This is a genomic window from Burkholderia stagnalis, from assembly GCF_902830275.1.
In the GTDB taxonomy this organism is placed as follows: domain Bacteria; phylum Pseudomonadota; class Gammaproteobacteria; order Burkholderiales; family Burkholderiaceae; genus Burkholderia; species Burkholderia stagnalis.
In genome coordinates this window covers 1-223,941 of the sequence record NZ_CADESW010000009.1, presented here as the reverse complement: position 1 = coordinate 223,941, position 223,941 = coordinate 1, and the positions used below count along the sequence as shown (strand labels likewise).

Sequence of the window (223,941 nt, the reverse complement as noted above, 5' to 3'; positions counted from 1 at the left end):
CAGCAATCGATGATCGTGGTGCCGGCCGACACGCCGGGCATCACCGTGCTGCGCCACCTGCCGGTGTTCGGTTACGACGACGCGCCGCACGGCCACATGGAAATCGACCTGAAGGACGTGCGCGTGCCCGTGTCGAACATCCTGCTCGGCGAGGGCCGCGGCTTCGAGATCGCGCAGGGCCGCCTTGGGCCGGGCCGCATCCACCACTGCATGCGCAGCATCGGCATCGCCGAGCGCGCGCTGGAACTGATGTGCCGGCGCCTGAGCTCGCGCGTCGCATTCGGCAAGCCGCTCGCGCAGCACAGCGTGTGGCACGAGCGCATCGCCGAAGCGCGCTGCATGATCGAGCAGGCTCGCCTGCTGACGCTGAAGGCCGCGTACATGATGGACACCGTGGGCAACAAGGTCGCGAAGGCCGAGATCGCGATGATCAAGGTGGTCGCGCCGAACATCGCGTGCCAGATCATCGACTGGGCGATCCAGGCGCACGGCGGCGCCGGCGTGTCGAGCGATTTCCCGCTGGCGCAGGCGTATGCGCACCAGCGCACGCTGCGCTTTGCCGACGGCCCGGACGAAGTGCACCGCGCGGCGATCGCCAAGCTCGAGCTCGCGAAGCATCTGCACCGGCTGGCCGACGTGGCCGAGATGCCGGTCACGCGCGGCGCGTAACGCCGGTGCATGCCTGCACGCGCCGCCCCCGTCCGCCGTGGACATGCGGGCGGCGCGCGCCTTAAGATGCCGGCAAGGAGACCGGCGATGCGCTTAACGAAGATTGATCTGAATCTGTTCGTCGTATTCGAGGCGATCTACAACAAGCGCAACCTGACGCGCGCGGCAGAGCTGCTGAGCATCACGCAGCCGGCCGTCAGCAACGCGCTCGCGCGGCTGCGCAAGACGCTGAACGATCCGCTGTTCGTGAGCACGCCGGCGGGAATGGTGCCGACGCCGATGGCGGAGAACATCGTCGGCCGGGTGCGCGAGGCGTTGCAACTGCTCGATGCCAGCGCACACGAAGGGGACGTGTTCGATCCCGCGTCGTCCGAGCGCGTGTTCCGGCTGAGCATGAGCGACCTGACCGAGGCGCTGCTGATGCCGGCGCTCGGCGAACTGCTGCAGCAGCATGCGCCCCGCATGCAGGTGCGCAGCTACTACATGGACCGCCGGGAGCTGCCGACCGCGCTCGCGAACGGCTCCGTCGACATCGCGATCGATTCTGCGCTGATCGGCGATCCGAACCTGCAGCAGGCGCTGCTCGTGCGCGACCGCTATGCGTGCATGATCCGCCGCGATCATCCTTTCAAGGGCGACGTGCTGACGCTGGACGACTATCTCGCGATGGGGCATATCCACGTATCGAGCCGCCGCAAGGGCAGCGGCCACGTCGATGCGGAGCTCGCGCGCCTCGGGCAGCGCCGCAACATCCAGATGCGGGTGCAGCACTACATGGTCGCGCCGCTGATCGCGATGCGCGGCGATCTCGCGCTGACCGCGCCGCTCAGGCTGCTGCGCAGCTACCCGGCGCGCGTGCTCGAACTGCCGTTCGAATTGCCGGATCTCGAATACTGCTGCTACTGGCACCGCAGCGCGGATCGCGACCACGCCAACCAGTGGCTGCGCGAGCAGTTGATGCAGTTGATGCGCGACCTGATCGCCTGAATCGCCTGAATCGCCTGAATCGCCTGAATCGCCTGAATCGCCTGAATCGCCTGAATCGCCTGAATCGCCTGAATCGTCGGAACCGGTGCGCGGCCGTCACTACCGCATCTTCAACGTCACGTCGGCGTTCTGCGTCGCGCCGACTTTCTCGAGCGCGGCGACCGCCGCATCGTTGCCTTGCAGGATCGCGTTCTGCAGCGCGGTGCGGCCGAGCGCATCGACGTGATCCGGATTCGCGCCGTGCGCGACGAGCGCCGGCAGCATGTCGAGCCGGCCGAACAGCGCCGCGAACGCCAAGGCCGTCTGGCCTGCATTGTTGGTCTGGTCGATCGGGCAGTGCGTATCGATCAGCCGCCTCGCGATTGCGCTTTCTCCCTTGAACAACGCACCCATCAGCGCGGTATTGCCGTGCCGGTCGCCGACGCACGGGTTCGCGCCGGCGCGCAGCAGGTAGTCGAGCGCCTGAGGCTGGTCGCGATACGTGGCGAGGATCACGGCGGTATAGCCTGCCGAGGTCTGCGCGTCGATCGGATAACGCGCGTCGACGAGCGCCTGCAGGATGTCGATGCGGCCCAGGCGCGCGGCGTCGAACCACGCGTCGTCGTAGCGGCGCGGGTCGGCTTGCGCGACGTCGTGCGGGATGGCCGCGGGCGGCGCGGTGTGCGCGCATGCGGCCAGGAATGCCGCGCTCGCGAGCACGAGCAGGCGGAAGAGGGCGGTTCGGAATCGATGGTTCATCAGCGCTGTGCGCCGCGCGTTGCCGCGCGGCGCATCCATGCGGAGTGGTGTGCGAAAGCCGCTTCGCGGCCTTCGCACGGGCGTGGCGATCAGTTCTCGGCGAGCTTGTCGGCGAGCGATTTCACGCGGGCGGGGTCGGCGTGCGTCGCGCGCGCGAGGCGCGTGCCGTAGTCCGCGTCGGCCTTGTAGAAGTACGACAGCATCGCGTACTTGTTCGCGTCGTTCTTCACCTGGTTCAGGTCGCCCGACAGCGCGGTCAGCAGATCCTGCCGCTCCTGCGCGGACAGCGCGCGGTAATACTCGCCCGCCTGCCGGAAGTTCAGCGTCTTGCGGATCGCGGCCTGCTGCGTCGTGCCGGCAAGCGGCGTCTGCGCCGACTTGTAGCGCGGGTTCTGCGCGAGTTCGTTCAGCGTCGAGGGCTCGTAGTTCACTTCGCCCTTGCGCTCGCCGAAATTCATCGCGCCGTCCTGATTGTTGTTCGTGACGGGCACGCGCGGGCGGTTGACCGGCAACTGGTTGAAGTTCGCGCCGAGGCGATACATCTGCGTGTCGGCGTACGAGAACATCCGGCCCTGCAGCATGCGGTCTTCCGACGGCTCGATGCCGGGCACCATCCGCGACGGTGCGAATGCCGATTCCTCGGTCGACTCGAAGAAGTTGTCGGGCACGCGGTTCAGCGTCATCGTGCCGACCTTGCGCTCAGGCACGCCGGTCCACACCTTCGTGTCGTCGAGCGGGTTGAAGTCGAACGCGTCGAGCTCGGACGGCTTCAGCACCTGGATATACAGATCCCACTTCGGCGCGTTGCCGGCCTTCAGTGCGCCATACAGGTCGTTCGTCATCAGGTTCCAGTCCGCGCCGATCGAGCCCGGAATGTCCTTCGGACGGAGCCCCTGCATGCCTTGCTGGCTCTTCCAGTGGAACTTCACGTACGTGAACTTGCCGTCGGCGTTGACGAACTTGAACGCGTGCACGCCGAAGCCGTCCATGTGCCGGTACGAATCGGGCATGCCTTCGGTCGTGTACAGCCGGGTCAGCATGCTGGTCGCTTCGGGCGCATGCGCGAAGAAGTCGAACGCGAGGTTCGGGTCCTGCACGCCGGTGACCGCGCTCGGCTTGTTCGCGTGGACGAAGTCCGGGAACTTGATCGCGTCGCGGATGAAGAAGATCGGCAGGTTGATGCCGACCAGATCCCAGTTGCCCTGCTCGGTATAGAACTTCACCGCGAAGCCGCGCGGGTCGCGCGCCTGCTCGGGCGAGCCGCGCGAGCCCATCACGGTCGAGAAGCGCACGAACACGGGCGTCTTCGTGCCGGGCGTGAAGAGCCTGGCGGTCGTCAGGTCGCTGAGGTCGGCGCTCGGCACGAATTCGCCGAATGCGCCGGTGCCGCGCGCGTGCACGACGCGCTCGGGGATGCGCTCGCGATCGAAGCGCTGGAGTTTTTCGATGAGATGCGAGTCCTGCAGCAGCACCGGGCCGCTCGGCCCGGCCGTCTGCGAATTCTGGTTGTCGCCGACGGGCGAACCGTTGTCGCGGGTGAGTTCGGCAGCGTAGGGCGTTGCGCTCAGCGCGACGCAGGCCGCGGCGATCACGGTGTGCAGAAGTCGATTCGCGGAGTGTGACATGTCGTTGATGTTCCTTGACGTGAGGTGGGTTGCGAAGCAACGCCGCCAATGTAAAAGGATCATCAGACGATTCGCCAATTGAATCTCGTTAAGGGCGCGATAGGCAATGCACCATCTTTGCGCATCCTGTAACGAACACAGCGGATTCGCATCGAAGTCGCAATTAATCAGAACGGCGTCGCATCCGCCATGCAGCCGCGCAAGCGCGCGGCCGATAGCTACGTCACCGGCGTGCCGCGGCGCGGCCGGCTGCGAGTTTGTTCCGATCCTTCTGCAAGGGGCGCGCACGAGTACGCGGCGTGCGGGCCCGATGGGCGACCATGATCAGAAACGTCACGATACGCGGCGGGCTCGCCGCCACCATCGCCGGTTGCACGCTGCTGCTGATGCTGGTCATCGCGGCGGCCGTGTTTGCGCTCGTGAAGAGCAACGGCGCGCTCGATGCGATGTACAGCGACGACACGGCCGCCGTCGTGCATCTGAAGACGAGTTCCGAACGCCTGCTGATGTTCCGGGCGGGCATGGGCGACGTCGAACAGCTGATCAGCGCGGGCAAGCCGGCCGTGGCGGAGGTCAAGCGGCTGCATGCGCTGCTCGACGCGAGCAATCGCGAGCTCGACGCATACCGTTCGCTACACGAGGCCGACGCGGCGGAGAAGGCGTTGCGCGACACGCTGCTCGGCCAGCGCGACCGGCTGCTGTCGCAGGCGTTCGCGAAAGGCCTCAAGCAGCTCGACGACGAGAACTTCGTCGACTTCCTGAGCACGCAGCGCGAGATGCCGGCCGCGTGGTTCGACGACTACCAGCGCGCGCTGACCGCGCTCGAGGATTTCCAGGTGCAGCGCCAGCGCGCGCGCTTCGAGCAGGCCGCCGGGCGTTTTCACATGACGCTGTGGGCGTTCGGCATCGCCGGGCTGGTGGCGCTGATCGCGGGCGTGTTCGCGCAGCGGGCGCTGACGCGCGCGATCGTCACGCCGATCGACGCGGCCGTCGATTCGTTCGCGCGGATCGCGGCCGGCGACCTGACCGGGACGGTCGAGTCGGGGCGCGGCAACGAGATGGATCGCCTGCTGAACGCGCTGAACGGGATGCGCGACGGGCTCGTCGCGGTCGTGCGCCAGGTGCGGCACGGCACCGACGCGATCATGCACGATGCGCGCGCGATCGCGGGCGGCAACCGCGACCTGTCGATGCGCGCCGGCCAGCAGGCCGCGTCGCTGCAACAGGCGGCCGCGAGCATGGAGCAGCTCACGGCGACGGTGCGCCAGAACGCGGACAACGCGCAGGACGCGAGCGCGCTCGCGACGCGCGCGTCCGACATCGCGTCGCGCGGCGGCGAGGTGGTGCGCGAGGTGGTGCGCACGATGGACGCGATCTCGGACAGCTCGACGCGCATCGTCGGCATCGTCGGCGTGATCGAGAGCATCGCGTTCCAGACCAACATCCTCGCGTTGAATGCCGCGGTGGAAGCGGCCCGCGCGGGCGAGCAGGGGCGCGGCTTCGCGGTGGTCGCGAGCGAGGTGCGGCATCTCGCGCAGCGCTCGGCCGCCGCGGCGAAGGAAATCCAGGAGCTGATCGCCGCATCGAGCCGCAACGTGCGCGACGGCAGCGCGCTGGTCGCGCGCGCGGGCACGACGATGGACGAGATCCTGAAGGCGGTGGGCAGCGTGAACGCGATCATGGCCGACATCAGCCTCGCGTCGCGCGAGCAGACGGCCGGCATCGAGCTCGTGAACGCGTCCGTCACGCAGATGGAGGCAGCAACCCAACACAATGCCGCGCTCGTTGAAACGGCTTCCACGGCGGCCGCGTCGCTCGAAATGCAGAGCGAGAGCCTGTACGCGGCCGTGTCGCTGTTCCGCGTCGACGCGACCGCGCCCGCCGGCTGAGCGCATCGCGCGCCCGGCGCGGCATCACCGCTGCCCGAAGTACGCGCTCGGCGGCACGCCGAGCGCCTTGCGGAACATCGCGGCGAACGCGCCGGCGCGGTGGCGTTCGGCGTGGTGTTCCTCGTGCCGAACTATTTCGCGGCGCTGCACGGCTACAGCGCGCGCGACATCGGCCTCGCGATGATTCCGTACGGGCTCGTGCAGTTCGCGATGTCGTTCCTGACGCCGCCGCTGATGCGCCGCATCGGCCCGCGCGCCGCGATCGTCGCCGGGTTCGCGCTGGTCGCGGCCGGCTGCCTGATGAACATCCACCTGAGCGCGGATGCCGCGTCGAACGTGATCGTGCCGTCGCTCGTCGTGATCGCGCTGTCGGTGATGGCGGTCGACGGCATCGAGAAGGCGCAGCTCGGCTCCGCATCGGGCGTGTTCAACATGGTCCGCAACGTCGGCGGCGCGATCGGCATCGCGCTCGCGAGCCAGCTCGTCGTCGAGCGCAACAAGCTGCACGCGATGCGGATCGGTGAAGCGGTCACGCAGTATTCGGCCGCGTTCCAGGAACGCATGGCGCTGCTGGCGCGGCTGCTGTCGGGCCGCCATCTCGACCGGCCGGATGCGCTGCCGCGCGGCGCGTTCGGCGGCGTGCACGAGCTCGCGCTCGCGGTGGTGAACCAGCGCGTGATGCGCGAGGCGCTGCTGATGGCGTACAGCGACACGTTCCTGATCGCCGGCATCGCGATGCTCGCGTGCACGGCGAGCGCGTTCCTGCTGCGCGGCAAGCGGGCGGCCGCGCAGCCGGTCGCTCGGCCGGTCGCTCAGCCGGCGCGCGAGCGCTAGCTCGCGCAGGGTCAGTGCGCGGAATCGGGCGACACCACTTCCCATGTGCCGAACAGCGTCAGGCCGGCCGCCACGGCGAGCACCGCGGACGCGCGGTTGTCGAGCTGGCAGCGGTACTGCGGCTCGTAGTCGTGCGCATAAGCGTGGCGGCCGATCGCGCGCACCACGCCGCGCGCATGGCCCTTGCCGCGGAAAGCCGGCAGCGTGAGCACGCCGAGATCCATCAGGCGCGTGTCGTCCCACGCATACATGCTGGCGGCGGTGACGAGGCGGCCCTGCTCGAACGCGCCGAAGGCGGCCGCGTGATCGAGCGCGACGTAGGCGGCGTCGCGGTCCTGCCCCGACGCAGCGGATTCGAAGGCCGCGAACGCCGCCGCGTCGACCTCGGTCAGCCGGCGCACGGACGGATCGTCGCCGTCGCGCAGCAACGCATCCTTGCCGGCTGCCGAGAAGTAGAACAGATGGTCCGCGCCGTGCAGCGTGACGTTCGCCTCCCGCAGCCGCCGGCGAAAGCCGGGCTCCGACAGGCGCGGCTCCTGGCGCAGGCCGAGGCGCTCGGCGAGGGCCGGCGTCAGGACCGCCTCGCAGCGCCGGTCGGCGTGCTGCAGCACCATGACGCGGGCGTCCTCGTCGAGGTCCGGATTGACGGTGACGGTGAAGCGGCTGTCGCGGTGGAGGATGTCGCCGCGTGAAAACGGCGCGTGCCAGTAATCGGCGATGGTTCGCGAGAAACGGGTCATGCGGATGGGCTCTGCGCTGTCCGTGGAGCCGTCATCATAGGATTTTCGGTGAAAGCCTGTCGACAGGTTCGGGCGCGTCGAACTGCTCGACCAGCGCGCGCCGGAACACGTCCAGCACCTCGTCGTCGTCCGCGTTCTTCGACGTCGCGAGCTGGAACTCGACTGCATGCCCGAGCCGGTTCGCGAGCAGCCTGCGCATCTTCCCGGCCGCCACCCACGGCGCCGCGACATGCTCCGGCAGAAAGCCGAGATGCGCGCCCGACAGGATGAAGATCACGTCGGCGTCGACGTTCTCGGAGAACGCGGTCGGCTGCCGGCCGCGCAGCCGCGCGCCCGATGTGCCGGTCTTGTACAGGCGCGCGACGGCGTTCGACTGCGCGACGTCGTCGACGGTGACGGCCTGCTTCGCGAACAGCGGATGCGCGGCGCCGCAGTAGAGCGCCTGCTGCTCGACGAACAGCGGCGTGTAGTTCAACCCGGCCTGGCGCCCCGAGAAGTAGCCGATCGCGAGCTGGAGCCCGCCGTTGAGCAGCCTGCGTTCGAGCTCGTCGGGCGGCACCGCGAGGATCTCGATCAGCACGTCGGGCGCGCGCGTGCGGAAGCGGCCGACGGCCCGCGCGATCGACTCGGCAACCGCCGGGGCCAGCAGCTCGGACATGCCCACGCGCAGCTCGCCGAGCAGCGTGCCGGACACGTCCTGCGTGTCGCGCGTAAACGCGTCGAGCGCGTGCAGCAGTCGGCGCGTGGACTGCAGCACGCGCTCGCCCTTGGGCGTCAGCCGGAACCCGCGCTTGCCGCGTTCGCACAGCCGGAACCCCAGGCGCGTCTCGAGCTTGGCCATCTGCGTGCTGATCGTGGACTGCGCCATCCCGAGCCGGCCCTGCGCCGCGCTGAACCCGCCGCTCTCGACGATCGTCACGAACAGGCGGAGCAATTGCAGATCCATGTCCCTCAATGTGGTGAGCATGGCGATACATCGCGTCTGGTTGAAGTCAGCTTATGTTAGTTCATGTTTATCGTTGCATGGCGGCGTTGCAGAATCCGGGCAGGCGTCGCACTCGCGACCGTCCGTCCCCTCGTAAAGGAATCCGCTCGATGAGCCAGAACGACTTTGCCTTCACCCGTTCGAGCCTGTACGGCACCCAGGCCGAGCCGACGTTCGCCGGCGCGACCAGCTTCATGCGCCGGCGCTTCAGCCGCGATCTCGCCGGCGTCGACCTGGCCGTCACCGGCGTGCCGTTCGACGCGGCCGTCACGCACCGTCCCGGCACGCGCTTCGGGCCGCGCGGGCTGCGCATCGCGTCGACGGGCATCGCGTGGGAGCGGCCGTGGCCGTGGGAGTTCGATCCGTTCGACGTGCTCGCGACGGTCGATTACGGCGATTGCGCGTTCGACGCGGGGCAGCCCGACTCGGTGCCGGCGGCGATCGAGCGGCACGCGGACGAGATCCTGAAGCAGGGCTGCGCGATGCTGACGCTCGGCGGCGACCACTTCATCACCTATCCGCTGCTGAAGGCGCATGCGAAGCGCCACGGGCCGCTGTCGCTCGTGCATTTCGACGCGCACACCGATACCTGGCCCGATCACGACGCGAAGCGGATCGATCACGGCACGATGTTCTTCCACGCGGCCAACGAGGGCTCGGTGGTGCCCGGGCGGTCCGTGCAGGTCGGCATCCGCACGACCAACGACGCGCCGATGGGGTTCGACATCGTCGACGCGCGGCAGGTGCATCGCGCGACGCCCGACGCGATCGCCGCGCGCATCCGTGAACGGGTCGGCGATCATCCCGTGTACCTGACGTTCGACATCGACTGTCTCGACCCGGCCTTCGCGCCGGGCACGGGCACGCCGGTGGCGGGCGGGCTGTCGAGCTACCAGGCGCTCGAGATCCTGCGCGGCCTCAGGGGCATCAACCTGGTCGGCATGGACGTGGTCGAGGTGTCGCCGCCGTACGACCACGCGGAAATCACGTCGCTCGCGGGCGCGACGATCGCGATGGAGCTGGTGTGCCTCTACGCGTGGCGGCATCGGTGCATGCGGTAACGGCGGCGCGCGCGGCCGCCCGACCATCAGGAACGAGGACATGAACGACAGAACCTATCGCAAGGCCGTGCCGGAGGATGCGTCACGGTGCATCGAGATTCGCGGGCGCACGCGCGAGAACGCGTTTTCCGCAGCCGAGCTGCGGGCGCTGGGCATCACCGCCGACACCTGGCGCGACGGGATCGCGAACGGCGCGTTTCCCGGCTACGTGTGCTGCGTGGACGGCACGGTGATCGGCTATTGCTTCGGCGATCGCGACAGCGGCGAGATCGTCGTGCTCGCGCTGCTGCCGGCGTACGAGGGCGAGGGCATCGGCAAGGCATTGCTGCGGCGCGTCGTCGATGATTTCAGGGCGCGCGGGTTCACCAATCTGTTTCTTGGCTGCTCCGATGATCCGGCCGTGCGCTCCCACGGTTTCTACCGGCATCTCGGCTGGACGCCGACCGGCGAACGCGACGCCGCCGGCGACGAAATCCTCGCGCTTCGGCTCGGCTGAGCCCCCGGCTTCCCGTCGCGCGAAACATCGCGGCCGCCGCCGCGCGCGCGATGCCCTACGATGGAGAGATCCTTCCCTGCGAAAGGCCTCCGCCGTGTGCACCAACTATCGCGCGCCGGACGAAGATCCGGGCATCAGCGAGCTGAAGCTCGGGATCGGCGACCTGTTTCGCCGCGATCCGTGGGCGCCGGACGTGTATCCGGACTATGCGGCGCCGATCGCCCGCGCGGACGGCGACGGCCTGGCGGTCGTGAAGGCCGTGTTCGGCTTCTGGCCGAAGTTCATGCAGCCTGAGCGCGTCGACGACGCCGGCCGGAAAAAGAAAAAACTCGACACGATGAACGCGCGCGCCGAGACGGTCGGCAGCTCGCGCCTGTACGCCAAGGCGTGGCGCGACGGCCAGCGCTGCCTGATTCCGGCGCGCTGGATCTGCGAGCCGTGCTACGAGACGGGGCGCAACGTGTGGCACCGGATCGGCCTGGCCGGGTGGGGCGCGTACTGCGTGGCCGGCATCTGGCGGCGCTATGAAGGCGACGACGGCCGGCAACTGATCGGCATGGCGATGCTCACGGTCAACGCGGACGCGCACCCCGTGTTCGCGCGGATGCACCGGCCCGGCGACGAGAAGCGGGGCGTCGTGATCGTGCGCCGCGGCGACTACGACGAATGGCTGCACACGCCCCGCGTCGAGGCTGCGCGCGTGATGCTCCAGCTGCTGCCGGCCGACGAGATGGCGGCCGAACCGAACCCGAAATGACCGAAGCGGGCCCGCTGCGTCGCGCGCCGTATCGGACAAGTTAGAAACTGCGCCGAAGCCGGGTAATTACCGATTTCGTCATAGTTGTATATACAAGATTATCCGCTGGCACTGTCGGCGCGAGCCGTGCCGACTGCGCGCCGGCCTGCTGATCGTGCATGTCCGGCGCATGCCGGCGATCCACGGCGCTCCCCCTCACGAGTCACACCATGCGGCTCGGTACGCTTCCCAGCATCGGTGGATGCGTCGCGCATCCTGAGTCATTTGGAGAACCATCCGTGTCAACGAATTCCAGTGGAAATGCCGGCAGCGGGCTGATCGAAGTCCGCTCGATCGATTTCATTCCCGAGGCCGAGCGTCATGGCGGCCTGTTCAGCCAGTTCACGCTGTGGCTGTCGGCCAACCTGCAGATCACGGCCATCGTGACGGGCGCGCTCGCGGTCGTGCTCGGCGGCGACGTGTTCTGGTCGCTGGTCGCGCTGCTGCTCGGCCAGCTGGTCGGCGGCGCGGTGATGGCGCTGCATGGCGCGCAGGGCCCGCAGCTCGGCCTGCCGCAGATGATCTCGAGCCGCGTGCAGTTCGGCGTGTACGGCGCGATGATCCCGATCGTGCTCGTGTGCCTGATGTACATCGGCTTCTCCGCGAGCGGCTCGGTGCTGGCGGGGCAGGCGGTCGCGCAGCTGCTGCACGTCGACGACGCCACGGGCATCCTGCTGTTCGCCGCCGTGATCGTCGTGCTGACCGTGTTCGGCTATCGCGCGATCCACGCGGTGGGGCGCGTGGCGAGCGTGATCGGCATCGCCGCGTTCGTCTACATGTTCGCGCAGCTGTTCGCGAACCATGACATCGGCGCGCTGCTCGCGAACCGGCACTTCTCGCTCGCGAGCTTCCTGCTGTCGATGTCGCTGTCGGCGTCGTGGCAGATCGCGTTCGGGCCGTACGTGGCCGACTATTCGCGCTATCTGCCGCGCTCGACGTCGTCGGTCGGCACCTTCCTCGCGGTGGGCGCAGGCTCGGTGATCGGCGCGCAGGCCGCGATGGTGTTCGGCGTGTTCGCGGCCGCGCTGGCGGGCAGCCAGTTCGCGCATCACGAGGTCGCGTATATCGTCGGGCTCGGCTCGACGGGCGCCGTCGCCGCGCTGCTGTACTTCAGCATCGCATTCGGCAAGGTGACGGTCACGGCGCTCAACGCATACGGCAGCTTCATGTCGATGGCGACCATCATCAGCGGCTTCCGCGGCAAGGGCGCCGTGTCGTCGCGCAGCCGCCTCGCGTACATCTTCGGGATGATCTTCATCTCGACGATGGTCGCACTCGCCGGCCGGCATTCGTTCCTGAAGGAATTCACCGCGTTCATCCTGTTCCTGCTCGCGTTCTTCACGCCGTGGAGCGCGATCAACCTCGTCGACTACTACTGCTTCACGAAGTCGCGCTACGACGTGCCCGCGCTGTCCGATCCCGACGGCCGCTACGGGCGCTGGAACGTGATGGCGATCTCGATCTACGTCGTCGGCATCCTCGTGCAGCTGCCGTTCATGTCGACGCACATCTACACGGGGCCGCTGGTCGACGCGCTGGGCGGCACCGACATCTCGTGGATCCTCGGCCTCGTCGTGCCCGCCGTGCTGTACTACGTCGGCGCGCGCGCGTCGCGCCGCGAGATTCCCGAACGGCTGATCCTCCCGTTCGAGCGCGGCGAGATCCGCAACTGACCACCGGCCCGCGCCGCTTGCCGGCGCGCGCCTTCCGCTCCGGCCGCACCGTGCCGCGGTGCGCAACGCATCGGCCGGAACCTTCCCGATGACTGACCGCAGGACGGCACGCCGAACGCGTGCCGCGTCCTTGCACGTTTCTCGAAATAAATCAGTATGACTAACGTGAACAAGCGGCGCGGCGCCTTGCACCGCGCGACATCCGCACGCACCGGCCTGCACGCGGTGTGCGTGGCCGCATCGCTCGCCGGCGCCACGGCGGCGCGGGCCCAGGACGGCGTCACGCTGTACGGCGTGATCGACGAATTCGCGCAGTACGTGAATACCGGCAACGGCTACACGGCCGCGATCGGCTCGAGCGGCCAGTGGGGCAGCCGGTTCGGCGTGAAGGGGAGCGAGGACATCGGCGGCGGGCAGAAGATCGAGTTCGCGCTCGAAAACGGCTTCAAACCGAACGACGGCGCGTCCGCGAACGCCGGCAGCATGTTCAGCCGGCAGGCATGGGTCGGCATCGCGGGGGCATGGGGCAAGGTGCGCGCCGGCCGGCAGAATTCGCCGCTGTTTCTCGACCAGGGCGGGCAGGACGCGTTCGGCGGCGTCACGCAGGCGTCCGGCATGGACAACCTGACGCCGTTCGCGATCCGGACCAGCAACACGCTGTCGTACATGAGCCCCGAGTTCGCCGGGTTCCGGGCGGGCGTCTACGTCGGCTTCGGCGATGCGGGCGGCGCGCGCTCGGCGGGCTCGAGCCAGCAGTTCGACGTGACCTACACGCACGGGCCGTTCGCCGCGTTCGTCGCGGGCCAGTGGCTGAAGAACGCGGCCGCGACGACCACCGATCGCACCCTGATGGCCGGCGCGTCGTACGAGCTCGGCAAGGCGACGGTGTACGGCGGCTTTTCCGCGGTGAAATGGGACGATCTCGGCATCGATGCGCGCGTCTACGGGCTGTCGGTCAAGTACGCGTTGAGCCCGTCGAACTTTCTCGCGCTCGGCTACGCATACGCGCACGACCAGACCTCGCAGGGCAACCACGCGGACCAGGTCGGCCTGATGTACGAATACGATCTGTCGAAGCGCACCAGCTTCTACGGCGCGCTCTCGTACCTGCGCAACCGCAACCAGGCCGGCTACACGCTGGCCGGCGCGGCGAACCCGGGCCTGCCGCTCGCGTATCCGGGCGCGAATGCGCGCGGCGTGCAACTGGGCATCGTGCATCGCTTCTGACGGCGCCAAGGCGCCGGGCGCTGCGCCCGGCGCGCCCGAACGGGCTATTTGCCGAGCCGCTCCGCAAGCGAATAGCGCTGCATGCAGCGCTCCATCGCATCGAGAAACGCGTGCTCGGCCGCATTCATCTTCCTCTCGCGGTGCCACAGCAGGAACACGTCGACATCGACGAGCCCGTCGTCCGGCGGCAGGCGCCACAGCCGCTGCTGCGCGATGTCGTCGCGCACGATGTGCTCGGGCAGGCAGCCGATCCCGTAGCCGGCGAAGATCAGCCGCCGCACTTCGTCGAGGCTCGGCGACGACGCGACGATCCGTCCGGTGAAGCCTTTCTGGTCGCGAAACACGGTCAGCGGCGACAGGCTGTCGCCGATCTGGTCGCTCGTGAACGACACGAAGTTCTCCGCGAGCAGGTCGTCCATCCGCAGCTGGGTCTGCCCGAACAGCCGGTGATGGCGGCCGCAGTAGATCGCATAGCGCTGGCGCAGGAAGCAGCGCATCTCCAGCTTGTCGTGCGGCGTGCGGCACAGGCCGAGGCCGGCCGTCGCGGTCTTCTGCAGCAGCGACGACAGGATGTCGGACGAGCGCATCACCTCGATCTGCAGGTCGATGCGCGGATACGCACTATGAAAATCGGCGAGGAATTCGTCGTAGACCGGCGACTCGATGCGGCTCACCGTCAGCAGGCGGATCGAGCCGGTGAGGTCGGCGCTGCGGTCGTCGAGCTCGGTTTCGAGGCGCGAGATGCCGCCGTAGATGTCGCTCGCGATCCGGTAGACGGCCTCGCCCGCCGGGGTCGGCGCGAAGTGCGGGCCGCGGCGCTCGATCAGCCGGCGTTCGAGTGCTTCCTCGAGCCGGCGCAGCGCCTGGCTGACCGCCGGCTGCGTCACGTGCAGGCGCGCGGCCGCGCGGCTCACGCTGCGCTCCTGCATGATCACGAGGTAGGTGCGCAGCAGGTTCCAGTCGAGACGGTCGTTCAGGAACGGGGCGAGGTCGGCGCGCATCGGGTCTCCGGGCAAGGCAGCGATCGGAACATTAGCTGAATTTATACGGCGAATAATAACTTGAAATTTGACTAATGATTTGCGGTCGCCGATAAAGGAGGGGCGCCGCATCGTGCGGCGCAAGGCCGCGCGAGACGGCCGATCGTCACGACATTGCACGCCGGCGCCGGGCCGTCCGCGCCGCACCGTGCCTCAGGAGCCAGCATGACCCAGTCCCTTCCTACCGCCCGCCAGCCGGGCCGCGCCGCGACGGCCGCGTTCATCGGCACGATGATCGAGTGGTACGACTTCTACATCTACGCGACCGCCGCCGCGCTCGTGTTCGGCGAGCTGTACTTCCCGTCGCACGACCGTTTCGTCAGCACGATGGCGTCGTTCGCGACCTTCGCGGTCGGCTTCTTCGCGCGGCCGCTCGGCGGCGTGATCTTCGGCCACCTCGGCGACCGCATCGGCCGCAAGAAGGCGCTGATGACGACGCTGATGATGATGGGCGCGGCAACCGTCTGCGTCGGGCTGCTGCCCGACTACGCGCGGGTCGGCATGCTCGCGCCGGTGCTGCTCGTGCTGCTGCGCATCGTGCAGGGGATCGCGGTGGGCGGCGAGTGGGGCGGCGCGGTGCTGATGGCGGGCGAGCATGCGCCGCAGGGCCGCCGCACGTTCTTCGCGTCGTTCGCGCAGCTCGGCAGCCCGGCCGGGCTGATCCTGTCGCTGGTCGCGTTCCGCGCAGTCGCGTCGATGGACAAGGCCGACTTTCTCGCATGGGGCTGGCGCCTGCCGTTCCTCGCGAGTTCGGTGCTGCTGGTGGTCGGCATCCTGATCCGGCTCGGCGTGAACGAGTCGCCGGAATTCGCGCGCGTGAAGGAGGCGAACCGCACCGTGAAGCTGCCGGTGGCCGAGGTGCTGCGCTCCGCGTGGCCGCTCGTGCTGCTGTGCATCGGCGCGAACACGATCGGGATCGCGGGCGTGTATTTCACCAACACGTTCATGATCGCTTACACGACGCAGTACGTCGGCGTGTCGCGCACGCTGATCCTCGACAGCCTGTTCGCGGTCGCGATCATCCAGTTCGTCGCGCAGCCGATCGCCGCGTGGGTCGCGGAACGGATCGGCGGCGCGCGCTTCCTGAAGCGTGCGGCGCTGTTCGCGATGCTGTCGCCGTACCCGATGTTCGTGCTCGTGCAGGGCGGCACCGGCGTGTCGCTCGTGATCGGCATCGCGCTCGCGGTGGTGTGCATGGCGGGCTTCTATTCGGTGATCGCGGGCTTCGTCAGCGACGTGTTTCCCGCGCACGTCCGGTATTCGGCGATCTCGCTCGCGTACCAGGTGTGCGGCGCGATCGCGGGCGGCCTGACGCCGCTCGCCGGCACCTGGCTCGCGCATCGCTTCGCGGGCCAGTGGTGGCCGCTCGCGGTGTTCTACACCGGTCTCGCGGGCATCTCGCTGCTCTCCATCGTCGCGCTCGACGCACGGCGCGAAGCGCGCGGCGCGGCCGCCGAAGCGCTCGGCTCGCGTTGACGTCAATCGAACGAACTTATCCGGAGTCCAGATGAAACAGTTATTGGAAATCGATGGCGCGCGCCTGTGGCAAAGCCTTGCCGACATGGCCCGCATCGGCGCGACGCCGCGCGGCGGCGTGCGCCGTCTCGCGCTCACCGACGACGACCGCCGCGGCCGCGACCGGTTCGCGCAATGGTGCCGCGACGCGGGCCTGACGGTGAGCGTCGACGAGATCGGCAACCTGTTCGCGCGGCGCGACGGCTCGGACGCGCACGCGGCGCCCGTGCTGATCGGCAGCCATCTCGACACGCAGCCGGAGGGCGGCCGCTTCGACGGCGTGTACGGTGTGCTCGCCGCGCTCGAACTCGTGCGCACGCTGAACGACGCGGGCATCGTGACGGCGAAGCCGATCGAGATTGTGTCGTGGACCAACGAGGAAGGCGCGCGCTTTGCGCCGGCGATGCTCGGCTCGGCCGTGTTCACCGGCGCGCTGCCGCTCGCGGATGCGCTCGCGAAGCAGGATGCCGACGGCGTGACGCTCGGCGACGCGCTGGCCGCATGCGGCTATCGCGGCGCGCGCCGCATGGGCGGCGCGGTCGACGCCTATTTCGAGGCGCACATCGAACAGGGGCCCGTGCTGGAGGCGAACGGCACGACGATCGGCGTCGTCACCGGCGGGCAGGCGATCCGCTGGCTCGACGTGACGGTCGCGGGCGTGGCCGCGCATGCGGGCACGACGCCGATGCCGTACCGCAAGGACGCGTTGTTCGCGAGCGCGCAGATCGCGCTCGAACTGGAACGCATCGTCGCGGGCTACGCGCCGCGCGGGCTCGCGACGATCGGGCAGCTCGGCATCCGCAACGCGTCGCGCAACACGATCGCGGGCGACGTGACCTTCACGGTCGACCTGCGCCATCACGACGACGGCGAGGTCGATGCAATGGAGCGCGACCTGCGCGACGCGTGCGCGCGCGTGGCCGCCGCGCGCGGCGTGCGGGTCGCGGTCGACGCCTGCTGGCGCAGCCCGGCGACGCCGTTCAATGCCGATTGCGTCGACCATGTCGCGCAGGCGGCCGCCGCGTTCGGCTACACGCACGAACGGATCGTCAGCGGCGCGGGCCACGACGCGATCGTGCTCGCGCGCCATTGCCCGACGGCGATGGTGTTCATCCCGTGCGTCGACGGCCTGTCGCACAACGAAGCCGAGGACGCGCTGCCCGACGACGTGACGCGCGGCGCCAACGTGCTGCTCCACGCGGTACTCGCGCGCGCGGGCGTCGCGGCGACGGCCGATGCGGCGCCGACCGCGCACGATGCATGACGCAAAGAACGACCGAGGACGACCGATGAAAACCTACTTCCACCCCGAACAACTGCTGCATCATCCGCGCACCTACCTGTCGCGCGGCCGGATGCGCGCGCCGCAGGAAGTGCCCGAGCGCGCGGCGCGGCTCGTCGCGGCGGTGCGCGCGCTGGACTTCGACGTGCGCGAGCCGGCCGACTTCGGCACCGCGCCGCTGGCGGCCGTGCACGACATGAACTACCTGTGCTTTCTCGAGGACGCGCACCGCGACTGGAAGCAGATGCCCGACGACTGGGGCGACGAGGTGATGTCGAACATCTACGTGCGCGAGCCGAACCCGCTGCGCGGCGTGCTCGCGAAGGCCGCGCGCTATCTCGCCGACGGCAGCTGCCCGGTCGGCGCGCAGACGTGGCGGGCCGCGTACTGGTCGGCGCAGAGCGCGCTGGCGGCGGCCGCCGCCGTCAACGACGGCGAGCGCGACGCCTACGCGCTGTGCCGCCCGCCCGGCCATCACGCGCGGCGCGACGCGGCGGGCGGCTTCTGCTACCTGAACAACGCGGCGATCGCCGCGCAGGCGCTGCGCGGCCGCCATCGCCGGGTGGCGATCCTCGACACCGACATGCATCACGGCCAGGGCGTGCAGGAGATCTTCTACGGCCGCGACGACGTGCTGTACGTGTCGATCCACGGCGATCCGACCAACTTCTATCCGGTCGTCGCGGGCTACGAGGAGGAAACCGGCACGGGCGCGGGCGACGGCTTCAACCTGAACCTGCCGATGCCGCACGGCGCGCCGGAATCGGCGTTCTTCGCGCGGCTCGACGACGCGCTGCGCGCACTCGCTCGGTATCAGCCCGATGCGCTTGTGCTCGCGCTCGGCTTCGACATCTACCAGCACGATCCGCAATCGCAGGTCGCGGTGACGACCGACGGGTTCCGGCGGCTCGGCGACGCGCTCGGCGCGCTCGGGCTGCCGACGGTGATCGTGCAGGAGGGCGGCTATCACCTCGAGAGTCTCGACGCGAATGCGCGCGCGTTCTTCGGCGGCTTCGGCGGCGCGCGCGGAGCGGGGCGGTAAACGAACGACGGGCCGCCCCGTGAGGCGGCCCGCGATCGGCACGAGCGGGTTGGCGTCCTGCCGGGTCGAAGCCGGGCGCCGCATTACACGATCACACGTTCACCGCAGCCGGCGCGCGGCGGCGCTGCACGAGCTGGAACACGACCAGCGCGAGCCCGGCCGCCGCGATCAGCGCGCCGGCCACCGGCACCGCCGCGTAGCTGAAGCCGGCCGAGATCGCCGCGCCGCCGGCCGCCGCGCCGAGCGCATTGCCGAGGTTGAACGCGCCGACGTTGACCGACGACGCGAGCCCCGGCGCATCGGACGCGGCGCGCATCACGCGCATCTGCAGCGGCGGCACCACCGCGAACGTCGCGACACCCCATACGAGCAGCGCGATGGCCGCGCCCGCATGCGTCGCGGCGAGCGCCGGGAACGCGAGCATCACGGCGATCAGCAACAGCAGGAAGCCGATCAGGCTGCCGTCGAGCGAGCGGTCGGCGAGACGGCCGCCCGCGACGTTGCCGATCGAGAATCCGATGCCGATCAGCACCAGCATCGCGGTCACGAAGCCCGGCGTCGCGCCGGTCAGGTGCGCGAGGGTCGGCGCGACGTACGTATAGAGCGTGAACATCGCGCCGGCGCCGAGCACGGTCGTCGCGAGCGCGCCGAGCACGACCGGGCGCGTCAGCACCGCGAGCTCGGCCCGCAGGTTCGGCATGCGGCCCGCGTCGCCCTTCGGCAGCGCGGCGAACAGGCCCGCGATCGCGATCAGGCCGAGGCCCGCGGTCGCCGCGAACGACATCCGCCAGCCGATCGCCTGACCGAGCCAGGTCGCCGCCGGCACGCCGCCGACGTTGGCGATCGTGAGGCCCATGAACATCGTCGCGACCGCGCTCGCCTGGCGTTCGCGCGGCACGAGGCTCGCCGCGACCACCGAGCCGAGCCCGAAGAACGCGCCATGGTTGAGGCTCGTGACGAGCCGCGCGAGCAGCAGCGTCGTGTAGTTCGGCGCGATTGCCGACAGCAGGTTGCCCAGCGTGAAGATCGCCATCAGCGCGATCAGCGCCGCGCGGCGCGGCCAGCGCGCGAGCAGCAGCGTCATCAGCGGCGCGCCGGCCATCACGCCGATCGCGTACGCGCTGATCAGCATGCCGGCGGTGGGGATCGACACGCGGAGGCCGTCGGCGATCACGGGCAGCAGGCCCATCGGCGAGAACTCGGTGGTGCCGATGCCGAACGCGCCGGCGGCGAGCGCGAGCAGCGGCAGCGCGGCGCCGCCGTTCGGGCGTGAGGTGGGGGAGGTCGGAGGGTTCAAGAGTCGGGTCCTGGTGCGGCTGACGGTTGATGGCAGGACGGAGTGTGCCGGGCTTGTTGTTGCCGAAAAAGCGGCCCAGGGGCGAAATAATCTTGATTCGAAATCAACAATCGATGCCGCGCGCGACGGACGCCCGGCCCGGCGCCGCGCATAAAAAAGCCTCGATCACGGGTGGACCGTGAGCGAGGCGCGAAGGCATCCTCTCATAGGCACGAGGAATGGATGCGACCGCAGTATATTTGGAGTTGTAACAATTTTAAATAGTGTTAAACGTTTGTATTTCGAGGAAAATTTCAAATTCCTGACGATTTCGCGAGGAGTCGTCATAAAAACGCAAAATTTCGCGCGGGCGCAGCAGGGGTTTTCGTGAGCGGATTCACCGGCACGCGTTTCAATCTTGAAACATTCGGCGCCACAGGGCGAACCGGGAACAGGCGGTCTTTCTGTCAGGAAAATGTCGGAACCGGCGATCGCGCGTGCCGTTCCGCCTGCATGCATGAATGCCGCGCACATGTCCGATGGCGCGCCGTGCCGCCCCCGGTGCTTGTCGGGCCGCCTGTTTCATCCGGGAAACGGATCGCGTGCGCCGCCGGCGCCGCGCGCTGCGCGCGGCCGCGCCGTTGCGTGCGGGGCGCGGCCGCCGTGCCGATGGCATGGAACCTGCATGCCATTAAGCGAAATGAAAAAATGTAGCGCAACGCAAACACAGTGCGAGGAGGCATACGGGGATACCGGTCGACGAACCGGTAGATGCACACGAGGCGCCGTCGGGACGGCAGTCCGCCCGGAAGAAGGCGGATGCCGGTCGGCGGCAGGCGAGCAGGCATCGCGGATTTCCAGCATTCGGGGCAGATTCGGCGGCGGCGCGATCGCGGGCAATGCGCCGCCCGGCCGATGGGAGAACGGCAATGAGGGAGTTCGTGGTCGCAGCGCTGTGGATTGGCCCCCTGTCGGTGCTGCTTTACCTGTCGGATGTCGACGTCCGGCATGTCGTCTCGGAGATTCCGGACCTGCTGCGCAGTCTGGTGGCGATGTTCTTCAGCTGACGCCCGCCGCGCGCAGCGCCGCGAGGAATTGCCGCACGACCGGCGACGGCGCGTGGCCGTCGTACACGAACTCGACGTCGAAGCGGCCGGCGAGCGCGTCGAGCGCGACCAGCCGCACCGTGCGCGGGCACGACGCCGACGCGCTTTCCGGCACGAATGCGCAGCCCATACCGGCCGCGACGAGCCCGATCAACGTCGGGATGTCGCTGCCGACCTGCGCGATGCGCGGCGTGAAGCCGGCTTGCCGGCACTGGTCGATCACGAAGCGATGATGCGCGGCGGAGCGCTGCGGGTCGAACCAGACGAACGGCATGTCCGCAAGGTCGGCCAGCGCGCGCGGCGCGTCGATGGGGCTGCCCGGCTCGGCCGGCATCGCGAGCACGAACCGGTCGCTCAGCAGCCGCACCCCCGCGAGCTGCGGCGCCTCGTCCCGGCGCTACGCCATGATGCCGCCGTCGAGTTCGCCGCGCGCGATCGCGCCCGCCTGGTCGGCCGACAGCATCGGCGCGATCGACAGCTTCACCTGCGGGCAGGCGTCGCGGAACGCCTTCAGCACGTTCGACACCACCGGCAGCGGCAGATAGTTCGGCAGCACGCCGAGCCGCAGCTCGCCGAGCTCGCCGGCCGCGCTGCGCAGCGCGCGCTCGCGGCTGTCGCGCAGGTCGGCGAGCAGGCGCGTCGCATCGCGCAGGAAGCTCGCGCCGGCGGCCGTGAGCGCGACGCCGGTCGCGCGGCGGATCAGCAGCGGGGTGCCGATCGCCTCCTCGAGTTCGCGGATCTGGCGGGACAGCGCGGGCTGCACGATCCCGACCGCGCGGGCGCCCGCCATCACGCTGCCGGCTTCGGCGACCGCCACGAAGTAGCGGAGATGGCGCAATTCGACTTGTCGCATGCGATTTCCCGTCCGGTGGTTGGATATGCCTGATGAGCATAGCAAACTACATTCGATGGTATTGGGAGGCATGGCTGGCGTGACGTACGATGGGCGGCGTCGTCTCCTCTGTGCGCGCGCCGCGCGGTCTTCTTCCGCTTCATCGAGTCTCGTTCCATGCCGCTCCATATCCCGACCCCGTATCTCCGTTCGCAGGCCGCGTCCCGCCGCCTCGGCAAGGATGTCCTGCTGAAGCTCGAAGCCTTGCAGCCGTCCGGTTCGTTCAAGCTGCGCGGCGTCGGCGCCGTCTGCGAGGCGCAGCGCGCGGCCGGCGCGCGCCGCTTCGTGTCGTCGTCGGGCGGCAACGCGGGCATCGCGGTCGCGTATGCGGGCCGCGAGCTCGGCGTGCCGGTGCGCGTCGTGGTGCCGGAAAGCGCGTCCGCGCGGGCCCGCGAGCTGATCCGTCTCGAAGGCGCGGAGCTGGTCGTGCACGGTGCGTCCTGGGCAGAGGCCCATGCGTTCGCGCAGGCCGGGATCGGCCCGCACGACGCGTTCGTGCATCCGTTCGACGATCCGGTGCTGTGGCAGGGCCACGCGACGATGATCGACGAGATGGCGGCGGCCGGCCCGAAGCCCGATGCGGTGGTGGTTGCGGTGGGCGGCGGCGGGCTGCTGTGCGGGGTGCTCGAAGGGCTCGCGCGCAACGGCTGGCGCGACGTGCCGGTGGTCGCGGTGGAAACCGACGGCGCGGATTCCTATGCGCGCTCGGTCGCGCAGGGGCGGCCCGTCGAATTGGCGGAGATCACCAGTATCGCGACGTCGCTCGGCGCGAAGCGGCCGTGCGACGCGGCGCTCGAATGGGCGAAGCGGTACCGGATCGACACGGTCGTCGTGTCCGATGCGGCGGCGGTGGCCGCATCGCTGCGGTTCGTCGATGAGCAGCGGATCGTCGTGGAACCGGCTTGCGGGGCCGCACTGGCCGCGCTCGATGCGCCGGTGCTGGCGCCCGCGCTGGCCGCCGCGTCACGCATCGCGGTGATCGTCTGCGGCGGGGTGACGGCGACCGTCGACACGCTGCACGCGCTGGCCGGCCGGACGCGGTAACGCGGGCCGCCGGCCGAGCGGCGCTCAGCCTGCGCGGCGCGGGCCCGACGGTGCGGGGGCGGCAGCCTCGATGGTCGTGATGGCGGCGGGTGCCGGCGCCTTGTCGGCCGGCGTGGTCGACACCGGCGCGGCGGTCGGCGTGCGAGCGGGTGCGGAAGCGGGCGTCGGGGCGGCGGCGGGCGGCGCCGATGCGGTATGCGGTGCGGCGGCCGGTGCGGTCGCCGATGCCGGGGCCGGTGCGGAGGTCGGCGCAGTCGCTGATGTCGAGGCCGGCGCAGTAGTCGCCCGTGTCGAGGCCGGTGCGGAGGCCGGCGTAGTCACCGATGTCGAGGCCGGTGCGGAGGTCGGTGCAGTCACCGATGTCGAGGCCGATGCGGATGCCGGCGCAGTCGCCGATGTCGAGGTCGATGCGGAGGTCGGCGCAGTCGCCGATGTCGAGGCCGGCGCGGATGCGGGCGCAGCAGCCGATGCGGAGACGGCAGCGGATGCCGGTGCGGTGGCCGACACGGACGCGGCAGCGGATGCAGTAACCGGAGCCGACGCGGAGACGGCCGGCGTAGACGCCGCAACAGGCGCGGACGCCGTCACGGCCACGGAAGCCGCCGGCGCAACCGCGGCCCGCGCGGCGGGCACCGTCACCGCAGGCGCGGCCGAACCCGGCGGCACCGCCGTGCCCGAAGCCGGCGCCACGGCGGAGGCCGGCACCGGCGGCGCGGCCGGCGTCGGCACGACCGGCGTCGTCATCTTGATCGGCTCGCCCTGCGGCGTCGGCGCGGGCTCCGGCAGCGGCGCGACGGGCTCCTTCTCGGCAGCCTTGACGGTCGCGCGGTCGCGGCGGGCCGGGTCGACCTTCAGGAAATGGTCGACGAGGTTGAAATAGCGCTCGTAGAACACCCCGGCCGGAATCGTCTCGCTCGCGGTCTTCACGAGCGCGTCGTCGCTCGAGCCGATCGGCAGCGACAGCGAGCCGAACACGCTGAGGCCGACGCTTGCCGACGTGTTCGACTTCTTCAGCGTGTAGCGGTCCTGCACCGCGTTCACGTACGCGATGCTCGACGTGCCGTCCGCGTTCGCGTCCGCGCACACGACGTGGAATTCGATCACCACGTGCATGTCGTTGCTCGGCTGGAAATTCTTGCTGCCGTCGACCGAATCGGCGCGGGGCGACACCGCGACGTAGCCCTGGCTCAGCAGCGCGCGGCGCGCCGCTTCGCAGGTCGCGTCGGATTTCGCGTGGAACGCGCGGGAGTACGGGCTGGTGGTCGCGTCGAACTGCTCCTGCTGGTAGATCGGCTTCGGCGGCGACGAGCACGCCGCCAGCACGGCCGCGGCCGCGAGCGCGCACGAAACGGGGAACAGGCGAATTCGGTTGTGCATGGCTCTTTCAAAAGGCGCGGCCCAGTGCCGCGCCGGGCTGCGCGCGCATCGCGCGAAGGTCGGATGGACGCCGCCGCGCACGGGCGCGGCCGGCGGAAGGCGCGAGGCAAACTCGCAGGGCCGGGGCGCTATTATAGTTTCGTTTGCCGGCGCGCTCGTGTTACGTGCGTGACGCATCGCGCGCCACCGCCAGCAATTGCGCGGTCAGCGGATGATGTTCGCCGCGCCGCGAACGGATCGCGTGGATCTCCTCGGTCACGTCGCCGGCGCGCCCGAGCCGCCGCAACCCCCTCAGCATCGACGCATCGTTCGCCCCCAGTTCGCTCAACGGAAACACGCCGAGGCCGCGCGCCGCGAACACCGCCATCAGCGCGCTGTCCTCGAATTCGCCGACGATGCGCGGCGTGACGCGCGCCGTCTCCAGCCAGCGGTCGAGGCGCTCGCGCAGCGCGGAATGGGCAGTCGGCAGCAGCAGCGGCAGCTCGGCGAGGCACTGCGGATAGCGCTGGCGCGCGGCCGGCGTGACGAGCGCGGCGGGCCCGTACCAGTCGACCGGCGACGCGACGAGCCGCTCGCTCGTCACGCGCAGGTTCGCGTTGGGCGGCGCGGCCTGGCCCGCGAGCACCAGGTCGAGATGATGCAGCGCGAGTTCCGCGAGCAGCGCGTCGTGCTCGCCCTCGTGGCACAGCAGGCGCAGCGCGGGCGTGTCGAGCACCGGCGCGAGGATCGCGTGCGCGGCCAGCTTCGAGATGCCGTCCGACAGGCCGACCGCGAGCCGCACCGTCGGCCGGCTCGCGGCGGCGCGCACCTCGTCGGGAATTCGCCGGCCGAGCTCGAAGATCGCCTCGGCGCGCGCGAACGCGGCCTGGCCGGCGTCGGTCAGCGCGACGCCGCGCCCCGCCGGCCCGAGCAGCTGGTGGCCGAGCGCCTTCTCCAGCTCGCGCACCTGCGCGCTGATGGTCTGCACCGCCATGTCGAGCCGCTCGGCCGCGCGAGCGAAGCCGCCTTCCTTCACGACGACCCAGAAGTAATACAGATGTCGAAAATTCAGCATCGGAGCCTGACTTCGGAAAAACCGAATCAAAGATAAGATTGTCGCTGATTTTTTCGAAGCCAGCGGGCGGCGATAATCGGGCTTTCCACTTTCGTTTCCCGAACCCCATGGACTACCTGCTGACGCTTGCCGCCGATCCCGCCGTCTGGGCGGCGCTCCTGACGCTCGTCGTGATGGAAGTCGTGCTCGGCATCGACAACCTGATCTTCATCTCGATCCTCAGCAACAAGCTGCCGGAAGCGCAGCGCGCCCGCACGCAGCGGCTCGGCATCGGCCTCGCGCTCGTGATGCGGCTCGCGCTGCTCGGCACCGTCGCGTGGATCGCGCGCCTGACCGAGTCGGTGTTCACGCTGTTCGAGCACGCGTTCTCGTGGCGCGACATGATCCTGCTCGCGGGCGGCCTGTTCCTGGTCTGGAAGGCGACCACCGAAATGCATCACCACGTGTCGCACGACGGTGGCGACGCCGGCGCGTCGGGCGGCGCGGGCGGCCTGACGATGTGGGCGGCGGTCGGCCAGATCCTGATGCTCGACATCGTGTTCTCGATCGACAGCATCGTCACCGCGATCGGCATGACCGAGCACATCCCGATCATGTTCGTCGCCGTGATCGTCGCCGTGACCGTGATGATGTTCGCCGCGCAGCCGCTCGCGCGCTTCATCGACCGCAACCCGACGATCGTGATGCTCGCGCTCGCGTTCCTCGTCGTGATCGGCATGACGCTGATCGCGGAAGGCTTCGGCTCGCACGTGCCGAAGGGCTATATCTACGCGGCGATGGCGTTCTCGGCGTTCGTCGAGGGCATGAACATGCTGGCGCGGCGCGCGAAGGCGAAGCGCGCGGCGCAGGCGTCCGGCCACTGAGCGCGGCCCCGCGTCGCGATTTCCTCCGTCAATCTCAAGGAGCTTCACGATGAAATGCCCGGTCTGCAAGACACCCGACCTGTTGCTCGCCGAGCGCCAGTCGATCGAGATCGACTACTGCCCCGAATGCCGCGGGGTGTGGCTCGATCGCGGCGAGCTGGACAAGCTGATCGCGCGCGGCGCCGACGACGCATCCGGGCGCCGCCCCGACGCACCCGCGTACCGTGATGCACCGGTACAGCGCGGCCACGACGACGCGTGGGGCCGCGCGCGCGTGCCGCGCGACGACGATCGCCGCCACGAGCCGTATCGCCGCAAGAAATCGGTGTTCGACATCTTCGACTTCGATTGAGCGCGCCGGCCCCGAAGCCGTGAAATCATGAAAACGCCCCGTCGGGCTGCGTACCCGGCGGGGCGCGTCGCATTGGCGCGCCCGGCGCGCGCGCCGCTGATTCGATGCGACAATCGCCGCGACATCAACGGAGACCCAACCGGTATGGACACGGACATCAGACGCATCGCCATCGTCGGCGCCGGCGTGATCGGCGCGAGCTGGGCGGCTTTCTATCTGTCGAAAGGCTTCGACGTGGTCGCGACCGACCCGGCGCCGGACGCCGAAACGCGGCTGCGCGACGCGCTCGGCGCCTTCCTCGGCGGCGAGGCCGACGCGCTGACGCAGCGGCTCGCGTTCGACGCCGATCTCGCCCGCGCGCTCGACGGCGTCGATTTCGTGCAGGAGAACGGCCCCGAGCGGCTCGACCTGAAGCGCGCGCTGTATCGCCGGATGGACGACGTGCTGCCGGCGCGCGTGCCGATCGCGTCGAGCTCGTCGGGCCTCAAGATGTCCGAGATCCAGACGGCCTGCGCGCATCACCCGGAGCGCTGCCTGATCGCGCATCCGTTCAACCCGCCGCACCTGATCCCGCTCGTCGAGCTGGTCGGCGGCGCGGCCACCGGCCAGGACGTGATCGCCCGCGTGAAGGCCTTCTACGACGCGCTCGGCAAGGAGACGATCGTTCTCAACAAGGAGATGGCCGGCCACGTCGCGAACCGGCTCGCGGCGGCGCTGTTCCGCGAGGTGTACCACCTCGTCGGCGAGGGCGTCGTCAGCGTTGCCGACGCGGACAAGGCGGTCGCGTGGGGCCCCGGGCTGCGCTGGGCGCTGATGGGACAGTGCCTGACCTATCACCTCGGCGGCGGCGCGGGCGGGATCGCGCACTTCCTCGAACATCTGTCCGGCCCGATGACGAGCTGGTGGGACGACCTCGGCACGCCGTCGTTCGACGCAGACGTCGACCGCAAGCTGATCGACGAACTCCGCGCGATCCAGGGCGAGCGCTCGATGCAGGAACTCGCCGCCGAGCGCGACCGGCTGCTCGTCGAGTTGATCGACGCGCGGCGGCGCAGCTTCCTGCCCTGAGCGGCGGCAGCGCGCGCGGCGCCTATTGCTGCGACGCCGGCTGCTGCGCCTGCATCGCCCACGCGGGCCGCACCGCGTCGAGCAGCTCGCGGTTGCGCGCGCGGGTGGCGTCGCTCGGCGGGTAGTCGGCGTCGCTGGTCGGCAGGTCGCCTTCCAGGTAGGCCTGCTTCAGTTCGGCGAGGACTTCCGCGCGGGTCTTGCCCGGCGCGGGCGGCGTCGCATCGGTCTGCGCGAAGGCGGGGGACAGCAGCACGGCGGCGGCGGCCGCGACGGCGAATCGCATGACGTTCATGGTGGGCTCCGAAAGCGTGAACAGGGGAACGGCAGCGCGGCGTCGTGCCGTGCCAGCCGATGGGGCCCATTGTCGCGATCGGGTGCTGCGCGGACGCTGACGCGATCCGGGCAGGATTGTCAGACGCAGCCGACGGGGCCGGAGCGGGCGGCCCGAATGCGGGCTACAGCTCGGCCGCCGCGGTGATCAGCGTCGCCTCGAGCGCGAGCGTCGAACGCGACGCGGCGGCGGGGCGGTCGATCACGTATTCGAGCTCGCCGAGCTCCGGCAGCCCCGCGTCGAGCCGCGCGAGCCCGGCCGGGATCACATAGCCCGCGAACGCGCTGATGCCGAGCCCTGCGCTCGCGGCCGCGCGCAGCACGGCGACGCTGCTGCTCACCACCGCGATCCGGTACGGCCGCCCGGCGGCCTCGAGCGCTTCGAGCACGCGGCGGCGCGACACGCTCGGCTCCGGATGCAGCGCGAGCGGCAGCACGGACTCATGGCCGGTGATGCGGGAATCGGGGCCGGTGCACCAGTACAGCGGCTCGCTGCGGATCACGCGGCCGCGCCGGCTGCCGGCGATCCGCTTCGCGAACACGAGGTCGTGCCGGCCTTCGTCGAGCGCGTCGAACAGGTCGCCGGACAGCCCGGTCGCGATCGCGAGCTCGACGTCGGGGTTGCGCTGCACGAAGCTCGCGAGCGCGGCGGTCAGGTGCGCCGACGCGAAATCCTCCGACATCGCGAGCCGCACCTTGCCCGACAGCGGCGGCCCGCATACCGACGTGACGGCCTCGTCCATCAGCTCGAGGATGCGCACCGCGTAGCGGAACAGCGCGTCGCCGTGCGGCGACAGGCGCACGTTGCGGGTGTCGCGCTCGAACAGCGGCCGGTCGAGCAGCTCTTCGAGGCGGCGGATGTGCTGGCTGACGGTGGACTGCGACAGGTTCACGCGCTCCGACGCGGCGGTGAAGCTGCCGGACTGGGCGACGGCGACGAAGCTGCGCAGCAGCTCGGGCGGTAACGGACGCATTGCTAAACCCACTGAATCGGTTTCGACAACTTCATAAATGGCCGGATATTGCGGCGCTAGTATCGGATCACGCCCCGGTGCGGCGCGCGACACGAAGCGCGCCGCATCGCGCCGGCGGCTGCTTCGGGCAGTCTACGGCATCCGGGCGCGCGCCCGAAACCGCATCATCCCATCGACCGCCCGAGAACGCGCCCGCACGACGAGCCGCCGGGGCCGCGGCACACCGCCGCGGGAGACACTGGAGACGACTCATGATCATCTACGGAACCGCGCTGCTCGCGTTCTGCCATCTGGCCGGGCTGTTTCTCGGCGACCTGCTGGGCGCCGCGATCGGCGTGAAGACCAATGTCGGCGGCGTCGGCATCGCGATGCTGCTGCTGATCTGCCTGCGCCTTTACCTGCACCGCCGCGGCTGGCTGCCGAAGGAGACCGAGGCGGGCGTCGGCTTCTGGGGCGCGATGTACATCCCGGTGGTCGTCGCGATGGCCGCGAACCAGAACGTCGTCGCCGCGCTGAAGGGCGGGCCGGTCGCGCTGCTCGCCGCGGTCGGCGCGGCCGTGCTGTGCGCCGGCTGCATCGCGGTGCTCGCGCGCACCGGCCGCGACGACACGGCGTTCGCCGTCGTTCCCCAGTTCGAACAACAGTGACGGGAGGCGGCCATGCTGCAGATGCTCGAAAAAACCGTCGCCCATAACGGGCTCGTCGCGTCGTTCGCGCTGGTCGGCCTGATCATGTGGCTGTCGTCGATCGCGTCGCGCAAGCTGACGTTCGGCCGCGTGCACGGATCGGCGATCGCGATCCTGATCGGCCTCGCGCTCGCCTACGTCGGCGGCGCGTTCACCGGCGGCCAGAAGGGGATCGCCGACGTGCCGCTGTTCGCCGGCGTCGGCCTGATGGGCGGCGCGATGCTGCGCGATTTCGCGATCGTCGCGACCGCGTTCGAAGTGCAGCCGACCGAGGCGCGCAAGGCCGGTCTGGTCGGCGTGCTGTCGCTGCTGCTCGGCACCGTGCTGCCGTTCATCGTCGGCGCGAGCGTCGCGCGCGCGTTCGGCTATACCGACGCGGTCAGCATGACGACGATCGGCGCGGGCGCGGTCACGTACATCGTCGGGCCCGTCACGGGCGCCGCGATCGGCGCGAGCTCGGACGTGATCGCGCTCAGCATCGCGACGGGGCTCGTGAAGGCGATCATCGTAATGGTCGGCACGCCGCTCGCGGCCAATTTCATGGGGCTGAAGACGCCGCGCTCCGCGATGATCTTCGGCGGCCTCGCGGGCACCGTGAGCGGCGTGAGCGCGGGCCTTGCCGCGACCGATCGCCGGCTCGTGCCGTACGGCGCGCTGGTCGCCACGTTCCACACGGGCGTCGGCTGCCTGCTCGGGCCGTCGCTGCTGTTCTTCGCGACGCGCGCGCTGGTCGGCGCATAGGGCCTGTTCCCGCTGATAACGGCCAGCCCCTGCAATTGGCGGGAACAGGCCTTATGCCGCATCCATCGCGCGGGCCGCTGAGTCGCATTGGACATCGTCATCAATCGCCGGCGGCGGCCGGCTTAGAATGCCGCTGAACCGAATCACGAGCATGCTTGGCAGGAGATAACGCTATGACGGGATGGAATCACGCGCGACGCGCGCGCGATGCACGCCTCGCGGCCGGCGCGCCGTTCGCGCAAGGCAAGCGGGTCGACGCGCGCGACGCCGTGGCATTGCTGGAAGCCGTGCTGCGGCCCGGCGACCGGGTCTGCCTCGAGGGCGACAACCAGAAGCAGGCGGACCTGCTCGCGGTGGCGCTCGCCGACGTCGACCACACGAAGGTGCACGACCTGCACATGGTGCAATCGGGCGTCGTGCTGCCCGAGCACCTCGACGTGTTCGAGCGCGGCATCGCGAAGCGCCTCGACTTCGCGTATTCGGGCCCGCAGTCGCAGCGCATCGCGAAGCTGCTGTTCGGCGGCAAGATCGCGCTCGGCGCGGTGCATACCTATCTCGAGCTGTTCGCGCGCTACTTCATCGACCTCACGCCGCAGGTCGCGCTGATCGCCGCCGTCAGCGCCGACGCCGACGGCAACCTGTACACGGGCCCGAACACCGAGGACACGCCGACCGTCGTCGAGGCCACCGCGTTCAAGGACGGCATCGTGATCGCGCAGGTCGACCGCATCGTCGACAAGGTGCCGCGCGTCGACATCCCGGGCGACCGCGTGCATTTCGTCGTCGAGGCGGGGCGGCCGTTCTACGTCGAGCCGCTGTTCACGCGCGATCCGGCCGCGATCACCGAAACGCAGATCCTGACGGCGATGCTCGCGATCAAGGGCCTCTACCAGCCGTACGGGATCAAGCGCCTCAATCACGGGATCGGCTTCAACACCGCGGCGATCGAGCTGCTGCTGCCGACCTACGGCGAGAAGCTCGGCCTGAAGGGCCAGGTCTGCACGCACTGGGCGCTCAATCCGCACCCGACGCTGATTCCCGCGATCGAATCGGGCTGGGTCGAACAGATCCACTGCTTCGGCTCGGAGGTCGGGATGGACGACTACATCCGCGCGCGCTCCGACGTGTGGTTCACGGGCCCCGACGGCTCGCTGCGCTCGAACCGCGCGTTCTGCCAGACGGCCGGCCTCTACGCGTGCGACATGTTCATCGGCTCGACGCTGCAGATCGACCTGTCCGGCCATTCGTCGACGGTGACGGCCGAGCGGATCGCCGGCTTCGGCGGCGCGCCGAACATGGGCAGCGACGCGCGCGGCCGGCGCCATCCGAGCGAGCCGTGGCTGAAGGCCGGCGAGGAGGCCGACCCCGACACGCCGGCGGCGCTGCGGCGCGGCCGCAAGCTGGTCGTGCAGATCGGCGAGACGTTCGGCGACAAGAACGTGCCGATGTTCGTCGAGAAGCTCGACGCGCTGAAGCTCGCCGACAAGCTGCAGCTCGATCTCGCGCCGATCATGGTGTACGGCGACGACGTCACGCACATCGTCACCGAGGAAGGCATCGCGAACCTGCTGCTGTGCCGCGACAAGGACGAGCGCGAGCACGCGATCCGCGGCGTCGCGGGCTATACGGAAGTCGGCCGCGGCCGCGACCGGAAGATGGTCGAGCGGCTGCGCGCGCGCGGCGTGATCCGGCGCCCGGAGGATCTCGGCATCGATCCGCTCGACGCCGACCGCCGCTGGCTCGCCGCGCGCTCGATCAAGGATCTCGTGCACTGGTCGGGCGGGCTGTACGCGCCGCCGGCGCGGTTCCGCAACTGGTAAGGAACACGGCAATGGAACAGTTGAGCTATCGCTTCACCGCGCGTGCGCGCGCGAAGGGCGAGCTGGCCACGGCGCTCGTCGGCGTGGTCGCGTCCGGCAATCTCGAGGTGCTGGTCGAACGGGTGCTGCCGGGCAATGCGTGCGAGATCGACATCCGCACCGCGGCGGTCGGCTTCGGCGAAGTCTGGCAGGCGGTGGTGGCCGATTTCGTCGAGCGGCGCGCGCCGGGCGGCCTGAAGCTGTCGATCAACGACGGCGGCGCGCGGCCCGACATGGTGTCGCTGCGGCTCGCGCAGGCGGTGCGCGCGATCGAGGGGGAGGCATGATGAACGACCCCCGCGCTCACATTCGTTCGCTGCCCGCTGAGGGAGCGGCCCGGCGGGAGGCGGCGACGGAAGCGACCCACGACGCCCCCGCGTTCGTCGCGAACGCGTCGAGCTGGTACGAGGCGTCCGCGCGGCAGCGCATCGACGGCCTGCTCGACGCGGGCAGCTTCGCCGAATTCCTCGGCCCGGCCGAGCGCGTGACGAGCCCGCACCTGCCGCTGTTCGACCTGCCGCAGCAGTTCGACGACGGGATGGTCGTCGGGCGCGGCCGGCTCGACGGCAAGCCGGTGCTGGTCGCCGCGCAGGAGGGCCGCTTCATGGGCGGCGCGTTCGGCGAGGTGCATGGCGCGAAGCTCACGGGCCTGCTGCGCGCCGCGCGCGAGCTCGGCACGGTGCCGGTGCTGATCCTGTTCGACACGGGCGGCGTGCGGCTGCAGGAAGCGAACGCGGGCGAGCTGGCGGTCGCCGAGATCATGCGTGCGCTCGTCGACGCGCGCGCGGCCGGCGTGCCGGTGATCGGCCTGATCGGCGGGCGCGCGGGCTGCTACGGCGGCGGCGGGCTGCTCGCCGCGTGCTGCTCGGCGCTCGCGGTGTCGGAGCAGGGCCGCATCAGCGTGTCCGGGCCCGAGGTGATCGAGACCAATCGCGGCGTCGAGGAATTCGACGCGAAGGACCGCGCGCTGATCTGGCGCACGATGGGCGGCAAGCACCGGCGGCTGATCGGCGGCGCGGACCGCTACGTTGCGGATACGCCGGACGCATTCCGTGCGGCGGCGCTCGATCTGATCGCCCGCGCGCCGGCGTTCGACGCGGCGATGCTGCGCGCTGAGCAGGCGCGGCTCGAAGCGCGCATCGACCGGTTCGGCGCGTGCGCGGACGCGCTCGACGTGTGGCGCGCGCTTGGCGCGGCCGAGCCCGCCGCGATTCCCGGCATGCCCGACGACGCATTCGCCGCGCTGGCCGACCAACTCCAGGAGCCGCCGCATGACGCTCGATGACGTTTTAGCCTCGCTGTTTCCCCAAGGTCATGCAATCGTCCGCGACGGTGGCCTGCTGTCCGGCCAGGCCGAACTGGCCGGCACGCGCATCGACGTGATCGGCGTCGCCGACCGGCTGCCGTTCGGCATCGACGAGGCGCTGCGGCTCGCGTCGCACGTGCTCGCCACGCTCGAACGCGGCGGCGCGACGCCGATCCTCGTGCTGGTCGACAGCGACAGCCAGCGGATGAGCAAGCGCGACGAACTGCTCGGCCTGAACGAGGGCCTGTCGCATCTCGCGAAGTGCCTGATGCAGGCCGACCTCGCCGGCCACCGGACGATCGGCCTGCTGTACGGGCACACGGCGGCCGGCGCATTCATCGCGACCGCGCTCGCGACCCGCGCGCTGCTCGCGGTGCCGGGCGCCGAGCCGGAAGTGATGGACCTGCCGTCGATGGCGCGCGTGACGAAGCTGCCGCTCGACGTGCTGAAGGAGAAGGCGCGCTCGACGCCGGTGTTCGCGCCGGGGCTCGACAACCTCGTGAAGATGGGCGCCGTCGATGCGGTGCTCGATCCGGCCCGCGGGCTCGACGCGCAGGTGGCCGAATGGCTCGACAAGCCGGCCGACCGCGTCGACCGGCGCGCGGCGCGCGGCCGTCCGGTCGCGGCCGACGTCGCGCAGCGCGTGTATGAACTCGCGCGTGCCGCGCACTGACGCGCCGCTGCGGCGCCACGCGCTCGTCACGCTGACGGCGGCGGGGTGGGCGGCGCTGCTCGCGCGCGACGCCGCGCTCGCCGGCGATGCGCGGGTGCGCGCGTGGGCGGCGCGCGGCTGGCCGCTCGTGGTGCGCCGCGCGCTGCCGGACGAAGCCGGCGTGCCGCTCGGCATGCCGCTGCCGCCGTCGGCGGGCAAGCGGCGCGTGGCGATTTGCGTCGACGCCGATGCGCTCGCGGCGGTGGCCTTGCCGCCCGCGTTCGCCGATGTGCTCGACGCCGCGCCCGCTGGATGGCGCCCGACGCTGCGCGCGCTGGATGCGCTCGGCGCACGCTGCGGCGTGCAGGGCCGCGTGTTCGGCAGCCTCGCATGGCAGGCGCTGACGGGCGAACGCTATGTGACCGGCACGTCGGATCTCGACGTGCTGTTTCCGCTGCCGGATGCCGCGCAGGCCGCGACGCTGCTCGACGGCCTCACGGCGCTCGACGCGGCCGCGCCGATGCGCATCGACGGCGAGCTGTTGCGCGACGACGGCGCGGGCGTCAACTGGCGCGAGCTGCACGCCGGGCTGACCGAGGTCGCGATCAAGACGGCAGGCGGCGTCGCGCTCGGCGCGGCGGCCGAATTCATCGCCGGAGTCGCGCAATGAGCGCGCTGGCGATCCTGCACGCGCCGCCGGCCGCACCATCGCGCGCCGAGCGCATCGGGGCGCTCGCCGAGCGCAGCCTGCTGCTCGAGATCGGCACCTATCCGAAGCCCGGGCTCGTCAGCCAGGTCGATACGGGCAGCCATGCGGACATGGACGCGTCGACGTTCGCACGCAGCGCGGCGGTGCTGGCGCCGTATTTCGCGGAGCTGGCCGATGCGGGCGCGCGCGACGCGGAGATGGCCGCGCTGCGCAAGATCGGCCTGCGCGCCGAGCACGCGATGCTCGCCGCGACGGGCGGCGTGAACACCCATCGCGGCGCGATCTTCGGGCTCGGGCTGCTGTGCGCGGCCGCGGGCCGGCGCGGCATGCCGGGCGCGGCGCCGGGCCTGTCGCTCGGCACGGTCGTCGCGCGCCGCTGGGGCGCCGACATACTCGGCGGGCCACGGCTGCCCGACAGCCACGGCGAGCGCGCGAGCCGCCGCTACGGCGTCGGCGGCGCGCGCGGCGAGGCGGCCGGCGGCTTCGTCACGGTGTACCGCGTCGGGCTGCCGGCGCTGCGCCGCGCGGCGCGCGACGTGCCGGGCGATCCGGAGGCCGCGCGCGTCGATGCGTGCTTCGCGCTGATCGCCGCGCTCGACGATACGAACCTGCTGCACCGGGGCGGGCAGGCCGGCCTCGACTTCGCGCGGGCGAGCGCCCGTGCGTTCGTCGCGCGCGGCGGCGTGCGCGTGCCCGGCTGGCGCAACCGCGCGGCGGCCGTGCATCGCGCGTTCGTCGCGCGGCGGCTGAGCCCGGGCGGCGCGGCCGACCTGCTCGCGATGAGCGTGTTCGTCGACGCGCTGGAACCCGCCGAGGCCTGGGGATGACGCTCGCGATCCTGTGTTCCGGGCAGGGCGGCCAGCGCGCCGACATGTTCGACCTGACCGGCGCCGCGCCGCAGGCCGATGCGTTGTTCGCGCACGCGGGGCGGCTGCTCGGCGAGGATCCGCGCAGCTGGGTGCGCCGGGCCGCGCCGGACGCGCTGCGCGAGAACCGCGCGGCGCAGATCCTGTGCACGCTGCAGGCGCTCGCCGCCGCCGCGCTGCTCGACGCGGCCTGGCCGCGCCGGCGCTGCGTCGCGGGCTACAGCGTCGGCGAGATCGCGTCGTGGAGCGTCGCGGGCCTGCTCGATCCGGGCGATGCGCTCGACCTGGCCGATGCGCGCGCCCGCGCGATGGACGCGGCGAGCGGCGGCGGCGAGCGGATGGCGTTCGTGCGCGGCCTGTCGCGCGATCATCTTGCGCGGCTGTGCGCGGCGCATGGCGCGGCGATCGCGATCGCGAACCCCGGCGACGCGTACGTGATCGCCGGCCGGCGCGACGATGTCGAGGCCGCCGCCGAGGAGGCAGCGCGCGACGGCGCGCTGCGCGTCGCGCCGGTCTGCGTGCGGATCGCATCGCATACGCCGCGGCTCGCGGCGGCGGTGCCGGCGTTTCGCGCGTCGCTGGCCGCGGTGCGCGTGCGGCGGCCGCTGCCGGGCGTGCGGCTGTTCGCGGGGATCGACGGCGGGTCGGTGCTCGACGCGGCCGACGGGCTCGACAGGCTCGCGCGCCAGATCGCCGAGCCGGTCGAATGGGCGGCGTGCCTCGCCGGCTGTGTGGAGGCCGGCGCGACGGCCTTTCTCGAACTCGGCCCCGGCCGCGCGCTCGCCGAGATGGCGGCCGGCGCGTACCCGGCGCTGCCCGCGCGCAGCCTTGCCGACTTCCGCTCGATCGATGGCGTGACGGGCTGGCTCGCGCGCGTCGCGGCGAGCTGACCGGGCCCGTTTCGGCAGGCCGCCGGCGTGCCGTGTTGCGTCGGCGCAGCAGCCTTGAAACGTACGCTTGCCACGCGAATTGGCGTCGCTACAATGGCGCCCGCCATGAGACCTGCCGCCTTCCTGTTCGCCGCGCTGTGCTGCGCGGCAAGCGCCCACGCCACCCCGATTCCGTCCGACGCCGCGTCGGTCGGCACGTACTTTTCGTATGACAACGCAGCGGCCGACACGACCGTCGACCTGATCCGGCAGGCGGGCCGCCGCGTGCTGCTGGCCGGGTACACGCACGTGCCGCCGGCGGTGGCCGCCGCGCTGCGCGACGCGCGCTCGCGCGGCGTCGAGGTGCGGGTCGTGCTGGCGCGCCCGGCGCGCGCCGGCAAGTACAGCGGCGCGGGCTACCTGAAGGAAGCGGGCATCGACGTCGCGATCGACACGCGGCAGGGCGCCGGCGCGTCGCGCTTCGTGATCGTCGATGACGACGTCGCGCTGACGACGCTCGCCGACGGCGCACCGGCGCACGCCGAGACGGTGAACGTGTTCCAGCGCGCGCCGGAACTCGCGCAATCCTATGCGCAGTCGTTCTGGCGGCTGTATCGGCAGGCAAGCGGGCTCTGACGCCTCCCCGAATCATGCGCGCCGGCCGTGCGCGCGCCCCGTTTACCGCGCTTGAATTGGCGCAACGCATGCACCATGCTCATTGACGTAACGCCGGCGTGATCGCGGCGCCTGCGCGACCGGGCGCCGGCGAACGGAAGGGGCGGATCGTGATGGATCGTTTCGTCGATCGCGCGGACGCGGGCCGCCAGCTCGCCGATGCGCTGCAGGCGTACGCGGGGCGCACCGACGTCGTGGTGCTGGCGCTGCCGCGCGGCGGCGTGCCGGTGGGCTATCCGGTCGCCCGCGCGCTCGGCGCGCCGCTCGACGTGCTGGTGGTGCGCAAGCTCGGCGTGCCGTACGACCCCGAACTCGCGATGGGCGCGATCGCGACCGGCGGCGCGATCTACCTGCAGCGCTCGGTGATCCAGTCGATGGGCGTGTCGGACGCGCAGCTCGCCGACGTGATCGCGCGCGAAACCGTCGAGTTGCAGCGCCGCGAGGCGCTGTATCGCGGCGCGTGGCCGGCGGCGCCGGTCGAAGGGCGCATCGCGATCGTCGTCGATGACGGCATCGCGACCGGCGCATCGATGCGCGTCGCGCTGCTCGCGCTGCGCGAGCGCCGCCCGGCCCGCGTGGTGGCGGCGGCGCCGGTCGCGCCGGCCGGCGTGCAGCGCAAGTTCGACGACCTGGCCGACGCATTCGTCGCGGTGTCGCATCCGCTGTCGTTCTTCGGGATCAGCCAGTTCTACGCGCATTTCGAGCAGACGAGCGACGACGAGGTGCGCGCGCTGCTCGACGCGGCGCGCGGCGCGCCGGCGTGACGCGGGGTCAGTGGTGCGTCGCGTGCCGGGCCTCGGCCTGCGCGAACACGGCCTGCAGCGCCGGATGCACGTCGTCGCGCCAGTGCGCGCCGATGAACAGCCCGTAGTGATCGCAATCGCCGACGTCGAGCCGGTGCCGGTCGGCGCGCGCGAGGCCGCCGCACAGCGCATGCGCGGCGTGGGTCTGCCCGGCGCCGGTGACGGTGTCGCGCGCGCCTTCGACGGTCAGCAGCGTGGTGCCGCGCAGCCCGGCCGGGTCGACCGGCACGCCGTGCACGCGCCAGTTGCCGTTCGCGAGGCACGCGCGCTGGAACACGATGTCGACGGTGTCGAGAAAGTACTCGGCCGGCATGTCGACGAGGGCGGTGTATTCGTGCAGCGCGCGCCGCGCGTCGGCCATCCCGCGCGTGTCCAGCCGGCAGGCCGCCTGCGTGTAGCGGTCGAGCAGCGACAGGAAGCGGTGCGGGTAGACGATCGAGATCTCGGCCTGCTGCAGATAGGTCGGGAACACCGGGCGGCCGTGCCCGGCGAAGCCGGCCGGCACGACGTCGATCAGGTGCCGGCGGCACCAGTCGAGCGAGTGCGACGCGGCCGCGATGCCGAGCGTGCTCGGATTGACCCGCGCGTCGAGCGGGCCGCCGATCAGCGTGATGCTGGCCGGCGGTGCGATCGCACGCCGGGCGCGCAGCGCGAGCGCGCCGAGCGCCGGAAACGTCGCCTGGCAGACGGCGACCACATGCAGCGGCCGGCCGTCGCGCGCGAGCGCATCCACGAAGCCGTCGAGCATCGTCACATATTCGTCGAGACCGAAGCGCCCCGCGGCGGGCGGCACGTCGCGCGCGTTGGCCCAGTCGGTGATGTAGACGTCGCCGTCCGCGAGCAGCGTCTCGACGGTTTCCCGCATCATCACGGCCGCGTGGCCGGCGAGCGGCGCGCACAGAAGCACCGCGCGGGTTGCGCGGCTGTCATGGGAAAACCGGCGCAGCGCGCAGAACGGCGTCTGCGCGACGACCTGCTCGGCGACGTCGTGCCGGCCGGCGTCGCCGGTGAGCGGCCCGATCGGCCCGATCGCGAACGGCGGCGGGGCGGCAGCGGGCCCGAGCAGGGGTTCGAACAGGTCGGCGTACCACGCCGACGCGGCATGCGGCAGCGTCGAGGCAGGCCATGCGTCGAACGCGGACCGGGTCGCCGCGTGCCACGCGCGCAGCCATTGGCGCTGCTGTTCGACGAGGGCATACCACATGGCGGACCTTCCGGTGGCGATGGGCGAACCTGCATTATGGTCACTGTTGCCGCGCGGCGGGGGCCGCGTTTGTACCCGGTTGCCGGCGACGGCCGTGCGCCGCTAGGCGCGTGCCGCGGACGCTGCTACAGTCGTCCCGTCCCCTCGAGCGGAGTGACTTGCGATGAAACTGATCGGCATGCTGGATTCCCCGTTCGTGCGCCGCGCCGCGATCTCGGCGAAGCTGCTCGACCTGCCGTTCGAACACCAGTCGGTGTCGGTGTTCCGGCACTTCGACACGTTCAAGGCGATCAGCCCGGTCGTCAAGGCGCCGACGCTCGTCACCGACAGCGGCGCGACGCTGCTCGATTCATCCCTGATCGTCGACTATCTCGACCACCTGGTCGAACCCGAGCGCCGCCTGCTGCCCGAGGCGCCCGACGCGCGGCTGCGCGCGCTGGTGCCGATCGGCCTTGCGCTGGCGGCAGCGGAGAAGTCGGTGCAGGTGATCTACGAGTTCAGCCAGCGCCCGGCCGACAAGCAGCACCAGCCGTGGCTCGAGCGCTTGCTGGGCCAGCTCGAGGCCGCATACGGCGAACTGGAGAACTGCGTCGCGGGCGCGGACGGCTGGCTCGGCGGCGCGCGCGTGATGCAGGCCGACGTGACGGTCGCGGTGGCATGGCGTTTCACGCAGTTCGTCGCGGCCGACTTCCCGGCGCTCACCCGCATCGATCCGGCCCGCTATCCGGCGCTCGCCGCGCATTCGGCGCGTGCGGAGGCGCTGCCGGCGTTCGTCGAGACGCCGCTCGTGTAAGCGGATCCGGCGCGCAACGGGTGCTTGCCGGCGAGTGCCGTGCCGATTGTTTTCCGTAGCCGACAAGTGACTTCGCTTCCACGCGATTTATCCGCGCGTCGGCCATCCCTAGAATTCACTCCATCGCATACCGCCTTGCCTGATGGAGCCGATGATGAAAGCCCTGATCGAATCGAGCCTGTACCACCCGTCGGTCGTGCTGCCGCTGGCGGCGCTGACGCAGCTGATGGTCGAGCGCGATTTCAATCTCGGCCAGGTCGGCCTGATCGTCGCCGCGCGCGGCGCGCAAGCGGCGGTGTCGCGCTCGCGCGCGCTGATCTTCTGCCGTCATTGCGGCGAGCACGCATGAGCGCGACGCAGCGGCAAGGATGAAAAAGCGCCCGGCCGGCGCGAGCCGGTCGGGCGTGCGGGCCGGGCAACCGGCCGTGCGATCGGGCCCCGGCAATGCCGGGGCCTTTCGTTTGCGGGGCGCTTACGCGCGCGCGGTGGCGGCGACCGCGTACAGGTCGCCGCCGGTTTCGTCTTCCTCGCGCAGCTTGCGCGCGAGCTGGTGCGCCTCGCGGCGCGTCGCGACGGCCGGCGGCGAGCCCTTCAGCGGCTGGCGGGCCGTCTCGGCGAGCGCGACGACCGACACGATGCCGATCACGGCCGCGCCCATCATGTAGTACGCGGGCATCATCAGGTTGCCGGTCGTGTCGACGAGCCACGCGGTGACGAGCGGCGTCGTGCCGCCGAACAGCGACACCGACACGTTGAAGCCGATCGCGAGCGCGCCGTAGCGGATCTCGGTCGGGAACAGCGCCGGCAGCGCGGACGGCATCACGCCGGTGAAGCACGACAGCAGCACGCCGAGCACGAGCAGGCCGCCGAACACGGACGCGGTGGTGCCCGCGTGGATCAGCATCATCGACGGGATCGACAGCACCAGCAGGCCGACGCAGCCGGCGAGCATCACCGGCTTGCGGCCGACCTTGTCGGACAGGCGGCCGGCGGCGAGCGTCAGCGGCATCATCAGCACCATCACGAGCAGCACCAGCACGAGGCTGTGCGATTCGTCGAAGTGCAGCGTCGACGACATGAAGCTCGGCAGGTACGACAGCACCATGTAGTCGGTGACGTTGAAGATCAGCACGAGGCCGACGCACAGCAGCAGCGCGCGCCAGTTGCGCATCAGCGTGTCGCGGAAGCGCGCCTTCGGCACGGCCTTGTCCTGCGCTTCGCGTGCTTCGGCCTGGCGCTTGAACGCGGGCGTTTCCTCCAGCTTCATCCGGATGTAGAGGCCGATCAGGCCGAGCGGGCCAGCGATCAGGAAAGGCACGCGCCAGCCCCACGACAGCAGCGCCTCCTGCGACAGCGATGCGGTCAGCAGCGCGACCACGCCGGCGCCCATCACATAGCCGATCAGCGTGCCGAACTCGAGGAAGCTGCCCATGAAGCCGCGGCGCTTGTCGGTCGAGAATTCGGCGATGAAGGTCGCCGCGCCGCCGTATTCGCCGCCGGTCGAGAAGCCCTGCACGAGGCGCGCGACGAGCAGCAGCACGGGCGCCATGATGCCGATCGATGCGTAGCTCGGGATCAGGCCGATCGCGAAGGTGCCGACGGCCATCATGATCATCGTCATCGCGAGCACGCGCTGGCGGCCGATGCGGTCGCCGAGCGGGCCGAACACCATGCCGCCGAGCGGGCGCACGAGGAACGCGGCCGCGAACGTGCCGAAGGTGGCGAGCAGCTGCGCGGACGGGCTGCTGGACGGGAAGAACACCTTGCCGAGCGTGACGGCGATGTAGCTGTAGACGCCGAAGTCGAACCATTCCATCGCATTGCCGATGGCCATCGCGCTGACGGCGCGCTTGAGCAGGCCCTGGTCGACGACGGTAATGTCGTCCGCGGCGAGCGGGGCCTCGCCGGACGACGAAGCGGAAGAAGAGACAGCGGTCGGGCTGACGTGTGTTGCGGTCAAGGTCATGCACTCCTTTGACTGCGCCGGAACGGGCGGGCCGTCCGACACGGTTTGCCGGCGAGCGCGATATCGCACGCGGCGCGTCGGGGCAGGCCATTAAGCGCTTACTGCGAAAAAGGGACTGCTTCGACGCGGGCCCGATGGGCCGTCGCGACAGGCGCTCATGAAGAAAGGGCCGCGTGATGCGTGTGCGGCAGACGCCCCGGAAGGGCGACGAAACGAGAAAAACGGGCCGCTCGGGCACGCTTTCCTGTGGATGCGATTCTGGTCGAAGCCACGCGCCGCAAGCGGCGGACGGACTTCTCTCAAAATCGAAATGACAGAGATTGAATGTTGAAACAGGCGACATGATAGCACGATGCGCGATGATCGTGCAAATTGCCGCGAAACGCCCGTCCGGCGGGGCGCCCTCGGGTATGATCGGCGGCGCGCGGCGGGGCCGCGCGGGCCTCGCGAGGCGGCCCGAAACGACGAGGATTGGAGATGCCTGAACTGATGAAAGTCGCGGCGCTTTTTGCCGCCACCGCGCTGGCCGAAATCGTCGGCTGCTACCTGCCGTGGCTCGTGCTGAAGGCGGGCCGGCCGGTCTGGCTGCTGGCGCCCGCCGCGCTGTCGCTCGCGCTGTTCGCGTGGCTGCTGACGCTGCATCCGAGCGCGGCGGGGCGCACCTATGCGGCGTACGGCGGCATGTATATCGCGGTCGCGCTGGCGTGGCTGCGTGCGGTCGATGGGGTCGCGCTGACCCGCTGGGACACGGCCGGCGCGGCGCTCGCGCTGGCCGGGATGGCGGTCATCGCGCTGCAGCCGCGCGGGTGAGCGCGCGGCCGCGGCGCGGCGGAGGGTGGATTACGACGCTTCGCCGGCTGCTGCCGTCTGGCGCCACACGCAGGTGCCCTTGACCGACTTGTCGAGCGCATCGAGCTGCGCCTGGTGCTCGGCGAGCTCGTCGTCGTTCGCGGCCAGCACCTGCAGGTCGAGCGACGCGAGCGCGACCCGCTGGCCGTTCGCCGCGCCGCCGTGGGCCGCATCGTCGTCGAGCATGTCGATCACGAGGCTGTCCTGGCCGCGCGTCATTGCGAGATACACCTCGGCGAGCAGCTCCGAGTCGAGCAGTGCGCCGTGCAGCGTGCGGTGCGCGTTGCTGATGCCGAAGCGGTCGCACAGTGCGTCGAGCGAGTTGCGCTTGCCGGGGAACATCTGCTTGGCCTGCACGAGCGTGTCGATCACGCCCCCGCAATGCTCGGTGAATGGCGGCAGGCCGAGACGCGCGAATTCGGCGTCGAGGAAGCCGAGGTCGAACGGCGCGTTGTGGATGATCAGCTCGGCGTCCTTCACGAAGTCGCGGATCTGGTCGGCGACCTCCGCGAACTTCGGCTTGTCGCTGAGGAATTCGGTCGTGAGGCCGTGCACCGCCAGCGCGCCCGGATCGCTGTCGCGCTCGGGGTTCACGTAGAAGTGCAGGTTGTTGCCGGTGAGCCGCCGGTTCAGCAGCTCGACGCAGCCGATTTCGATGAGGCGGTCGCCCGTGCGGGCGTTCAGGCCGGTGGTTTCGGTATCGAGAATGATCTGGCGCATGTCGGGAAAAAACAGGGGAAACGGGGCGGCGCTCAGGCCGCGAGGGATTCGACGCCGCGGTTCGCGAGCGCATCCGCGCGCTCGTTCTCCGGGTGGCCGGCGTGGCCCTTGACCCAGCGCCATTCGACCTGGTGCTGCGCGACGAGCGCGTCGAGCCGCTTCCAGAGGTCGGCGTTCTTCACGGGCGTCTTGGATGCGGTGACCCAGCCTTTCTTCTTCCAGCCGTGGATCCACTCGCTGATGCCTTTCTGCACGTATTGCGAATCGGTGTGCACGATCACGTTGCACTCGCGCTTCAGCGCCTCGAGCGCGGCGATCACGGCCATCAGCTCCATGCGGTTGTTGGTCGTGTTCGGCTCGCCGCCGAACATTTCCTTCTCGCGGTCGCCGTAGCGCAGCAGCGCGCCCCAGCCGCCGGGGCCCGGGTTGCCCTTGCAGGCGCCGTCGGTATAGATGTCGATGGTATCGGTCGTCATGAATGTTCGTGATGGGTGGTCGGGGAGGCCGCCGGCGTGAGGCCCGGCGCGAGCACGGGCTTCTTCATCCGGATCGGGCCGACGAGGCGCATGCCGCGCACGCGCTTGACGGCCGTCACCATGTAGACGGCGCCGAAGATCGGCCACCAGCGGTCGCCCGCGGCTTCCATGAAGCCGTAGCGGGCGAGCCATTGATCGGAGGCGAGCGGCGGCCGGTAGCAGCCGAAGCGGCCGCGTTCGAGGTCGAAGCCGAGCAGCTTGATCCAGTCCTTCAGCCGGATGAACGCGATCTGGTCGCGTGCGGCCGGCACGAACGGCCGGTTCGCCATCTTGCCGAACGACTGCCGCATGCCCCACAGGCTGAGCGAGTTGAAGCCGGTGATCACGAGCTGGCCCTCCGGCATCAGCACGCGCTCGGCCTCGCGCAGCAGGCGGTGCGGGTCGGACGTGAATTCGAGCGTGTGCGGCATCACGATCAGGTCGACGCTCTGCGATTCGAACGGCAGGTCGAGCAGGTCGCACCAGGTGGTGCTGCGGCCGGCCGGCGCATGCTCGGGCGCGTGCGCTTCGCGCGCCCACGGATATTGATAGGGCGCGCTCGCGCCGCTTGCCGGGTCGAGCACGAGGCCGCGGTACGGCATGCGGTTCTCGCGCAGCGCGTCGAGCTGCGGCAGGCCGAGCTGCAGCGCATGGAAGCCGAACACGTCGGACACGACGCGGTCGAGCTGCGCCTGTTCCCAGCCCAGCACGTAGCGGCCGGGCGGCGAGTCGGTCCAGGCGGGCCAGTCTATAATTTGTCGGTCAGACATAGCGATGATTGCGCGCCCATGAACGAGCTGAAATACGTGCCGGTACCGGCATTCGAGGACAACTACATCTGGCTCGTGTCGGACGGCAGCGAAGCCATCGCCGTCGATCCGGGCGAAGCCGCCCCGGTGCGCCGCGCGCTCTCCGAAAGAGGCTGGCGGTTGACCGCTATTTTACTCACCCATCACCATGCCGACCATGTCGGCGGTGTCGCGGATCTCATCGCCAGCCAACCGGACGAGGCGCCGCTTGCCGTCTACGGCCCGGCCGGCGAGGCGATCGACGTGGTCACGCACCCGCTCGCGGGCGGCGACCGCGTGACGCTTGCGGCGCCCGCGCTCACGTTCGACGTGCTCGACGTGCCCGGCCATACGCGCGGCCACATTGCCTTTTTTCAATCGGCTGGAAACGGTGCCGCCGCACCGCACGTGTTCTGCGGCGACACGCTGTTCTCATGCGGCTGCGGCCGCCTGTTCGAAGGCACGCCCGCGCAGATGCTCGCGTCGCTCGACGCGCTCGCGGCGCTGCCCGGCGACACGCACGTGCATTGCGCACACGAATACACGCTGTCCAACATCCGCTTCGCGCTGGCGTGCGAACCCGGCAACGCGGCGCTCGCCGCGTGGCGCGACGAGGCCACCGCGCGCCGCGCGCGCGGGGTGCCGACGCTGCCGACGACGATCGCGCACGAGCGGGCGGTGAATCCGTTCATGCGCGCCGACAGCGCGGCGATTCACGCGACGCTCGAAGCCGAGCTGCATGAAACGGTGCCGGATCGGCTCACGGCATTCAAATTGCTACGGGAGTGGAAGAACCGCTTCCGATAAAAGTTTTCCGGAGGACTCCAAAGCTCATCCGGAATCTGTAAAAATTGCCCCAAATATCAGATTTCGCTGAGTTTTCGGTGTTTTTATTGACGTGAAGCGTGCACTTCCGTAGTATCGCCTGCAATTTCCAGCTGTCGGACGCCGAGATTTTCATGCGACTTCTATTGAGCGCGATGCTGGTCCTGCTGCTCGCCGCGTGTGCGAGCCAGGGGCCTGTCGCCAATTCCGCCGCCGATTCCCAGGCGGCATCCACCTACCTCCGCAAATCAGCCACCGCCAAAGAAACCGTCGACGTCGACAAGCAATCGGTCGGCGATCTGACCAGCGCCGACTCCGATCTGTGGGCGCGCATCCGCCGCGGTTTCCAGATGCCCGACCTGCAGACCGACCTCGTCGACATGCAGACTACCTGGTATACGCAGCGCCCGGATTACGTGCAGCGCATGACCGAGCGTTCGCAGAAGTACCTGTATCACATCGTCGAGGAGCTCGAGTCGCGCCACATGCCGACCGAGCTTGCGCTGCTGCCGTTCATCGAGTCCGCGTTCAACCCGCAGGCGCTGTCGGTCGCGAAGGCGGCCGGCATGTGGCAGTTCATGCCGGGCACCGGCCGCACGTACAACCTGAAGCGCAACATGTGGCAGGACGAGCGGCGCGACGTGCTCGCATCGACGAGCGCGGCGCTCGACTACCTGTCGCGCCTGCATGACATGTTCGGCGACTGGTATCTCGCGCTGGCCGCGTACAACTGGGGCGAGGGCAACGTGCAGCGCGCGATCGCCCGCAACCAGGCGGCCGGCCTGCCGACCGACTACCTGAGCCTGCGGATGCCGAACGAGACCCGCAACTACGTGCCGAAGCTGCAGGCGGTGAAGAACATCATCGCGAATCCGAAGCAGTACGGTCTGTCGCTGCCGGACATCCCGAACCACCCGTATTTCGTGACGGTCACGACGTCACGCGACATCGACGTGTCGGTCGCCGCGAAGCTCGCGAACCTGCCGCTCGACGAATTCAAGTCGCTCAACCCGTCGTTCGCGAAGCCGGTGATCCTCGGCGCGACCGAGCCGCAGATCCTGCTGCCGTTCGACAACGCGGCGGCGTTCGAGAAGGGCCTGAAGTCGTACAGCGGCGCGCTGTCGTCGTGGACCACCTACACGGTCAGCGAGCGCGCGCGCCCGGCGGCGATCGCCGAGAAGATCGGCGTCGACGCGGACACGCTGATGTCGGTGAACAAGATCCCGGCCGGCATGCGCCTGAAGCCGGGCTCGACGATCGTCGTGCCGCGCGCCGACGACGATGACGAGGACATCAGCGCGGACGTCGCGGAAAACGGCGCGCTGGCGATGGAGCCGGACGTGCCCGACACGCGCAAGATGCTGATCCGCGTGCGCCGCAAGCAGTCGATGGCGGCGCTCGCGGGCCGCTACGGCGTGTCGGTCGGCCAGCTGAAGGCGTGGAACCGCACCCATCGCGATGTCGTGATGCCGGGCCAGGCGCTGGTGCTGCATGTGCCGGTCGGCCGCTCGGTGCCGGCGGAGCCGGGGCCGGAGCGGATCGCGACGTCGGCCGGCGGCGCGCACATCGAGCGCGCGAGCCTGTCCACCGGCGGCAAGTCCGCGCGCGGCGCGAAGCGGGGCGCCGCGAAGCCGGCGGCGAAGGCGAAGGCCGCGCCGGCAAAGGCTGCCGCGACGCACAAGGGCAAGAAGAAGTAAGCAGGCCGGGCCGCCGTCGAGCGGCTGCCCGCGACGCCCGGATGCTTTATCATCCGACGAAACGCCGTCACCGAGGTGACGGCGTTTTCGTTTGTGCGCGGCGCGTGGGCCGCGCGATGCCGCAAGGAGAGGTCATGTCGCTGGTGCAGGTGAGGGTGCTCGGTCTGTTCGCGCTCGGGTATTTCGTGTCGTATGTGTTTCGCGGCGTCAATCTCGGCTTCGCGCCGTTCGTCACGCACGAACTCGGGCTGTCGGCCGCCGATCTCGGCCTGCTCACCAGTCTCTATTTCCTCGGCTTCGCGGGTGCGCAGATCCCGGCCGGCGTGCTGCTCGACCATTACGGCCCGCGCCGCGTGACGGCCGGGACGCTGCTGTTCGCCGCGGCGGGCGCCGCGCTGTTCGGCGCCGCGCACGGGCTCGGCACGATGATGGCCGGCCGGCTGCTGATCGGCGTCGGCGTGTCGGTGTGTCTCGGCGCCGCGTTCAAGGCGCTCGCGCAGCACTTTCCGGTCGGCCGGCTGCCGCTCGTCAATGGCCTCGTGATGGCAGTCGGCGGGCTCGGCGGCGTCGCGGTCGGTTCGCCGCTCGCGTGGCTGCTCGACTGGACGAGCTGGCGCGCGATATGCGGCGGGCTGGCGGTGATGACGGTCGTCGTCGCGGCCGCGATTGGCTTCGGCGCGCCCGACGCGCCGCAGGCGCGGCACCAGGGCGGCCTCGTCAGCCAGTTCAAGGGCACGTGGCACATCCTCGCCAGCGGCGCGTTCTGGAAGATCGCGTCGTTCTCGGTCGTCACGCAGGGCGTGTTCTATGCGATGCAGTCGCTGTGGGTCGGGCCGTACCTGCGCGACGTCGGCGGGTTCGACGCGTCGCACGCCGCGCGCCTCGTGTCGGTGCTCGGCTTCGCGATGATGGCCGGCTGCGTCGGGTTCGGCGCCGCCGCGCGGGCGCTGGAGCGGCGCGGCGTGTCGGTGTACGCGTTCTGCGGCGTCGGGATGGCGCTGTTCGTCGCGACCCAGGGCGCGATCGTCGCGCGCGTGCCGCTGCCGGCGGGCGTGCTGTGGGCGGCATACGGGATGTTCGGCGGGGTCGGCATCCTGACCTACGCGGTGATGGCCGGGCATTTTCCGGCGCACCTGATCGGCCGCGCGAACACGACGCTCACGCTCGTGATCTTCGTGCTGATCTTCGCGTTCCAGATCGGCGTCGGCGCGGTGCTGTCGCATTGGCCGGCGGTTGACGGCCGCTATCCGGCCGATGCGCACCTGGCTGCCTGGGGCATGCTGCTGGCGCTGCAGCTCGCAAGCGCGGTGTGGTACGTGTGGCCGTCGCGGGTGCCTGCTACTGGTCAAGCGAGCCGATAGCGGGGTACGCTGGAGCGTGGGGCGGCCGCGGAAACGGGGCTGCAACATCGGCGGCGCATGCCGCCGGGCCGGCTCCTGTTGGCTGGAAGGGGCTGATTCGCCGCGCCTCGTCGATTGAATGAGCCGTCTTATCAATTGAAAATGAGGCCATTTTCAGGCTATAATTTGAAAGTTTGTGCTGATCAACCTCGCACCCTAGCGCCTACCTCATTCATCCCGTTCATCCGCCGCACGCCGCCAGCCGGGCGACGCCGCGAAGCCTCGTGCGCCACGCGCCGGGTTCGCGTCTCGACAGCGCAGGCCGCGTCCCGCGAGCGACCGCGCGCGCCTACGCAGCGCGGCGCTCGCGCGGCAGGGTAAACAGGTCGGCAGCAGGGTGTTCCCCAAGGAGCCTCCCGTGTTGCCGTCTTTTTCTCCCGCTTTGCTCGCACTCGCCGACGGCACGGTCTTTCGTGGTTATTCGATCGGGGCCGAAGGCCATACGATCGGCGAAGTCGTGTTCAATACCGCGATCACCGGCTATCAGGAAATCCTGACTGATCCGAGCTACGCGCGACAGATCGTCACGCTCACCTATCCGCATATCGGCAACGTCGGCGTGAACGCCGAAGACGTCGAAGCCACGAAAGTCCATGCCGCCGGCCTGATCGTCCGCGACCTGCCGACGCTCGCGTCGAACTTCCGCATGGATCGCACGCTCGGCGATTACCTGCGCGACGAAGGCGTCGTTGCAATCGCCGGCATCGATACCCGCAAGCTCACCCGCATCCTGCGCGACAAGGGCGCGCAGAACGGCTGCATTCTCGCCGGCTCGGACGACGAGGCGAAGGCGATCGAGCTCGCGCGCTCGTTCCCGGGCCTCGCCGGCATGGATCTCGCGAAGGTCGTGTCGACCACCAAGCCGTTCGAGTGGAAGCAGACGGAATGGCGCCTCGGCAGCGGCTACGGGATGCAGGAAGCGCCGAAGTACCGCGTCGTCGCCTACGATTTCGGCGTCAAGTACAACATCCTGCGCATGCTCGCCGAGCGCGGCTGCCAGGTGACGGTGCTGCCGGCGCAGGCGAGTGCGGCCGAAGCGCTCGCGCTGAATCCGGACGGCGTCTTCCTGTCGAACGGCCCCGGCGATCCGGAGCCGTGCGACTACGCGATCGCGGCCGCGAAGGAATTCATCGAGCGCGGCGTGCCGACCTTCGGCATCTGCCTCGGCCACCAGATCATGGGCCTCGCGGTCGGCGCGAAGACGCTCAAGATGAAGACGGGCCACCACGGCGCGAACCACCCGGTCAAGGATCTCGGCGACGGCCGCGTGGTGATCACGTCGCAGAACCACGGCTTCGCGGTCGACGCCGATTCGCTGCCGGCCAACGCGCGCGTGACGCACGTGTCGCTGTTCGACGGCACGCTGCAGGGCTTCGAGCTGACCGACAAGCCGGCCTTCTGCTTCCAGGGTCACCCGGAAGCATCGCCGGGCCCGCACGACATCGGCTATCTGTTCGATCGCTTCACCGCGCTGATGGACGCGGCGAAGCAGCGCAGCGCGTAAGCTCACCCAGGCGCAGGAGGCTCGCATCATGTTCGGTCACGCACTCGGCATCACGGATCTCTGGACCTACGTGTTCGGAGTGATCTTCATCATCCTGCTGCCGGGGCCGAACTCGATGTACGTGCTGTCGCTCGCGGCGCAGCGCGGCGTGAAGGCCGGCTATCGCGCGGCCTGCGGCGTGTTCGTCGGCGATACCGTGCTGATGGTGCTGTCCGCGGCCGGCGTCGCGTCGCTGCTGAAGGCGAACCCGCTGCTGTTCTCGGTCGTCAAGTACGGCGGCGCCGCGTATCTGCTCTACATCGGCGCCGGCATGCTGCGCGGCGCGTGGCGCAAGCTGCGCGCGCCGGCCGGCGCGGCTGTCGAAGCGCCGCCCGCGGTCGACGGCGAGCGCCCGTTCCGCAAGGCGCTGCTCGTGAGCCTCCTGAATCCGAAAGCGATCCTGTTCTTCATCTCGTTCTTCATCCAGTTCGTCGACCCGGCGTTCCCGCATCCCGCGCTGCCGTTCTTCGTGCTCGGGGCGATCGCGCAGTGCGCGAGCTTCCTGTACCTGAGCACGCTGATCTTCGCGGGTGCGCGGCTCGCCGAGCATTTCCGCCGCCGCCGCAGGCTCGCGGCGGGTGCGGCGAGCAGCGTGGGCGGGCTGTTCATCGGCTTCTCGGTGAAGCTCGCGCTCGCCACCATGGGCTGAGCGCAGCCGGCCGCCCCACGACAACGATTACTTATTGAATTTTCAAGCCATGCCAAAACGCACAGACATCAACAGCATCCTCATCATCGGCGCCGGCCCGATCATCATCGGCCAGGCGTGCGAGTTCGACTATTCGGGCGCGCAGGCATGCAAGGCGCTGCGTGAGGAGGGCTACAAGGTCGTCCTCGTCAACAGCAACCCGGCGACGATCATGACCGACCCGAACACGGCCGACGTCACCTACATCGAGCCGATCACGTGGGAAGTCGTCGCACGCATCATCGAGAAGGAGCGCCCGGACGCGATCCTGCCGACGATGGGCGGCCAGACCGCGCTGAACTGCGCGCTCGACCTGCACCATCACGGCGTGCTCGAGAAGTTCGGCGTCGAGCTGATCGGCGCGTCGCCGGAAGCGATCGACAAGGCGGAAGACCGCCAGAAGTTCAAGGACGCGATGACCAAGATCGGTCTCGGTTCCGCGAAGTCGGGCATCGCGCACTCGATGGAAGAGGCGACCAAGGTGCACGCCGAGATCATGGCGGCCACCGGCGGCAGCGGCTACCCGGTCGTGATCCGTCCGTCGTTCACGCTCGGCGGCTCGGGCGGCGGCATTGCGTACAACCGCGAGGAATTCGAGGAAATCTGCAAGCGCGGTCTCGATCTTTCGCCCACGCGCGAGCTGCTGATCGAAGAGTCGCTGCTCGGCTGGAAGGAATACGAGATGGAAGTCGTGCGCGACCGCGCCGACAACTGCATCATCGTCTGCTCGATCGAGAACCTCGACCCGATGGGCGTGCACACGGGCGACTCGATCACGGTCGCGCCGGCGCAGACGCTCACCGACAAGGAATACCAGATCCTGCGCAACGCATCGCTCGCGGTGCTGCGCGAGATCGGCGTCGACACGGGCGGCTCGAACGTGCAGTTCTCGATCAACCCGAAGGACGGCCGCATGGTCGTCATCGAGATGAACCCGCGCGTGTCGCGTTCGTCGGCGCTCGCGTCGAAGGCGACCGGCTTCCCGATCGCGAAGGTCGCGGCGAAGCTGGCGGTCGGCTACACGCTCGACGAGCTGAAGAACGAGATCACCGGCGGCCAGACCCCGGCGTCGTTCGAGCCGACGATCGACTACGTCGTCACGAAGATCCCGCGCTTCGCGTTCGAGAAGTTCCGCGAAGCCGATTCGCGCCTGACCACGCAGATGAAGTCGGTCGGCGAGGTGATGGCGATCGGCCGCACGTTCCAGGAATCGTTCCAGAAGGCGCTGCGCGGCCTCGAAGTGGGCGTCGACGGTCTCGACGAGAAGTCGACCGACCGCGACGAGATCGCGATCGAGATCCACGAGCCGGGCCCGGACCGCATCTGGTACGTCGGCGACGCGTTCCGCATCGGCATGACGGCCGAGGAGATCTTCGCGGAAACCGCGATCGACCCGTGGTTCCTCGCGCAGATCGAGCAGATCATCAACAAGGAAAAGGCGCTCGCGGGCCGCACGCTCGCGTCGCTCACGTTCGACGAGCTGCGCTACCTGAAGCAGAGCGGCTTTTCCGACCGCCGCCTCGCGAAGCTGCTCGGCGCGACGCCGGCCGACGTGCGCGCGCGCCGTCTCGAGCTGAACGTGCGCCCGGTCTACAAGCGCGTCGACACCTGCGCGGCCGAGTTCGCGACCAAGACGGCCTACATGTACTCGACCTACGAGGAAGAGTGCGAGGCGCAGCCGACCACCAACAAGAAGATCATGGTGCTGGGCGGCGGCCCGAACCGGATCGGCCAGGGCATCGAGTTCGACTACTGCTGCGTGCACGCGGCGCTCGCGATGCGCGAGGACGGCTACGAAACGATCATGGTCAACTGCAACCCGGAAACGGTGTCGACCGACTATGACACGTCCGACCGCCTGTACTTCGAGCCGCTGACGCTCGAAGACGTGCTCGAGATCGTCGACAAGGAAAAGCCGGTCGGCGTGATCGTCCAGTACGGCGGCCAGACGCCGCTGAAGCTCGCGCTCGACCTCGAGGCGCACGGCGTGCCGATCGTCGGCACGTCGCCGGACATGATCGACGCCGCGGAAGACCGCGAGCGCTTCCAGAAGCTGCTGCAGGATCTCGGCCTGCGCCAGCCGCCGAACCGCACCGCGCGCGCGGAAGACGAAGCGCTCGCGCTGGCGGCCGAAATCGGCTACCCGCTCGTCGTGCGTCCGTCGTACGTGCTGGGCGGCCGCGCGATGGAAATCGTCCACGAGCCGCGCGACCTCGAGCGCTACATGCGCGAGGCCGTGAAGGTGTCGAACGATTCGCCGGTGCTGCTCGACCGCTTCCTGAACGACGCGATCGAGTGCGACGTCGACTGCATCTGCGACGGCGACGCCGTGTTCATCGGCGGCGTGATGGAGCACATCGAGCAGGCGGGCGTCCACTCGGGCGACTCGGCATGCTCGCTGCCGCCGTACTCGCTGTCGAAGGAAACCGTGGCCGAGCTGAAGCGCCAGACGGGCGCGATGGCGAAGGCGCTGAACGTGGTCGGCCTGATGAACGTGCAGTTCGCGATCCAGCAGGTGCCGCAGGCGGACGGCTCGAAGCAGGACATCATCTACGTGCTGGAAGTGAACCCGCGCGCATCGCGCACGGTGCCGTACGTGTCGAAGGCGACCAGCCTGCCGCTCGCGAAGATCGCGGCGCGCGCGATGGTCGGCCAGAAGCTCGCGCAGCAGGGCGTGACGAAGGAAGTCGAGCCGCCGTACTTCAGCGTGAAGGAAGCGGTGTTCCCGTTCGTGAAGTTCCCGACCGTCGACCCGGTGCTCGGGCCGGAAATGCGTTCGACCGGCGAAGTGATGGGTGTCGGCCAGACGTTCGGCGAGGCGCTGTTCAAGTCGCAGCTTGCGGCAGGTTCCCGCCTGCCGGAGTCGGGCACGGTGCTGCTGACCGTGATGGACGCGGACAAGCCGAAGGCCGTCGAAGTCGCGCGCATGCTGCACGACCTCGGCTACCCGATCGTCGCGACGAAGGGCACGGCTGCCGCGATCGAAGCGGCCGGCGTGCCGGTGAAGGTCGTCAACAAGGTGAAGGACGGCCGTCCGCACATCGTCGACATGATCAAGAACGGCGAAATCGCGCTCGTCTTCACGACGGTCGACGAGACCCGCCAGGCGATCGCCGATTCGCGTTCGATCCGCATGAGCGCGCAGGCGCACAAGGTCACGTACTACACGACGATGTCGGGCGCGCGCGCGGCCGTCGAAGGCTTGCGCTATCTGAAGAACCTGGAAGTCTATGATTTACAAGGTCTTCACGCTCGCCTAAACTAAGCAGTCAGTTACCTGTCGAAGCATCACGTGCCGCGATTAAGCGGCGTTCCCGGCCAGCCGGGAATGCGCTTAATCGCGGTGATTTTTTTTATAGCCGTTTTTAGCGATTGAGCCGTTTATGAGCACCATTCCGTTGACAAAGCGTGGCGCAGATCAACTGCGCGATGAATTGCAGCGCCTCAAGTCCGTCGAGCGGCCGGCCGTGATCAATGCGATCGCGGAGGCGCGCGCGCAGGGCGACCTGTCCGAAAACGCCGAATACGACGCAGCCAAGGAAAAGCAGGGCTTCATCGAGGGCCGCATTGCGGAAATCGAATCGAAGCTGTCGGCCGCGCAGATCATCGATCCGACCGTGCTGGATGCCGATGGCCGCGTGGTGTTCGCCGCCACCGTCGAGCTCGAGGATCTCGAGTCCGGCGACACCGTCAAGTATCAGATCGTCGGCGACGATGAAGCCGACCTCGATCACGGCCTGATCTCGATCAGCTCGCCGATCGCCCGCGCGCTGATCGGCAAGTCCGAAGGCGACGTCGCGGCCGTGCAGGCGCCGAGCGGCGTGCGCGAATACGAAATCATCTCGGTCAGCTACATCTGAAGCGGGGCGACACGATGCCGCATCGCGTGTTCCGCCTGCTGTCGGCCGTCTGGGTCGGCAGCCTGCTGACGATCGGGTATGCGGTCGCGCCGGTGCTGTTCAATTCGCTGGAGCGGATGACGGCCGGTTCGGTCGCCGCCCAGTTGTTCCGCATCGAGGCGATCCTCGGCGCGGTGTGCGGCGTGCTGCTGCTCGTGCTGTCGAACCAGCAGGTGCGGCGCGGCTGCGACGAATACCGCCGCGTGCGCTGGATCCTCGCGGCGATGGTCGGGTGCGTGCTGGTCGGGTATTTCGCGCTGCAGCCGTTCATGAACGCGCTGCGCGTGGCCGCGATGGAAGCGGGCACCGACATTGCGCATTCGGCCTATGCGGGCCGCTTCGGGATGCTGCACGGCGTGTCGAGCCTGTTCTACCTGGTCGAAAGCGTGCTCGGGCTGATGCTGATCTGGAAAATGCCGGCGCGCGACGCCTGAGCATCGCGCGAGCCGGCAGGCAGGCGCTGCGCGCCCGGCAGGATTACTTGTCCTGGAACGGCCGCTTGGTGCTCGCCTGGCGCTTTTTCGCGCGCTTGACGGTGCCGCCCGCGGTCACGCGCTCGTTGCCGCGCACCGTGACCTTCGTCGGCTTCGGCCGGCGCACCGGGCTCGCGTTCGGCGACACCTTGACGACCTTCACGGTGCGCGGCGCACGGCCCTTCTTGTCGGCGGCGGCTTCGCCCGCGCTCGGCAGCGCGCTGCCGCGGCGGCCGCGAACGGGCGCCGGCGCGGCTTCCTCGGGCTTCCAGATCACGAGCAGCTTGCCGATATGCTGGATCGGCGCGGCGTTCAGGCGGTCGCAGATCTCGTCGTAGATCGCAACGCGCGCGTCGCGCTCGTCGCCGAACACGCGGATCTTGATCAGCTGGTGCGCGGCGAGGTGCACCTTGATTTCATTCAGGACGGCGTCGGTGAGCCCTTCGGCGCCGATCAGCACGACCGGCTTGAGCGCATGGGCCTGGGAGCGCAGCGCGGAGCGCTCGGCGGGGGTAAGCGAAAGGGCGGGCATGGAATGTCGAATTCAAAATAAGGGCGCGCAACACCGGCATAAGCCGCGTCAGCCACGCGCCGAAACCACGTAAAATCGCGGCTTGGGCCTGGGTGGGCCTCAGCCGCGCGAAGAAGACGCGTATTATCCGCCAAAAGCGCGGCTTCACGAAGCAAATGGCAGCAATCTCTCTCTCGAATGGCAAAGAATCGCTTTAACCAGCACTGGCTGCACGACCACATCAACGATCCGTACGTCAAAATGGCGCAGCGGGAAGGCTATCGCGCGCGCGCCGCGTACAAGCTGAAGGAAATCGACGAGCAGGACAAGCTGATCCGTCCGGGCCAGGTGATCGTCGACCTCGGCGCGGCGCCGGGCAGCTGGAGCCAGTACGCGCGCAACAAGCTCGCGCAGGGCAAGAAGCGCGACGCGACGCGCGAAGGCGGGATCGACGGCACGATCGTCGCGCTCGACATGCTGCCGATGGAGCCGATCGCCGACGTGAATTTCATCCAGGGCGACTTTCGCGAGGACGAGGTGCTGCATCAGCTGGAGGCCCTGCTCGAAGGCCGGCCGGTGGACCTTGTAATTTCCGACATGGCCCCCAACCTGTCGGGGGTCGCCTCTGCGGACGCGGCGCGCATCGAGCACGTGTGCGATCTCGCGCTCGATTTCGCGCAGAATCACCTGAAGCCGGATGGCGCGCTGCTGGTGAAATGCTTCCACGGCAGCGGCTACAGCCAGATTGTCGAGAAATTCAAACAGCAGTTTAAGATTGTCGCGCCGCGCAAGCCCAAGGCGTCCCGCGACAAATCGTCCGAAACGTTCATCTTGGGGCGGCACCTGAAGCATCCGCGCTGACGCGGAGCCGGGGCCGCAAACGGGCTCCGGCCCTTGCCAGGCAAGCCGTTGGCTATTGCAGCGGTTGTCAATGCTTATGGCGGGGGTGGTCGGACTGGATTAGAATGACCGAGGGGCGCCGCAAGGAAAATGTAGGCGCTCGTCTACGAGTGAAGGAGTGGTGCTTTGAACAACAATATGTTTTCGAAGGCAGCAGTGTGGCTGGTGATCGCACTGGTGCTGTTTACGGTGTTCAAGCAGTTCGACAAGCCCCGCGTCCAGGAAGGCGTGTCCTATTCGCAGTTCATGGACGACGCCAAGAACGGCAAGGTCAAGACTGTCGTCGTGCAGGGGCGCAACCTCACCGTCACTCCGGCTGATGGCCAGAAATACCAGATCGTGTCGCCCGGCGACATCTGGATGGTCGGCGATCTGATGAAGTATGGCGTGCAGGTCAGCGGCAAGGCCGACGACGAGCCGAACGCGCTGATGTCCGCGCTGTACTACCTCGGGCCGACGATCCTGATCATCGGCTTCTGGTTCTACATGATGCGGCAGATGCAGGGCGGCGGCAAAGGCGGCGCGTTCTCGTTCGGCAAATCGCGTGCGCGGCTGATCGACGAGAACAACAACGCGGTCAACTTCTCCGACGTCGCGGGCTGCGACGAAGCGAAGGAAGAAGTGTCCGAGCTGGTCGACTTCCTGCGCGATCCGCAGAAATTCCAGAAGCTGGGCGGTCGCATTCCGCGCGGCGTGCTGCTCGTCGGCCCCCCGGGTACCGGCAAGACGCTGCTGGCTCGCGCGATCGCGGGCGAAGCGAAGGTGCCGTTCTTCAGCATCTCGGGTTCCGACTTCGTCGAAATGTTCGTCGGCGTCGGCGCGGCCCGTGTGCGTGACATGTTCGAGCAGGCGAAGAAGCATGCGCCGTGCATCGTGTTCATCGACGAAATCGACGCGGTCGGCCGCCATCGTGGCGCCGGCATGGGCGGCGGCAACGATGAGCGCGAGCAGACGCTGAACCAGATGCTCGTCGAGATGGACGGCTTCGAAGCGAATTCGGGCGTGATCGTGATCGCCGCGACCAACCGCTCGGACGTGCTCGACAAGGCGCTGCTGCGTCCGGGCCGTTTCGACCGCCAGGTCTACGTCGGCCTGCCGGACATCCGCGGCCGCGAGCAGATCATGCGCGTGCACCTGCGCAAGGTGCCGATCGCGAACGACGTCGACGCGGCAGTCATCGCGCGCGGCACGCCGGGCTTCTCGGGCGCGGATCTCGCGAACCTCGTGAACGAGGCGGCGCTGTTCGCCGCGCGTCGCGGCAAGCGGATCGTCGAGATGCAGGACTTCGAGGACGCGAAGGACAAGATCTTCATGGGTCCGGAGCGCAAGTCGGCCGTGATCCGCGAGGAAGCGAAGCGCGCGACCGCGTACCACGAGTCGGGCCACGCGGTGATCGCGAAGCTGCTGCCGAAGGCCGACCCGGTGCACAAGGTCACGATCATCCCGCGCGGCCGTGCGCTGGGCGTGACGTGGCAGCTGCCGGAGCACGACAACGAGACGTATTCGAAGGATTACCTGATGGATCGCCTGGCGATCCTGTTCGGTGGCCGTGTCGCCGAAGAGCTGTTCATGAACCTGGTCAGCACCGGCGCGTCGGACGACTTCAACAAGGCGACGCAGACGGCGCGTGCCATGGTGGCTCGCTTCGGCATGACCGATGCGCTTGGCCCGATGGTGTACGTCGACGACGAGAGCGACAACGGCCCGTTCGGCCGCGGCTTCACGCGTACGATCTCGGAAGCGACGCAGCAGAAGGTCGACGGGGAAATCCGCCGCGTGCTCGACGAGCAGTACAACCTCGCTCGCCGCTTGCTGGAAGAGAACCGCGACAAGGTCGAAGCGATGACCGCCGCGCTGATGGAGTGGGAGACGATCGACGCCGACCAGATCAACGACATCATGGAAGGCCGTCCGCCGCGCTCGCCGAAGAGCTCGCCGGCTGTCGGCGGCGATGCGTCGTCGGGTGGCAGCGGCACCGAAGTCAAGCCGGGCAACGCACCGGCGCCTGCTTCGCCGGCATAAGTTCCGCTGTTGTACCGTTCACGGGCTGGTGTGGCTTCACACCGGCCCGTTTTGCATTCATTCACCCCAGTCGCTCGTGTCCGATCCCGCTTCCTCCGCATTCATTCCCGCGCCGCTCCAGTGCGGCCGCTTCACGCTGACGTTCGAACGCCCGCTCGTGATGGGCATCCTCAACGCGACACCCGATTCGTTTTCCGACGGCGGCCGCTTCCTCGCCCGCGAAGATGCGCTGCGCCAGGCCGAGCAGATGCTCGCCGACGGCGCCGACATCCTCGACATCGGCGGCGAATCGACCCGCCCGGGCGCGCCGCCGGTGCCGCTCGACGAGGAGCTCGCGCGCGTGATCCCGCTGATCGACGCGCTGCGCCCGCTGAACGTGCCGCTGTCGGTCGATACCTACAAGCCGGCCGTGATGCGCGCGGCGCTGGCCGCCGGCGCGGACCTGATCAACGATATCTGGGGCTTCCGGCAAGACGGCGCGATCGACGCCGTGCGCGACGGCAACTGCGGGCTGTGCGCGATGCACATGCTCGGCGAGCCGCAGACGATGCAGGTGCACGAGCCGGACTACGGCGACGTCGTCACCGAGGTGCGCGATTTTCTCGCGGAACGCGCGCAAGCCCTGATGGACGCCGGCATCGCAGCGGAGCGAATCTGCGTGGATCCGGGCTTCGGATTCGGCAAGGCGGTGGTCGACCACAACTACGCGCTGCTCGCCGCGCTGCCCGACACCACGCCCGCGCGGCCCGACGGCCGGCCGTACCCGATACTCGCGGGGATGTCGCGCAAGTCGATGCTCGGCGCGGTGATCGGCGGCAAGCCGCCGATGGAGCGCGTCGCGGCAAGCGTCGCGGCCGCGCTGTGCGCGGTGGAGCGGGGCGCCGCAATCGTGCGGGTGCACGACGTCGCGCCGACGGTCGACGCGCTGAAGGTCTGGATTACCGTGCGCGGGGCCGCACGGCATCGATAAGTCAGAACAGGAGGAAGATTCTTTATGGGACGTCGATATTTCGGCACGGACGGCATTCGCGGCACCGTCGGCGAGGCGCCGATCACGCCCGATTTCGTGTTGCGGCTCGGCTATGCGGCGGGCAAGGTGCTGGCCGGCTCGGCCGACGTCGCGCCGGGCGCGCGCCCGACGGTGCTGATCGGCAAGGACACCCGCGTGTCGGGCTACATGCTCGAGGCGGCGCTGGAGGCCGGCTTTTCCGCGGCCGGCGTCGACGTGATGCTGGCCGGCCCGATGCCGACGCCGGGCGTCGCGTACCTGACGCGGGCGCTGCGCCTGTCGGCGGGCGTCGTGATCAGCGCGTCGCACAATCCGTATCACGACAACGGCATCAAGTTCTTCTCGGCGGACGGCAACAAGCTGCCCGACGAAACCGAGGCCGCGATCGAGGCGTGGCTCGGCAAGCCGCTCGAATGCGCGCCGTCGGACGGCCTCGGCAAGGCGCGCCGCCTCGACGACGCGGCCGGCCGCTACATCGAGTTCTGCAAGAGCACGTTCCCGGCGGCGTTCGACCTGCGCGGCATGAAGCTCGTCGTCGACTGCGCGCACGGCGCTGCCTACCAGATCGCACCGCACGTGTTCCACGAGCTCGGCGCGGACGTGATCCCGATCGGCGTCGCGCCGAACGGCTTCAACATCAACGACGGTGTCGGCGCGACCGCGCCCGACGCGCTGGTGCGCGCGGTGCGCGCGAATCATGCCGATCTCGGCATCGCGCTCGACGGCGACGCGGACCGCCTGCAGGTGGTCGACGCGAACGGGCGGCTGTTCAACGGCGACGAGCTGCTGTACGTGCTGGTCAAGGATCGCATCGCAACTAACGGTCAAGTCGAAGGGGCGGTGGGAACACTGATGACGAATCTCGCCGTCGAAGTCGCTTTGCAGCGCGAGGGGGTGAAGTTCGTCCGCGCGGCGGTCGGCGACCGCTACGTGCTCGAGCAGCTGCGCGAGCATGGCTGGCAGCTTGGCGCGGAGGGGTCGGGGCACATCCTGTCGCTCGATCGGCATACGACCGGCGACGGCATCGTGTCGGCGCTGCTGGTGCTGGCGGCGCTCAAGCGCAGCGGCCGCACGCTCGCGCAGATGCTCGAAGGCGTTACGCTGTTCCCGCAGAAGCTGATCAACGTCAGGATGAAGCCGGGCGCGGACTGGAAGGGCCATGCATCGATCCGCTCCGCGATCGACGCCGCCGAGCAGGCGCTGGCCGGCAGCGGCCGCGTGCTGATCCGTGCATCGGGCACCGAGCCGGTGCTGCGCGTGATGGTCGAGGCGCAGCAGGCGGCAGATGCGAGCCGCCATGCGGAGGCCATCGCCGACGCGGTGCGCGCCGCAACCGCCTGACACCGACCGGCGGCGGCACGCGTTGGCGTGCCCGCCGCCGGCGCGCTGTCGGTCGTCGGCATCGGATCCTCGTCCGGTGCCCGTGACCGTCTCAACGATGCCTGCGGCTGCGATCCGCACGGCAACCCCTTCCGACCCTGCAATCGCGCCGTCCTGCCGCGTCAAACAGGTTCCGATCAGCCGCCGCCTTGCCGGCGCAACGGCCTTTCCCTGCATCGGCCGCTTCTCCCCGCCGGGCTTCATCGCCCGCGCGCCCGCCGCGGGCCGCGTCCCGACACGCGAATTTCACGGTGCCTGATCGCCTTTCAAGTAGTCATGTTACTGTCACGCCAGTTTCATCGATTGTCACATTACCGTCATGAGCAGCCCCTAACCTTCGCGGTGCCGTAGTCATCCGCTCACACACTGGAGGTCTCATGAAATTGATGCAAACCGCGATTGCTGGCCTGGCTGGCGCGCTTTTCGCCGTTGCCGCGCATGCCGCCGACATCACGGGCGCAGGCAGCACCTTCGCCATGCCGATCTATACGAAATGGGCTGCCGATTACCAGCAGGCCGGCGGCGCGAAGATCAACTACCAAGGCATCGGTTCGTCGGGCGGCCTGAAGCAGATCATCGCGAAGACGGTCGATTTTGCCGGTTCGGACGCCCCGCTGAAGGACGAGGATCTCGCCAAGGACGGCCTGTTCCAGTTCCCGACGGTGGTCGGCGGCGTGGTGCCGGTCATCAACGTGCCGGGCGTGAAGGCCGGTGAACTGGTGCTGTCGGGCGCGGTGCTCGGCGACATCTACCTCGGCAAGATCAAGAAGTGGAACGACCCGGCGATCGCCGCGCTGAACCCGAAGGTCAAGCTGCCGGATACGGACGTCGCGGTGGTGCGCCGCGCCGACGGCTCGGGCACGAGCTTCATCTGGACGAACTACCTGTCGAAGGTCAACGACGAATGGAAGTCGAAGGTCGGCGAAGGCACGACGGTCAACTGGCCGACGGGCACGGGCGGCAAGGGCAACGACGGCGTCGCGGCATTCGTGCAGCGTCTGCCGGGCGCGATCGGCTACGTCGAATGGGCGTACGCGAAGAAGAACAACATGGTCTACACCGCGCTGAAGAACTCGACGGGCACGGTCGTCGAGCCGAAGACGGAAACCTTCAAGGCGGCGGCTGCCGGCGCGAACTGGTCGAAGTCGTTCTACCAGATCCTGACGAACCAGCCGGGCAAGGAAGCATGGCCGGTCGTCGGCGCGACGTTCGTGCTGCTGCACGCGAAGCAGGACAAGCCGGAGCAGGGCGCGGAAACGCTGAAGTTCTTCAGCTGGGCGTTCAAGAACGGCGAGAAGGCGGCTGACAGCCTCGACTACATCTCGCTGCCGCCGGCAGTCGAAGCGGAAATCCGCAAGCAGTGGAAGGCCAAGGTGACGGACGCAGCCGGCAAGCCGGTCGCGGCGGAGTAAGCGTCACAGCGGTTCGCTGCCCGGTCGCGCCGGCCGGGCAGCGTGTGCGGTAAGGCCGGGCGTCATGGCGCCCGGCATTCAAAAGCAGGCACCCATGTCTGATATTTCGTACGCATCTTCCCGGTCTGCCGGCCCCGCGCAGCAGCGCGCCCCGGGCCGCCTCGGGGATATCCTGTTCGGCAGCCTCGCCCGGCTCGCCGCCATCGTCACCCTGCTGCTCCTCGGCGGCATCATCGTCTCGCTGATCGTCGCGTCGATGCCGACCATCCAGAAGTTCGGCCTCGGCTTCCTGTGGCATGCCGAGTGGGATCCGACGGTCGACAACTTCGGCGCGCTCGTACCCATCTACGGCACCATCGTGACGTCGCTGATCGCACTGCTGATCGCCGTGCCCGTCAGCTTCGGCATCGCCCTGTTCCTCACCGAGCTGGCGCCCGTGTGGCTGCGCCGTCCGCTCGGCATCGCGATCGAACTGCTCGCCGCGATCCCGTCGATCGTCTACGGGATGTGGGGGCTGCTCGTGTTCGCGCCGATCTTCGCCAATTATTTCCAGAAGCCGATCGGCCGCCTGTTCGAGAACGTGCCCGTGCTCGGCCCGCTGACCGCCGGCCCGCCGATCGGCATCGGCATCCTCGCCGCCGGCGTGATCCTCGCGATCATGATCATCCCGTACATCGCATCGGTGATGCGCGACGTGTTCGAGGTCACCCCCGTGCTGCTGAAGGAATCGGCATACGGGATCGGCTGCACGACCTGGGAAGTGATGTGGAAGATCGTGCTGCCCTATACGAAGACCGGCGTGATCGGCGGCGTGATGCTCGGCCTCGGCCGTGCGCTCGGCGAAACGATGGCCGTGACGTTCGTGATCGGCAACACGAACCTGCTCGACAACGTATCGCTGTTCTCGCCGGGCAACAGCATCACGTCGGCGCTCGCGAACGAGTTCGCCGAGGCGTCGCCCGGCCTGCATACGTCGGCGCTGATGGAACTGGGCCTGATCCTGTTCGTGATCACCTTCATCGTGCTGGCGATCTCCAAACTGCTGCTGCTGCGTCTCGAGAAAGGAGAGGGCAAGAAATGAGCGAGCCCGTACTGAACTTCCCGGGCCCGGACGGCGCCGTGCTCGACGCAATGCGCAGCCGCCTGCAGCGCAAGCGCAAGATCACCAACGCGATCGCGCTCACCGCGTCGCTCGGCGCGATGCTGTTCGGCCTGATGTGGCTCGTGTGGATCCTCTACACGACACTGCACCTCGGCATCGGCGGCCTGTCGCTGCAGCTGTTCACCGATTCGACGCCGCCGCCGAACACGGCGGGCGGCGGCCTGGCGAACGCGATCGTCGGCAGCCTGCTGCTGGTCGGTTTCGGCACGCTGGTCGGCACGCCGATCGGCATCCTCGCGGGCGTGTACCTCGCCGAGTACGGGCAGAAGAACGTGCTCGCAAGCACGATCCGCTTCATCAACGACATCCTGCTGTCGGCGCCGTCGATCGTCGTGGGCCTGTTCGTCTACGCGCTCGTGGTCGCGAAGTCGGGCCGCTTCTCCGGCTGGGCCGGCGTGATCGCGCTCGCGCTGCTGCAGATTCCGATCGTGATCCGCACGACCGAGAACATGCTGAAGCTCGTGCCGAACGCACTGCGCGAGGCGGCCTTCGCGCTCGGCACGCCGAAGTGGCGGATGATCCTGAAGATCACGCTGCGCGCATCGGTGGGCGGCATCATCACCGGCGTGCTGCTCGCGGTCGCGCGGATCGCCGGCGAAACGGCGCCGCTGCTGTTCACCGCGCTGTCGAACCAGTTCTTCTCGCTCGACATGAGCCAGCCGATGGCGAACCTGCCGGTCACGATCTTCAAGTTCGCGATGAGCCCGTTCGCGGAATGGCAGTCGCTCGCATGGGCGGGCGTGTTCCTGATTACGCTCGGGGTGCTCGGACTCAACATCCTGGCGCGCTCGATCTTCTCGAAAAAGTAACGGCGGAGCAATCCGATGAATATGGCAGAGAGCCACCTGAATCCCATCGAACGCGTCGCGGCGCCCGCAGGGTCGCACGGCACGGCGGACGGCCGCCCGCTTGCGCCGCTGAATGCGAAGATCGAGGTCAACAACCTCAACTTCTTCTACAGCAAGTTCCACGCGCTGAAGAACATCAACCTGAGCATTCCCGAAGGGAAGGTGACGGCGTTCATCGGCCCGTCGGGCTGCGGCAAGTCGACGCTGCTGCGCACGTTCAACAAGATGTACGCGCTCTATCCGGAGCAGCGCGCCGAAGGCGAGATCATGATGGACGGCGAGAACCTGCTGACCACCAAGCGCGACATCTCGCTGCTGCGCGCGCGGATCGGCATGGTGTTCCAGAAGCCGACCCCGTTCCCGATGTCGATCTATGACAACATCGCGTTCGGCGTGAAGATGTTCGAGAAGCTCACGCGCTCGGAAATGGACGACCGCGTGGAGTGGGCGCTGACCAAGGCCGCGCTGTGGAACGAAGTGAAGGACAAGCTGAACCAGAGCGGCTACGGCCTCTCGGGCGGCCAGCAGCAGCGTCTGTGCATCGCGCGCGGCATCGCGATCCGTCCGGAAGTGCTGCTGCTCGACGAGCCGTGCTCGGCGCTCGACCCGATCTCGACGGGCCGCATCGAGGAGCTGATCGCGGAGCTGAAGAGCGACTACACGGTCGTGATCGTCACGCACAACATGCAGCAGGCGGCGCGCTGCTCGGACTACACGGCCTACATGTACCTGGGCGAGCTGATCGAATTCGGCGAAACCGAAAAGATCTTCATCAAGCCGGTACGCAAGGAAACGGAAGACTACATCACCGGCCGCTTCGGTTGATGACGGAGAACAACAGCCATGTCGGATAAACATTTGTCGAGCCAGTTCGACGCCGATCTCAACGCGGTGTCGTCGAAAGTGCTGGAGATGGGCGGGCTCGTCGAGGCGCAGATCATCGGCGCGATGCACGCGCTCAACGAATTCGACCGCGACGCGGCCGAGAAGGTGATCGCGAACGAAGACATCCTGAACACGATGGAAGTCGACATCGACCAGGAGTGCGGCAACATCATCGCGCGCCGCCAGCCGGCCGCGCGCGACCTGCGTCTCCTGATGTCGATCTCGAAAACGATCACGAACCTCGAGCGCGCGGGCGACGAGGCGGAGAAGATCGCGAAGCGCGTGCGCCGCCTGATCGACGAGCCGATCGCGCGCACGGTCAACATCGCCGAGATCAAGGTGTCGGGCGAGATGGCCGTGACGATCCTGCGCCGCGCGCTCGACGCGTTCGCGCGTCTCGACACGGTCGCCGCCGCGCAGATCGTCAAGGACGACAAGGAGATCGACCAGGAATTCCGCGCGTTCGTGCGCAAGCTCGTGTCGTACATGCAGGAAGACCCGCGCACGATCTCGGTCGGCCTCGAATACCTGTTCATCGCGAAGGCGATCGAACGGATCGGCGATCACGCGAAGAACCTCGCCGAATTCATCATCTATATCGTGAAGGGCACCGACGTGCGGCACCAGCCGCGCGACACGCTCGATCGCGAAGCCAACAGTTGAGCGCCTGCGCTCGAGACGAACCAAGAGGTGCCGATGCCCAGCAACATTCTCGTCATCGAAGACGAACCCGCGATATCCGAATTGATCTCGGTGAATCTCCAGCATGCCGGACACTGCCCGATCCGCGCGTACAACGCGGAGCAGGCGGCGAACCTGATCAGCGACGTGCTGCCCGATCTCGTGCTGCTCGACTGGATGCTGCCGGGCAAGTCCGGCATCGCGTTCGCGCGCGACCTGCGCAATAACGAGCGCACGAAGCATATCCCGATCATCATGCTGACCGCGCGCGGCGACGAGCAGGACAAGGTGCTCGGCCTCGAGATCGGCGCGGACGACTACGTGACGAAGCCGTTCTCGCCGAAGGAACTGATGGCGCGCATCAAGGCGGTGCTGCGCCGCCGCGCGCCGCAGCTGACCGAGGACGTCGTGTCGATCAACGGGCTGCGTCTCGATCCGGCCACGCACCGGGTGGCCGCGCACGCGGAAGGCAGCGAGATCAAGCTCGATCTCGGGCCGACCGAGTTCCGCCTGCTGCACTTCTTCATGACGCATCCGGAGCGCGTGCACAGCCGCACGCAGCTGCTCGACCAGGTGTGGGGCGACCACGTGTTCGTCGAGGAGCGCACCGTCGACGTGCATATCAAACGATTGCGCGCGGCATTGAAACCGGCCGGCTGCGACGCGATGATCGAAACGGTCCGCGGCAGCGGCTACCGGCTCGCGAAGCACGCGTGACGCACGAGCGGTGCGCGCTGCGCCGCGCCAGGCTTTTCAACTTTTCGGACGCTGAATCATGAACATCATCTGGGCGCGCTTTCTGGTGTCGCTCGTGTTGCTCGTGCTGATCAGCGTACTGGTCGGCTTCTTTGCCGGCCCGACCGCGGGGCTCGTGTTCGCGGTCGTGATGCTGGTCGCCCAGGGCTTTTTCGCCACGTTCCATACGCAGCAGCTGTGGCGGCTGCTCGACGCGCCCGTGTATGGCGAAGTGCCGAGCGCGCCGGGCATCTGGGGCGAAATCTATTACCGGCTGCACAAGCTCGCGAAGCAGTGGCATGCGCAGGTGCGCCAGGTCGAGCAGCAGCATGCGCGCTTCATCCAGGCGATCCAGGCGTCGCCGAACGGCGTCGCGATGCTCGACGACCGCGACCAGATCGAATGGTGCAACGCGATCGCCGAGGTGCATTTCGGCCTCGATGCGAAGCGCGACCTGCGCCAGCACATCACGAATCTCGTCAGGCATCCGGATTTCGTCCGATACCTGAATTCGCAGCACTACGAGGAGACGCTCGTGATGCACGGGATGGGCGGCGCGCGGCAGAACGTGCTCGCGGTGCAGGTGTTCCCGTACGGCGAGAATCGCAAGCTGCTGCTGACGCAGGACATCACCGAGCTCGAGCGCACCGACGCGATGCGGCGCGACTTCGTCGCGAACGTGTCGCACGAGCTGAAGACGCCGCTCACCGTGCTGTCGGGCTTCCTCGAAACGATGCGCGAGCTGCCGCTCAACGAGGAGGACCGCGCGCGCTACCTCGACCTGATGGATCAGCAGGCGTCGCGGATGCATCACATCGTCACCGACCTGCTGGTGCTCGCGAAGCTCGAGGGCGAAAGCAAGCCGGCCGTGGATCGCCCGGTCGACATGCGTGCGGTGTTCGACCATCTGAGGGAAGACGCGCAGACGCTGTCGAACGGGCATCACGCGATTTCGTTCGCGCTCGACGAGACGCTCGCGGTGGCCGGCGCGCAGACGGAGATCTTCAGCGCGTTCGCGAACCTCGTCACCAACGCGATCCGTTACACGCCGGAAGGCGGCAGGATCGCCGTGTCGTGGCGGCGCGAAGCGTCGCAGGCGGTGTTCTCGGTGACGGACAGCGGGTTCGGCATTCCGGCCGCGGACCTGCCGCGCCTGACCGAGCGCTTCTACCGCGTCGACCGCAGCCGTTCGCGCGACACGGGCGGCACCGGGCTCGGGCTCGCGATCGTCAAGCACGTGCTGCAGCGGCACGACGCGCACCTGTACATCCAGAGCGAGGAAGGGCGCGGCAGCACGTTCACCGCACGCTTCCCGGCGCTGCGCACGGTCACCGTGAAGCCGGCGGCGTACGAGGCCTGATCGCGGTTCGGCAGCAGCCGATAAGCAAAAAGCGCAGCCCTTGCACGGGCTGCGCTTTTTTTATGGGCGCGCGGTGCGAAGCCGCGCGGCACGCACGACGCGCGTCAGGTGCAGAACTTCGCGAGCAGCCCGAGCTGCGCGTTGCGCATCGTCTTGCCCGCGCGGCGGCGCCGGTAGTGGCCGTCGCTGTGCATCAGCCACGCCGACTGGTTGTCGCCGAGGAACACCGACAGGCCCTCCTGGATCACGCGGCGCTTGAGCTTGCGTTCGCGGATCGGGAACGCGACCTCGACGCGGCGGAACAGGTTGCGATCCATCCAGTCCGCGCTCGACAGGTAGACGTCTTCGGCGCCGTTCGCGTGGAAGTAGTAGATCCGGTGATGCTCGAGGAAGCGGCCGACGATCGAGCGCACGGTGATGTTGTCCGACAGCCCCGGCACGCCCGGCTTCAGCGCGCAGACGCCGCGCACGATCAGGTCGACCTTCACGCCGGCCTGCGAGGCCTCGTACAGCGCGGCGATCACCGACGGCTCGAGCAGCGCATTCATCTTCGCGACGATGCGCGCGCGCTTGCCTGCGCGCGCGTGTTCGGTCTCCGCGCGGATCGCGTCGATGATGCGCGGATGCAGCGTGAACGGCGATTGCCACAGCTCGTTCAGCGTCAGCTCGCCGCCGATGCCGGTGAGCTGCTGGAACACGTGGTGGACGTCCTCGCAGATCTTCTGGTCGGCCGTCATCAGCCCGAAATCGCTGTAGAGGCGCGCGGTGCGCGGATGGTAGTTGCCGGTGCCGAGGTGCACGTAGCGGCGCAGCGACGCCTTGCCGCCCCGCACGACGCGCCGCACGATCAGCATCATCTTCGCGTGGCACTTGTGGCCGACGACGCCGTACACGACATGCGCGCCGACGGATTCGAGCTGCGACGCCCAGTTGATGTTGGTTTCCTCGTCGAAGCGCGCGAGCAGCTCGACGACGACGGTCACTTCCTTGCCGTTGCGCGCGGCTTCCATCAGCGCGTCCATCAGCGGCGAGTCGGTGCCGGTGCGGTAGATCGTCTGCTTGATCGCGACGACGCTCGGATCCCGCGCGGCCTGCTGCAGCAGTTCGAGCACCGGCTGGAAGCTTTCGTACGGGTGATGCAGCAGGACATCGCCGGCGTCGATCGCGTCGAACATCGTCGGCGCATTCGCGATCGCCGGCGGAATCGACGCGTTGAACGGCGCGAACTTCAGGTCGGGCCGGTCGACGAGATCGGGAATCTGCATCAGCCGCACGAGGTTCACCGAACCGGTGACGCGGTAGCAATCCTTCTCGCTGAGGCCGCCTTCCTCGAGCAGGCGCCGCACGATGTGCGGCGGCGTGTCGGCGGACACCTCGAGGCGCACCGCGTTGCCGAGATGGCGCGCGGGCAGTTCGCCCTGCAGCGCGACGCGCAGGTTGGTGATTTCGTCTTCGTCGACGAACAGTTCGCTGTTGCGCGTGATGCGGAACTGGTTGCAGCTCTTCACGACGAGCTGCGGGAACAGCTCGCCGACGAAGCGCTGCATGAACGAGCTCAGCAGCGCGAAGCCGTGTTCGAAGCCCGACAGCGCGTGCGGCATGCGCACCACGCGCGGCAGCGCGCGCGGCGCCTGCACGATGCCCATCACGGCCTGGCGGCCGAACGCGTCGCGCCCTTCGAGCTCGACGACGAAGTTCAGGCTCTTGTTCAGCACGCGCGGGAACGGGTGCGCGGGATCGAGGCCGATCGGCGTCAGCACCGGCAGCAGTTCGTCGAGGAAATAGCGCCGCGCCCACTCGGTCTGCTCGTCGTTCCACGTGTCGCTGCTGTGGAAGTAGATGCCTTCCTGCTCGAGCGCCGGCAGCACCGTGTCGTGCAGCATCGTGTATTGCCGGTGCACGAGCCGCTGCGCGCGCTCGACGACGAGATCGTACGCGTGTTGCAGCGACATGCCGTCGGGCGTGATCGCGCCGGGATTGTCGCGAATCTGCTCCTGCAGGCCGGCCATGCGGACTTCGAAGAATTCGTCGAGGTTGCTGCTCGTGATGCAGATGAAGCGCAGGCGTTCGAGGAGCGGGACATTGGGATCGGCTGCCTGGGCGAGCACGCGCTCGTTGAAGTCGAGGATGCCGAGTTCACGGTTCAGAAGCGGATAGCGGACGGACATCGGCAAAGTAGGGGGCAGGTCGGGCGATGACTCGAAAGGACGCTCGGAAACTCTCACGATGAGATGACGTGCTGATGACGGTTGGCGTGATGCGTGAGCAAATTCTACGCCGTAATCCTTTCGTCTCATAAAAGTTTCGCCTATATACAATGCTGCGGTGTGCATGCCCGGCGAACGTGACACCGGCAAGCGTTCCACGCTTAAAATGTCGCCTTTGAATGACTGCCTCGCGGCGTGCGGATGCTGCGGGTGCGCGCGCACGGAGCCCCCTCTGATGGTTACAACCCCCCACTTGCTGGCTGCCGTGGATCTCGGCTCGAACAGCTTCCGGCTGATCGTCGGGCGCATCGAGGAAACGCCGGCGGGCAGCCAGATCTATCCGGTCGATGCGTTGCGCGAGCCGGTGCGACTGGCAGCCGGCCTGTCGCGCGACAAGATGCTCGACCGCGCGTCGCAGGAGCGCGGCTGGGAGGCGCTCAAGCGGTTCGGCGAACGGTTGCGCGATTTCCACCCCGATCACGTGCGCGCGGTGGCGACCAATACGTTGCGCGTCGCGAAGAACGCCGGCGAATTCCTCGTCGAGGCCGAAGCGGCGCTGGGTTTCCCGATCGAAGTGATCGCGGGGCGCGAAGAGGCGCGCCTGATCTATGCCGGCGCCGCGCATTCGGTGCCCGCGAGCGCGGGCAAGCGGCTCGTCGTCGACATCGGCGGCGGCTCGACCGAGTTCATCATCGGCTCGCACTACACGCCGCTCGTGATGGAGAGCCTGTACATCGGCTGCGTGAGCCATAGCCGCGCGTTTTTCCCGGCCGGCAACGTCGACGAATACACGATGCGGCAGGCCGAGCTCGCGGCCAAGCGCGAGATCCAGATCATCTCGAGCGAGTACAAGAAGGCGGGCTGGGACCAGGCGATCGGCTCGTCGGGCACGGCCCGCGCGCTCGCGGAGCTCGTCGAGGCGAACGGCTTCAACGATCCGGGCGTGACGCACGGCATCTCGCGCGGCGGGCTCGAGCGCCTGAAGCGCGCGCTGATCAAGTCGGAGAACGTCAACCGGCTGAAGCTCGTCGCGCTGAAGCCCGACCGCGTGCCGGTGCTCGCCGGCGGGCTCGCGATCATGCTCGCGGTGTTCGAGGAGCTCGGCATCGACTACGTCGACACGACCGACGGCGCGCTGCGTCTCGGCGTGCTGTACGACCTGCTCGGACGCTCGCAGCATGAGGACATGCGCGCGGTCACCGTCGAAGGCTTCACGCGCCGCTACGGCGTCGATCGTGCGCAGGCGGAGCGGATCGCCGCGCTCGCGGTGCGCTTCTACGACCAGTTGGGGGAGCCGGACGACGAGCGTCGCGAGGAAAGCCGGATGTTCGTCGGCTGGGCGGCGGCGCTGCACGAGATCGGCCTGTCGATCTCGCACAGCTCGTACCACAAGCATTCCGCATACATCGCGAGCAACGCGGACATGCCGGGTTTCTCGCGCACCGACCAGGCGCGCCTCGCGGCGCTCGTGCTCGGTCATGCGGGCAAGCTCGGCAAGCTGTCGCAGGCGCGCGAGGTCGAATGGCCGCTGCTGTTCTGCCTGCGCCTCGCCGCGCTGCTGTGCCGGCGCCGGACCGACGCGGGGCTGCCGGACCTGTCGGTGTCGCAGATGAAGAAGGGTGGGTACGAAGTGCGCCTGCCGAGCGCCTGGGTCGAGCAGAATCCGCTGACCGACTACAGCCTCAGCCAGGAGGCGGCCGAGTGGGAGAAGGTCGGCATCCCGTACCGCGTGGTGTATACGGGCGCGTGAACGGGCGGGGGCCGCTGGCGCCCCTCGCGCGGCGCACTCAGTCCGACGCGCAGACGATCGCGGTGAGGAACGGGAACGCGGCCTTCACGGTCGCGTCGCTGCCGGCCTTGCGCACGGCCGCCTCGACCGAGCTTTTGGTGCCCCGCACCACGACCCCGTACGCCCATTGACCGATCGGCGTGCCGCTGCCCTGGCGGAAGATCGGGTCGTCCGCCTGGTAGCCGAGCACGACGTAGACGCCGTAGCCGTATGCGGTCAGTTCGTGTTCGGTGTGAAACGCGTTTACCGAATTCGACTCGACGTGCATCGGCTCCGGCCGGATGTCGCCGGCGGCCAGCAGCGGCGCGACGAACTTGTGGCCGTTGGAATGGCAGTCGAGCGCGTCGTCGAGCGGCTTGGCGAAAGCGATGCCGGGCGCTGTCAGCGCCAGCAGCGCACCGATGAGGGCAGTCTGGAGAGCGTTTTTCATGCGTGGGTGTCGGTTGTTGCCGGCTATTATCGCGTGTTCGCGCGCAGGCCGTCGTGCAGGGCCGAACGCATGCGGGCAAGAAAAGGGTGGTGGATCGCTTCCTTTCGTGTGCGCACGGCGGCATGCCCGATCAATACAAAAATCATTCATTTGCCATACAAATAGCATTCACGCGGAATATGACGCAGCCTGGATGATCTTTTCATTCTTCATATTATTAATCGGAACGCTTCGGCCAATTTCATCGCTGTGAATCCCCCGCACCCGCATTAGGACTTTTTTGCGGTGCACCCTCAAGTTTTCACGAGCGATGCCGTTATCGTCATCGGATAAGGTTCGTGCGTCGACGCGCTGCGGCGCTTGCCCGCTTGTATTACGCGAGTGCGGGGAATTGACGCTTTGCAAAGTTGATTTCGGCCTCCTGGTCGATTTTTGCTCCTCGATTCGCGCATGAACGGAATGCGCGCCGGCCGCGGTCTGTTTCCTGTTCGTGTGTAATCGGGGTGTTCCGGCCGTATCGTCGAGCCGATGGTGAATCATTCACATTCGATCGGCTTTGCTAAACATGGTTAAAAGGCAGAAGTGGGCAACGCGGCGTTCGTTGATTTCATCGAGGTATCTGTTAGAATCCGCCGCGCACAGTGGTGTTCGGGAACTCTGTAATCCTGACGAGTCTGCGGCGATTTGCCAAATGAATCCACGGGAGCGGCGCGCATTCTGCGGGGCGGCGCGAATATCGAAATAACGACGCTTTCAAAAAAATACCTCAACGAGAACAACAATGGCCGATTTGCATTGGACCATGCCAATCGCCAGATGGACGTCGATTTCGACCACGGGGATGCCGAGCGTCGAATTTATCGATCCGATGGTGCGTCGCAGGCTGAGCCGGTTGTCCCGGCTCGCGTTGCAGGCAGCCCACGACTGTGTCGGGGAGCATGGCGCGCTGCGCGTGGTGTTCGCTTCTCGTCACGGCGAGCTGGCCCGCACGACCGGCATCCTCGAAGACATCAGTGCCGCGGAACCGATTTCCCCCACCGCATTCAGCCTTTCCGTCCTTAACGCCGCAAGCGGCGTGTTCGGCATCGCGCGTGGCGACCGGTCCCCCGCCACGGCGGTCGCCGCCGGGCCCGAGACTCTCGGCTATGCGCTGCTCGAGACGTTTGCGCAATGTGCGTCCGCGCCGTCGGCGCCGGTGCTGCTCGTCTACGCGCACGAACCCGCCGATCCGGTGTACGGCGCGCCCGACGACGATGCGCAAAGCGAAGCGCTGGCGATCCTGTTCGATGCCGGTTCGGCCGTCGGCCACCTGACGTGCGAAATGCGCGCGTCCGTCGCGGGGGATGCGGCGGGCATCGCGCCGGATCGCACGCAAAGCGCGGCGATCCGGCGTTGCCTGTCCGAGCGCGCGAATGCGGCGTGGCAGGGCGCCGATGCATCCTGGCGCTGGAGCTGGCATGACCGCGCGGCTTGACTACGGCTGGCGTCTCGTCGCAACCGGGATCAGCCTCGCGTTCTTCGCGGCGTGCGGCTGCGCGTTTTCGCTGGCGCTGATCGTCGGCGGCGCGCTGTGGCCGCACAAGCGCTCGCGTCAGCGCGCGGTGACGTTCGTCATTCATCATTTCTTTCGCATGCTCGTCGCCGTGTTGCAGCGGATCGGCGTGATGACGCTCGACGTGTCGGGCGCGCCGCGGCTGCGCGACGGCGGCCCGTCGATCGTCGTCGCGAATCACCCGACCTGGCTCGACGTGATGGTGCTGCTGTCGCTGACGCCGAAGGCCTGCTGCGTCGTCAAGCGGGGGCACTGGGGCAATCCGTGCTTCTGGGGCATCGTGCGCGCGGCCGAATACGTGAGCAATGCCGACGCGATCGAGCTGGTCGAGGCCGGCGCGCGGCAACTGGCGGCGGGCTACACGATGATCATTTTCCCGGAAGGCACGCGCAGCCCGGGCGCGAATCGGCTGCATGCCTTCTCGCGCGGCTTCGCGCACATGGCGCTGCAATCGGATCGCCCGATCCAGCCGGTGCTGATCGATTGCGATCCGCCGGTGTTCACGAAGGCGCTGCGCTGGTATCACGTGCCGCCGCGCGCGTTTCGCATGCGTATCGACGTGCTCGAGCCGATCGAACCGGGCCGGCTGTGCGGCGAGCCGACGTCGTCGTCGCTCGCGGCACGCGGGATCGCGCACGCCATCGAGACGCACATCACCCAACACCTGTTTCAACATGGATACTTTAAAGCTGCAAATTAAGCGTCTGCTGATCGACATGCTCGACCTTCACGACATGACCGTCGACGACATCGACGACGATGCGCCGCTGTTCTCGACCGACGGCATCGGGCTGGATTCGGTCGATGCGCTGGAAGTCGGGATCATGCTGCGCAAGCAGTTCAACCTGACGATCGCCGCGAACGACGAATCCACGCGCGCGCATTTCCGCTCGGTCAACACGCTGGCGGCATTGATCGCTGGTCAGCAGGCGAACCAGGAATCGAACAAAGCCGTCATGGCAAAAGGGGAGTGACTCGTGACCGACGCAGAAATCCTTGAGCGTATCCGCGCCATCTTCAACGAGAACTTCGCGATCGAGCCGGCGCGCGTGACGCCCGACACGCATCTTTTCGAGGAACTCGATCTCGACAGCATCGATGCGGTCGATCTCGCCATCAAGCTCCAGGAACTGACGGGGCAGCGCATCAAGCCGGAAGAATTCAAATCGGTGCGCACCGTCGGCGACGTGATCGCCGCCGTTCACACGCTGCTCGCGCGCGGTCGATGACCCCGCTGGCGCGCGATCGCGCGACCGATTCCGCGCTGCTGCGCCGGGCGGCCTTCGCGGCGCGGGTGGCGCTCATGCTCGCCTATCCGCTCGTGATCCTGCTCGCCTGGCGCGGCCTGGCGCCGCGTCAGGCCGGTTGCATCCTGGTGGCGCTGCTGTGGCTGCAGCGCTGGGTCGGCAAGGGCCCGCTCGCGGCGGCGCTCCGGCGGCTTTCGCGGCTGGACTGGTGCGTGGCGGCCGCGTTGACCGGCATCTCGCTGGCGATGGCCGTGACCGACAGCGAAACGCTGCTGCGCCTGTATCCGGCGTGCGTCAGCGCGGGCCTTCTGGCCGCGTTCGGTGCGACACTGGTTCGCGGTCCGTCGATGATCGAACGGTTCGCGCGCGTCAGCCATCCCGATCCGGGGCCCGCGATCGTGCAGTACACGCGGCGCGTCACGCAGGTCTGGTGCGCGTACTTCATCCTGAACGGCGCGTTCTCCGTCTATACCGCGCTCTGCTGGAGCCGCGACGCGTGGTCGCTGTACAACGGCGCGATCGCGTATGCGCTGATCGGCGCGTTGCTGGCGGGCGAGTGGATCTGGCGGCAACTGTTCGTGATGCCGCGCCGACACGGAGCGACGACCGCATGATCGCGCTGCACGAGCTGCTGTCCGCGGCCGCGGATACCCGCGCCGTCGTCTGTCGCGACGGCGATGCCAGTCTCACGCTCGCGGCGTTTCGATGCCGCGTCGATGCGGTGGCGCGGGCGATCGAATGCAGCGGCGCGCACCGCGTGGCGATCTGCACCGACGATCCCTATGAATTCGCGTGTGCGTTCTTCGCCGTCGCGGCGAGCGGATGCGAAACGGTCATTCCCGCCAGCGCCGCGCCCGGTTATCTGGGCGAGCTCGCGGCGGCATACGACCTGCTGCTGGACGACCGCACGCTGGCGGCGTGCGCGGACGGCGACCGGACGCGCGAGCCGTCCGCCGCAGCCCGTGCGATCGCCGCCGACGCCCCCATCACGCTCTACACGTCGGGCAGCAGCGGCAGCGCGAAGCCAGTGCGCAAGACGCTGGCGCAATTCGATGCGGAAGTCCGCACGTTGCAGCGCGAGTGGGGCGCGCGGGTCGGCGGCGCGGTGACGCTGTCGAGTGTCCCGCATCACCATATCTACGGGCTGCTGTTCAGGATTCTGTGGCCGCTCGCGACGGGGCGCGCATTCGATCGCGCGCTGTCGTTCGAACCGTTGCAGCTGCAGGATCGGCTGGCCGCCTATGGCGGCGGCATCGTGGTGTCGACGCCGTCGCAACTGATGCGCTGGCCGCTGCTGCCGGGGTTCGCGGCGCTGTCGCCGGCGCCGTGCGTGTTCTTCTCGTCGGGCGGGCCGCTGCCGATGGATGCCGCGATGCCCTACGCGGACGCATTCGGCGAGGCGCCGCTCGAGATCTTCGGCAGCACGGAAACCGGCGGCATCGCATGGCGTCGACAGGACCTGACGTCGGCATGGCGACCGATGGCCGGCATCGAGGTGCGTTGCGACGACGGCGCGCTGAGCGTGCGCTCCGCGCATCTCGGCCACGACGCGTGGCACCGGACCGACGACGCGGCCCGCTTCGACGACACCGGCTGCTTCGAACTGACGGGCCGCCGGGATCGCATCGTCAAGCTCGACGGCAAGCGCGTCTCGCTGCCGGAAGTCGAGGCGCGCATCGTCGCGCATCCGTTCATCGCGCAAGCGACGGCGACGATCATCGACGGCACGTCGCGCGCGCGGATCGGCGTGGTGGCCGTGCCGAGCGACGCGGGCCGCGCCGCACTCGAGGCCGACGGACGCATCGCGGTGGCCGCGGCGCTGCGCCGGGATCTCGGCGCCTATCTGGATCCGGCAGCGCTGCCGCGTCACTGGCGCTTTCGCGTGGCGATGCCGTTCGATGCGCGCGGGAAGCTGCCGGCGACGGCGATCGCCGGCGCATTTGCGCCGACGCCGGAAGGTTTCGAATTGCTGGCCGAATGGCGCGACGCGGACGAATGGCATGCCGAGTTGCGCGTGCCGCCCGATCTCGTGCATTTCGACGGCCATTTTCCGGGCTTGCCGATTCTGCCCGGCGTCGTGCAGGTCGACTGGGCGACGCGGCTTGCGATGCGCAACATCCCCGCGCTGCGCGCGGTCCGGTCGATCGACCAGCTGAAGTTCAAGGCGCCGGTGCCGCCGGGCGCGGTGCTCGCGCTGCGTCTCGCGCACGATGCCGCGCGGCGGCGCGTGCGGTTCGCGTTCCGGCGCGGCGAGCGCGAATGCACGTCCGGCACGTTCGTCTACGGGGAGGCGGCGTGACGGTCGACGCGTGCATCGTCATCCCGATCTACAACCATCGCGACGCGATCGGCGGCACGCTCGCGCGTCTGTCGGTGCACGGGTTGCAGGTGATCGTGGTGGACGACGGCAGCGACGCGCCGACGCAGCAGACGCTCACCGCGCTGGCGCAACGCCACGCCGCGTGGATGAAGCTGGTCCGCCTGCCCGTCAACGGCGGCAAGGGCGCTGCCGTGATGGCCGGGCTGCGCGCGGCGCGCGCCGACGGCTATACGCACGCGATCCAGATCGACGCGGACGGCCAGCACGATGCCGCCGACGTGCCGGCGTTCGTCGCGGCCGCGCAGGCTGCGCCGGACGCGGTGATTCTCGGCCGGCCGCTGTTCGACGAAAGCGTGCCGAAGGCGCGCTTGTATGGCCGTTACCTGACGCATGTATGGGTGTGGATCGAAACGCTGTCGCTCGACATCGCCGACGCGATGTGCGGATTCCGTCTGTATCCGCTCGACGCCGTTTGCCGGCTGATCGATTCGGTGTCGATGCCCACGCGCATGGATTTCGACAGCGAGATCCTGGTTCGCCTGCACTGGCGCGGCCTGGCGTTCCGCACGATCCCGACGCGCGTGGTGTATCCGGCCGATGGCCTGTCGCATTTCGACGTGCTGTGGGACAACGTGCGCATCAGCGCGAGCCATACGCGGCTCGTCGCGGGGATGCTGGCGCGCGCGCCGCTGCTGCTCGCGCGCAGGCTCGTGCGGGTATGCCGCGGCGGGGCGGCGAAGACGCCCGCGCGATCGTGGTGGCGCATGCCCGAGCGCGGCAGTCGCGCCGGCATGGCGCTGCTCGCGCTCAGCTGCCGCTGGTTCGGCACGCGGATCACGTCCGCCTGGCTGTACCCGATCGTCGGCTACTTCGTGCTGACCCATCGAGCCGCGCGCGTCGCGTCGCACGGCTATTTCGCGCGGCTCGGGCACGCATGCCCGGCGCGCGCGCTGCCGAAGCCCGGCTGGGGCACCGCCTACCGCCACATGCTGACGTTCGCGCAAGCGGGGTTCGACAAGTTCGTCGCGTGGTCGGGGCGCGCCGATCGCCTGCGGGTGCGTTTCGACGACGCCACGGCGTTCGACGCGCTGGCAGCGAGCGGGCGCGGCGCGCTCGTGATCGGCGCGCATCTGGGCAACCTGGAAATGACGCGCGCGCTGGCGTTGCGCGACGCGCATACGAAAGTCACCGCGATCGTCTACACCGAACACGCGAAGCGCTTCAACAGCGTGCTGTCGCAGGCGAATGCGGAATTCGCGAAGCAACTCGTCGAGGTCGCGGATTTCGGCCCCGAGACCGCCATCATGATGCAGTCGCGCATCGACGCCGGCGAACTGCTCGTGATCGTCGGCGACCGCGTGCCCGCGCACGACGCCGGCAAGACCGTCGATGCACGCTTTCTCGACGCGAACGCCGCGTTCGCGCAGGGGCCCTACGTGCTCGCCCACGCGCTCGGCTGCCCCGTCTACCTGTTCTTCTGCCTGAAGGAGGGCGGCGAATACCGCCTGTACTTCGAACCGTTCGCCGAACGCATCGACCTGCCGCGCCGCGGCCGCGCCGCGCACGTCGCCGAATGGGCGCAGCGCTATGCGGCGCGGCTCGAACACTATTGCCGCAAGGCTCCGTATCAATGGTTCAATTTCTTCGATTTCTGGGCACGCCCCGATGGAGGTCCGCATGACCGCGCATGACACGAGGGAGGCGGACGCCGTGGCCGCGCGCGCGGCGCCCATGCCGGCCGTCGTGATCGGCGGCCGGCACCTGTCGATCGAGGACGTGATCGCGATCGCGTGCCGCGGCGCAGGCGTCGCGCTGAGCGATGCGCCGGCCTGGCGCGCGCGCATCGAGCGCGGCGCGGCCTGGCTGCGCGACTATCTCGCGAGCGGCGGGACCGTCTACGGCGTGACGACCGGTTATGGCGACGCGTGCGTGGTCGACGTGCCGGCCGCGCTCGTCGAAGCGCTGCCGCTGCAACTGACGCGCTACCACGGGTGCGGCATGGGCGCATGGTTCGACGCGCAGCAGACGCTCGCGATCGTGGCTGCCCGGCTCAATTCGCTGGCCTACGGTTACTCGGGCGTGCGGCTCACGCTGCTCGAGCGGCTGGCCGACCTCGTCAACCACCGCATCCTGCCGCGCATTCCGTCCGAAGGGTCGGTCGGCGCGAGCGGCGACCTGACGCCGCTGTCGTACGTGGCGGCCGCGCTCGCGGGCGAGCGCACGGTGCTGTTCGAGGGCAACGAGCGCGCGGCGGATGCAGTGTGGCGCGCGCTCGGCCTGGAGCCGCTGACGCTGGCGCCGAAGGAAGGGCTCGCGCTGATGAACGGCACGGCGGTCATGACGGGGCTGGCGTGCCTCGCGTTCGCGCGCGCCGACAACCTGACGCGCATCGCCGCGCGCCTGACCGCGCTGACCACGGTCGCGCTCGACGGTCGCGCGACGCATTTCGACGCGCTGTTGTTCGAAGCCAAACCGCACGCGGGGCAGGCCGAAGCGGCGGCGTGGATTCGCGCGGACCTCGCGGGCCGCGACGAGCTGCCGGGGCGGCGCCTGCAGGATCGCTACTCGGTGCGCTGCGCGCCGCACGTGATCGGCGTCGTGTGCGATGCGCTGACGTGGGTGCGCCGCGATGTCGAGAACGAGCTGAACAGCGCCAACGACAATCCGCTGATCGATCCGGACGGCGGGCGCGTGCTGCATGGCGGCAACTTCTACGGCGGCCATATCGCGTTCGCGATGGATGCGCTGAAGACGGCGGTCGCGAACCTCGCCGACCTGATGGACCGCCAGCTCGCGCTGCTCGTCGACGACAAGTTCAGCAACGGGCTGCCGCGCAACCTGACGGGCGCGACGCCGGAGCGCGCGCCGATCAATCACGGCTTCAAGGCGGTGCAGATTTCCACGTCCGCGTGGACTGCCGAAGCGCTCAAGCACACGATGCCGGCGAGCGTCTTCTCGCGCTCGACCGAAGCGCACAACCAGGACAAGGTCAGCATGGGGACGATCGCCGCGCGCGATTGCCTGCGCGTGCTCGAACTGACCGAGCAGGTCGCGGCCGCGCACGTGCTCGCGACGGTCCAGGCCGTGCGCCTGCGCATGCGCGCCGCGCCGGATACGCAGCTGTCGGCGTCGCTGCGCGCATTCGTCGACGACGTGAACCGGCTGTCGCCGCTCGTCGTCGAGGATCGTCCGCTCGAGGCCGAGCTGCGCGCGCTGACCGCGCGGATCGCGGCGTGCGAGCCGATCGGCGCGGAGGCCGCATGAGCGCGACCCGGACGATGCCGACGGCGACGGCCTGCGTCGAAGTGCCGTTTCACGATGTCGACGCGATGAACGTCTGCTGGCACGGCCATTACCTGAAGTATTTCGAAAGCGGCCGCGCGGCGCTGCTGCGCGCGATCGATTACGACTATCCGGCGATGCAGGCGTCCGGCTATCTGTGGCCGGTGGTCGAGGCGCACCTGAAGTACGTGCGGCCCGCGACCTACGGCCAGCAGCTTCGCGTGCGCGCGACGCTGCTCGAATTCGAGAATCGCCTGAAGATCGGCTACGAAGTGTTCGACGGCGATTCGGGCGAGCGCCTGACGAAGGGCTATACGGTCCAGCTCGCGGTCGATGCGACGACGCACGAAACGCAGTTCGTGTCGCCGCCGGCGTTGACGGAGCGGGTGGAGGCGCAATGGGCGTGACCTGGCAGCGTCGCTGGGCGGCCGCCGTGTTCGGCATGATCGTGGCGACCGGCGCTTGCGCACAAACGGCCTCCGACACGGCCACGCCGCCGACGGCCGCGCATCGGGCGAACCCGGCGCTCGTCTCCGAGGTCGCCGCGCGGCTGGCGCGCGGCGGCACGATTCGCGCCGACTTCACGCAGACCCAGACGCTGGCGGCGATGACGCGGCCGCTCGTCAGCACCGGCTCGCTGCTGTTCGACCGGGCGTCGGGCGTGGTCTGGCGCATCGACACGCCGTACAAGGCGACCTACGTGATCACCGACGGCGGCGTGCGCGAAGTCGGCGCGGACGGGCAGCTCGTTCGCGCGCGCGGAGACGCGCGCGGCGTCGCACAGGTGTCGCGGATGATGCGCGGCATGCTGGCGGGCGACCTGTCGGGCCTGTACGCGCAGTTCGACGTCGACGCGAGCGGCACGCCCGAACGCTGGCGCCTGACGCTGCGGCCGAACCAGCCGCAGCTTGCGCAGGCGATCCGCACGCTGCAGATGACGGGCGGCGCGTACCTGAAGACCCTCGGCATGACGTTCGCGAACGGCAATGTCACGACGCTCGAATTCGCCGGGACGGCGCGCGTCGACGCGCCGGCGCCGGCCGAGCGCGCGTGGCTGGAGGCCCGCTGATGGAGACGGCGCGCGACGCGCTCGCCGTATCGGCGAGGCGCCCGAGGGTCTGGCTGCTGCGGGCGGCATGGCTGCTGGTCGCGTTGGCCGTCGCCTGCTATTGCGCGTGGCGATTCGCCGGGCCATCGCCGCTGCAGACCAATCTGCTCGCGCTGCTGCCCGCGACCGAAGCGAACCCGGTTGCCGAGAAGGCGGTGGATGCGCTGAGCGACGCGCTGGGCGGCCGCACCGTGTATCTCGTCACGGACGCCGACGCGCTGCGCGCGAAGTCGGCCGCGAAGGCGTTCGGCCGACGGCTCGAGCGCAGCGGCGCATTCCGCTCGGTGACGGTCGAGGTGCCGCCGTTCGACCTGTCGCAGATCGCGGCGACCTATCAGCCGGCCCGTTTCGGCCTGTTGACGGACGCGGATCGCGCTTCGCTCGCGCGCGCCGATGCGCCGTTGTCCGACCTGCTCGCGAAGCGGCTGTACAGCCCGCCGATCGACGGTTTGCCGACCGCCGTCGCCGACGATCCGTTCGGCTGGCTGCAGCACTGGCTGGCCGGCCTGCCGCTGGCGGCATCGAACCTGGCGCTCGAGGACGGCATGCTGGTGTCCCATCGTGAAGGTGCGACGAGCGTGCTCGTGCTGGCGTCGCTCGACGGCTCGGCCTACGAGACGAAGGTGCAGCAGGCGGTGCGGCACGCCACGTCCGACGCCGAGGCCGCGCTTGCGGACGGTTTTCGCGGCGTGCGGGTCGATCGCGCCGGCGCGGTGTTCCATGCCGACGCGGCGCGCACGAGCGCGGAACGCGAGGTGCACGTGATCGGCGCGGTGTCGCTGGGCGGGATTGCGCTGCTGCTGCTGGGCGTGCTGCGTTCGCCCCGGCTGCTCGTGCTGGCGTTCGTGTCGACCGCGTTCGGCATCGTCTGCGCGCTCGCCGCGACGATGCTGCTGTTCGGCAAGCTGCACCTGCTGACGCTGGTGTTCGGCGTGAGCCTGATCGGCGAGGCCGTCGACTATTCGATCCAGTATTTCGTCGTGTACCTGTCGAGCGGCGCGACGTGGGATGCGCGGCGCGGCGCGGCCGCGGTGCGTCCCGCGCTGGCCGTCGCGCTGGCGACGAGCCTGCTCGGGTACGCGATCCTGATGTGGGTGCCGTTTCCGGCGCTCAAGCAGATCGCGACCTTCGCGATGGTCGGCATCCTCGCGGCATTCGCGGCAGTGCTGGGCTTTCTGCCGCTGATGCTGACCGATGCGCCGAAGCGCACCCCGGCGCGGCTGTTCGCCCGTGTCGCGCGCATGCTCGCGGGGTGGCAGGCGGCGATGGGGGGCCGGCGCGCGCTGCTGGCCGCCGGGCTGCTCGTGCTCGTCGCGGTGCCGGGCTGGCTCAGGCTGACGAGCGACGACGACGTGCATCTGCTGATCCAGCGCGACCCCGATCTCGCCCGCCAGGAGCGCGCGATTCGCGATGCGGTCGGGCTGGCGAACACGTCGCAGTTCTTCGTCGTGCAGGGCCCGACGCCGGAACACGTGCTGCAGCGTTCCGAGGCGCTGGCGTCGGCGCTGGACGCGCTCGACGGCGCGCAGCAAGCGGGCGGCCTGCAGTCGATCTCGGCGTTCGTGCCGTCCGCCGAACGGCAATCGCGCAATCGCGCAGTATTGGCGGCGCGCGTGTTTGCCGATCGCGACGCATTGCGGGCGACGCTCGCGCACGCCGGCTTCCGCGACGACGTGGCCAACGCGTGGATCGATGCGTTCGCGCGCGACGCGCGCGCGACGCTGTCGGTCGATGCATGGCTCGCGGCCCGCTGGTCGACCCCGTTCCGCCACCTGTGGATGGGCCGGATCGACGGGCGCGAGCCGGTGTATGCGGCGCTGGCGATTCCCGGCCGGGTCGACGCGTCGAACCTCGCGTCGCTCGAGGCGCTCGCGCGGCGCGTTCCCGGCGTCACCTTCGTCGACAAGGCCGCGAGCGTATCGAGACTGTTCGGCGCCTATCGCGTCGACAGCGCGCTGTGGCTGGCCGGTGCGCTCGTCGTGGTCGCCGCGCTGCTGTGCTGGCGCTATGGCGTGCGCGGCGGCATCGCGACGACGCTGCCGGTCGTATTCGCGATCGGTCTCGCGCTCGCGGTGTTCGGCTACCTGCGCGTGCCGCTGACGCTGTTCAACTGGCTCGCGCTGATGCTGGTGCTCGGCGTCGGCGCGAACTACGCGGTGTTCCTGCGCGAAGGCTGCCAGCGCGACGCCGCGAATCTCGGCGCGGTGTGGAGCGGCGTGCTGCTGTCCGCCGCGACGACGCTGCTGTCGTTCGGAATGCTCGGCGTGAGCGCCATGCCCGCGCTGCGCAGCTTCGGCACGACGCTCGCGATGGGGATCGTGTTCGCGGTGCTGTTCGCGCCGCTCGCCGCGCCAGCCCGCAAGGAAATCCACTGATGAAGCAGGAATCGGTTTATCTGCATGCGCTCGGCATGGTCAATGCGCTCGGCGGCAACGTCGACGAGATCGCCGGCGCGTTGCGCGACGGCGTGTCGCCGGGCATGGGGCATGCGTCCGCCGACGGCGGCGACGCATTTGCCGGGCGCGTATTGACGCCGCTCGACATCGCGCCGCCCGACGCGCTCGCGCATTTCGACTGCCGCAACAACCGCCTGTTGCTGGCGGCGCTCGCGCAGGTCGCGTCCGCCGTCGAGGCGGCGGTGGCGCGCTACGGGCCGGCCCGCGTCGGCGTCGTGATCGGCACGAGCACGTCGGGCATCCGGGCGGCCGAGGAAGCGTTCGCGCATCGCGCCGCCACCGGCGCGATGCCGGCCGCATTCGACTACCGGCAGATGGAAATCGGCACGGCGGCGCCGTTCGTGAAGGCGGCCCTCGGCCTGGCCGGGCCGGCCTATACGCTGTCGACGGCCTGCACGTCGAGCGCGAAGGCGTTTGCCGCCGCGCGCCGCCTGCTGCGGCTGCGCCTCTGCGACGCGGTCGTCGTCGGCGGCGCGGATTCGCTGTGCGAGCTGACGATGCAGGGTTTCGCGTCGCTCGAATCGGTCAGCCCGGCGCGCACCAATCCGATGAGCCGCAACCGCTGCGGGATCAACGTCGGCGAAGGCGCGGCGGTGTTCGTGATGCGCCGCGACGAGGGCGAGATCCGGCTGGCGGGCGTGGGCGAATCGAGCGACGCCCACCACATTTCGGCACCCGACCCGGAAGGCAGCGGCGCGGAGATGGCATTGCGCGAGGCGATCGCCGACGCCGGCGTGACGCCGTCCGCGATCGGCTACGTGAACCTGCACGCGACCGCCACGCGCCACAACGACGCGATGGAAGCGCGCGTGATGGCGCGCGTGTTTCCGGACGGCGTGCCCGCGAGCGGCACCAAGCCGCTGACGGGGCACACGCTGGGGGCGGCCGGCGCGACCGAGCTGGCGTTCGCATGGCTGGCGCTTGCGCGCGACATCGCGCTGCCGGTGCACGTGTGGGACGGCGAGGCCGATCCGGCCCTTCCGTCACTGGATCTCGTACGGACGTCGCGCCGCCTGGGCGGCGACGGACGGGGGCAATACGCGATGAGCAATTCGTTCGCATTTGGCGGCAGCAATGCCAGCCTGGTTCTGGGGCGCTGACATGCAGGCCGGTTCATCGACTCCAACGGCAGCGCCGACGTCCGCCGATATTCCCGTGTGCGATGTGCTCGACGTATTGCCGCATCGCGGCACGATGCTGATGCTCGATGCGATCGAGCGCTGCACGGAGACGGCGATCGACGTGCGTGCCACGGCGCGCCCCGACGCGTGGTATGCGGCCGGCGACGGCGCGATGCCGGCATGGATCGGCATCGAGCTGATGGCGCAGGCCATTGCCGCGCACGTCGGCCTGCTGGCGAGGCGTGCGGGCGGCCGCGCGCGGCCCGGCGTGCTGCTCGGCACGAGCGGCTACAAGATGCATCGCCCGGCGTTCGACGCCGGCGCCACGCTGCGGATCGCCGCGCAGGAATTGCTGCGCAGCGAAGCGGGGCACGGCGCGTACGAATGCACGATCCACATCGGCGACACCTGCTGCGCCGAAGCCGTCGTCAAGGTGTATCAGCCGGACGACTTCCAGACATTCATCGAAGGGAGCTTCAACTCATGACTCGGCGAGTACTCGTGACGGGCGCGAGCCGCGGCATTGGCCGCGCCGTCGCGCTGCGTCTTGCGGCCGACGGTTTTGCCGTGACGGTCCATTGCCGCAGCGGCCGCGTGGAAGCGCAGGCGGTGGCCGATGCAATCGCGCAGCAGGGCGGCACGGCGAGCGTGCTGCAGTTCGACGTGCGCGACCGGGCCGCATGCCGCCAGCTGCTCGAAGCCGACGTCGAAGCGCACGGCGCCTACTACGGCATCGTCTGCAGCGCGGGCGTGACGCGCGACGGCGCGTTTCCGGCCCTGTCCGACGAGGACTGGGACATCGTGATCGAGACCGGCCTCGACGGCTTCTACAACGTCGTCCACCCGCTGACGATGCCGATGGTCCGGCTGCGCAACGGCGGCCGCATCGTGACGATCGCGTCGGTGTCCGGCGTGATGGGCAACCGCGGGCAGGTCAACTACAGCGCGGCGAAGGCCGGCCTGATCGGCGCGACCAAGGCGCTCGCCGTCGAACTCGCGTCGCGCCGCATCACGGTCAATTGCGTGGCGCCCGGCCTCGTCGATACGGGGATGCTCGACGACGTGCCGCTCGACCATGCATTGAAGACGGTGCCGATGGGTCGGGTCGGCCGGCCCGAGGAAATCGCGTCGGTGGTCGGCTTCCTGATGTCGGATGCCGCGTCCTACGTCACCCGGCAAGTGATCGGGGTCAACGGCGGGATGGTGTGATGAAGCGGGTCGTCGTAACGGGAATGGGCGGCGTGACCGCCTTCGGCGAGACGTGGCCGGAAATCGACGCGCGCCTGAAGGCCGGCGGCAACGCCGTGCGGCGGATACCGGAATGGGATCGCTACGAGTCGCTGCACACGCGGCTCGCGTGCCCGCTGCCGGGCTTCACGCCGCCCGCGCATTATCCGCGCAAGAAGACGCGCTCGATGGGGCCGGTCTCGATGTACGCGGTGCGGGCAAGCGAGCTCGCGCTCGCCGACGCCGGGCTCGCCGGCGACGAATCGATCAAGGATGGCCGCATGGGGGTCGCGTACGGGTCGTCGTCGGGGTCGGTCGAGCCGATCCGCGCGTTCGGCGCGATGATCGAAACCGGGTCGATGCGCGACGTGACCTCGAACAGCTATGTGCAGATGATGCCGCACACCACGGCGGTCAACGTCAGCCTGTTCTGGGATCTCAAGGGCCGTGTCGTGCCGTCCTCGTCCGCGTGCGCGTCGGGCAGCCAGGCGATCGGCTATGCATACGAGGCGATCGCATCGGGCAAGCAGGCGCTGATGCTCGCGGGCGGCGCCGAGGAGCTGTCCGCTCCGGCGGTCGCCGTGTTCGACACGCTGTATGCAACGAGCACGCGCAACGATGCCGCCGCGTCGACGCCGCGGCCGTTCGACGTCGACCGCGACGGGCTCGTGATCGGCGAGGGCGCGGCGACGCTGGTGCTCGAGGAGTACGAGCATGCGCGTGCGCGGGGCGCGACGATTCACGCGGAAGTGGTCGGCTTCGGCTGCAATTCGGACGGCGCGCACATTACGCAGCCGACCGCCGAGACGATGGCGGTCGCGATGCGGATGGCGCTGCGCGATGCCGCGCTCGACCCGTCGGCGATCGCCTATGTCAACGCACACGGCACGTCGACCGAGCGCGGCGACGTCGCCGAAAGCCATGCGACACATTCGGTGTTCGGCGAGCGCATGCCGATCAGCTCGCTGAAGAGCTACGTCGGGCACACGCTCGGCGCATGCGGTGCGCTCGAGGCATGGTGGACGATCGAGATGATGAAGCGCAACTGGTATGCGCCGACGCTCAACCTGGCGAACGTCGATCCGGCGTGCGCCGCACTCGACTACATCATGGGCGCCGGCCGCGCGATCGACGCGGAGTTCGTGATGAGCAACAACTTCGCGTTCGGCGGGATCAACACGTCGTTGATCTTCCGGCGCGCCGGCGCATGACGCGCGCTCGGGGCGCCTCGTCGCGCGTGGTCGTCACGGGGCTCGGCATCGTGTCGTGCCTCGGCAACGCGCTCGCCGACGTGTCGGCCGCGCTGCGCGACGGCCGCTCGGCCGTGCGCCGCGTCGAGGCGTGGCAGGCGCGCGGTTTCCGCAGCCAGGTCGCCGGCGTCGCGACAGTCGATGCAGAGCCGCCGTTCGCGCGCAAGCACGAGCGCTTCATGGGCGATACGGCGCGCTTTGCCGCGCACGCGGCCGCGAGGGCGATCGACGACGCAGGCCTCGACCCGGCGGCACTGCGCTCGCCGCGGGCCGGCGCGATCATCGGCTCCGGCATCGGCTCGATCGGCGCCTACGACGACGCGATGGCGATCGCCAGCACGCGCGGCGTCGACCGGACGCCGCCCTATGTGGTGCCCAAGGCGATGAGCAGTACCGCATCGGCCTGCGTCGCGCAGGCGTTCGGTATCGAGGGCGTGGCCTATTCGCCGTCGTCGGCCTGCACGAGTTCGACGCTCGCGATCGGGCAGGCGATGCAGCTGATTCGCGCGGGCGCCCAGGATGTCGTGCTGGCGGGCGGCAGCGAGGCGCTGCACGACAACATGACGTTGATGTTCGATGCGATGGGCGCGCTGTCGGGGGGATTCAACGATTGTCCCGAGCGTGCGTCGCGACCGTACGGCGTCGGCCGTGACGGCTTCGTGATCGCGTCGGGCGCCGGCATCCTCGTGCTCGAGTCGCTCGATCACGCGATGGCACGGGGCGCGCGCATCTACGCGGAGCTGACCGGTTTCGGCCAATGCACCGACAACGCCGGCATGGCGACGCCGCACGCGCCGGGCATCGCGCGCGCGATGCGTGCGGCGCTGGCGGAGGCGCGGGCTGTGCCGGACTACGTGAATACGCACGCGCCGTCGACGCCGCTCGGCGATGTCGAGGAGCTGAAGGCGCTGTCGGCCGTGTTCGGCGGCGACGTCCCGGCGTTTTCGTCGACGAAGGCGATGACCGGCCATCCGCTCGGCGCGAGCGGCGTGCACGAACTGATCTACACGATTCTGATGATGCGCGACGGCTTTATCGCCGGCACGGCGGTGGACGGCGCGCTCGATCCGGCGCTGGGCGGCCTGCCGGTCGTGCGGACATCGCGCGATGCAAGGATCGCGCGCGCGCTGTCCGTTTCGTTCGGCTTCGGCGGCAGTTGCGCGAGTGTGTTGCTGGACGCCTGGAAGGGCGATTGAAATTCGTTACCGAGAGATGAGGACAAGAACGATGAAACGTAAGGGCTATCTGGCGGGTGCGTTGATCGCTGCCGCCGTGCTGACGGGTTGCGGCACCACCGTGCGTTCGCTGCCGCTCCCGCCGGCCGCCACGGCGGCCGACGCGAACGGCGTGAAGCTGTATTTCGGCGCGCAGGCGCATCCGGCGGTGAAGTCCGATCTCGGTCCGCGTTCGGAGTCGGCGCGGATCGCGCGAGGCACGCAGGCGGAACAGCAGGCCTGCGAGCAGGCGCTCGGCGACGCGTTGAGCAAGCTGCGCGAATACGCGAAGCGACGCGGCGCGAATGCGGTCGTCAACGTCACGACGCGGTTTCACGACAATCGCTCCGATTCGCAGACCAGCTACACGTGCGGCGTGAGCGGCAGCGCAGGCGCGATCTCGGTGTCGGGCACCGTCGTTCAGCTCGACGCGCACTGACGGCGCGTCGGCCGACCGCGGGCACGCATCGCGCGACGCCCGCCCGCATGCACCGCTATGGCGCACCGCGGGCGCGCGTCGTTCATGCGCGCTTGCGGGCGGCGACGTTGACGAGCGTTTCGCGGCGCTTGCCCGGCTGCGGGCGGTAGAGGCCGATCCGTTCGAGCAGGCCGAAGTCCTTGGCGCGGCTCCACCACAAATACGGTAACGAGACGTTTCGGTGCTCGAACGAAAAGCCGGCTTCGCGCAACATGGCGAGGTAGCCGTCGGCGCTCTTCTGCACGTGCATCGGGTGCCGGAACAGCAGGCGGATGACCCAGGACTTGATGTAGGCGTCCGTCGATTCGGCGAACAGCAGCAGCCCGTTGGGTTTGAGCACGCGCCGGAATTCAGCGAGGGCCTGTTCCTGTTCGACGAGATGATGAAAGGTCTGATGGCAGAACACGATGTCGACGCTCGCGTCGGCAAGCGGCAAGTGCGCGCAATCGGCGTCGTGCAATTCGACCGCGGCGCCGCAGCGGCCGGCCGCCTCCGACGCGCAGGCGAGCGATTCGCGATGGCAGTCGATGCCGATGATCTTGCCGGGGGCGAAGGCCTCGTGCAGCAGCCGGAACGATTTCCCCTGGCCGCAGCCGGCGTCGAGAATGACCGGCGCGGGCGGCAGTGGGGCCGTGACGAGACGCTTCAGATCGTCGATGGCGACGCGCAGCACGTGATGCTCCCAGGTGTGCGTGCGCAGGAACCAGACGCCGAATGCGGTTTCCGGAACAAACGTTGCGGCGTGCGTGCGGGAAGACGACATAGGCCCTTCGTTGGTCTGCGTGATTTCTCGGGCGCCCATTTTAAATGGCATCGCGCACGCGTGCGCGGAAGTTCAACCTACCCAATCAATCGAAACGGGCAACACGAGCATGAATGAATTGAATCCTGACCAGGTCAGCGTGGACGTCGCGATCATTGGCGCAGGCCCGGCCGGCGCAGTCGCTGCCGGATTGCTGCGCAAGGCGGGCCGCTCGGTGCTCGTCCTCGAGCGCCAGCATTTTCCGCGCTTTTCCATCGGCGAAAGCCTGCTGCCGCAGAGCATGTGCTACCTGGAAGAGGCGGGCATGTTGCAGGCGGTCGTCGAAGCGGGGTTCCAGTTCAAGAACGGCGCCTATTTCGTGCATCGCGAGCGGATGTCGTCGTTCGATTTCCGCGACAAATTCTCGGCGGGCTGGGGAACCACGTACCAGGTGGAGCGTGCGGTGTTCGACGACGTGTTGATCCGGTGCGCGATACAGCAGGGCGCCGACGTGCGTTTCGGCCACTCGGTGCGGGCGTTCACGCCGGGTGCGCGGCCGCGGCTGGAGGTCGTCGACGAAAGCGGTCATGCGTATCGGGTCGACGCGGCCTTCGTGCTGGACGCGAGCGGATTCGGCCGCGTGCTGCCGCGCCTGCTCGACCTCGAGGCGCCGACCCGCATGCCGACGCGGGCGGCAATCTTCACGCACGTCGAGGATCGCTTGCCGGCCGGTTCGACCGACCGGAACAAGATCTGCATCGCGGTGCATCCGTCGCGCCGCGACGTGTGGTACTGGATGATCCCGCTCACGAACGGACGCTCGTCGGTCGGCTGCGTCGCGGAAGCGGCGTTTCTCGACGTGCCGGAAGCGCAACGCGAGGCGCGGCTGCGCGAACTGCTGCAGACGGAGCCGACGCTCGCACGCCTCGTCGGCGACAAGCCGTTCGTGATGCCGGTACGTCACATCGGCGGCTATGCGGCGAATGTCGAGCGCCTGCATGGCGAGGGTTATGCATTGCTCGGCAATGCCGGCGAATTTCTCGACCCGATTTTCTCGTCGGGCGTCACGATCGCGCTTCGCTCGTCGCAGCTGGCGGTTCAGGCGATCGAGCGTCAATGGCGCGGCGAAGCGGTGGACTGGCAGCGCGATTACGACGTCGCGCTGCGCAAGGGCATCGATACGTTCCGCGCATTCGTCGAGCGATGGTATTCGGGGGAACTGCAGGACGTCGTCTTCCACGAGGAAAAATCGCCGGAAGTGAAGCGCATGGTCTGTGCGATCCTGGCCGGCTACGCGTGGGACGAGTCGAATCCGTTCGTGCGGGATCCGGGGCGGCGGCTCGATGTGCTGGCCGCGCTTTGCCGTTCTAGTGATTCGGATTCGGTCGACGGATTGGCGTGATGGCGGGCGTTCTGGGGGCGTATCGGCAAGCGCTTCGGGATTTGCCGCGGCAGTCAGGCTGGCCGCTCGATGTGCGATGGCCGGCGCCGCCGGTTGCTGCTTAGGCTCACGCGAGCGTCGGCGTCGCCTCGGCGGCTGCCGGAGCAATCTCGATCGTGATCGGACGCTTGGGGCGGTGCTCATCGTTGAAGCGGCGCGATGAGATCCGCTCGATCTTGCGGTGGTACTTTGCTTTCAATCGCTGTCCGAACGTGCGCGAATCCGAGCGGTCGGTAATCATCGTCGGCATGCCCGGGTCGGCGACGTATTCAGGCGATGTGATATAGAGCCGTTGCCCGTGCTCCCAGCTTCTGTCGAACGCAATATCGATCGCGTGAACGATGTTCGCCGTGTAGGCCAGCATCTGTGCCGCAGCCTGCCGCGTGATCATATAGCACTGCGTGCCGGTCGGATGCGAGTCCATCCACATGATGCGCATGCCGCTCGGCAGCGTCGCATATTCGACCTGCGGGCGTTTCGTGATCCCCATCAGGCGCACCATGTCCCAGTGGTGGCGCGTGTCATGAAGTTCAAGCGTCGCGGGCTTGAAGCCGTCGAGCAGCGTAATGTCGTCTTCCATGACGCACATCGTGTCGTTGTTCGATTGCACGAGCTGGAGCCAGGCCGCGCGGTGGCTGAGATAGCAGCCGACTTCGCCGCGCGACAGCGGCCAGCCGTAGCGGCGCTGGCGTCCGGCTGCATCGTAGCCGGGAATGGTGTCGACCGAACCTTTCAGTTCAAACGCATCGAAGAATCGTGCATCAATATCGTGAGCAGCGAACTGCTCTGCCATTTTTGCGCGCCGGTCTTGCGCGCGGGCAAGCGAGATGCAGACGTAGGAAATTCCCCGTTTCATGGGTGTTGCCCTGGAATATTTTGATTCACGCCACGTGTTTAGTGCGGCGTCGCCTCGGGGCCAGTATGGCCTTGGGGATCGTCACTGCGTTTGCAGGACGGTGGTCGGTGTGTTGGCCGGGAACGGGGCAGAGAACCGCGTCCCGGGTGCGGCTTTCATGTTGGCGAGCGCTGCAGTGCGGCGATGGTTCTCTTCGCTGATCGCGTCCAGCCGCTGTTGTCGGTCGAATGCTCCGCTTGATCCCGCGCAGCCTGAACGAACCGCAAGCAATACCGCACTTGATGCCGCTGCTTGTCCGTCGGTTCACCCTCGTCGAGCGCCTGACCTCGGGCGTTGAACCCGAACAATCCCCGGATGAATTTCATGGCAATCTGGCCGACTTACGCTCGGCTTTCTATGGATTCGTCCGAAGTATAGACGAACACCTATCATCGATCGAGGGTGCTGAGGGAGGGGGCCGAGAGTGCGGGGGCGTGTCGCGTGACTCAGTGGCGCGAGATGCTAAGCGCCTCGAGAGCTCGGCCGCGTCGTATGCACACGCCAGTCAAACAGCGCCTTCGGGCGTGCCCATCGGGCCGCCCAAGCGAACACCGTTTTGGGAAGCTTGCTTTTTCAGGCCCCATTCCCGCATGGTCGGAAACGATTTTCAAGACGACGGCGCCGATGATTGTTGTCACCCACTAGTCGGCGATATAGGTCGTCAAGCGTCATGATCCGGTCTTCGGCGCATGCATGAAAAAAGCCCGCGCAGTGGCGGGCTTCGTTCAAAACCAGCGTCATTTTACTGAACGCCGGTTAGACTTTCCATTGGACAGGGCTCACAGCACGGAACCCTTATATCTCGTGGTCGGAGCGATAGGATTCGAACCTACGACCCTCTGATCCCAAATCAGATGCGCTACCAGGCTGCGCTACGCTCCGACGAGCCAAAGATTCTATCGTTGAATTACACACCGGGTCAATCGTACGATGCAAAATTGCGCGCGGCGGCCCGTACGAACACGCACGAATCGAACACGGACAACGGAGACGACCATGATGAACCTGATCCTGTGGCGCCATGCGGAAGCGGAAGACTACGCGGCGAACGACCTCGCGCGGCAGCTGACCGCGCGCGGGCGCAAGGATGCGCAGGCAATGGCGAAGTGGCTGCGCAGTCGGCTCGAAAGCAACAGCACGATCCTTGCGAGCCCGGCTGCGCGCACCGTGCAGACCGTCGAGGCGCTGACCGACCAATACCGCACCGTCGACGCACTCGCGCCCGGCGCGGACGTCGACGACGTGCTGGCCGCCGCCGGCTGGCCGGACGGCATCGCGCCGACGGTCGTGATCGTCGGCCACCAGCCGACGCTCGGCAGCGTCGCGGCGCGGCTGGTCGCGGACGGGGACGATAGCTGGAGCATCAAGAAGGGCGCCATCATATGGCTCGCGAGCCGGACGCGGGACGGCAACCGGCAGGCTGTGCTGCGCGCCGTCATGACGCCGGACCTGGTCTGATGGATTTGGAAGGGGTTGGATCAAACGTATTTGCGGGCTTTCTGCTAAAGTCAATTCGGCGACATGTCACTGAACGGACACAGGCTTGCCACGTAACGGTCACGGCCGGTTACTACATTGGCGGGCATGTCGTCTTATTCCTTACGACCAGGAAAGCCTAATGCGAGAACTGCCGACGCCTACGCTCCCCTTTGCCTCGCTGCCCCTCGATTCCTCGCGGCGCCTGTTGCCGCGCGCATCTGAAACCGTCACGTCGGAATACCGCCTGCGCGCCGCGTGGGCGCGCACGGAAGACGAATTGCGCGAGGCCCAGCGCCTGCGCTACAGCGTGTTCGCCGAAGAGATGGGCGCGCAGGTCAGCGGTCCCGCCGGTCTCGACGTGGATTCGTTCGACGCCTATTGCGACCACCTGCTGGTCCGCGATCTCGACACCCTGAAAGTCGTCGGCACGTATCGCGTGCTGCCGCCGCACCAGGCGGCCCGCGTCGGCCGGCTGTACGCGGAAAGCGAATTCGACCTGTCGCGCCTCACGCATCTGCGCGGCAAGATGGTCGAGGTCGGCCGCTCGTGCGTGCACAGCGACTACCGCGGCGGCGCGGTGATCATGGCGCTCTGGGGCGGCCTCGGCGCGTACATGATGCAGAACGGCTACGAGACGATGCTCGGCTGCGCGAGCGTGTCGATGGCCGATGGCGGCCACTATGCGGCGAACCTGTACCAGTCGCTGCCGGCCAAGTCGCTGACCGATCCCGAATATCGCGCGTTCCCGCACACGGCGCTGCCGGTCGACGAACTGCAGACCGGCATCGCGGTCGCGCCGCCGCCGCTGATCAAGGGCTATCTGCGCCTCGGCGCGAAGATCTGCGGCGCACCCGCGTGGGATCCGGATTTCAATTGCGCGGACTTCCTGACGCTGTTCCGCCTGTCGGACATCAACGCCCGCTACGCCCGCCATTTCCTCGGCTGAGCGGCATCGGATGCGCGCGCCCGCAACGGGCGCGCGCGTCTACGCGGCCTGCGGCGTTCGTGCTGCGAGCCTTGGCGAGGCTGAGTCCAGCCCCCATTATTTCGCGAAATACAATGCTGACAGCGTGCCAGCCCGGCACGCTGAACGACGACCCCGCTTGAACGCGGGTCGGAACGGGAAGGGCGGTGCGAAGGGTTCAGTGCTTGCGCCGCCAGTCGAGCAGATGATGCTCCGCCATCCAGTGATGGATCATGCCCTCGCCGCCGTGCGAGCGCTTGTATTCGCGCGACTCGAAGTACGACAGGGCGATCAGCACCATCACGCCGATGAACAGGCCGATCAGGCCGGCAATTTCCTCAGACGACATGGCAGCCTCCTTTCAACGGCACTGCGCCATCAGTACATAGTAGGACATGCGCGGCGCCACTTCGAAACCGGAATTCCGTTAGACTCGGCGCGACCTCAGCGCGCCGTGGGCGCGCGTTTTTTACCGGAGCAAGATTTGATGACCCGCTTCGTGCTGGCCGTACTGGCCGCATCGATCGTCGCCGGCTGCGCCGGCGATCCCCGCCATGCACGCCGCGGCCAGCCGCCGCAGGACCCGGCCGACTATCACGGCGTGCCGACCGACATGACGCCGCCGTCGATGCTGGCCGCGCCGCCTGCCGCCGCGCAGTAAACGCGGGCGCCTACGCGGCGGAGGCCGGCGCGGGCCGCACGTCGCCGCCGATCCGCGCCGACAGCCCCGGCAGGTAGCGCGCAAGCATCGCGCCGCGCGCGGCCATGAACAACAGCAGCGCGAGCCAGAGCCCGTGATTGCCGAGCGGGCCGACGAGCGTCAGCGCGGCGGCGGCAAACACCGCGAACGAGGCGACCATGCCGCGCAGCAATGCGCGGGTTTGCGTCGCGCCGATGAACACGCCGTCGAGCAGGAAACCCCACACGGACACGACAGGCGAGATCGCTGCCCACGGCAGATAGCGTTCCGCGACCGCGCGGATTTCCGCCTGGTCGGTCAGGCGCGCGACGATCCAGCCGCCTGCCGCCCAATAGACGAGCGCGAACCCCAGCGCGCCGAGCGCGGACCAGAAGAGCGTCACGCGCACCGCCTGCCGAAACGCGGCGCGGTCGCGCGCACCGGCCGCCGCGCCGACCAGCGCTTCGGCCGCATGCGCGAAGCCGTCGAGGCCGTATGCCATGAAGGTCTGGAAATTGAGCAGCAGCGCGTTCGCCGCGAGCGTCGCGTCGCCCTGTTTCGCGCCGAGGTGCGCGAACCAGCCGAAGGCGGTCAAGAGACACAGCGTGCGGACGAAGATGTCGCGATTCAGCACGACGAGGCGCATGAGCGCCGTGCGGTCGACGAGGGTGCGCATCGCGAGCGGCGGCAGGCCGCGCGGCCGCAGCCGCCACAGCATCCATGCGCCGAGCGCGAAGCCGCAGGCGTCCGCGGTGGCGGTCGCCGCGCCGATGCCGGCGATGCCCCAGCCGAAACCGTACACGTAGAGCAGCACCGCGCCGATGTTCACCGCGTTGATGAACACCTGCGCGACGAGCGCGAGCCGCACGCGCTGCATGCCGAGCAGATAGCCGAGCACGACGTAGTTCGCGAGCGCGAACGGCGCGGCCCAGATCCGCGCGTGGCTATAGTCGAGCGCGGTGGCGCGCACTGCGTCGCTGCCGCCCAGCGCGCCGAGCCCGAACGACAGCAGCGGCACCTGCAGCGCCAGCACCGCGGCGCCGAGCACGAATGCGGCGATCAGCGCGCGCAGCAGGTTCGACCGGATGCCGTCGTCGTCGCGCGCGCCGTGCGCCTGCGCGACGAGGCCCGTCGTACCCATCCGCAGGAAGCCGAACCCCCAGAACAGGAAATTGAACAGCAGCCCGCCGAGCGCGACGCCGCCGAGATTCTGCACGCCGTCGAGATGGCCGGCGACGGCCGTGTCGACCGCACCGAGAATCGGCTGCGTCAGGTTCGCGAGGACGATCGGGAAGGCAAGCGCGAGCACGCGCCGATGCGAGACGGCGGGCAGTTGCGCGGCCGCGGGCGGTAATGCGGAAGCGGGCATGGCGAACGCGTCAGCCGCGTTCCTGCACGCAGACCCACGGCGAAACGACGACGGCCCACAGTTCCGGGTTGCGCGCAGCGTAATCCTGCGCGGTGTCGGCCGGCATGCGGGCGACGTGGCCGGCGGCGAGCCAGCGGGTGACCTGCTCGCTGTCGTCGCTCGCGATCGCTTCGGCTACGCTGACGAGATCGAGGTCGCGTGCGACGGAGAGCAGCTTGCCCTGCGCGAAGAAACGTTCGAGATCGCACCAGTCGATCTTGGCGGTCTCGCCGAGGAGCTTGACGTAAAGCGGGCTATGCGACGCGCCCGCGGCGCCGGGGTGTTCGGAGGACATCGTATTCATGTAGAGACGGCAAGTGAGCGCCACTATAAACCATCCGGACACGCGCGCCGCGCTTCACGCTTCGCGCAGCGCGCGCCGCACGATCTTGCCGGTCGCCGTCATCGGCAGGCCGTCGACGAACGCGATCGCGCGCGGATACTCGTGCGCGGCGAGGCGCGTCTTCACGTGCGCCTGCAGCGCGTGCACGAGCGCGTCGTCGCCGGCGTAGCCGGGGTTCAGCACGACGAACGCCTTGACGATCTCGGTGCGCGTCGCGTCAGGCACGCCGACGACGGCCGCCATCCGCACGGCAGGGTGGGTAAGCAGGCAATCCTCGATCGGGCCCGGCCCGATCCGATAGCCCGCGCTCGTGATCACGTCGTCGTCGCGGCCGACGAAGCGGATGAAGCCGTCGGCGTCGAGCGTGCCGGTATCTCCCGTCAGCAGGTAGTCGCCGACGAACTTGTCGCGGGTTGCGTCAGGGTTGCGCCAGTATTCGAGAAACATCACCGGATCGGGGCGGCGCACCGCGATGCGGCCTTCGACGCCCGGCGGCAGCGGCGCGCCGTGCGCGTCGACGATCGCGACCTGGTGCCCGGGCACGGCCTTGCCGATCGCGCCCGGCCGCGGCGCGAACAGCGCCGCGCACGACGACAGCACCATGTTGCATTCGGTCTGGCCGTAGAACTCGTTGATCGTCACGCCGAGTGCGTCGCGCCCCCAGGCCGTCAGTTCGCTGCCGAGCGACTCGCCGCCGCTCGCGACCGATTTCAGCGACAGCGCGTAGCGCTCGCGCGGCCGCGGCACGGTGCGCATCAGCTTCAGCGCGGTTGGCGGCAGGAACGCGTGGGTGACGCCGTGACGGGCCATCAGCGAGAACGCCGCCTCGCCGTCGAATTTCTCGAAACGGCGGGCGAGCACCGGCACGCCGTGGTGCCACGACGGCAGCAGCACGTCGAGCAGGCCGCCGATCCACGCCCAGTCGGCAGGCGTCCAGAACAGCCTCGCGTCGTGCGGAAAGCATTGCTGCGACATCTCGACGCCGGGCAGGTGGCCGAGCAGTACACGGTGCGCGTGCAGCGCGCCCTTCGGTTTGCCGGTCGTGCCGGACGTGTAGATGATCAGCGCCGGATCGTCGGCTGCCGTGTCGGCCGGCGTGAAATCGGCGGACTCGGCGGCGAGCGCCGCGTCGTAGCGCTGCACGCCGGCGGCGTCGGGCGCGTCGGCGCCGATGCAGTAGATCGCCCGCAACGCAGGCAACTGCGCGCGCAGCGGCGCGATCTTCGCGTAGCCGGCCGCATCGGTGACGAGCGCCGCCGCGCCGCTGTTCGCGAGCCGATATTCGAGCGCGTCGGCGCCGAACAGCGTGAACAGCGGCACGGCGATCGCGCCGAGCTTGTACGCGGCAAGATGCGCGACGGCCGTTTCCGGGCCTTGCGCGAGGAAGATGCCGATCCGGTCGCCGCGCCGCACGCCGGCGCGCATGAAGCTGTTCGCGAGACGATTAGAAGCAGTCTTCAGATCGTCGAACGTCAGCCGCGCGACGTCGCCTTGCGCCGTTTCGTGGATCAATGCGAGCCGTCCGCTGCCATCCGCCCATTTGTCGCAGGCGTCGACGGCGATGTTGTAGCGGGCCGGAACGGCCCACGTGAAGCGGGAGAGCAGTGTGTCGTAGCGGTCGGCGGCGGGCAGCATCGGGTGTCTCCGTGGTGGCGGATCGTGGATGCCGGGCGCCGGCAGGCACCGGTTTCCATGCGTCCGGACCATCAATGTAAGCGATCTCCGGGAGGATGCCGACCCATCGCGGGTGGGCGGTTCAGTGCACGATTCAGAAATGGCGCATAAGATCATCGCAAATCGTTGAAATGACCATGGATATGCTTCTGATAGCTGCGGGGTTCAGCCTGATCGGAATCGGCGCACTGGTGGCGTTCGCGAGCCGCGTCGATCCGTTGTCCGGCCGCTGGATCGGCCGTGCGCGCAAGCGCTGATTCGCTTCCCTCCGACATACACACCCGACTGCACGCGGCGCGCGCTGCGCCGCATGCAGTCGTTCGGCCGTCAGCGGGCCGGCAGGTAGCGCGCCGGATCGATCGAGCGTCCGCCGTAGCGCAGCTCGAAATGCAGCGCGACGCGATCGCTGTCGGTGTTGCCCATCTCGGCGATCGTCTGGCCCTGCGTGACCGACTGGCCTTCCTTCACGAGCAGCGCGCGATTGTGCGCGTAGGCCGTCAGGTAATCGGCGTTGTGCTTGAGGATGATCAGGTTGCCGTAGCCGCGCAGCCCGTTCCCCGCATACACGACGACGCCCGGCGCGGCCGCGATCACCGGCGTGCCTGCCGCGTTCGCGATGTCGATGCCCTTGGATTTCCCGCCATCGAACGTGCGGACCACATTGCCGGCGGACGGCCAGATCAGCGCGATGTTCGAGGCCGGCTTCACGGCCGATTCGGCGGGCGCGGAGGGCGCCGGGCGGCTGCGTCCCGCGCTGCCGGTGCCGACGCCGGACGGCGCCGTGGTGGTGGCGGCCGTCGTCGTGCCGGCCGGCGGCGCGACGCGCAGCACCTGGCCCACTTCGATCGCATCGGGGTTCGAGAGCTGGTTCCAGCGCGCGATGTTCTGCACCGACTGGCGGTTGGCGCGCGCGATCTTGTAGAGCGTGTCGCCGCTTTCGACGCGGTAGAAGCCGGGGCCGACCGGCGCGGAGCCGCACGCGGCGAGCAGGGCGGCGATCGATGCCGCGACGAATCGTTTCGTTGTCGTTCCGAACATTGAACCTCGCAAAACCCTGCCGCGCGCGGACGCGGCAGGTGACACAAAACATCGGATTTTAACGGGTTCGACCCGCGCGCCGCAGTTTTGGGGCCGCCGCGCGTGCGTTCGGCCGGCCCGACGTCAGGCGATGTCAGGCCGCGAGCGGGCCGACGTGGATCCGCAGCGCGGCTGTCTCGGTCGCGCCCGGCGCGAGCATGCGCAGCCCGAGCCCGTTGTGGATCGCGTCGGGCAGGCCGAGCCACGGCTCCACGCAGTAGAAGTCGGAGTCCGGTTTTTCCGTCCAGGTCGTGACCGCGTACCACGGGATCGAGCCCGGCACGTCGAGCGTGATGTCGATCGTGCGGCGGCGGCCCGGCATCACGATCCGCACGGGGCCGGACGGCGTGCCGTCCAGGCAGTGGAAGCGGTCGTGGATGCGTGCTTCGTCGAGCGTATAGCGGGCTTCGCCGGGCTCCGGCGCGCTGATCGTGCCGTCGGCGAGCTGGGCGCGGCGGTGCGTCGGCGGCAGCTCGAGCGTCGTCTGCGCGCGCTCGTCGTGCGGCAGCGCGAAGTAGAAGTGATGGCCTGCGTAATAGGGCAGCGGCGTGGCGCCGCGGTTGGTCGTCGTCAGCGCGACGTCGAGCGTGTGCGCATCGGCCAGGCGATAGGTCGCCTCGAACCGGAAGTCGAACGGGTAGCCCGCGCGCAGCGCGTCGTTCGCTTCGAGCGTCATCGCGAGCGCCGTGCCGTCGGCGGACGGCTGCGCGGCGAACGGCAGGTCGCGTGCGAAGCCGTGCATCGGCAGGTCGCGAACCGTGCCCGCCGCGTCGCGCCAGCGGCCGATTTCGCCGTCGACGCGGTGCCGGCCGAGAAACGGGAACAGCAGCGGATTGCCGCCGCGCGCGCGCGCGAGCTGGCTCCAGTCGGCGGCGTCCGGCCAGAAAATGACGGGCTCGCCGTCGACGTGCCATGACAACAGGCGTCCGCCGAATTGCGGCGCGATCCGGACATGCGACGGGCCGGCGTGAAGTTCGTGAATCTCGTGTTGCTGGAAGAGCGGCATGGCGAATCCGGCGTAGACGGTTGGAGGAGAACAGGCTGCCGCGGTGCGGCGCGCTCCATTATCGGGGCGCCGGCACGTCCGGGAAAACCCTTCTCGGGGAAATTGCGAGTGTTGAAGCGTGTTAAGCGTCTTGATAATGCACTTAACCGGTCGTGTTACCGGGTCATGACACTTCAAGGAGCGGCCATGGATCTGGCGATGGCGATGGGTATCGCACTGTTTGGGATGTTCACCGGCAGCACGGTGCTGTTTTTCTACCAGCTCGGCCGCTGACCGGCGGCAAAATCTGCCGAATCTGCAAAGCCCGCCATTCAAATGGCGGGCTTTTTGCTTTCTTCGTGCTTACAAAATGCAAGTGTTTGTGTGCATTCCCGCAATTTCCTGCCAAATGCCTTGGCGCAGTCATGGGTGCTCGGCATAATCCGGGGCGCGCTTCCGGGCCGCGCGCCGCGTCGTCCGGAATTTCTTTCCGCTGTATCTCCGTAAGAGGACCGACGCGTGAGTCTCTGGTTTCTGGCATTCCTGAGCGTCCTGCAGGGCGTGACCGAACTCTTTCCCGTCAGCAGTCTCGGCCATACGTTGCTCGTGCCGGCGCTGTTCGGCATGCATATCGACAAGCACGCGCCGCAGTTGCTGCCGTTCCTCGTCGCGTTGCACCTCGGCACCGCGCTGGCGCTGCTGTGGTATTTCCGCGCGCGCTGGATCGCGCTGATCGGCGGTTTCTTCGCGCAGCTCGGCGGCCGCAGGAACGACGAAGGGCACCTGATGTGGGCGCTCATCATCGGCACGATTCCGACAGGCATCGTCGGCCTGCTGCTCGAGAAGCGCATCGAGCGTGTGTTCCACGACCTGCGGATCGTCGCGGTCGCGCTGATCGTCAACGGCGTGCTGCTGTGGCTCGGCGATCGCATCCAGCGCAGCCGCGCGCATCAGCCGCCCGAGAAGATGACCTTCAAGCAGGCTTTCCTGGTCGGGCTCGCGCAGGTAGGCGCGCTGATTCCGGGTTTTTCGCGCAGCGGCCTGACGATGATCGCCGGCAACGCGGCGGGGCTGACCGCCGAGAAAGCGGCGGAATTCTCGTTCCTGCTCGGCACGCCGATCATCTTCGCGGCGGGCGTGCTCGAACTGCCGAAGCTGTTTCACGCGCGGGATCAACTGGCGGATGCGCTGCTCGGCGGCGTGCTGACCGCGATCGCCGCGTACCTGAGCGTGCGTTTCCTGATGCGCTATTTCGAAGGGCGCGGGCGGCTCGCGTCGTTTGGCGTGTACTGCGTGATCGCGGGGCTGTTCTGTCTCGGCTGGTTCATGTTCCATCCGCAGCCGGTGTGAACCTGTTTGCCGATGTTTGATGGCGTTCGGGTATAATTTCGGGCTCGGTTCGTACCGGGCCCGTTTTGTTTCTGCAGCTTTTGCATCAGCGCGGCCCCAAGTCGGAACCGTGTCTTCTTCCCCGGACCGCCCTTAGCTCAGTTGGATAGAGCAACGGCCTTCTAAGCCGTAGGTCACACGTTCGAATCGTGTAGGGCGGGCCAACAAAATCAACGGTTTGCGGTTGTTTGTGCCCCGCCTTGATTTTCAATCGCAGCGCCATGTAGCCGCCCAGTAACCCGAATTGATCAACTCGGATGCATCATTCGGCTGCGCATTTCGACCAGCGCTTCATCGCCCGGCTGAAGGCGGATGAATTTTTGTACCCCAGTCGCGCTGCGATCTCCTTGATCGAATATTCCTTTTCGGCGAGAAATTGCGATGTCAGATCTTGACGAACAAGGTTGTGCATGGCACTGAACGACGTTCCCATTTCCTGAAGCTTTCGCTGCAGGCTGCGCAGCGAAATCCCGAGCGCTCTGGAAAACTCGGCGACGTCCTGACACGCAGGGTTTTCATACATCAGGCCAAGCATTCGCCCGATGAGGTCAGATGGAACCCAGTGCGCCAGTTCGAATTCACGCTTGGAGCACGCTTTCCTTGCTACTTCGAACTCGATCGGATGTGCGAGCGGGAGAACGGTATCGAGCAATGACAAATCAAATTCGAGGTAGTTTTCACTGGACTCGAATTCGATGGGGCAGTTGAAATATGCCGCATAGGATTCGGCGTGCGGCGGCGCCGGATAAACGAACCCGATTCTCGTAAAATCCGGATGGCGCCCGATCAAATCGTGTATCTGCCGGCGAATGGCGGTAAAAACCATGTCGGTATTTACAACCAGAAGATCGGTGCGATATGTATAGCCGCCGACCGTAATTCTTGTGGTATCACCTATCGCGGTCATCCTCATTCTGAAATAACTGATCCCGAGCAACGGATGCTCGAAGCCCAGGCGCAATGCATCACCCAACGTCGGGCTCACCAGCATGGCGTGACCTCGCAGGCCGTACGACGTCACCGGGATCGCGTTTCCGATATGAAGCCCGATCGCGGTGTCGCCGGTCGCCTCGCGCGCATTGGCAAACAGCACCATTTCCTGCGCATGTGTCACCATTGCGTTGGGTCGTTCGATGTCCGAGGCAGAAATGCCCGTGCCCCTCAGCAAGACGTCGACGGGGACCCCCATACGCTTCATGAAGTCGAGCGTGATGAAGATGGTATGAAGCGGCGCCGGACGTTGCGCTGCGGTGCGGTTAATCACGTCGGTTGCCTGCTTCATTCGATACCCCTGGCTAACTCAAATCTCCAGCGACTTCGTAAACACGACCTGGCATCCATACTCGTCCAGCTCGCCGCGCGTCCAACCCAGGCGTTGGTAGAAGCCGTCGGCTCGGGAACCTGGATCGGTCACCAACGTGACCTGTGCCACTCCCTTGTTTTTCATCCACGTCAACGTGCGGTCCAGCAACTCGCGCCCGATGCCCATGCCATGGAACGACGGCTTTACAAACAACGCGGTAATGAACGGCTTATCGGTGATGACCGGCAGGCAGATCCCGACTGCCTCATCACGACACTCGCAGATCCAACCGCCTCCCTGCCTGATTTTTTCGATCAACAGGTTGCGATTGAGCAGATGGACTTGGTGGGGATGGATTCTATTCTCGCTCACGGAGAACCGCACGTCATAAAAAGCCCCGACGTCGCGCTCTGTCATTCGACGGTATTCCAGCATCTCGGTAATGGCCATATTCTTGATCGTCTCTTGCCTCGTTATATGAAATGCGCGGGTGTGACTCAGGCAACTGTCTCACGATTTTTGCATATTTTCAAACGATCATAAGCGCTGGAGTAGTAAGAGCCTCGCCATGGTAGAGCGGTCAGTCGCCGAAGCGGCATGTCGCCGCGCGGATCACCGTTGAGCATCAATGTGCGGCCGGACGACCGGCGACAATTCATTGCAGCGCTTCGAGTGGCCGAAAATCTCGTGAATTTCCAAGGGTGAAACATTTTTTGTAATTGAATCGTATTTAAAAAATATAAGGCATTGGCGTCCGGGGATAACACATTGGCGCGTTCGGCACATCCCGGCTCTATAAATGAATCGATCGATTTGGTACGCTTTTTGCTGATCGAATTGACTGATTTGAGGTAATTGGTGGTGCGCCAAGTCTCCGTGCTCGATTTGCTGAAATCATGGCGAAAGACAAGCAACCCGGCGATGCTCGTGATGGTCGTCGGCGTTGTTTTGCCCATGCTTGTACTGGCCGTGGTATCGCTCAGCTCGCCCCTCGATTTCGGTGGCGTCGCGTGGGGGAATTTCACTGCTCGGGCATACGAGCGGGTTGTATTCGATCGAGACTGGGATGGTTCGCGCGTGCTTCAGCACGGCTACATCGACATTTTTGCCCGATCCGTGGCCATGGCCCTGCTGACCACCGCGGGGTGTCTGGCGGTCGGATTTCCGACGGCGCTGTTCATGGCGACGCGCTCCCGGAGGTGGAAGGCCGCGTTGTTGATCCTGGTTACGATCCCGTTCTGGACCTGCGTCGTCGTCCAGATGTATGGATGGATCATCATCATTGCGGACAACGGCTTGCTGAACCGGATATTGACCAGGGCGAGTTTCGTGCAAGGCCCGCTCGGCCTGCTCTACACCGATTTCGCAACGGTGATCGGCCTGGTCTATGCGTTCACGCCATTCATGATTCTGCCGATCTTCGCCGCGCTCGATGATTTCGACTGGCGGCTGCTCGAAGCTGCCTACGATCTGGGCGCGCACAAGCCGGCCGCGCTCGTCCATGTCGTCGTACCGTGCTGCCGTCCGGGCATCATGGCCGGGGTAGGGCTCGTCTTCGTTCCTGCACTGGGTTCCTATACGATCCCGGGTCTGCTCGGTGGCAATCATGCCTTCATGATCGGCAATCTGATCGACTTCCAGTTCGCCGGCGGACGGGATTGGCCTTTAGGCGCCGCTATGTCGTTTGCATTGCTTGCCGTTGTGCTTCTGGCCATGCTTGCGTCTCGACTGGGTTCCGTCCTTCAACGACAGGAGCGCATGCATGAGTTCGCGTGAGTTGCGCCGGTTCCCGTTGACCGGGTCGATCGCATTCGTCGTGCTGTTGTTCCTCTACCTGCCGATGCTGACCGTGATAGGGATGAGCTTCAACGTCGGCCCGTCTGCCCTCATATGGGACGGCTTCGGTATTCGAGGTTACGTTGACGCGTGGTCCGATCCGACTCTGGTCCGTGCCGCGAAGAATTCACTGCTTCTCGCGTTGGCGTCGACGGTGCTCTCCACGACGCTTGCGACGAGTGCGGCGGTCGCCTGGTGGTCGAGAAGCGATCGGCACGGTTTCGACCCGGCAGGACTTGTCATCGCGCTTCCGCTTGCAATACCTGAAATCGTGCTGGCGATCGCGACCATGATGCTGTTCTCGATGTTCGAGACCGAGCTGGGATTCAGCGCCGTTCTGTTTGCGCATGTGGTGTTCAGCGTGCCGCTTGCTTACCTGCCGATCAAAGCCAGGCTCAAGACGATCGATCGCACCTTGCTCGAGGCCGCCGCGGACCTGTCGGCCACGCCTTGGGCCGTATTCCGGCAAATCACCGTGCCCCTGGCCCTGCCGGGCATAGTCGCGGGGGCGCTGCTGTCGTTCGTCGCGTCGATGAATGATTACGTCACCAGCTATTTTCTCGCAGGCGCAGGCATGACCACATTGCCGATGTACATCTTCGGTGCGCTGAAGATCGGGATCACGCCAAAGGTCAGTGCCGTTTCGACCGTCATCATCGCCCTTTCAACGATACAACTGATGGCGGTCTGGATCATCGGTGCCCGAGGTAAGCGAAGCGTCGCGCCCAAGCAGTCAGAGATACATCACTCGAATCTCCAAGCGATAGGAACAGCATGAAAAAAACAATCGGTGCGATGTTGCTTCTCGCCGCGGTTACGACGCAGGCAGCCGAGCTTCATATCGGAAGCTGGCCGAGCATTCTGCCTGTCAATTTGCTCAAGAAGTTCCAGGCGGATACCGGAATCGAGACGACACTCGACACCTATGCGAGCGATGCAGCGCTGACCCAGAAACTGCAGGCGGGAGGCGGAGGGTACGACGTCGTGGTGGCCGGCGACTACTACGTCCCGGTGCTCGTCAAATCCGGCCTGTTGCTCAAGCTCGACAAGAGCAAGCTGCCGAATATCGCAAACATCAAGCCGGAGTATCGTCATCCGGCATTCGATCCTCAGCGCGATTACGCGATGCCCTTTACGGTCGTACTGACCGGGTTTGCGTACGATAGCGCACGCGTGCCGGGTGGCCGGCTCGACGATAGCTGGAAATCCTTCTTCGAGCCTCACGAGACGCTGCGCGGCCAGATCGGCGACCTGGACGTCGAGGAAGAGCTGTATATGGCCGCAAGCTGGTATCTGGGACAGGATGAATGCACCGAGCGTCCTGACGATGCGAAGCGCGTGCTCAACGTGTTGCAGAAGCAGAAGCCTTTCGTGAAGACCTACAGCAACGACGGAACGGTGGATCGTCTCGCGTCCAGGCAAATCATCGTTCAACACGTCTGGAACGGCGCCGCTGCGCGCGCACAGGATCGCCTGCAGACCATCAAGTTCGTTTATCCGAAAGAGGGCGTCCGGCTGTTCATGGACAGCCTGCTTGTTCCCGCAAAAGCGCGAAACGTCGATTCGGCATACAAGTTCATTGACTGGATGATGCGGCCGGAAAACATCGCGCTGGTGACGAACGCGCTGCGGTACAGCAACGAGATCGCCGGGTCGGATCGTTACATCGATTCCGCCTTGCTGAACAACCCCGCGATCAAGACGCCCGAGGCATACAAAGATCGGCTCAAGCCGTACAAGATGTGCTCGCCCGCGGCGATTCAGCTACGCAACAAGGTCTGGTTGAAGTTGAAGGGAAATCAATGAGAGGTGCCGGAGTTCGTTGACCTCTTGGGCGAACCTTCGCTGCATTTTGCTGAGCGCGGCCGGGACATCACGCAGCAAGCAGATCGGTCTATTCCCACGAGAACGCTTTGCCTCTGTCGCCGGCTCCGCCTGTTATCGGCGACACGTCAGCTCGCAGCGCAGGCGGTTCGCGATCCTTGCCTCTCGATCGCTCAAAGCATTGAACAATTCAAAGGAATCGAGATGTCTATCTATCTGGACCTGAAAGCCAAGATACGTACACTTCAAGCTCAGGCGGAACTCGCGCGCAGGAATGAAATGCAGAGTGCAATAACGGAAATTCAGAAAATGATCGCCGAGTTCGATCTGAAGCCTGAGGATGTGTTTGCTGACATCCAAAATAAGACACGTCGGATCAGGCGTCGCGCACCGGCTCTGGTGAAATACCGAGACCCTGCGTCCGGCGCAGTCTGGAGTGGACGTGGACGCGCACCTCGCTGGATTGCCGGACAAGATCGCGAGAAATTTCTGATTCACACGCCGACATAGAGGAATGCAGGGGCGTCGGTGAGTTCAAGCCGGTCGACCCTCCCGTCGTCGCGCTTCGGATGCCGATTGCGCTGTCTGCAGCGCTTTTGCGGGCTGCCGCACGGCGATGCGCGCATCGATCTTGTCAAGCTCCCGGCCACGCTCGGTTAGTGGCATTCGCTTCCCGCCCGTGCAACGCGTATCGCAGGTGTGGATGATCGTCAGGTCCGGAAAGCGCGCCCGCATCGCAGCCGACCGCCGCGCCACCCAATCGAACGGCGCTGTCACGCGCCCAACTCCACTCACTCCTCCAGCCCGAACCCCTGCTGATCATCCGCCGGCGGCAAGTCGAGCACGAGCTTGACGGCGCTCGTGTTCGTCTTGAGCGAAAACACCCGGCCGATCACGAGAAACGTCTGCTGCAGGTTTTCGAGTTCGACGAAGTCACCCGGTTGCGGCAGAAGCGCGCCCTGGTCGTAGGAAAAGTTGGTGCTGGTTTGATCGCCGACTGCTTCTGCCGCGTGGTCGGTGAATTCGATCGTGATGTGCGTGGTCATGCGAATCCTGTTGTCGAGGAGAGGAAAGAAACCGGATGGCGTGGATTTTCTCACGGCCGGCCGGAATACCTCACGCCGACCGATCAGTCGCGCCGGCCTGACGATCGTCGCCATCCCCCTGCCGGCACAGCCAGTCGAACACGTCGGCAACCGTCTGCGACCGAGGCGCCTGCGTCACCCGCGATATCCACCACGACGTTCCGGGCAGCCGCGGATATCCGGACAGGATCGTCAGCAAGCCCCGTTCGATGCTGTCGTCCGCCAGCCGCCGCGGCAGGCATGCGATGCCGCGCCCGCGCAGTGCCGCATCGAGCGCGAGGCGCTGATCGTCGTAGATCGTCTTGTCCTGGAACGCGGCGAGCTGGCCGCGAAGCACGGCCGCCGTATCCTCGCGGACGATGTCTTCCTCGAGGCACACGAGCCCCGCATGCAGGTGATGCTGCTCGATCGGCAGCGCGTCGAGCCGCGCCGCGAGCGCAGGCGTGCACACGGTGACCCGCTCGTCCTGCAGGAACGGTATTTCGAGCAGCCCCGTCTGCATGAGCGGGCGCTGCCCGATCGTGATGTCGACGTCGATCTCGTCGACGTAGCGCGCGGTCTCGTCGGTCGACAGCAGCGGGCACAGCTCGGGGATGTCCTGCCGCATCCGCTCGAGGCGAGGCTGCAGCCAGCCGTGCAGCAACGGCGCGGGGCAGACCAGCACGACGAGGCCGGGCGTCAGGTAGGTGCCGATGCGCCCGAGCCCGCTGCGCAGCGTCTCCAGCGAGCGCTGCACGCTGCGCTGCAGCACCTCGCCGCCCACCGTCAGCTCGACGCCTCGGCCGACGCGGCGAAACAGCGGCTGCCCGAGCTGTTCCTCGAGTTGCTGGATCTGGTGGCTGATGGCCGACTGCGACAGGTGCAGCTCGTCGGCCGCGCGCGAGAAATTGCCGAGCCGGGCGGCCGCCTCGAAGCCGATCAGCAGCTTCAGCGATGGTATGCGTGGCATGGAGGTATGAAAAAAATCGATCGATCGGTGCAGGAAAGATCAATTTTCATCAGATTTCAACGGCAGCACAATGGGTCATCGATCAACGAGGAGAACATCCGATGAGCCGTTTCGACGCCCGCCAGGCCGGCTACCGCATGCCGGCGGAATGGGAACCGATGGCCGCGACCTGGCTGGGCTGGCCGGTGCTGCAGGATCGCGAGGCATTGTGGGGCGAGCATTACCCGCAGGTCTGCCGGGAATTCGCACTGGTCGCGCAGACCATCGCGCGTTATCAGCGCTGCATCGTGGTGGCGCACGCGGCCTGCGCCGATGCGGCGCGGGAAATGGTCGGCCGCGGCGTCGAGGTGCTGCCCGTTGCCGCCGAAGACAACTGGGTGCGCGATTGCGGGCCGATCTTCCTGCAGGGCGAGCGCGGCGAGCTCGCGGCCGCCGTGTTCCGCTTCAACAGCTGGGGCGAGAAGTACCACCCGTACGACGGTTGCCAGCAGCTCGGGCAGGACATCGCACGCGCCGCGGGCGCGCGCATCTTCAACTCGCACATGGTGCTGGAAGGCAGCGCGTTCTACGTGGACGGGCAGGGCACGCTCGTGACCACCGAAAGCTGCCTGCTGCATCCGAACCGCAACCCGCAGATGAATCGGGCGGAGATCGAGGCCGAACTGCGGCGCATGCTCGGCATGGCGAAGATCGTCTGGCTGCCGGGCAATCCGGACGAAGTGGAGACGAACGGCCACGTCGACGGCATCGCGCCGGGCAAGATGCTGTGCCAGGCGGCGAGCCCCGAGCAGGGCGACTATTTCCGCGTGATGCAGGAGAACCGCCGCGCGCTGGCGCTTGCGACGGACGCGGCCGGCCGCCGTTTCGAGCTGCTCGACCTGCCGTCGCCGATCGTCGCCGACCGCTACGGCTCGGAGCGCTATTGCGACTGTTACGTGAACGACATCCTGGTGAACGGCGCGGTGATCTCGACGGCATTCGGCATCGAGCAGGACGCCGCGGCCCGCGCGGTGTTCGAGCGCGCGTTCCCGGATCGCCGCGTCGAGCTGCTGCCGATCACCGCGCTGTCGATGGGCGGCGGCAGCATTCATTGCTCGACGCAGCAGCAGCCCGCCGTGATGCCCGCGCGCGCCTGAGCGGCGACGCGTCCAGCAGGAGGAACGAAACCATGTCGTCGAGGATGATCACCGTCGCCGCCGTGCAGATGGCGTCGGGCAGCTGGACGATCGAAGACAACCTGGCGACGGCCGAGCGGCTCGTGCGCGACGCGGCGCGCCAGGGCGCGAACGGGGTCGTGTGCCCGGAGTGGCGCGGATTTCCAACGCGAAGCGATACGCGAACGCAAACCGGGATGCGTCGGCGTACCTCGATGCGAAGCTGCGCGGCAATCCGGCCATCTATCCGGGCGAGGCGGTGCGCAAGACGCTGTTCATGCCGATGGCCGAGCCGCCCGCGCTCACGCGCCTGCAAGGCCGCTGGTGGACGAAGTTCAAGGCCGCGTTGCGTTGATGCGGGCACACGGTGCCCGCCGTAAAATCTCAGATGGATGGCACCGGCAGGCCGGCGAACGCGTCGGGCTCTTCCCGCGCCGGCAACGTCATCACGAACCGCGCGCCGCCGAGCGGCGAATCCTCGAGCCGCACGTCGCCGCCGTGCACGAGCGCGACGCGGCGCACGATCGCCAGCCCGAGGCCGAACCCGCCCGTCTGCCGGTCGCGGCTCGAATCGAGCCGCTGGAACGGCTCGAATACGCGTGCGCGATCGGCGGCCGGAATGCCGGGCCCGTCGTCGTCGACGGTCAGCACGAGCGTGCCGTCGGCGCCGGCCGTCGCGGCGAGCGACACCGTGCTCGCCGCATAGCGCGTGCCGTTGCGGATCAGGTTCAGCAGCGCACGCGCGACGAGCTTCGGATCGCACACGTGGCTCGCGGGTGCGCCGCGCGTCGACACGCCGAGCGCGAGCCCGCGGTCGGCGACGTCGTTCGTCACGTTGCCGGCCACGCTGTCAATCAGCTCGTCGACGGCGACCCGCATCGGCACGAGTTCGCTGCGCCCCTGTTCGAGGCGGCCGATCGTCAGCAGTTCGGTGACGAGATCGTCGAGTTCGCGCACGTCGCTGCGCAGCGCGTCGCGGCCCTCGCGCATGCGGTCGGTGTCGTCGGGCGTTTCCAGCAGCGCGAGGCCGAATTCGAGCCGCGCGAGTGGCGTCTTCAGCTCGTGCGAGATGCCGTGCATCATCTCGCGCTGCTGCTGGATCGACGCCTCGATGCACTGCGCCATGTCGTTGAACTGCTGCGACAGCTCGTAGACGCTCGATTTGTTCGACAGTTGCGCGCGCGTCGACAGCCGGCCCGCGCCGAACGCACGCGCGGCGGCCTGCAGCTTGCGCAGGTCGCGCCAGTGGAAATGCACCCAGGTCACGACAGCGAACAGCGTCGCGAGCGCGAGCAGCAGGTACGCGTAGATGCGGATGTCGAGATCGGGCGGTTCGGGCGGTCGCGCGTGCAGCACGGAGCCGTCCGCGAGCGGCATGTAGTAATCCTTGCCGTTGTAGCTGATCGCGATCAGGCCGCGCTCGAGATCGCGCAGCGGCACCCCGGTGAGCTGCGCGCGGGCTTCGGCCATCGAGACGAAGTTGAACCCTTCATTGCCGTGCAGCGCCAGTTCGCGCAGCGCGAGCTGGCGCTTCGCGCCCGGGTGGCGTTCGAGATAGTCGTTGAGCACGAATGCATAGGTGGTCAGCGAATTGCGCGAGGCTTCCGCGCCGCGCTCGTAGAAGATCCGGTCGAACGACAGCTGGATGAACAGGATCGACGCCACCACGCACGCGATCACGATGAGATACAGCCTGATCAGCGAACGCAGCATTTACTCGTCCCACGCGGAAGGGCTGAACAGGTAGCCGCGGCCCCAGATCGTCTTGATCTTGTGCGGCTCCGACGACGCGTCCTCGAAGCGGCGGCGCAGCTTCGAGATGCCGGAATCGACCGAGCGGTCGAGCCCGTCGAACTCGATGCCGCGCAGCTGCTTCAGGATGTCGTCGCGGCTCAGCACGACGCCGGCCGCGCGCGCGAGGATCACCAGCAGGTTGAATTCGGCGGTCTTGAGGTCGACCGGCTCGCCGCGCCACGTCACCGTGCGGTTCGGCGGCGAAATCGTCAATTCGCCGAACACGAGCGCTTCCGGCGCGGCGGCCGTCTCGCCCTGCGGCGCGGGCTGCGCGCGGCGCAGCAGCGCGCGGGCGCGCGCGACGAGCACGCGCGGCTCGATCGGCTTCGTCACGTAGTCGTCGGCGCCGGTCTCGAGGCCCGCGACCTGGTCGTACACGTCGGCGCGCGCGGTCAGGATCAGCACCGGCACGTTCGAGAATGCGCGAATGCGCCGGCAGACTTCCATGCCGTCGAGATTCGGCAGCATCAGGTCGAGCAGCACGAGCGCAGGCTGGTGCTCGCGCACCGCGGCAACGGCGAGATCGCCGCGCCGCACGACGGTCACCGTGAATTCGTAGCCGTCGAGGTATTCGCGGACCAGCTGCGCCAGCCGGTCGTCGTCCTCGATCAGCAGGACGCGGTATTTGAGCGGATCGTCGTTCATGGTTTCCTCGGAATGCGCGCCGCCGCGCGACCAGGCGGCGGCGCGGCGGCGGGCAGGGGATTTTATCCGGCGTTCCGGCAACCCGCGCGCGATCGCCACAATCGCCAACAATCAAACACAATTGAGCACAGATTCCCCTCAGATTCCGGACAGTTTCGGCGCGCGGCGGCCCCTAGACTTCGGACTCCCTGACTTTCATCTGACTATTGTGCACCCAACCCTTCGCCGCTACCGCTACTGCGTGCCGCTCGCCGGCCTCGCCTTCGCCGCTGCCGCCCACGCGGAAAACGAATACTCGATCGGCCTCGGCGCCGGCATCGCGCCGCGCTACGCGGGCAGCAGCCAGTACCGGGGCGTCGTCGGGCCGTCGTTCTCGGCGACCTTCGACAATGGCTTCTTCATCAGCGAGTCGGACGGCGCCGGCTACCGGCTCGACCTGCCGCACGGCACGTTCGTGTCGGCGGCGGTGGACTACGACCCGGGCCGCGCGGACGAGAACCGCTTCGACCTGCCGGGTTCGAGCCATCTGAAGGGCATGGGCCGGGTGCCCGGCTCGGTGCTCGTCGGCGTGCGTGCCGGCATGACGATCTATGGCGGCGCGGTGTTGAGCGTCACGATCGACACGCCCGTCACGCACACGTCGCGCGGGGTGTCCGGGCACGTCGATCTCGCGGTGCCGGTGTACAAGTCGGCGAAGGACCAGATCGTGCTGACGGGCACCGTGCACGGCGGCGCCGGCCGCTACATGCAGACGTTCTACGGCGTGACGGACGTGCAGTCCGCGCGCAGCGGGTTCCGTCAGTACTCGACCGGCGGCGGGATCGACAGCGCGTCGATGTCGGTCGCCTGGACCCGGGCGATCTCGCAGCACTGGTCGATCCTCGCGACGGCGGGCGTGTCGCGGCTGCTCGGCCGCTACGGCGACAGCCCGATCGTGCAGTCGCGCACCAACTACTTCGGGGGCGCGGGTGTGAGCTACAAGTTCTGAACGGGCGGGGCGGGCGGCGGCGCCGGCTTGGGCGCATTCCGGGGTTGCGGTAGGATGCGGATCGCCACGCCGGCGCGCGCGAAAGCGCGCGACGAACCGGCAGCTTCGCCGCATGCCGCGGCCAGCCCCATCACGGAGACGCCTTTGAAGAACACGATTTCCTTCGTCATCGCACTCGTTGCGGGCGCATCTATCTACGGTTGCGCGAACCCGGACCAGAAAACGGAGGGCGGCGCGATGCCGAATCCCGCGCACACCGGCACGACCCCTACCTGCAAGGCCGACGCGGCGCCGGACGACGCGCTGGTCGGCCAGACCGAAGCGGACGCGATCGCACAGCTGGGCGGCTGCCCGTGGCGCGTCGGCGAACGCGACGGCCAGTCGTTGCCGGGCACGATGGATTACCGCGAAGACCGCCGCAACCTGGGCATTCGCAACGGCAAGGTGATCTGGGTGCGCCGCGGCTGATGCGGCGCGTTACTTCGAGATGTACCAGAGCGCGTCCGTGCTGACGCGCGCGGCCGGTGCCGGCGCGGGCGCCGGTGCAGGCACCGATGCGGTGGCGGGCGCCGGTGCAGCCGCAGCCACGGGCAGCGACGTCGATCCCGCCGACGGCTTGGTCACATACCAGAGCGCATCGGCCGACGCGGTGCTCCTTGCGGCGCCCGCCGGCTTGTTCGCCGTCGGTGGCGCGCTCGCGGCGGCCGCCATCGCCGGCCGCTGCGCCGGCGCGCCGGCCGGTAACGGCGAACCCGCCGCAGCGCGCTGCGCGCGCGCTTCATAGGCCCCGAGCTGGAAGATCAGCGCTTGCGCGGGGCGCGCGATCACCGCATACGGAAACTGCGGTTCCCACGGCACCAGCACGCGCCCGCCCGGCGTGTCCGCGAAGATCGCCGGCACGCGCTTCATGTCGCTGAACTGCACGTAGACCTTGGCGCCGTCGTCGAACACCTGGATCGGCTTCGCCGCATCCGCGCCGCTCACCGTCCAGCCGAAGTTGTACGCGCCGGCGGGGCCGGCCGGCGCCGACGCGGCCTGCGCGGCGGCGCGCGGGCGGGTGACTTGCGGCGCCGAGACGCTGAGGCTGGCGAACGGGTTGTAGGCCTGCGGCGGCGTATAGGACGGCGGAAGGATAGGCATGGGGGAATCCGGCGAATCCGGGATGGTTTGAATCGCGTCGTACACCTTGCGCGCATACGCGAGGCGCTTGTCGGGCGATGCGGCGTTGTACGCGCCGATCGCGTTCCAGGTCGGCCCGAGCTGACGGATGTTCTGCGACAGGATCCACGCGCCGACATAGGCGTTGGTGCACGGGTCGTACAGGCTCTGCTCGGAGATGCCTTCGCGCGAGAGCGTCGGCAGCCACGAGCTGTTGATCTGCATGAGACCGATGTCGGTGGTGCCGTTGGCGTTCGTATTGACCGCGTTGGTCTTCATCCCGGATTCGACCTGCGCGATACCGCGCAGCAGGCTGACGTTGACGTGATGGAACGCGGCGGCATCGTCGAGGCAGTCGGCCCGGGCGATGCCGTGCATCATGAACGAAATCGAAATAATCGGCGCTATTTTCAGCATTTCAGTGCTGAGCGAGCGGGTTTTCTGACGCGGCATGGCAGGTTGGCGCGAAATCGGGCGGCCTATGCAAGAAAAAAGCAACGGCGAAGTGTGCCATAGCGCGCGATCGAATGGCTCATTCCGGTGCGGCGATGATGATTCCGCGGCCGGGGGCAGGTCGAAGGGGTTTTATCCGGCGCGAGATGCCGGGCCATGCGCGAACGCGAATGCGGCGGTAATGCCGCGCGCGTTTTGTTCGCGAGAATCGATGCGACAGACGCAGTCGCGCATCGCATATCGGAAGAATCGACGAACGGTTGGCGTCGATCGCGAACGGTTCGGGTTGCGAAAGCGCGGCATCGGCCGCGCATGCATCGCGGGTGGCGGGCGCCGCCGCGCGAATCATGGCCGGCCGCCGCGAACGGGCGGCCGGCCGTGCGCGATCAGAAGCGGTGACGCAGGCCGAGGTTGACCATCGTCTGCGAGCGGGTGCCCACGTAGCCGTACGAACCGATCGACGCTTGCGCGGCCATCGCGCCGCCCTTGCCGTCGCCGGTCTCGCCGCTTGCGTGCTGGTAGGCCGCGGTCACGTATACGTCGGTGCGCTTCGACAGGTTGTAGTCGCCGCCGAGGGACACCTGGTGATAGGTCGCCGACGTGTCGCCGCCCGACTTCGTGTAGCTGTAGCCGACGCCGACGAGCAGGGCATTGGTCGCCTGGTAGTTCAGGAAGCCCTGGCCGGTGTTGTAGTGCTCGTTCGACGCGAACAGCGAGCTGGCGTCGCGGCGGTACTGCGCGTTGCTGTAGCTCGCGCCGAACGTGAACTTGCCGAGCACGTACTGGCCCGCGACGCGCGCGATGCCGATCGAGTGGGCCGTCGAGTAGCCGCTGTTGACGGGGCCGTCGAAGGTGCCGTCCGACGTGCTGGTCCAGGTCGAGCGCGGGCCGTTCGCGGCCGGGCTGTTCGCCGCGTAGAAGTAGCCGCCCGCGAGGCTCAGCGGGCCGTTGTTGTACGCGAGCGCCGCCGAGTACGACTGCCCGGAGCCGGTGCTGCCGGCGATGCCGCCGAACGAGTACATCACGGAGAACTGCAGGCCGGCATACACGGGCGACGTGTACTTCACCGCGTTGTCGACGCGGAAGCTGTTGTCGTAGTTGTCGACGTCGCCGGCCGTCGCGAACGCGCTGCCGAGATAGTTGTCGGCGGTGATCACCTGCACGAGATCGATCAGCGGATCGTACTGGCGGCCGAGCGTGACCGTGCCGTAGCGGTCGCTCGACAGGCCGACGAACGCCTGCCGGCCGAACAGGCGGTTGCCCTGGCCCTGGCGGCCGTTGCTCGGGTCGAAGCCGTTCTCCAGCTGGAACAGCGCCGTCAGGCCGCCGCCGAGATCCTCGCTGCCCTTGATCCCCCAGCGGCTGCCGGACAGGTTGCCCGCGCTGCTGTTGCCGAGCGCCCACAGGTTGTCCTTGCCTTGTGCATGATTCACGTAGGTCAGCGACGTGTCGATCACGCCATACAGCGTGACGCTCGATTGGGCGTGCGCGGCAGGCGCGGCCGCGAGCGACGCGAGCGAAACCAGCGAGAGTGCGGTGCGTTTCATTTGATCTCCTTTTGCAATGGCTTTCGATGGTGAATCGGCAATGGCAGGAGACTACCGAGTCGGAATTGAAGGAGAAAAATGAAATGCTCTGTTGTGACGAAAAGAAGACATGCGCATGCCACGCAAGCGTGCATTTCCGGATTCGAATTATTGATGAACGTGCATCAATCGGCGAATAAGCGGATAGGTTTTTAAAGCGGCTTTACCGATCCCGTCACAATTTGCGCGTGGCAGCCGGCATATCGATCCGTGATTCGAATTATCGCGGTTCGGGTAAATGATTATTTAATCAACTGAATCAATCGGGCGGAATTGACTGTGCTAGCGTAGCCCCACTCGTATGCTTCATCGATTGAGGTAGCGAGTTTCCACGCTTTTTAAAGCGGCTTCGGCCGCTTCTTTTTTTCCGAACGCTTCGTTTGTCCGTCTGCCGCTCGCCGGCATCGACATCGCGCCGCCGCGCATCATCGCCCCTTGTCCGATGACGTACCCGTAGAACGCTCACATCGTTCGCGCGTGCGCGACAAGCGCCGACGCGACCCTCCCGGCGGCGTTCCGTGTTTGTATATAATAATCATTCTCATTTACGAATGCGCTCGCGCGCCCGCGCCCGGAACCCGGCCATGTCCGCTGACAAGCTCCCTCTGTACCGCGAAATCGACGCCCTGTACGTCGGCCATCACGCGTGGCTGCGTGGCTGGCTGAACAGGAAGCTGGGTTGCGCGCACCGCGCGGCCGATCTCGCGCACGACACGTTCATGCGGCTGCTGGCGCGCGACGAGCCGATCGGCGCCGCCGAGCCGCGCGCGTTCCTGACGACGGTCGCGCAGCGCGTGCTGTACAACCACTGGCGCCGCGAGCAGCTCGAGCGCGCTTACCTCGACGCGCTCGCGCTGCGCCCCGACGCGCATGCGCCGTCGCCGGAGGAGCGCGCGGTCGTGCTCGAGACGCTGCTCGAGATCGACCGGCTGCTCGACGGCCTGCCGCTCGCCGCGAAGCGCGCATTCCTGCTGTCGCAACTCGACGGGCTCGCGCAGGCCGAGATCGCGGCCGAACTCGGCGTGTCGCTCGCGACGGTCAAGCGCTACCTGGTGAAGGCCGGCATGCAGTGCTATTTCGCGATGGCGGCCTGACCGATGGCCGCATCGGGTACGCCGGCGATTGCGCCGCAGGTCGCGCAGCGCGCGGTCGAGTGGTGGGTCGATCTCCAGGCCGGCAACACGGATGCCGCGTTCGCGGCCGAGCTCGCGCGCTGGCGCGCGGCGGATCCGAGCCACGACGCCGCGTGGCGCCACATCGAAGCCGTGCACGGCAGGCTGAGCCGGCTCGCCGACGGCCTCGACACGCGGGCCGCGCGCGCGGCGCTGCTGCCGCCGCGCTCGGGCCGCCGCCGCGCGGCCGTGAAGGCGCTCGCGGTGCTGCTGTTCGCGGGCGGCGCGGCGTGGATGGCCGAACCGTCACGGCGCTGGGCTGTCCGGCAGGCCGACCTGCGCACGACGGTCGGCGAACGGCGCACGGTGACGCTCGCCGATCGCACGGTCGTCGTGCTCGACACCGACACGGCGCTCGACGTGCGCTTCGACGATCGCGAACGGCGCCTGCGCTTGCTGCACGGCACGATCATGGTGACGAGCGGCCACGACGATCGCGGGCTCGCGCGTGCGCTCGTGGTCGCGACCGACGACGGCGAGCTTCGTCCGCTCGGCACGCGTTTCTCGGTGCGGCAGCGCGATGGCGCGAGCCGCATCGAGGTGTTCGCCGGCGCGGTGCGGGTGCAGCCCGGCCGCGCGCCAGGCGGCGCGCGCGTGATCGCCGCGGGCGAGGGCGCCGATTTCACGCGCGATGCGCTCGGCGCGAGCGCGCCGCTCGATGCGTACGCGTCCGCATGGACCGACGGGATGATCGTCGCGTCGCGCATGCGGCTCGCGGACCTGGTTGCCGAACTCGGCCGCTATCGCCGCGGCAGCCTGCGTTGCGACGCGGCCGTGGCCGACCTGCGGGTGTCGGGCACGTTTCCGCTGGACGATCCCGATCGCGTGCTCGACACGCTGAAGACGACATTGCCGATCGACGTCGCGTACGTGACCCGCTACTGGGCGACGGTCGTGCCGGCCGGTTCGTGAGCGTCCCTGAAAAAATCCTGCATCTGTGTGAGCTGTTTTCGCGTTTCGCGTGACATGGGTCATGAGAGCAGCACCGAACCATCGCCTACCGACACCCCGAACATGGCTTCCACCCGTCTGATGCGCCGCCGCCGACCGGCTTCCCGGCGCGCGTTGCCGCCGCGCCCGCGCGCGGCCATCTCCGCCGCACCTGCCGCCTCGCGCGGCTTTGCCCACCGGCTGGCCGGCGCCGTCCTGCTGTCGGCGCTGCTGCCGCTGCCCGCGCTGGCCGCCCCCGACGCCGACACGACATCCGCGGCCGCGCAGCGCGCGTCGCGCCGCGCGTTCGATATCCCGGCCGGCCCGCTCGAAGCGGCGCTCAATCGCTTCGGGCGCGACGCGGGCATCCTGCTTGCGTTTCCCGCCGATCTGGCCGCCGGCCGGACGAGCGGCGGCCTGCACGGCCGGTTCGACGTCGAAGGCGGGCTCGACCGCCTGCTCGCGGGCACCGGGCTCGTCGCGCTGCGCCAGCCGGGCGGCGGCTATACGCTGATGCGCACCGGCAGCGCGCCGGCCGCGCAGCCGGCGGCCGCTGCGGGCGCCGGCGCGGAACTGCCGACGATCGCGGTGCGCAGCAGCGCGATCCGCGCGGAAAGCTACCGGCCGCCGCAGGAGGCCGGCGTGCTGCGCTCGGACATCCCGCTGCTCGACACCGCGCAGGCTGTCGCGATCGTGCCCGCGCAGGTGCTGCGCGACCAGCGTCCGCGCAATCTCGACGATGCGCTCGGCAACGTGAGCGGCATCACGCAGGGCAACACGCTCGCCGGCACGCAGGACACGATCATGAAGCGCGGCTTCGGCGACAACCGCGACGGCTCGGTGATGCACAACGGGATGCCGATCGTGCAGGGCCGCTCGTTCAACGCGGCGGTCGACAGCGTCGAAGTGCTGAAGGGCCCGACGGCGCTGCTGTACGGGCTGATGGATCCGGGCGGCGTCGTCAACGTCGTCGCGAAGCAGCCGCAGCTCACGCGCTACAACGCGGTGTCGGTCGGCGCGTCGACATTCGGCCACGGCAAGAACGGCGGCAGCGCGACCTTCGACTCGACCGGCCCGATCGGCGACACGCCGCTCGCCTACCGGCTGATCGTCGACCAGTCGAACGAGCAGTACTGGCGCAACTTCGGCGAATACCGGCAGACCTTCATCGCGCCGTCGCTGGCATGGTACGGGCGCGACACGCAGGTGGTGCTGTCCTACGAATACCGGAAATTCCATTCGCCGTTCGATCGCGGCACCGCGCTCGACCCGCGCACTGGCGCGCCGCTCGACATTCCCGCGCGGCGCCGCCTCGACGAGCCGTTCAACAGCATGGACGGCGAATCGCATCTCGCGCAGCTGTCGGTCGACCACCAGATCAACGCCGACTGGAAGGCGCACTTCGGCTACAGCTACAACCGCGAAACCTATGACGCGAACCAGATCCGCATCACCGGCGTGAACCCCGCGCAGGGCACGCTGACGCGCAGCAACGACGCGACGCACGGCTCGCTCAGCACCGACAGCTACGGGATCGCGTACGTGAACGGCAAGCTGCGGCTCGCGGGGATGCGCCACGACCTGCAGTTCGGCGTCGACAGCGAGTACCGCCGCATCTACCGCAAGGACATGCTGCGGCAGGCCGTGAAGACGCCGTTCAGCTACGTGGATCCGGTGTACGGGCTGCTGCCGCCGTCGAGCACCGTGTCCGCGAGCGACAGCGACCAGACCGACACGCTGCACGACGCGTCCGTGTTCTTCCAGGACAGCATCCACGTGACCGACAAGTGGATCGTGTCGGGCGGCCTGCGCTTCATCACGTACAACCAGGTTGCGGGGCGCGGCCGGCCGTTCAAGGCGAACACCGACCTGAGCGGCTCGAAATGGCTGCCGCGCGCGGGCGTCGTCTACAAGTGGAACGACGCGTTCTCGCTGTACGGCAGCTACTCGCAGTCGCTGAAACCGTCGTCGTCGATCGCGCCGATGGCATCCGGCTTCGTGATCGACGGCGCGACGCCGCCCGAGGAGGCGACCGCATGGGAAGTGGGCGGCAAGCTCGACCTGCCGGGCGGTCTCACAGGCTCGCTCGCGTTGTTCAACATCGACAAGAAGAACGTGCTCGTGTCGCAGTTCAACGACACGACCAAGCTCACCGACTGGCGCACGTCCGGCAAGGCGCGCTCGCGCGGCGTCGAGCTCGACGTGTCGGGCAAGATCGGCGAACGCTGGAACGTGATCGCGAGCTACGCGTACATCGACGCGAAGACGATCGAGGATCCGCTGTATGCGGGCAACCGGCTCTGGAACGTCGCGCGCCATACGGGGTCGATCGCGGCCGTCTACGACGTCGGCACGCTGGCGGGCGGCGACGACCTGCGGATCGGCGCGGCCGCGCGCTACGTCGGCGCACGGCCCGGCGATTCGGCGAACAGCTTCACGCTGCCGTCGTACGTGCTTGCCGATGCGTTCGCAACCTACGACACGCGCATCGGCAAGCAGAAGCTGTCGCTGCAGCTCAACGTGAAGAACCTCTTCAATCGCACGTACTACCCGTCGAGCGCGAACCGCTATTTCGTCGCGCTCGGCGATGCGCGGCAGGTGTCGCTGCTGACGACGCTGCAGTTCTGACGCACCCGTCGTCGCATCATTTGCCGCGCGAAGCGTCGCGCGGCCTCGGAGATCATGGAATGAACGGAAACATGAAGCACCTGACGCACCGCGCGGCGGCGTTGACGCGGCGCGGCGCATTGCGCGCGCTCGCCGGTTCGGCGATTGCGATCGCGGCGGGCGTTGCCGGCGTGTCGCCCGCATCGGCCGCCGAACAGAACGTGCAGCGCGCGCAGCCCGCGCCGGCCACGCGCGTCGCGATGCTCGTGCAGACCGGAGGCCCGAACCTGAAGGTCGACGAACGGATCGGCGCGCACCTGAGCACGCGCGGCTACGCGGTGCGCTTCGTCGACCAGGCCGCGGCGCCCGATGCGGCGCGCGATGCGGACCTCGTGATCATCTCGTCGACCGTGTCGGCGAAGAACGTCGCGGCGGGCTGGCGCACGCTCGACAAGCCGCTCGTCACTTGGGAGAACGACCTGCTCGACGATCTCGCGATGACCGGCAAGCGCCACGAGGTCGACTTCGGCGAGACGGGCAAGGAGCGCTACGTGTGGCTCGTCAACGCGCCGCACCCGATCGCGGCGGGGTTGCCGGCGGGCGCGACGAACGTGTACGGCAAGCAGGCGCCGATGAGCTGGGGCAAGCCGGGGCTCGGCGCGAGCATCATCGCGACCGTGTACGGGCAGCCGGACAAGGCCGCGATCTTCGCGTACGAGAAGGGCGCGACGATGGACTACGAAGCGCTCGCGCCGGCGCGACGCGTGATGTTCTTCCTCGACAACGACACGTTCGTGAACCTGTCGCCGGCCGGGCTCGCGTTGTTCGAGGCGGCAGTCGATTGGGCGGCGGGGCGGCGCTGACGGCCGTGCAGGCGAGTGCGCGGCGTGTCGGCCGGCCGCCGCGCGAACGGCGGGACGCGATGCGGAAGGCGGCGCCGATACACGCGAAGCGAGCAGGTGGATTCGATCCGTCGCTGCCCGTCGATGCGAGAATGCGGGCGTTTGCAGAATCGTGTCGAGAGAACTGAATGGACAGTCATATCGCTCCGGTGGAGCTGAAGAAGGCCTACCGTCTCCTCAATCACGGCCCGACCGTGCTCGTGTCGGCGCGTCACGGCGGCACCGACAACGTGATGGCCGCCGCGTGGGCCTGCGCGCTCGACTTCATGCCGCCGAAGCTGACGGTCGTGCTCGACAAGTCCGCGAAGACCCGCGAACTCGTCGAGCGCAGCGGCACGTTCGTGATCCAGATCCCGACCGCCGCGCAGCTGGCGCTCACGCATGCGGTCGGCAGCCACAGCCTCGCCGACCGGCCGGACAAGCTGCGCGAAGCCGGCGTCGCGCTGTTCGACGTCGAAGGGCACGACCTGCCGTTCGTCGCCGGCTGCTCGGGCTGGCTCGCGTGCAAGCTGATTCCGGAGCCGCACAACCAGCAGACCTACGACCTGTTCATCGGCGAGGTCGTCGGCGCGTGGTCCGACACGCGCGTGTTCAGCGACGGCCACTGGCATTTCGAGCAGGCCGACCCGGCATTGCGCAGCCTGCACTACATCGCGGGCGGCAACTTCTATGCGATCGGCGAGGCGCTGTCGATCGACGCCGGCACGACCGACGCGCAATGACGCAGCGGGCCGGCGGACGCCGGTTCGTCCCCGTGGTCGGCCACCGGGATTCCGGCACGCACTTCGATGATGGCGAGGCGGCTCGCCGCCCGTATGTCGCCGCGGATAGCGACTAATATGGAAAGATTCCGATCGTCGCGGCGCATGATCCGGCGTCACGTGCCGCGATGCAGGTGTCGCGGGCGTCCGCGTTCGCCGGAAGGAGAGGCGCGAAATGCGAAGAATCTACGTGCTGTTGCCCAATGCGAAAAGTGCGTCGCGGATCATCGACGAATTATTGCTCCGCCGCGTCGAATGGCGGCATGTTCATGTGCTGGCCGCGCCGGGCGTGGAAACCGAAAACCTGCCGCAAGCGACACTCGCGCAGCGCAGCGACCTGCTGCCGGCGCTCGGGCGCGGCACGCTGGTCGGCTGGCTGGTGGGGATGGCGGTCGGGCTCGCCGCGCTGCTGTACCAGCCGGAGGGGCTGAAGCTCGGCGCGGGCGCCGTCGTGCTGATCACGCTGCTCAGCGCCGGGTTCGGCGCGTGGACTTCGACGATGATCGGCGTCAACGTGCCGAATACACGGCTCAAGCGCTTCGAGGGCGCGGTCGAGGGTGGCGAGCTGCTGTTGATGGTGGACGTCAAGACCGATCGCGTCGACGAAATCGAGGCGCTGATCAAGCAGCATCACCCGGACGCGGGCGTCAAGGGGCACGATCCGACGATTCCGGCGTTTCCTTGAGCAGCAGGCGAGGGCGGCGCGACGGTGACGGGCGCGCCGCTCCGCGCTGCACACGGCTTTTTCGTTCGGTTCCCGCGATGCAGCGCGGGAACCACGCTGCCGGCTGGTCTGTCGCTTTCTCCTGATAAGCTGTCGCGATTCCGAAATCGACGAGCCGGCGGCTCCCGGCCGGCTTGCGCTGCGCGACGACATGACAAAAACGACCACGCCTGTCCCGTTGAAACACCCTGACCGTTCCGTCGGCCGCCTGCTGACGATTACCGCCTGCGCGCTGTTCGCCGCGCTGCCGGCGCGCTCCGCGCCTGCCGACCGCCTGCTGCATGCGTTCATCCGCGATCACTACGGCGCGTGGCGCGCCGATCGCAAGGGCTGGCAGCAGGACCCGGACGACGCCATCTACCAGCCGTGCGGAACGCTGCGCGTCGCCACGCCGGACGGCCCGCGCTACCTGCTCGCGATGTGCGGCGAGACCGCCGCGAGCGTGCAGGACGGCATGCCGGGCATGGATTCGGACGCCACGCCGGGCACGATCGACCTGTACGTGCTGCGCCCGTCGCCGGACGGCAAGGGGCTCGAACCGGTGCTGACGAAGACGGACATCGCGTCCGGCAAGCGCGGCGCGCCGGGCACCGTGAGCATTCAGCGGCTCGGGCCGCGCCTGTTCGGTTTCGTCATCGGCGACAGCGACACGCGGCAAGGCTACACGCAAAGCCTCCGCGCGATCTGGCTGCCGCACGGCAATGCGCTGGTGTTGGCGGCGCCGCGCATCAACGAAGCGCTCGACAATGCCGAGTCGTCCGAATGCGCGAATGCGCAGGCGCGCTGCGAGGCACGCCGCTTCGAGATCGCGCCCGACACGACGGCCACCGGCGCCGTGTATCCGCTGACGGTGACCGAAACCGGCACGCGCGGCAGCCGCGCGATCCATGCGCGTTACACGGTGAAGTTCGACGACGCGCGCGGGCGCTACGTGGTGCCGAAGGCGCTGCGGGAAGGGTATTGAGGCGCCGCGCGCCGGCATGAACGCGGCGCGCGGGCGGCAACGGCGGCGCCTGCCGCCGCCGCGTCACACGTACAGATAGCGGACGAGGTGGAAGAACACCGGCGCGGCGAAGCAGATCGAATCGACGCGGTCGAGCATCCCGCCGTGGCCGGCGATCATCGAGCCCCAGTCCTTGGTGCCGAGCGAGCGCTTGACGGCCGACAGCACGAGCCCGCCGACGAAGCCGGCGACCACGATCGCGAGCGAGATGCCGAACGCGGCGCCGAAGCTGAACGGCGTCACGCGATACAGCGACGCGCCGCACAGCGTCGCGAGCAGGCCGCCGCCGACGAAGCCCTCGATCGTCTTCGACGGCGACAGGCGCGGCGCGATCTTGCGGCGTCCGAACAGCTTGCCGACCACGTACTGCAGCACGTCGCTGATCTGCACGACGACGAGGAAGAAGAACAGCAGCAGCGCGTTCTGCCCGGTGTAACGCGGAATGTCGAGGATCAGCACGGCGGGCGCATGGCTCAGCCCATAGACGCACACCATCAGCGCCCAGTTGATCTTCGCGTTGCGGCTCAGGAATTCGCGCGTGTCCTGCGTGAGCGCCGACACGAGCGACATCGCGAAGAACAGGTGCACCGGCACGAAGATCGAATACATGCCGTACCAGTTGATCCCGAGCAGCAGGTACTGCACCGGGATCGCGACGAAGAACGCGATGAACAGCGTCGTGTGATCGCTCGCGGTGGTCGGCGTGAGCGTGATGAATTCGCGCAGCGTGAGATACGACAGCACCGCGAACACGAGGTAGGTGACGTTGTTGCCGAGGCCGATCGCGATCACCATCACCGCGATCATGGCCCACCATGCACGGATGCGCTGGTTCAGGTTGACGATCGTCGCGCTCGTGCCGCCGCTGCGCGCGCCGAGGATCGCGCCGATCACGGTCGCGACGCTCAGCAGCGCGGTGACGCCCGCGACCAGTTCCCAGAAAAGTGTTCGCATGTGGATGTGGTTGTCCGGATGAAGAGGGGGCGCGCCGCGCTCAGCCTGCCGGCCGGTGCGGCGCGAGCGCGACGATCGCGTCGCGCATGCGCGCGAGGAACGACGCCTTGTCTTCCTGGTCGCCGCGCGCCTCGTTCGCGCCGAAGTGCACCTTGCAGATCAGCGGCACCGGCCAGATCGCGCCTTTCGGCATGATCCGCTGCAGGTTCTCCAGGTAGACGGGCGCGAGCGCGACGTTCGGGAATTCGCTCGCGAGATGGAACAGCCCGCTCTTGAACGGTTGCGGCAGCGCCTCGGCGCTGCGCGTGCCTTCGGGGAAGATGATGATCGAATGGCCCTGCGCGAGCGCGTCGCGCACGGGGTCGAGCGGGTCGCCGCCAGTCTCGCGGTGGCGGTCGATCAGCACGACGTTCAGCAGCTTCTGCGCGATGTGGCGCTTCATGTCGCTGCTGTCCCAGTAGTCGCGCGCGGCCACCGGCCGCACCACCGCGCGCACGTCGCGCGGCAGCGCCGCGAGGATCGCGAGCGTGTCGATGTGGCTCGTATGGTTCGAGAAGTAGATCTTCTGCGTCGGGCTCGGCGGCGCCTGGTGCCAGACCGGATAGGCGCCGGCGACGAGCCGCACGATCGTCAGCAGGAAGTCGCGCTGCCATGCATGCAGGATGTTCATCGGCGGCGCGCCTCCTGTCGTTGCGGTTCGCACGCCCGCCGCGCGGCGCACGCGTGACGGACGGCATCCCGGAATGCCGATGCGGCGCGATGCGCATCGGACGGCCCATGTTTAAATTTTTTCAAATGAGTGAGTGCCTGTCGCTGGTCCGCGATAATCGGCGGGTTGCACGATTGCCGGCGGGAGTGATCGCTATTGCACGAGTGCGCGAATACGATTTGCAACCATGTTGCATTGCATTCGGGCCAGCGGATTATCGCGAGTTTCCCGGAAAAACGCCAGATCGCCGCGCCGGCCGCGCGCTTGACGCCCGGGGGCTGCTCGGCGACGATTATGCCCGTCCAGTAGTCGACCGTTTCCGCACCGGGGGCCGCCCGCGGAGACGAACCCCAAGCGGTGCCAATTAAAACGATGAGCCTGTACGCACTCAAACCCAAATTCCAGAACCGCCTGCGACCGCTCGCGAATTCCCTCGTCGAACGCGGCGTCACCGCGAACCAGGTCACGCTGTTCGCGGCCGGCGGCTCGATCGTCGTCGGCGCGCTGGCCGGGCTCGGCGCGTTCGCGCCGGCGCTGTTCCTGCTGATCCCCGTATGGCTGTTCGTGCGCATGGCGCTCAACGCGATCGACGGCATGCTCGCGCGCGAGCACGGCCAGAAGAGCACGCTCGGCGCGTACCTGAACGAGCTCGGCGACGTCGTGTCGGACGTCGCGCTGGTGCTGCCGTTCCTCGCGGTGTCTGCGTTCTCGCAGGCGGACGTGTGGCTGTTCGCGCTGCTGGCGGTGATCGTCGAATGCGCAGGCCTGATCGGCCCGCTCGTCGGCGCGAGCCGCCGCTACGACGGCCCGTTCGGCAAGAGCGACCGCGCGTTCGCACTCGGCGCGTTCGCGCTGTGGATCGGCGTCGGCCTGCCGGCCGGCGGCCTCGCCGCATGGCTGTGGCGGCTGCTGATCGTGCTGTCGGCCGTGACCGTCGTGCGGCGCGTGCGGGCCGGCATCGCCGAAGCGGGCGGTTGAGCGGGCGACGCCGGAGGGCGGCGTCGCGTTGTTGCTTCGAATAACGAACCGAGAGAGAGCGCATGAGCACACGCATCGCCCGCGAGGCGGAATTCACCACGCACGACGGCGAACCGCTGTTCTACCGTCACTGGCCCGCGACGGGCGAGCGCTGCCGCGGCGCGATCGTGCTGCTGCATCGCGGCCACGAGCATTCGGCGCGCGTCGCGCACCTCGTCGACGAGCTCGACCTGCCCGAGTTCGCGTTCTTCGCGTGGGACGCGCGCGGCCACGGCCGCTCGCCCGGCGCGCGCGGCTACAGCCCGAGCGCGGCCGCGTCGGTGCGCGACCTGCAGACCTTCGTCGAGCACATCCGCGACACGCATGGCATCGCGATCGAGGACATGGCCGTCGTCGGCCAGAGCGTCGGCGCGGTGCTCGCGGCAACCTGGGCGCACGACTACGCGCCGCCGATCCGCTGCCTGGCGGTCGCGTCGCCGGCGTTCCACATCAAGCTCTACGTGCCGTTCGCGCGGCCCGGCCTGCGGCTGATGCACAAGCTGCGCGGGCTGTTCTACGTGAACAGCTACGTGAAGCCTAAATTCCTCACGCACGACCCCGAGCGCATCGCGAGCTACGCGGCCGATCCGCTGATCACGCGGCCGATCGCGGTCAACATGCTGCTCGACCTGCACGACACCGCGCAGCGGATCGTCGCGGACGCGGCGGCGATCACCGTGCCGACGCAACTGCTGATTTCCGGCGCGGACTGGGTGGTCCATCGCGGCCCGCAGGACCGCTTCTACGAGCGGCTCGGCTCGGCGCGCAAGGAGCGCATCGTGCTGCCGGGCTTCTATCACGACACGCTCGGCGAGCGCGACCGCGCGCAGGCGCTCGCGCCGCTGCGCGCGTTCGTGCTGCGCGAATTCGACACGCCGAGCCCACGCGTGTCGCTCGCCGACGCCGACCGGCGCGGCGCGTTCCATGACGAATACGCGGCGCTCGCGCGGCCGCCCGCGAATCCGCTCGCACGCGCGTACTGGGCGATCACGCGCGCGGGGCTGAAGGCGGGCGGCGCGCTGTCGGACGGCATCGCGCTCGGCCTGAAGCTCGGCTTCGATTCGGGCTCGACGCTCGACTACGTGTATCGCAACGATGCGCAAGGCCGGCTCGGCATCGGCCGGCTGATCGACCGCACCTACCTCGATTCGCCGGGCTGGGCCGGCATCCGCCAGCGCAAGATTCATCTGCAGGAACTGATCGGCGCGGCGATCGCGCGGCTGCGCGGCGCCAGCGAGCCGGTGCGGATCGTCGACATCGCGGCCGGGCACGGCCGCTATGTGCTCGACGCGATCGCGTCGGCGGCCGAGCGCGACGGCGCCGCGCCCGACGACATCACGCTGCGCGACTACAGCCCGCCGAACGTCGAGGCGGGGCGCGCGCTGATCGCGCAGCGCGGCCTCGAAGCGATCGCGCGCTTCGAGCGCGGCGACGCGTTCGACGACGCGTCGCTGGCGGCGCTCGCGCCGCAGCCGACGCTCGCGATCGTGTCGGGCCTGTACGAGCTGTTCGGCGAGAACGCGCTGATCGAGCGCTCGCTGCGCGGGCTCGCGCAGGCGGTGCCGCCGGGCGGCTATCTCGTCTATACGGGGCAGCCGTGGCATCCGCAGCTCGAATTCATCGCGCGCGCGCTGAACAACCATCGCGGCGACGCGACCTGGGTGATGCGCCGCCGTTCGCAGGCCGAGATGGACGAACTCGTCGCGCGCGCGGGGTTCCGCAAGCTCGACCAGCGGATCGACGCGATGGGGATCTTCACGGTGAGCCTCGCGCAGCGGGTCGACGCGTGATGGGCGAGCTCGGCGGCCGCGCGCGCGGCCTGGCCGCCCAGGCCCCGGCCGCGGCCGGCGCGCGCGACGCGTCGCTCGCGCTGCGCGTCGGCTGGCTCGCGGCGATGGGCGCGGTGTTCTTCTCGACCTATGGCTTCGCGAACTGGCTCGCCGCGCGCCGCGACGCGGTGCCGACCTTCGCGTTCGGCTGGGAGCATGCGATTCCGTTCGTGCCGTGGACGATCGTGCCGTACTGGTCGATCGACCTGCTGTATGCGCTGTCGTTCCTGTTCTGGGCCCGTCGCGACGATCTGCTCGATCACGTGAAGCGCCTGCTGACCGTGCAGCTGATCTCGGTCGCGTGCTTCGTCGCGTGGCCGCTGCGCTTCGGCTTCGAGCGGCCCGACGCGGGCGGCGTGGCAGGCGCGCTGTTCACGCTGCTGATGGGTTTCGACAAGCCGTTCAACCAGGCGCCGTCGCTGCATATCGGGCTGCTCGTCGTGCTGTGGGCCGTCTACGCGAAGCACCTGCGCGGCACGCTGGCGCGCGCGGTGCTGCATGTGTGGTTCGCGACGATCGGCGTGTCGGTGCTGACGACCTATCAGCATCACGTGATCGACGTGCCGACCGGCGCGGCGGTCGGCTGTCTCGCGTTGTTCCTGTTCCCGTTGCGCGACGCGGCGGGCCGGCTGCCGGGCGCCGATGCGGCGCCGTCCGTGGCCGGCCGCGCGCTCGCGCGCCGCTATGCGCTCGGCGCCGGCATCGCGGCGCTCGTCGCGCTCGCATGCATTCCGCATGCGGCTGGCTGGGCGCTGGCGGCGGGGTGGGGCGCGCTGGCGCTGGCGTGCGTCGCATGGATCTACCGGCGCGGCGCGCCGTCCGCATTCCAGAAGCGCGCCGACGGCCGGTTTGCGCCGTTCATGCGGCTGCTGTTCGCGCCGACGATCGCCGGCGCGTTCGTCAATTCGCGCGCATGGACGTTCCGCAACCCGGCGCCCGCGCGCATCGACGAACGCGTGTCGATCGGCCGCGCGCCGAGCGCCCGCGAACTCCGGAAGCACGGGTTCACCGGGCTCGTCGACCTGACCGCCGAGATGCCGCGCTGGGCCGCGGCCGATGCATCGCTCGCGTATGTGAGCGTGCCGCAGCTCGACCTCGTCGCGCCGACCGCGCTGCAGTTGCAGCAGGCCGTCGCGGCGCTCGAGCGCCTGCACGGCGAGGGCCGCGACGTGCTGGTCTGCTGCGCGCTCGGCTACGGCCGCAGCGTGCTGTGCGCGGCCGCGTGGCTGGCGCTGCGGCGCGGGCTGACCGATGCGCGCGACGCGCTCGCGGCGGTGCGGGCGGCCCGGCCGCGCGCGGTGTGGTCGGACGAAGGCGTCGCGGTGCTGCAGCACTGGATCGACCGCCGCGCGGCGGGGGACGCGTGATGCGCGACCCGTCTGCGCCGTACCGGATTGCCGCGGCCCGTGGCGCGCTCGATGCGGGCGCGTGGGCGATCGTGGCCGCGTTCGCGGCGGCGGGCGCGGGGTGGTGGGTCGCAGCGGGCTGGATGGCCGCGCCACTCGCGCGGGCGCTGCTCGCGGCCGTCAGCACCGCGTCGGGTGTCGCGGCGCTGTGGTATGCGGTGCGTATCGCGATCGACCGCCGGCTGTTTGCGGCGCTCGCGCATGCGGCCACGGCAACGGCGCCGGACGGCGCCGGCGATGCGCTCGCGGCGCTCGACCGCGCGCTGGCCGACCTCGGCTGGATCGATGCCGCGAAGGCGGGCCGGGCGCTCGATGCGCGCGTGCGCGGCGCGATCGGCCTGTGCCGGGCCGGGGTGCTGATCGCGGTGATCCAGTGGGCGATCGTCGGGGCCGCGATCGCGATGTCGGGGTTCTGAAGAGCGGCCGGCGGCAACGGGTGTCGTACCCTCGACGCCGTCACGCCGTCACGCCGTCACGCCGTCACGCCGTCACGCCGTCACGCTGTCACGCCGTCACACCGTCACACCGTCACACCGTCACACCGTCACGCAGTTACGCAGTCACGTCCTCGCGCGCGCTGCGCCGCGACCGCTTGACCTCGTACATCGCCTGGTCCGCGTGTTCGATCAGCGCGTTCATCTCGGTGCCGTCGTCGGGCAGCATCGCGATCCCGACGCTTACGCCGAGCGCGAGCGGCCGCCCCTCGAACTCGAACGGCGCGCCGACCGTCTGCGCGAGCCGTTCGCTTTGCGTTTGCGCGTCGGCGCGGGTGCGGATGTTCGGCAGGATCACGCCGAACTCGTCGCCGCCGAGCCGCGCGACCGTGTCCGAGCGCCGCACGGCGCCCATCATCCGCGTCGCGGCCTCGCGCAGCGCGGCGTCGCCCGCGCGATGGCCGTGCACGTCGTTGATCGGCTTCAGGCCGTCCATGTCGATGTTCAGAATGCCGAGCCGGGCATGGCCGCGCAGCGCCGCGTGCATCGACTGGCGCAGGCGGTCGTAGAACAGCGCGCGGTTGGGCAGGCCGGTGAGCGCGTCGTGCGTCGCGCGCAGGTACAGCTCGTTCGCCTCGTTGCGCGCCGCGTGGAACATCGCGGCCGCGATCAGCTCGGCCATCAGCCGCAGCGTGCCGGCATCGGCCGGCGTGAACCCGTCGACGGCGGGCGACATCACCTTCAGCACGCCGACCGTCGTATCGAGGTGGGTGAGCGGCATCACGAGCATCGAGCGCAGCCCGACCCGGCGGCAGGCGTCGCGATCGACGCGCGGGTCGGTTTCCGAATCGGTGCAGCGCAGCAGCTCGCCCTGCGTCACGCACCGGCCCGACAGGCTGCCCGAGCGCCGCAGCCGCAGCCCGAGCATCCCGGCGGCGGTGCCCGACGCGGCGCGGTACACCATGTCGTCGCCTTCGGCGAGCTCGACCGCCGCGCCGGCCGCGCCGGTCAGGCACGGCACCTGTTCGGCCACGTAGGCCATCACGCTGCCGAGATCGAGCCCGAGCTTCGCGATCTCGGTTTGCGCGGCGATGATGCGCAGCAGGGTTTCCGGGGCGGGCGTGGCAATGGCGACGGATTGATTCAATTCAGGTTTTCCACAAAGAAAGCGCGGCCAAGCACGGCAGAATGCGGTAGCATACGCGCCGCTCACGCGGACGCGCGCGGCCGGCGGCCTGCAACGGGATCGCCGCCGACATCCGTTTGTCGGATCGGCGCGCCGGGATGGCGCCGACAGGATGCATGCGCCCGGCATTGTGCCGGTCGACCAATCCGGTGACAACGGCGCAATTCGTACCCCCAGCGCGCTGCGCCGGCATTTCTGACCGGATTCATGGCCTTTCCGCCTTGTACGTTCGAATTGGGGTACGTTTTAATCTATTTTTGAGATAGTGTGACGAAAGGGGAGTGCGCGCGCCGGTGCCAGGCGCGCGGCGCGGCGGCGCGAGGGCGCCGCTTTCAACCGTTCGCGCTGTTTCTCAAGGCAATCAGACCTGTATACGAGAGGGGAAGCATTGGGGATGTGCATTCGCCTGCCCGGCGGCGCGGCATGCGTCGCCTTCGACACCGTCGACCATCAGATGAAACGGAGCGGCCGATGAAGCCGGCCGCGTCGTTTCTCGTCTCGATCGCGGCCGCGGCCGGCACGTTCTATGCCGCCTGCCTGCCGGCTGCCACGCAGACGCCGCCCGGCCCGGCGCCGGCCATGGTTCCGACCCCGGCTTCGGCGCTCTCCGCCGCGCCCGCGGATGCCGCGAGCGCGCCGCCGTCCGCCGGCCGGGGCGCGACCAGCGTGCGCCTGCCGTTCGCGACGCTCGGCGCGTTCGACCCGCTGCGCCTGCGCGGCGCGGACGACGCGCGCACCATTCACGCCGGCGTGCGGCTCGACCGCGTGGTGACCGGCGCGCGGCTGCGCCTGACCTACGCGTATTCGCCGTCGCTGGTGTTCCCGATGTCGCACCTGAAGGTGTCGGTGAACGGCGAGGTGGTCGCGACCGTGCCGTTCGACGCGCCGCGCGCGGGCAAGATGGTCACGCAGGACATCCCGATCGATCCCCGCTATTTCTCCGATTTCAACCAGATCGGCCTGCGCCTGATCGCGCACTACACGCTCGACCACTGCGAAGACCCGATGAATTCGGCGCTGTGGGCGGACGTGAGCCCGACCAGCGAGCTGATCCTCGACGAGTCGCCGGTGCGGCTGCCGAACGATCTCGCGCTGCTGCCCGCGCCGTTCTTCGATCGCCGCGACAACGGGCTGCTGCGCCTGCCGTTCGTGCTGCCCGCGTCGCCCGACACGGCGACGCTCAGGAGCGCGGGCGTGCTCGCGTCGTGGTTCGGCGCGCTCGCGGATTATCGCCACGCGCGCTTCCCGGTGTCATCCGCGCTGCCGGCCAACGACAACGCGGTGCTGATCGGCCCCGTCACGGCGCTGCCGCCGGGCCTCGCGCTGCCGTCCGTCACCGGCCCGACGCTGGCGGTCGCCGACAACCCGGCCGCGCCCGAGCGCAAGGTGCTGGTCGTCACCGGCCGCTCGGCGGCCGAAGTCGACGACGCGGTCGCGGCGCTGGTGCTCGGCCGCGCGGCGCTGTCGGGGCCGTCGGCGACGGTCGCGCGCGTCGACCTCGGCGCGCCGCGCAAGCCGTACGACGCGCCGCGCTGGCTGCCGGTCGACCGGCCGATCGCGTTCCGCGAACTGGTCGGCGACCCGCGCGAGCTCGAGGTGCGCGGCACCTCGCCGGACGCGATCCGGCTGAACCTGCGGGTGCCGGCCGACCTGCATTCGTGGAACGGCTCGGGCGTGCCGATCACGCTGCGCTACCGCTACACGGCGCCGACCGTGCAGGACAATTCGACGCTCGCGGTCGAGATCAACGATCAGCTCGTGAAGTCGTACCGGCTCGGGCCGTCCCACGCCGAGGACGCGCGCGGGCGCATGCAGCTGCCGCTGCTGTCGGTGCCGGAAGGGCGCGTGACGAGCGACGTCGACATCCCGGCGTTCCGCGTCGGCAGCGGCAACCAGCTGCAGTTCCGCTTCACGCTCGATTCGCAGAAGACGGGCCTGTGCTCGAGCACCGCGACCGAGCCGCAGCGCGCGGCGATCGACCCCGATTCGACGATCGACTTCTCGCACTTCGTCCACTACGCGCAGTTGCCGAACCTCGCGTACTTCGCGAACAGCGGCTTCCCGTTCACGCGCTTCGCGGACTTGTCGCAGACCGCGGTCGTGGTCGCCGGGCGGCCGTCGCCGCAGGAGCTCGAGGCTTACCTCACGATGCTCGGCCACATGGGGCAGTGGACCGGCTTCCCGGCGCTGCGCGTGCAGGTCGTGCGGCCGGGCGAGGTTGCCGCGCTGGCGGGCAACAAGGATCTGCTCGTGATCGACGGCGCGCCGTCGCTGCCGCTGCTCGGGCACTGGCGCGACGCGCTGCCGCTGTCGTTCGGCGAGCAGGGCGGCGCGGGCGGCACGCGGGTCGCGTTCACGGTGAAGGAGCGCTGGCGCAACGGCGTCGGCATGGCCGAAGGCAGCGCGCGCATCGAACAGACCGGCTCGCTCGCGGCGCTGCTCGGCTTCGAGCTGCCGGGCAGCCGCGGCCGCAGCGTCGTCGCGCTGAGCGCGACCGACCCGGCGCGCCTCGGCAGCGTGCTCGACGTGTTCGAGAACGCGGGGCTCGTGTCGCAGCTGCAAGGCGACCTCGCGCTGGTGCGGCCGGGGTCGGTCGACAGCATGCGCGTGGGCGACCCGTACGTGGTCGGCTTCGTGCCGTGGTACGCGCGGCTCTGGACGGTGGCGGCGCGGCATCCTGTCGTGCTCGGCGCGGTGGGCGTCGTCGCCGGTCTGCTGCTCGCGCTCGGCGCGTTCAGCGTGCTGCAAAGGATTGCCGCGCGGCGACGGGGGATGTGACGGATGGTGCAGGCAACGGCAGGGCGGCGGGTGAGCCGGCCGGCGCGCCGCGCCGGCATGGCGCTCGCATTGACATTCGCGCTGGCTGCGTCGGCAGCGGGCGCGGCGGCGGGCGCGCCCGCCACGGGCCAGGACGCCGCCGGCGCGGCCTGCGGCGCCGCGTGGCCGCGCTGGGATGCGTTCAAGCGCGATTTCGTGTCGGCCGACGGCCGGGTGATCGACGTCGGCTCGGCCGACTCGCGCACCGTCTCCGAAGGGCAGGCGTACGGGCTGTTCTTCGCGCTCGTCGCGAACGACCGGCGCGCGTTCGACACGATCCTCGGCTGGACCGAGAACAATCTCGCGCAGGGCGACCTCACCGCGCGCCTGCCCGCGTGGCTGTGGGGCCGCGCGGCGGACGGCGCGTGGCGCGTGCTCGATGCGAACGCCGCGTCGGACGCCGACCTGTGGATCGCGTACACGCTCGTCGAAGCGGGCCGTCTGTGGCATGAGCGCAGCTACACCGCGCGCGGCGCGCTGCTCGCGAAGCGCGTGCTCGACGACGAGACGGCCAGCGTGCCGGGCCTCGGCCTCACGCTGCTGCCGGGGCCGGTCGGCTTCCGGCTCGCGAACGACCAGTGGCGCGTGAACCCGAGCTATTCGCCGCCGCAGGTGATCCGCGGCCTCGGCGCGCGGCTGCCGGACGATCGCCGCTGGGCGTCGCTCGCGGCGAGCACCGCGCGCGTGCTGCTCGACACCGCGCCGAAGGGGTTCTCGCCCGACTGGGCGCTGTACCGCGCGGGCGCGGGCTTCGCACCCGATGCGGCCACCCACGCCGAAAGCGCGTACAACGCGATTCGCGTGTACTTGTGGGCCGGCATGCTCGACCCGGCCGATCCGCTCGCGGCACCGCTGCTCGCGCGCTTCGCGCCGTTTGCCGAGCACATCGCCGCGCACGGCGCGCCGCCGGAGAAGGTCGACACGACGACGGGCGCAGCCGGCCCGAACGACGGCAACGGCGGCTTCTCGGCGGCGGCCGTGCCGTTCCTCGACGCGCGCGGCCAGCGCGCGCTCGCGGACGCCCAGGCGGCGCGCGTCGATACGCTCGCGCGCCAGTCGCCGCCCGGCTACTACTCGAGCGTGCTGACGCTGTTCGGCCTTGGCTGGCGCGATGCGCGCTACCGGTTCGGCGCGGACGGCACGCTGGACGTGCGCTGGAGGAGCCGCCCATGCGCCGCCCGCTGAAACGCGCCGCGCCGCGCGTGGCCGGACTCGCGTGGCTCGCGTCGTCGGTCTGCGCGGCGGCGCCGGCCGCGCCCGCGCCGGCTGCCGGCAACGTCAGCGACGCGCAGCGGCTGCTGGCGACCGCGCGCATGTGGGGCGTCAAGCACCGCGACGATCTCGCGCGCGACGCGATCAGCAAGGGGCTGCTGATCGCGCCCGACAATCCCGCGCTGCTGGCCGAGCAGGTGCGCGTGCTGCTGCGCGTCGGCGACGCCACCGGCGCGCAGGCGGCGCTCGCGCGCCTGCAGGCGCGCGCGCCCGGCGCGGCCGACACGCGCCGCGCCGCCGACGAATACCGCGTCGCGACGAGCGGCCGCCAGGAGATGGCGCGGATCCGCCTGCTCGCGCGCACCGGCCGCTCGGCGGACGCCGCGCGGCGCATCGTCGCGCTGTTCCCGAACGGCGCGCCGTCGGGCGCGCTCGGCGCCGAGTATTACCAGATCGTCGCGAACGGGCCGGGCGGCCCCGACGCGGCGATCGCGGCGCTGCGCCGCGCGGTCGCGGCCGATCCGGACGACGCCGACGCGGCGCTCGGGCTCGCGAAGCTGCTGAACCAGCGCAGCGCGACGCGCGCGGAAGCGAACCGGCTGGCGTGGGCGCTCGCACGGCGCCCCGATACCGATCGCACCGAGGCGATGGCCGTGTGGCGGCGCGTGCTGCAGTCGGCCGACACCGATCCGGCCTACCTCGACTCGATGCGCGCGTACCTCGCGCTGGTGCCGGACGATACCGAATTCCGCGACAAGGTCGCGTCGATGGAGCAGCAGCGCGACGCGCAGCGCCGCCTCGAGCGCGACCCGAACTACATCGCGCAGCAGCGCGGGCTGCAGGCGCTGGCGCGCGGCGATCTGGCCGCGGCCGACCCGCTGCTCGCGCAGGCCGCGCGCACGCGCGCAGGCGACGCAGATGCGCTCGGCGGGCTCGGCCTGCTGCGCCTGCGCGAGGGGCGTCACGACGACGCGCGCGCGCTGTTCGCGCGGGCCGCGTCGCTCGCGCCGGACCAGCGCGGCAAATGGGACAGCCTCGCGCGCACCGCGCAGTTCTGGGGCCTGCTCGCGCAGGGCCGGGCGGCGGCCGCCGCCGGGCGCCCGCAGGACGCGGAGCGCACGGCGCGCGCCGCGCTCGCGATGCAGCCGGACAACCCGGACGCGAAGCTGCAACTGGCCGACGCGCTGCTCGCGCAGCGCGACTGGGCGCGCGCGGAGCCGCTGTTGCGCGGGCTGCTGGCGGCCCGCGCGCCGAGCCTGTCCGCCGTGCGCAGCACCGCGACGCTGTACGAGAGCACCGGCCGCGCGGACCAGATCGGCCCGCTGCTCGATGCCGTGCAAGGCCGCGTCACGGGCCGCGACGACCGGCGCGCGCTCGACGGCCTGCGCGCCGACCTGCTCGCGCAGCAGGCGCGCGCGCTGGCCGACAAGGGCGAACGCGGGCCGGCCGCGCAGCGCTACGAGGCCGCGGTGCGCGCGGCGCCCGACGCGCCATGGACCCGTTTCGCGCTCGCGCGCCTGTATCGCGACATGGGCCTGCCGCAGCTCGGCCGCACGGTGATGGACGACGGGCTCGCGCAGGCCGGCACGCCGGAGATGCGCTACGCGACGGCGCTGTACCGCCATTCGCTCGACGATTTCGCGGGCGCGCAGGACGCGCTCGCGCCGGTGGCCGACGCGCAGCGCTCGGACGGCATGCGCGCGCTGGCGCGCAAGCTCGAGGCGCAGCGCGCGCTTGCCGATGCGCGCGGCGCGCTCGGGCGGGGCGAACGCGACGCGTTCGACGCGGCGCTCGCGCGTGCGCAGGCCGCTGCGCCGGACGATCCCGACATGCTGGCCGCGATCGGCGCGCAGTGGATCGACGCGGGCGAGCCCGAGCGCGGCCTCGTGCCGCTGCGCGACTGGATGGCCGCGCATCCGCAGGAGGCCGACGCGAGCGTGCGGCTGCGCTACGGCGACCTGCTCGGCAGCGCGGGGCGCGACGACGCGCTCGCCGCGTGGCTCGACACGATCCGCCGCGACCCGTCGCTGACGGCCGCGCAGGCCGCACGGCTCGAGGACCAGTCGCTGCGGCTGATCCTGCGCCGCACCGACGACGCGATCGCGCGGCAGGACTATGCGCAGGCGCGCCGCCTGCTCGCGAGCACGAGCCCGGCCGGCCACGCGGACAAGCGCCTTGCGCTCGAAGTGGCCGATCTGGAACGCGCGCAGGGCCGTTACGACGCGGCGCGCGATGCGCTCGCGCCGATCGTCGCGCGCACGCCCGACGACGCGGATGCGCAGCTCGCGCTCGCGCGGATCGACGAGGACAGCGGTGATCGCGCGGCGGCGCTGGCGCGGGTGCAGCGCGTGCTCGCGCACGCGCCGGCCGACGACGTCGATACGCAGCTGTCGGCGGTGCGCCGCCTCACCGCGCTGCGCCGTGCGGACGACGCGGCGGAGATCACCGGCCGCCTGCAGGCAGCCTGGCCGGAGCGCCCCGACGTGACGGTTGCGGCGGGGCGCGTGGCCGAGGCGCAGGGGCGCTATGACGACGCGGCATCGCTGTACGAGACGTCGCTGGCACAGGAGCGCGCGACCGGCGTGCGCCCGCGCCGCGACGGCCGCACGCCCGCGCAGGCCGCGTTCGCGAGCCTCGAGCAGCGCCGCGACCCGGAGATCGAGATCGGCTGGCTGCCCGCGTACAAGTCGGGCGACAACGGCGTGTCCGCATACCGTGCGCAGCAGGTGCCGATCTACATGCAGGTGCCGGTGCGCTACGACGGGCACGCGTTCCTGCAGGTCGACACGGTGCGCCTCGACGCCGGCACGCTCGACACGAGCAACCCGAACGCCTACGCGCTCAACACGTTCGCGACCTATCCGGGGCTGAACGCGCCGAGCGCGAACCCGCCCGGTTCGCTGCGCCAGTCGGCAACGGGCGTCGCGCTCGGCACGGGTTATCGCACGGACGCGTGGCGCTTCGACGTCGGCACGTCGCCGCTCGGTTTTCCGGTGCACTACGTGGTCGGCGGCGTGCGCTACCGGTTCGACGCGGGCCCCGCGAGCTTCTCGGTGAGCGCGTCGCGGCGGCCGGAAACGAGCAGCGAGCTGTCGTATGCGGGCATGCGCGACCCGTGGACCGGTGCGGTGTGGGGCGGCGTGCGCCGCGACGGCGTGAACCTGCGCGCGTCGGTCGACCTCGGCCGCACCAACGTGTTCGCGGAACTCGGTGCGGGCGTGCTGAGCGGGCGCAGCGTCGAGCGCAACACGGCGGTGACGCTGCGCACCGGCTTCACGGTGCCCGTGTACGAGCGCGCGACGATGCGGGTGAGCACCGGCCTCGTCGGCAACGCGTGGCATTACGCGCAGAACCTGCGCTACTACACGTACGGGCAGGGCGGTTACTACAGCCCGCAGCGCTACCTGTCGCTCGGCGTGCCGATCGAGTGGGCGGGGCGGCGCGATGCGCTGTCGTGGGACCTGACCGTGACGACCGGCGTATCGAACAGCTACGAGCGCGATTCGCCGTATTTCCCGGTCGGCCTGCCGGCCGGCGCGAACGCGCGGTCCGCGGACGAACTCGCGCGGCTTGTGTACGGCGGCAGCTCGACGCGCGGCGTGTCGTTCTCGTATGGCGTCAACGGGATCGTCGAGTACCGGATGAACCCGCACCTGAGCATCGGCGCGCAGCTGCGCATCGACCGCTCGCACGATTACGCGCCGAGCTCGGGGCTGCTGTACCTGCGCTATGCGTTCGACGCGCGCGAGCCGCGCACCGGCCTCGTCACGCCGACGCCGGTGCGGTTGTACTCGGATTACTAGCGTGATGCGTGAAAAGGAAGCCCTAGCGTGAACACCGAATTCGAAGCCACCCGTCCCGCGTTCGGCGCCGCCGGCGTGTTCGGCCGCCTGCGCGCGCTGCTGCGCATGGGCCCGGCCGACGGCCGCGTGGCGGCGCTGAGCCGGCTCGCGATCGACGGGCTGCCGGACGAGTGGACGCAGCTCGAACCGGGCGGCCTGTATGCGATCTACGCGGCCGCGCGCACGAGCGCGAGCGACGCGCTCATATGGGAAAGCGCGCGCCAGGCGCGCACCCGCGACGTGACCGTCGTGCTCGCGCGCGACGCCGCGAACATCGCCGCGCAGATGGGCGAGCGCGGCTTCGCGGGCGGCGCGCTCGCGCCCGGCTGGCCGCGCAACCTGAACGTGCTGGCGATGCCGCCGGCTGGCGCGTCCGATCCGGCGCACGCGGATGCCGCGCGCGCCGAGCCGGGCCCGTTCGCGCGGCTGATGGGCGGGTTCCGCGCGATGCAGCGTTTCGGCTTCCGCGCCCGCTCGCTGTACTTCGTCGAAGGCGCGGAGCGCTGGTTCAGCTGGCACGACCCGGCTGCGCTCGCGGAAGAAGGGCGCGCGTTCGCGGACTGGTGCCGGATGCACCGGATCGCGGTCGTGCTGCTGATGGACCCCGAGGACGGGACCGAGGACGCCGCCGACCCGCACACCGACGATCCGCCGCTCGTGCGCGACGCGCGCCGCACCCGGCGCAGCGGTTTCCACAGCGTCTGCGCGGGCGTGTCGCAGCTGCAGCGCACGCACGGCGAGCTGCTGTGGGTCGTCGATTTCTGGCGTGCGGGCGACACGCTCGCCGCGGGCGAGGTGCGGCCGCTGCGCTTCGCGCCGAGCGGCCGCCTGTCGGCGATCTTCGATGCCGACACGGTCGTGCAGCCGCGCCAGATGAAGCTCGCGAGCGACGAGGACCGGGTGGTCGTCAGCCGCGCGGTGGTCGACGGCGAGCGCTTCGTGCCGCCCCACTGGGAGATCGTCGACGACAACGCCGCGGTGGTGGCGGCCTGCGCGAAGGCGCAGGCGGCGACCGCCGTGCTCGCGTTCCGCACCCATGCGCAGCTCGAGGCGCTGTGTGCGGCCGTCCATACGCTGCGGCGGCAGTGCGGCGGCGCGCTGAAGATCGCGATCGTCGAGCGCGGCGAGGTGCTGCGCCACCAGTTCGAGATGCTGGTGCTGAGCGTCGGCGCGAACAGCGTCGTCGGGCGCGACCTGCCGTTTTCGCGGCTGCAGGCCGCGGTGCATTCGCTGCACGGCCAGCTGCAGGCGCGGCCGGTCGCGGCCGACTACCGCGTCGCGCTGGCCGCCGCGCTCGGCGACACGGTGCTCGGCTACCTGCCGGTCGGCGCGTTCTGCCTGCGGATCCGCGCGGTGCTCGATCGCGGCGCGGTGCTCGCGCTGCCGCACACGCTCGTGAAGATGACGCTGCTGCCCGGCGTCGCGCACGTGGACGCGCTGCGCCACTGCCTGCCGCGCCGCGCGGGCGACGTGGTGACGGCCGACGCCGAGCACCTGTACGTGTTCCTGTTCGCGTGCGAGCCGGCCGATGCGGACGAGGCGCTCAAGCGGATCTTCGACGTGCCGGTCGAGACGCTGTCCGACCGCATCGTGAGCCTCGGCAACGGCAGCATCGCCGCGGAACTGAACAAGCTGAAGGCGGAGAACCGCCGCGCGCCGATCGCCGACTACAGCGACCTGTTCGCGGCCGTGCATCCGGCGAGCGGCGCGCAGGCGGAGACGGCCGATGCGGGCGCGGAGGCGGCCCATGCCGCCGCCACGCCGCCGCAAGCCGGGTCGCAAGCCGAGCCGCAAGACATCGCGCCGCCGCCCGACGCACCCGCCGAAGCCCCGGCCCCGGCCGGCCCGATCACCGCCGCCGCGCGTGCGCGCGGCGCCACGCGCAGCGCGATGCCGCTGCGCAAGCCGGAGGCCCCATGATTGCCGACATCGTCATCGGTTTTGTCGTCGGCATCGCGATCGCGGTGCCGGTCTGGCTCGTCGCCCAGCACCTCGGCCTCGGCCGCGGCTTCCGTGCGCCGCGCCGGATCGACCGTCACGACGCGGTGCCGTGCGCGATCGTGCCGGTCGCGCTGCGCGGGCGCCTGTTGCCCGACGCCGCCGATGCCGCCGACGCCGGCCGCGAGGAGGCGCGATGAAGACGATCGCCGTCACGTCGACGAGCGGCGGCGCCGGGCGCACGACGCTGGCTGCCGCGCTCGCCGTGCTGCTCGCGCGCCGCGGCCGGCCGGCCGTCGCCGTCGAATTCGATCCGCAGAACCTGCTGGGCGCGCACCTCGGCCTCGACGCGTTGTCCGAGGCCGGGCTCGCGCAGACCCTGCTCGGCGCACCCGAGCCGTGGCACGCGCACACGTGGCGCAACGCCGACGGCGTGCTGTTCGTCCCGTACGGGCGCGTCGACGCGGCGCAGGCCGCCGCGTGCGACGCGCGGCTCGCCGCCGAGCCGTCGTGGCTCGCCCGCGCGCTCGGCGAGATCGCGCTGCCGGCCGAAGGCGTCGCGCTGATCGACGCGTCGCGCTATCCGTCGCTGCACGCCGAGCACGCGATCCGCAGCGCGGACCTGACGCTCGTCGTCGTGCCGCCGGAGCCGGCGGCGTGCGCGACCGTCGCCGCGCGCCTCGACGTGCTGCGGGCGGGCCGCGGCGCGCTGCAGATCGTCGTCAACCGGCTGAATCCGGCCCGCGACATGCAGCGCGACGCGCTCGCGATGCTGCGCGAGGTCGCGGGCCCGGGCGTGATCCTCGACCAGCGGATCCACGTCGACGCCGCGGTGCCCGAGTCGCTCGCGCGCGGCAGCTGGATCTTCGACGACGCGCCGTACTCGCAGGTGTCGCATGACCTGCACGGCGTCGCGAACTGGGTCGACGCGTGGCTCGACGCTGCCGGCGCCGGCCGCTCGGGAGACCGGCGATGACGCCCGCCGGGTTCGCCGCCGCCGTGCGCGCACTCGGCCGCCGCGCGGCCGACTGGCTCGCGCGCGGCATCGGGCTGCCCGCGGAACGCACGCTGCTCGACTGGCTCGTGCGGCTGTTCTTCCACGCGCCGCCGCCCGGGCAGCCCGACCCGGTGCGCAAGCGCGCGCGCGCGGTGTTCCTGCGGCTCGCCGCCGAGTGGGGCGTGCTGCAGCCGCTGAGCCCGCGCGAATGGCTGTGGCGGGCGTTCGTGCGCGCGCCGCGCGCGGGCGCCGGCGAGCGGCCGGCGCGTGACCCGCTCGCGTGGTTCGACAAGACGGTGGTGCCCGCCTACGTGTTCGTGCGCGCGATCGGGCGGCGCGTCAACGCGGCGCTCGCGCGCCTGCCGTGGGACCGCTGGGGCGGCTGGATCGACGCGCGCGCGCAGCGGGTCGGCCATCGCCGCTGGCTCGCGCCGCTGCTGCTCGCCGGCGGCGCGCTGCTGTGGGCGACGGCCGGCATGTCGCCGCTGATGCCCGGCGCGCAGTTCGCGTTCTTCCTGATCGTCGCGGTGCTCGCGCTCGGCATCCGCCGCCTGCCGGGCCACATGCCGACGCTCGCGCTCGCATCGCTGGCGCTGCTCGCGATGGTGCGCTACGTGTGGTGGCGCGCGACGCAGACACTCGATTTCCGCAGCCCGCTGGAGGCGTTCGCGGGCTACCTGCTGTTCGCGGCCGAAGCGTACACGTGGCTGATCCTGCTGCTCGGCTTCGTGCAGACCGCGTGGCCGCTCGACCGCCCGGTCGTGCCGCTGCCGGACGACACCGACCTGTGGCCGACGGTCGACGTCTACATCCCGACCTACAACGAGCCGCTGTCGGTCGTGAAGCCGACCGTGTTCGCCGCGCAGAGCATGGACTGGCCGAGCGCGAAGCTGCGCGTGTACCTGCTCGACGACGGCAAGCGCGCCGAGTTCGAGGCATTCGCGCGCGAGGCCGGCATCGACTACCTGACGCGCGACGACAACCGCCATGCGAAGGCCGGCAACATCAACCGCGCGCTGCCGAAGACGCACGGCGAGTACATCGCGATCTTCGACTGCGACCACGTGCCGACCCGCTCGTTCCTGCAGACGACGATGGGCGAGTTCCTGCGCGACCCGAAGTGCGCGCTGGTGCAGACGCCGCACCATTTCTTCTCGCCCGATCCGTTCGAGCGCAACCTCGGCACGTTCCGCGAGGTGCCGAACGAGGGCAACCTGTTCTACGGGCTCGTGCAGGCGGGCAACGACCTGTGGAACGCGACGTTCTTCTGCGGCTCGTGCGCGATCCTGAAGCGCAGCGCGCTCGAGGAAGTCGGCGGCGTCGCGGTCGAGACCGTGACCGAGGATGCGCACACCGCGCTCAAGCTGCACCGCCGCGGCTATACGTCCGCGTACCTGCCGACCGTGCAGGCGGCGGGCCTGGCGACCGAAAGCCTCGCCGGCCACGTGAAGCAGCGCACGCGCTGGGCGCGCGGGATGGCGCAGATCTTCCGCATCGACAACCCGTTCCTCGGGCCCGGGCTCGGCCTCGTGCAGCGGATCTGCTACGGCAACGCGATGCTGCACTTCTTCTACGGCGTGCCGCGGCTGATCTTCCTGACGATGCCGCTCGCGTACCTGTTCTTCCACCTGTACTTCATCAACGCGTCGGCGGTCGCGCTCGCGAGCTACGTGGTGCCGTACCTCGTGCTCGCGAACATCGCGAACTCGCGGATGCAGGGGCGCTACCGCCATTCGTTCTGGGCGGAAGTCTACGAATCGGTGCTCGCGTGGTACATCGCGCTGCCGACCACCGTCGCGTTCCTGAGCCCGAAGCACGGCAAGTTCAACGTGACCGACAAGGGCGGCAAGATCGAAGAGGGCTACGTCGACTGGTCGACGTCGAAGCCGTATCTCGTGCTGTTCGCGGTGAACGTGATCGCAATCCTCGCCGGCATCACGCGGCTGGTGGTGGACCAGGGCGACGAGGCGTCGACGATCATGATCACGATGGGCTGGACCTTCTACAACCTCGCGATGCTCGGCGCGGCGCTGGCCGTCGCGCGCGAGGCGAAGCAGGTGCGCGTCACGCACCGGATCGCGATGCGCGTGCCGGCGACGCTGCTGCTCGCCGACGGCACGACGGCCGCCTGCTTCACCAGCGACTACTCGGCCGGCGGCCTCGGGCTCGAGGCGGTGCCGGGCCTGACGCTCGCGGTGGGCGACACGCTGACCGTCTGCGTGACGCGCGGCGACCGGCCGTTTCCGTTCCCGGTGCGCGTGTGCCGCGTGACGCCCGCGCACATCGGCGTGAGCTTCGACGCGCTGACGCTCGAACAGGAGCGCCAGCTCGTGCAGTGCACGTTCGGGCGCGCGGATGCGTGGCTCGACTGGCATGAAGGCGAGCGCACCGATACGCCGCTGCGCGGCCTGAAGGAAGTGCTGCGGGTGGGCGTCGAGGGTTACGTGCGCCTGCTGAAGGGCGTGTCGCGCAGCGTGCAGGCGATGCTCGCGCTCGATCGCGCGCGCGACTGACTGGAGTTGTTTCGATGACGTTCTGGAATCTGTATTTCATCCTGAAGTTCGCGCTGTTCGCGACGGGCAAGCTGCAGCCGATCTGGCTCGCGAACCTCGCGCTCGCCGTCGCGCTTGCCGCGAGCGCGCGCGTGCGGCGGCGCGGCTGGCGCATCGTGCGCCATCTCGCGGGGCTCGCGCTCGCCGTGCCGCTGCTCGCGCGCGAAGCGCACGCGCCGCCGCTCGCGCGGCTCGCCGACGCGCTGCGCGAGATGAGCACGTTCCGCTTCGACTACTGGATGGAGATCCTGCCGCGCGTGCTGCCGCCGATGCTGCTGCTGACGGTGGCCGGCGTGCTGATCGTCTACTTCGTCGTGAACCGCTGGCTGCGCGTGGCGACCTTCGTGCTGGTCGCGCTCGTCGTGCTGCCGGTGTGGCAGGCCGGCAGCGGGGTGGTCGCGCGCATCGCGGCGAATGCGCAGGCGCAATCGCAGGCGGGCGGCGACGGCGCGGCGCGTGCCGGCCAGCCGGAGGACCACAACGCCGCGCTCGCCGCGTTCCGCGCGCAGGAGTCGCAGCGGCAGGTCGCGTTCGGCCGGCTCGGCAACGATCCGGCGACGCAGTTCGACGTGATCGTGCTGCATGTGTGCTCGCTCGCGTGGGACGACCTCGACGCGGCGAAGGTGCGCAACCATCCGATGCTGAGCCACTTCGACTACCTGTTCACGAACTTCAGCTCGGCCGCGAGCTACAGCGGCCCGGCCGCGATCCGCGTGCTGCGCGCGAGCTGCGGGCAGGAGGCGCACGCCGACCTGTACCAGACCGCGCCGCAGCAGTGCTACCTGTTCTCGCAGCTCGCGCGCGCGGGCTACACCGCGCAGTCGCTGCTGAACCACGACGGCCACTTCGACAACTTCCTGCAGGTGATCCACGACAACCTCGGCGTGCCCAATGCGCCGCTGGTGTCGAACGACGCCGCGCCGGTCGCGATGCACGCGTTCGACGGCTCGGCGATCAAGGACGACTACGCGACGCTCGCGAACTGGTACACGCAGCGCGCGTCGGTGCCGGGCCCGGTCGCGCTGTACTACAACACGATCAGCATGCACGACGGCAACCGCGTGGTCGGCAGCGCGCTGACGAGCATCGACTCGTATCCGCAGCGCGCGACCCGGCTGATGAACGACGTCGACCGGCTGGCCGACCTGATCGCGTCGTCGGGCCGGCGCGCGGTGATCGTGTTCGTGCCGGAGCACGGCGCGGCGCTGCGCGGCGACAAGAACCAGGTGGCCGGGCTGCGCGAGATCCCGACGCCGCGCGTCGTGAACGTGCCGGTGGGCGTGCGGCTCGTCGGCTTCTCCGGCAACCACGGCACGACGACCGTGATCGACCAGCCGTCGAGCTTCCTCGCGCTCGCGCAGCTGCTGTCGAACCTCGTATCGAACAGCCCGTTCAAGCCGGGCGTGACGCTCGCGCAATATGCGGCCGATCTGCCGCGCACGCGGATGGTCGGCGAGAACGAGGGCACGGTGATGATTCAGACGGCCGCGGGCTACGCGGTCAAGACTCCGGATGGCGTATGGATCGACGAAAAGTAATTTCATCCGACGGCGGCGATCGCCTGTCGCAACCCAACGACGTGATCGGGCTCGCGCACCATCTGCCGGCGCTCGATCCGGATCGCTACGTCGACGAGCAGGCGCGCCGCGCGTATGTCGACGCGCTCGAGCGGTGGCCGGTGCTTGCGAAGCTGATGGGGTTGAAGGCGTAGCGGCGCGCGCAGTGCGCCGTGCAAACAGCAAAGGGCGGCCGAGGCCGCCCTTGTTGCGTGCGCAACGGATCCGGCACGACCGGCGGCGCGCGCCGGCCGTGCGGCCCGTTACAGGTTCGGCGACAGCTGCAGCGCGTTCGTCAGGTCGCCCATCGGCTGCGCGCCGTTCGTCTTCAGCGCGTCGTCGCGCTGCTGCAGGCCCGCGAGGCGCGGCAGCGAATAGCGGCGGGTGATGAAGCGCAGGATCGAGCCCGTGTCGTACTGCGTGTGATCGACGAAGCCCTTCTTCGCGAACGGCGACACGATCAGCGCCGGAATGCGCGTGCCCGGGCCCCAGCGATCGCCGCTCGGCGGCGCGGCGTGATCCCAGAAGCCGCCGTTTTCGTCGTAGGTGACGACCACGACCATGTTCTTCCATTGCGGGCTCGCCTGCAGGTGCGCGATCACGTCGGCGATGTGCTGGTCGCCCGACGTCACGTCCGTGTAGCCCGGGTGCTCGTTCAGGTTGCCCTGCGGCTTGTAGAACGCGACCTGCGGCAGCGTGCCGGCGTCGATCGCCTTGATGAACTCGGCGCCGTTCGCGCCGCCGTCGAGCAAGTGCTGCGCGCGGCTCGCGCTGCCCGGCGCCTGGTTCGCGAAGTAGTTGAACGGCTGGTGGTGCGGCTGGAAATTCGGCGTCGACAGGTCCGCGCCGTAGATCACGTTCGACGTGTTGTTCTGGCTCGCCTGCAGCGCCTGGCCCCACGCGCCGCCGTACCACGCCCACGACACGTTCGCGTTGGTCAGCAGGTCGCCGATGTTGGTCGCCGTCTGCGGCGGCATCGTCGACGCGTTGGCCGGATCGGCGAGCAGCGGGTCGCCGCCCGTGGCCGCCTTGTTGCCGCTCGGCTGGTACGGCGGCTGCATCGTGTTGACCGCGTAGAAGTCCGGCGTGAGCGCGCCGTCGTTGACGAACTTCGGCGGGCCGCTCAACGCGGACGCCGGCGAGTTCGTCGCGACCTTCAGCGACTTGCCGTCCGCGTTCAGCACCGCGATCTTGCCCGCCGCCGGGCTCGTGTTCGCGTTCGCGTAGAGCGGCGCGCACGCGCAGATCAGGTACTGGTGGTTCAGGAACGAGCCGCCGAACGCGCCCATGAAGAAGTTGTCGGCGAGCACGTACTGCTGCGCGATCTTCCACAGCGGCAGCTTGGACGGATCGGCCGCGTAGCGGCCCATCGTCAGGCCGCCCGCGTCGGTCCACGCGGCGTACATGTCGTTCTTGCCGCCGTTGATCTGCATCTGGTCCTGGTAGAAGCGGTGCACGATGTCCCGCGTCGCGATGCTCATCGACTGGTTGAACCCGTTCGGGTCGTCGATCGCGAACGGCGCGTTCGGCAGGTTCGCCGTCATCGCTTCCGTCACGGCCGGCGTGATGCCGGTCGCGGTGAGGCCGCCCCAGATCTTCGGCAGCGTCGCCATCGTCGAGCCGTCGCGATCCTTCTGCACCGAGTTCGCGGCCGTCACGTTCTGGATGCCGTTCGCGCCCGGGAAGCTGCCGTACAGGTTGTCGAAGCTGCGGTTTTCCGCGTAGATCACGACCACGTTCTTGACGGACGACAGGCCCTGCTGCGTGACGTCGTCGCCGCCGCAGGCGGTCAGGCTGAGTGCTGCCGCGAGGGCAATCGGCGTGTAGCGAATCCAGGCGTGCTTCTTCATGCGTCGTTCTCTCTCTTTGTCGTCGCGTGTGGGAACAGGGTGGCGATGGAACCGGCGCGGGCGGTTCGAACCGCGGCCGTCTTGCGCCGAAAGCTGCGCGCATTATCTGGAACCGATTTGACAGGCGGGTGTAGGGGCGCTTTCAATTCACTGTCGATGGATCGTCACGCAACGGTCACGCAACTGACATAAGCTCCGGCCGGTTTCCCACCGCTACAAGAAGAACGACGATGCACAGCAACCCGAAGCCCTTCGCGTCCGCGCGATCGTTGATCCATGCCGCGGCGGCGCTCGCGCTGGCCGCCGGGCTCGCGGCGCTCGCCGGCTGCGATGCGCGGCCCGGCGCGAGCGCGCAGGTCGTGCCGGCCGCGCAGGCGGCGCCGCCTGCGAGCGCCGCGCCCGCGGTGGCGGCGGCCAGCCAGCCGCAGACGCGCGCGCAGGTGTTCGAGGGCGTGAAGCAGATGACGGCGCTCGGCAAGCAGTTGTTCTTCGATCCGTCGCTGTCGGGCTCCGGCAAGCTCGCGTGCGCGTCGTGCCACAGCGCCGAGCACGCGTTCGGGCCGCCGAATGCGCTGGACGTGCAGCTCGGCGGCGACGACATGCATCGCCCCGGGTTCCGCGCGGTGCCGTCGCTGAAATACCTGCGCGGCATTCCGCCGTTCAGCGAGCACTTTCACGATTCGCCGGACGAAGGCGACGAGAGCGTCGACGCGGGGCCGACGGGCGGCCTCACGTGGGACGGCCGCGTCGACACGCGCGACGCGCAGGCGCGCATTCCGCTGACGTCGCCGTTCGAGATGAGCAGCTCGCCGGCCAAGGTCGCGCGCGCGGTGCGCGCGGCGCCGTATGCGGACGCGTTCCGCCACGCGTTCGGCGACGCCGTGCTGGCCGACGACAAGGCGACCTTCGACGCGGTGCTGCGCGCGCTCGACGCGTTCCAGCAGCAGCCGGCGCTGTTCGATCCGTACACGAGCAAGTACGACGCGTACCTGGCCGGCAAGGCGCAATTGACGCCCGCCGAGCTGCGCGGGCTGAAGCTGTTCAACGACGAGCAGAAGGGCAACTGCGCGAGCTGCCACCTGAGCCAGCGCACGCTCGAAGGCGGCCCGCCGCAGTTCAGCGATTTCGGGCTGATCGCGATCGGCGTGCCGCGCAACCGCGCGCTGCCGGTGAACCGCGACCCGCGTTTCCACGATCTCGGCGCGTGCGGGCCGGAGCGCACCGACCTGAAGGGCCGCGACGGATTCTGCGGGCTGTTCCGCACGCCGTCGCTGCGCAACGTCGCGACGCGCAAGACCTTCTTCCACAACGGCGTGTACCACACGCTCGAGGACGTGATGCGCTTCTACGTCGAGCGCGACATCCATCCGGAGAAGTTCTATCCGGTCGTGCACGGCAAGGTGCAGAAGTTCGACGACCTGCCGCAGCGCTACTGGACCAACATCAACCGCGAGCCGCCGTTCGACCGCAAGCCGGGCGACCGGCCGGCGCTGAACGCGGCGGAGATCAGGGACGTGATCGCGTTCCTGGGCACGCTGACCGACGGCTATCAGGCGACGCCGACGCAGGCGGGCCGCTGAGCGGCGCGCAGGGTGGAGGGCGCGGGGCGGAGGGCGCATGCTATCCTCGCTGGCTGACGCGCGGGGCGACGAGGGTCGCGCCGCGCGGTTTTATCGATCAGCCAAGGAGAACAACATGTCGATGCGTGCATCCCTTTCCCTCGTCGCGCGACTGCTGGCCGGCGCCGCGTGTGCCGCCGCGATGCTGCCCGCCCATGCGCAGAACAACCTGAACTTCCTGACCGACACGCCGCTCAGCTACTTCAGCAAAGCCGACCGCGCGTCGCTGTCGAAGGCCGTTGCGCAGGTGCGCGACGAAGGCAAGGACGGCGAGGCCACGACGTGGCAGAGCAGCGGCAGGGGCACGCAGATCGACGCGAAGCTCACGCCGTCCACGTCCGAGACCGACGGCAAGACCTGCCGTGAAATCGCCGCCGAAATTTCCGCGAAGGGCCAGACGATGACGCTCAAGCCCGTCTACTGCAAGACCGCCGCGGGCAAGTGGCAGCTGCAGAAGCGCTGAGCACGCGTGCGATGAAGCAGGGCGGCGCGCCGCGCACGGTGTCGTGCGGCGTCGTGATCCTCGACGGGGCCGGGCGCGTGTTTCTCGCGCATGCGACCGACACGACGCACTGGGACATCCCGAAAGGGCAGGGCGAGCCGGGCGAATCGCCGCTGCAGGCCGCGCTGCGCGAACTGCTCGAGGAAACGGGCATCGCGTTCGCGCCCGGGCGGCTCGTCGATCTCGGCCGCTTCGTGTATCGCCACGACAAGGATCTGCACCTGTTCGCGGTGCGCGTCGCGGACGACGAAGTGGATCCCGCCCGGTGCGTGTGCACGTCGCTGTTCCCGAGCCGGCGCGACGGGACGATGATTCCCGAGATGGATGCGTATCGATGGACCGAACCCGGCGACATCGACACGTTCGCGAGCCGCAGCCTCGCGCGGCTGTTCCGCACGATTTTGCCGCTCGCGGATTTGCATCGGCGGCTGCCGCGCGCGTGAGCGCGGTGGCAGGAAAAGAAAAAACCCGGCTTTCGAGCCGGGTTTTTTTGTCATCGCACGCCAGGCGCCGTCAGGCCGGCTTGCCCCAGCTGTCGCGCAGCCCGACGATCCGGTTGAACACGGGCTTGCCCGGCTTCGAATCGACGCGGTCGGCCACGAAGTAGCCGTGACGCTCGAACTGCAGGCGGGTTTCCGGCGCGACGTCGCCGGCGCCCGGCTCCACGTACGCGTGCGTGATCTTCTTCGAATCGGGGTTCAGCGCGTCGAGGAAGTTCGCGCCGCCCGCGTCCGGATGCGGCTCCTTGAACAGGCGATCGTAGATCCGCACTTCGGCCGGCTGCGCGTGCTTCGCGCTGACCCAGTGGATGTTGCCCTTCACCTTGTAGTTGTTCGCGCCTTCGGTGCCCGACTTGCTGTCCGGGAAGTAGTTGCAGTGCACGGCCGTCACGTTGCCGTCCGCATCCTTGTCGAAGCCCGTGCATTCGATCACGTAGCCGTAGCGCAGGCGCACCTTGTTGCCCGGGAACAGGCGGAAATAGCCCTTCGGCGGATTCTCGACGAAATCCTCGCGCTCGATCCACAGCTCGCGCGAGATCGGGAACGTGCGCACGCCGCGGTCGGGGTGGTGCGGGTGCACGGGCGCCGTGCACGCTTCCTCGAGGTCTTCCGGATAGTTGTCGATCACGAGCTTCAGCGGGTCGAGCACCGCGACCGAGCGCGGCGCCTTGTCGTCGAGGTCGTCGCGCAGCGCGCCTTCGAACACGCTCATGTCGATCCACGAATCGACCTTGGTCACGCCGATCCGCTCGCAGAACAGCTGGATGCTCTCCGGCGTGAAGCCGCGGCGGCGCACGCCGACGATGGTCGGCATCCGCGGGTCGTCCCAGCCGTCGACGTGGCCTTCGGTGACGAGCTGCAGCAGCTTGCGCTTGCTGGTGATCGCGTAGGTGAGGTTCAGCCGCGAGAATTCGATCTGTTGCGGCAGCGGCCGGGTGAACTCGCCGGCGTCGGCCAGCTCGTTGAGCACCCAGTCGTACAGCGGGCGGTGATCCTCGAACTCGAGCGTGCACAGCGAATGCGTGATGCCTTCGAGCGCATCCGAGATGCAGTGCGTGTAGTCGTACATCGGATACACGCACCACGCGTCGCCGGTGCGGTAGTGGTGCGCGAAGCGGATCCGGTAGATCACCGGGTCGCGCATGTTCATGTTCGGCGAAGCCATGTCGATCTTCGCGCGCAGCACATGCTCGCCTTCCTTGAACTCGCCGGCCTTCATCCGGCGGAACAGGTCGAGGTTTTCCTCGGGCGAACGGTCGCGGAACGGCGACGGCTTGCCGCCTTCGGTCAGCGAGCCGCGGTTCGCGCGCATTTCCTCCGCGCTCTGGCTGTCGACGTACGCCTTGCCGCGCTTGATCAGCAGTTCGGCGAATTCATAGAGCTTGTCGTAGTAGTCGCTGGCGAAGTACTGGTGGTCGACCGCGTCCTTGCGCCAGTCGAAGCCGAGCCAGCGCACCGAATCGACGATCGAATCGACGTACTCGATGCTTTCCTTTTCCGGGTTGGTGTCGTCGAAGCGCAGGTGGCACACGCCGCCGTAGTCGCGGGCGACGCTGAAGTTCAGGCAGATGCTCTTCGCGTGGCCGATGTGCAGATAGCCGTTCGGCTCGGGCGGGAAGCGCGTCTCGACGCGGCCGCCCCATTTGCCGGTGCGGTTGTCGTCGTCGATGATGTTGCGGATGAAGTTGGAAGCCGCGGGGGCGTCGTTGCGTTCGGTGCTCATGCGGAATGGTCAGGTTTGGTCGGCGCGCGCCGCGCCGGTTTAATCCTGCAATTCTACCTGAGCGGGGTCCGGCCCGGGCGGCTCGCGCGGCGGCGGCGCGCCGGAATCGCACCGGATGCAATATCTCGAGGGTGTGTCTGCTGTAACACGACGTAAATCGGATTGCTGCCGGCATTCGATGCTTTCTATGATGGGTCACTCATTTGAAAGCCGTCGTGCACGTTCCGCGCGACGGGAGGACGCCAACAATCATGAAGAAGCAGACCATCTTTCTCGTTCGCACCGCGGTAATCGTCGCGGCGCTGTCGCAACTCGGCGCGTGCGCGATGACGCACACGCAGCGCAATGCCGGCATCGGCGCGGCCGCCGGCGGCGCGCTCGGCTACCTGATCACGGGCGGCCCGGTCGGCACGGTCGCGGGCGCCGCGGCAGGCGGCCTGGTCGGCGCCGGCGTGCGCTGACCTCCGGCGGCGGGCAGCCGCCGCATCGCACATCCTTCCGACGATTCCACCATCGACAGGCATCAGGGAGGGAACGGATGTGCGACACTCCGTCGACTGACCACACTCACATCCAAGCGTCGACGGAAACCTGCATGACCCAACCTTCCATCTTCGTGCTGCCGGGCTACGGCAACTCCGGCCCGCTGCACTGGCAAAGCCGCTGGGAACGCGGCGACCCGCGTTTCGTGCGCATCGCGATGCCCGACTGGGATCGCGCGTTCCGCAACGGCTGGTGTCTCGCGCTCGACCGCGCGGTCGACGCGGCGCGCGGCCCGGTGACGTTCGCCGCGCACAGCCTCGGCACGCTGACCGTCGCGTGGTGGGCGACGCGCTATGCGCGTCCGGCCGCGCTCGCGAAGGTCAGCGGCGCGTTGCTCGTTGCATTGCCCGATCCGGCCGGGCCCGCGTTTCCGGCCGACGCGCACGGCTTCGGCCCGGTGCCGCGCGAGCGGCTGCCGTTTCCGACCCGCGTCGTCGCGAGCCGCGACGATCCGTACGGCACGCCGGCATTCGCGCGCGCCTGCGCGGATGCGTGGGGCAGCGATTTCCACGATATCGGCCCGCGCGGCCACATCAACGCGGACAGCGGGCTCGGCGACTGGCCCGCCGCGCGCGCGTGGCTCGACGCGATGGCGGGCGGCCACGCCGGGCGGTAATCGCCCGGCGCGTCGTCAGATCGCCTGCTTCGCCTTCAGCGCCGCGATCCGCGCGTCGTCGTAGCCGAGCAGCTCGCGCAGCACGTCGTCGGTCTGCTCGCCGAGCAGCGGCGGCGCGCTGCGCGCCTCGGGCGGCGTGCGGCTCATCCGGATCGGATTGCGCACGAGCTTCACGTTCGCGCCGCACGGGTGAGGCAGCTCGACCTGCATCCCGCGCGCGACCACCTGCTCGTTCTCGAACACCTCGTCGAGGTCGTTGATCGGCCCGCACGGCACGCCGGCCGCCTCGAGCGCGTCGATCCACGCCTGCTTGCCGCGCGTCTTCACCATCTCCGCGATGATCGGCACCAGCGTCTCGCGGTGGCGCACGCGCGCGGGGTTGGTCGCGAAGCGCTCGTCGTCGGCAAGCTCGGCGCGGCCGCCGGCCTCGACGAACTTGCGGAACTGGCCGTCGTTGCCGACCGCGACGATGATCCAGCCGTCGCTCGTCTGGAACGTCTGGTACGGCACGATGTTCGGATGCGCGTTGCCCCAGCGCACCGGCGGCTTGCCGCTCGCGAGGAAGTTGGTGTTCATGTTCGCGAGCAGCGCGACCTGCACGTCGAGCAGCGCCATGTCGATGTACTGGCCTTCGCCCGTGCGGTCGCGGTGCGCGAGCGCGGCGAGCACCGCGATCGTCGAATAGAGCCCGGTCGCGAGGTCGGAGATCGCGACGCCGGCCTTCTGCGGGCCGCCGCCGGGCTCGCCGTCGCGCTCGCCGGTGATGCTCATGAAGCCGCCGATGCCCTGGATGATGAAGTCGTAGCCCGCGCGGTGCGCGTACGGGCCGGTCTGGCCGAAGCCCGTGACCGAGCAGTAGACGATGTCCGGCTTGACCGCGCGCAGCGCGTCGTAGTCGAGCCCGTACTTCTTCAACTGCCCGGCCTTGTAGTTCTCGAGCACCACGTCGCTCTGCGCGGCGAGCTCGCGCACGATCTGCTGGCCCTCGGGGGTCGCGATGTCGACGGTGACCGAGCGCTTGTTGCGGTTCGCGGCGAGATAGTAAGCGGCCTCGGCGGTATCCGCGCCATTCGCGTCCTTCAGGTAGGGCGGCCCCCAGTGGCGCGTGTCGTCGCCGGCGCCGGGGCGCTCGACCTTGATCACGTCGGCGCCGAAATCGGCAAGCGTCTGCGCGCACCACGGGCCCGCGAGCACGCGGGTCAAGTCCAGCACGCGGATATGGCTCAGGGCACCCATCGTCGATTCGTCTCCTTTTTGGCTTGGCCTTGCCGCGCAAGGCGCGTGGCATGCCGAGCATCTTACGGCGAATCGGCCGCGCCGGTGGCCCCGCGCGGTCGTCCGCGCGAGCGGGCCGCCTGCGCGAGGCGGCCGTCTGGGGCGGCGGTCTGTATCGTATAATCAGCCGTTTACGATCTTTGCCGCCGCGCGTCCGCGAGGACGCGCCGGCGTTTGAAGCCGTCTCAGCCAGACATTCCCCGCACGCCATGAAAGCTGCCGAAATCCGCGAGAAATTCCTCAAATTCTTCGAATCGAAGGGCCACACGATCGTCCGCTCGTCGAGCCTCGTGCCCGGTAACGACCCCACGCTGATGTTCACGAATTCGGGCATGGTCCAGTTCAAGGACGTCTTTCTCGGCACGGACCCGCGCCCGTATTCGCGCGCCACGACGGCGCAGCGCAGCGTGCGCGCGGGCGGCAAGCACAACGACCTCGAGAACGTCGGCTACACGGCGCGCCACCACACGTTCTTCGAGATGCTCGGCAACTTCTCGTTCGGCGACTACTTCAAGCACGACGCGATCAAGTTCGCGTGGGAGCTGCTGACCACGGTCTACCAGCTGCCGAAGGAAAAGCTGTGGGTCACCGTCTACCAGGAAGACGACGAGGCGTACGACATCTGGGCGAAGGAAGTCGGCGTGCCGACCGAGCGGATCATCCGCATCGGCGACAACAAGGGCGCGCGCTACGCGTCCGACAACTTCTGGACGATGGGCGACACGGGCCCGTGCGGCCCGTGCACGGAAATCTTCTACGATCATGGCCCGGACGTGTGGGGTGGCCCGCCGGGGTCGCCTGAAGAAGACGGCGATCGCTACATCGAGATCTGGAACCTCGTGTTCATGCAGTTCAACCGCGACGCGCAGGGCAACATGACGCGCCTGCCGAAGCAGTCGGTCGATACGGGCATGGGCCTCGAGCGTCTCGCCGCGGTGCTGCAGCACGTGCACAGCAACTACGAGATCGACCTGTTCCAGAACCTGATCAAGGCCGCCGCGCGCGTGACCGGGATCAGCGACCTCACCAACAACTCGCTGAAGGTGATCGCCGATCACATCCGCGCATGCTCGTTCCTGATCGTCGACGGCGTGATCCCCGGCAACGAAGGCCGCGGCTACGTGCTGCGCCGCATCGTGCGCCGCGCGATCCGCCACGGCTACAAGCTCGGCCGCAAGGGTTCGTTCTTCCACAAGCTGGTGGCCGACCTCGTCGCCGAGATGGGCGTCGCGTATCCGGAGCTGAAGGAAGCGGAACAGCGCGTGACCGACGTGCTGCGCCAGGAGGAAGAGCGCTTCTTCGAGACGATCGAGCACGGGATGTCGATCCTCGAGGCCGCGCTGGCCGACGTCGAGGCGAAGGGCGGCAAGGTGCTCGACGGCGAACTCGCGTTCAAGCTGCACGATACCTACGGTTTCCCGCTGGACCTCACGGCCGACGTGTGCCGCGAGCGCGGGATGACGGTCGACGAGCCGGCATTCGACGATGCGATGGCGCGCCAGCGCGAGCAGGCACGCGCGGCCGGCAAGTTCAAGGCCGCGCAGGGCCTCGAATACACGGGCGCGAAGACGACCTTCCACGGCTACGAAGAGATCGCGTTCGACGACGCGAAGGTCGTCGCGCTGTACGTCGACGGTTCGTCGGTCAATGAAGTGAAGGCCGGCCAGGATGCGGTCGTCGTGCTCGACCACACGCCGTTCTACGCGGAATCGGGCGGCCAGGTCGGCGACCAGGGCGTGCTCGCGAATGCGTCGACGCGCTTCGCGGTGGCCGACACGCTGAAGGTGCAGGCCGACGTGATCGGCCACCACGGCACGCTCGAACAGGGCACGCTGAAGGTGGGCGACGTGCTGCGCGCCGAGATCGACGCGCACCGCCGCGCGCGCACCCAGCGCAACCACTCGGCCACCCACCTGATGCACAAGGCGCTGCGCGAAGTGCTCGGCGCGCACGTGCAGCAGAAGGGTTCGCTCGTCGATGCGGAAAAAACCCGCTTCGACTTCGCGCACAACGCGCCGCTGACCGACGACGAGATCCGCCGCGTCGAGCAGATCGTCAACGATGAAATCCTCGCGAACGCGCCGGGCATCGTGCGCGTGATGCCGTACGACGAAGCGGTGAAGGGCGGCGCGATGGCGCTGTTCGGCGAGAAGTACGGCGACGAAGTGCGCGTGCTCGATCTCGGTTTCTCGCGCGAATTGTGCGGCGGCACGCACGTGCATCGCACCGGCGACATCGGCCTGTTCAAGATCGTCGTGGAAGGCGGCGTCGCGGCCGGCATCCGCCGCGTCGAGGCGATCACCGGCGACAACGCGGTGCGCTTCGTGCAGGAACTCGATGCGCGCGTGAACGAAGCGGCGGCCGCGCTGAAGGCGCAGCCGTCGGAGCTGACGCAGCGCATCGCGCAGGTGCAGGATCAGGTGAAGTCGCTCGAGAAGGAACTGGCGGCGCTGAAATCGAAGCTCGCGTCGAGCCAGGGCGACGAGCTCGCGCAGCAGGCGGTCGAGATCGCCGGCGTGCACGTGCTGGCCGCGACGCTCGACGGCGCGGACGCGAAGACGCTGCGCGAAACGGTCGACAAGCTGAAGGACAAGCTGAAGAGCGCGGCGATCGTGCTGGCGGCGGTCGAAGGCGGCAAGGTCAGCCTGATCGCGGGCGTCACGGCGGACGCGAGCAAGAAGGTCAAGGCCGGCGAGCTCGTGAACTTCGTCGCGCAGCAGGTGGGCGGCAAGGGCGGCGGCCGTCCGGACATGGCGCAGGCGGGCGGCACCGAGCCGGCGAACCTGCCGGCGGCGCTCGCGGGCGTCAAGGGCTGGGTGGAAGAGCGGCTGTGAGCGTCGTGAGCGGCGCGGCGCCCGAGCGGGCGGCGCGCTGCCTTTGACGGGATCGCACGAGACGGCCCGATCGGCACTAGCCGGTCGGGCCGTCTTGCGTTTACGGCGAGCGGGCAGGGCGAGACGGGCGGTTCCCGGTCGCCTCAGGCCGGCAGCGCCACCCGCGCGCCGGTCGCGCCGGCCGGCCGCGCCGCCTCCTCGAGCGCGTCGCGCAGCGCGGCGAGCGCCGCCGACGCATAGCCTCGCCGCCACGCGAGCAGCGTGTCGATGCCCGCGAGTTCGGGAATCGCATGCGCGGCGACGGTGCCGGTCTCGGGCTGCAGATCGAGCACCGAACGCGGCGCGACCGCGACGCCCGCACCGGCCGCGACGCACGCGACGATCGCATGGTACGAGCCGAGCTCGAGCACGCGGGCCGGCTTCGTCCCGTGCGCCGCATACCATTGCTCGGCGTATTTGCGGTACGAGCAGCCGCGCTCGAACGCGACCAGCGTCGGCAGGATCACGTCGCGCGGCGTGCGCACGGGCGGATGGCCGCGCGGGGTCAGCAGCAGCAGGTCTTCGCGGAACACGGGCACCGTGTCGAGCGTGTCGGGCAGCGCGTCCGGCGTGGGCGGGCGTGCGAACAGCGCCGCGTCGACCTCGAATTCGCGCACCTTCTCGATCAGCCAGCCCGTCGTGCCCGTCACGAGTTCGAGCGACACGTCGGGCCACGCATGGTGATAGCGGGCGAGCACGGCGGGCAGCCGGCTCGCGGCCGTGCTCTCCATCGTGCCGAGCCGCAGCCGGCCGCGCGGCCGGTCCTCGCGCACCGCGTGGCGCGCCTCGTCGGCGAGCGCGAGCAGGCGCTCCGCATACGGCAGCAGCGTCTCGCCGGCCGGCGTCAGCACGAGCCGCCGGCCGTCGCGCACGAACAGCGCCGCGCCCAATTCTTCCTCGAGCTGCTTGATCCGCGTCGTGACGTTCGACTGCACGCGATTGAGTTTCGCCGCCGCGCGCGTCACGCCGTTCTCGCGGACGACGGCCCGGAAAATCGCCAGTGCCGCCAGATCCATGATTCTCTCCAGGTGATGAATGGATTCTTGATTATTCATTTTTCGAGAACGCTTGGTCAAGCTAGGATCGAAGCATTCCAGTCTCCGTTTCGACCGTCGCGCAGCCGCCATGTCACGTTCCGACCCGCATTCCGAAACCCTGTTCGCCGCCGCGCACGTGCGCCCGGCACGCGACGCCGGCCGTCGCGCCCGCACCGCCGCGCTCGCCTGCATGATCGGGCTCGCGGTGGCGCTCGGCGTCGGCCGCTTCGCGTTCACGCCGCTGTTGCCGCTGATGCTCGCCGACGGCTCGATCGGCCTGAAGGCCGGCAGCTGGCTCGCGTCGGCGAACTACGCGGGTTACTTCGTCGGCGCGGTCAGTTGCGCGGCGTTGCGCGTCGCGCCCGCGCGGATGGTCCGCTTCGGGCTCGCGGCGACCGTGCTGCTCACCGCCGCGATGGGCGTCGGCCATCTGCTGCCGGTGTGGCTTGCGGTGCGCTTCGTCGCCGGCGTCGTCAGCGCGTGGACGTTCGTGTTCGTGTCGCAATGGGGGTTGCGTCGGCTTGCCGAGCTCCATGCGCCGCAGTGGAGCGGGGTGATCTATACGGGGCCCGGCGTCGGCATCGTGCTGACGGGGCTGATCGGCAGCGCGCTGGCCGGCCATCCGGCGGCGCCGGGCTGGCTGGGCTTCGCGGCGTTGTCGGCCGTGCTGTCGGCCGTGATCTGGCGCACGTTTGCCGTGACGTCGACGGCGGGCGGGCCGTCGTCCGGCGCCGCGCCGCATGCCGCGGCCGTCGCCCGGCCGGCAGCCGCCACGCACGGCCATCGCGCGGACGCGGCGTGGCTCGTTGTGCTGTACGGGGCGCCGGGCTTCGGCTACATCATCACGGCGACGTTCCTGCCGGTGATCGCGCGCGCCGCGCTGCCGGCCGGCTCGCCGTGGCCCGACCTGTTCTGGCCGATGTTCGGCGCCGCGCTGATCGTCGGCGCGCTGGCGGCCGCGCGGCTGCCGTCGCACTGGGACAATCGCCTGCTGCTGGCCGCCGGCTGCGCGCTGCAGGCGGCCGGGATCGCGCTCGGGATCGTGTGGCCGAGCGCGCCGGGGCTTGCGCTTGGCAGCGCGCTGCTCGGCCTGCCGTTCACCGCGATCACGCTGTTCGCGATGCGCGAGGCGCGGCGCCTGCACGGCGAGCGCGCGGCGGGGCTGATGGGTTATGCGACCGCGTCGTACGGGATCGGGCAGATTGCCGGGCCGCTCGTCGCGGCGCCGCTGGTTGCGCATGCGGGGTCCTTCGTGCCGGCGCTGTGGGTCGCGGCGGCGTCGCTCGCGGTCGGCGCCGCAGGGTTCGTGGTGCAGGCGCGCTGGCCGGGGCGGGCGATGCGCGCCAGCTGACCGGATGCGCGGCGCCATGACGTCGTGCGCAGGGCCGGACCCGCTGCGCGGCGGGCAAACTCGCTAGAATGAGGCCTTTCCCGCGCCGAGCGGGCGCGCGGGCCACCTGCGGGCGGCCGTCCCGCCCGCCTTATTCTTCTCGATGACCACCGCCGACTACCGCTTCTGCCCGCGCTGCGCGCGCCCGCTGACCGAGCGCGCCGACCCCGAACACGAAGGCGGCCGCGTTCGCCTGGCCTGCCCCGACGACGGCTGCGGCTACGTGCACTGGAACAACCCGCTGCCCGTCGTCGCCGCGATCGTCGAACTCGACGGCAAGATCCTGCTCGCGCGCAATGCGGCCTGGCCCGAAGGGATGTTCGCGCTGATCACCGGCTTCCTCGAGAACGGCGAGACGCCCGAGGACGGCATCGCGCGCGAGGTGTTCGAGGAAACGGCGCTGAAGGCCGAGCAGGTCACGCTGGTCGGCGTGTACGAATTCATTCGCAAGAACGAGCTGATCATCGCGTACCACGTACGCGCGTCGGGCACGGTCGCGCTGTCGCCGGAACTGCTCGAATACAAGCTCGTCGATCCGCCGCTGCTGCGCCCGTGGCGCGCCGGCACGGGCGTCGCGCTCGCCGACTGGATGCGCGCGCGCGGCCTCGATTTCCAGTTCGTCGACCGGCCGGGGCAGTGACGGGCCGGCCCGCCCGCCGTCGCGCCGCGCCGCACGGCCGCCGCGTTTCCTCTTCATCGTCCTGAGCACCGCCGCCATGTCCGACAAGCCGCAGCCGCGTTCCCGCGACGCCTACCGTCACTTCCTGCCGATCACGACCCGCTGGATGGACAACGACGTCTACGGGCACGTGAACAACGTCGTCTACTACAGCTACTTCGACACGGTCGTGAACGAATACCTGATCCGCGCCGGCGTGCTCGACATCGAGCATGCGCGGACGATCGGGCTCGTCGTCGAGACACAGTGCAACTACTTCGCGCCGCTCGTGTTTCCGCAGTCGGTCGATGCGGGGCTGCGCGTCGCGAGGCTCGGCACGTCGAGCGTGCGCTACGAGATCGGGCTGTTCGCGCAAGGCGACGCGGCGCCCGCCGCGCAGGGGCATTTCGTGCACGTGTACGTCGACCGCGACACGCGCCGGCCCGTGCCGCTGCCCGATGCGCTGCGTGCGGCGCTCGACCCGCTCGCCGCCTGACGGCACGCGCGGTGCAGGCGTTCGCGATCCAGGCCTTCAACGGCCTCAGCTACGGTTTGCTGCTGTTCATGCTGTCGGCGGGCCTCACGCTGATCTTCAGCGTGCAGGGCGTGCTCAACTTCGCGCATGCGAGCTTCTACATGCTCGGCGCGTATGTCGGCTACAGCATCGCCGCGCGCGCGGGCTTCTGGCCGGCGCTCGTGCTCGCGCCGCTCGCGGTCGGCCTGATGGGCGCGGGCTGCGAACGCTGGCTGCTGCGCCGCGTGCAGGCGCGCGGCCACACGAGCGAGCTGCTGCTGACCTTCGGGCTCGCGTACCTGATCGGCGAGGGCGCGAAGCTCGCCTGGGGCCTTGCGCCGCTGCCCGCGCCGGTGCCGCCGCTGTTCGACGGCGCGCCGGTGACGGTGTTCGGCGTCGCGCTGCCGCGCTACCGGCTGTTCATGATGGCGATGTCGACGGCGATGCTGGTCGCGCTCGCGGTGCTCTTGCGCGCGTCGCGCATCGGGCTCGTCGTGCGCGCGGCGCTGACGCATCGCACCGCGGTCGAAGCGCTCGGCTACGACGTGCCGCGCCTGATGACGGGCCTGTTCGGCGCAGGCACCGCGCTCGCGGCGCTGGCCGGCGTGATCGGCGCGCCGCTCGCGGTGATCGAGCCCGCGCTCGCCGAGACGGTCGGCTCGATCGTGTTCGCGGTCGTGGTGATCGGCGGGCTGGGCTCGCTCGGCGGCGCGTTCGTCGCGTCGCTCGCGGTCGGGTTCGCGCAGACCTTCGCGGCCGCGAGCGACACGTCGCTGCGCGCGCTCGCGCAGTGGGCGGGCGTGCTGCTGCCCGACAGCATGGCCACGGTGACGATCGCGCAACTCGCGCCGCTCGTGCCGTACCTGCTGCTCGTCGCGGTGCTGGTCGCGCGCCCGCGCGGGCTGTTCGGCGAGCGCGCCGATGCGTAGCCGCGCGCATCCGGACGGGCTGCGCTGGGCGCTGTTCGCCGGCTGTCTCGTGCTGCCCGCGTGGCTGTGGCCGCACGGCGCGATGCTCGGCTATCTCGCGCAGACCGCCACGCTCGTCGTGCTCGCGCTGTCGTACAACCTGCAGCTCGGCACCACCGGCCTGCTGTCGTTCGGCCATGCGGCGTTCGCGGGCCTCGGCGCGTTCGCGGCCGCGCACTGGTTCAACCGCTTCGGCGGGCCGCTGCCGCTGCTGCCGCTCGTCGGCGGCATGGCGGGAGCGGCGTTCGGCCTGCTGTTCGGCCTGCTCGCGACGCGCCGCGCGGGCACCGCGTTCGCGATGATCACGCTCGGCCTCGGCGAATGCGTCGCGGCCGCCGCGTGGAGCGTGCCAGGATGGTTCGGCGGCGTCGGCGGCGTGCCGATCGACCGTGCGGCCGGCACGTCGTGGTTCGGCTGGCAGTTCGGCGCGCCGGCGCATGCGTATGCGGTAATCGCCGCCTGGTGCGTGGGCAGCGCGTTCGCGATGCGCGCGCTGACGCGCACGCCGTTCGCGCGTCTCGCGAACGCGGTGCGCGACAACCCGGCGCGGGTCGCCGCGCTCGGCACCGATCCACGCCGCGTGCGGCTCGCGATGGTCGCGTGCGCGTCGTTCTTCGCGGGCGTGGCCGGCACGCTCACGCTGATCGACGTCGAACTCGCGACGCCCGACAGCGTCGCGATGGCCCGCTCGGCGACCGTGCTGATCGCGGCGGTGATCGGCGGCACCGGCTCGTTCTTCGGGCCGGCGGCGGGCGCGGCCGTGCTGACGGCGCTGAGCGTCGCGGTCGCGGGCGTGTCGCGCGCGTGGGCGCTGTATCTGGGCCTGCTGTTCGTCGTCGTCGTGGTGGCCGCGCCGCGCGGGCTCGCGGGCCTCGCGGCCGACATCGCGCATGCGCTGCGGCCCGGCGCGCCGGCGGCCGTGCGGCGGCGCACGCTGTTCGGCTGCGCCGCGAGCCTGTGCTGGTGCGTCGCCGTCGTCTGCGCGGCGGAACTCGGTTATGCGTGGCGCTTCGCGCAGGACGACGGCGCGTCGGCCATGCTCCTCGGCATCGTGCGCGTCGACGGCGGTGCGCCGCTCGGCTGGGCGGCGGCGCTGGCGCTGGCGGGCCTCGGCGCGCTGCTGTGGCGCGGCCGGCGCGCGCTCGCGCGCGACGCGCATGGAGACCCGCGATGAACGGCAACGCAGTCGCCTTGCACGGCATCACGCAGCGCTTCGGCGCGCAGACGGTGCTCGACGGCGTCGAGCTGTGCGTCGCGGCCGGCGAGCGCCATGCGCTGATCGGGCCGAACGGCGCGGGCAAGTCGACGCTGTTCGACGTGATCGCGGGCGCCGTGCGGCCGGCGCGCGGGCGCGTCGTGCTGCATGGCGTCGACCTGCGCGGGCGCGGGCCCGTTGCCGCGAGCCGGCTCGGCGTCGGCCGCAGCTTCCAGCAGACGAGCGCGTTCGCGCGCCTTACCGTCTTCGACAACCTGCGCTGCGCGGCGCTGCATGCGCCAGCGGAGCGGCGGCGCTGGTGGAACCGGCTGCGCGAATCCGCGTCGGTCGACCGCGCGGCCGCGCAGGTGCTGCGCGAGGTGGGCCTCGACGCGTACCGCGACACGCCGGCCGCCGCGCTCGGCTACGCGGAGCAGCGCGCGCTCGATCTCGGCATCGCGCTCGCGAGCGGCGCGCGCACGCTGCTGCTCGACGAGCCGACCGCCGGCATGAGCCGCGCACAGGCCGCGCGGATGGTCGAGCTGATCCGCACGACCACGCAGGGCCGCACGGTGCTGATGATCGAGCACGACATGGATGCGGTGTTCGGCTTCGCGGAGCGGATCACGGTGCTCGTGCGCGGCGCTGTGATCGCGACCGGCGCGCCGGAGGCGATCCGCGCCGATCCGGCGGTGCGCGCGGCCTATCTCGGCGAGGGCTGCGCATGAGCGCGCTGCTCGAGATCCGCGGCCTGCGCGCGTGGTACGGGATGCAGCCCGTGCTCGACGGGGTCGAGCTCGCGCTCGCGCCGGGCGAAACGCTCGCGCTGATCGGCCGCAACGGCGCGGGGCGCTCGACGCTCGCGAAGGCGGTGATGGGGCTCGTGCGCACGGCTGGCTCGGTGCGGATCGCGGGCGTCGAATGCGCGGGCGCGCGCACCTTCGAGATCGCGCGGCGCGGCGTCGCGTACGTGGCCGAGAGCCGCGACGTGTTTGCGCTGCTGAGCGTGCGCGACAACCTGCGTCTCGGCCTGCGCGATGCGGGCGGCGCGCGGGCCGGCGCGGCGCTCGACCGGCTGTTCGCGCGCTTCCCGATGCTCGCCGCGCGTGCGGACGTGAAGGCGGGGCGGCTGTCGGGCGGCGAGCAGCAGGTGCTCGCGCTGGTGCGCGCGCTGGCGGGCGAGCCGCGCATGCTGATCGTCGACGAGCCCGCGGAAGGGCTCGCGCCGCTCGCGGTCGACGAGGTCGGCGCGTGTCTCGCGGCGCTGCAGGCGGACGGCGTCGCGATCGTGCTGATCGAGCAGCGGCTGCAGCTCGCGCCGCGGCTGACCGGGCGGGTCGCGGTGATGGGGCGGGGCAGGATCGTGTACGACGGCGCGCTCGACGGGATCGGCGGGGAGGTCGCCGATACGTGGCTGAGCGCGGGGTGACGGCGGCGGGCGTATTCTTCACCGCCTCGTGCCGCTGGTGCCGCTATCGCGTGTTTCCGGCCGCCACCGCGTCGGGGTCGGGCACCGGATGCGCTTCTTGATCGATTGTTCGGCCGGTCCCGCAACTCAATTCGTCGCAAGCCGCTTTATCGCCGCCGACAAAGCGCCTAGATTTGCACCATCGCCGGCTGCCTGCTTCGCATCGACAGCCGGTCCGACCATGGGTAAGACATCAGACTGAGGATAGAAATCATGAGCAAGCTTTCGGGCAAGGTAGCGATCGTGACGGGCGGCTCCAAGGGCATCGGGGCCGCGATTGCCAAGGCGCTCGCCGCCGAAGGGGCGTCGGTCGTCGTCAACTATGCGAGCAGCAAGGCCGGCGCCGATGCGGTCGTGAGCGCGATCACGGCGGCCGACGGCAAGGCGATCGCTGTCGGCGGCGACGTGACGAAGGCGGCCGACGCGCAGCGCATTATCGACACGGCGATCGAGACCTATGGCCGTCTCGACGTCCTCGTCAACAATTCCGGCGTGTACGAATTCGCGCCGATCGAAGCGATCACCGAGGAACATTTCCGCAAGCAGTTCGACACGAACGTGCTCGGGCTGCTGCTGACGACGCAGGCGGCCGTGAAGCACCTCGGCGAAGGCGCGAGCATCATCAACATCAGCTCGGTGGTGACCAGCATCACGCCGCCGGCCAGCGCGGTGTACAGCGGCACGAAGGGCGCCGTGGACGCCATCACCGGCGTGCTCTCGCTCGAACTCGGCCCGCGCAAGATTCGCGTGAACGCGATCAATCCGGGCATGGTGGTGACCGAAGGCACGCACAGCGCGGGGATCATCGGCTCCGACCTCGAAACGCAGGTGCGCGCCCAGACGCCGCTGGGCCGCCTCGGGCAACCGGACGACATCGCCTCGATCGCGGTGTTTCTCGCGTCGGACGATGCGCGCTGGCTGACCGGCGAGCGCATCGTGGCGAGCGGCGGCCTGCACTGAGCGAAAGGCGTGCCGGCCCGCCGTCGAGCCGGCGCGCAGCACGCCAGGTGAAGGCGCCGACCGGCGGCGGCTACGCGATCCGCAGCATGCCGGCCGCGCCGACGTACCAGCGCAGGCTCTCGACGGCGAGCGCGTGGTTGCGGACCGAATCGAGCCCCGCGATCGTCATCGCGCCGACGAGCCCCGCATGCGCGACGCACAGCGGCACGCCGCCGCCGTCCAGCGCATAGTCGTCGCCGGACAGCCCCTCGGTGTGCAGCGAGCGGCCCGAACGCGCGAAGCTCGCGCCGACTTCGAGCGAGCTCTTGCCGAACCGCAACACCGTGTTCTGCCGGCGGCGGATCGCTTCGCAATCCTCCGCGCCGCTGCCGTCGAGCGCGCAATAAAACAGCGGCCCGCGTGCGGACACCACGCTCACCGCGATCGGCAGCCCGCGGCGCGATGCAAGGTTGACGGCGATGTCGCCGAGCCGGCGCGCGGCGTCGGCGTTGAAGCTCGGCAGCATCGTGCTTGACGCCTGCTGCTCGAATGTCTCGTCCTCGATGCGGAAGAATGGCCTCATCGTTGCCTCCTGTCGCGGCATGTCGCGTCTGCCCGCCCGCCGGCCGCCGTGCGCGCCATGCGCCGACGGCCGCGCGGGCTCAGCCGCCCGCCGGCGGCTCGAGCATCCACTCGTGCGCCGGGTCGTTCTTGAACGCCCATGCGCGGCTCGGCCCGGCCATCACGTTCAGGTAGTACAGGTTGTAGCCGTGCGGCGCGACCACCGGGTGATAGCCGCGCGGCACCATCACGACGTCGTGGTTCTCGACCACGCACGCCTCGTCGAGGCTGCGGTCGTCGGTGTACACGCGCTGGAACGCGAAACCCTGCGGCGGGTCGATCCGGTGATAGTAGGTTTCCTCGAGCACGGTTTCCTCCGGCGCCGCGTCGCGGTCGTGCTTGTGCGGCGGATAGCTGCTCGAATGGCTGGCCGGCGTGATCACCTCGACCACGAGCAGCCGGTCGGCCGCCGGGTTGTCGCCCATCAGGATGTCGCACACGTAGCGCGTGTTGGTGCCCTTGCCGCGCACCATCCGCCGCATGCGCTCGCCGTCGAGCCGATGCACCGCCTTGTCGCCGCTCACGTACGGCGCGGTGCACAGCGCGATTTCGGCGTCGCGCGTCGCGGTGACGGTTACGGTGTGGCCGCCCGGCACGTACAGCGCGTCCGGCGACACGTCCTCGAACACGCTGTCGCGCTTGCCGAGGCCGTCGTAGGTCGCACCGCCGGTTTCCGCGCGCACCGTGCCGGTCAGCACGACCACGCACAGCTCGCGCGTGCCGGTGTCGACGGTCTCGTGCTCGCCGGCCTTCAGGCGCAGCACGCGAAAGCCGACGTGTTTCCAGCCGGCCGATTCAGGCGTGACGTTGCAGATTTCCCGGTCGGGCGATGCCTTGACCAGCAGGGGAGAGATCGTCATGGAAGCGGCTCCGCAAATCGGTGACAGGGGGCTCAGGCGCTCAGCCGGTCGACGATCGCGCGCAGCGTGTCGTAGCCCTTCTTCGCGTACTGGTAGCTCGGCGCGACGGCGGGATCCTGCTCGGCCTCGACCACCAGCCAGCCTTCGTAGCCGGCGTCGCGCAGCGTGCGCAGCGTCGCTTCATAGTCGAGCGCGCCGTCGCCCGGCACGGTGAAGGTGCCGTTGATCACGCCGTTCAGGAAGCTCCAGCCGTCGTTGCGCGCCTGCGTGACCACCTGCGCCCGCACGTCCTTGCAATGCACGTGGACGACGCGCGCGACGTGCTTCTTCAGCAGCGCGACCGGGTCGGACGCGCCGCCGAAGTATGCATGCCCGGTGTCGAACAGCAGGAACACCTTCGCCGGATCGGTGAGCGCCATCAGGCGGTCGACGTCGTCGGGCGATTCGACGTACGCGCCCATGTGGTGGTGATACGCGAGCTTGATGCCGTAGGTGGCGACGAGGTGCGCGCCGAACGCGTTCAGCCGCTCGGCGTAGCGCCGCCATGCGGCGTCGTCGACGAAGCGCGGCCGCTTCGCGACCGGCGTGTCGATGTTGCCCTGGATCGTGCCCGCGCACTCGCCGTAGACCACCACCTTCACGTCGTTGTACTGCAGCTTGGCGAGGTGCGCGTGGCAGCGCTCGATCTCGGCGGCCACCGCGTCCGCGTCGCTCATGCCGGCCGGCACTTCGGCGAGAAAGCCCGAGTACCAGCCGGACACGCACACGAGGCCGTACTCGGCCAGCTTCGCCTTCAGCGCGGGGCCCGTCTTCGGAAACTTGTTGCCGAGCTCGAAGCCGGCATAGCCGATCTCCGCGCCTTCCTTCAGCGCCGTTTCGAGCGGCGTCTCGCCGCCGAGCGACGGCAGGTCGTCGTTCATCCACGACAGGGGATTGATGCCGATGCGTACGTTCCAGCTCATGGGGGGCTTCCTTGGGTGTTCGGGTGAGGGCGCGCGAGGCGCACGGAGGCTGCGCGTCAGCGCCGCTGTCGGGTTTTCGCGTCGAGATACGCGCGATGCGCGCGTTCGACGTCGGGGCGGGCGGAGACCTGCGGCACGGCCACCTCCCACCATGCGCCGCCGTCGTCGGTCGTGCGGTGATGGGTCGTGTCGATCACGAGCACCTGGCTGATCGTGGCCGCGCGCGCGCGGCGCATCTCGCGGCGCAGTTCGGCGACGTCGCGCACGTGCACGGCGTCGGCGCCGAGCGCGCGCGCATGCATCGCGAAATCGATCGTCGAGCGCGCGCCGCCTTCCGGCACGCAGTCGTCGAGCATGTTGTTGAAGCTCGCGCCGCCGCACTTGAGCTGCAGCCGCTCGATGCAGCCGTAGCCGCGGTTGTCGAGGATCACGACGATGATCTTGCGGCCGAGCATCACAGACGTTGCGAGCTCGGCGTTGAGCATCATGTACGAGCCGTCGCCGACGATCACGATCACTTCGCGCTCCGGCCGCGCGAGCTTCGCGCCGAGGCCGCCCGCGACCTCGTAGCCCATGCACGAATACGCGTAGTCCATGTGGTAGTTGCCCGGCACGCCGCTGCGCCACAGCTTGTGCAGCTCGGCCGGCAGCGTGCCGGCCGCGCACACGACGAGATCGTCGCGCGCGCTGTCGCGGCCCGCGTCGGCGGCCGATTCGCGCACCGCGCCGATGACCTCGGCGTCGTACGGCAGCGTGTCCTGCGGCACGTTTGCGGTCAGCTCGGTCACGCGCGCGACCCACGCGGCGGCCTGGTCGCGGCAGCCGGCCGTCCACGCCGGGTCGGCCTGCCAGCCGGCCAGCGCGGCGGACACCTGGCCGAGCCCGGTGCGGGCGTCCGCGACGAGCTGCCGGCCGCGCTTCTTGCCCGCATCGAACGGCTGCACGTTCAGGCTCAGCAGCTGCGCATGGCCGAACAGCGCGTGCGAGCCGGTCGTGAAGTCCTGCAGCCGGGTGCCGACCGCCAGCACCACGTCGCATTGCGCGGCCGCGCGGTTCGCGGCGGGCGAGCCCGTCACGCCGATCGCGCCGAGGTTCAGCGGGTGGTCCCACGCGAGGCTGCCCTTGCCGGCCTGCGATTCGGCGACCGGCACGCCATGCGCGTCGGCAAACGCGCGCAGCGCATCCCACGCCTGGCTGTAGAGCACGCCGCCGCCGGCGACGATCAGCGGCTTGTTCGCGGATTTCAGCAGGTCGATCGCGTCGGCCAGCTCGACGGCGTCGGCCGGCTGGCGGCGCATCCGGATCAGCAGCGGCGCGAAGAAATCTTCCGGCCAGTCGTATGCGAAGGTCTGCACGTCCTGCGGCAGCGCGAGGCACACGGGCCCGCATTGCGCCGGGTCGGTCAGCACCTGGATCGCGCGCGGCAGCGCCACCAGCAGCTGCTCGGGCGACGTGATCCGGTCGAAGTAGCGGGTCACCGGGCGGAAGCAGTCGTTCGCGCTGACGTCGCCCTGCTCGAAGCTCTCGACCTGCTGCAGCACGGGGTCGGGCTGGCGCGACACGAACACGTCGCCCGGCAGCAGCAGCAGCGGCAGCCGCGCGACGTGCGCGAGCGCCGCCGAGGTCAGCATGTTGGTCGCGCCGGGGCCGATGCTCGAGGTCACGGCCATCATCCGCTGGCGGAAGTGCGTTTTCGCGAACGCGACCGCCGCGTTCGCCATCCCTTGCTCGTTGTGCGCGCGGTAGGTCGGCAGCCGGTCCCGCTCGGCGTGCAGCGCCTCGCCGAGCCCGGCCACGTTGCCGTGCCCGAAGATCGCGAATACCCCGCCGCAATACGGCAGGATCTCGGTGCGGCCGTCGGGCTGGATCACTTCGGCCCGCAGCGCGGCCAGGTAGCGCACCAGCGCCTGGCTGACGGTCAGTCTCACGGTTGTCGTCATCGTCTGTCGTTCGTTCTCGTTAATCGTGCCGGCGTGCCGGCGCGGGGGCTCAGGCCGCGGGCTGAGCGAGCGCGCGGCGCGCCAGCCACGCGTCGACCAGCTGCGCGAAATTGCCGGCCACCTCGTCGATGAACGCCTGGTCATCGCGCTCGCCGGCGAGCCATTTCAGCGACGCGTCCGCCCACAGCGTGCGGCCCACCATGAAGCCCTTCACGATCGGGTTGGTCGCGAAGCGGAAGCTGTCGACCAGGTATTGCAGCGGCTGGTTCAGCCCGAGGATCACCGCGCCGCGGCAATGCCGGTCGCGCTCGGCGACGAGCGCCGCGAGCCGTGTCCAGCCGTCGGCGCTCATCGGCGCGAGCTTCCACCATTCGGGCCGCACGCCGAGGTTGTAGAAGCGCGCGACCGTGCGCAGCACCGCGTCGTCCTCGGTGCCGGCCGGCGTGACCGCGCGCGGCGGAATGATCTCCAGCAGCAGCTCGTTGCCGCTCGCGCGGGTCGCTTCCCACAGTTCGAGCACGCGCTGCTCCTGCGCGACGCGCAGGTCGACCGGATCGTCCGGGTGATAGTGGACGAGGCACTTCACGACCTGTTCGGTCGGCCAGTGGGTGAGCGTGGAGCCGACCGAGCGCGTGTCGTCGAAGCGCAGCGGCCGCGAGCCCGGCAGCTCGACGGGCCGCCCGACCCACCAGCCGCGCCCGGTCGCGGACGCGAGCGCGTCGCTGCCGTACGCGCCGCCGTCGATCAGCACGCCGACATGGCCCTCGATGCCCCGATCGCGCTCGACCTGCTCGGCGGCGCGCACCAGCAGCCGCTTGAGCGTCTTGATCCGCGCTTCGTCGGCGCCGGCCTGCACCGACAGCTCGTAGAACTGGCTGCGGTGGTCGAACGCCATCACGCACAGGTCGTTCCAGTCGCGGCGCGCGACCGTCACGCGATGCAGGTGCGCGAGCTCGCGATCCGCGTCGACGACGGGGTTGCGGCTGCCGTCGAACCAGTGGTCCAGCTCGGCGGGCGTCGGCATCGCGGCCGAGCATGCGTGGCGCGACACGACGATCGCGCCGCACGCGTTCGCGATGCGGGTCGATTCGGCCCAGCCCCGGCCGCGCAGCAGCCCCGACAGCAGCCCGGACAGGAACGCGTCGCCGGCGCCGAGCACGTTCAGCACCTCGACGCGCTCGCCCGCATAGGTCGGCGCGTCGTCGATGCGCTCGGGGATGTCGCCCTCGATCACGCAGCAGCCGAGCGCGCCGCGCTTGACCACCAGCACCGCGCCGCTGGCCCGCCGCACCGCGCGCAGCGACGCGATCAGGTCGTGCGGCACGCCGCCGGCGATCAGGAATTCCTCCTCGGTGCCGACCAGCAGGTCGAACTCGCCGAGCACCTGCTGCAGCTGCCGCGACACCTGCTCGTCGGCGACGTAGCGGTTCTCGCCGGCGCCGCGCCCGGTCAGGCCCCACAGCACCGGGCGGTAGTCGATGTCGAGGATGCGCACGACGCCGTGGCGGCGCGCGTAGCCGAGCGCGGTGAGCGACGCCTCGCGCGTGCCGGGCGTCGACAGGTGGGTGCCGGTGATCGCCAGCGCGCGGCAGCCGGCGATGAAATCCTCGCGGATCTCGTCGGCGCGCACGGCCATGTCCGCGCAGTTCTCGCGCACGAACAGCAGCGGGAAGGTGTCGCGATCCTTCAGCCCGAGCAGCACCAGCGCGGTCAGGCGCTCGGGGTCGGTCTGCAGCTGGCTCGTGTCGCAGCCTTCGCGCTCGAGCGTCTCGCGCAGGAAGCGGCCCATCTGCTCGTCGCCGACGCGCGAGATCATCGCGGTCTTCAGCCCCAGGCGCGCGACGCCGAACGCCACGTTGCCCGACGAGCCGCCCAGGTACATCTGGAAGCTGCGCGCGTCCTCCAGACGGCTGCCGTACTGCTGCGCATAAAGGTCCACGGCCACCCGGCCGAGGCAGGCCAGGTCGACGGGGCGATCACTCGGAAAGTTCAACGGGCTCATATCAGTCGTCATGCTCGCGGCCGGCGTGGCGCCTTGCCGGCGGATTGAGGGCGGGGCGGGCGGATCGCCGTGCCGGACGCTTGCGCGCCGTGCGACGGCCATCCGCCTGCCGGGAATTCGAGGCTACGGACGAAGTCTAGTGTTTTTGGAAATCCAGTTCCCTAGGTGAAATCACGTAGAAATAAATTTCCAAAAAGTAGTCGGAGTGCTCTACAGTTTCGTCCTGAAGCTTCGGTCCGTATCGGAACCGGCCTCGCGGTGCACCGCGCACCGTTTTCCATCCCAGAGATGAGGAGACAGATTGATCATGAAAACCAAGCTGATGGCTGCCGCCGCCGCCGCGATCCTCGCCATGCCGCTCGCGCATGCCGAGAAGATCGGCGTGACCATGGCGTCGTTCGACGACACGTTCCTGACCATCCTGCGCAACGGCATCGTCGACGCGGCGAAGAAGGACGGCGTGGGCACCCAGGTCGAGGATGCCGGCAACGACGTCGGCAAGCAGCTCAGCCAGGTGCAGAACATGATCGCGCAGAAGGTCGACGCGATCATCGTGAACCCGGTGGACACCGACGCGACGCCGAAGATCACGAAGATGGTCACCGAAGCGAAGATCCCGCTCGTCTACGTGAACCGCAAGCCGGTCGATTTCGACAAGCTGCCGGCCGGCGTCGCGGTGGTCGCGTCCGACGAGAAGCTGTCGGGCACGCTGCAGGCCCGCCAGGTGTGCAAGCTGCTCGGCGGCAAGGGCGACATCCTGGTGCTGATGGGCGAGCTGTCCAACGAATCGGCGCGCGCGCGCACGAAGGACATCGAGGAGGTGCTCGCGACCAGGGAGTGCGCGGGCATGAAGATCGTCGACAAGCGCGAGGGCAAGTGGAGCCGCACGCAGGGCCAGGACATCACGATGAACTGGCTGAGCTCCGGCGTGAAGTTCGACGCGATCGTGTCCAACAACGACGAAATGGCGATCGGCGCGATCAACGCGCTGAAGGCGGCGCGCAAGTGGACGCCGAAGACGGTCGTCGCGGGCATCGATGCGACGCCCGACGGCCTCGCGTCGATGAAGAGCGGCGAGCTGAAGGTGTCGGTGTTCCAGAACGCGGCGGGGCAGGGCCAGCAGTCGGTCGCGGCGGCGCTCAAGCTCGCGAAGAAGCAGGGCGTGGAGCGCTACGTGAACGTGCCGTTCGAGCTCGTCACGCCCGACAACATGAGCAAGTACGCCAAGCACTGAGCGGCAGTCCGCCGAAGCCGCGCGGGCCGGCCGACCGGCCCGCGGGCGCACCCTGAGGAACGTCCATGTTCACAGCCAAGCGGGATCGGCCGTCGTCCAGCCCGGACGCGCCGCTCCCATCGTTCGCCACGCCTGCCCCGTCCGATCCCGGCTGCCTGCTGGAAGTCCGCGGCGTGGGCAAATCGTTTCCCGGCGTCGTCGCGCTCGACGGCGTGCAGTTTCGCGTGCGTCGCGGCACCGTTCATGCGCTGATGGGCGAGAACGGCGCGGGCAAGTCGACGCTGATGAAGATCATCGCCGGCGTCTATACGCCGGACAAGGGCGAGATCCGCCTGAAGGGCGAGCCGGTCGTGCTGAACGGCCCGCTCGACGCGCTCGATCGCGGCATCGCGATGATCCATCAGGAACTCAACCTGATGCCGTACATGACGGTCGCGGAGAACATCTGGATCCGCCGCGAACCGAAGAACCGCTTCGGCCTGATCGACCACGCGGCGCTGCGCCGGCAGACGGCCGCGCTGTTCGAGCGCCTGTCGATCGACGTCGATCCGGACGCCGAGGTGCGCACGCTGACGGTCGCGAGCCGCCAGATGGTCGAGATCGCAAAGGCCGTGTCGTTCGACTCCGACGTGCTGATCATGGACGAACCGACCTCCGCGCTGACCGACAAGGAAGTCGTCCACCTGTTCCGCATCATTCGGCAGCTGCGCGAGCAGGGCAAGGGCATCGTCTACATCACGCACAAGATGAACGAGCTGTTCGAGATCGCCGACGAGTTCTCGGTGTTCCGCGACGGCAAGTACATCGGCACGCATGCGTCGACCGAGGTCACGCGCGACGACATCATCCGCATGATGGTCGGGCGCGAGATCACGCAGATGTTCCCGAAGGAGGAGGTGCCGATCGGCGACGTCGTGCTGTCGGTGAAGGATCTCGCCGTCGACGGCGTGTTCCGCGACGTGAGCTTCGAGCTGCGCGCGGGCGAGATCCTCGGCGTCGCGGGCCTCGTCGGCTCGGGGCGCTCGAACGTCGCGGAGGCATTGTTCGGCGTCGTGCCGGCGACTTCCGGCGAGATCCGCATCGACGGCAAGCCGGTGCGGATCGCTTCGCCCGCGCAGGCGCTGCGGCACGGCATGGCGTTCCTGACCGAGGACCGCAAGGATACCGGCTGCTTCCTGAATCTCGACCTGCTCGCGAACATGGAAGCGGCGGTGCTGCACAACCGCTACGTGAAGTTCAACTTCGTGCAGCGCGCGCAGCTCAGGCGCGACTGCGAGGACATGAGCCGCATGCTGCGGGTGAAGGCGCCCGGGCTGCACGAGGAAATCCAGAACCTGTCGGGCGGCAACCAGCAGAAGGTGCTGATCGGCCGCTGGCTGCTGACCCGCCCGCGCATCCTGATCCTCGACGAGCCGACGCGCGGCATCGACGTCGGCGCGAAGGCCGAGATCCACCGCCTCGTGAGCGCGCTCGCCGGCAAGGGCGTCGCGGTGCTGATGATCTCGTCGGAGATGCCGGAGGTGCTCGGCATGAGCGACCGCGTGATGGTCATGCACGAAGGCCGCATGACCGGCATCGTCGAGCGCAAGGACGCCGACCAGGTGCGCATCATGGATCTCGCCTCGCGCTGAGCCGGAACACAGTATGGAGACAACGGAAATGGGCAATCTCAATTCGATCGCGGACGCGCAGTCCATGACGGCCAAGACGCGGCGCGCCAAGTGGCCGCCCGAACTCAGCATCTTCCTCGTGCTGGTGGGCATCAGCCTGTTCTTCGAGGTGGTCGGCTGGATCGTCGTCGGCCAGAGCTTCATCTTCAACGTGGAGCGGCTCGAGATCATCGTGCTGCAGATGGCGGTGATCGGCATCATCGCGGTGGGCGTGAACCTCGTGATCATCACGAGCGGCATCGACCTGTCGTCGGGATCGGTGGTGGCCGCCGCGGCGGTGGTGTCCGCCAGCCTCGCGCAGGTGTCCGACTTCCCGCGCGCGGTGTTTCCGCACCTGACCGACCTGCCGGTGATCTGGCCGGTGCTCGCCGGCGTGTGCGTGGGCCTGCTGGTCGGCCTGCTCAACGGCTCGCTGATCGCGTTCACCGGGATCCCGCCGTTCATCGCGACGCTCGGCACGATGGTGGCCGCACGCGGCTTCGCGAAATGGTTCACCAACGGCATGCCGGTGTCGATGCTGACCGACCCGTTCGCGGCGATCGGCGCGGGCGCCAACCCGGTGATCATCTTTCTCGTGATCGCGGCGATCTTCCACGTGGTGCTGCGCTACACGCGCTTCGGCAAGTACACGTACGCGATCGGCGCGAACCGCCAGGCGGCGATCGTGTCGGGCATCAACGTGCACCGCCACCTGATCTGCGTGTATGCGATCGCGGGCCTGCTGAGCGGCATCGCGGGCACCGTGACGGCGGCGCGCGCGATTTCCGGCCAGTCCGGCATGGGCGTGATGTACGAGCTCGACGCGATCGCGGCGGTCGTGATCGGCGGCACGTCGCTGTCGGGCGGCCTCGGGCGCGTCACGGGCACCGTGATCGGCGTGCTGATCCTCGGCGTGATGACCTCGGGCTTCACCTTCATCCGCATCGACGCGTACTACCAGGAGATGGTCAAGGGCGCGATCATCGTCGCGGCCGTGATCGCCGACCAGTATCGCAACAAGAAGGGGCGCCGCTGACGCGGATGCGCCGTCGGTCGAGTCACCTGCGTCGCCCGAGTCACGTGAGTCGCTTCAAGGAACCGCAATGAAGATCGCTCTGGATCCCTACATGATCCGCCACCTGCCGCTCGACCGGCTGCCGCATGCGGTGGCCGAGCTCGGCTACGACCAGATCGAGCTGTCGCCGCGCGGCGATTTCCTCGACTGGTGGGTGATGCCGCGCGCGACCCGCGAGCGCATGGCGGCGTTCCGGCAGGCGATGCGCGCGAGCGGCGTGGGCCTCGCGTCGCTGCAGCCGATGTACCGCTGGGCCAGCCCGTTCGACGACGAGCGGCAATGGGCGGTGCGGTGCTGGAAGAAGGCGATCGAGGTCGCCGTCGAAATGGACTGCCGGCTGATGGTGTCCGAGTTCGGGCGCGGCGCGTCGCCGGAGCGCTCGGTCGGCGAGCGGCCGGGCGCGAACCCGAAGGAGATGTGCGAAGCCGCGTGGTTCCGCTCGATGGACGAGCTGCTGCCGATCCTCGAACGCGAAGGCATCACGCTGTCGGTCGAGCCGCATCCGGAGGACTGGATCGAGCAGCTGCAGCCGGCCGTCGACATCGTCACGAACATCGGCTCGCCCGCGCTGAGGCTGTCGTACATCGCGCCGCATACGTTCTACTACGGCGACGACATGGCCGCGATGATCCGCGCGGCCGCGCCGGTGCTCGCGCACGTGCGCGTGGCCGATACGTTCGACCACAAGAAGAGCAGCCAGCTTCGCTACATCGTCAATCCGCCGGGCTCGACGCAGATCCGCGTGCACCAGCACCTCGACATCGGGCAGGGCGAGATCGACTGGGACGTGTTCTTCCGCACGCTCGGCGAGGCCGGCTTCGACGGCGTGATGTCGTCGTGCGTGTTCGCGTGGGAGGAGCGCGCGGAGGCGTCGTCGCGCTTCATGCGCGAACGGATGCAGCACTACGTGGACCGGTATTTCCGCGCCGCCGCGCATTGAGCGCGCCGGTGCATGCATAAGCGACCCGCACGGTGCCGGGTCGGACAACATGGAGAACGACATGACTTTGCAGATTGGCGTGATCGGCTGCGGCGCGATCGGTCAGGATCACATCCGCCGGCTCACCCGGACGCTGTCCGGCGCGAAGGTGGTCGCGGTGACCGACATCGAGCCCCGCCACGCGCACGATGCCGTCGCGGCCTACGGGCTGTCGGCCGAGGTGTATGCCAACGGGCACGACGTGATCGACGCGGCGGACGTGCAGGCGGTGCTGGTCACGTCGTGGGGGCCGACGCACGAGGAATTCGTGCTGAAGGCGATCGCGCGCGGCAAGCCGGTGTTCTGCGAGAAGCCGCTCGCGACCACCGCCGAGGGCTGCCTGCGGATCGTCGAGGCGGAGCAGGCGCACGGCCGCCGGCTCGTGCAGGTCGGCTTCATGCGCCCGTACGACGAAGGCTATCGCGCGCTGAAGCAGGTGATCGCGAGCGGCCGGATCGGCGCGCCGCTGATGCTGCATTGCGCGCACCGCAACCAGTCGGTGGGCGAGCGCTACACGACCGACATGGCGATCACCGATACGCTGATCCACGAGCTCGACGTGCTGCGCTGGCTGCTCGATGACGACTATGCGAGCGCCCAGGTCGTGTATCCGAGGAAGAGCCGCCACGCGTCGTCGCATCTCGCCGATCCGCAGATCGTGCTGCTCGAAACCGCGCGCGGCGTGCGCATCGACGTCGAGATCTTCGTCAACTGCCAGTACGGCTACGACATTCAGTGCGAGGTGGTGGGCGAGGACGGCATCGCGAAGCTGCCCGATCCGCCCGCGGTGTCGACGAAGCATGCGGCGAGCCATGCGACGGCCATCATGACCGACTGGAAGGAGCGCTTCATCGCGTCGTACGACGTCGAGCTGCAGGCGTTCATCGACGGCGTGCAGCAGGGCGCGCTGACCGGGCCGTCGGCGTGGGACGGCTATGCGGCGGCCGTGGCCGCGGACGCCTGCGTGCGCGCGCAGCAAAGCGGCGCGGTGGAGCCGATCGCGATGGCGGCGCGGCCGGCGTTCTACGCGGCGTGATCCCCGCGTGATCCCCGCGTAATTCCGCCGCGGTTTCGACCCGTCCGGCCGCAGGCCGGCTACCTTCTCGACGAACCGACATGACGATGAAAATTGGCTGCGCGCCCTGCTGCTGGGGCGTCGACGACGTGAAGAACCCGCATCTGCCGGCGTGGCGGCACGTACTTGCCGAAGCATCGGAAGCCGGCTATTCGGGCATCGAGCTCGGCCCGTACGGCTATATCCCGCTGGAGCCGGACGTTGTGCGCGCCGAGCTGGAGCGGCGGCATTTGAGCATCACCGCCGGCACGATCTTCGACGATCTCGTGTCGCCGGAGAACCTGCCGAACCTGCTGCGGCAGACGCGCGAAATCTGCGCGCTGATCCGGCAACTGCCGCCGCTGCCGACCCAGCCGGGGCAGCGCTACGCGGCGCCGTACCTGGTGGTGATGGACTGGGGGCATCCGGAGCGCGACTACGCGGCCGGCCATCCCGATCGCGCGCCGCGGCTCTCCGGCGAACGCTGGGCGGGCATGATCGAGCATATCCGGCAGATCGCGGACATCGCGCGCGACGCGTTCGGCGTGCGCGCGGTGATCCATCCGCACGCGGGCGGCTACATCGAATTCGCGGACGAGATCGACCGGATCGTCGCCGACATCCCGGCCGGCACGGCGGGCCTGTGCCTCGACACGGGCCATCTGCACTACTCGGGCATGGACCCGGAAACGTGGTTGCGCCGGCATGCTGAACGCCTCGACTACGTCCATTTCAAGGACATCGATACGGCCGTCTACGACCAGGTGATGGCGGAGCACATCGCGTTCTTCGCCGCCTGCGCGCGCGGCGTGATGTGCCCGATCGGCAAGGGCGTGCTCGACTACCCGGCGATCAAGCGCGCGCTGGACGAGATCGGCTATGCCGGCTACATCACGATCGAGCAGGAGCGCGACCCGCGCAACGCGGGCACGAGCCTGCGCGACGTGGCCGCGAGCCGCGCCTTCCTCGCGTCGGCGGGCTTTGCCTGAACCCGACCCGGAACACGCAACGCAATCAAGGAACCTAATCATCATGATCGACGGACAGATTCTGCTGGGCCATTCGATTCCGTGGGGCATGGTCGGCGGCGGCCTCGGCAGCCAGATCGGCTACAGCCACCGCTCGGCCGCGCTGCGCGACGGCAGCTTCCAGCTCGTCGCCGGCGCGTTCGACATCGATCCGCAGCGGGGCCGCCAGTTCGGCGTGAAGCTGGGCGTGGCCGCCGAGCGCTGCTATCCCGACTACCGGACGATGTTCGAGGTCGAGGCGAGCCGCCCGGACGGCATTCGCGCGGTGTCGATCGCCACGCCGAACAATACGCACTTCGAAATCTGCCGCGCGGCGCTGAACGCCGGGCTGCACGTGGTCTGCGAGAAGCCGCTGTGCTTCACGACCGCCGAGGCCGAGGAACTCGCGCGGCTGTCGGTCGAGAAGCGCAAGATCGTCGGCGTCGCGTACGGCTACTCGGGGCACCAGATGATCGAGCAGGCGCGCGAGATGATCGCGCGCGGCGATCTCGGCGAGATTCGCATCGTGCAGATGCAGTTCGCGCACGGGTTTCACAGCGAGGGCGTCGAGGCCGCGAGCCCGGCCGCCCGCTGGCGCGTGGATCCGGCATTCGCGGGGCCGAGCTACGTGCTCGGCGATATCGGCACGCATCCGCTGTACATCTCCGAAGTGATGGCGCCGGAACTGAAGATCCGGCGGCTGATGTGCTCGCGGCAGAGCTTCGTGAAGAGCCGCGCGCCGCTCGAGGACAACGCGTTCACGATCATGGAATACGACACCGGCGCGATCGGCTACGTGTGGTCGAGCGCGGTGAACGCCGGCTCGATGCACAGCCAGAAGGTGCGCGTGATCGGCTCGAAGGCGAGCGTCGAATGGTGGGACGAGCATCCGAACCAGCTGCGCTACGAAATCCAGGGGCAACCTGCGCAAATCCTCGATCGCGGGATGGGCTACCTGCATCCGCAGGCGCTGCACGACGACCGCATCGGCGCCGGGCATCCGGAAGGTTTGTTCGAGGCCTGGTCGAACCTGTACAGCCGGTTCGCGCTCGCGATGGACGCGACCGACCGGCGCGACGCGGCGGCGCTGAAGGACATCCGCTATCCGGACGTGCACGCCGGCGTCGAAGGCGTGCGCTGGGTCGAAAACTGCGTGCGCTCCGCCGACGAAGGCGGTGTCTGGGTCGACTATCGCTGACCCGCGCGGTTCGCGTGCCGAAGCGACGCTCCGGCACGCCGGCGCTTGTTCACGCGTATGGCGCCCGCGCCCGCATCGGTAGACGCCCTAATATTGTCGGCGCCGGCCGGGCGTTGGAAAATAATTTCCAGACCTGTCGTGCAGCGCAACGCAGGTGATGATCGAGCGCGTGGGCGCGACGCCGCGGCGACGTGGTCTTCGCAACGGTTACAATCCGCGCACCACGCATGTGTCCAGCCGAGCCCCGGGCCGGATCCTCCGCCGCAGCTGGCGGGCGCCGGGACTGTCAACTTCGCGCCATCCGATGAGTTCATCCGAGAAACCTCCCGCCACCGTCGAGCAGTTCCTGCAGCGTCTGACGCAGGAGTACGACGGGCTGAGCAATCGCCTGAAGGTGATCGCGCGCCATGTCGAGACGCAGCGGGACCAGCTTGGCCTCGAAGGCATCCAGTCGCTCGCCGAGCAATGCGGGGTGCAGCCGTCCGCGGTGGTGCGCTTCGCGAAGCATTTCGGCTTCTCCGGGTTCTCCGAAATGCAGCGGCTGTTCCGCGACGGGCTCGCGCAGCAGATCGCGCCGGGGCGCGCCTACAACCTGCGGCTGCGCGACGTGATCGAGTCGGGTTCGTCGAGCCTGCAGCCCGGGCAGATCGTCGACGAGTTCATCAAGGGCAGCATCGCCGGCATGCAGCAGCTGCACCAGACGCTGGATCCGACGGCGTTCGCGCAAGCCGTCGACATGCTGGCGCAAACCCAGGCGATCTGGATCGCCGGCTCCCGGCGCGCGTTTCCGATCGCCGTGTACCTCGATTACGCGCTGCAGCACACCGACAAGCGCATCGGGCTGTTCAGCGCGCTCGGCAGCATGCAGCTCGGGCAGATCCGCTCGGTGCGGGCCGGCGACGTGCTGATCGCGATTTCGTTCATGCCGTATGCGGAAGAGACGGTGCAGGTCGCGCAGGAGGCCGCGCAGCGCGGCGCGCGCCTGATCGCGATCACCGACAGCCGCATGAGCCCGCTCGCGCGCGACGCGGAGGCGACGCTGGTGGTGCAGGACAGCGCAACCTTCGGCTTTCGCGCGCTGACCGCGACGATGGGCCTCGCGCAAAGCCTGTTCGTCGCGCTGGCGTACCGGCTCGAGCTGTCGTATCTGCCGACCACGCCCGGCGGCTCGCGCGATACGAAAGCGACGACCTGAGCGGCCGCGCGGCCGATTCCCAAGACCGGCGCCCGGCGCCGGCGCGCGATACCGCTGCGCACCGGGCCGGGCAGTGCGTCATTTCGCGGTCGGCATCGCGAACTCGGCGCCCTTGCCGATGCTCGACGCCCAGCGCTGCATGATCGACTTCTGCCGCGTGTAGAAGCGCACGCCTTCCTCGCCGTACGCATGCATGTCGCCGAACAGGCTCTTCTTCCAGCCGCCGAAGCCATGCCAGGCCATCGGCACGGGAATCGGCACGTTGATCCCGACCATGCCGACCTGGATGCGGCGCGCGAATTCGCGCGCGATGCCGCCGTCGCTGGTGAAGCACGACACGCCGTTGCCGTACTCGTGCGCGTTGATCAGCGACACGGCCTCGCCGAAATCCTTCACGCGCACGCAGCCGAGCACCGGCCCGAAGATTTCTTCCTGGTAGATCCGCATGTCGGGCGTGACGTGGTCGAACAGCGTGCCGCCGGTGAAGAAGCCGGCCTCGCGGCCCGGCACGCGCAGGCCGCGGCCGTCGACCACCAGCTGCGCGCCTTCCGCGACGCCGAGTTCCACGTAGCCTTCGATCCGCTGCAATGCTTCGCGCGTGACGATCGGGCCCATCTCGGCCTCGGGCATCATGCCGTCGCCGATCACGAGCTTGCGCGCGCGCTCGGCCAGCGCCGGCACGATGCGCTCGGCCACGTCGCCGACCAGCACCGCGATGCTGATCGCCATGCAGCGTTCGCCCGCCGAGCCGTACGCCGCGCCGATCAGCGCGTCGACCGCCTGGTCGAGGTTCGCGTCGGGCATTACGACCAGGTGGTTCTTCGCGCCGCCGAGCGCCTGCACGCGCTTGCCGAACTGCACGCCGCGCTGCTGCACGTAGGCGGCGATCGGCGTCGAGCCGACGAAGCTGACCGCCTGCACGTCCGGGTGTTCGAGCAGCGCGTCGACGGCGCGCTTGTCGCCCTGCACGACGTTGAACACGCCGGCCGGCAGGCCGGCCTGCGCGAGCAGGTCGGCGATGAACAGCGACGCCGACGGGTCGCGTTCGCTCGGCTTGAGCACGAACGTGTTGCCCGCCGCGATCGCGACCGGGAACATCCAGCACGGCACCATGCACGGGAAATTGAACGGCGTGATGCCGGCGACCACGCCGAGCGGCTCGCGCATCGTCCAGTTGTCGATGCCGGTGCTGACCTGGTCGGTGAAGTCGCCCTTCAGCAGTTGCGGGATCCCGCATGCGAACTCGACGATGTCGATGCCGCGCGCGACTTCGCCCTGCGCATCGGAAAACACCTTGCCGTGCTCGGCCGTGATGATTGCCGCGAGCGTATCGCGGTGCTCGTTCATCAATTGCAGGAAGCGGTGCATCACGCGCGCGCGCCGGATCGGCGGCGTGGCCGCCCACGCGGGGAACGCAGCGTGGGCGGCCGCGACGGCCTGCTGCACCTCGTCCTCGTCGGCGAGCGCGACGCGGCGGGCCGCGCTGCCGAGCGCGGGGTTGAATACGTCCTGGAAGCGGCCGCTGCGGCCGGCCAGCGGTGCGCCGCCGACATAGTGGCCGACGTCGTCGGCCGAAGTGAACGCGGGTACCGGATTCATCCGTCTCCTCCTGGTCTGATCTGGTGGGGTGGGGGAAGCTGCAGTCTAGGCAATCGCACGGGGGCGGAGAAGGCCGTTCAGATTGATTCACTGTTCAGAATTCTGAATAATCGCTGCATGAATCAGCAAAATGTCCAGGCGCTCTGGCCGCACATCCACTCGCTGACGGTGCTCGCCGCGAGCGGCAGCTTCACGGCCGCCGCGCAGCGGCTGGGGATCAGCAAGGCCGCGATGAGCCAGCGCATCGCCGATCTCGAGAAGGCCGCGGGCGTGCCGCTCGTGCGCCGCACGACGCGCAGCGTGCGTCTCACCGAGGCCGGCCAGACCCTCGTCGACAGCACGCGCGAGGCCTACGAAACGATCGGGCTGAACTTCGCGCGCGTGAAGGAGATGGCGGGCGAGCCGCGCGGCCTGGTGCGCGTGACGGCGCCGGTCGCGCTGGGGCGGCAGCAGATCGTGCCGCGCATCCCGGATTTCATCCGGCAGTATCCGGCGGTGCGGATCGAGCTGGATCTGTCGGACCGGCTGTACTCGCTCACGCAGGAGGGCTTCGATCTCGCGATCCGCCATGCGACCACCGCGCCGCAGACGCACGTGGCCTGGAAGCTGTGCGACACGCGCTCGCTGCTCGTCGCGAGCCGCGCGTACCTCGACGCGCGCGGCACGCCCGCGCATCCGGCCGAGCTGGCCGAGCACGACTGCCTGTGCTACCTGCGCGGCAGCGAGCCGGCGGCCTGGAGCTTCGAGCCGCACGACCGGCGCCGCAGCCGCGTGAGCGTGCCGGTGCGCGGCAGCTTCGCGGCCAACAACAGCGAAGCGATGCGCGAAGCCGCGCTCGGCGGGCTCGGCATCGCGCTGCTGCCGGATTTCTCCGCGCAGCGGGACATCGATGCCGGCCATCTCGTCACGCTGCTCGACGGCTGGCGCCCGTCGGGCGCGTTCGGCGACCACATCTTCGCGATCCGGCCGTACAGCCCGGTCGTGCCGAATACGGTGCGCGTGCTGGTGAAGTACCTGCGCACGCAGCTCGCCGGCGGGTTTTCGCGCGGATGAGCCGCGGCCCCGGCGGGCGGCATGCGCGGCAGGCACGGCGGCGCTGCGGTAAAATCCTCGCTTCCCCAGCGCCGCATGCGGCGCGTCATTCGAAGGTCGAAAGCCGATGCAGATTCACAAGGAAGTGGACGCGCGCGGGCTCAATTGCCCGCTGCCGATCCTGCGGGCGAAAAAAGCGCTCGCAGACATGGAAAGCGGGCAGATCCTCAAGGTGCTCGCGACCGATCCCGGCTCGCAGCGCGATTTCGCCGCGTTCGCGAAACAGACGGGCAACGAGATCGTCGAATCGTCGACCCAGGACAAGACCTTCGTGTTCCTGATGCGCCGCCGTTGACGGGCGCTGCGCGCCACCTGCCGCCCGGCAAGGGCGGGGCCCCGCTCTGACAATTCTTAAACCTCGCTTCGCCGACGGCTGCGTATACTGACCCGGCCGGTCGTCCGCGCTCAATGGACGCGCCGGCCACGGTACGTCGATTCGAGGTAGGCACGGGGGCCATGCCTGACGCTACCGTCGTACACGGGGAAAGGACATGCCCTTCAGACCGGGGACCAATCGCAGTCCGTCGGAAGCGGAACACATCGCGACTGCGCGCACACCGGGGGCGAGCCGCGTCGAGCTCGACCCGCAGCGGGACCGTCACGCGCGCGCCGCGCTCGAAGCATATGCGGATTCGGTCGCGGCGGAGATGCCGTGGCTCGCCGAATGGCTGCGCGAAACCGTGCCGGACGGGGCGCCGGGCATCACGCATTGCGCGGCGACCGTCGAGCGCGTGTTCGACCTGGCCCACGCGTGGGCGGCGAGCCAGCCCGATTATGCGGGCGCCGCGTGGGAGCGGGTGCGCGGGCAACTGCTGCGGATGCTGCGGCAGCCGGAGCTGCGGCACCCGGCGATGGCCGACGCGCAGCGGATGGATGCCGCGCAGATCGATTAACCGTGCGGCACGTGTTTCGGGAAGGATTATTCGAAGAAAGGTCGACCGTCCGCGCAAATCCTTGGCGATTTTCATACTACTATGGTGGAATCGCCGGTTCGTCCGCGCCCCGTTTTTGAGATATATGCGGGGTCCATTCGTTCGTGCGCGCGGCGCGCCAATGGATGCATGGCTCGCCGGCCGGCGAGATGCAATGCCGGCGCGCCTGCCGCAGGCGGCGCCGCGGGGAGTGCGAGGAGCTGAACTGGACGAATGGATTTCGTTTTGCGGGGTGCTATGAGAATTGCTGTACTGGATGACGATCCGGCCCAAACCGACTTCGTCAGTCAAACGCTGACGGCCGCGGGCCATACCTGCTACGCCTTCAAGGAAGGCAAGGCGCTGAAGAAGCGCCTGCAGCGCGAAACCTTCGATCTGCTGGTGCTCGACTGGAACGTGCCCGACATGTCCGGCGAGGAGGTGCTGAAGTGGGTGCGTGCCAATCAGACCGAGCACAGCCTGCCGATCATCTTCATGACGAGCCGCGACGACGAAGCCGGGATCACGCAGATCCTCAACGCCGGCGCGGACGACTACGTCGTCAAGCCGGTGTCCGGCCCGATCCTGCGCGCGCGCATCGGCTCGCTGCTGCGCCGCGCGTATCCGGTCAACCCCGAGGCGGCGGTGCGCGAATTCGACCAGTTCCGCTTCGACGTGAACCTGAAGCAGGCGTACGTCGGCGACAAGCCGGTGAGCCTCACGCAGAAGGAATTCGAGCTCGCGCTGCTGCTGTTCCAGCACCTCGACCGGCCGCTGTCGCGCGCGCACATTCTCGACCTCGTGTGGAAACAGGCGACCGACATCCCGTCGCGCACGATGGATACGCACATCTCGATGCTGCGCACGAAGCTCGGCCTGCGCCCGGAGAACGGCTACCGGCTCGCGCCGATCTATGGCTATGGCTACCGGCTCGAACGGGTCGGCCAAGGGGAACCGGAGTGAGCATGGAGATCGGCCGACGCACGTTCCGTACGCTACGCACGGCGGGTTGCGGCGCGTGCCTGCTGGCCGCCGTCGTCGCGGCCCAGCCGGCGCACGCGAAACCGCCGGCCCGCGCGGCCGGCAAGACGGTCGTCTATACGACCCGCGCCGGCGACACGCTGTACGACGTCGCCGAACGCTACCTGCAGGGCCCGGACGACTGGCAAGTGCTTGCACAGATGAACGGCGTGCCCGCGCCGAAGCGCCTGCAGCCCGGCATCGCGCTGAAGCTGCCGGTCGCGCGGCTGCGCAAGGAGCGGCTGTCCGCCCGCGTGGTCGCGGTGCAGGGGCCGGCCGAGCGCGGGTCCGGCGACGCTTATGCGCCGCTCGCGGTCGATGCGACGCTGACCGAAGGCGACCGCGTGCGTACCGGTGCGAACGGCTTCGTGACGCTCGAGCTCGCCGACGGCACGCACATGAGCCTGCCGCCCGACAGCCAGCTCGACCTGAAGACGCTGCGCCGCACCGTGCTGACCGGCACCCTCGACCGCGAGTTCGAGCTGACGCGCGGCACGGTCGACAGTGAAGTCACGCACCTGAAGAAGCGCGACGATCGCTTCCAGATCCGCTCGCCGTCGGTCGTGGCGGGCGTGCGCGGCACGCGCTTCCGGGTCAATTACGATGCCGCCGGCAAGGCGACGACGCGCGTCGAGGTGCTCGACGGCGCCGTGGGCGTCGCGCGCGGCCAGCGTCCGGCGGACGCGACGCTCGTGCCCGCGAACTATGGCAGCGTCGCGACCTCGTCGGGCGCGGTCGGCGCGCCGGTCCAGCTGCTGCCCGCGCCCGCGCTCGCGGCGCCGGCCAAGGTGCAGGACGAGGCCGACGTCGCGTTCGACGTCGTGCCGCTCGCGCTGGCGCGCGGCTATCACGTGCAGCTGGCGCATGACGCCGGGCTGCTCGACCTGTTCAGCGAGACCCGCACCGACGCGCCGCGCGCGGTGTTCCGCGGCGTGCCGAACGGCAAGTACTTCGTGCGGATCGCCGCGCTCGACGAGAACGGCCTGGAAGGGCGGCCGCGCACCTATGCGTTCGAGCGGCGCCTGATGGGCCTCGACGCGACGGCAGCGCCCGGCCCCGACGGCTACGAGTTCCGCTGGTCGCCGAACGGCGCGGGGGCGAACGCGCGCTACCGCTTCGTGCTGTCGCGCTCGAAGGACCTGAGCGCGCCGGTGGTCGACCAGGTTGGCCTGACGGCGCGGCAGATCGTCGTCGCGAACCTGCCGCCGGGCGAGTATTTCTGGGCGGTGACCGTCGAGGAATTCGACGGCGGCCGCTTCTACGAGAAGACGAGTCCGGTCGGCGCATTCACGTTGTCGCGCTGACCCGCGACGCATGAAACCCGAATCCGTGTCCCCGCGGCGGCGCCTCGGCCGCCGCTTCCTCGTCGAATGGATCGCGATCGGCTGTCTCGGCATCGCGGTGATCGTCGCGTGCGTGCTCGGCCGCGCGTCGACGAGCGTCGACGGTTTGGTCTACGACCGGCTGCTGATGCTGCGCAGCCTGCCGCTGTCGCCCGATATCGTCGTCGTCGACATCGACAACCAGAGCGTGGCGACGCTCGGCCGCTGGCCGTGGCCGCGCAGCGTGCACGCGCGGCTGCTCGACGCGCTGTCGCGCGCGCAGCCGGCTGCCGTGGTCTACGACGTGCTGTTCACCGAGCCGTCGCCGGATGACCGGCAATTCGCGGCCGGGCTCGGCCGGGTGCCGACCTTCATGCCGATCCTGCTGAGCCCCGAGGGGCCGGACGGCACGCGCACCGTCGATCCGCCGGTGCCCGAGCTCGCGGCGCGCGCCGCGGGCCTCGGCCACATCAATCTCGAAGTCGATCCCGACGGCATCGTGCGCAGCGTCGCGCTGTACGAAAGCGACGGCCGCACGCGCTGGCCGCAGCTGATGGTGCCGGTGTTCGACGCGATTCGCGCCGGCAAGCTGCATCCGGCCGGCGGCGCGCCGGGCGCCGGCGCGCCGGGCGCCGGCGCGCACGACCTGTCGCGCGATGCGCGCGGCGAGGGCCGCTATCTGATCCCGTTCAACCGCAACACGCCCGCGTACCCGACGCTGTCGTTCGACGACGTGCTCGCCGGCCGTGTGCCGTCCGGCGCGCTGCGCGGCAAGATCGTCGTCGTCGGCGTGACCGCGTCCGGGCTGTACGACCGCTTCGCGACGCCCGTGTCGGGCGACTTCGGCCCGCTCGCGGGCGTCTACATCCACGCCGGCGTGCTCGACATGCTGACCACCGGCCGGGCCATCTCGCCGGTGTCGCGCGCCGGGCTGCTCGCCGCGTCGCTGCTGCCGCTCGCGGTGCTGCTGGCCGGCTTCCTGATGCTGTCGCCGCGGCGCGCGCTGCTGCTGACGCTGGGCCTCGCCGCGCTGTCGGTGTGCGCGAGCGCGGCGCTGCTGTACGAAGCGCGGCTGTGGCTGTCGCCCGCGCCGGCGATCTTCGGGCTGATCGCCGTGTATCCGATCTGGAACTGGCGGCGGCTCGAGATGACGATGGCGCACCTGCGCCGCGAGCTGGAGCGGCTCGCCGACGAGCCGCACCTGCTGCCGGAAGCGCCGCACACGCGCAGCGTCGGCGGCGACGTGCTCGAACGGCAGATGGCGCTGATGGCGCAGGCCGCGCAGCGCGTGCAGGACATGAAGCGGTTCGTGTGGGACAGCCTCGACAGCATGCCCGAGCCGATCTTCGTCACCGACCTGGCCGGCACCGTGCTGATCGCGAATCACGCGGCGAAGCGCTACTCGGCGCGGCTCGCGCTGCCGCTGCCGGAAGGCGCGCCGCTGCGCGCCGCGCTCGGCGAGCTGACCTTCGTGAAGACGGTCGACGGCAATGCCGAACACGACGCCGCGATGCGCCAGCACTGGCCGGACGCGCTCGACCCGACGCTCGCGGCCGAGCACGATGCGATGGAGCGGGGCATCGAGGTGCGCGATCGCGACGGCCTCGACCATCTGCTACGCTACGCGCCGTGCACGAACGCGCAGGGCCGCGTGACCGGCTGGATCGCCGGCCTCGTCGACGTGACCGAGCTGCATGCGGCCGAGCGCCATCGCGAGGAGGCGCTGCACCTGCTGTCGCACGACATGCGCTCGCCGCAGTCGTCGATCCTCGCGCTCGTCGAGATCGAGCGGCAGCGCGTCGACTCCGACGACGTGCGCGGGCTGCTCGCGCGGATCGAGCGTTATGCGCATCGCGCGCTGTCGCTCGCCGACGAGTTCGTGCAGCTTGCGCGCGCGGAATCGCAGGCGTACCAGCTCGAGGCGACGAGTTTCGTCGACGTGCTGATCGATGCGAGCGACGAGGTGTGGCCGCAGGCGCAGGCCAAGCGCATCCGCATCGACACCGACGTCGGCAGCGAGATGGGCTGGGTGCGCGCGGATCGCTCGTTGATCACGCGCGCGTTCGTGAACCTGCTGAACAACGCGGTCAAGTACAGTCCGACCGACACCGTGATCACGTGTACGCTGTCGATCGAGCCCGCGGCGAAGCGGATGACCTGTACGATTCGCGATCAGGGCTACGGGATATCGCCGGAAGACCAGCGGCATCTGTTCGAACGATTCAAGCGGTTTCATGCCGGCGAGCGGCCCGAGATCTCGGGCTCCGGGCTCGGCATGGCATTCGTGAAGACGGTCGTCACGCGCCACGGCGGCAGCGTGTCGGTCGACAGCGAAGTGGGTGTCGGCACCGCGGTGACGGTTGCGCTGCCCACGATCGACGAGCCGTCCGCCTGACAGGGCCGGGCACGACGGCAAGCATTGGGGGAAGTCATGAAACATGAATGGGCGGCCGTCGCGCTGGCGGCGGGGCTGTTGGCGGGGTGCGCCGGCGTGACGAGCGGCGTGAGCGCGGTCGGGCGGCCGGACGCGTTCGCGTCGGGCGGGCATGGCTACGGGTTCGTGCGCAGCGCCGCGCAGGCGGACGACGCCGAATACAAGCAGATCGAATCGCTCGTGCACGACGAGCTTGCGCGCGGCGGGTTCGACGCGCAGGCGCCCGAGCGCGCGCGCTACCGGCTGTCGATCGCGTATGCGACGCAGCCCGCCGCGGTCGCGGCGTCGGCCGAGCAGTGCGGCGGCGCGAGCAGCGCGTGCGTCATGGTCGACGGGCCGGCGCCGCTCGGGCTGCCGTTCGCCGGCACGGTCTATCGTCACGTGCTGACGCTGCGGTTCGTCGACGCGAAATCGGGCGCCGACGTGTATCGCGTGTCGGCGGCGCTGCGCGATCGCGAGCCCGGAACCGGGCATGCGGCGCCCGCGCTCGTGAAGAGCGCGCTGGCGAAACTGCCGTTCGAGGCCGGCGAAGGCTGGCTCGTGAAGACGAAAAAAGACGACGCGGGCGGGATGCCGGGCGTCGTCTCGGTGAAACCGGCCGCGCGCTGAGCGCGCCGGCCATCCGGCGGGCCCGCGGTGCCGCGGGCCCTGGCCGCGTTATGCGGCCGGCGGCGTGATGCCGCGCGTGCGCAGGTATTCTTCGAACTCGGTGCCGACTTCCGGGTGGCGCAGCGCGAACTCGACGGTCGCCTTCAGGTAGCCGAGCTTGCTGCCGCAGTCGTAGCGCGTGCCCTGGTACTTGTAGGCCAGCACCTGCTCGTCGGCGAGCAGCGCCTCGATCGCGTCGGTCAGCTGCAGCTCGCCGCCCGCGCCCGGCTTCAGCGCGCGCAGGTGCTCGAAGATCCGCGGCTTCAGGATGTAGCGGCCCACCACGCCGAGGTTCGACGGCGCGACTTCCGGCGCCGGCTTCTCGACGATCGCCGACATCTTGATGATCGACTCTTCCCATTCCTTGCCGTCGACGATGCCGTACGACTTCGTCTCCGACGGCGGGATCTCTTCGACGCCGATCACCGAGCTGTGATAGTGGTCGAACACGTCGACCATCTGCTTCATCACGGGCGGGTTGCCGTCGAGCAGGTCGTCGGCGAGGATCACCGCGAACGGGTTGTCCGCGACGAGCTTCTCCGCGCACAGCACCGCGTGGCCGAGGCCGAGCGCTTCCGGCTGGCGCACGTAGAAGCAGTCGACGTGGCTCGGCTTGATGCTGCGCACCAGCTCCAGCAGCTTTTCCTTGCCGCGCGCCTCGAGTTCCGCCTCGATTTCGTAGGACTTGTCGAAGTGGTCCTCGATCGCACGCTTGCTGCGCCCGGTGACGAAGATCATTTCCGTGATGCCGGCGGCGATCGCTTCCTCGACCGCGTACTGGATCAGCGGCTTGTCGACGACCGGCAGCATCTCTTTCGGGCTGGCCTTGGTCGCGGGCAGGAAGCGCGTTCCGAGGCCTGCGACCGGGAATACTGCCTTGGTGACTTTCAACATGATCGAACCTTTGTTCCTGTAATCGACACTGCGGTTGATGTTCGCGCCCGCATTATAGTGAGCGCAAACACCCTTACGGTTTGTTACGCGGGCAACCGCTCGAGTTGCGCGCCGAGCTTCTCGAGCGTGCTCTGGAACTCGGCGAGACGCTTCTGCTCCTGCTCGACCACGGCGGGCGGCGCTTTCGCGACGAACGCCTCGTTGCCGAGCTTCGCCTGGCATTTCGCGATCTCGCCCGTCAGGCGCGCGACTTCCTTCGACAGGCGCTCGCGCTCCGCCTTGACGTCGATCTCCACCTTCAGCACCAGCTTGTTCCGGCCGACGATCGCGATCGGCGCGCCGTGCGCTTCCTGGTCGAGCGCGGCTTCGTCCGCGAGGATCTGCACGTCGGACAGGCGGGCGAGGGCCTGCACGTACGGCGCGAACGCGCGCAGGCGCTCGGCGTCGCCGGCCGCGAGCAGCGGCACCTTGGTCGCCGGCGACAGGTTCATCTCGCCGCGCAGGTTGCGGCACGCGTCGATGATCGCCTTCAGGTCGGCCGCCCATTGCTCGGACGCCTCGTCGATCTTCTTCAGGTCAGCGACCGGATACGGCTGCGTCATCAGCGACGCTTCGCCTTCGGCCTTGCCCGGCGGATAGCGGCCCGCGAGCGGCGCCACCTTCTGCCACAGCGCTTCCGTGATGAACGGGATGATCGGGTGCGCGAGGCGCAGCACCGTCTCGAGCACGCGCAGCAGCGTGCGGCGCGTCGCGCGCTGCTGCTCCGGCGTGCCGTTCTGGATCTGCACCTTCGCGAGCTCGAGATACCAGTCGCAGTACTCGTCCCAGACGAACTTGTAGATGCTGTTCGCGATGTTGTCGAAGCGGTAGTCGGCGAAGCCCTTCGCGATGTCGGCCTCGGTGCGCTGCAGCAGCGACACGATCCAGCGGTCGGCCGCCGAGAAATCGAGGTAGCCGCCGGGGCCGCAGTCGCCCGCGCCGCACAGTTCCGGCTTGTCGAGCCCGCAGTCGTGGCCTTCGCAGTTCATCAGCACGAAGCGCGTCGCGTTCCACAGCTTGTTGCAGAAGTTGCGGTAGCCTTCGCAGCGCGCGAGGTCGAAGTTCACGTTGCGGCCGAGCGTCGCCATCGACGCCATCGTGAAGCGCAGCGCATCGGTGCCGAACGCGGCGATGCCGTCCGGGAATTCCTTGCGCGTCTTCTTCTCGATCGTCGCGGCCTGCTTCGGGTTCATCAGGCCCGTCGTGCGCTTCGCGACCAGCGCTTCGAGGTCGATGCCGTCGACGATGTCGATCGGGTCGAGCGTGTTGCCCTTGCTCTTCGACATCTTCTGGCCTTCCGCGTCGCGCACGAGGCCGTGCACGTAGACGGTGTGGAACGGCACCTGACCCGTGAAGTGGGTCGTCATCATCACCATCCGGGCGACCCAGAAGAAGATGATGTCGAAGCCGGTGACGAGCACCGACGACGGCAGGAAGTGCTTCAGCTCCGGCGTCTCGTTCGGCCAGCCGAGCGACGAGAACGGCACGAGCGCCGACGAGAACCACGTGTCGAGCACGTCCTCGTCACGCTTGAGCGCGCCCGCGTAGCCCTTCGCGGCCGCCTGCGCGCGCGCCTCTTCCTCGTTGCGCGCGACGAACACCTCGCCGTTCTCGCCGTACCACGCGGGAATCTGGTGGCCCCACCACAGCTGGCGCGAGATGCACCAGTCCTGGATGTTTTCGAGCCACTGGTAGTAGGTGGTCGTCCAGTTTTCCGGCACGAACTTGATCTGGCCGCTGCGCACCACGTCGAGCGACACGTCGGTGATCGACTTGCCCGGGTTGAACGTGCCTTCCGGCGCCGGCTTCGACATCGCGACGAACCACTGGTCGGTCAGCATCGGCTCGATCACGACGCCCGTGCGGTCGCCGCGCGGCACCATCAGCTTGTGCGGCTTCACGGAATCGAGGAAGCCCTGCGCGTCGAGGTCGGCGACGATCGCCTTGCGCGCGTCGAAGCGGTCGAGGCCGCGATACTGCTCGGGGCCGTTGTCGTTGATCTTCGCGTCGAGCGTCAGGATCTCGATCGGCGCGAGGTTGTGGCGCAGGCCGACCTGGTAGTCGTTGAAGTCGTGCGCCGGCGTGACCTTCACGACGCCGGTGCCGAATTCGCGGTCGACGTAGTCGTCGGCGATCACCGGGATCTCGCGGCCCGTCAGCGGCAGCGTGACGAGCTTGCCGATCAGGTGCGCGTAGCGCTCGTCTTCCGGATGAACCATCAGCGCGACGTCGCCGAGCATCGTCTCGGGGCGGGTGGTCGCGACGGTCAGCGTGCCCGAGCCGTCGACGAGCGGGTAGCGGATGTGCCACAGGTGGCCGTTTTCCTCTTCGCTCGCGACCTCGAGGTCGGACACGGCGGTGAGCAGCACCGGATCCCAGTTGACGAGGCGCTTGCCGCGGTAGATCAGGCCCTGTTCATAGAGCGTGACGAACACGTCGCGCACGGCGGCCGACATCTTGTCGTCCATCGTGAAGTATTCGCGCGACCAGTCGGGCGACGCGCCGAGGCGGCGCACCTGGCCCGTGATCGTCGACCCCGATTTTTCCTTCCATTCCCACACGCGCTCGACGAACTTCTCGCGGCCGAGGTCGTGGCGCGACACGCCCTGCGCGTCGAGCTGGCGCTCGACGACGATCTGGGTTGCGATCCCCGCGTGGTCGGTGCCCGGCACCCACAGCGTGTTCTCGCCGAGCATCCGGTGGTAGCGGGTGAGGCCGTCCATGATCGTCTGGTTGAACGCGTGGCCCATGTGCAGCGTGCCCGTGACGTTCGGCGGCGGCAGCTGGATCGAGAAATCAGGCCGGGCCGGGTCGAATGCCGGGGCGGCATAGCCGCGTTTTTCCCACTCCGGCCCCCATTGGGACTCGATGGTGTGGGGCTCGAAACTCTTCGCCAGCGTGCTGTCGCTCATGGTCGGAAATTTGCTGAAAAATGCGTGAATTGGATACGTAAACCATCGATTATAAATGGATGCGCATCGGCCGGTCACCGCCCGCCGCGCCGACGGGTCGCGCCGCGCTGATCCCGGCAAGTCGCGCGGCGGATTTATAATGGCGGACTTACGTTCCACCGCACGCCCGCTGCCACTCCATGCCCGATCTGCTCGCGAATCTGAACCCTGAACAATACGCCGCCGTCACGTTGCCGAACGAACCGGCGCTGATCCTCGCGGGGGCGGGCAGCGGCAAGACGCGCGTGCTGATCACGCGGATCGCGTGGCTGATCCAGCAGGGCTACGCGTCGCCCGCGACCGTGCTCGCCGTCACCTTCACGAACAAGGCCGCGCGCGAGATGATGGCGCGCCTGTCGGCGATGATGCCGATCGACACGCGCGGGATGTGGATCGGCACGTTCCACGGCCTGTGCAACCGGATGCTGCGCGCGCACTACCGCGACGCGGGCCTGCCGCAGACCTTCCAGATCCTCGACACGTCCGACCAGCTGTCCGCGATCAAGCGGCTGATGAAGGGCGCGAACATCGACGACGAGAAGTATCCGCCGAAGAACGTCCAGTACTTCATCAACAATGCGAAGGAGCAGGGGCTGCGGCCCGACAAGGTCGACGCGACCGACAGCTTCAACCGCAAGTTCGTCGAGATCTACCAGGCCTACGACCAGCAGTGCCAGCGAGAGGGCGTCGTCGACTTCCCCGAGCTGCTGCTGCGCTGCTACGAGCTGCTCGCGCACAACCCGCCGCTGCGCGCGCATTACCAGGCGCGCTTCAAGCACATCCTCGTCGACGAGTTCCAGGATACGAACAAGCTGCAGTACGCGTGGCTGAAGCTGCTCGCGGGCGGCCAGAACGCGATCTTCGCGGTGGGCGACGACGACCAGTCGATCTACGCGTTCCGCGGCGCGAACGTCGGCAACATGCGCGACTTCGAGGACGAGTTCCGGGTGCGCAACCTGATCAAGCTCGAACAGAACTACCGGTCGCACGGCAACATCCTCGACGCGGCGAACCACCTGATCTCGAACAACGCGCACCGCCTCGGCAAGAACCTGCGCACGGATGCCGGCCACGGCGAGCCCGTGCGCGTGTACGAGGCGGCCACCGATTCGCAGGAAGCGGGCTGGATCGTCGAGGAGATCCGCTCGCTGATCAACAGCGGGATGGCGCGCAGCGAGGTCGCGATCCTGTACCGCAGCAACGCGCAGTCGCGCGCGATCGAGCACACGCTGATGACGGCCGGCATCGCGTACCGCGTGTATGGCGGCCTGCGCTTTTTCGAGCGGCAGGAAATCAAGCACGCGCTCGCGTACCTGCGCCTGATCGACAACCCGAACGACGACACCGCGTTCGCGCGCGTCGTGAACTTCCCGGCGCGCGGCATCGGCGCGCGCTCGATCGAGCAGCTCGCAGATGCCGCGCGCCTGTACGGCTGCGCGATGGCCGCGGCGATTCCGTACGTGACCGGCAAGGCCGGCTCGAGCCTCGGCGCGTTCGCGAACCTGATCGCGAAGATGCGTGCCGACACGCAGCAGATGAGCCTGCCGGAAACGGTCGAATACGTGGTGCGCGCGAGCGGCCTGGCCGATTTCTACCAGGGCGAGCGCGAAGGCCAGGACCGGCTCGAGAACTTGCAGGAACTCGTCAACGCGGCCACCGCGTTCGTCGGCGAGGAGGGCTACGGGCTCGACACGCCGGCCCGCTCGATTCCGCTGCGCGCGGGTGCGATCGCCGCGCCCGAGCTTCGCGCGCAGCCGGACGGCGCGGCCGTCGACGTGCTGGACGCGGCGCCGCTCGGCGACCCGGCGCAAAACCCCGACACGATGACGCCGCTCGCGGGCTTCCTGTCGCACGCGTCGCTGGAGGCCGGCGACAACCAGGCGCAGGCCGGCCAGGACGCCGTGCAGCTGATGACGGTGCACGCGGCGAAGGGGCTCGAATTCGCGGCGGTGTTCATCACCGGCCTCGAGGAAGGGCTGTTCCCGCACGAGAACAGCGTGCTCGAATCCGACGGCCTCGAGGAGGAGCGGCGCCTGATGTACGTCGCGATCACGCGCGCGAAGGAGCGGCTCTACCTGTCGTTCGCGCAAAGCCGCATGCTGCACGGCCAGACGCGCTACAACGTGCGTTCGCGCTTCTTCGACGAACTGCCGCAGCACGTGCTGAAGTGGCTGACGCCGAAGGTCGAGGCGGGTTCGCGCTGGGGCGGCGGCCGCAGCGACAACGCGGCCTGGGGGCGCGACTGGTTCGCGCGGCCGGGCGGCGGCAGTCGCGAGCAGATCGTCGATGCGGCCGTATCCGCGCCGCTGCCCGCGTTCGCGAACCAGCAGCGCGCGGCCGACACCGGCTTCCGGGTCGGCCAGCAGGTGTTCCACACCAAATTCGGCGAAGGCACCGTCACCGCGCTCGAAGGCAACGGCGCGGATGCGAAGGCCCAGGTGAAATTCAAGCGGCACGGCGAGAAATGGCTCGCGCTGGCGGTCGCGAAACTGCAGGCGGTCGAATGAGCATCACGTCTTCTTCGCCGGGCAAGCCGCTCGGCATTCTCGCCGCGCTGCCCGAGGAACTCGGCGACCTGATCGCCGCGATGCGCGCCGAAGGTGCGGTCGAGACGGTCACGCTCGGCCGCCGCGACTATCACGTCGGCGTCGTGCACGGCGCGGCGTGCGTCGTCACGCTCGCGCGGGTCGGCAAGGTCGCGGCCGCGGCGACGGTCAGTGCGCTGATCCACGTATTCGGCGTCGCCGGCATCGTGTTCACGGGCGTGGCGGGCGGCGTGTCGCGTGCGGTGCGGGTGGGCGACGTCGTCGTCGCGGATACGCTGCTGCAGCACGATCTCGATGCGTCGCCGCTGTTCCCGCGCTACGAGGTGCCGCTGCTCGGCATCACGCATTTCGAACCCGACGCCGAGCTGTCCGCGCGGCTGAAGGCCGCGTGCGCGCAGTTCATCGCGGAAGAGGGCGGCGCGCTCGCCGAGCGCTTCCGGCTCGCCGGCGCGCAGCTGCGCAACGGGCTCGTGATCAGCGGCGACCGCTTCGTGTCGAGCGAGCGCGAGGTCGTCGCGTTGCGCGACGCGCTGCCCGATGCGCTCGCGGTCGAGATGGAAGGCGCCGCGATCGCGCAGGTGTGCGTCGAGCACGGCGTGCCGTTCGCGCTCGTGCGCACGATCTCCGACACCGCCGACGATCACGCGACCCAGTCCTTCTCGCATTTCCTCGCGGAAATCGCCAGCGCCTACTCGACCGGCATCCTCAAGCGTTTCCTGACGCTGCATGCGGCGACGGCGGCCTGAGGGCCGCCGCCGTCCGATTCCCCGGGCCGCCGGCGCGCCTCGCCGCGTGCCGGCCCCGTCGCATTGCCGGCGCTACGCGCGCCGGCTGCCTTTGAGGTCCGGCAGGAACACCGTCAGCACGCCGATGAGCGGCAGGAACGAGCACACCTTGTAGACGAGCGTGATGCTCGTTGCGTCGGCGAGCTGGCCGAGCGCCGCCGCGCCGACCCCGCCGAGGCCGAACGAGAGCCCGAAGAACAGCCCCGCCACCATCCCGACCTTGCCGGGCATCAGCTCCGTCGCATAGACGATGATCGCGGCGAACGCCGACGCGAGCACGACGCCGATGATCACGGACAGCACGGTGGTCCAGAACAGGTTCGCGTACGGCAGCAGCAGCGTGAACGGCGCAACGCCGAGGATCGACACCCAGATCACGTACTTGCGGCCGATGCGGTCGCCGATCGGCCCGCCGATCAGCGTGCCGGCGGCCACGGCCGCGAGGAACACGAACAGGTGGAGCTGCGCGGCCTGCACCGACAGGTGGAACTTGTCGATCAGGTAGAACGTGAAATAGCTGTTGATGCTCGCCAGATAGAAATACTTCGAGAACACGAGCAGCACCAGCACGCCGACCGCGGCCATCACGCGGCCGCGAGACAGCGTCGCGTGCGCCGCATGCGCGGCCTTCTTCTTCATCGACGGATGCTGCCGGTACCAGCGGCCGATCCACGCGAGCACCACCATCGCGACGAGCGCGGCCGCCGAGAACCACGCGATGCTGTGCTGGCCGTGCGGAATGACCACCAGCGCGGCGAGCAGCGGGCCGAGCGCGGAGCCGGCATTGCCGCCGACCTGGAACACCGACTGCGCGAGCCCGTGCTGGCCGCCCGACGCCATCCGCGCGACGCGCGACGATTCCGGATGGAACACCGACGAGCCGCAGCCGACCAGCGCCGCGGCGGCCAGCAGCATCGTGAAATTCGGCGCGACGGCCATCATCAGCAGCCCCGACAGCGTGAAGCCCATGCCGACCGGCAGCGAATACGGCTGCGGGCGCTTGTCGGTATAGAGGCCGATGAGCGGCTGCAGCAGCGACGCGGTGATCTGGTAGGTCAGCGTGATCAGGCCGATCTGCGCGAACGACAGCGCGAACTGGCTCTTGAGCATCGGGTAGATCGCGAGGATCAACGACTGGATCATGTCGTTGAGCAGGTGCGAGAAGCTGATCGCGCCGAGGATCGGATAGACGGTGCGGGCGGCGGCCGGCGCCGCGGACGGCTGGGCGGCCGGCGCGGCCTGGCCGGCGGCGCGCGTGTCGAGGCTGGTTTCCATGAAGGCTGGGCGAGTTGAGGTAGAGGGCGCGCTCTGTGCGGGACGGCGCGTTGAAATCGTTGCAGCGTCAAACGAGTGTAATGTGGCGTGTCATGAATGTCCGGACAAGTTTTGTCGCGAACAGGACATCAAGGGACGAATCGTCGCGCGTGCGGCTTTTTGGCCGGGTATAACGCTGGCGGCGCGCGCCATATCCGGCGCCGCCGGGGCCGGATACACGTTCGTCCGGACTCAAGGAATGCCGACGGCGGCCGTAGAACCGATACAGATTCCAGAACGAGCGCGCCGACCCGGGCACCGGCCACAAGCCGCCCCGGGCCGGACGCGCAGGCGCGGCAGCCATCGCGGTGACGCCGGAACCGACCTTTCCGGCCGCGTGATCAATACGGGGACTCATCTGATGAAAGCAGCTACTCTGCGTCCGCAGCCGGACGCTCCTGTCGCGATGCCGGACGACGGCGCGAAGCGGGCCGGACGCACTGCACGGGCAGCCCGGCCCGCGCGGCGGCCGTGGAGCGTGAAGGCCACGCTGCGCGCCGCGTTCGCGGTGCTGCTGGTCGGCACGCTGGCGATGGGGGTGTTCTCGCTCGCGCAGATCAGCCGCCTGAACGGCTCGATCGCATCGGTCTACGAGCAGGGGCACGTCGCGAGCCGCGCGGCGCAGGACGTGCGGGCCGAAGTGCTGCGCGCGAGCCGCGCGCAGAAGATGCTGCTGACCGCGTCCACCGCGAAGGAGCGCGACGAGCTCGGCGCCGAGATCGATGCCGGGCTTGCGTCGATCGGCAAGGCGCTCGGCGCGCTGCAGCAGGATGCGGACGCGCAGGACGCGGACGATGCCGCGCGGCTGCGCGCGTTCGCGTCGGCGGTCGGCACGTGGAGCGGCCATCTGCGCGATTTCGTCACGCTGGTGCGCGCGCAGCCGCTCGACCTGTCGCAGATGAACTGGCAGGTCGGCACGCAGGACGTGTCGCTGCTGGTGGAGACGGGCAAGCTCGAGAAGCTCGTCGCCGATCTCGTGAAGACGCGCGGCGCGAAATCGAAGGCGACGCTCGATGCGTCGGCCACGATCTTCTCGTCGTCGTTCGCGATGATCGCGGCATCGACCGTCGCGCTGATCGTGCTCGCGTTCGTGATCGCCGAGCGGGTGGTGCGCCGCCTCGTCGCGCAGCTCGGCGGCGAGCCCGCGTACGCGAAGGCGATCGCCGCCGATATCGCGAGCGGCGACCTGACTCGCCCGATCACGCTTGGCGCACACGACCGCGACAGCATGGTGCGCGCGCTGTCCGACATGCAGGCGGGGCTGGCGTCGACGGTCCGCGAGATCGCGGTCAGCGCCGAGGCGATCGCGTCCGCGTCCGGCGAGATCTCGATGGGCAACCTCGACCTGTCGCAGCGCACCGAGCAGCAGGCGGTCGCGCTCGAGAAGACCGCGGCCAGCATGGAGCAGCTGACGTCGACGGTGCGCCAGAACGCCGAGAACGCGCGGCAGGCGAGCACGCTCGCCGGGAATGCGTCGGCGGTCGCGGAGGCGGGCGGCGAGGTGGTCGGCCGGGTCGTCGCGACGATGAACGAGATCGACGAGAGCGCGAAGAGCATCCGCGACATCATCGGCGTGATCGAGGGAATCGCGTTCCAGACCAACATCCTCGCGCTCAACGCGGCAGTCGAGGCGGCGCGGGCCGGCGAGCAGGGGCGCGGCTTCTCGGTGGTGGCGGGCGAGGTGCGCTCGCTCGCGCAGCGCGCGGCCACCGCCGCGAAGGAAATCCGCTCGCTGATCGGCGCGTCGGTCGATCGCGTCGCGAACGGCGCGGCGCTCGCGCACGATGCGGGCCGCACGATGGACGACATTGTGCGCGCGGTGAAGCGCGTGACCGACATCATGGGCGAGATCTCGGCCGCGTCGAGCGAGCAGAGCGCGGGTATCGACGAGATCGGCCGCGCGGTCACGCAGATGGATGCGGGCACCCAGCAGAACGCGGCGCTGGTCGAGCAGGCCGCGGCCGCGGCGCGCGCGCTCGACGATCAGGCGCAGTCGCTGAAGGCGCTGGTCGGCCGCTTCCGCTATGCGGCCTGACGTGCGGTTCGACGCCTGAGCGTGACGGCGGGGCGGCGGCGCGCCCCGCGCGGATTACGACTTCTTCCGCTTGTTGTCCGGATCGATGATCACCGTGCAGGTCGTGCCGGCCGACAGCAGCACGCCGGCCGGCACCTCGTCGATCTTGATCCGCACCGGCACGCGCTGCGCGAGGCGCACCCAGTTGAAGGTCGGGTTCACGTCGGCGACGAGGTCGCGGCTTTGCGGGTTGTCGCGGTCGAAGATGCCGCGCGAGATGCTCTCGACGTGGCCCTTCAGCACGCCGCCGCTCATCAGCCGCATTTCGGCCGGCGCGCCGACGCTCACGCGCGGCAGCTTGGTTTCCTCGAAATAGCCGTAGACCCAGAACGAATGGCTGTCGACGATCGCGAGCTTCGCCTGGCCTGCGGTCGCGTAGTTGCCCTTGAAGGTCTGCAGGTTCGTGATGTAGCCGTCGACCGGCGCGACCACGCGCGTGCGCTCGAGGTTGAGCTTCGCGGCGTCGAGCGCGGCGAGCGCCTGCTGGTACTGCGCGTCGGCGCTCGACGCGCTGTGCGCCGCGTTCTCGCGGTTTTCCTTCGACACGACGAGGGCGTCGAGATCCGCGCGGCGGGCCGCGTCGTCGCGGCGCATCTGCAGTTCCGCGCGGCGGGCGGCGACGGCCGCCTGCGCCTGCTCGACCGCGATCTGGTAGTGCGACGGGTCGATCTGCATGATCAGGTCGCCTTTCTTCACGAGCTGGTTGTCGTGCACCGGCAGGTCGACGATGGCGCCCGACACGTCAGGCGCGACGTTGACGATTTCGGCGCGCACGCGCCCGTCGCGCGTCCACGGATCGTCCATGTAGTGCACCCACAACGAGCGCCCGATCAGAATCGCGACGATGAGGATGACGGCCGTCGCGGCGAAGCCGAAGAGTTTTCGCAGGATCATGATTATGTTGGTTCAACGGTAAACGGCGAGACTCAGTCCGCCGCAGATGCATACGAGAAGGCAGGCCCGGAACAGCGACGGGTGCCAGACGAGTCGGTAGAGCCCGGTGTAGGCGAGCAGCCGGTCGACCGCCCAGGTCGCCAGCGCGCCGATGACGAACATCAGCACCACCGTGGGCATGTAGGCATCGAGAATGGCGAGTTCACGCGGCATCATGACGAGGTTCCTTGTTGGGTGGGCGCGGCGCGGCGGTTCAGCGACGCGAGCGGCGATTCCGGGTCGAGCAGCGCGGTGCGCACGAAATGCAGGTGGCTCAGGATGCGCTGCAGCCGGTGGCGTTCGTCGCGCGGCGGCGCGAACGCGTCGAGCGCCTGCCGGGTCGCGTCGATCGCGGCGACGGTGGCCGCGAGCGTCGCGTCGAAGCGGGCCGCGGCCGGCTTCGCGAACAGCGCGGACAGCGCGTGGCGCATCGTCTCGATCTCGCGACGCCACGGCATCGACGGCGCGTAGCGCGGGTCGGGCGGCAGCGCCGCAAGCTCGTCGCGCAGGTCGATCGCCGCGTTGCCGGCTTCGAGCACCGCGAACATCCAGCGCAGCGCGTCGCGCTGCACGTCCGGCTGGTCGGTCGAGATCGTGTGCGCCTGGTACATCAGGTCGCGCGCGCCGCTCTCGAAGCGCGTGCGCAGGCCGGCGAGGCGCGCATGGCAGGCCGCGACCGCCTGGTGGCGCAGGTCCGCGAACAGGCGCTTCTTCAGCCACGGCGCGCTCGGCGGGAACAGCACCGCGAACGCGATCGACGACACGAGCATCGACAGCACGAGCGCGAGCGCATCGTTCATGAAGCCGCTCGGGTCGTAGTGCATCAGGTTTTCCGGGCCCGCGAGCGTGCAGAAGAAGATGCAGTAGCCGACGCCGTAGCCGGCCGTCTTCGGCTTCATCGACAGGTAGAGCCCGAGCGCGAGGAACGGCGCGAGCCCGACGCACAGCATCACGAAGCCGTCGATGCGCGGATACACGCCGAACATCGCGATCAGCCCCATGAACGACGCGAGCACGGTGCCCATCGCCATCTGGTAGGCCATCGCGGTCGGGCGCGGCATCGACGACGCGAGCGCGCAGACCGCGGCCGCGTTCAGCACCATCGTCACGCCGTTCGGCCAGGCGGTCTGGATCCAGAACCAGCCGAGCACCAGCATCACGGTCGCGGTGCGGATGCCGGCGATCAGCGCGGCGGTGAGGTTGGTGCGCGGCTCGTATTGCTCGATCCAGCGCTCGCGCTCGTGCGTCGCGGTCGCGAGCGACGCGTAGGTCGCCGCATACGCGTGCAGGTCGGTGATGAAGCGGTACAGCAGCTCGGCGGCGGTGTCGAAGTCGAGCAGCGGGAAGTCGGGCTGCGTCTCGAGCTCGGCGCGCGTCGCGCGGATGCGGCGCGGCAGCGCGTCGCGCCACGCGAGCAGCTGCCCGGCCGCGTGCGCCGCGTCGGCCGACGTGCGCACCGGCTCGCCGTCGTGCGTGAGCAGCGGGGCGATCTCGCGGAAATACGGTTCGATCGCCGCGATCGCGGCGGTCGCGCCGGCCGCGTGCAGCCGGTTCATCAGCTGGTGCAGCGCGTGGAAGCGGCTTGACGCGCTCATGAACTCGCTGTTCAGGCGCGCGAGGCGGCCGCTTCTCATCCGCGTGTCGGGGTGTTCGAACACGGCCATGCTGCGCGCGGCCTCGAAGCCGACCACGTCGGCGACGAAGCGCGTATGCACGCTTTCGATGTGTGCGCGGTCGAGCTGGCCGGACAGCGCCGACGCGACGTAGTCGACGAACGCACTGAAGCGCCGGCGCACCGTCGTGCGCATCTGCTCGCCGGTGTACTGCGGCAGCACGAGCGCGCTGACGACGCCCGCCGACAGGATCCCGACCACGATCTCGGCGGCGCGCGTCATCGCGGTCATGAACGCGCCGTCCGGGTGCTGCGACGCGGGCAGGCCGATCAGCGCGGCCGTGTAGCCGGCGAGCAGGAAGCCGTAGCTGCGGAAGTTGCGGTTGCGCGCGGCGCCGGCCGTGCACATCGCGACCCACAGCGCGACCGCGAGCAGGAACAGCAGCGGCTGCTGCGGGAACAGGCCGACGAACGACAGCGTCGCGATCAGCCCGAAGAAGGTGCCCGCGAGCCGGTAGAAGCTCTTCGCGAACACGGCGCCGCTTTGCGGCTGCATCACGATGAACACCGTCGTCATCGCGGTCTTCGGCGCCGGCAGGTCGAGCCGCATCGAGATGCCGAGCGCGAGAAACGCCGCGAGCAGCGCCTTGAACAGGTAGATCCACGCGACCCCGTCGGTGCGGGCCCAGTCGCCGAGCGTGGCGACCCATGCCGGCAGCGGGCGGCCGGCGGGCGTGGACGCGGAGGAGGTGGCGGACATGGCGAGCGCTCCGCGTGTTAGTGCGCCGCCGGCGTGCCGGCGGCCGTGGCGGTGGCGGTCCGCGCGGCTGCGGCGGCGCGGCCGGCCGTCTTCGCGTCGGCCTTGGGTGCCGCCTTCGCTTCGGTGCCCGGCACGTCCTCGCCCGTCTCGACGCCGCCGCCGAGCGCGGCCATCAGCTGCGCATGCGCGGCGAGGCGTTCCGCATCGATCCGGGCGGCCGTCTCCTGCGCGCGCAACAGCTGCTGCTGCGCGACCAGCACGTTCACGTAGTCGGTCAGCCCGCGCCGGAAGCCTTCGCGCGACAGCTGGTAGCTGCGGTCGTTCGCGGCCACCGAGCGCGCGGCGTCCTTCTTCTGCGTGTCGAGCGAGCGGATCCGCACGACCTGGTCGGCGATGTCCTTGAGCGCGCCGACGATCGTCTGGTTGTAGTGCTCGACGGCCTGGTCGTAGCCGGCCGACGCCGCGCCGAGCTGCGCGCGCAGCCGGCCGCCTTCGAAGATCGGCAGCGACAGCGCCGGGCCGGCAGTCCAGCCGCCGTTCATCGCGCGCAGGAAGTCGGCGAACGGCGCGGTCACGCCGAAGCCGCCGACGGTCGCGAGCAGGTCGATGTTCGGATAGAACGCGGCCTTCGCGACGTCGATGCCGCGCGCCTGCGCGTCGACCGTCCAGCGCGCCGCGACGACGTCCGGCCGACGGCCGAGCAGGTCGGCCGGCAGCGCGGACGGCAGGCCGGCCGGCGCGTCGAGCGCGAGCTTCGGCCGCGTGATCGCGTCGCCCGCGCCGGGCCCCTTGCCGGCGAGCGCGGCGAGCTGGTGACGGGCGAGCTGGATCGCTTCCTCATACGAATCGATCTGGCGCTCGTAGTCGGGCAGCGTCGATTCCGCCTGGCTGACCTCGAGCTGCGTGCCGAGGCCGGCCTGCAGCCGCTTGCGCGCGAGCTCGGCGAGCGCGTGCTGGCGCTCGAACGTCTCGTGCGCGAGGTCGAGCAGCGCGTAGTTCATCGACATGCCGATATACGCGCGCACCACGTTGACCTCGAGCTCGAGCCGCGCCGCGCGGGCGTCGGCCGCGGTCGCGTGCGCCATGTCGAGCGCGCGCTCGGTCGCGTTCTTGTCCTTGCCCCACAGGTCGAGGTGATACGACAGGCCGAGCGTGCCGGTGTTGTTCCAGGTGTCCGCATTCGCGAGCGGCCCCGGGCCGTAGAACACGTTGTCCGGCCAGTGCTGGCGCATCAGCGACAGGTTGCCGTTGATCTGCGGCAGTTCGGCCGAGCGGGCGACGCGGGCCATCGCCTGCGCCTCGCGCACGCGCGCCTGCGCGGCTGCGAGCGACGGGTTGCCGGCCTGCGCGGCCGCGATCCACGCATCGAGTTGCGGATCGCGATATGCGCGCCACCAGTCGGCGGCGGGCCAGCCGGCGTCACGATCGGCCGCGCGGATCGCCGCGCCCGCGTCGAGCGAAGCCGGATCGGTCTGAATGGATTGGGGTTTGTTGTCGCCCATGCTCGCGCATCCGGCCATTATTAATGAGACTGCAAGAACCGCGAGTGCGAGCGTCCCTTTTATTGCCGGAGACTGCACGATTTTCTCCCTTTCGGATATAGATGAGCCGGAGAGGATTATATTTTTCAGCAATTCCTGAATAAATGGACAACGGTGCAAGTCATTTTTACAAAAGCTGAGATAATATTTGTGCGCCGCTGTGCAACAATCCTCCCGGATTTACACGGGTAATGGCATGGATACGTTACAGAACATGCGGGTATTCATGCGCGTGGTCGACGCGGGCAGTTTCACCGCGGCCGCGCAGCAGATGAATTCGACGACCGCCTACACGTCGCGGGCCGTGTCGGACCTGGAGGCGCACCTGCGCACCCGGCTCCTGAACCGGACCACGCGCCGCATCGCGCTGACCGAGGCGGGCGAGCGCTATCTGCAGCGCTGCGAACAGATCCTCGCGTATGTCGACCAGGCGGAAGCGGAGGCGAGCGACGCACACGCGCGCCCGTCCGGCAAGCTGAAGGTGCACTGCTTCACGAGCCTCGGTCAGCACTACACGGTGCCGGCCGTGTCGCGCTATCGCGAGCGCTTTCCGGACGTGCTCGTCGACCTGACGCTCGCGCAGCGGATGCCCGACCTGCTCGACGAGGGCTACGACGTCGCGATCGTCGTCGGCCGCGACCTGCCCGATTCGGGGCTCGTGTCGCAGCGGCTCGGCGAGAGCTACAGCGTCGTCTGCGCGTCGCCGCGCTACCTCGAGCGGCACGGCGTGCCGCGGCAGCCGCAGGATCTCGCGCGGCACGTGTGCCTCGGCATGGTCGCGCCGGGCTTTCACTACGACGAATGGACGCTGAGCGGGCCGAGCGGCGACGTCACCGTGCCGCTGTCGGGCCCGCCGTTTCGCGTGAACGTCGCCGAGGCGCTCGCGGTGGCGGTGCGGGAGGGGATGGGAATCGGCGTGCTGCCGCTGTATTCGGCGATCGCCGGCCTGCGCAACGGCCACTTCGTGCGCGTGATGCCCGAGTACCGCTCGCACGTGATGAACATCTATGCGCTGTATCCGTCCCGCCAGTATCTCGACGCGAAAATCCGGACCTGGGTCGATTTCCTGCGCGACGAACTGCCGGCGACGCTCGACGCCGACGAAGCCGCGCTGGAGCAGTTCACCCGCGCGACATGACGTCGCGGGCTCACGAAATCTAACGAGATTTGTCGTTCCCGCAACATTTCTTTACCCTCGACCGGCCGACAGTTTGATACTGTCTGATCCAGAGTGATCTGCAATACGGAGCAGCAATGGATACGCACCTGATGATTGGCCTTGGAATCCTGTTCGGCGTGATCGGCGCCGTCGCGTCGCGCGACTTGCTGCGCGCGATGAAGGCGCGGATGCAGCCGGCGCCGGTCAGGGTGCGCTCGGCGTCGGAAGCCGCCCGCCGCCTCGGGCGCTGACGCGCCGGTTTACCTCATCTGGCGCTCGGGGCAGCCGCCCCTCAGAGCGTCACGACCTTGTCCCACGCGAACGCCGTGTTCTCGCGCTCGCCGGTGCGCCGGCGAATGTAGCCGCGCGGGTTGCAGACGACGCGCGTGCCGCCCTCCGTCACGTAATCGAATGACGTATGCGTGTGGCCGTGCGCCCAAAGGGCGACCGGCGCGCGCACCAGCCCCGCCAGATCGTTGACGAACCCGGCCGATACCGGGTCCTGCGCAAAGCGCTCGGCGAGCGAGCGCCGGTGCGGCGCGTGATGGGTCACGACGATCGTCTTGCCGTCGAACGGCACCGCGAGCTGCGTTTCGAGCCACGCGCGCGCGCGGCGGTGCAGCGCCAGCGAATCGGCCGGCGTGAAATCACGCTCGGCGCCGCGTTGCGACTCGGCCGCACCCGCATGAACCGCCGCGTCGTGCGGCCACGTCACCTGGATCAGTCCCTTGAAATCGAGCATCACCTTCGATGCCGCGTCGGTCGCATGCGCGATGCTGGCGTCGTCGGCCCCGAACAGCGCGAAGTCGGTCCACAGCGTGGTGCCGAGCACGCGGAAGCGCCCGGCCGGATCGACGTAGGCGTCGTTGTTCAGGTAATGCACGTTGTCGAGCGCGTGCGCCGCGTCGCGCATCGCCGCCTCGAGCGCGCCGAATTCCCCGTCGTAGTACTCGTGATTGCCCGGCACGTAGATCACCGGCACGCCGCCTGGGCGTACCCCCGGGTCGAAGGTCTCGGCGGCCCAGCGCAGCCCTTCCGCGTGATTGTGGATGTCGCCGGCGAGCACGACGAGATCGGCTTCGGCGTGTGGAATCACGTCGGGCAGGTTGCCCTCGAGATGCAGGTCGGACAGCACGCGGACTTTCACGGGCATCACTCCGGTGGGGTTGTCTTCAGCGTAGCACTTTGCCGGGGTTCATCAGGCCGCGCGGGTCGAGCGCGGCCTTCAGCGTGCGCATCAGCCCGATCTCGACCGGCGACTTGTAGCGCTGCGCGTCGTCGATCTTCAGCTGGCCGATCCCGTGTTCCGCGCTGATCGTGCCGTGGTGGCGCTGCACGTTGTCGTAGACGATACGGTTCACCGGCGCCTGGTATTCGGCGAGGAACGCCTTGGCGTCGCCGCCCTCGGGCGTCTGCACGTTGTAGTGGAGGTTGCCGTCGCCGAGATGGCCGAACGTCACCATCCGCGCGCCCGGCGCTGCCTGCTGGATCGCCGCGTCGGTCTCATCGATGAAGCGCGCGATCGACGAGATCGGCACCGCGATGTCGTGCTTGATGTTCAGCCCTTCGTCGGCCTGCGCGAGCGGGATGTGTTCGCGCAGGTCCCAGAACGCGCGCGACTGCGCGAGATTCTCCGCGACCACCGCATCGACCACGATGCCCGCCTCGAAGGCTTCTTCCATCAGCGTCTCGAACAGCGCGCGCGCATGCGCTTCGCTCTCGTTGTCCGACAGTTCGAGCAGCACCGTTTGCGGGTGCGTGCGATCGAACGGATAGCGCAGCTGCGGATAGTGCTTGCCGACGAGCTGCATGCAGAAATCCGACATCAGCTCGAAGCCGGTCAGGAGCGGCCCGGCCGCGCGCTGCGCGAGCGCGAGGAAGTCGAGCGCCGCGTGCGGCGAGTCGAGCGCGGCGAGCGCCGTGACCTGCGCGGCCGGCCGCGGATGCAGCTTCATCACGGCGGCGGTGATGATGCCGAGCGTGCCTTCGGCGCCGATGAACAGGTCGCGCAGGTCGTAGCCGGTGTTGTCCTTGCGCAGCCCGCGCAGGCCGTCCCAGATCTCGCCCTGCGGCGTCACGACCTCGAGCCCGAGGCACAGCTCGCGCGCGTTGCCGTAGCGCAGCACCGCGGTGCCGCCGGCATTCGTCGCGAGGTTGCCGCCGATGGTGCAGCTGCCTTCGGCCGCGAGGCTCAGCGCGAACAGCCGGCCGGCGTCGCGAGCGCGCGCCTGCACGTCGGCGAGGATCACGCCGGCTTCGACGGTGATCGTGTTGTTGTGCGGATCGAGCGCGCGCACGCGGTTCAGGCGCGCGAGGCTCAGCACGGCCTGGCCGCCGCTCGCGTCGGGCGTCGCGCCGCCGGCGAGGCCGGTGTTGCCGCCCTGGGGCACGAGCGCGATGCCGTGCGTGTTCGCGAGCTTCACGAGCGCGGCGACTTCGGCCGTGCTCGCGGGCCGCAGCACCGCGCACGCGGCGCCCTTGTAGCGGCGGCGCCAGTCGGTCAGGAACGGCTCGGTATCGTGCGGGTCGGTCAGCACGTGGTCCGCGCCGATGGCGTCGCGGCACGCGGAAACGAAAGCTTCGGAAGAATTCATGACGGTCGGTCGCGTAAGGGTCAGGGCGCGGCGCGCTGTTTCTTCGCCGCGCGCTTGAACGGCGCGACATAGGCGAGTGCGGCCGCGAAGAAGGCGAGGGCGAGCGCGGTTTCGCACCAGCCGAGCGTCGCGGACAGCCCGCGGTCGGACATGCCGCGCACGATGCCTTCGGCGAAATAGAGCAGGATCAGCATGCTTGCCCACTGCATCGTGTAGATGTTACGCCGCCACACGCCGGGCAGCGCGAGCGCGAGCGGCACCGCCTTCAGCATCAGCGCGGAGCCGCCGGGGCGCAGCGGCGCGAGCCACAGCTCCCAGACGAGCGACAGCGCGATCAGCGCGGCGAGACACGCGGCGGCGGCCAGCGCATGGCGCGGCCGGGCGGCGACGGCGGGCGCGGGCCGGTTCATGCGGGGGCCTGGGCCGCGACGAGGGCGGCGGCCGTGCGGGCGAGCCGCGCGCCGAGCGCGGCGGCGAGCGCCTTTTCGTCGGCGGACAGCCCCGCGGGCGCGGTGCGCTCATGCCGCGACACGTGCGATGCGCCGTACGGCGTGCCGCCCGTTTCCGTCGTGCTGAGCGCGGATTCGGTGTACGGGATGCCGACGATCATCATCCCGTGATGGAGCAGCGGCAGCATCATCGACAGCAGCGTCGATTCCTGGCCGCCGTGCAGGCTCCCGGTCGACGTGAACACGCAGGCGGGCTTGCCGCTCAGCGCGCCCGACAGCCATTGCGGCGTCGTGCCGTCGAGGAAATACTTGAGCGATGCGGCCATGTTGCCGAAGCGGGTCGGCGAGCCGAGCGCGAGGCCCGCGCATTCCTCGAGATCGCGCAATTCGGCGTACGGCGGGCCGTCGTCGGGAATCTCGGGCGCGCTCGCTTCGCAGACGGTGGAGACGGGCGGCACGGTGCGGATGCGCGCCTGCATGCCGGGCACGCTGTCGATGCCGTTCGCGATCGCGAGCGCGAGATCACGCGTGGCGCCGTGACGGCTGTAATAGAGCACGAGGATGTCGTTCATAGGCTTGGGGGCATGCCCGTGGCAACGCATGGACGTTCCAGTTGCGAACCGCCCCTGATGTGAGCGGCTATTATAGGGGCTGAAGCCGTCGCGCTGCGCGACGCGCCGCATGTGCAAGGAGGAAGCCGTTTGCCGAAGTTGAGCGTCGATCTCGACACCATCAAGCGCCTCGCGCGCTTTGCCGCGAAGCGCAGCGCCGAGGACCGTATCCCGCAAGTGGCGGCCAGCCTCACGTTCACGACGATGCTGGCGCTCGTGCCGCTCGTGACGGTCGCGTTCGCGCTGTTCACCGCATTCCCGATGTTCGCGTCGTTCCAGCTCTCGCTGCAGGGGTTCCTCGCCGATCACCTGATGCCGACGCAGGTCAACATCCAGATCTTCAAGTACCTGAACCAGTTCGCGTCGAAGGCGAAGGGGCTGACGACGGCGGGCCTGATCGTGCTGGTCGTCACGTCCGTGATGACGATGATGACGATCGAATCCGCGTTCAACCTGATCTGGCGGGTGCGCAAGCCCCGCCCGTTCGCGCAGCGCGTGCTCGCGTACTGGGCGCTGATCACGCTCGGGCCGCTGCTGTTCGGCGTGAGCCTGTCGATCTCGTCGTACCTGTTCACGGAGTCGCTCGCGATCACGGGCGCGCAGTCGGCGCCGTCGTTCGCCGAGTGGCTGCTGACGCTCGCGTCGCTGCCGCTGACGGTGCTCGCATTCACGCTCCTTTACGTTTATCTGCCGAACTGCACGGTGGCGTGGCGCGACGCGGTGGTCGGCGGCCTGTTCGCGGCGATCGCGTTCGAGCTTGCGAAGCGCGGCTTCGGCTACTACGTGCGGCGGATCCCCACCTACACCGCGGTGTACGGCGCGTTCGCCGCGCTGCCGGTGTTCCTGCTGTGGGTGTATCTGAGCTGGTTCATCGCGCTGCTTGGCGGGATGGTGACGTCGGCGTTGCCGGCGATTCGCGTCGGCCAGTTCCACCGCGTCCACTATCCGGGCAGCGACCTGTTCGACGGGCTCGAACTGCTCGCGCGCCTCGCGGAGGCCCGCGAGGCCGGCAAGGCCGGCTATTCGGCGATCCGGCTCGCGGCGATGCTGCGTTGCGACATGGAAACCGCGCAGCGGCTGCTAGTGCTGATGGAGGAGCGCGAGTGGGTCGCCCGGCTGGATGGCGGCGACGGCGCGCAGCGCTACGTGCTGCTGGCGAACCCCGAGCAGCTGACGCTCGCGCAGCTGTTCGACGTGCTGGTGATCGACCTGACCGAGCTGACCTACCAGCTGCAGCGGCGCCGCACCCACGTCGACGGCGACGCGTTGCTGGCGGTGCTGTCGAGCGAGCGCTTCGACGTGTCGCTGGCGTCGCTGATCGGCACGCACCTGCATGCGGATGCGCCACCGGTCGCGGTGGCCGCGCCGGCGCCCGGCGCGGCGGACCCGCACGCGCGGCCGCACCGCACGGCCTGAGCCCGGGCCGTGCGCGCGCCGCGCGGCATGGCCGCGCAGGCCGGCGTCACAGCGGGATCTTGCCGGTGCAGATATCCCTGAACATCACCCAGTCGCCCATCAGGCTGTAGATCGGGTGACGGAAGGTGGCGGGGCGGTTCTTCTCGAAGAAGAAGTGCCCGACCCACGCGAACGCGTAGCCGCAGACGACGGCGGCCGGCAGCCACAGCCAGTCGCCGGTCGCGACCGCCATCGCGACGCAGCCGATCACGCCGAGCGAGCCGATGAAATGCAGCCGCCGCGACGTCAGGTTCTGGTGTTCGTTCAGGTAATACGGGTAGAAGTCAGTGAAGCTGGCGAAATGCTCGGTATGCGAATGCGCCATGGCCGTCTCCTCGGGCCGCCGTCCATGAAGCCATTGTGCGGCGAGCGGCAGGCGTCCGCAAGCGGGGCCGGCTGGAGCGGGTTCTCCAGCGGCGGCAGGCCGGGCGGCGCCGGCCGCCAAGCCCTGCGCTTTCCTTTTGACAGGCTTTCCGATAGGATCGAAAGCCAGTTTTTGCATATATGCATGAGGGGACTACGATGCGCGTCAGCGATATTCTCAAAGTCAAGGGCAACACGCTGTTCACGGTGACGCCCGATAAGCCGCTGCGCGAAGCGGTCGATACGATGGCCGAACACGATATCGGTTCGCTCGTCGTGATGGAGTACGGCGATCTCGTCGGGATTCTCACGTTCCGCGAGATCATCATGCGCCTGCGCGAGAACGGCGGCGCGATCGGCGACGTGCAGGTGCGCAAGGTGATGGACGAGCCGCTCACGTGCACGCCGGAAACGGATGTCAACGAAGTGCGCCGGATGATGCTCGAGCGCCACGCGCGCTACATGCCGGTGCTCGACCAGAAGGTGCTGATGGGCGTCATCTCGTTCTACGACGTCGCGAAGACGGTCGTCGAGGCGCAGAGCTTCGAGAACCGGATGCTGAAGGCCTATATCCGCGACTGGCCGGAACCCGAAACCGAAGCGCACAAGCCGGTCGCCGGCTGAGCGCCGTGCCCGGGCCGTCACGTGGGGCGCGGGCACATTCGACCAGCGCGGCGGCGCGGGCCCGGCCTGCGCGCCGGTGCTGCCTTTCCTCCGATAACCAGGGCCCGCGCAGCTTCGCCGAGACGACGCGCGCGCATTCCGCATGAGCGATCACACGTCGGTCTCGTCCGAGCGTCGCAATGAGCGACGCGCACACGCTTCCCAATTCGACCTGCTGCGCGAACGCCGTTTCGCGCCGTTCTTCACGACCCAGTTCCTGGGCGCGCTGAACGACAACGTCTTCAAGATCGGCTTCACGTCGCTCGTCACCTATCACACCGCGCGGTTTTCCGGCGTCGACGCGAAGACCGCCGCGTTCCTGATCTCCGCGATCTTCATCCTGCCGTTCGTGCTGTTCTCGGCGACGTCCGGCCAGATCGCCGACAAGTACGACAAGGCGCGGCTCACGCGCTTCGTGAAGTCGTTCGAGATCGTGCTGATGCTGGTCGGGGCCGCGGGCTTCGTCACGCACACCGCGGCGCTGCTGTACCTGTGCACGTTCATGATGGGGATGCACTCGACGCTGTTCGGGCCGGTCAAGTACTCGTACCTGCCGCAGCACCTCGGCGAGCACGAACTGGTCGGCGGCAACGGCCTCGTCGAGATGGGCACCTTCATCGCGATCCTGATCGGCACGCTGATCGGCGGCGCGGCCGCGGGCATTTCCGGCCGCGGCGAGCTCGTGCTCGCGGTGAGCTGCGTCGTGATCGCGTGTGCGGGGCGTCTCGCCGCGCAGCGCGTGCCGACGACGCCCGCGCCGCAGCCCGACCTCGTGATCAACTGGAATCCGGTCAGCGAAACCTGGCGCAACCTCGGGCTCGCGCGCCAGAACCGCACCGTGTTCCTGAGCCTGCTCGGCATCTCGTGGCTGTGGTTCGTCGGCGCGACGTTCCTCACGTCGTTCTTCAATTTCGCGAAGGACGTGCTGTCCGCGAGTCCGGACGTCGTCACGATCCTGCTCGCGACGTTCTCGGTCGGCATCGGCATCGGCTCGCTGCTGTGCGAGCGGCTGTCGCAGCGGCGCGTCGAGATCGGCCTCGTGCCGCTCGGCTCGATCGGCATCAGCGTGTTCGCGATCGAGCTGTATTTCGCGAGCCATGCGCTGCCGGCGCCCGGCCACCTGCTGTCGGTCGGCGAATTCCTGGCCGGCGCGCGCCACTGGCGCATCCTCGCCGACCTGTTCCTGCTCGCGATGTTCGGCGGCTTCTACAGCGTGCCGCTCTACGCGCTGATCCAGAGCCGCAGCGCGCCGACGCACCGCGCGCGGATCATCGCCGCGAACAACATCCTGAACGCGCTGTTCATGATCGTGTCGGCGGTGATGGCGATGGCGCTGACCAAGGCCGGCGTCGGCATTCCCGGCATCTTCCTCGTCACCGCGCTGCTCAACGTCGCGGTTGCCGCGTACATCTACCTGCTCGTGCCCGAATTCCTGCTGCGGTTCGTCGCGTGGGTGCTGGTGCACACGTTCTACCGGATCCGGCTCGTGCATGCGGAGCGGATCCCGGAAGAGGGGCCCGCCGTGCTCGTCTGCAATCACGTCAGCTACGTCGATGCGCTGGTGCTGGCGGCCGCGAGCCCGCGCCCGATCCGCTTCGTGATGGATCACCGGATCTTCCGCACGCGCTTCGCGAGCTGGGTGTTCCGGCATGCGAAGGCGATCCCGATCGCGTCGCGGCACGAGGATCCCGAACTGCTCGCGCGCGCGTACGACGCGTGCGAAGCGGCGCTCAAGGACGGCGAGCTGGTGTGCATCTTCCCCGAGGGCAAGCTGACGAAGACGGGCGACATCAATACGTTCCACCACGGCGTGACCGAGATCCTGCAGCGCACGTCGGCGCCGGTGATTCCGATGGCACTGCGCGGCCTGTGGGGCGGCGTGTTCTCGCGGCACTCGGACGCCCGCTGGCCGCGGCCCGTCAAGCGGGGCGTGATGAGCCGGCTGACGCTCGCGGTCGGCGACGCGATGCCGGCCTCGGTCGCGACGCCCGAGACGCTGCAGGCCGCGGTGGCCGAACTGCGCGGCGCGCGCAAATAGCGACGGATCGGGCGGGGGCCGTATCGCGCGCGGCCCGCGCGGCCGGCACGGCTGGCATAATATCGGTTTCCCGATTTTTCTTTGGGCGGTCCTACCATGTCCGGCAATACCCTTGGCACGCTTTTCACCGTCACGACCTTCGGCGAGTCGCACGGCCCTGCGATCGGCTGCGTGATCGACGGCTGCCCGCCTGGCCTGGGGCTGACCGAGGCCGACATCCAGGGTGAGCTCGACCGCCGCAAGCCCGGTACGTCCCGTCACGTCACGCAGCGCCAAGAGGCCGACGAGGTCGAGATCCTGTCGGGCGTGTTCGAGGGCGTCACGACCGGCGCGCCGGTCGCGCTGCTGATCCGCAATACCGACCAGCGCAGCAAGGACTACGGCAACATCGCCGAGACGTTCCGGCCCGGCCACGCCGACTACACGTACTGGCAGAAATACGGCATCCGCGACTACCGCGGCGGCGGCCGTTCGTCCGCGCGCCTGACCGCGCCGATCGTCGGCGCGGGCGCGGTCGCGAAGAAATGGCTGCGCGAGCGCTACGGCGTCGAGGTGCGCGGCTGCATGACCGGGCTCGGCGAGATCGACGTGCCGTTCGTCGACTGGTCGTACGTGCGCGAGAACCCGTTCTTCGCGCCGAACGCCGACATCGTGCCGCAGCTCGAGGCCTACATGGACGCGCTGCGCAAGGACGGCGATTCGATTGGCGCGCGGATCGACGTCGTGGCGTCCGGTGTGCCGGTGGGCTGGGGCGAGCCGGTGTTCGACCGCCTCGACGCGGACATCGCGAAGGCGATGATGAGCATCAACGCGGTGAAGGGCGTCGAGATCGGCGCGGGCTTCGCGAGCATTGCGCAGCGCGGTTCCGAGCATGGCGACGAGTTGACGCCGGATGGCTTCGTCGGCAACCACGCGGGCGGCGTGCTCGGCGGCATCTCGACCGGGCAGGACATCACGGTGTCGATCGCGATCAAGCCGACGTCGAGCATCCGCACGCCGCGCCGTTCGATCACGAAGGCCGGCGAACCCGCGACGGTGGAGACCTTCGGCCGTCATGATCCGTGCGTCGGCATCCGCGCGACGCCGATCGCCGAATCGATGCTCGCGCTGGTGCTGATCGATCACGCATTGCGCCACCGCGCACAATGCGGCGACGTCGAAACGCAAACCCCGAAGATCGCCGCGAGCGCGACCTGACGCGGGAAGCGGAGAGTCAGAACGAAGCGGGGCGCTGCAGCGAGCAGCGCCCCGTTTTTCATTGGGCGGGCGCTCGTCGCAACACGCGTCGCGGGTGTGCCGGTTCGTATGGCGGCGCGACAATCCCCGCCGGTCCGCTCCCCGAGGTCAGGCGCGCGGCGTGTCGGCCGATGCCGGCGGCGCCACCGATTCCCGTGACCGCAGCTCGGGCAACACCGCGCAACCTGGCCCGGTCGCACCGCTGTCGAGCGCGTCGAGCAGTGCGTGCGCGGCCTTGCGGCCGATCGCGTCGGTATCGACCCACATCGTCGTCAGCGACGGCCGGATCTCGCGGGCGAGCGCGATATCGTCGAACCCGGTGATCGACAATTGCGACGGTACGTCGATGCCGAGCGCCTGCGCCTCGAGCAGCGCGCCGAGCGCGAGCGCGTCGTTGCCGCAGATGACCGCGGAGGGCCGGGGCGCCGAGTTGTCGGCGATCGCGCGCAGGCTCGCACGGCCGAACGCGATCGTGGCCGGCCCCTCGTGCTGATGCGCGGGGCGGACCGCGAGCCCGTGCGCGGCGAGCGTGTCGTGAATGCCGCGCAGGCGCGCCTGCACACGGTCGTTATCGGCCGACGGCTGCATGATGATCGCGAAATCGCGATGCCCGAGGGCGAGCAGATGGTCGGTGAGCCGCGCGAACGCCGCGCGGTTGTCGAACCCGACACAGCAGTGCGGGCTGTCGTCGCGATATGCGTAGGTGACGACGTACGGCACGCGGTGCAGCGCGAGCAGCTCGAACAATTCCGGCGGATAGGCCTCGCCGACCAGCGATACGGCTTCCACGCCGCGCGCGAGCATCGCGCGCACCTGCGTCAGCGCCTGGGCGGGATCGTAGTTCGAGCAGCCGAGGAACAGTGTGATGCCGTGCTCGGCCATCACCGCCTGCATGCCGGCGACCTGCGACGCGAACACCTGGTCGTCGAGCGTCGGGATGATCGCACCGGTGATGTGCGTGCGGGTCGACGCGAGCGCGCGGCCGGCGGCGTTCGGAATCCAGTTCAGCGCGCGCGCCGCGTCGCGCACGCGCTGCTGCACGTCGGCCGACACCTTGCCGGGATCGTTGTAGACGCGCGAGACGGTCGCGGTCGACACGCCGGCGAGCTTCGCGACGTCGCCGAGCACCGAGCGGCCGGTGCCGCGGCGGGCGCGCGACGCGCCGCCGCGGGGCGGGGCGGCGCTCATCGGGCGGCTCCCGTCGCAGGGGGCGGGGCAGGGCGGATACGGCAGGCTGTCGAAAGCGTCATCGTTTACCCTCGAATTACGTGACTCGTGCTTGCATCGCCGACTTGGCCTGTGCGAATGTAAGCGCTATCAGAATGATAGCCCGCATTATGTCAGACGTGCAGTCAGTTTGTTTCGGTCATTTTTCGTCGCTGCCGGATACACCGGCCGTTTTGTCCAATCTTAATGTAAGCGGTTACATTTGCAGATGAGCGACATGAAACCTCCGCGCGTGACCGTCGTGGGCAGCGCGAACATCGACCTCGTGGTGCGCGCGCCGCGCCTGCCGTTGCCGGGCGAAACGCTGCTCGGCAGCGCATTCCAGACCGTTCACGGCGGCAAGGGGGCGAACCAGGCGGTCGCCGCCGCGCGCCTCGGTGCGTCGGTCGCGATGATCGGCTGCGTCGGCGACGACGCGTTCGGCGCGCGTCTGCACGACGCGCTCGCGGCCGAGCGGATCGACGTGACGCACCTGCACCGCGTTGCCGGCGTCGCGACGGGTGTCGCCGCGATCACGGTCGGCGAGGGCGGCGCGAACAGCATCGTCGTCGTGCCGGGCGCGAATGCCTGCGTCGACACCGCGCGCGTCGACGCGGCGGGCGACGTGATCGCGCAGGCCGCGCTGCTGGTCTGCCAGCTCGAAGTGCCGCTGGCGACGGTAATGCATGCGATCGCCTACGCGGCCGCCCGGCGCACGCCGGTGCTGCTCAATCCCGCGCCGGCGCAGCCATTGCCCGACGCGCTGCTGGCGCAGGTCGACTACCTCGTCGTCAACGAAAGCGAGGCGGAGTCGCTGACCGGCATCGCCGTCGGCGACGACGCATCTGCGGTGCGCGCAGCCGACGCGCTGCGCGCCAAGGGCGTGCGCAACGTGCTCGTGACCCTCGGCGCACGCGGCGTCTGCTGGCGTGGCGACGCGGGCAGCGGGCACCGGCGCGCGCAAGCGGTGATCGCGGTCGACACGACCGCCGCCGGCGACACATTCGTCGGCGGGTTCGCGGCGGCCCGTGCCGGCGGCGCATCGATGGACGACGCGATCGACTTCGGCCAGCGCGCGGCCGCGATCGGCGTGACGCGTCACGGCGCGCAGACGTCGATCCCGACGCGCGACGAGGTTACCGGCGCGCGCGTGGCCGCCTAGACACGCGACCAGAACGGCCGAAACCGGCCGACACATACGATATGGAGACAACCGTCATGAACGAAGCTCAATCCCTTCCGAGCGTGCCGCCGCGCATCCGGCGCGGGCAGCGCATCGCGCTTGCGCTGCTGATGGTGAGCGGTATCGTCAACTATCTCGATCGCGGCACGCTGGCCGTCGCGAATGCGGCGATCCGGGGCGAGCTCGGGCTGTCGCTCGGGCAGATGGGGCTGCTGCTGTCGGCGTTCTCGTGGAGCTACGCGCTGTGCCAGCTGCCGATCGGCGGCCTTGTCGATCGCATCGGGCCGCGCCGGCTGCTCGGCATCGGGCTGATCGTCTGGTCGCTCGCGCAGGCAGCAGGCGGCATCGTGTCGACGTTCGGCTGGTTCATCGTCGCGCGCATCGTGCTCGGCATCGGCGAGGCGCCGCAGTTCCCGTCCGCCGCGCGGGTCGTGAGCAACTGGTTTCCGCTGCGCGCGCGCGGCACGCCGACCGGGATCTTCAACGCGGCGTCGCCGCTCGGCACCGCACTTGCGCCGTTGCTGCTGTCGATCCTCGTCGTGTCCTTCAACTGGCGCTGGGCGTTCATTGCGACGGGCGCGCTGGGGCTCGTCGTCGCCGTGGCGTGGTTTGCGTTGTACCGCGATCCGGCGCGTGCGCAATTGTCGGCGGCCGAGCGCGGCTATCTGGACGCCGGCGCGGAGAGCGCGATCGCCACGCCGAAGCTGACCTTCGGCGACTGGCGCAGCCTGTTCTCGCACGGGACGACCTGGGGGATGCTAATCGGTTTCTTCGGCTCCGTGTACCTGAACTGGGTCTATCTGACCTGGCTGCCCGGATACTTGACGATGGAGCGGCACATGAGCCTGATCCGCACCGGGTTTGCGGCGTCGGTGCCGTTCCTGTGCGGATTCGTGGGCTCGCTGGTCGCCGGCTGGTTCTCGGATCTGATCACGCGCCGCAGCCGCTCGCCGGTCGCGAGCCGGCGCAACGCGGTGGTGGTCGCGATGCTCGGGATGGTCGCGTTCACGATTCCGGCCGCGCTGGCCGAGAGCAATACGGTCGCGCTTGCGTGCATCTCGGTCGTGATTTTTCTCGCGAACGCGGCGTCGGCCTGCTCATGGGCGCTCGCGACGGCCGCCGCGCCGCCGAGCCGGGTCGCGTCGCTGGGCGCGATCCAGAACTTCGGCGGATTCATCGGCGGTGCGCTGGCCCCGATCCTGACCGGCTTCATCGCGCAGCGGTGGTCGTTCGTGCCGGCGCTGCTGACCGCGGCGGCGATCGCGTTCGCCGGTGCGATGGCTTATCTGCTGCTGGTGCGCAAGCCGATTCCCGAGCAATCCGAGGGTGCCGTGTCCGGGCCGCCGTTGCCCGCGTGAGCGCCTATCACTTCTGAAGGAGAAACCGATGCAAGCACAGCAGCCATCCGCGGTGGCGATCGAGGGGATCGTGCCCGTGATGCTGACGCCGTTCGACGACGCCGGCGCAATCGACTATGCGGGGCTCGAGCAGCTGATCGAGTGGTATCTCGCCCATGGCACCGACGCGCTGTTCGCGGTCTGCCAATCGAGCGAGATGCAGTTCCTGAGTCTTGCCGAACGCGCGGCGCTCGCGCGCTTCGTCGTCGAGCAGGTTGGCGGGCGCGTGCCCGTGGTCGCGTCGGGACATGTCAGCGACAGTCTCGACGCGCAGGTCGCGGAACTGCGTGCGGCGGCCGAGTCGGGCGCACAAGGTGTCGTGCTCGTGACCAACCGGCTCGATCCGGAGCGCAAGGGCAGTGCGGCGCTGCTCGGCAACCTGCGCGCGCTGCTCGCACAGCTGCCGCCGGACGTGCCGCTCGGGCTCTACGAGTGCCCGGTGCCCTATCGCCGGCTGCTGTCCGACGACGAGTTGCGCGCATGCATCGACACCGGCCGCTTCGTGATGCTCAAGGACGTGAGCTGCGATCTGGAGACGGTGAAGCGGCGTGTCGCGCTCGCGGCGGGATCGCCGCTGAAGATCCTGAATGCGAACGCCGCGATCGCATGGGATGCGATGAAGGCCGGCTCGGCCGGATTCAACGGCGTGTTCACCAACTTCCATCCCGATCTCTACCGGTGGCTGCGCATGCACGGCGAGTCGGATCCGGTGCTGGCCGACGAGCTGTCGACGTTCCTGGTCGTCGCGGCGGTGTCGGAGGCGCTCGGCTATCCGGCGCTGGCGAAGCTCTATCACCAGCGGATCGGCACGTTCCGGTCGATTCGTTGCCGTGCGATCGACTACGATATCCGTGAACGGTTCTGGGCGCTCGACGCGGTGCTCGACAAGATCGTGGCCGGCACCGAGCATTTCCGTCGGCGGATCGCGGCGCGATAGCGCGGGCGGCGTCTTGCCGCGCGTGCGCAATGCGGTCGCCGCGGGATGGAATCGCGAGCGACGCGCATGAAATGAAACGGCGCGCTGCGTCGGGCAGCGCCCCGTCCAGTTTCGACGATCAAGAAAAACGCCGCTCGATGAGCGGCGTTTTCGATGGCGTTACATGTTCGGGTAATTCGGCCCGCCGCCGCCTTCCGGCGTGACCCACACGATGTTCTGCGTCGGGTCCTTGATGTCGCAGGTCTTGCAGTGCACGCAGTTCTGCGCGTTGATCACGAGGCGA

Annotated in this window: 209 protein-coding genes, 2 tRNA genes and 2 pseudogenes (1 of these 213 only partly in view); 145 read left to right on the top strand and 68 right to left on the bottom strand. The window is 69.1% G+C overall.

Annotated features, from left to right (window positions below; translation table 11 throughout):
• Both HWY45_RS18175 and HWY45_RS18170 read left to right on the top strand, forming a co-directional pair.
• Positions 1 to 669, top strand: partial view of an acyl-CoA dehydrogenase family protein gene (locus tag HWY45_RS18175; RefSeq protein WP_059885425.1) — the 3' portion only. The gene continues 594 nt to the left of window position 1, outside the view; the window shows 669 of its 1,263 coding nt (coding positions 595–1,263); its start codon lies off the left edge, out of view; it ends in the stop codon at positions 667 to 669.
• An 87-nt stretch (positions 670 to 756) separates the two neighbouring features.
• A complete protein-coding gene (locus HWY45_RS18170) occupies positions 757 to 1,656 on the top strand; it encodes a LysR family transcriptional regulator (protein WP_059885427.1) in 900 nt (299 codons plus the stop codon).
• A gap of 99 nt (positions 1,657 to 1,755) precedes the next feature.
• On the opposite strand, the gene HWY45_RS18165 is transcribed toward HWY45_RS18170, so the two are convergent.
• Both HWY45_RS18165 and HWY45_RS18160 read right to left on the bottom strand, forming a co-directional pair.
• The gene (locus HWY45_RS18165; protein ID WP_059885657.1) at positions 1,756 to 2,394 is read right to left on the bottom strand and encodes an ankyrin repeat domain-containing protein; all 639 of its coding nucleotides are present in this window, start codon (positions 2,392 to 2,394) and stop codon (positions 1,756 to 1,758) included.
• An 89-nt stretch (positions 2,395 to 2,483) separates the two neighbouring features.
• Positions 2,484 to 4,019, bottom strand: a complete 1,536-nt coding sequence (locus HWY45_RS18160; protein WP_059885429.1) for a catalase — start codon at positions 4,017 to 4,019, stop codon at positions 2,484 to 2,486.
• 320 nt (positions 4,020 to 4,339) lie between these two features.
• On the opposite strand from HWY45_RS18160, the gene HWY45_RS18155 reads away from it, so the two are divergent.
• Positions 4,340 to 5,908, top strand: coding sequence for a methyl-accepting chemotaxis protein (locus HWY45_RS18155; RefSeq protein ID WP_175038317.1), 1,569 nt, complete (start codon positions 4,340 to 4,342; stop codon positions 5,906 to 5,908).
• A 93-nt stretch (positions 5,909 to 6,001) separates the two neighbouring features.
• Positions 6,002 to 6,742 (top strand): annotated as a pseudogene (locus HWY45_RS18150) (MFS transporter); the annotation flags it as partial.
• Between the two features lie 11 nt (positions 6,743 to 6,753).
• On the opposite strand, the gene HWY45_RS18145 reads toward HWY45_RS18150, so the two are convergent.
• Positions 6,754 to 7,482 (bottom strand): GNAT family N-acetyltransferase, encoded by a 729-nt coding sequence (locus tag HWY45_RS18145; protein WP_059885432.1) that lies wholly within the window; start codon positions 7,480 to 7,482, stop codon positions 6,754 to 6,756.
• 34 nt (positions 7,483 to 7,516) lie between these two features.
• The gene (locus tag HWY45_RS18140) at positions 7,517 to 8,449 is read right to left on the bottom strand and encodes a LysR family transcriptional regulator (protein WP_059885434.1); all 933 of its coding nucleotides are present in this window, start codon (positions 8,447 to 8,449) and stop codon (positions 7,517 to 7,519) included.
• A 128-nt stretch (positions 8,450 to 8,577) separates the two neighbouring features.
• Here HWY45_RS18140 and speB point away from each other — a divergent pair, with 128 nt between their 5' ends.
• From speB to HWY45_RS18115, 5 genes are all read left to right on the top strand, one after another.
• Positions 8,578 to 9,528 carry an agmatinase gene (gene speB / locus HWY45_RS18135; protein ID WP_059885436.1) on the top strand — a complete coding sequence of 317 codons (951 nt, stop codon included), beginning with the start codon at positions 8,578 to 8,580 and terminating at the stop codon, positions 9,526 to 9,528.
• 40 nt (positions 9,529 to 9,568) lie between these two features.
• Positions 9,569 to 10,024, top strand: coding sequence for a GNAT family N-acetyltransferase (locus tag HWY45_RS18130; protein ID WP_059885438.1), 456 nt, complete (start codon positions 9,569 to 9,571; stop codon positions 10,022 to 10,024).
• A gap of 94 nt (positions 10,025 to 10,118) precedes the next feature.
• Entirely contained in the window at positions 10,119 to 10,781 is a 663-nt protein-coding gene (locus HWY45_RS18125) for an SOS response-associated peptidase family protein (protein ID WP_059885441.1), read from the top strand.
• 278 nt (positions 10,782 to 11,059) lie between these two features.
• Positions 11,060 to 12,493 carry a purine-cytosine permease family protein gene (locus HWY45_RS18120; RefSeq protein WP_059885444.1) on the top strand — a complete coding sequence of 478 codons (1,434 nt, stop codon included), beginning with the start codon at positions 11,060 to 11,062 and terminating at the stop codon, positions 12,491 to 12,493.
• A 156-nt stretch (positions 12,494 to 12,649) separates the two neighbouring features.
• Positions 12,650 to 13,720, top strand: coding sequence for a porin (locus tag HWY45_RS18115; protein ID WP_059885446.1), 1,071 nt, complete (start codon positions 12,650 to 12,652; stop codon positions 13,718 to 13,720).
• 44 nt (positions 13,721 to 13,764) lie between these two features.
• Here HWY45_RS18115 and HWY45_RS18110 read toward each other — a convergent pair whose 3' ends face one another.
• On the bottom strand, positions 13,765 to 14,721 hold the full coding sequence (locus tag HWY45_RS18110; RefSeq protein ID WP_059566892.1) for a LysR family transcriptional regulator: 957 nt from the start codon (positions 14,719 to 14,721) through the stop codon (positions 13,765 to 13,767).
• Positions 14,722 to 14,925: 204 nt separating this feature from the next.
• Between HWY45_RS18110 and HWY45_RS18105 the strand changes: the two genes are divergently transcribed.
• The 3 genes from HWY45_RS18105 to HWY45_RS18095 are packed head-to-tail and all read left to right on the top strand — an operon-like array spanning position 14,926 to position 18,599.
• A complete protein-coding gene (locus HWY45_RS18105; RefSeq protein WP_059885448.1) occupies positions 14,926 to 16,236 on the top strand; it encodes an MFS transporter in 1,311 nt (436 codons plus the stop codon).
• 31 nt (positions 16,237 to 16,267) lie between these two features.
• The gene (locus tag HWY45_RS18100; RefSeq protein WP_059885450.1) at positions 16,268 to 17,539 is read left to right on the top strand and encodes a Zn-dependent hydrolase; all 1,272 of its coding nucleotides are present in this window, start codon (positions 16,268 to 16,270) and stop codon (positions 17,537 to 17,539) included.
• Positions 17,540 to 17,564: 25 nt separating this feature from the next.
• Positions 17,565 to 18,599 (top strand): histone deacetylase family protein, encoded by a 1,035-nt coding sequence (locus HWY45_RS18095; RefSeq protein ID WP_059885452.1) that lies wholly within the window; start codon positions 17,565 to 17,567, stop codon positions 18,597 to 18,599.
• A gap of 91 nt (positions 18,600 to 18,690) precedes the next feature.
• Here the strand turns inward: HWY45_RS18095 and HWY45_RS18090 are convergent, their stop codons facing one another.
• The gene (locus HWY45_RS18090; RefSeq protein WP_059885454.1) at positions 18,691 to 19,896 is read right to left on the bottom strand and encodes an MFS transporter; all 1,206 of its coding nucleotides are present in this window, start codon (positions 19,894 to 19,896) and stop codon (positions 18,691 to 18,693) included.
• A 908-nt stretch (positions 19,897 to 20,804) separates the two neighbouring features.
• Here HWY45_RS18090 and HWY45_RS18085 point away from each other — a divergent pair.
• Entirely contained in the window at positions 20,805 to 20,942 is a 138-nt protein-coding gene (locus HWY45_RS18085) for a hypothetical protein (RefSeq protein ID WP_170304044.1), read from the top strand.
• On the opposite strand, the pseudogene HWY45_RS18080 reads toward HWY45_RS18085, so the two are convergent.
• Positions 20,935 to 21,834, bottom strand: a pseudogene (locus tag HWY45_RS18080) (LysR family transcriptional regulator). The gene HWY45_RS18085 and the pseudogene HWY45_RS18080 sit on opposite strands and share 8 nt — an antisense overlap.
• Before the next feature lie 156 nt (positions 21,835 to 21,990).
• On the opposite strand from HWY45_RS18080, the gene HWY45_RS18075 reads away from it, so the two are divergent.
• The gene (locus HWY45_RS18075) at positions 21,991 to 22,917 is read left to right on the top strand and encodes a pyridoxal-phosphate dependent enzyme (RefSeq protein ID WP_059885456.1); all 927 of its coding nucleotides are present in this window, start codon (positions 21,991 to 21,993) and stop codon (positions 22,915 to 22,917) included.
• Positions 22,918 to 22,941: 24 nt separating this feature from the next.
• On the opposite strand, the gene HWY45_RS18070 is transcribed toward HWY45_RS18075, so the two are convergent.
• Both HWY45_RS18070 and HWY45_RS18065 read right to left on the bottom strand, forming a co-directional pair.
• Positions 22,942 to 24,294: a DUF2242 domain-containing protein gene (locus tag HWY45_RS18070; protein ID WP_081069923.1), complete on the bottom strand. Its 1,353-nt coding sequence runs from the start codon at positions 24,292 to 24,294 to the stop codon at positions 22,942 to 22,944.
• Between the two features lie 160 nt (positions 24,295 to 24,454).
• Positions 24,455 to 25,348 (bottom strand): LysR family transcriptional regulator, encoded by an 894-nt coding sequence (locus HWY45_RS18065; protein WP_059885458.1) that lies wholly within the window; start codon positions 25,346 to 25,348, stop codon positions 24,455 to 24,457.
• 107 nt (positions 25,349 to 25,455) lie between these two features.
• Here HWY45_RS18065 and HWY45_RS18060 point away from each other — a divergent pair, with 107 nt between their 5' ends.
• The 3 genes from HWY45_RS18060 (at position 25,456) to HWY45_RS18050 (ending at position 27,631) form a co-directional block, all read left to right on the top strand.
• Entirely contained in the window at positions 25,456 to 26,211 is a 756-nt protein-coding gene (locus HWY45_RS18060) for a TerC family protein (RefSeq protein WP_059885461.1), read from the top strand.
• A gap of 49 nt (positions 26,212 to 26,260) precedes the next feature.
• Positions 26,261 to 26,563 (top strand): TFIIB-type zinc ribbon-containing protein, encoded by a 303-nt coding sequence (locus HWY45_RS18055; protein ID WP_059885463.1) that lies wholly within the window; start codon positions 26,261 to 26,263, stop codon positions 26,561 to 26,563.
• A gap of 144 nt (positions 26,564 to 26,707) precedes the next feature.
• Complete coding sequence (locus tag HWY45_RS18050) at positions 26,708 to 27,631, top strand: 3-hydroxyacyl-CoA dehydrogenase NAD-binding domain-containing protein (RefSeq protein WP_059885465.1); 924 nt, start codon at positions 26,708 to 26,710, stop codon at positions 27,629 to 27,631.
• Positions 27,632 to 27,653: 22 nt separating this feature from the next.
• Here HWY45_RS18050 and HWY45_RS18045 read toward each other — a convergent pair whose 3' ends face one another.
• The gene (locus HWY45_RS18045) at positions 27,654 to 27,923 is read right to left on the bottom strand and encodes a DUF4148 domain-containing protein (RefSeq protein ID WP_059885466.1); all 270 of its coding nucleotides are present in this window, start codon (positions 27,921 to 27,923) and stop codon (positions 27,654 to 27,656) included.
• Between the two features lie 163 nt (positions 27,924 to 28,086).
• Positions 28,087 to 28,935: a LysR substrate-binding domain-containing protein gene (locus tag HWY45_RS18040; protein ID WP_059810990.1), complete on the bottom strand. Its 849-nt coding sequence runs from the start codon at positions 28,933 to 28,935 to the stop codon at positions 28,087 to 28,089.
• 251 nt (positions 28,936 to 29,186) lie between these two features.
• Between HWY45_RS18040 and madL the strand changes: the two genes are divergently transcribed.
• The 11 genes from madL (at position 29,187) to HWY45_RS17985 (ending at position 38,062) form a co-directional block, all read left to right on the top strand.
• On the top strand, positions 29,187 to 29,582 hold the full coding sequence (madL, locus tag HWY45_RS18035) for a malonate transporter subunit MadL (protein ID WP_017332744.1): 396 nt from the start codon (positions 29,187 to 29,189) through the stop codon (positions 29,580 to 29,582).
• Between the two features lie 12 nt (positions 29,583 to 29,594).
• The gene (madM, locus tag HWY45_RS18030; RefSeq protein WP_059810991.1) at positions 29,595 to 30,362 is read left to right on the top strand and encodes a malonate transporter subunit MadM; all 768 of its coding nucleotides are present in this window, start codon (positions 29,595 to 29,597) and stop codon (positions 30,360 to 30,362) included.
• Between the two features lie 173 nt (positions 30,363 to 30,535).
• Positions 30,536 to 32,182: a malonate decarboxylase subunit alpha gene (mdcA, locus tag HWY45_RS18025; protein WP_059885469.1), complete on the top strand. Its 1,647-nt coding sequence runs from the start codon at positions 30,536 to 30,538 to the stop codon at positions 32,180 to 32,182.
• An 11-nt stretch (positions 32,183 to 32,193) separates the two neighbouring features.
• Positions 32,194 to 32,508, top strand: coding sequence for a malonate decarboxylase acyl carrier protein (mdcC, locus tag HWY45_RS18020; protein WP_059885471.1), 315 nt, complete (start codon positions 32,194 to 32,196; stop codon positions 32,506 to 32,508).
• Entirely contained in the window at positions 32,505 to 33,506 is a 1,002-nt protein-coding gene (locus HWY45_RS18015; protein WP_230946862.1) for a biotin-independent malonate decarboxylase subunit beta, read from the top strand. Before mdcC ends, HWY45_RS18015 begins: the two co-directional genes overlap by 4 nt.
• Positions 33,493 to 34,200: a biotin-independent malonate decarboxylase subunit gamma gene (mdcE, locus tag HWY45_RS18010; RefSeq protein ID WP_059810993.1), complete on the top strand. Its 708-nt coding sequence runs from the start codon at positions 33,493 to 33,495 to the stop codon at positions 34,198 to 34,200. The genes HWY45_RS18015 and mdcE overlap by 14 nt, the downstream gene beginning before the upstream one ends.
• Complete coding sequence (mdcG, locus tag HWY45_RS18005; protein WP_059885661.1) at positions 34,187 to 34,849, top strand: malonate decarboxylase holo-[acyl-carrier-protein] synthase; 663 nt, start codon at positions 34,187 to 34,189, stop codon at positions 34,847 to 34,849. Before mdcE ends, mdcG begins: the two co-directional genes overlap by 14 nt.
• Positions 34,846 to 35,715: a triphosphoribosyl-dephospho-CoA synthase MdcB gene (gene mdcB, locus HWY45_RS18000; protein ID WP_059885473.1), complete on the top strand. Its 870-nt coding sequence runs from the start codon at positions 34,846 to 34,848 to the stop codon at positions 35,713 to 35,715. Before mdcG ends, mdcB begins: the two co-directional genes overlap by 4 nt.
• Positions 35,712 to 36,644 (top strand): malonate decarboxylase subunit epsilon, encoded by a 933-nt coding sequence (gene mdcH, locus HWY45_RS17995; RefSeq protein ID WP_059885475.1) that lies wholly within the window; start codon positions 35,712 to 35,714, stop codon positions 36,642 to 36,644. Before mdcB ends, mdcH begins: the two co-directional genes overlap by 4 nt.
• A gap of 93 nt (positions 36,645 to 36,737) precedes the next feature.
• A complete protein-coding gene (locus tag HWY45_RS17990) occupies positions 36,738 to 37,259 on the top strand; it encodes a phospholipase D-like domain-containing protein (protein ID WP_059885477.1) in 522 nt (173 codons plus the stop codon).
• A 152-nt stretch (positions 37,260 to 37,411) separates the two neighbouring features.
• On the top strand, positions 37,412 to 38,062 hold the full coding sequence (locus tag HWY45_RS17985; protein WP_175038331.1) for a phosphoribosyltransferase: 651 nt from the start codon (positions 37,412 to 37,414) through the stop codon (positions 38,060 to 38,062).
• A 7-nt stretch (positions 38,063 to 38,069) separates the two neighbouring features.
• Here HWY45_RS17985 and phaZ read toward each other — a convergent pair whose 3' ends face one another.
• Entirely contained in the window at positions 38,070 to 39,305 is a 1,236-nt protein-coding gene (gene phaZ / locus HWY45_RS17980) for a polyhydroxyalkanoate depolymerase (RefSeq protein WP_059885479.1), read from the bottom strand.
• 163 nt (positions 39,306 to 39,468) lie between these two features.
• Here phaZ and HWY45_RS17975 point away from each other — a divergent pair, with 163 nt between their 5' ends.
• Entirely contained in the window at positions 39,469 to 40,098 is a 630-nt protein-coding gene (locus HWY45_RS17975; RefSeq protein WP_059885481.1) for a glutathione S-transferase family protein, read from the top strand.
• Between the two features lie 151 nt (positions 40,099 to 40,249).
• Positions 40,250 to 40,447 carry a hypothetical protein gene (locus HWY45_RS17970; RefSeq protein ID WP_034178042.1) on the top strand — a complete coding sequence of 66 codons (198 nt, stop codon included), beginning with the start codon at positions 40,250 to 40,252 and terminating at the stop codon, positions 40,445 to 40,447.
• A 123-nt stretch (positions 40,448 to 40,570) separates the two neighbouring features.
• Here the strand turns inward: HWY45_RS17970 and proP are convergent, their stop codons facing one another.
• Positions 40,571 to 42,064, bottom strand: a complete 1,494-nt coding sequence (proP, locus tag HWY45_RS17965) for a glycine betaine/L-proline transporter ProP (RefSeq protein ID WP_059885483.1) — start codon at positions 42,062 to 42,064, stop codon at positions 40,571 to 40,573.
• Between the two features lie 477 nt (positions 42,065 to 42,541).
• Between proP and HWY45_RS17960 the strand changes: the two genes are divergently transcribed.
• Positions 42,542 to 42,874: a YnfA family protein gene (locus tag HWY45_RS17960; RefSeq protein WP_059885485.1), complete on the top strand. Its 333-nt coding sequence runs from the start codon at positions 42,542 to 42,544 to the stop codon at positions 42,872 to 42,874.
• Between the two features lie 30 nt (positions 42,875 to 42,904).
• Here the strand turns inward: HWY45_RS17960 and dnaQ are convergent, their stop codons facing one another.
• The 3 genes from dnaQ to HWY45_RS17945 are packed head-to-tail and all read right to left on the bottom strand — an operon-like array spanning position 42,905 to position 44,918.
• Positions 42,905 to 43,633, bottom strand: a complete 729-nt coding sequence (gene dnaQ / locus HWY45_RS17955; RefSeq protein ID WP_059885487.1) for a DNA polymerase III subunit epsilon — start codon at positions 43,631 to 43,633, stop codon at positions 42,905 to 42,907.
• Between the two features lie 32 nt (positions 43,634 to 43,665).
• A complete protein-coding gene (rnhA, locus tag HWY45_RS17950) occupies positions 43,666 to 44,109 on the bottom strand; it encodes a ribonuclease HI (protein WP_059885489.1) in 444 nt (147 codons plus the stop codon).
• Positions 44,106 to 44,918: a class I SAM-dependent methyltransferase gene (locus HWY45_RS17945; protein WP_059566918.1), complete on the bottom strand. Its 813-nt coding sequence runs from the start codon at positions 44,916 to 44,918 to the stop codon at positions 44,106 to 44,108. Before HWY45_RS17945 ends, rnhA begins: the two co-directional genes overlap by 4 nt.
• Before the next feature lie 18 nt (positions 44,919 to 44,936).
• Between HWY45_RS17945 and gloB the strand changes: the two genes are divergently transcribed.
• The 8 genes from gloB to HWY45_RS17905 all read left to right on the top strand — a co-directional run bounded on the left by gloB (position 44,937) and on the right by HWY45_RS17905 (position 55,422).
• Positions 44,937 to 45,743, top strand: coding sequence for a hydroxyacylglutathione hydrolase (gene gloB, locus HWY45_RS17940; RefSeq protein WP_059811001.1), 807 nt, complete (start codon positions 44,937 to 44,939; stop codon positions 45,741 to 45,743).
• A 152-nt stretch (positions 45,744 to 45,895) separates the two neighbouring features.
• Positions 45,896 to 47,458 (top strand): transglycosylase SLT domain-containing protein, encoded by a 1,563-nt coding sequence (locus HWY45_RS17935; protein WP_059885662.1) that lies wholly within the window; start codon positions 45,896 to 45,898, stop codon positions 47,456 to 47,458.
• 134 nt (positions 47,459 to 47,592) lie between these two features.
• On the top strand, positions 47,593 to 48,819 hold the full coding sequence (locus HWY45_RS17930; RefSeq protein WP_059885664.1) for an MFS transporter: 1,227 nt from the start codon (positions 47,593 to 47,595) through the stop codon (positions 48,817 to 48,819).
• A gap of 397 nt (positions 48,820 to 49,216) precedes the next feature.
• Positions 49,217 to 50,362 carry a glutamine-hydrolyzing carbamoyl-phosphate synthase small subunit gene (gene carA / locus HWY45_RS17925; RefSeq protein ID WP_059885491.1) on the top strand — a complete coding sequence of 382 codons (1,146 nt, stop codon included), beginning with the start codon at positions 49,217 to 49,219 and terminating at the stop codon, positions 50,360 to 50,362.
• 28 nt (positions 50,363 to 50,390) lie between these two features.
• Entirely contained in the window at positions 50,391 to 51,050 is a 660-nt protein-coding gene (gene leuE / locus HWY45_RS17920; protein WP_059566921.1) for a leucine efflux protein LeuE, read from the top strand.
• A 49-nt stretch (positions 51,051 to 51,099) separates the two neighbouring features.
• Positions 51,100 to 54,354 carry a carbamoyl-phosphate synthase large subunit gene (gene carB, locus HWY45_RS17915; protein ID WP_059566922.1) on the top strand — a complete coding sequence of 1,085 codons (3,255 nt, stop codon included), beginning with the start codon at positions 51,100 to 51,102 and terminating at the stop codon, positions 54,352 to 54,354.
• A 118-nt stretch (positions 54,355 to 54,472) separates the two neighbouring features.
• The gene (greA, locus tag HWY45_RS17910; protein ID WP_059566923.1) at positions 54,473 to 54,949 is read left to right on the top strand and encodes a transcription elongation factor GreA; all 477 of its coding nucleotides are present in this window, start codon (positions 54,473 to 54,475) and stop codon (positions 54,947 to 54,949) included.
• Between the two features lie 14 nt (positions 54,950 to 54,963).
• Complete coding sequence (locus HWY45_RS17905) at positions 54,964 to 55,422, top strand: DUF4149 domain-containing protein (RefSeq protein ID WP_059566924.1); 459 nt, start codon at positions 54,964 to 54,966, stop codon at positions 55,420 to 55,422.
• A 43-nt stretch (positions 55,423 to 55,465) separates the two neighbouring features.
• On the opposite strand, the gene HWY45_RS17900 is transcribed toward HWY45_RS17905, so the two are convergent.
• Complete coding sequence (locus HWY45_RS17900) at positions 55,466 to 55,993, bottom strand: YhbY family RNA-binding protein (protein ID WP_059566925.1); 528 nt, start codon at positions 55,991 to 55,993, stop codon at positions 55,466 to 55,468.
• Between the two features lie 177 nt (positions 55,994 to 56,170).
• On the opposite strand from HWY45_RS17900, the gene HWY45_RS17895 reads away from it, so the two are divergent.
• From HWY45_RS17895 to phoR, 11 genes are all read left to right on the top strand, one after another.
• A complete protein-coding gene (locus tag HWY45_RS17895) occupies positions 56,171 to 56,833 on the top strand; it encodes an RlmE family RNA methyltransferase (protein ID WP_059885492.1) in 663 nt (220 codons plus the stop codon).
• Positions 56,834 to 56,998: 165 nt separating this feature from the next.
• The gene (gene ftsH, locus HWY45_RS17890; protein WP_059885494.1) at positions 56,999 to 58,894 is read left to right on the top strand and encodes an ATP-dependent zinc metalloprotease FtsH; all 1,896 of its coding nucleotides are present in this window, start codon (positions 56,999 to 57,001) and stop codon (positions 58,892 to 58,894) included.
• A 76-nt stretch (positions 58,895 to 58,970) separates the two neighbouring features.
• Positions 58,971 to 59,864 carry a dihydropteroate synthase gene (gene folP / locus HWY45_RS17885; protein WP_124759513.1) on the top strand — a complete coding sequence of 298 codons (894 nt, stop codon included), beginning with the start codon at positions 58,971 to 58,973 and terminating at the stop codon, positions 59,862 to 59,864.
• 24 nt (positions 59,865 to 59,888) lie between these two features.
• Positions 59,889 to 61,244, top strand: coding sequence for a phosphoglucosamine mutase (gene glmM, locus HWY45_RS17880; protein ID WP_059566929.1), 1,356 nt, complete (start codon positions 59,889 to 59,891; stop codon positions 61,242 to 61,244).
• A 416-nt stretch (positions 61,245 to 61,660) separates the two neighbouring features.
• Positions 61,661 to 62,695: a phosphate ABC transporter substrate-binding protein PstS gene (pstS, locus tag HWY45_RS17875; RefSeq protein WP_059566930.1), complete on the top strand. Its 1,035-nt coding sequence runs from the start codon at positions 61,661 to 61,663 to the stop codon at positions 62,693 to 62,695.
• Between the two features lie 94 nt (positions 62,696 to 62,789).
• Positions 62,790 to 63,776: a phosphate ABC transporter permease PstC gene (gene pstC, locus HWY45_RS17870; protein WP_059566931.1), complete on the top strand. Its 987-nt coding sequence runs from the start codon at positions 62,790 to 62,792 to the stop codon at positions 63,774 to 63,776.
• A complete protein-coding gene (gene pstA / locus HWY45_RS17865) occupies positions 63,773 to 64,666 on the top strand; it encodes a phosphate ABC transporter permease PstA (RefSeq protein WP_059811003.1) in 894 nt (297 codons plus the stop codon). The genes pstC and pstA overlap by 4 nt, the downstream gene beginning before the upstream one ends.
• Before the next feature lie 15 nt (positions 64,667 to 64,681).
• Positions 64,682 to 65,530, top strand: coding sequence for a phosphate ABC transporter ATP-binding protein PstB (gene pstB, locus HWY45_RS17860; RefSeq protein WP_059566934.1), 849 nt, complete (start codon positions 64,682 to 64,684; stop codon positions 65,528 to 65,530).
• Positions 65,531 to 65,548: 18 nt separating this feature from the next.
• The gene (gene phoU, locus HWY45_RS17855) at positions 65,549 to 66,253 is read left to right on the top strand and encodes a phosphate signaling complex protein PhoU (RefSeq protein WP_059566935.1); all 705 of its coding nucleotides are present in this window, start codon (positions 65,549 to 65,551) and stop codon (positions 66,251 to 66,253) included.
• Positions 66,254 to 66,286: 33 nt separating this feature from the next.
• Entirely contained in the window at positions 66,287 to 66,988 is a 702-nt protein-coding gene (gene phoB / locus HWY45_RS17850) for a phosphate regulon transcriptional regulator PhoB (protein ID WP_059566937.1), read from the top strand.
• A gap of 58 nt (positions 66,989 to 67,046) precedes the next feature.
• Positions 67,047 to 68,366, top strand: coding sequence for a phosphate regulon sensor histidine kinase PhoR (gene phoR / locus HWY45_RS17845; RefSeq protein WP_059811004.1), 1,320 nt, complete (start codon positions 67,047 to 67,049; stop codon positions 68,364 to 68,366).
• A 104-nt stretch (positions 68,367 to 68,470) separates the two neighbouring features.
• Here the strand turns inward: phoR and ppk1 are convergent, their stop codons facing one another.
• Complete coding sequence (ppk1, locus tag HWY45_RS17840) at positions 68,471 to 70,534, bottom strand: polyphosphate kinase 1 (protein WP_059811005.1); 2,064 nt, start codon at positions 70,532 to 70,534, stop codon at positions 68,471 to 68,473.
• Between the two features lie 274 nt (positions 70,535 to 70,808).
• Here ppk1 and ppx point away from each other — a divergent pair, with 274 nt between their 5' ends.
• Complete coding sequence (gene ppx, locus HWY45_RS17835) at positions 70,809 to 72,323, top strand: exopolyphosphatase (protein ID WP_059566942.1); 1,515 nt, start codon at positions 70,809 to 70,811, stop codon at positions 72,321 to 72,323.
• Between the two features lie 37 nt (positions 72,324 to 72,360).
• Here ppx and HWY45_RS17830 read toward each other — a convergent pair whose 3' ends face one another.
• Complete coding sequence (locus tag HWY45_RS17830; protein ID WP_059566944.1) at positions 72,361 to 72,792, bottom strand: hypothetical protein; 432 nt, start codon at positions 72,790 to 72,792, stop codon at positions 72,361 to 72,363.
• 168 nt (positions 72,793 to 72,960) lie between these two features.
• Positions 72,961 to 73,332 (bottom strand): hypothetical protein, encoded by a 372-nt coding sequence (locus tag HWY45_RS17825; protein WP_150999003.1) that lies wholly within the window; start codon positions 73,330 to 73,332, stop codon positions 72,961 to 72,963.
• Positions 73,333 to 73,573: 241 nt separating this feature from the next.
• Between HWY45_RS17825 and HWY45_RS17820 the strand changes: the two genes are divergently transcribed.
• From HWY45_RS17820 to HWY45_RS17740, 17 genes are read left to right on the top strand one after another with little or no spacing between them, the layout of a single operon-like run.
• Positions 73,574 to 74,266, top strand: a complete 693-nt coding sequence (locus tag HWY45_RS17820; protein ID WP_059885496.1) for a beta-ketoacyl synthase chain length factor — start codon at positions 73,574 to 73,576, stop codon at positions 74,264 to 74,266.
• Complete coding sequence (locus HWY45_RS17815; RefSeq protein WP_059885498.1) at positions 74,250 to 75,044, top strand: lysophospholipid acyltransferase family protein; 795 nt, start codon at positions 74,250 to 74,252, stop codon at positions 75,042 to 75,044. Before HWY45_RS17820 ends, HWY45_RS17815 begins: the two co-directional genes overlap by 17 nt.
• A complete protein-coding gene (locus tag HWY45_RS17810) occupies positions 75,019 to 75,318 on the top strand; it encodes a phosphopantetheine-binding protein (RefSeq protein ID WP_059885673.1) in 300 nt (99 codons plus the stop codon). Before HWY45_RS17815 ends, HWY45_RS17810 begins: the two co-directional genes overlap by 26 nt.
• 3 nt (positions 75,319 to 75,321) lie before the next feature.
• Positions 75,322 to 75,573 carry an acyl carrier protein gene (locus HWY45_RS17805; RefSeq protein ID WP_059566950.1) on the top strand — a complete coding sequence of 84 codons (252 nt, stop codon included), beginning with the start codon at positions 75,322 to 75,324 and terminating at the stop codon, positions 75,571 to 75,573.
• On the top strand, positions 75,570 to 76,205 hold the full coding sequence (locus tag HWY45_RS17800) for a COG4648 family protein (RefSeq protein WP_059885500.1): 636 nt from the start codon (positions 75,570 to 75,572) through the stop codon (positions 76,203 to 76,205). Before HWY45_RS17805 ends, HWY45_RS17800 begins: the two co-directional genes overlap by 4 nt.
• Positions 76,202 to 77,890 carry an ApeI family dehydratase gene (locus HWY45_RS17795; protein WP_059885502.1) on the top strand — a complete coding sequence of 563 codons (1,689 nt, stop codon included), beginning with the start codon at positions 76,202 to 76,204 and terminating at the stop codon, positions 77,888 to 77,890. Before HWY45_RS17800 ends, HWY45_RS17795 begins: the two co-directional genes overlap by 4 nt.
• Complete coding sequence (locus HWY45_RS17790) at positions 77,851 to 79,602, top strand: glycosyltransferase family 2 protein (protein ID WP_059885504.1); 1,752 nt, start codon at positions 77,851 to 77,853, stop codon at positions 79,600 to 79,602. The genes HWY45_RS17795 and HWY45_RS17790 overlap by 40 nt, the downstream gene beginning before the upstream one ends.
• Positions 79,589 to 81,175, top strand: coding sequence for an HAL/PAL/TAL family ammonia-lyase (locus HWY45_RS17785; protein ID WP_059885506.1), 1,587 nt, complete (start codon positions 79,589 to 79,591; stop codon positions 81,173 to 81,175). Before HWY45_RS17790 ends, HWY45_RS17785 begins: the two co-directional genes overlap by 14 nt.
• Positions 81,172 to 81,600, top strand: a complete 429-nt coding sequence (locus tag HWY45_RS17780; protein ID WP_059885508.1) for an acyl-CoA thioesterase — start codon at positions 81,172 to 81,174, stop codon at positions 81,598 to 81,600. The genes HWY45_RS17785 and HWY45_RS17780 overlap by 4 nt, the downstream gene beginning before the upstream one ends.
• Positions 81,591 to 82,262 (top strand): outer membrane lipoprotein carrier protein LolA, encoded by a 672-nt coding sequence (locus HWY45_RS17775; RefSeq protein WP_059885511.1) that lies wholly within the window; start codon positions 81,591 to 81,593, stop codon positions 82,260 to 82,262. Before HWY45_RS17780 ends, HWY45_RS17775 begins: the two co-directional genes overlap by 10 nt.
• Positions 82,262 to 84,676: an MMPL family transporter gene (locus tag HWY45_RS17770; protein ID WP_059885513.1), complete on the top strand. Its 2,415-nt coding sequence runs from the start codon at positions 82,262 to 82,264 to the stop codon at positions 84,674 to 84,676. Before HWY45_RS17775 ends, HWY45_RS17770 begins: the two co-directional genes overlap by 1 nt.
• Complete coding sequence (locus tag HWY45_RS17765) at positions 84,676 to 85,857, top strand: beta-ketoacyl-[acyl-carrier-protein] synthase family protein (RefSeq protein WP_059811011.1); 1,182 nt, start codon at positions 84,676 to 84,678, stop codon at positions 85,855 to 85,857. Before HWY45_RS17770 ends, HWY45_RS17765 begins: the two co-directional genes overlap by 1 nt.
• Before the next feature lies 1 nt (position 85,858).
• Positions 85,859 to 86,365: a hotdog family protein gene (locus tag HWY45_RS17760; RefSeq protein WP_059885516.1), complete on the top strand. Its 507-nt coding sequence runs from the start codon at positions 85,859 to 85,861 to the stop codon at positions 86,363 to 86,365.
• Complete coding sequence (locus HWY45_RS17755; protein WP_059885518.1) at positions 86,362 to 87,087, top strand: 3-ketoacyl-ACP reductase FabG2; 726 nt, start codon at positions 86,362 to 86,364, stop codon at positions 87,085 to 87,087. Before HWY45_RS17760 ends, HWY45_RS17755 begins: the two co-directional genes overlap by 4 nt.
• Positions 87,087 to 88,316 (top strand): beta-ketoacyl-ACP synthase, encoded by a 1,230-nt coding sequence (locus HWY45_RS17750; RefSeq protein ID WP_059811013.1) that lies wholly within the window; start codon positions 87,087 to 87,089, stop codon positions 88,314 to 88,316. The genes HWY45_RS17755 and HWY45_RS17750 overlap by 1 nt, the downstream gene beginning before the upstream one ends.
• On the top strand, positions 88,313 to 89,551 hold the full coding sequence (locus HWY45_RS17745) for a beta-ketoacyl synthase N-terminal-like domain-containing protein (RefSeq protein ID WP_059885520.1): 1,239 nt from the start codon (positions 88,313 to 88,315) through the stop codon (positions 89,549 to 89,551). Before HWY45_RS17750 ends, HWY45_RS17745 begins: the two co-directional genes overlap by 4 nt.
• 31 nt (positions 89,552 to 89,582) lie before the next feature.
• Positions 89,583 to 90,008, top strand: coding sequence for a YbjQ family protein (locus HWY45_RS17740; RefSeq protein ID WP_059885522.1), 426 nt, complete (start codon positions 89,583 to 89,585; stop codon positions 90,006 to 90,008).
• A gap of 82 nt (positions 90,009 to 90,090) precedes the next feature.
• Here HWY45_RS17740 and HWY45_RS17735 read toward each other — a convergent pair whose 3' ends face one another.
• Positions 90,091 to 90,810: a class I SAM-dependent methyltransferase gene (locus HWY45_RS17735; RefSeq protein WP_059811015.1), complete on the bottom strand. Its 720-nt coding sequence runs from the start codon at positions 90,808 to 90,810 to the stop codon at positions 90,091 to 90,093.
• A 109-nt stretch (positions 90,811 to 90,919) separates the two neighbouring features.
• On the opposite strand from HWY45_RS17735, the gene HWY45_RS17730 reads away from it, so the two are divergent.
• A complete protein-coding gene (locus HWY45_RS17730; protein WP_059885525.1) occupies positions 90,920 to 92,191 on the top strand; it encodes an NAD(P)/FAD-dependent oxidoreductase in 1,272 nt (423 codons plus the stop codon).
• Positions 92,191 to 92,295, top strand: coding sequence for a phage tail assembly chaperone (locus tag HWY45_RS37445; RefSeq protein WP_081059569.1), 105 nt, complete (start codon positions 92,191 to 92,193; stop codon positions 92,293 to 92,295). Before HWY45_RS17730 ends, HWY45_RS37445 begins: the two co-directional genes overlap by 1 nt.
• Before the next feature lie 2 nt (positions 92,296 to 92,297).
• Here the strand turns inward: HWY45_RS37445 and HWY45_RS17720 are convergent, their stop codons facing one another.
• From HWY45_RS17720 to HWY45_RS17710, 3 genes are all read right to left on the bottom strand, one after another.
• Entirely contained in the window at positions 92,298 to 93,086 is a 789-nt protein-coding gene (locus HWY45_RS17720) for a glycosyltransferase family 25 protein (RefSeq protein ID WP_059885527.1), read from the bottom strand.
• 155 nt (positions 93,087 to 93,241) lie between these two features.
• Positions 93,242 to 93,451, bottom strand: a complete 210-nt coding sequence (locus tag HWY45_RS17715; RefSeq protein WP_059982493.1) for a hypothetical protein — start codon at positions 93,449 to 93,451, stop codon at positions 93,242 to 93,244.
• A 479-nt stretch (positions 93,452 to 93,930) separates the two neighbouring features.
• Positions 93,931 to 94,007: transfer RNA gene (locus HWY45_RS17710), tRNA-Pro, on the bottom strand.
• A 114-nt stretch (positions 94,008 to 94,121) separates the two neighbouring features.
• Between HWY45_RS17710 and sixA the strand changes: the two genes are divergently transcribed.
• Positions 94,122 to 94,583, top strand: coding sequence for a phosphohistidine phosphatase SixA (sixA, locus tag HWY45_RS17705; RefSeq protein ID WP_059567181.1), 462 nt, complete (start codon positions 94,122 to 94,124; stop codon positions 94,581 to 94,583).
• A gap of 160 nt (positions 94,584 to 94,743) precedes the next feature.
• The gene (locus HWY45_RS17700) at positions 94,744 to 95,550 is read left to right on the top strand and encodes a GNAT family N-acetyltransferase (RefSeq protein WP_059885528.1); all 807 of its coding nucleotides are present in this window, start codon (positions 94,744 to 94,746) and stop codon (positions 95,548 to 95,550) included.
• Positions 95,551 to 95,746: 196 nt separating this feature from the next.
• Here HWY45_RS17700 and HWY45_RS17695 read toward each other — a convergent pair whose 3' ends face one another.
• Positions 95,747 to 95,917: a hypothetical protein gene (locus HWY45_RS17695; RefSeq protein ID WP_167361367.1), complete on the bottom strand. Its 171-nt coding sequence runs from the start codon at positions 95,915 to 95,917 to the stop codon at positions 95,747 to 95,749.
• Between the two features lie 138 nt (positions 95,918 to 96,055).
• On the opposite strand from HWY45_RS17695, the gene HWY45_RS17690 reads away from it, so the two are divergent.
• Positions 96,056 to 96,229, top strand: coding sequence for a hypothetical protein (locus HWY45_RS17690; protein ID WP_170304045.1), 174 nt, complete (start codon positions 96,056 to 96,058; stop codon positions 96,227 to 96,229).
• Between the two features lie 10 nt (positions 96,230 to 96,239).
• Here HWY45_RS17690 and HWY45_RS17685 read toward each other — a convergent pair whose 3' ends face one another.
• The 5 genes from HWY45_RS17685 to HWY45_RS17665 form a co-directional block, all read right to left on the bottom strand.
• Entirely contained in the window at positions 96,240 to 97,616 is a 1,377-nt protein-coding gene (locus tag HWY45_RS17685) for an MATE family efflux transporter (RefSeq protein WP_059885530.1), read from the bottom strand.
• A gap of 10 nt (positions 97,617 to 97,626) precedes the next feature.
• Positions 97,627 to 97,950: a DUF2288 domain-containing protein gene (locus tag HWY45_RS17680; protein ID WP_026044825.1), complete on the bottom strand. Its 324-nt coding sequence runs from the start codon at positions 97,948 to 97,950 to the stop codon at positions 97,627 to 97,629.
• Positions 97,951 to 98,013: 63 nt separating this feature from the next.
• Positions 98,014 to 99,633, bottom strand: a complete 1,620-nt coding sequence (locus tag HWY45_RS17675; RefSeq protein WP_059885532.1) for an acyl-CoA synthetase — start codon at positions 99,631 to 99,633, stop codon at positions 98,014 to 98,016.
• A 366-nt stretch (positions 99,634 to 99,999) separates the two neighbouring features.
• A complete protein-coding gene (locus HWY45_RS17670; RefSeq protein ID WP_059566984.1) occupies positions 100,000 to 100,710 on the bottom strand; it encodes a peptidoglycan DD-metalloendopeptidase family protein in 711 nt (236 codons plus the stop codon).
• Between the two features lie 133 nt (positions 100,711 to 100,843).
• A complete protein-coding gene (locus tag HWY45_RS17665) occupies positions 100,844 to 101,755 on the bottom strand; it encodes an aldose epimerase family protein (RefSeq protein WP_059885534.1) in 912 nt (303 codons plus the stop codon).
• Between the two features lie 165 nt (positions 101,756 to 101,920).
• Here HWY45_RS17665 and HWY45_RS36620 point away from each other — a divergent pair, with 165 nt between their 5' ends.
• From HWY45_RS36620 to HWY45_RS17655, 3 genes are all read left to right on the top strand, one after another.
• The gene (locus tag HWY45_RS36620) at positions 101,921 to 102,028 is read left to right on the top strand and encodes a UDP pyrophosphate phosphatase (protein ID WP_192817504.1); all 108 of its coding nucleotides are present in this window, start codon (positions 101,921 to 101,923) and stop codon (positions 102,026 to 102,028) included.
• 225 nt (positions 102,029 to 102,253) lie between these two features.
• Positions 102,254 to 103,084, top strand: coding sequence for an undecaprenyl-diphosphate phosphatase (locus HWY45_RS17660; protein WP_059566988.1), 831 nt, complete (start codon positions 102,254 to 102,256; stop codon positions 103,082 to 103,084).
• Between the two features lie 126 nt (positions 103,085 to 103,210).
• Positions 103,211 to 103,287, top strand: a tRNA-Arg gene (locus HWY45_RS17655).
• Positions 103,288 to 103,385: 98 nt separating this feature from the next.
• On the opposite strand, the gene HWY45_RS17650 is transcribed toward HWY45_RS17655, so the two are convergent.
• From HWY45_RS17650 to HWY45_RS17640, 3 genes are read right to left on the bottom strand one after another with little or no spacing between them, the layout of a single operon-like run.
• Positions 103,386 to 104,405 carry an AraC family transcriptional regulator gene (locus tag HWY45_RS17650; RefSeq protein WP_059885536.1) on the bottom strand — a complete coding sequence of 340 codons (1,020 nt, stop codon included), beginning with the start codon at positions 104,403 to 104,405 and terminating at the stop codon, positions 103,386 to 103,388.
• 18 nt (positions 104,406 to 104,423) lie between these two features.
• Positions 104,424 to 104,876 (bottom strand): GNAT family N-acetyltransferase, encoded by a 453-nt coding sequence (locus tag HWY45_RS17645; protein ID WP_059885538.1) that lies wholly within the window; start codon positions 104,874 to 104,876, stop codon positions 104,424 to 104,426.
• A 47-nt stretch (positions 104,877 to 104,923) separates the two neighbouring features.
• Complete coding sequence (locus tag HWY45_RS17640; RefSeq protein WP_124490076.1) at positions 104,924 to 105,382, bottom strand: hypothetical protein; 459 nt, start codon at positions 105,380 to 105,382, stop codon at positions 104,924 to 104,926.
• Here HWY45_RS17640 and HWY45_RS17635 point away from each other — a divergent pair.
• From HWY45_RS17635 to HWY45_RS17620, 4 genes are all read left to right on the top strand, one after another.
• Positions 105,357 to 106,202, top strand: coding sequence for an ABC transporter permease (locus HWY45_RS17635; RefSeq protein ID WP_059885674.1), 846 nt, complete (start codon positions 105,357 to 105,359; stop codon positions 106,200 to 106,202). The two genes, HWY45_RS17640 and HWY45_RS17635, sit on opposite strands and share 26 nt — an antisense overlap.
• Positions 106,189 to 107,040, top strand: a complete 852-nt coding sequence (locus HWY45_RS17630) for an ABC transporter permease (RefSeq protein ID WP_059885540.1) — start codon at positions 106,189 to 106,191, stop codon at positions 107,038 to 107,040. Before HWY45_RS17635 ends, HWY45_RS17630 begins: the two co-directional genes overlap by 14 nt.
• Positions 107,037 to 108,068, top strand: a complete 1,032-nt coding sequence (locus HWY45_RS17625) for an extracellular solute-binding protein (RefSeq protein WP_059885542.1) — start codon at positions 107,037 to 107,039, stop codon at positions 108,066 to 108,068. Before HWY45_RS17630 ends, HWY45_RS17625 begins: the two co-directional genes overlap by 4 nt.
• Positions 108,069 to 108,290: 222 nt before the next feature.
• Complete coding sequence (locus HWY45_RS17620) at positions 108,291 to 108,596, top strand: H-NS histone family protein (protein WP_081068436.1); 306 nt, start codon at positions 108,291 to 108,293, stop codon at positions 108,594 to 108,596.
• A gap of 281 nt (positions 108,597 to 108,877) precedes the next feature.
• Here HWY45_RS17620 and HWY45_RS17615 read toward each other — a convergent pair whose 3' ends face one another.
• Positions 108,878 to 109,132, bottom strand: a complete 255-nt coding sequence (locus HWY45_RS17615; protein ID WP_059566990.1) for a hypothetical protein — start codon at positions 109,130 to 109,132, stop codon at positions 108,878 to 108,880.
• 70 nt (positions 109,133 to 109,202) lie between these two features.
• Entirely contained in the window at positions 109,203 to 110,120 is a 918-nt protein-coding gene (locus HWY45_RS17610; protein WP_059885544.1) for a LysR family transcriptional regulator, read from the bottom strand.
• 101 nt (positions 110,121 to 110,221) lie between these two features.
• On the opposite strand from HWY45_RS17610, the gene HWY45_RS17605 reads away from it, so the two are divergent.
• Positions 110,222 to 111,256: an agmatine deiminase family protein gene (locus tag HWY45_RS17605; RefSeq protein ID WP_059885546.1), complete on the top strand. Its 1,035-nt coding sequence runs from the start codon at positions 110,222 to 110,224 to the stop codon at positions 111,254 to 111,256.
• Between the two features lie 169 nt (positions 111,257 to 111,425).
• Positions 111,426 to 111,629: a hypothetical protein gene (locus HWY45_RS17600; RefSeq protein WP_059885548.1), complete on the top strand. Its 204-nt coding sequence runs from the start codon at positions 111,426 to 111,428 to the stop codon at positions 111,627 to 111,629.
• Positions 111,630 to 111,658: 29 nt separating this feature from the next.
• On the opposite strand, the gene HWY45_RS17595 is transcribed toward HWY45_RS17600, so the two are convergent.
• Positions 111,659 to 112,987, bottom strand: coding sequence for an ATP-binding protein (locus HWY45_RS17595; protein ID WP_059885551.1), 1,329 nt, complete (start codon positions 112,985 to 112,987; stop codon positions 111,659 to 111,661).
• Positions 112,988 to 113,713: a response regulator gene (locus HWY45_RS17590; RefSeq protein WP_059805416.1), complete on the bottom strand. Its 726-nt coding sequence runs from the start codon at positions 113,711 to 113,713 to the stop codon at positions 112,988 to 112,990. It abuts the gene before it with no gap.
• 241 nt (positions 113,714 to 113,954) lie between these two features.
• Here HWY45_RS17590 and HWY45_RS17585 point away from each other — a divergent pair, with 241 nt between their 5' ends.
• Positions 113,955 to 114,701: a MipA/OmpV family protein gene (locus tag HWY45_RS17585; RefSeq protein ID WP_059805419.1), complete on the top strand. Its 747-nt coding sequence runs from the start codon at positions 113,955 to 113,957 to the stop codon at positions 114,699 to 114,701.
• Here the strand turns inward: HWY45_RS17585 and HWY45_RS17580 are convergent.
• Positions 114,689 to 114,871: a hypothetical protein gene (locus HWY45_RS17580; RefSeq protein ID WP_176118375.1), complete on the bottom strand. Its 183-nt coding sequence runs from the start codon at positions 114,869 to 114,871 to the stop codon at positions 114,689 to 114,691. The genes HWY45_RS17585 and HWY45_RS17580 overlap by 13 nt on opposite strands.
• Here HWY45_RS17580 and HWY45_RS17575 point away from each other — a divergent pair.
• Positions 114,846 to 115,169: a hypothetical protein gene (locus HWY45_RS17575; RefSeq protein ID WP_059885675.1), complete on the top strand. Its 324-nt coding sequence runs from the start codon at positions 114,846 to 114,848 to the stop codon at positions 115,167 to 115,169. The genes HWY45_RS17580 and HWY45_RS17575 overlap by 26 nt on opposite strands.
• Before the next feature lie 9 nt (positions 115,170 to 115,178).
• Here HWY45_RS17575 and HWY45_RS17570 read toward each other — a convergent pair whose 3' ends face one another.
• The 3 genes from HWY45_RS17570 to HWY45_RS17560 form a co-directional block, all read right to left on the bottom strand.
• Positions 115,179 to 116,312 (bottom strand): lytic transglycosylase domain-containing protein, encoded by a 1,134-nt coding sequence (locus HWY45_RS17570; RefSeq protein ID WP_059885553.1) that lies wholly within the window; start codon positions 116,310 to 116,312, stop codon positions 115,179 to 115,181.
• Between the two features lie 79 nt (positions 116,313 to 116,391).
• A complete protein-coding gene (locus tag HWY45_RS17565) occupies positions 116,392 to 116,661 on the bottom strand; it encodes a hypothetical protein (RefSeq protein WP_150999006.1) in 270 nt (89 codons plus the stop codon).
• 37 nt (positions 116,662 to 116,698) lie between these two features.
• A complete protein-coding gene (locus HWY45_RS17560) occupies positions 116,699 to 117,859 on the bottom strand; it encodes a porin (RefSeq protein WP_059885558.1) in 1,161 nt (386 codons plus the stop codon).
• 623 nt (positions 117,860 to 118,482) lie between these two features.
• Here HWY45_RS17560 and HWY45_RS17555 point away from each other — a divergent pair.
• The 7 genes from HWY45_RS17555 to HWY45_RS17525 all read left to right on the top strand — a co-directional run bounded on the left by HWY45_RS17555 (position 118,483) and on the right by HWY45_RS17525 (position 125,958).
• Positions 118,483 to 118,992: a sigma-70 family RNA polymerase sigma factor gene (locus tag HWY45_RS17555; protein ID WP_059885677.1), complete on the top strand. Its 510-nt coding sequence runs from the start codon at positions 118,483 to 118,485 to the stop codon at positions 118,990 to 118,992.
• A 3-nt stretch (positions 118,993 to 118,995) separates the two neighbouring features.
• Positions 118,996 to 119,982, top strand: coding sequence for a FecR domain-containing protein (locus tag HWY45_RS17550; RefSeq protein ID WP_059885560.1), 987 nt, complete (start codon positions 118,996 to 118,998; stop codon positions 119,980 to 119,982).
• A 54-nt stretch (positions 119,983 to 120,036) separates the two neighbouring features.
• On the top strand, positions 120,037 to 122,628 hold the full coding sequence (locus HWY45_RS17545; protein ID WP_059885562.1) for a TonB-dependent siderophore receptor: 2,592 nt from the start codon (positions 120,037 to 120,039) through the stop codon (positions 122,626 to 122,628).
• A 59-nt stretch (positions 122,629 to 122,687) separates the two neighbouring features.
• Entirely contained in the window at positions 122,688 to 123,470 is a 783-nt protein-coding gene (locus HWY45_RS17540; RefSeq protein ID WP_059885564.1) for a hypothetical protein, read from the top strand.
• Positions 123,471 to 123,637: 167 nt separating this feature from the next.
• Positions 123,638 to 124,231 carry a flavin reductase family protein gene (locus HWY45_RS17535; protein ID WP_059885566.1) on the top strand — a complete coding sequence of 198 codons (594 nt, stop codon included), beginning with the start codon at positions 123,638 to 123,640 and terminating at the stop codon, positions 124,229 to 124,231.
• A 214-nt stretch (positions 124,232 to 124,445) separates the two neighbouring features.
• The gene (locus HWY45_RS17530) at positions 124,446 to 124,955 is read left to right on the top strand and encodes a hypothetical protein (protein WP_059805443.1); all 510 of its coding nucleotides are present in this window, start codon (positions 124,446 to 124,448) and stop codon (positions 124,953 to 124,955) included.
• Between the two features lie 190 nt (positions 124,956 to 125,145).
• Positions 125,146 to 125,958: a hypothetical protein gene (locus tag HWY45_RS17525; protein WP_059885568.1), complete on the top strand. Its 813-nt coding sequence runs from the start codon at positions 125,146 to 125,148 to the stop codon at positions 125,956 to 125,958.
• Between the two features lie 63 nt (positions 125,959 to 126,021).
• Here HWY45_RS17525 and HWY45_RS17520 read toward each other — a convergent pair whose 3' ends face one another.
• Both HWY45_RS17520 and HWY45_RS17515 read right to left on the bottom strand, forming a co-directional pair.
• A complete protein-coding gene (locus tag HWY45_RS17520; protein ID WP_059567020.1) occupies positions 126,022 to 126,951 on the bottom strand; it encodes a phosphatidate cytidylyltransferase in 930 nt (309 codons plus the stop codon).
• Positions 126,952 to 126,991: 40 nt separating this feature from the next.
• Positions 126,992 to 127,621, bottom strand: a complete 630-nt coding sequence (locus HWY45_RS17515; protein WP_059567190.1) for a lysophospholipid acyltransferase family protein — start codon at positions 127,619 to 127,621, stop codon at positions 126,992 to 126,994.
• A 411-nt stretch (positions 127,622 to 128,032) separates the two neighbouring features.
• On the opposite strand from HWY45_RS17515, the gene HWY45_RS17510 reads away from it, so the two are divergent.
• The 4 genes from HWY45_RS17510 (at position 128,033) to HWY45_RS17495 (ending at position 132,328) form a co-directional block, all read left to right on the top strand.
• Positions 128,033 to 128,638 carry a CDP-alcohol phosphatidyltransferase family protein gene (locus HWY45_RS17510; RefSeq protein WP_059567022.1) on the top strand — a complete coding sequence of 202 codons (606 nt, stop codon included), beginning with the start codon at positions 128,033 to 128,035 and terminating at the stop codon, positions 128,636 to 128,638.
• A gap of 62 nt (positions 128,639 to 128,700) precedes the next feature.
• On the top strand, positions 128,701 to 130,467 hold the full coding sequence (locus HWY45_RS17505) for a bifunctional alpha/beta hydrolase/class I SAM-dependent methyltransferase (RefSeq protein WP_059805452.1): 1,767 nt from the start codon (positions 128,701 to 128,703) through the stop codon (positions 130,465 to 130,467).
• Complete coding sequence (locus tag HWY45_RS17500; protein WP_059885570.1) at positions 130,467 to 131,873, top strand: phosphatase PAP2/dual specificity phosphatase family protein; 1,407 nt, start codon at positions 130,467 to 130,469, stop codon at positions 131,871 to 131,873. Before HWY45_RS17505 ends, HWY45_RS17500 begins: the two co-directional genes overlap by 1 nt.
• Entirely contained in the window at positions 131,873 to 132,328 is a 456-nt protein-coding gene (locus HWY45_RS17495) for a hypothetical protein (RefSeq protein WP_059885572.1), read from the top strand. Before HWY45_RS17500 ends, HWY45_RS17495 begins: the two co-directional genes overlap by 1 nt.
• A gap of 136 nt (positions 132,329 to 132,464) precedes the next feature.
• Here HWY45_RS17495 and HWY45_RS17490 read toward each other — a convergent pair whose 3' ends face one another.
• A complete protein-coding gene (locus tag HWY45_RS17490) occupies positions 132,465 to 133,493 on the bottom strand; it encodes a sensor domain-containing diguanylate cyclase (protein WP_059805465.1) in 1,029 nt (342 codons plus the stop codon).
• Between the two features lie 510 nt (positions 133,494 to 134,003).
• Here HWY45_RS17490 and bcsB point away from each other — a divergent pair.
• Genes bcsB through HWY45_RS17445 form a run of 9 tightly spaced genes read left to right on the top strand, consistent with a single transcriptional unit; the run spans position 134,004 to position 148,601 of the window.
• Positions 134,004 to 136,310 (top strand): cellulose biosynthesis cyclic di-GMP-binding regulatory protein BcsB, encoded by a 2,307-nt coding sequence (gene bcsB, locus HWY45_RS17485; RefSeq protein WP_059885574.1) that lies wholly within the window; start codon positions 134,004 to 134,006, stop codon positions 136,308 to 136,310.
• Positions 136,311 to 136,313: 3 nt separating this feature from the next.
• The gene (gene bcsZ, locus HWY45_RS17480) at positions 136,314 to 137,534 is read left to right on the top strand and encodes a cellulose synthase complex periplasmic endoglucanase BcsZ (protein ID WP_059885576.1); all 1,221 of its coding nucleotides are present in this window, start codon (positions 136,314 to 136,316) and stop codon (positions 137,532 to 137,534) included.
• Complete coding sequence (locus tag HWY45_RS17475) at positions 137,519 to 141,364, top strand: cellulose synthase subunit BcsC-related outer membrane protein (RefSeq protein ID WP_059885578.1); 3,846 nt, start codon at positions 137,519 to 137,521, stop codon at positions 141,362 to 141,364. The genes bcsZ and HWY45_RS17475 overlap by 16 nt, the downstream gene beginning before the upstream one ends.
• Positions 141,365 to 141,391: 27 nt before the next feature.
• Positions 141,392 to 143,323, top strand: coding sequence for a cellulose biosynthesis protein BcsE (gene bcsE / locus HWY45_RS17470; protein WP_059885580.1), 1,932 nt, complete (start codon positions 141,392 to 141,394; stop codon positions 143,321 to 143,323).
• A complete protein-coding gene (locus HWY45_RS17465) occupies positions 143,320 to 143,541 on the top strand; it encodes a hypothetical protein (protein ID WP_059805483.1) in 222 nt (73 codons plus the stop codon). Before bcsE ends, HWY45_RS17465 begins: the two co-directional genes overlap by 4 nt.
• Positions 143,538 to 144,317, top strand: a complete 780-nt coding sequence (gene bcsQ / locus HWY45_RS17460; RefSeq protein ID WP_059885582.1) for a cellulose biosynthesis protein BcsQ — start codon at positions 143,538 to 143,540, stop codon at positions 144,315 to 144,317. Before HWY45_RS17465 ends, bcsQ begins: the two co-directional genes overlap by 4 nt.
• A complete protein-coding gene (gene bcsA, locus HWY45_RS17455) occupies positions 144,314 to 146,851 on the top strand; it encodes a UDP-forming cellulose synthase catalytic subunit (RefSeq protein WP_059885584.1) in 2,538 nt (845 codons plus the stop codon). The genes bcsQ and bcsA overlap by 4 nt, the downstream gene beginning before the upstream one ends.
• 14 nt (positions 146,852 to 146,865) lie before the next feature.
• Positions 146,866 to 148,428 (top strand): cellulose biosynthesis protein BcsG, encoded by a 1,563-nt coding sequence (gene bcsG, locus HWY45_RS17450; protein WP_059885585.1) that lies wholly within the window; start codon positions 146,866 to 146,868, stop codon positions 148,426 to 148,428.
• On the top strand, positions 148,410 to 148,601 hold the full coding sequence (locus tag HWY45_RS17445; protein ID WP_059567047.1) for a hypothetical protein: 192 nt from the start codon (positions 148,410 to 148,412) through the stop codon (positions 148,599 to 148,601). The genes bcsG and HWY45_RS17445 overlap by 19 nt, the downstream gene beginning before the upstream one ends.
• A 108-nt stretch (positions 148,602 to 148,709) precedes the next feature.
• Here HWY45_RS17445 and HWY45_RS17440 read toward each other — a convergent pair whose 3' ends face one another.
• Positions 148,710 to 150,296 (bottom strand): acid phosphatase, encoded by a 1,587-nt coding sequence (locus HWY45_RS17440; RefSeq protein ID WP_059885587.1) that lies wholly within the window; start codon positions 150,294 to 150,296, stop codon positions 148,710 to 148,712.
• Between the two features lie 230 nt (positions 150,297 to 150,526).
• Between HWY45_RS17440 and HWY45_RS17435 the strand changes: the two genes are divergently transcribed.
• From HWY45_RS17435 to HWY45_RS17425, 3 genes are all read left to right on the top strand, one after another.
• Positions 150,527 to 151,876, top strand: coding sequence for a cytochrome-c peroxidase (locus tag HWY45_RS17435; protein WP_059885589.1), 1,350 nt, complete (start codon positions 150,527 to 150,529; stop codon positions 151,874 to 151,876).
• A gap of 115 nt (positions 151,877 to 151,991) precedes the next feature.
• The gene (locus tag HWY45_RS17430) at positions 151,992 to 152,378 is read left to right on the top strand and encodes a hypothetical protein (RefSeq protein WP_059567053.1); all 387 of its coding nucleotides are present in this window, start codon (positions 151,992 to 151,994) and stop codon (positions 152,376 to 152,378) included.
• Positions 152,379 to 152,389: 11 nt separating this feature from the next.
• Complete coding sequence (locus tag HWY45_RS17425) at positions 152,390 to 152,860, top strand: NUDIX hydrolase (RefSeq protein ID WP_059805625.1); 471 nt, start codon at positions 152,390 to 152,392, stop codon at positions 152,858 to 152,860.
• A 70-nt stretch (positions 152,861 to 152,930) separates the two neighbouring features.
• On the opposite strand, the gene HWY45_RS17420 is transcribed toward HWY45_RS17425, so the two are convergent.
• A complete protein-coding gene (locus HWY45_RS17420; protein WP_059567059.1) occupies positions 152,931 to 154,640 on the bottom strand; it encodes a glutamine--tRNA ligase/YqeY domain fusion protein in 1,710 nt (569 codons plus the stop codon).
• Between the two features lie 251 nt (positions 154,641 to 154,891).
• On the opposite strand from HWY45_RS17420, the gene HWY45_RS17415 reads away from it, so the two are divergent.
• Together HWY45_RS17415 and HWY45_RS17410 are read left to right on the top strand one after the other, a co-directional pair.
• Complete coding sequence (locus HWY45_RS17415) at positions 154,892 to 155,101, top strand: ornithine acetyltransferase (RefSeq protein WP_059567061.1); 210 nt, start codon at positions 154,892 to 154,894, stop codon at positions 155,099 to 155,101.
• Positions 155,102 to 155,235: 134 nt separating this feature from the next.
• Positions 155,236 to 155,799 carry an RBBP9/YdeN family alpha/beta hydrolase gene (locus HWY45_RS17410; protein ID WP_059885591.1) on the top strand — a complete coding sequence of 188 codons (564 nt, stop codon included), beginning with the start codon at positions 155,236 to 155,238 and terminating at the stop codon, positions 155,797 to 155,799.
• A 15-nt stretch (positions 155,800 to 155,814) separates the two neighbouring features.
• On the opposite strand, the gene HWY45_RS17405 is transcribed toward HWY45_RS17410, so the two are convergent.
• Entirely contained in the window at positions 155,815 to 157,035 is a 1,221-nt protein-coding gene (locus HWY45_RS17405) for a CaiB/BaiF CoA transferase family protein (RefSeq protein WP_059567066.1), read from the bottom strand.
• A gap of 248 nt (positions 157,036 to 157,283) precedes the next feature.
• On the opposite strand from HWY45_RS17405, the gene alaS reads away from it, so the two are divergent.
• Positions 157,284 to 159,908, top strand: coding sequence for an alanine--tRNA ligase (alaS, locus tag HWY45_RS17400; RefSeq protein ID WP_059567068.1), 2,625 nt, complete (start codon positions 157,284 to 157,286; stop codon positions 159,906 to 159,908).
• Positions 159,909 to 160,051: 143 nt separating this feature from the next.
• Here the strand turns inward: alaS and HWY45_RS17395 are convergent, their stop codons facing one another.
• A complete protein-coding gene (locus HWY45_RS17395) occupies positions 160,052 to 160,963 on the bottom strand; it encodes a LysR family transcriptional regulator (protein ID WP_059567070.1) in 912 nt (303 codons plus the stop codon).
• Between the two features lie 109 nt (positions 160,964 to 161,072).
• Between HWY45_RS17395 and HWY45_RS17390 the strand changes: the two genes are divergently transcribed.
• The 8 genes from HWY45_RS17390 (at position 161,073) to HWY45_RS17355 (ending at position 168,137) form a co-directional block, all read left to right on the top strand.
• Positions 161,073 to 162,335, top strand: a complete 1,263-nt coding sequence (locus HWY45_RS17390; RefSeq protein WP_059885592.1) for a YbfB/YjiJ family MFS transporter — start codon at positions 161,073 to 161,075, stop codon at positions 162,333 to 162,335.
• Between the two features lie 142 nt (positions 162,336 to 162,477).
• Positions 162,478 to 163,014, top strand: coding sequence for an NUDIX domain-containing protein (locus tag HWY45_RS17385; RefSeq protein ID WP_059567075.1), 537 nt, complete (start codon positions 162,478 to 162,480; stop codon positions 163,012 to 163,014).
• Between the two features lie 76 nt (positions 163,015 to 163,090).
• Positions 163,091 to 163,528 carry an acyl-CoA thioesterase gene (locus HWY45_RS17380; RefSeq protein WP_059567077.1) on the top strand — a complete coding sequence of 146 codons (438 nt, stop codon included), beginning with the start codon at positions 163,091 to 163,093 and terminating at the stop codon, positions 163,526 to 163,528.
• Between the two features lie 11 nt (positions 163,529 to 163,539).
• Positions 163,540 to 164,475 carry a branched-chain amino acid ABC transporter permease gene (locus HWY45_RS17375; RefSeq protein ID WP_059885594.1) on the top strand — a complete coding sequence of 312 codons (936 nt, stop codon included), beginning with the start codon at positions 163,540 to 163,542 and terminating at the stop codon, positions 164,473 to 164,475.
• Complete coding sequence (locus HWY45_RS17370) at positions 164,468 to 165,688, top strand: branched-chain amino acid ABC transporter permease (protein WP_060046136.1); 1,221 nt, start codon at positions 164,468 to 164,470, stop codon at positions 165,686 to 165,688. Before HWY45_RS17375 ends, HWY45_RS17370 begins: the two co-directional genes overlap by 8 nt.
• Positions 165,685 to 166,437 carry an ABC transporter ATP-binding protein gene (locus HWY45_RS17365; protein ID WP_059885598.1) on the top strand — a complete coding sequence of 251 codons (753 nt, stop codon included), beginning with the start codon at positions 165,685 to 165,687 and terminating at the stop codon, positions 166,435 to 166,437. Before HWY45_RS17370 ends, HWY45_RS17365 begins: the two co-directional genes overlap by 4 nt.
• Entirely contained in the window at positions 166,434 to 167,138 is a 705-nt protein-coding gene (locus HWY45_RS17360) for an ABC transporter ATP-binding protein (RefSeq protein WP_059885600.1), read from the top strand. Before HWY45_RS17365 ends, HWY45_RS17360 begins: the two co-directional genes overlap by 4 nt.
• A gap of 252 nt (positions 167,139 to 167,390) precedes the next feature.
• Positions 167,391 to 168,137 (top strand): glucose 1-dehydrogenase, encoded by a 747-nt coding sequence (locus tag HWY45_RS17355; protein ID WP_059885602.1) that lies wholly within the window; start codon positions 167,391 to 167,393, stop codon positions 168,135 to 168,137.
• A 70-nt stretch (positions 168,138 to 168,207) separates the two neighbouring features.
• On the opposite strand, the gene HWY45_RS17350 is transcribed toward HWY45_RS17355, so the two are convergent.
• The 5 genes from HWY45_RS17350 to HWY45_RS17330 all read right to left on the bottom strand — a co-directional run bounded on the left by HWY45_RS17350 (position 168,208) and on the right by HWY45_RS17330 (position 174,501).
• Positions 168,208 to 168,699, bottom strand: a complete 492-nt coding sequence (locus HWY45_RS17350; protein WP_059885604.1) for a heme-degrading domain-containing protein — start codon at positions 168,697 to 168,699, stop codon at positions 168,208 to 168,210.
• Between the two features lie 79 nt (positions 168,700 to 168,778).
• The gene (gene iolB / locus HWY45_RS17345) at positions 168,779 to 169,597 is read right to left on the bottom strand and encodes a 5-deoxy-glucuronate isomerase (RefSeq protein ID WP_059885606.1); all 819 of its coding nucleotides are present in this window, start codon (positions 169,595 to 169,597) and stop codon (positions 168,779 to 168,781) included.
• Positions 169,598 to 169,629: 32 nt separating this feature from the next.
• On the bottom strand, positions 169,630 to 170,559 hold the full coding sequence (gene iolE / locus HWY45_RS17340; protein ID WP_059885608.1) for a myo-inosose-2 dehydratase: 930 nt from the start codon (positions 170,557 to 170,559) through the stop codon (positions 169,630 to 169,632).
• Positions 170,560 to 170,615: 56 nt separating this feature from the next.
• Positions 170,616 to 172,499: a 3D-(3,5/4)-trihydroxycyclohexane-1,2-dione acylhydrolase (decyclizing) gene (gene iolD / locus HWY45_RS17335; RefSeq protein WP_059885610.1), complete on the bottom strand. Its 1,884-nt coding sequence runs from the start codon at positions 172,497 to 172,499 to the stop codon at positions 170,616 to 170,618.
• A 49-nt stretch (positions 172,500 to 172,548) separates the two neighbouring features.
• A complete protein-coding gene (locus tag HWY45_RS17330; RefSeq protein WP_059885680.1) occupies positions 172,549 to 174,501 on the bottom strand; it encodes a bifunctional 5-dehydro-2-deoxygluconokinase/5-dehydro-2-deoxyphosphogluconate aldolase in 1,953 nt (650 codons plus the stop codon).
• A 307-nt stretch (positions 174,502 to 174,808) separates the two neighbouring features.
• Between HWY45_RS17330 and HWY45_RS17325 the strand changes: the two genes are divergently transcribed.
• The 8 genes from HWY45_RS17325 to HWY45_RS17290 all read left to right on the top strand — a co-directional run bounded on the left by HWY45_RS17325 (position 174,809) and on the right by HWY45_RS17290 (position 183,892).
• Positions 174,809 to 175,735: a sugar ABC transporter substrate-binding protein gene (locus tag HWY45_RS17325; RefSeq protein WP_059567100.1), complete on the top strand. Its 927-nt coding sequence runs from the start codon at positions 174,809 to 174,811 to the stop codon at positions 175,733 to 175,735.
• A gap of 65 nt (positions 175,736 to 175,800) precedes the next feature.
• Positions 175,801 to 177,366: a sugar ABC transporter ATP-binding protein gene (locus HWY45_RS17320; RefSeq protein WP_059885612.1), complete on the top strand. Its 1,566-nt coding sequence runs from the start codon at positions 175,801 to 175,803 to the stop codon at positions 177,364 to 177,366.
• A gap of 28 nt (positions 177,367 to 177,394) precedes the next feature.
• Positions 177,395 to 178,420 (top strand): ABC transporter permease, encoded by a 1,026-nt coding sequence (locus tag HWY45_RS17315; RefSeq protein WP_059805538.1) that lies wholly within the window; start codon positions 177,395 to 177,397, stop codon positions 178,418 to 178,420.
• A 67-nt stretch (positions 178,421 to 178,487) separates the two neighbouring features.
• Positions 178,488 to 179,399, top strand: coding sequence for a sugar phosphate isomerase/epimerase family protein (locus tag HWY45_RS17310; RefSeq protein WP_059885614.1), 912 nt, complete (start codon positions 178,488 to 178,490; stop codon positions 179,397 to 179,399).
• A gap of 61 nt (positions 179,400 to 179,460) precedes the next feature.
• On the top strand, positions 179,461 to 180,474 hold the full coding sequence (gene iolG / locus HWY45_RS17305; protein ID WP_059805628.1) for a bifunctional inositol 2-dehydrogenase/D-chiro-inositol 1-dehydrogenase: 1,014 nt from the start codon (positions 179,461 to 179,463) through the stop codon (positions 180,472 to 180,474).
• Positions 180,475 to 180,554: 80 nt separating this feature from the next.
• Entirely contained in the window at positions 180,555 to 181,481 is a 927-nt protein-coding gene (locus HWY45_RS17300) for a TIM barrel protein (RefSeq protein WP_059885615.1), read from the top strand.
• Positions 181,482 to 181,524: 43 nt separating this feature from the next.
• On the top strand, positions 181,525 to 182,697 hold the full coding sequence (locus tag HWY45_RS17295) for a Gfo/Idh/MocA family protein (RefSeq protein ID WP_059885617.1): 1,173 nt from the start codon (positions 181,525 to 181,527) through the stop codon (positions 182,695 to 182,697).
• Between the two features lie 304 nt (positions 182,698 to 183,001).
• Positions 183,002 to 183,892 (top strand): MurR/RpiR family transcriptional regulator, encoded by an 891-nt coding sequence (locus HWY45_RS17290; protein WP_059567112.1) that lies wholly within the window; start codon positions 183,002 to 183,004, stop codon positions 183,890 to 183,892.
• A gap of 78 nt (positions 183,893 to 183,970) precedes the next feature.
• Here HWY45_RS17290 and HWY45_RS17285 read toward each other — a convergent pair whose 3' ends face one another.
• A complete protein-coding gene (locus HWY45_RS17285) occupies positions 183,971 to 185,491 on the bottom strand; it encodes a CoA-acylating methylmalonate-semialdehyde dehydrogenase (protein ID WP_059885619.1) in 1,521 nt (506 codons plus the stop codon).
• Positions 185,492 to 185,608: 117 nt separating this feature from the next.
• Here HWY45_RS17285 and HWY45_RS17280 point away from each other — a divergent pair, with 117 nt between their 5' ends.
• The 7 genes from HWY45_RS17280 (at position 185,609) to HWY45_RS17250 (ending at position 192,879) form a co-directional block, all read left to right on the top strand.
• Complete coding sequence (locus tag HWY45_RS17280) at positions 185,609 to 186,544, top strand: LysR family transcriptional regulator (protein ID WP_059885621.1); 936 nt, start codon at positions 185,609 to 185,611, stop codon at positions 186,542 to 186,544.
• A gap of 106 nt (positions 186,545 to 186,650) precedes the next feature.
• Complete coding sequence (locus tag HWY45_RS17275; protein WP_038713912.1) at positions 186,651 to 186,878, top strand: sulfurtransferase TusA family protein; 228 nt, start codon at positions 186,651 to 186,653, stop codon at positions 186,876 to 186,878.
• A 196-nt stretch (positions 186,879 to 187,074) separates the two neighbouring features.
• Positions 187,075 to 187,476: a hypothetical protein gene (locus HWY45_RS17270; protein WP_059885623.1), complete on the top strand. Its 402-nt coding sequence runs from the start codon at positions 187,075 to 187,077 to the stop codon at positions 187,474 to 187,476.
• A 276-nt stretch (positions 187,477 to 187,752) separates the two neighbouring features.
• On the top strand, positions 187,753 to 188,457 hold the full coding sequence (locus tag HWY45_RS17265) for a response regulator transcription factor (RefSeq protein WP_059567120.1): 705 nt from the start codon (positions 187,753 to 187,755) through the stop codon (positions 188,455 to 188,457).
• A gap of 2 nt (positions 188,458 to 188,459) precedes the next feature.
• Positions 188,460 to 189,818 (top strand): FecR domain-containing protein, encoded by a 1,359-nt coding sequence (locus tag HWY45_RS17260; protein WP_059805568.1) that lies wholly within the window; start codon positions 188,460 to 188,462, stop codon positions 189,816 to 189,818.
• Between the two features lie 10 nt (positions 189,819 to 189,828).
• Positions 189,829 to 192,231, top strand: a complete 2,403-nt coding sequence (locus HWY45_RS17255) for a CHASE2 domain-containing protein (protein WP_059885625.1) — start codon at positions 189,829 to 189,831, stop codon at positions 192,229 to 192,231.
• 36 nt (positions 192,232 to 192,267) lie between these two features.
• Complete coding sequence (locus HWY45_RS17250) at positions 192,268 to 192,879, top strand: DUF4136 domain-containing protein (RefSeq protein WP_059805573.1); 612 nt, start codon at positions 192,268 to 192,270, stop codon at positions 192,877 to 192,879.
• A 48-nt stretch (positions 192,880 to 192,927) separates the two neighbouring features.
• On the opposite strand, the gene galU is transcribed toward HWY45_RS17250, so the two are convergent.
• Positions 192,928 to 193,812, bottom strand: coding sequence for a UTP--glucose-1-phosphate uridylyltransferase GalU (gene galU, locus HWY45_RS17245; RefSeq protein WP_059567128.1), 885 nt, complete (start codon positions 193,810 to 193,812; stop codon positions 192,928 to 192,930).
• Between the two features lie 83 nt (positions 193,813 to 193,895).
• The gene (locus HWY45_RS17240; RefSeq protein WP_059885627.1) at positions 193,896 to 196,763 is read right to left on the bottom strand and encodes a valine--tRNA ligase; all 2,868 of its coding nucleotides are present in this window, start codon (positions 196,761 to 196,763) and stop codon (positions 193,896 to 193,898) included.
• Positions 196,764 to 196,942: 179 nt separating this feature from the next.
• Between HWY45_RS17240 and HWY45_RS17235 the strand changes: the two genes are divergently transcribed.
• Entirely contained in the window at positions 196,943 to 199,309 is a 2,367-nt protein-coding gene (locus HWY45_RS17235; RefSeq protein WP_059567132.1) for a UvrD-helicase domain-containing protein, read from the top strand.
• On the top strand, positions 199,306 to 200,094 hold the full coding sequence (locus HWY45_RS17230; protein WP_059885629.1) for a 5'-methylthioadenosine/adenosylhomocysteine nucleosidase: 789 nt from the start codon (positions 199,306 to 199,308) through the stop codon (positions 200,092 to 200,094). Before HWY45_RS17235 ends, HWY45_RS17230 begins: the two co-directional genes overlap by 4 nt.
• A gap of 72 nt (positions 200,095 to 200,166) precedes the next feature.
• On the opposite strand, the gene HWY45_RS17225 is transcribed toward HWY45_RS17230, so the two are convergent.
• Positions 200,167 to 201,408: an MFS transporter gene (locus tag HWY45_RS17225; protein ID WP_059885631.1), complete on the bottom strand. Its 1,242-nt coding sequence runs from the start codon at positions 201,406 to 201,408 to the stop codon at positions 200,167 to 200,169.
• Positions 201,409 to 201,808: 400 nt separating this feature from the next.
• Between HWY45_RS17225 and HWY45_RS17220 the strand changes: the two genes are divergently transcribed.
• Positions 201,809 to 203,482 carry a methyl-accepting chemotaxis protein gene (locus HWY45_RS17220; protein WP_059885634.1) on the top strand — a complete coding sequence of 558 codons (1,674 nt, stop codon included), beginning with the start codon at positions 201,809 to 201,811 and terminating at the stop codon, positions 203,480 to 203,482.
• A 54-nt stretch (positions 203,483 to 203,536) separates the two neighbouring features.
• Here HWY45_RS17220 and HWY45_RS17215 read toward each other — a convergent pair whose 3' ends face one another.
• From HWY45_RS17215 to HWY45_RS17200, 4 genes are read right to left on the bottom strand one after another with little or no spacing between them, the layout of a single operon-like run.
• Positions 203,537 to 204,415 (bottom strand): efflux RND transporter periplasmic adaptor subunit, encoded by an 879-nt coding sequence (locus HWY45_RS17215; protein WP_059567140.1) that lies wholly within the window; start codon positions 204,413 to 204,415, stop codon positions 203,537 to 203,539.
• Positions 204,416 to 204,427: 12 nt separating this feature from the next.
• The gene (locus tag HWY45_RS17210) at positions 204,428 to 204,631 is read right to left on the bottom strand and encodes a DUF1656 domain-containing protein (RefSeq protein WP_010092591.1); all 204 of its coding nucleotides are present in this window, start codon (positions 204,629 to 204,631) and stop codon (positions 204,428 to 204,430) included.
• On the bottom strand, positions 204,628 to 206,826 hold the full coding sequence (locus HWY45_RS17205; RefSeq protein WP_059885636.1) for an FUSC family protein: 2,199 nt from the start codon (positions 206,824 to 206,826) through the stop codon (positions 204,628 to 204,630). The genes HWY45_RS17210 and HWY45_RS17205 overlap by 4 nt, the downstream gene beginning before the upstream one ends.
• 17 nt (positions 206,827 to 206,843) lie before the next feature.
• Positions 206,844 to 208,406, bottom strand: a complete 1,563-nt coding sequence (locus tag HWY45_RS17200; RefSeq protein WP_081069924.1) for an efflux transporter outer membrane subunit — start codon at positions 208,404 to 208,406, stop codon at positions 206,844 to 206,846.
• A gap of 157 nt (positions 208,407 to 208,563) precedes the next feature.
• Here HWY45_RS17200 and HWY45_RS17195 point away from each other — a divergent pair, with 157 nt between their 5' ends.
• Together HWY45_RS17195 and HWY45_RS17190 are read left to right on the top strand one after the other, a co-directional pair.
• The gene (locus tag HWY45_RS17195) at positions 208,564 to 209,505 is read left to right on the top strand and encodes a LysR family transcriptional regulator (protein WP_059567145.1); all 942 of its coding nucleotides are present in this window, start codon (positions 208,564 to 208,566) and stop codon (positions 209,503 to 209,505) included.
• Positions 209,506 to 209,621: 116 nt separating this feature from the next.
• Positions 209,622 to 209,777, top strand: coding sequence for a hypothetical protein (locus HWY45_RS17190; protein WP_017332544.1), 156 nt, complete (start codon positions 209,622 to 209,624; stop codon positions 209,775 to 209,777).
• A 41-nt stretch (positions 209,778 to 209,818) separates the two neighbouring features.
• On the opposite strand, the gene HWY45_RS17185 is transcribed toward HWY45_RS17190, so the two are convergent.
• Genes HWY45_RS17185 through wrbA form a run of 4 tightly spaced genes read right to left on the bottom strand, consistent with a single transcriptional unit; the run spans position 209,819 to position 213,141 of the window.
• The gene (locus HWY45_RS17185) at positions 209,819 to 210,673 is read right to left on the bottom strand and encodes a metallophosphoesterase (RefSeq protein WP_059885681.1); all 855 of its coding nucleotides are present in this window, start codon (positions 210,671 to 210,673) and stop codon (positions 209,819 to 209,821) included.
• A gap of 25 nt (positions 210,674 to 210,698) precedes the next feature.
• The gene (locus HWY45_RS17180) at positions 210,699 to 212,120 is read right to left on the bottom strand and encodes an FAD-binding oxidoreductase (protein WP_059885640.1); all 1,422 of its coding nucleotides are present in this window, start codon (positions 212,118 to 212,120) and stop codon (positions 210,699 to 210,701) included.
• A gap of 20 nt (positions 212,121 to 212,140) precedes the next feature.
• The gene (locus HWY45_RS17175; RefSeq protein ID WP_059885642.1) at positions 212,141 to 212,530 is read right to left on the bottom strand and encodes a DUF2069 domain-containing protein; all 390 of its coding nucleotides are present in this window, start codon (positions 212,528 to 212,530) and stop codon (positions 212,141 to 212,143) included.
• Positions 212,527 to 213,141 carry an NAD(P)H:quinone oxidoreductase gene (gene wrbA / locus HWY45_RS17170; protein WP_059567148.1) on the bottom strand — a complete coding sequence of 205 codons (615 nt, stop codon included), beginning with the start codon at positions 213,139 to 213,141 and terminating at the stop codon, positions 212,527 to 212,529. The genes HWY45_RS17175 and wrbA overlap by 4 nt, the downstream gene beginning before the upstream one ends.
• Before the next feature lie 129 nt (positions 213,142 to 213,270).
• Here wrbA and HWY45_RS17165 point away from each other — a divergent pair, with 129 nt between their 5' ends.
• Entirely contained in the window at positions 213,271 to 214,596 is a 1,326-nt protein-coding gene (locus HWY45_RS17165; RefSeq protein ID WP_059885644.1) for a YihY family inner membrane protein, read from the top strand.
• Positions 214,597 to 214,642: 46 nt separating this feature from the next.
• Here the strand turns inward: HWY45_RS17165 and HWY45_RS17160 are convergent, their stop codons facing one another.
• A complete protein-coding gene (locus HWY45_RS17160) occupies positions 214,643 to 214,960 on the bottom strand; it encodes an Mpo1-like protein (protein ID WP_059885645.1) in 318 nt (105 codons plus the stop codon).
• A 197-nt stretch (positions 214,961 to 215,157) separates the two neighbouring features.
• On the opposite strand from HWY45_RS17160, the gene HWY45_RS17155 reads away from it, so the two are divergent.
• The 3 genes from HWY45_RS17155 to aroC all read left to right on the top strand — a co-directional run bounded on the left by HWY45_RS17155 (position 215,158) and on the right by aroC (position 218,896).
• Complete coding sequence (locus tag HWY45_RS17155; RefSeq protein ID WP_059567151.1) at positions 215,158 to 215,622, top strand: CBS domain-containing protein; 465 nt, start codon at positions 215,158 to 215,160, stop codon at positions 215,620 to 215,622.
• Between the two features lie 142 nt (positions 215,623 to 215,764).
• Positions 215,765 to 217,699 (top strand): MFS transporter, encoded by a 1,935-nt coding sequence (locus HWY45_RS17150; RefSeq protein ID WP_059885647.1) that lies wholly within the window; start codon positions 215,765 to 215,767, stop codon positions 217,697 to 217,699.
• 96 nt (positions 217,700 to 217,795) lie between these two features.
• Positions 217,796 to 218,896 (top strand): chorismate synthase, encoded by a 1,101-nt coding sequence (gene aroC, locus HWY45_RS17145; RefSeq protein WP_059567154.1) that lies wholly within the window; start codon positions 217,796 to 217,798, stop codon positions 218,894 to 218,896.
• 147 nt (positions 218,897 to 219,043) lie between these two features.
• On the opposite strand, the gene HWY45_RS17140 is transcribed toward aroC, so the two are convergent.
• Positions 219,044 to 220,123, bottom strand: a complete 1,080-nt coding sequence (locus HWY45_RS17140; protein ID WP_059567156.1) for a LacI family DNA-binding transcriptional regulator — start codon at positions 220,121 to 220,123, stop codon at positions 219,044 to 219,046.
• 247 nt (positions 220,124 to 220,370) lie between these two features.
• On the opposite strand from HWY45_RS17140, the gene rbsK reads away from it, so the two are divergent.
• Genes rbsK through HWY45_RS17125 form a run of 3 tightly spaced genes read left to right on the top strand, consistent with a single transcriptional unit; the run spans position 220,371 to position 223,658 of the window.
• Positions 220,371 to 221,303 (top strand): ribokinase, encoded by a 933-nt coding sequence (rbsK, locus tag HWY45_RS17135; protein ID WP_059885649.1) that lies wholly within the window; start codon positions 220,371 to 220,373, stop codon positions 221,301 to 221,303.
• Between the two features lie 41 nt (positions 221,304 to 221,344).
• Positions 221,345 to 222,682: an MFS transporter gene (locus HWY45_RS17130; RefSeq protein ID WP_375782242.1), complete on the top strand. Its 1,338-nt coding sequence runs from the start codon at positions 221,345 to 221,347 to the stop codon at positions 222,680 to 222,682.
• A gap of 28 nt (positions 222,683 to 222,710) precedes the next feature.
• Entirely contained in the window at positions 222,711 to 223,658 is a 948-nt protein-coding gene (locus HWY45_RS17125) for a dihydrodipicolinate synthase family protein (RefSeq protein WP_059885653.1), read from the top strand.
• Between the two features lie 159 nt (positions 223,659 to 223,817).
• Here HWY45_RS17125 and HWY45_RS17120 read toward each other — a convergent pair.
• A partial coding sequence (locus HWY45_RS17120; RefSeq protein ID WP_155630433.1) for a 4Fe-4S dicluster domain-containing protein occupies positions 223,818 to 223,941 on the bottom strand: 124 nt, incomplete at its 5' end.

Excerpts from the sequence above, each read along its gene's own strand:
- HWY45_RS18170 (WP_059885427.1), top strand. The coding sequence starts at position 757 with ATGCGCTTAACGAAGATTGATCTGAATCTGTTCGTCGTATTCGAGGCG.
- HWY45_RS18165 (WP_059885657.1), bottom strand. The coding sequence starts at position 2,394 with ATGAACCATCGATTCCGAACCGCCCTCTTCCGCCTGCTCGTGCTCGCG.
- HWY45_RS18160 (WP_059885429.1), bottom strand. The coding sequence starts at position 4,019 with ATGTCACACTCCGCGAATCGACTTCTGCACACCGTGATCGCCGCGGCC.
- HWY45_RS18155 (WP_175038317.1), top strand. The coding sequence starts at position 4,340 with ATGATCAGAAACGTCACGATACGCGGCGGGCTCGCCGCCACCATCGCC.
- HWY45_RS18145 (WP_059885432.1), bottom strand. The coding sequence starts at position 7,482 with ATGACCCGTTTCTCGCGAACCATCGCCGATTACTGGCACGCGCCGTTT.
- HWY45_RS18140 (WP_059885434.1), bottom strand. The coding sequence starts at position 8,449 with ATGCTCACCACATTGAGGGACATGGATCTGCAATTGCTCCGCCTGTTC.
- speB (WP_059885436.1), top strand. The coding sequence starts at position 8,578 with ATGAGCCAGAACGACTTTGCCTTCACCCGTTCGAGCCTGTACGGCACC.
- HWY45_RS18130 (WP_059885438.1), top strand. The coding sequence starts at position 9,569 with ATGAACGACAGAACCTATCGCAAGGCCGTGCCGGAGGATGCGTCACGG.
- HWY45_RS18115 (WP_059885446.1), top strand. The coding sequence starts at position 12,650 with ATGACTAACGTGAACAAGCGGCGCGGCGCCTTGCACCGCGCGACATCC.
- HWY45_RS18110 (WP_059566892.1), bottom strand. The coding sequence starts at position 14,721 with ATGCGCGCCGACCTCGCCCCGTTCCTGAACGACCGTCTCGACTGGAAC.
- HWY45_RS18105 (WP_059885448.1), top strand. The coding sequence starts at position 14,926 with ATGACCCAGTCCCTTCCTACCGCCCGCCAGCCGGGCCGCGCCGCGACG.
- HWY45_RS18100 (WP_059885450.1), top strand. The coding sequence starts at position 16,268 with ATGAAACAGTTATTGGAAATCGATGGCGCGCGCCTGTGGCAAAGCCTT.
- HWY45_RS18095 (WP_059885452.1), top strand. The coding sequence starts at position 17,565 with ATGAAAACCTACTTCCACCCCGAACAACTGCTGCATCATCCGCGCACC.
- HWY45_RS18085 (WP_170304044.1), top strand. The coding sequence starts at position 20,805 with ATGAGGGAGTTCGTGGTCGCAGCGCTGTGGATTGGCCCCCTGTCGGTG.
- HWY45_RS18075 (WP_059885456.1), top strand. The coding sequence starts at position 21,991 with ATGCCGCTCCATATCCCGACCCCGTATCTCCGTTCGCAGGCCGCGTCC.
- HWY45_RS18070 (WP_081069923.1), bottom strand. The coding sequence starts at position 24,294 with ATGCACAACCGAATTCGCCTGTTCCCCGTTTCGTGCGCGCTCGCGGCC.
- HWY45_RS18065 (WP_059885458.1), bottom strand. The coding sequence starts at position 25,348 with ATGCTGAATTTTCGACATCTGTATTACTTCTGGGTCGTCGTGAAGGAA.
- HWY45_RS18060 (WP_059885461.1), top strand. The coding sequence starts at position 25,456 with ATGGACTACCTGCTGACGCTTGCCGCCGATCCCGCCGTCTGGGCGGCG.
- HWY45_RS18055 (WP_059885463.1), top strand. The coding sequence starts at position 26,261 with ATGAAATGCCCGGTCTGCAAGACACCCGACCTGTTGCTCGCCGAGCGC.
- HWY45_RS18050 (WP_059885465.1), top strand. The coding sequence starts at position 26,708 with ATGGACACGGACATCAGACGCATCGCCATCGTCGGCGCCGGCGTGATC.
- HWY45_RS18045 (WP_059885466.1), bottom strand. The coding sequence starts at position 27,923 with ATGAACGTCATGCGATTCGCCGTCGCGGCCGCCGCCGCCGTGCTGCTG.
- HWY45_RS18040 (WP_059810990.1), bottom strand. The coding sequence starts at position 28,935 with ATGCGTCCGTTACCGCCCGAGCTGCTGCGCAGCTTCGTCGCCGTCGCC.
- madL (WP_017332744.1), top strand. The coding sequence starts at position 29,187 with ATGATCATCTACGGAACCGCGCTGCTCGCGTTCTGCCATCTGGCCGGG.
- madM (WP_059810991.1), top strand. The coding sequence starts at position 29,595 with ATGCTGCAGATGCTCGAAAAAACCGTCGCCCATAACGGGCTCGTCGCG.
- mdcA (WP_059885469.1), top strand. The coding sequence starts at position 30,536 with ATGACGGGATGGAATCACGCGCGACGCGCGCGCGATGCACGCCTCGCG.
- mdcC (WP_059885471.1), top strand. The coding sequence starts at position 32,194 with ATGGAACAGTTGAGCTATCGCTTCACCGCGCGTGCGCGCGCGAAGGGC.
- HWY45_RS18015 (WP_230946862.1), top strand. The coding sequence starts at position 32,505 with ATGATGAACGACCCCCGCGCTCACATTCGTTCGCTGCCCGCTGAGGGA.
- mdcE (WP_059810993.1), top strand. The coding sequence starts at position 33,493 with ATGACGCTCGATGACGTTTTAGCCTCGCTGTTTCCCCAAGGTCATGCA.
- mdcB (WP_059885473.1), top strand. The coding sequence starts at position 34,846 with ATGAGCGCGCTGGCGATCCTGCACGCGCCGCCGGCCGCACCATCGCGC.
- mdcH (WP_059885475.1), top strand. The coding sequence starts at position 35,712 with ATGACGCTCGCGATCCTGTGTTCCGGGCAGGGCGGCCAGCGCGCCGAC.
- HWY45_RS17990 (WP_059885477.1), top strand. The coding sequence starts at position 36,738 with ATGGCGCCCGCCATGAGACCTGCCGCCTTCCTGTTCGCCGCGCTGTGC.
- HWY45_RS17985 (WP_175038331.1), top strand. The coding sequence starts at position 37,412 with ATGGATCGTTTCGTCGATCGCGCGGACGCGGGCCGCCAGCTCGCCGAT.
- phaZ (WP_059885479.1), bottom strand. The coding sequence starts at position 39,305 with ATGTGGTATGCCCTCGTCGAACAGCAGCGCCAATGGCTGCGCGCGTGG.
- HWY45_RS17975 (WP_059885481.1), top strand. The coding sequence starts at position 39,469 with ATGAAACTGATCGGCATGCTGGATTCCCCGTTCGTGCGCCGCGCCGCG.
- HWY45_RS17970 (WP_034178042.1), top strand. The coding sequence starts at position 40,250 with ATGATGAAAGCCCTGATCGAATCGAGCCTGTACCACCCGTCGGTCGTG.
- proP (WP_059885483.1), bottom strand. The coding sequence starts at position 42,064 with ATGACCTTGACCGCAACACACGTCAGCCCGACCGCTGTCTCTTCTTCC.
- HWY45_RS17960 (WP_059885485.1), top strand. The coding sequence starts at position 42,542 with ATGCCTGAACTGATGAAAGTCGCGGCGCTTTTTGCCGCCACCGCGCTG.
- dnaQ (WP_059885487.1), bottom strand. The coding sequence starts at position 43,633 with ATGCGCCAGATCATTCTCGATACCGAAACCACCGGCCTGAACGCCCGC.
- rnhA (WP_059885489.1), bottom strand. The coding sequence starts at position 44,109 with ATGACGACCGATACCATCGACATCTATACCGACGGCGCCTGCAAGGGC.
- HWY45_RS17945 (WP_059566918.1), bottom strand. The coding sequence starts at position 44,918 with ATGTCTGACCGACAAATTATAGACTGGCCCGCCTGGACCGACTCGCCG.
- gloB (WP_059811001.1), top strand. The coding sequence starts at position 44,937 with ATGAACGAGCTGAAATACGTGCCGGTACCGGCATTCGAGGACAACTAC.
- HWY45_RS17935 (WP_059885662.1), top strand. The coding sequence starts at position 45,896 with ATGCGACTTCTATTGAGCGCGATGCTGGTCCTGCTGCTCGCCGCGTGT.
- HWY45_RS17930 (WP_059885664.1), top strand. The coding sequence starts at position 47,593 with ATGTCGCTGGTGCAGGTGAGGGTGCTCGGTCTGTTCGCGCTCGGGTAT.
- leuE (WP_059566921.1), top strand. The coding sequence starts at position 50,391 with ATGTTCGGTCACGCACTCGGCATCACGGATCTCTGGACCTACGTGTTC.
- carB (WP_059566922.1), top strand. The coding sequence starts at position 51,100 with ATGCCAAAACGCACAGACATCAACAGCATCCTCATCATCGGCGCCGGC.
- greA (WP_059566923.1), top strand. The coding sequence starts at position 54,473 with ATGAGCACCATTCCGTTGACAAAGCGTGGCGCAGATCAACTGCGCGAT.
- HWY45_RS17905 (WP_059566924.1), top strand. The coding sequence starts at position 54,964 with ATGCCGCATCGCGTGTTCCGCCTGCTGTCGGCCGTCTGGGTCGGCAGC.
- HWY45_RS17900 (WP_059566925.1), bottom strand. The coding sequence starts at position 55,993 with ATGCCCGCCCTTTCGCTTACCCCCGCCGAGCGCTCCGCGCTGCGCTCC.
- HWY45_RS17895 (WP_059885492.1), top strand. The coding sequence starts at position 56,171 with ATGGCAAAGAATCGCTTTAACCAGCACTGGCTGCACGACCACATCAAC.
- glmM (WP_059566929.1), top strand. The coding sequence starts at position 59,889 with ATGGGACGTCGATATTTCGGCACGGACGGCATTCGCGGCACCGTCGGC.
- pstS (WP_059566930.1), top strand. The coding sequence starts at position 61,661 with ATGAAATTGATGCAAACCGCGATTGCTGGCCTGGCTGGCGCGCTTTTC.
- pstC (WP_059566931.1), top strand. The coding sequence starts at position 62,790 with ATGTCTGATATTTCGTACGCATCTTCCCGGTCTGCCGGCCCCGCGCAG.
- pstA (WP_059811003.1), top strand. The coding sequence starts at position 63,773 with ATGAGCGAGCCCGTACTGAACTTCCCGGGCCCGGACGGCGCCGTGCTC.
- pstB (WP_059566934.1), top strand. The coding sequence starts at position 64,682 with ATGAATATGGCAGAGAGCCACCTGAATCCCATCGAACGCGTCGCGGCG.
- phoU (WP_059566935.1), top strand. The coding sequence starts at position 65,549 with ATGTCGGATAAACATTTGTCGAGCCAGTTCGACGCCGATCTCAACGCG.
- phoB (WP_059566937.1), top strand. The coding sequence starts at position 66,287 with ATGCCCAGCAACATTCTCGTCATCGAAGACGAACCCGCGATATCCGAA.
- phoR (WP_059811004.1), top strand. The coding sequence starts at position 67,047 with ATGAACATCATCTGGGCGCGCTTTCTGGTGTCGCTCGTGTTGCTCGTG.
- ppk1 (WP_059811005.1), bottom strand. The coding sequence starts at position 70,534 with ATGTCCGTCCGCTATCCGCTTCTGAACCGTGAACTCGGCATCCTCGAC.
- ppx (WP_059566942.1), top strand. The coding sequence starts at position 70,809 with ATGGTTACAACCCCCCACTTGCTGGCTGCCGTGGATCTCGGCTCGAAC.
- HWY45_RS17830 (WP_059566944.1), bottom strand. The coding sequence starts at position 72,792 with ATGAAAAACGCTCTCCAGACTGCCCTCATCGGTGCGCTGCTGGCGCTG.
- HWY45_RS17825 (WP_150999003.1), bottom strand. The coding sequence starts at position 73,332 with ATGATTCACCATCGGCTCGACGATACGGCCGGAACACCCCGATTACAC.
- HWY45_RS17820 (WP_059885496.1), top strand. The coding sequence starts at position 73,574 with ATGGCCGATTTGCATTGGACCATGCCAATCGCCAGATGGACGTCGATT.
- HWY45_RS17815 (WP_059885498.1), top strand. The coding sequence starts at position 74,250 with ATGACCGCGCGGCTTGACTACGGCTGGCGTCTCGTCGCAACCGGGATC.
- HWY45_RS17810 (WP_059885673.1), top strand. The coding sequence starts at position 75,019 with ATGGATACTTTAAAGCTGCAAATTAAGCGTCTGCTGATCGACATGCTC.
- HWY45_RS17800 (WP_059885500.1), top strand. The coding sequence starts at position 75,570 with ATGACCCCGCTGGCGCGCGATCGCGCGACCGATTCCGCGCTGCTGCGC.
- HWY45_RS17795 (WP_059885502.1), top strand. The coding sequence starts at position 76,202 with ATGATCGCGCTGCACGAGCTGCTGTCCGCGGCCGCGGATACCCGCGCC.
- HWY45_RS17790 (WP_059885504.1), top strand. The coding sequence starts at position 77,851 with ATGCACGTCCGGCACGTTCGTCTACGGGGAGGCGGCGTGACGGTCGAC.
- HWY45_RS17785 (WP_059885506.1), top strand. The coding sequence starts at position 79,589 with ATGACCGCGCATGACACGAGGGAGGCGGACGCCGTGGCCGCGCGCGCG.
- HWY45_RS17780 (WP_059885508.1), top strand. The coding sequence starts at position 81,172 with ATGAGCGCGACCCGGACGATGCCGACGGCGACGGCCTGCGTCGAAGTG.
- HWY45_RS17775 (WP_059885511.1), top strand. The coding sequence starts at position 81,591 with ATGGGCGTGACCTGGCAGCGTCGCTGGGCGGCCGCCGTGTTCGGCATG.
- HWY45_RS17770 (WP_059885513.1), top strand. The coding sequence starts at position 82,262 with ATGGAGACGGCGCGCGACGCGCTCGCCGTATCGGCGAGGCGCCCGAGG.
- HWY45_RS17765 (WP_059811011.1), top strand. The coding sequence starts at position 84,676 with ATGAAGCAGGAATCGGTTTATCTGCATGCGCTCGGCATGGTCAATGCG.
- HWY45_RS17760 (WP_059885516.1), top strand. The coding sequence starts at position 85,859 with ATGCAGGCCGGTTCATCGACTCCAACGGCAGCGCCGACGTCCGCCGAT.
- HWY45_RS17755 (WP_059885518.1), top strand. The coding sequence starts at position 86,362 with ATGACTCGGCGAGTACTCGTGACGGGCGCGAGCCGCGGCATTGGCCGC.
- HWY45_RS17750 (WP_059811013.1), top strand. The coding sequence starts at position 87,087 with ATGAAGCGGGTCGTCGTAACGGGAATGGGCGGCGTGACCGCCTTCGGC.
- HWY45_RS17745 (WP_059885520.1), top strand. The coding sequence starts at position 88,313 with ATGACGCGCGCTCGGGGCGCCTCGTCGCGCGTGGTCGTCACGGGGCTC.
- HWY45_RS17740 (WP_059885522.1), top strand. The coding sequence starts at position 89,583 with ATGAAACGTAAGGGCTATCTGGCGGGTGCGTTGATCGCTGCCGCCGTG.
- HWY45_RS17735 (WP_059811015.1), bottom strand. The coding sequence starts at position 90,810 with ATGTCGTCTTCCCGCACGCACGCCGCAACGTTTGTTCCGGAAACCGCA.
- HWY45_RS17730 (WP_059885525.1), top strand. The coding sequence starts at position 90,920 with ATGAATGAATTGAATCCTGACCAGGTCAGCGTGGACGTCGCGATCATT.
- HWY45_RS37445 (WP_081059569.1), top strand. The coding sequence starts at position 92,191 with ATGGCGGGCGTTCTGGGGGCGTATCGGCAAGCGCTTCGGGATTTGCCG.
- HWY45_RS17720 (WP_059885527.1), bottom strand. The coding sequence starts at position 93,086 with ATGAAACGGGGAATTTCCTACGTCTGCATCTCGCTTGCCCGCGCGCAA.
- HWY45_RS17715 (WP_059982493.1), bottom strand. The coding sequence starts at position 93,451 with ATGAAATTCATCCGGGGATTGTTCGGGTTCAACGCCCGAGGTCAGGCG.
- sixA (WP_059567181.1), top strand. The coding sequence starts at position 94,122 with ATGATGAACCTGATCCTGTGGCGCCATGCGGAAGCGGAAGACTACGCG.
- HWY45_RS17700 (WP_059885528.1), top strand. The coding sequence starts at position 94,744 with ATGCGAGAACTGCCGACGCCTACGCTCCCCTTTGCCTCGCTGCCCCTC.
- HWY45_RS17695 (WP_167361367.1), bottom strand. The coding sequence starts at position 95,917 with ATGTCGTCTGAGGAAATTGCCGGCCTGATCGGCCTGTTCATCGGCGTG.
- HWY45_RS17690 (WP_170304045.1), top strand. The coding sequence starts at position 96,056 with ATGACCCGCTTCGTGCTGGCCGTACTGGCCGCATCGATCGTCGCCGGC.
- HWY45_RS17685 (WP_059885530.1), bottom strand. The coding sequence starts at position 97,616 with ATGCCCGCTTCCGCATTACCGCCCGCGGCCGCGCAACTGCCCGCCGTC.
- HWY45_RS17680 (WP_026044825.1), bottom strand. The coding sequence starts at position 97,950 with ATGTCCTCCGAACACCCCGGCGCCGCGGGCGCGTCGCATAGCCCGCTT.
- HWY45_RS17675 (WP_059885532.1), bottom strand. The coding sequence starts at position 99,633 with ATGCTGCCCGCCGCCGACCGCTACGACACACTGCTCTCCCGCTTCACG.
- HWY45_RS17670 (WP_059566984.1), bottom strand. The coding sequence starts at position 100,710 with ATGTTCGGAACGACAACGAAACGATTCGTCGCGGCATCGATCGCCGCC.
- HWY45_RS17665 (WP_059885534.1), bottom strand. The coding sequence starts at position 101,755 with ATGCCGCTCTTCCAGCAACACGAGATTCACGAACTTCACGCCGGCCCG.
- HWY45_RS36620 (WP_192817504.1), top strand. The coding sequence starts at position 101,921 with ATGACACTTCAAGGAGCGGCCATGGATCTGGCGATGGCGATGGGTATC.
- HWY45_RS17650 (WP_059885536.1), bottom strand. The coding sequence starts at position 104,405 with ATGAAGCAGGCAACCGACGTGATTAACCGCACCGCAGCGCAACGTCCG.
- HWY45_RS17645 (WP_059885538.1), bottom strand. The coding sequence starts at position 104,876 with ATGGCCATTACCGAGATGCTGGAATACCGTCGAATGACAGAGCGCGAC.
- HWY45_RS17635 (WP_059885674.1), top strand. The coding sequence starts at position 105,357 with ATGGTCGTCGGCGTTGTTTTGCCCATGCTTGTACTGGCCGTGGTATCG.
- HWY45_RS17640 (WP_124490076.1), bottom strand. The coding sequence starts at position 105,382 with ATGGGCAAAACAACGCCGACGACCATCACGAGCATCGCCGGGTTGCTT.
- HWY45_RS17630 (WP_059885540.1), top strand. The coding sequence starts at position 106,189 with ATGAGTTCGCGTGAGTTGCGCCGGTTCCCGTTGACCGGGTCGATCGCA.
- HWY45_RS17625 (WP_059885542.1), top strand. The coding sequence starts at position 107,037 with ATGAAAAAAACAATCGGTGCGATGTTGCTTCTCGCCGCGGTTACGACG.
- HWY45_RS17620 (WP_081068436.1), top strand. The coding sequence starts at position 108,291 with ATGTCTATCTATCTGGACCTGAAAGCCAAGATACGTACACTTCAAGCT.
- HWY45_RS17615 (WP_059566990.1), bottom strand. The coding sequence starts at position 109,132 with ATGACCACGCACATCACGATCGAATTCACCGACCACGCGGCAGAAGCA.
- HWY45_RS17610 (WP_059885544.1), bottom strand. The coding sequence starts at position 110,120 with ATGCCACGCATACCATCGCTGAAGCTGCTGATCGGCTTCGAGGCGGCC.
- HWY45_RS17605 (WP_059885546.1), top strand. The coding sequence starts at position 110,222 with ATGAGCCGTTTCGACGCCCGCCAGGCCGGCTACCGCATGCCGGCGGAA.
- HWY45_RS17595 (WP_059885551.1), bottom strand. The coding sequence starts at position 112,987 with ATGCTGCGTTCGCTGATCAGGCTGTATCTCATCGTGATCGCGTGCGTG.
- HWY45_RS17590 (WP_059805416.1), bottom strand. The coding sequence starts at position 113,713 with ATGAACGACGATCCGCTCAAATACCGCGTCCTGCTGATCGAGGACGAC.
- HWY45_RS17580 (WP_176118375.1), bottom strand. The coding sequence starts at position 114,871 with ATGACGAAGGAAATCGTGTTCTTCAAAGGCGTCTCCGTGATGGGGCTG.
- HWY45_RS17570 (WP_059885553.1), bottom strand. The coding sequence starts at position 116,312 with ATGCCGCGTCAGAAAACCCGCTCGCTCAGCACTGAAATGCTGAAAATA.
- HWY45_RS17565 (WP_150999006.1), bottom strand. The coding sequence starts at position 116,661 with ATGATTCGCGCGGCGGCGCCCGCCACCCGCGATGCATGCGCGGCCGAT.
- HWY45_RS17560 (WP_059885558.1), bottom strand. The coding sequence starts at position 117,859 with ATGAAACGCACCGCACTCTCGCTGGTTTCGCTCGCGTCGCTCGCGGCC.
- HWY45_RS17555 (WP_059885677.1), top strand. The coding sequence starts at position 118,483 with ATGTCCGCTGACAAGCTCCCTCTGTACCGCGAAATCGACGCCCTGTAC.
- HWY45_RS17550 (WP_059885560.1), top strand. The coding sequence starts at position 118,996 with ATGGCCGCATCGGGTACGCCGGCGATTGCGCCGCAGGTCGCGCAGCGC.
- HWY45_RS17545 (WP_059885562.1), top strand. The coding sequence starts at position 120,037 with ATGGGTCATGAGAGCAGCACCGAACCATCGCCTACCGACACCCCGAAC.
- HWY45_RS17540 (WP_059885564.1), top strand. The coding sequence starts at position 122,688 with ATGAACGGAAACATGAAGCACCTGACGCACCGCGCGGCGGCGTTGACG.
- HWY45_RS17535 (WP_059885566.1), top strand. The coding sequence starts at position 123,638 with ATGGACAGTCATATCGCTCCGGTGGAGCTGAAGAAGGCCTACCGTCTC.
- HWY45_RS17530 (WP_059805443.1), top strand. The coding sequence starts at position 124,446 with ATGCGAAGAATCTACGTGCTGTTGCCCAATGCGAAAAGTGCGTCGCGG.
- HWY45_RS17525 (WP_059885568.1), top strand. The coding sequence starts at position 125,146 with ATGACAAAAACGACCACGCCTGTCCCGTTGAAACACCCTGACCGTTCC.
- HWY45_RS17520 (WP_059567020.1), bottom strand. The coding sequence starts at position 126,951 with ATGCGAACACTTTTCTGGGAACTGGTCGCGGGCGTCACCGCGCTGCTG.
- HWY45_RS17515 (WP_059567190.1), bottom strand. The coding sequence starts at position 127,621 with ATGAACATCCTGCATGCATGGCAGCGCGACTTCCTGCTGACGATCGTG.
- HWY45_RS17510 (WP_059567022.1), top strand. The coding sequence starts at position 128,033 with ATGAGCCTGTACGCACTCAAACCCAAATTCCAGAACCGCCTGCGACCG.
- HWY45_RS17505 (WP_059805452.1), top strand. The coding sequence starts at position 128,701 with ATGAGCACACGCATCGCCCGCGAGGCGGAATTCACCACGCACGACGGC.
- HWY45_RS17500 (WP_059885570.1), top strand. The coding sequence starts at position 130,467 with ATGGGCGAGCTCGGCGGCCGCGCGCGCGGCCTGGCCGCCCAGGCCCCG.
- HWY45_RS17495 (WP_059885572.1), top strand. The coding sequence starts at position 131,873 with ATGCGCGACCCGTCTGCGCCGTACCGGATTGCCGCGGCCCGTGGCGCG.
- bcsB (WP_059885574.1), top strand. The coding sequence starts at position 134,004 with ATGAAGCCGGCCGCGTCGTTTCTCGTCTCGATCGCGGCCGCGGCCGGC.
- bcsZ (WP_059885576.1), top strand. The coding sequence starts at position 136,314 with ATGGTGCAGGCAACGGCAGGGCGGCGGGTGAGCCGGCCGGCGCGCCGC.
- HWY45_RS17475 (WP_059885578.1), top strand. The coding sequence starts at position 137,519 with ATGCGCCGCCCGCTGAAACGCGCCGCGCCGCGCGTGGCCGGACTCGCG.
- HWY45_RS17465 (WP_059805483.1), top strand. The coding sequence starts at position 143,320 with ATGATTGCCGACATCGTCATCGGTTTTGTCGTCGGCATCGCGATCGCG.
- bcsQ (WP_059885582.1), top strand. The coding sequence starts at position 143,538 with ATGAAGACGATCGCCGTCACGTCGACGAGCGGCGGCGCCGGGCGCACG.
- bcsA (WP_059885584.1), top strand. The coding sequence starts at position 144,314 with ATGACGCCCGCCGGGTTCGCCGCCGCCGTGCGCGCACTCGGCCGCCGC.
- bcsG (WP_059885585.1), top strand. The coding sequence starts at position 146,866 with ATGACGTTCTGGAATCTGTATTTCATCCTGAAGTTCGCGCTGTTCGCG.
- HWY45_RS17445 (WP_059567047.1), top strand. The coding sequence starts at position 148,410 with ATGGATCGACGAAAAGTAATTTCATCCGACGGCGGCGATCGCCTGTCG.
- HWY45_RS17440 (WP_059885587.1), bottom strand. The coding sequence starts at position 150,296 with ATGAAGAAGCACGCCTGGATTCGCTACACGCCGATTGCCCTCGCGGCA.
- HWY45_RS17435 (WP_059885589.1), top strand. The coding sequence starts at position 150,527 with ATGCACAGCAACCCGAAGCCCTTCGCGTCCGCGCGATCGTTGATCCAT.
- HWY45_RS17430 (WP_059567053.1), top strand. The coding sequence starts at position 151,992 with ATGTCGATGCGTGCATCCCTTTCCCTCGTCGCGCGACTGCTGGCCGGC.
- HWY45_RS17425 (WP_059805625.1), top strand. The coding sequence starts at position 152,390 with ATGAAGCAGGGCGGCGCGCCGCGCACGGTGTCGTGCGGCGTCGTGATC.
- HWY45_RS17420 (WP_059567059.1), bottom strand. The coding sequence starts at position 154,640 with ATGAGCACCGAACGCAACGACGCCCCCGCGGCTTCCAACTTCATCCGC.
- HWY45_RS17415 (WP_059567061.1), top strand. The coding sequence starts at position 154,892 with ATGAAGAAGCAGACCATCTTTCTCGTTCGCACCGCGGTAATCGTCGCG.
- HWY45_RS17410 (WP_059885591.1), top strand. The coding sequence starts at position 155,236 with ATGACCCAACCTTCCATCTTCGTGCTGCCGGGCTACGGCAACTCCGGC.
- HWY45_RS17405 (WP_059567066.1), bottom strand. The coding sequence starts at position 157,035 with ATGGGTGCCCTGAGCCATATCCGCGTGCTGGACTTGACCCGCGTGCTC.
- alaS (WP_059567068.1), top strand. The coding sequence starts at position 157,284 with ATGAAAGCTGCCGAAATCCGCGAGAAATTCCTCAAATTCTTCGAATCG.
- HWY45_RS17395 (WP_059567070.1), bottom strand. The coding sequence starts at position 160,963 with ATGGATCTGGCGGCACTGGCGATTTTCCGGGCCGTCGTCCGCGAGAAC.
- HWY45_RS17390 (WP_059885592.1), top strand. The coding sequence starts at position 161,073 with ATGTCACGTTCCGACCCGCATTCCGAAACCCTGTTCGCCGCCGCGCAC.
- HWY45_RS17385 (WP_059567075.1), top strand. The coding sequence starts at position 162,478 with ATGACCACCGCCGACTACCGCTTCTGCCCGCGCTGCGCGCGCCCGCTG.
- HWY45_RS17380 (WP_059567077.1), top strand. The coding sequence starts at position 163,091 with ATGTCCGACAAGCCGCAGCCGCGTTCCCGCGACGCCTACCGTCACTTC.
- HWY45_RS17370 (WP_060046136.1), top strand. The coding sequence starts at position 164,468 with ATGCGTAGCCGCGCGCATCCGGACGGGCTGCGCTGGGCGCTGTTCGCC.
- HWY45_RS17365 (WP_059885598.1), top strand. The coding sequence starts at position 165,685 with ATGAACGGCAACGCAGTCGCCTTGCACGGCATCACGCAGCGCTTCGGC.
- HWY45_RS17360 (WP_059885600.1), top strand. The coding sequence starts at position 166,434 with ATGAGCGCGCTGCTCGAGATCCGCGGCCTGCGCGCGTGGTACGGGATG.
- HWY45_RS17355 (WP_059885602.1), top strand. The coding sequence starts at position 167,391 with ATGAGCAAGCTTTCGGGCAAGGTAGCGATCGTGACGGGCGGCTCCAAG.
- HWY45_RS17350 (WP_059885604.1), bottom strand. The coding sequence starts at position 168,699 with ATGAGGCCATTCTTCCGCATCGAGGACGAGACATTCGAGCAGCAGGCG.
- iolB (WP_059885606.1), bottom strand. The coding sequence starts at position 169,597 with ATGACGATCTCTCCCCTGCTGGTCAAGGCATCGCCCGACCGGGAAATC.
- iolE (WP_059885608.1), bottom strand. The coding sequence starts at position 170,559 with ATGAGCTGGAACGTACGCATCGGCATCAATCCCCTGTCGTGGATGAAC.
- iolD (WP_059885610.1), bottom strand. The coding sequence starts at position 172,499 with ATGACGACAACCGTGAGACTGACCGTCAGCCAGGCGCTGGTGCGCTAC.
- HWY45_RS17330 (WP_059885680.1), bottom strand. The coding sequence starts at position 174,501 with ATGAGCCCGTTGAACTTTCCGAGTGATCGCCCCGTCGACCTGGCCTGC.
- HWY45_RS17325 (WP_059567100.1), top strand. The coding sequence starts at position 174,809 with ATGAAAACCAAGCTGATGGCTGCCGCCGCCGCCGCGATCCTCGCCATG.
- HWY45_RS17320 (WP_059885612.1), top strand. The coding sequence starts at position 175,801 with ATGTTCACAGCCAAGCGGGATCGGCCGTCGTCCAGCCCGGACGCGCCG.
- HWY45_RS17315 (WP_059805538.1), top strand. The coding sequence starts at position 177,395 with ATGGGCAATCTCAATTCGATCGCGGACGCGCAGTCCATGACGGCCAAG.
- HWY45_RS17310 (WP_059885614.1), top strand. The coding sequence starts at position 178,488 with ATGAAGATCGCTCTGGATCCCTACATGATCCGCCACCTGCCGCTCGAC.
- iolG (WP_059805628.1), top strand. The coding sequence starts at position 179,461 with ATGACTTTGCAGATTGGCGTGATCGGCTGCGGCGCGATCGGTCAGGAT.
- HWY45_RS17300 (WP_059885615.1), top strand. The coding sequence starts at position 180,555 with ATGACGATGAAAATTGGCTGCGCGCCCTGCTGCTGGGGCGTCGACGAC.
- HWY45_RS17295 (WP_059885617.1), top strand. The coding sequence starts at position 181,525 with ATGATCGACGGACAGATTCTGCTGGGCCATTCGATTCCGTGGGGCATG.
- HWY45_RS17290 (WP_059567112.1), top strand. The coding sequence starts at position 183,002 with ATGAGTTCATCCGAGAAACCTCCCGCCACCGTCGAGCAGTTCCTGCAG.
- HWY45_RS17285 (WP_059885619.1), bottom strand. The coding sequence starts at position 185,491 with ATGAATCCGGTACCCGCGTTCACTTCGGCCGACGACGTCGGCCACTAT.
- HWY45_RS17280 (WP_059885621.1), top strand. The coding sequence starts at position 185,609 with ATGAATCAGCAAAATGTCCAGGCGCTCTGGCCGCACATCCACTCGCTG.
- HWY45_RS17275 (WP_038713912.1), top strand. The coding sequence starts at position 186,651 with ATGCAGATTCACAAGGAAGTGGACGCGCGCGGGCTCAATTGCCCGCTG.
- HWY45_RS17270 (WP_059885623.1), top strand. The coding sequence starts at position 187,075 with ATGCCCTTCAGACCGGGGACCAATCGCAGTCCGTCGGAAGCGGAACAC.
- HWY45_RS17265 (WP_059567120.1), top strand. The coding sequence starts at position 187,753 with ATGAGAATTGCTGTACTGGATGACGATCCGGCCCAAACCGACTTCGTC.
- HWY45_RS17260 (WP_059805568.1), top strand. The coding sequence starts at position 188,460 with ATGGAGATCGGCCGACGCACGTTCCGTACGCTACGCACGGCGGGTTGC.
- HWY45_RS17255 (WP_059885625.1), top strand. The coding sequence starts at position 189,829 with ATGAAACCCGAATCCGTGTCCCCGCGGCGGCGCCTCGGCCGCCGCTTC.
- HWY45_RS17250 (WP_059805573.1), top strand. The coding sequence starts at position 192,268 with ATGAAACATGAATGGGCGGCCGTCGCGCTGGCGGCGGGGCTGTTGGCG.
- galU (WP_059567128.1), bottom strand. The coding sequence starts at position 193,812 with ATGTTGAAAGTCACCAAGGCAGTATTCCCGGTCGCAGGCCTCGGAACG.
- HWY45_RS17240 (WP_059885627.1), bottom strand. The coding sequence starts at position 196,763 with ATGAGCGACAGCACGCTGGCGAAGAGTTTCGAGCCCCACACCATCGAG.
- HWY45_RS17235 (WP_059567132.1), top strand. The coding sequence starts at position 196,943 with ATGCCCGATCTGCTCGCGAATCTGAACCCTGAACAATACGCCGCCGTC.
- HWY45_RS17230 (WP_059885629.1), top strand. The coding sequence starts at position 199,306 with ATGAGCATCACGTCTTCTTCGCCGGGCAAGCCGCTCGGCATTCTCGCC.
- HWY45_RS17225 (WP_059885631.1), bottom strand. The coding sequence starts at position 201,408 with ATGGAAACCAGCCTCGACACGCGCGCCGCCGGCCAGGCCGCGCCGGCC.
- HWY45_RS17220 (WP_059885634.1), top strand. The coding sequence starts at position 201,809 with ATGAAAGCAGCTACTCTGCGTCCGCAGCCGGACGCTCCTGTCGCGATG.
- HWY45_RS17215 (WP_059567140.1), bottom strand. The coding sequence starts at position 204,415 with ATGATCCTGCGAAAACTCTTCGGCTTCGCCGCGACGGCCGTCATCCTC.
- HWY45_RS17210 (WP_010092591.1), bottom strand. The coding sequence starts at position 204,631 with ATGATGCCGCGTGAACTCGCCATTCTCGATGCCTACATGCCCACGGTG.
- HWY45_RS17205 (WP_059885636.1), bottom strand. The coding sequence starts at position 206,826 with ATGTCCGCCACCTCCTCCGCGTCCACGCCCGCCGGCCGCCCGCTGCCG.
- HWY45_RS17195 (WP_059567145.1), top strand. The coding sequence starts at position 208,564 with ATGGATACGTTACAGAACATGCGGGTATTCATGCGCGTGGTCGACGCG.
- HWY45_RS17190 (WP_017332544.1), top strand. The coding sequence starts at position 209,622 with ATGGATACGCACCTGATGATTGGCCTTGGAATCCTGTTCGGCGTGATC.
- HWY45_RS17180 (WP_059885640.1), bottom strand. The coding sequence starts at position 212,120 with ATGAATTCTTCCGAAGCTTTCGTTTCCGCGTGCCGCGACGCCATCGGC.
- HWY45_RS17175 (WP_059885642.1), bottom strand. The coding sequence starts at position 212,530 with ATGAACCGGCCCGCGCCCGCCGTCGCCGCCCGGCCGCGCCATGCGCTG.
- wrbA (WP_059567148.1), bottom strand. The coding sequence starts at position 213,141 with ATGAACGACATCCTCGTGCTCTATTACAGCCGTCACGGCGCCACGCGT.
- HWY45_RS17160 (WP_059885645.1), bottom strand. The coding sequence starts at position 214,960 with ATGGCGCATTCGCATACCGAGCATTTCGCCAGCTTCACTGACTTCTAC.
- HWY45_RS17155 (WP_059567151.1), top strand. The coding sequence starts at position 215,158 with ATGCGCGTCAGCGATATTCTCAAAGTCAAGGGCAACACGCTGTTCACG.
- HWY45_RS17150 (WP_059885647.1), top strand. The coding sequence starts at position 215,765 with ATGAGCGATCACACGTCGGTCTCGTCCGAGCGTCGCAATGAGCGACGC.
- aroC (WP_059567154.1), top strand. The coding sequence starts at position 217,796 with ATGTCCGGCAATACCCTTGGCACGCTTTTCACCGTCACGACCTTCGGC.
- HWY45_RS17140 (WP_059567156.1), bottom strand. The coding sequence starts at position 220,123 with ATGAGCGCCGCCCCGCCCCGCGGCGGCGCGTCGCGCGCCCGCCGCGGC.
- rbsK (WP_059885649.1), top strand. The coding sequence starts at position 220,371 with ATGAGCGACATGAAACCTCCGCGCGTGACCGTCGTGGGCAGCGCGAAC.
- HWY45_RS17130 (WP_375782242.1), top strand. The coding sequence starts at position 221,345 with ATGGAGACAACCGTCATGAACGAAGCTCAATCCCTTCCGAGCGTGCCG.
- HWY45_RS17125 (WP_059885653.1), top strand. The coding sequence starts at position 222,711 with ATGCAAGCACAGCAGCCATCCGCGGTGGCGATCGAGGGGATCGTGCCC.